General features: G+C 52.3%; 200 protein-coding genes, 3 tRNA genes and 15 pseudogenes (2 of these 218 only partly in view). 99 read left to right on the top strand and 119 right to left on the bottom strand.

Annotated elements, in window-relative coordinates; all coding sequences use genetic code 11:
* From E2L00_RS02565 to yncE, 6 genes are all read right to left on the bottom strand, one after another.
* Nucleotides 1–1,047, bottom strand: the 5' portion of a protein-coding gene (locus tag E2L00_RS02565; protein ID WP_167606543.1) for an ABC transporter ATP-binding protein. It extends 12 nt beyond the left edge of the window; 1,047 of the gene's 1,059 nt are visible here — the first part of the coding sequence; its start codon is at nucleotides 1,045–1,047; the stop codon falls past the left edge of the window.
* Between the two features lie 3 nt (nucleotides 1,048–1,050).
* A complete protein-coding gene (locus E2L00_RS02560; protein WP_167606540.1) occupies nucleotides 1,051–1,914 on the bottom strand; it encodes a carbohydrate ABC transporter permease in 864 nt (287 codons plus the stop codon).
* Nucleotides 1,892–2,797 carry a carbohydrate ABC transporter permease gene (locus E2L00_RS02555; protein WP_167606537.1) on the bottom strand — a complete coding sequence of 302 codons (906 nt, stop codon included), beginning with the start codon at nucleotides 2,795–2,797 and terminating at the stop codon, nucleotides 1,892–1,894. The genes E2L00_RS02560 and E2L00_RS02555 overlap by 23 nt, the downstream gene beginning before the upstream one ends.
* Before the next feature lie 9 nt (nucleotides 2,798–2,806).
* On the bottom strand, nucleotides 2,807–4,141 hold the full coding sequence (locus E2L00_RS02550; RefSeq protein WP_201279260.1) for an ABC transporter substrate-binding protein: 1,335 nt from the start codon (nucleotides 4,139–4,141) through the stop codon (nucleotides 2,807–2,809).
* Nucleotides 4,142–4,162: 21 nt separating this feature from the next.
* Complete coding sequence (locus E2L00_RS02545) at nucleotides 4,163–5,098, bottom strand: TauD/TfdA dioxygenase family protein (protein ID WP_167606534.1); 936 nt, start codon at nucleotides 5,096–5,098, stop codon at nucleotides 4,163–4,165.
* Nucleotides 5,099–5,273: 175 nt separating this feature from the next.
* Nucleotides 5,274–6,332 (bottom strand): 7-bladed beta-propeller protein YncE, encoded by a 1,059-nt coding sequence (yncE, locus tag E2L00_RS02540; protein WP_167607533.1) that lies wholly within the window; start codon nucleotides 6,330–6,332, stop codon nucleotides 5,274–5,276.
* A gap of 270 nt (nucleotides 6,333–6,602) precedes the next feature.
* On the opposite strand from yncE, the gene E2L00_RS02535 reads away from it, so the two are divergent.
* Nucleotides 6,603–8,792 (top strand): TonB-dependent siderophore receptor, encoded by a 2,190-nt coding sequence (locus E2L00_RS02535; protein WP_167606531.1) that lies wholly within the window; start codon nucleotides 6,603–6,605, stop codon nucleotides 8,790–8,792.
* Nucleotides 8,793–8,846: 54 nt separating this feature from the next.
* On the opposite strand, the gene aldA is transcribed toward E2L00_RS02535, so the two are convergent.
* The 7 genes from aldA to E2L00_RS02500 all read right to left on the bottom strand — a co-directional run bounded on the left by aldA (nucleotide 8,847) and on the right by E2L00_RS02500 (nucleotide 16,570).
* On the bottom strand, nucleotides 8,847–10,286 hold the full coding sequence (gene aldA, locus E2L00_RS02530; protein ID WP_167606528.1) for an aldehyde dehydrogenase: 1,440 nt from the start codon (nucleotides 10,284–10,286) through the stop codon (nucleotides 8,847–8,849).
* 252 nt (nucleotides 10,287–10,538) lie between these two features.
* Entirely contained in the window at nucleotides 10,539–11,159 is a 621-nt protein-coding gene (locus tag E2L00_RS02525; RefSeq protein ID WP_167606525.1) for a LysE family translocator, read from the bottom strand.
* 93 nt (nucleotides 11,160–11,252) lie between these two features.
* Entirely contained in the window at nucleotides 11,253–12,011 is a 759-nt protein-coding gene (locus tag E2L00_RS02520; RefSeq protein ID WP_167606522.1) for an alpha/beta fold hydrolase, read from the bottom strand.
* 57 nt (nucleotides 12,012–12,068) lie between these two features.
* A complete protein-coding gene (locus E2L00_RS02515; RefSeq protein ID WP_167606519.1) occupies nucleotides 12,069–13,184 on the bottom strand; it encodes a Gfo/Idh/MocA family protein in 1,116 nt (371 codons plus the stop codon).
* Nucleotides 13,184–14,245 (bottom strand): sugar phosphate isomerase/epimerase family protein, encoded by a 1,062-nt coding sequence (locus E2L00_RS02510; RefSeq protein WP_167606516.1) that lies wholly within the window; start codon nucleotides 14,243–14,245, stop codon nucleotides 13,184–13,186. Before E2L00_RS02510 ends, E2L00_RS02515 begins: the two co-directional genes overlap by 1 nt.
* Nucleotides 14,245–15,333, bottom strand: a complete 1,089-nt coding sequence (locus tag E2L00_RS02505; RefSeq protein WP_167606513.1) for a Gfo/Idh/MocA family oxidoreductase — start codon at nucleotides 15,331–15,333, stop codon at nucleotides 14,245–14,247. The genes E2L00_RS02510 and E2L00_RS02505 overlap by 1 nt, the downstream gene beginning before the upstream one ends.
* Entirely contained in the window at nucleotides 15,323–16,570 is a 1,248-nt protein-coding gene (locus E2L00_RS02500; RefSeq protein ID WP_167606511.1) for an MFS transporter, read from the bottom strand. Before E2L00_RS02500 ends, E2L00_RS02505 begins: the two co-directional genes overlap by 11 nt.
* Nucleotides 16,571–16,754: 184 nt before the next feature.
* Between E2L00_RS02500 and E2L00_RS02495 the strand changes: the two genes are divergently transcribed.
* Nucleotides 16,755–17,726 carry a LacI family DNA-binding transcriptional regulator gene (locus E2L00_RS02495; RefSeq protein ID WP_167606508.1) on the top strand — a complete coding sequence of 324 codons (972 nt, stop codon included), beginning with the start codon at nucleotides 16,755–16,757 and terminating at the stop codon, nucleotides 17,724–17,726.
* 165 nt (nucleotides 17,727–17,891) lie between these two features.
* Here E2L00_RS02495 and E2L00_RS02490 read toward each other — a convergent pair whose 3' ends face one another.
* Nucleotides 17,892–19,010, bottom strand: coding sequence for a cobalamin-independent methionine synthase II family protein (locus tag E2L00_RS02490; RefSeq protein ID WP_167606505.1), 1,119 nt, complete (start codon nucleotides 19,008–19,010; stop codon nucleotides 17,892–17,894).
* 243 nt (nucleotides 19,011–19,253) lie between these two features.
* On the opposite strand from E2L00_RS02490, the gene E2L00_RS02485 reads away from it, so the two are divergent.
* From E2L00_RS02485 to E2L00_RS02460, 6 genes are all read left to right on the top strand, one after another.
* Nucleotides 19,254–20,171, top strand: coding sequence for a bestrophin family protein (locus E2L00_RS02485; protein WP_167606502.1), 918 nt, complete (start codon nucleotides 19,254–19,256; stop codon nucleotides 20,169–20,171).
* A gap of 110 nt (nucleotides 20,172–20,281) precedes the next feature.
* The gene (locus E2L00_RS02480) at nucleotides 20,282–20,713 is read left to right on the top strand and encodes a MarR family transcriptional regulator (protein WP_167606499.1); all 432 of its coding nucleotides are present in this window, start codon (nucleotides 20,282–20,284) and stop codon (nucleotides 20,711–20,713) included.
* Nucleotides 20,713–22,365: an MFS transporter gene (locus tag E2L00_RS02475; RefSeq protein WP_167606496.1), complete on the top strand. Its 1,653-nt coding sequence runs from the start codon at nucleotides 20,713–20,715 to the stop codon at nucleotides 22,363–22,365. The genes E2L00_RS02480 and E2L00_RS02475 overlap by 1 nt, the downstream gene beginning before the upstream one ends.
* Nucleotides 22,362–23,444, top strand: coding sequence for an HlyD family secretion protein (locus E2L00_RS02470; RefSeq protein WP_167606493.1), 1,083 nt, complete (start codon nucleotides 22,362–22,364; stop codon nucleotides 23,442–23,444). The genes E2L00_RS02475 and E2L00_RS02470 overlap by 4 nt, the downstream gene beginning before the upstream one ends.
* Nucleotides 23,441–24,820 (top strand): efflux transporter outer membrane subunit, encoded by a 1,380-nt coding sequence (locus tag E2L00_RS02465; protein WP_167606490.1) that lies wholly within the window; start codon nucleotides 23,441–23,443, stop codon nucleotides 24,818–24,820. Before E2L00_RS02470 ends, E2L00_RS02465 begins: the two co-directional genes overlap by 4 nt.
* Nucleotides 24,821–24,948: 128 nt before the next feature.
* Nucleotides 24,949–25,608, top strand: coding sequence for an O-methyltransferase (locus E2L00_RS02460; RefSeq protein ID WP_167606487.1), 660 nt, complete (start codon nucleotides 24,949–24,951; stop codon nucleotides 25,606–25,608).
* A gap of 21 nt (nucleotides 25,609–25,629) precedes the next feature.
* Here E2L00_RS02460 and hrpA read toward each other — a convergent pair whose 3' ends face one another.
* On the bottom strand, nucleotides 25,630–29,529 hold the full coding sequence (gene hrpA, locus E2L00_RS02455) for an ATP-dependent RNA helicase HrpA (protein ID WP_167607531.1): 3,900 nt from the start codon (nucleotides 29,527–29,529) through the stop codon (nucleotides 25,630–25,632).
* Between the two features lie 207 nt (nucleotides 29,530–29,736).
* On the opposite strand from hrpA, the gene azoR reads away from it, so the two are divergent.
* A complete protein-coding gene (azoR, locus tag E2L00_RS02450; protein ID WP_167606484.1) occupies nucleotides 29,737–30,342 on the top strand; it encodes an FMN-dependent NADH-azoreductase in 606 nt (201 codons plus the stop codon).
* 217 nt (nucleotides 30,343–30,559) lie between these two features.
* Nucleotides 30,560–31,315 (top strand): trans-aconitate 2-methyltransferase, encoded by a 756-nt coding sequence (tam, locus tag E2L00_RS02445; protein WP_167606481.1) that lies wholly within the window; start codon nucleotides 30,560–30,562, stop codon nucleotides 31,313–31,315.
* A gap of 15 nt (nucleotides 31,316–31,330) precedes the next feature.
* Here tam and E2L00_RS21495 read toward each other — a convergent pair whose 3' ends face one another.
* The 3 genes from E2L00_RS21495 to E2L00_RS02430 all read right to left on the bottom strand — a co-directional run bounded on the left by E2L00_RS21495 (nucleotide 31,331) and on the right by E2L00_RS02430 (nucleotide 33,843).
* A complete protein-coding gene (locus tag E2L00_RS21495; RefSeq protein ID WP_236127652.1) occupies nucleotides 31,331–31,693 on the bottom strand; it encodes a hypothetical protein in 363 nt (120 codons plus the stop codon).
* Between the two features lie 514 nt (nucleotides 31,694–32,207).
* Nucleotides 32,208–32,396: a YdiH family protein gene (locus tag E2L00_RS02435; RefSeq protein ID WP_167606475.1), complete on the bottom strand. Its 189-nt coding sequence runs from the start codon at nucleotides 32,394–32,396 to the stop codon at nucleotides 32,208–32,210.
* Between the two features lie 88 nt (nucleotides 32,397–32,484).
* Nucleotides 32,485–33,843, bottom strand: coding sequence for an esterase-like activity of phytase family protein (locus E2L00_RS02430; RefSeq protein ID WP_167606472.1), 1,359 nt, complete (start codon nucleotides 33,841–33,843; stop codon nucleotides 32,485–32,487).
* 197 nt (nucleotides 33,844–34,040) lie between these two features.
* Here E2L00_RS02430 and E2L00_RS02425 point away from each other — a divergent pair, with 197 nt between their 5' ends.
* Nucleotides 34,041–35,579, top strand: a complete 1,539-nt coding sequence (locus tag E2L00_RS02425; protein WP_167606470.1) for a methyl-accepting chemotaxis protein — start codon at nucleotides 34,041–34,043, stop codon at nucleotides 35,577–35,579.
* A 119-nt stretch (nucleotides 35,580–35,698) separates the two neighbouring features.
* Here E2L00_RS02425 and E2L00_RS02420 read toward each other — a convergent pair whose 3' ends face one another.
* From E2L00_RS02420 to E2L00_RS02410, 3 genes are all read right to left on the bottom strand, one after another.
* A complete protein-coding gene (locus E2L00_RS02420) occupies nucleotides 35,699–36,112 on the bottom strand; it encodes a hypothetical protein (protein WP_167606468.1) in 414 nt (137 codons plus the stop codon).
* A gap of 23 nt (nucleotides 36,113–36,135) precedes the next feature.
* Nucleotides 36,136–37,293 (bottom strand): coiled-coil domain-containing protein, encoded by a 1,158-nt coding sequence (locus E2L00_RS02415; RefSeq protein WP_167606465.1) that lies wholly within the window; start codon nucleotides 37,291–37,293, stop codon nucleotides 36,136–36,138.
* Between the two features lie 199 nt (nucleotides 37,294–37,492).
* On the bottom strand, nucleotides 37,493–39,178 hold the full coding sequence (locus E2L00_RS02410) for a methyl-accepting chemotaxis protein (protein ID WP_167606463.1): 1,686 nt from the start codon (nucleotides 39,176–39,178) through the stop codon (nucleotides 37,493–37,495).
* A gap of 364 nt (nucleotides 39,179–39,542) precedes the next feature.
* On the opposite strand from E2L00_RS02410, the gene E2L00_RS02405 reads away from it, so the two are divergent.
* The 4 genes from E2L00_RS02405 to E2L00_RS02390 all read left to right on the top strand — a co-directional run bounded on the left by E2L00_RS02405 (nucleotide 39,543) and on the right by E2L00_RS02390 (nucleotide 46,303).
* On the top strand, nucleotides 39,543–39,875 hold the full coding sequence (locus E2L00_RS02405) for a hypothetical protein (protein WP_167606460.1): 333 nt from the start codon (nucleotides 39,543–39,545) through the stop codon (nucleotides 39,873–39,875).
* A 205-nt stretch (nucleotides 39,876–40,080) separates the two neighbouring features.
* Nucleotides 40,081–42,378: an FdhF/YdeP family oxidoreductase gene (locus tag E2L00_RS02400; protein ID WP_167606458.1), complete on the top strand. Its 2,298-nt coding sequence runs from the start codon at nucleotides 40,081–40,083 to the stop codon at nucleotides 42,376–42,378.
* Between the two features lie 290 nt (nucleotides 42,379–42,668).
* Nucleotides 42,669–43,571 carry an endonuclease/exonuclease/phosphatase family protein gene (locus E2L00_RS02395; RefSeq protein ID WP_167606455.1) on the top strand — a complete coding sequence of 301 codons (903 nt, stop codon included), beginning with the start codon at nucleotides 42,669–42,671 and terminating at the stop codon, nucleotides 43,569–43,571.
* A 341-nt stretch (nucleotides 43,572–43,912) separates the two neighbouring features.
* Nucleotides 43,913–46,303 (top strand): glucose/quinate/shikimate family membrane-bound PQQ-dependent dehydrogenase, encoded by a 2,391-nt coding sequence (locus E2L00_RS02390; protein ID WP_167606453.1) that lies wholly within the window; start codon nucleotides 43,913–43,915, stop codon nucleotides 46,301–46,303.
* A 55-nt stretch (nucleotides 46,304–46,358) separates the two neighbouring features.
* Here the strand turns inward: E2L00_RS02390 and E2L00_RS02385 are convergent, their stop codons facing one another.
* Nucleotides 46,359–46,748, bottom strand: a complete 390-nt coding sequence (locus E2L00_RS02385; RefSeq protein ID WP_167606451.1) for a rhodanese-like domain-containing protein — start codon at nucleotides 46,746–46,748, stop codon at nucleotides 46,359–46,361.
* Nucleotides 46,749–46,812: 64 nt separating this feature from the next.
* On the opposite strand from E2L00_RS02385, the gene ftrA reads away from it, so the two are divergent.
* The 3 genes from ftrA to E2L00_RS02370 all read left to right on the top strand — a co-directional run bounded on the left by ftrA (nucleotide 46,813) and on the right by E2L00_RS02370 (nucleotide 48,773).
* The gene (gene ftrA / locus E2L00_RS02380) at nucleotides 46,813–47,820 is read left to right on the top strand and encodes a transcriptional regulator FtrA (RefSeq protein WP_201279259.1); all 1,008 of its coding nucleotides are present in this window, start codon (nucleotides 46,813–46,815) and stop codon (nucleotides 47,818–47,820) included.
* Nucleotides 47,821–47,939: 119 nt separating this feature from the next.
* Entirely contained in the window at nucleotides 47,940–48,035 is a 96-nt protein-coding gene (gene mgtS / locus E2L00_RS02375) for a protein MgtS (protein WP_167606446.1), read from the top strand.
* Between the two features lie 387 nt (nucleotides 48,036–48,422).
* Nucleotides 48,423–48,773, top strand: coding sequence for an RcnB family protein (locus tag E2L00_RS02370; protein ID WP_167606444.1), 351 nt, complete (start codon nucleotides 48,423–48,425; stop codon nucleotides 48,771–48,773).
* A gap of 363 nt (nucleotides 48,774–49,136) precedes the next feature.
* On the opposite strand, the gene E2L00_RS02365 is transcribed toward E2L00_RS02370, so the two are convergent.
* The 9 genes and pseudogenes from E2L00_RS02365 to E2L00_RS02325 form a co-directional block, all read right to left on the bottom strand.
* Nucleotides 49,137–49,430 carry a hypothetical protein gene (locus tag E2L00_RS02365; RefSeq protein ID WP_167606441.1) on the bottom strand — a complete coding sequence of 98 codons (294 nt, stop codon included), beginning with the start codon at nucleotides 49,428–49,430 and terminating at the stop codon, nucleotides 49,137–49,139.
* Between the two features lie 121 nt (nucleotides 49,431–49,551).
* Nucleotides 49,552–51,003: a mannitol dehydrogenase family protein gene (locus E2L00_RS02360; RefSeq protein ID WP_167606438.1), complete on the bottom strand. Its 1,452-nt coding sequence runs from the start codon at nucleotides 51,001–51,003 to the stop codon at nucleotides 49,552–49,554.
* Between the two features lie 139 nt (nucleotides 51,004–51,142).
* Nucleotides 51,143–52,540: an MFS transporter gene (locus tag E2L00_RS02355; protein WP_201279258.1), complete on the bottom strand. Its 1,398-nt coding sequence runs from the start codon at nucleotides 52,538–52,540 to the stop codon at nucleotides 51,143–51,145.
* A 61-nt stretch (nucleotides 52,541–52,601) separates the two neighbouring features.
* A complete protein-coding gene (locus E2L00_RS02350) occupies nucleotides 52,602–53,615 on the bottom strand; it encodes a Zn-dependent oxidoreductase (protein ID WP_167606436.1) in 1,014 nt (337 codons plus the stop codon).
* Nucleotides 53,616–53,679: 64 nt separating this feature from the next.
* A complete protein-coding gene (locus E2L00_RS02345; RefSeq protein ID WP_167607527.1) occupies nucleotides 53,680–55,014 on the bottom strand; it encodes an MFS transporter in 1,335 nt (444 codons plus the stop codon).
* A gap of 95 nt (nucleotides 55,015–55,109) precedes the next feature.
* A pseudogene (locus tag E2L00_RS02340) lies at nucleotides 55,110–55,241 on the bottom strand (bifunctional D-altronate/D-mannonate dehydratase); the annotation flags it as partial.
* 349 nt (nucleotides 55,242–55,590) lie between these two features.
* Nucleotides 55,591–56,880, bottom strand: a complete 1,290-nt coding sequence (locus tag E2L00_RS02335) for an MFS transporter (RefSeq protein WP_167606433.1) — start codon at nucleotides 56,878–56,880, stop codon at nucleotides 55,591–55,593.
* Nucleotides 56,881–56,905: 25 nt separating this feature from the next.
* A complete protein-coding gene (locus E2L00_RS02330; RefSeq protein WP_167606430.1) occupies nucleotides 56,906–57,058 on the bottom strand; it encodes a hypothetical protein in 153 nt (50 codons plus the stop codon).
* Between the two features lie 166 nt (nucleotides 57,059–57,224).
* The gene (locus E2L00_RS02325; RefSeq protein WP_167606427.1) at nucleotides 57,225–57,551 is read right to left on the bottom strand and encodes a YnfA family protein; all 327 of its coding nucleotides are present in this window, start codon (nucleotides 57,549–57,551) and stop codon (nucleotides 57,225–57,227) included.
* 105 nt (nucleotides 57,552–57,656) lie between these two features.
* On the opposite strand from E2L00_RS02325, the gene E2L00_RS02320 reads away from it, so the two are divergent.
* The gene (locus tag E2L00_RS02320) at nucleotides 57,657–58,007 is read left to right on the top strand and encodes a DUF1283 family protein (RefSeq protein ID WP_167606424.1); all 351 of its coding nucleotides are present in this window, start codon (nucleotides 57,657–57,659) and stop codon (nucleotides 58,005–58,007) included.
* 86 nt (nucleotides 58,008–58,093) lie between these two features.
* Here the strand turns inward: E2L00_RS02320 and E2L00_RS02315 are convergent, their stop codons facing one another.
* Nucleotides 58,094–58,804: a YnfC family lipoprotein gene (locus E2L00_RS02315; protein ID WP_338031874.1), complete on the bottom strand. Its 711-nt coding sequence runs from the start codon at nucleotides 58,802–58,804 to the stop codon at nucleotides 58,094–58,096.
* A gap of 108 nt (nucleotides 58,805–58,912) precedes the next feature.
* Between E2L00_RS02315 and E2L00_RS02310 the strand changes: the two genes are divergently transcribed.
* The 9 genes from E2L00_RS02310 to osmV all read left to right on the top strand — a co-directional run bounded on the left by E2L00_RS02310 (nucleotide 58,913) and on the right by osmV (nucleotide 67,811).
* Nucleotides 58,913–59,218, top strand: a complete 306-nt coding sequence (locus tag E2L00_RS02310; RefSeq protein ID WP_167606418.1) for a DUF1161 domain-containing protein — start codon at nucleotides 58,913–58,915, stop codon at nucleotides 59,216–59,218.
* A 230-nt stretch (nucleotides 59,219–59,448) separates the two neighbouring features.
* Nucleotides 59,449–61,887, top strand: a complete 2,439-nt coding sequence (gene ynfE / locus E2L00_RS02305; protein WP_167606415.1) for a selenate/tellurate reductase subunit YnfE — start codon at nucleotides 59,449–59,451, stop codon at nucleotides 61,885–61,887.
* Between the two features lie 10 nt (nucleotides 61,888–61,897).
* Nucleotides 61,898–62,515 (top strand): DMSO/selenate family reductase complex B subunit, encoded by a 618-nt coding sequence (locus E2L00_RS02300; protein WP_167606412.1) that lies wholly within the window; start codon nucleotides 61,898–61,900, stop codon nucleotides 62,513–62,515.
* 1 nt (nucleotide 62,516) lies between these two features.
* Nucleotides 62,517–63,374, top strand: a complete 858-nt coding sequence (locus E2L00_RS02295) for a DmsC/YnfH family molybdoenzyme membrane anchor subunit (protein WP_167606409.1) — start codon at nucleotides 62,517–62,519, stop codon at nucleotides 63,372–63,374.
* Nucleotides 63,375–63,431: 57 nt separating this feature from the next.
* Complete coding sequence (gene dmsD / locus E2L00_RS02290) at nucleotides 63,432–64,061, top strand: Tat proofreading chaperone DmsD (RefSeq protein ID WP_167606406.1); 630 nt, start codon at nucleotides 63,432–63,434, stop codon at nucleotides 64,059–64,061.
* A 309-nt stretch (nucleotides 64,062–64,370) separates the two neighbouring features.
* The gene (gene osmY, locus E2L00_RS02285; RefSeq protein WP_167606403.1) at nucleotides 64,371–65,087 is read left to right on the top strand and encodes an osmoprotectant ABC transporter permease OsmY; all 717 of its coding nucleotides are present in this window, start codon (nucleotides 64,371–64,373) and stop codon (nucleotides 65,085–65,087) included.
* A 19-nt stretch (nucleotides 65,088–65,106) separates the two neighbouring features.
* Nucleotides 65,107–66,009, top strand: a complete 903-nt coding sequence (locus tag E2L00_RS02280) for a glycine betaine ABC transporter substrate-binding protein (RefSeq protein WP_167606400.1) — start codon at nucleotides 65,107–65,109, stop codon at nucleotides 66,007–66,009.
* A gap of 9 nt (nucleotides 66,010–66,018) precedes the next feature.
* Nucleotides 66,019–66,666, top strand: a complete 648-nt coding sequence (gene osmW, locus E2L00_RS02275; protein ID WP_167606397.1) for an osmoprotectant ABC transporter permease OsmW — start codon at nucleotides 66,019–66,021, stop codon at nucleotides 66,664–66,666.
* The gene (gene osmV / locus E2L00_RS02270) at nucleotides 66,666–67,811 is read left to right on the top strand and encodes an osmoprotectant ABC transporter ATP-binding protein OsmV (protein ID WP_167606394.1); all 1,146 of its coding nucleotides are present in this window, start codon (nucleotides 66,666–66,668) and stop codon (nucleotides 67,809–67,811) included. The genes osmW and osmV overlap by 1 nt, the downstream gene beginning before the upstream one ends.
* Nucleotides 67,812–67,950: 139 nt before the next feature.
* Here osmV and E2L00_RS21490 read toward each other — a convergent pair whose 3' ends face one another.
* The 5 genes from E2L00_RS21490 to E2L00_RS02250 all read right to left on the bottom strand — a co-directional run bounded on the left by E2L00_RS21490 (nucleotide 67,951) and on the right by E2L00_RS02250 (nucleotide 71,352).
* Complete coding sequence (locus E2L00_RS21490) at nucleotides 67,951–68,136, bottom strand: hypothetical protein (protein ID WP_236127651.1); 186 nt, start codon at nucleotides 68,134–68,136, stop codon at nucleotides 67,951–67,953.
* Complete coding sequence (locus tag E2L00_RS21485) at nucleotides 68,090–68,197, bottom strand: histidinol dehydrogenase (RefSeq protein ID WP_476695795.1); 108 nt, start codon at nucleotides 68,195–68,197, stop codon at nucleotides 68,090–68,092. Before E2L00_RS21485 ends, E2L00_RS21490 begins: the two co-directional genes overlap by 47 nt.
* 90 nt (nucleotides 68,198–68,287) lie before the next feature.
* Complete coding sequence (bioD, locus tag E2L00_RS02260) at nucleotides 68,288–68,983, bottom strand: dethiobiotin synthase (protein WP_167606392.1); 696 nt, start codon at nucleotides 68,981–68,983, stop codon at nucleotides 68,288–68,290.
* A 124-nt stretch (nucleotides 68,984–69,107) separates the two neighbouring features.
* Nucleotides 69,108–70,325: a sugar metabolism global transcriptional regulator Mlc gene (gene mlc, locus E2L00_RS02255; RefSeq protein WP_167606389.1), complete on the bottom strand. Its 1,218-nt coding sequence runs from the start codon at nucleotides 70,323–70,325 to the stop codon at nucleotides 69,108–69,110.
* Between the two features lie 124 nt (nucleotides 70,326–70,449).
* Entirely contained in the window at nucleotides 70,450–71,352 is a 903-nt protein-coding gene (locus E2L00_RS02250; protein ID WP_167606386.1) for a LysR family transcriptional regulator, read from the bottom strand.
* Between the two features lie 107 nt (nucleotides 71,353–71,459).
* On the opposite strand from E2L00_RS02250, the gene E2L00_RS02245 reads away from it, so the two are divergent.
* The 5 genes from E2L00_RS02245 (at nucleotide 71,460) to E2L00_RS02230 (ending at nucleotide 76,012) form a co-directional block, all read left to right on the top strand.
* The gene (locus tag E2L00_RS02245) at nucleotides 71,460–72,716 is read left to right on the top strand and encodes an MFS transporter (protein WP_167606383.1); all 1,257 of its coding nucleotides are present in this window, start codon (nucleotides 71,460–71,462) and stop codon (nucleotides 72,714–72,716) included.
* 71 nt (nucleotides 72,717–72,787) lie between these two features.
* The gene (locus E2L00_RS02240) at nucleotides 72,788–74,272 is read left to right on the top strand and encodes a carboxypeptidase M32 (RefSeq protein ID WP_167606380.1); all 1,485 of its coding nucleotides are present in this window, start codon (nucleotides 72,788–72,790) and stop codon (nucleotides 74,270–74,272) included.
* A 172-nt stretch (nucleotides 74,273–74,444) separates the two neighbouring features.
* On the top strand, nucleotides 74,445–74,825 hold the full coding sequence (asr, locus tag E2L00_RS02235; RefSeq protein WP_167606377.1) for an acid resistance repetitive basic protein Asr: 381 nt from the start codon (nucleotides 74,445–74,447) through the stop codon (nucleotides 74,823–74,825).
* Between the two features lie 171 nt (nucleotides 74,826–74,996).
* Nucleotides 74,997–75,101: a small membrane protein YdgU gene (gene ydgU, locus E2L00_RS22060; RefSeq protein WP_476695794.1), complete on the top strand. Its 105-nt coding sequence runs from the start codon at nucleotides 74,997–74,999 to the stop codon at nucleotides 75,099–75,101.
* A 104-nt stretch (nucleotides 75,102–75,205) separates the two neighbouring features.
* Nucleotides 75,206–76,012 (top strand): trypsin-like serine peptidase, encoded by an 807-nt coding sequence (locus tag E2L00_RS02230; RefSeq protein ID WP_167606374.1) that lies wholly within the window; start codon nucleotides 75,206–75,208, stop codon nucleotides 76,010–76,012.
* Nucleotides 76,013–76,151: 139 nt separating this feature from the next.
* On the opposite strand, the gene E2L00_RS02225 is transcribed toward E2L00_RS02230, so the two are convergent.
* The 4 genes from E2L00_RS02225 to E2L00_RS02210 form a co-directional block, all read right to left on the bottom strand.
* Complete coding sequence (locus tag E2L00_RS02225; RefSeq protein WP_167606371.1) at nucleotides 76,152–76,760, bottom strand: alpha/beta hydrolase; 609 nt, start codon at nucleotides 76,758–76,760, stop codon at nucleotides 76,152–76,154.
* Between the two features lie 183 nt (nucleotides 76,761–76,943).
* Nucleotides 76,944–77,174 carry a tautomerase PptA gene (gene pptA, locus E2L00_RS02220; RefSeq protein WP_167606368.1) on the bottom strand — a complete coding sequence of 77 codons (231 nt, stop codon included), beginning with the start codon at nucleotides 77,172–77,174 and terminating at the stop codon, nucleotides 76,944–76,946.
* Between the two features lie 35 nt (nucleotides 77,175–77,209).
* The gene (locus tag E2L00_RS02215; RefSeq protein WP_167606366.1) at nucleotides 77,210–78,022 is read right to left on the bottom strand and encodes an arylamine N-acetyltransferase family protein; all 813 of its coding nucleotides are present in this window, start codon (nucleotides 78,020–78,022) and stop codon (nucleotides 77,210–77,212) included.
* A 73-nt stretch (nucleotides 78,023–78,095) separates the two neighbouring features.
* Nucleotides 78,096–78,713, bottom strand: coding sequence for a glutathione S-transferase family protein (locus E2L00_RS02210; RefSeq protein WP_167606363.1), 618 nt, complete (start codon nucleotides 78,711–78,713; stop codon nucleotides 78,096–78,098).
* 70 nt (nucleotides 78,714–78,783) lie between these two features.
* On the opposite strand from E2L00_RS02210, the gene E2L00_RS02205 reads away from it, so the two are divergent.
* Nucleotides 78,784–79,866 (top strand): LacI family DNA-binding transcriptional regulator, encoded by a 1,083-nt coding sequence (locus tag E2L00_RS02205; protein WP_167606360.1) that lies wholly within the window; start codon nucleotides 78,784–78,786, stop codon nucleotides 79,864–79,866.
* 6 nt (nucleotides 79,867–79,872) lie between these two features.
* On the opposite strand, the gene E2L00_RS02200 is transcribed toward E2L00_RS02205, so the two are convergent.
* Nucleotides 79,873–80,436 carry a DUF924 family protein gene (locus E2L00_RS02200; RefSeq protein WP_167606358.1) on the bottom strand — a complete coding sequence of 188 codons (564 nt, stop codon included), beginning with the start codon at nucleotides 80,434–80,436 and terminating at the stop codon, nucleotides 79,873–79,875.
* A gap of 292 nt (nucleotides 80,437–80,728) precedes the next feature.
* Between E2L00_RS02200 and E2L00_RS02195 the strand changes: the two genes are divergently transcribed.
* Entirely contained in the window at nucleotides 80,729–83,821 is a 3,093-nt protein-coding gene (locus tag E2L00_RS02195; RefSeq protein ID WP_275940750.1) for a beta-galactosidase, read from the top strand.
* Nucleotides 83,822–83,886: 65 nt separating this feature from the next.
* Nucleotides 83,887–85,149: an MFS transporter gene (locus E2L00_RS02190; RefSeq protein WP_167606355.1), complete on the top strand. Its 1,263-nt coding sequence runs from the start codon at nucleotides 83,887–83,889 to the stop codon at nucleotides 85,147–85,149.
* Between the two features lie 70 nt (nucleotides 85,150–85,219).
* Here E2L00_RS02190 and E2L00_RS02185 read toward each other — a convergent pair whose 3' ends face one another.
* Complete coding sequence (locus E2L00_RS02185) at nucleotides 85,220–85,570, bottom strand: MmcQ/YjbR family DNA-binding protein (protein WP_167606352.1); 351 nt, start codon at nucleotides 85,568–85,570, stop codon at nucleotides 85,220–85,222.
* Nucleotides 85,571–85,807: 237 nt separating this feature from the next.
* On the opposite strand from E2L00_RS02185, the gene ansP reads away from it, so the two are divergent.
* From ansP to pqqU, 3 genes are all read left to right on the top strand, one after another.
* Nucleotides 85,808–87,307, top strand: coding sequence for an L-asparagine permease (ansP, locus tag E2L00_RS02180; RefSeq protein ID WP_167606349.1), 1,500 nt, complete (start codon nucleotides 85,808–85,810; stop codon nucleotides 87,305–87,307).
* A gap of 56 nt (nucleotides 87,308–87,363) precedes the next feature.
* Nucleotides 87,364–87,915 carry an isopentenyl-diphosphate Delta-isomerase gene (gene idi / locus E2L00_RS02175; RefSeq protein WP_167606346.1) on the top strand — a complete coding sequence of 184 codons (552 nt, stop codon included), beginning with the start codon at nucleotides 87,364–87,366 and terminating at the stop codon, nucleotides 87,913–87,915.
* A 234-nt stretch (nucleotides 87,916–88,149) separates the two neighbouring features.
* Nucleotides 88,150–90,288 (top strand): TonB-dependent receptor PqqU, encoded by a 2,139-nt coding sequence (pqqU, locus tag E2L00_RS02170; RefSeq protein WP_167606343.1) that lies wholly within the window; start codon nucleotides 88,150–88,152, stop codon nucleotides 90,286–90,288.
* 1 nt (nucleotide 90,289) lies between these two features.
* Here pqqU and E2L00_RS02165 read toward each other — a convergent pair whose 3' ends face one another.
* The 5 genes from E2L00_RS02165 to E2L00_RS02145 all read right to left on the bottom strand — a co-directional run bounded on the left by E2L00_RS02165 (nucleotide 90,290) and on the right by E2L00_RS02145 (nucleotide 93,663).
* On the bottom strand, nucleotides 90,290–90,664 hold the full coding sequence (locus E2L00_RS02165) for a DUF4186 family protein (RefSeq protein ID WP_167606340.1): 375 nt from the start codon (nucleotides 90,662–90,664) through the stop codon (nucleotides 90,290–90,292).
* A gap of 189 nt (nucleotides 90,665–90,853) precedes the next feature.
* Nucleotides 90,854–91,585, bottom strand: coding sequence for an ArsR/SmtB family transcription factor (locus E2L00_RS02160; RefSeq protein WP_420808824.1), 732 nt, complete (start codon nucleotides 91,583–91,585; stop codon nucleotides 90,854–90,856).
* Nucleotides 91,564–91,956: an amino acid-binding protein gene (locus tag E2L00_RS02155; RefSeq protein WP_167606337.1), complete on the bottom strand. Its 393-nt coding sequence runs from the start codon at nucleotides 91,954–91,956 to the stop codon at nucleotides 91,564–91,566. Before E2L00_RS02155 ends, E2L00_RS02160 begins: the two co-directional genes overlap by 22 nt.
* Nucleotides 91,949–92,272, bottom strand: a complete 324-nt coding sequence (locus E2L00_RS02150; protein WP_167606334.1) for an antibiotic biosynthesis monooxygenase family protein — start codon at nucleotides 92,270–92,272, stop codon at nucleotides 91,949–91,951. The genes E2L00_RS02155 and E2L00_RS02150 overlap by 8 nt, the downstream gene beginning before the upstream one ends.
* Nucleotides 92,273–92,553: 281 nt before the next feature.
* A complete protein-coding gene (locus tag E2L00_RS02145) occupies nucleotides 92,554–93,663 on the bottom strand; it encodes a mechanosensitive ion channel family protein (RefSeq protein WP_167606331.1) in 1,110 nt (369 codons plus the stop codon).
* Nucleotides 93,664–93,965: 302 nt separating this feature from the next.
* Between E2L00_RS02145 and E2L00_RS02140 the strand changes: the two genes are divergently transcribed.
* Nucleotides 93,966–94,616 carry a hypothetical protein gene (locus E2L00_RS02140; protein ID WP_167606327.1) on the top strand — a complete coding sequence of 217 codons (651 nt, stop codon included), beginning with the start codon at nucleotides 93,966–93,968 and terminating at the stop codon, nucleotides 94,614–94,616.
* A gap of 40 nt (nucleotides 94,617–94,656) precedes the next feature.
* On the opposite strand, the gene umuC is transcribed toward E2L00_RS02140, so the two are convergent.
* Entirely contained in the window at nucleotides 94,657–95,919 is a 1,263-nt protein-coding gene (gene umuC / locus E2L00_RS02135) for a translesion error-prone DNA polymerase V subunit UmuC (protein WP_167606324.1), read from the bottom strand.
* Nucleotides 95,903–96,337, bottom strand: a complete 435-nt coding sequence (gene umuD, locus E2L00_RS02130; RefSeq protein WP_167606320.1) for a translesion error-prone DNA polymerase V autoproteolytic subunit — start codon at nucleotides 96,335–96,337, stop codon at nucleotides 95,903–95,905. The genes umuC and umuD overlap by 17 nt, the downstream gene beginning before the upstream one ends.
* Before the next feature lie 238 nt (nucleotides 96,338–96,575).
* On the opposite strand from umuD, the gene paoA reads away from it, so the two are divergent.
* The 6 genes from paoA to yciZ are packed head-to-tail and all read left to right on the top strand — an operon-like array spanning nucleotide 96,576 to nucleotide 102,100.
* The gene (gene paoA / locus E2L00_RS02125; protein WP_167606317.1) at nucleotides 96,576–97,175 is read left to right on the top strand and encodes an aldehyde dehydrogenase iron-sulfur subunit PaoA; all 600 of its coding nucleotides are present in this window, start codon (nucleotides 96,576–96,578) and stop codon (nucleotides 97,173–97,175) included.
* Nucleotides 97,172–98,122 carry an FAD binding domain-containing protein gene (locus E2L00_RS02120; protein ID WP_167606314.1) on the top strand — a complete coding sequence of 317 codons (951 nt, stop codon included), beginning with the start codon at nucleotides 97,172–97,174 and terminating at the stop codon, nucleotides 98,120–98,122. The genes paoA and E2L00_RS02120 overlap by 4 nt, the downstream gene beginning before the upstream one ends.
* 4 nt (nucleotides 98,123–98,126) lie before the next feature.
* Nucleotides 98,127–100,325: an aldehyde oxidoreductase molybdenum-binding subunit PaoC gene (gene paoC / locus E2L00_RS02115; RefSeq protein WP_167606311.1), complete on the top strand. Its 2,199-nt coding sequence runs from the start codon at nucleotides 98,127–98,129 to the stop codon at nucleotides 100,323–100,325.
* Between the two features lie 13 nt (nucleotides 100,326–100,338).
* Nucleotides 100,339–101,295 carry an XdhC family protein gene (locus E2L00_RS02110; RefSeq protein ID WP_167606308.1) on the top strand — a complete coding sequence of 319 codons (957 nt, stop codon included), beginning with the start codon at nucleotides 100,339–100,341 and terminating at the stop codon, nucleotides 101,293–101,295.
* Nucleotides 101,289–101,861, top strand: coding sequence for a nucleotidyltransferase family protein (locus E2L00_RS02105; RefSeq protein ID WP_167606306.1), 573 nt, complete (start codon nucleotides 101,289–101,291; stop codon nucleotides 101,859–101,861). The genes E2L00_RS02110 and E2L00_RS02105 overlap by 7 nt, the downstream gene beginning before the upstream one ends.
* A gap of 53 nt (nucleotides 101,862–101,914) precedes the next feature.
* Nucleotides 101,915–102,100 carry a protein YciZ/DeoL gene (gene yciZ, locus E2L00_RS02100; protein ID WP_167606304.1) on the top strand — a complete coding sequence of 62 codons (186 nt, stop codon included), beginning with the start codon at nucleotides 101,915–101,917 and terminating at the stop codon, nucleotides 102,098–102,100.
* A gap of 20 nt (nucleotides 102,101–102,120) precedes the next feature.
* Here the strand turns inward: yciZ and fsa are convergent, their stop codons facing one another.
* Nucleotides 102,121–102,783: a fructose-6-phosphate aldolase gene (gene fsa, locus E2L00_RS02095; RefSeq protein WP_167606301.1), complete on the bottom strand. Its 663-nt coding sequence runs from the start codon at nucleotides 102,781–102,783 to the stop codon at nucleotides 102,121–102,123.
* Between the two features lie 133 nt (nucleotides 102,784–102,916).
* Here fsa and E2L00_RS02090 point away from each other — a divergent pair, with 133 nt between their 5' ends.
* The 4 genes from E2L00_RS02090 to osmB all read left to right on the top strand — a co-directional run bounded on the left by E2L00_RS02090 (nucleotide 102,917) and on the right by osmB (nucleotide 107,534).
* Nucleotides 102,917–103,816, top strand: a complete 900-nt coding sequence (locus E2L00_RS02090) for a glycyl-radical enzyme activating protein (RefSeq protein WP_167606298.1) — start codon at nucleotides 102,917–102,919, stop codon at nucleotides 103,814–103,816.
* A gap of 5 nt (nucleotides 103,817–103,821) precedes the next feature.
* Nucleotides 103,822–106,254, top strand: a complete 2,433-nt coding sequence (locus E2L00_RS02085) for a formate C-acetyltransferase/glycerol dehydratase family glycyl radical enzyme (RefSeq protein WP_167606295.1) — start codon at nucleotides 103,822–103,824, stop codon at nucleotides 106,252–106,254.
* 43 nt (nucleotides 106,255–106,297) lie between these two features.
* Nucleotides 106,298–107,056 (top strand): DNA-binding transcriptional regulator YciT, encoded by a 759-nt coding sequence (yciT, locus tag E2L00_RS02080; RefSeq protein WP_167606293.1) that lies wholly within the window; start codon nucleotides 106,298–106,300, stop codon nucleotides 107,054–107,056.
* A 259-nt stretch (nucleotides 107,057–107,315) separates the two neighbouring features.
* Nucleotides 107,316–107,534 carry an osmotically-inducible lipoprotein OsmB gene (gene osmB, locus E2L00_RS02075; protein ID WP_167606290.1) on the top strand — a complete coding sequence of 73 codons (219 nt, stop codon included), beginning with the start codon at nucleotides 107,316–107,318 and terminating at the stop codon, nucleotides 107,532–107,534.
* A 130-nt stretch (nucleotides 107,535–107,664) separates the two neighbouring features.
* Here the strand turns inward: osmB and yciH are convergent, their stop codons facing one another.
* The 5 genes from yciH to pgpB form a co-directional block, all read right to left on the bottom strand.
* On the bottom strand, nucleotides 107,665–107,991 hold the full coding sequence (gene yciH, locus E2L00_RS02070) for a stress response translation initiation inhibitor YciH (protein WP_167606287.1): 327 nt from the start codon (nucleotides 107,989–107,991) through the stop codon (nucleotides 107,665–107,667).
* A gap of 2 nt (nucleotides 107,992–107,993) precedes the next feature.
* Nucleotides 107,994–108,731, bottom strand: coding sequence for an orotidine-5'-phosphate decarboxylase (gene pyrF / locus E2L00_RS02065; RefSeq protein ID WP_167606284.1), 738 nt, complete (start codon nucleotides 108,729–108,731; stop codon nucleotides 107,994–107,996).
* 202 nt (nucleotides 108,732–108,933) lie between these two features.
* Entirely contained in the window at nucleotides 108,934–110,103 is a 1,170-nt protein-coding gene (gene lapB / locus E2L00_RS02060) for a lipopolysaccharide assembly protein LapB (RefSeq protein WP_167606281.1), read from the bottom strand.
* A gap of 6 nt (nucleotides 110,104–110,109) precedes the next feature.
* Nucleotides 110,110–110,415, bottom strand: a complete 306-nt coding sequence (locus E2L00_RS02055; RefSeq protein WP_167606278.1) for a lipopolysaccharide assembly protein LapA domain-containing protein — start codon at nucleotides 110,413–110,415, stop codon at nucleotides 110,110–110,112.
* A 137-nt stretch (nucleotides 110,416–110,552) separates the two neighbouring features.
* Nucleotides 110,553–111,317: a phosphatidylglycerophosphatase B gene (gene pgpB / locus E2L00_RS02050; RefSeq protein WP_167606275.1), complete on the bottom strand. Its 765-nt coding sequence runs from the start codon at nucleotides 111,315–111,317 to the stop codon at nucleotides 110,553–110,555.
* A gap of 209 nt (nucleotides 111,318–111,526) precedes the next feature.
* Here pgpB and ribA point away from each other — a divergent pair, with 209 nt between their 5' ends.
* Nucleotides 111,527–112,117 carry a GTP cyclohydrolase II gene (ribA, locus tag E2L00_RS02045; protein ID WP_167606273.1) on the top strand — a complete coding sequence of 197 codons (591 nt, stop codon included), beginning with the start codon at nucleotides 111,527–111,529 and terminating at the stop codon, nucleotides 112,115–112,117.
* 36 nt (nucleotides 112,118–112,153) lie between these two features.
* On the opposite strand, the gene acnA is transcribed toward ribA, so the two are convergent.
* The 5 genes from acnA to topA form a co-directional block, all read right to left on the bottom strand.
* The gene (gene acnA, locus E2L00_RS02040) at nucleotides 112,154–114,829 is read right to left on the bottom strand and encodes an aconitate hydratase AcnA (RefSeq protein ID WP_167606271.1); all 2,676 of its coding nucleotides are present in this window, start codon (nucleotides 114,827–114,829) and stop codon (nucleotides 112,154–112,156) included.
* 179 nt (nucleotides 114,830–115,008) lie between these two features.
* Complete coding sequence (ymiC, locus tag E2L00_RS21480) at nucleotides 115,009–115,107, bottom strand: small membrane protein YmiC (RefSeq protein ID WP_236127650.1); 99 nt, start codon at nucleotides 115,105–115,107, stop codon at nucleotides 115,009–115,011.
* A gap of 328 nt (nucleotides 115,108–115,435) precedes the next feature.
* Nucleotides 115,436–115,597: a YmiA family putative membrane protein gene (locus E2L00_RS02035; protein ID WP_167606268.1), complete on the bottom strand. Its 162-nt coding sequence runs from the start codon at nucleotides 115,595–115,597 to the stop codon at nucleotides 115,436–115,438.
* 315 nt (nucleotides 115,598–115,912) lie between these two features.
* Nucleotides 115,913–116,887 (bottom strand): HTH-type transcriptional regulator CysB, encoded by a 975-nt coding sequence (gene cysB, locus E2L00_RS02030; RefSeq protein WP_167606265.1) that lies wholly within the window; start codon nucleotides 116,885–116,887, stop codon nucleotides 115,913–115,915.
* Nucleotides 116,888–117,085: 198 nt separating this feature from the next.
* Nucleotides 117,086–119,683, bottom strand: coding sequence for a type I DNA topoisomerase (gene topA, locus E2L00_RS02025; protein WP_167606262.1), 2,598 nt, complete (start codon nucleotides 119,681–119,683; stop codon nucleotides 117,086–117,088).
* A gap of 406 nt (nucleotides 119,684–120,089) precedes the next feature.
* Between topA and E2L00_RS02020 the strand changes: the two genes are divergently transcribed.
* A complete protein-coding gene (locus E2L00_RS02020) occupies nucleotides 120,090–120,341 on the top strand; it encodes a YciN family protein (protein ID WP_167606259.1) in 252 nt (83 codons plus the stop codon).
* A 205-nt stretch (nucleotides 120,342–120,546) separates the two neighbouring features.
* On the opposite strand, the gene sohB is transcribed toward E2L00_RS02020, so the two are convergent.
* Complete coding sequence (sohB, locus tag E2L00_RS02015; protein ID WP_167606256.1) at nucleotides 120,547–121,596, bottom strand: protease SohB; 1,050 nt, start codon at nucleotides 121,594–121,596, stop codon at nucleotides 120,547–120,549.
* A gap of 264 nt (nucleotides 121,597–121,860) precedes the next feature.
* Between sohB and E2L00_RS02010 the strand changes: the two genes are divergently transcribed.
* Nucleotides 121,861–122,622: a YciK family oxidoreductase gene (locus tag E2L00_RS02010; RefSeq protein ID WP_167606253.1), complete on the top strand. Its 762-nt coding sequence runs from the start codon at nucleotides 121,861–121,863 to the stop codon at nucleotides 122,620–122,622.
* Entirely contained in the window at nucleotides 122,619–123,209 is a 591-nt protein-coding gene (gene cobO, locus E2L00_RS02005; protein WP_167606251.1) for a cob(I)yrinic acid a,c-diamide adenosyltransferase, read from the top strand. The genes E2L00_RS02010 and cobO overlap by 4 nt, the downstream gene beginning before the upstream one ends.
* 36 nt (nucleotides 123,210–123,245) lie before the next feature.
* Here cobO and E2L00_RS02000 read toward each other — a convergent pair whose 3' ends face one another.
* The 4 genes from E2L00_RS02000 to E2L00_RS01985 all read right to left on the bottom strand — a co-directional run bounded on the left by E2L00_RS02000 (nucleotide 123,246) and on the right by E2L00_RS01985 (nucleotide 131,634).
* Complete coding sequence (locus tag E2L00_RS02000; RefSeq protein ID WP_167606248.1) at nucleotides 123,246–125,621, bottom strand: glycoside hydrolase family 3 N-terminal domain-containing protein; 2,376 nt, start codon at nucleotides 125,619–125,621, stop codon at nucleotides 123,246–123,248.
* A 3-nt stretch (nucleotides 125,622–125,624) separates the two neighbouring features.
* A complete protein-coding gene (locus E2L00_RS01995) occupies nucleotides 125,625–127,013 on the bottom strand; it encodes an MFS transporter (protein WP_167606245.1) in 1,389 nt (462 codons plus the stop codon).
* A gap of 237 nt (nucleotides 127,014–127,250) precedes the next feature.
* Nucleotides 127,251–129,632: a phosphoenolpyruvate synthase gene (ppsA, locus tag E2L00_RS01990; protein ID WP_167606241.1), complete on the bottom strand. Its 2,382-nt coding sequence runs from the start codon at nucleotides 129,630–129,632 to the stop codon at nucleotides 127,251–127,253.
* A gap of 508 nt (nucleotides 129,633–130,140) precedes the next feature.
* A complete protein-coding gene (locus tag E2L00_RS01985; RefSeq protein WP_167606236.1) occupies nucleotides 130,141–131,634 on the bottom strand; it encodes a CoA-acylating methylmalonate-semialdehyde dehydrogenase in 1,494 nt (497 codons plus the stop codon).
* 423 nt (nucleotides 131,635–132,057) lie between these two features.
* On the opposite strand from E2L00_RS01985, the gene E2L00_RS01980 reads away from it, so the two are divergent.
* The gene (locus E2L00_RS01980) at nucleotides 132,058–133,506 is read left to right on the top strand and encodes an aminotransferase-like domain-containing protein (protein ID WP_167606233.1); all 1,449 of its coding nucleotides are present in this window, start codon (nucleotides 132,058–132,060) and stop codon (nucleotides 133,504–133,506) included.
* Nucleotides 133,507–133,923: 417 nt separating this feature from the next.
* On the opposite strand, the gene E2L00_RS01975 is transcribed toward E2L00_RS01980, so the two are convergent.
* Nucleotides 133,924–135,015, bottom strand: coding sequence for a hypothetical protein (locus E2L00_RS01975; protein WP_167606230.1), 1,092 nt, complete (start codon nucleotides 135,013–135,015; stop codon nucleotides 133,924–133,926).
* A 463-nt stretch (nucleotides 135,016–135,478) separates the two neighbouring features.
* Between E2L00_RS01975 and fhuE the strand changes: the two genes are divergently transcribed.
* Nucleotides 135,479–137,695 carry a ferric-rhodotorulic acid/ferric-coprogen receptor FhuE gene (gene fhuE, locus E2L00_RS01970; protein ID WP_201279257.1) on the top strand — a complete coding sequence of 739 codons (2,217 nt, stop codon included), beginning with the start codon at nucleotides 135,479–135,481 and terminating at the stop codon, nucleotides 137,693–137,695.
* 118 nt (nucleotides 137,696–137,813) lie between these two features.
* On the opposite strand, the gene E2L00_RS01965 is transcribed toward fhuE, so the two are convergent.
* From E2L00_RS01965 to nac, 3 genes are all read right to left on the bottom strand, one after another.
* Nucleotides 137,814–139,367 carry a methyl-accepting chemotaxis protein gene (locus E2L00_RS01965; RefSeq protein ID WP_167606227.1) on the bottom strand — a complete coding sequence of 518 codons (1,554 nt, stop codon included), beginning with the start codon at nucleotides 139,365–139,367 and terminating at the stop codon, nucleotides 137,814–137,816.
* A 376-nt stretch (nucleotides 139,368–139,743) separates the two neighbouring features.
* Entirely contained in the window at nucleotides 139,744–140,688 is a 945-nt protein-coding gene (gene cbl, locus E2L00_RS01960) for an HTH-type transcriptional regulator Cbl (protein ID WP_167606225.1), read from the bottom strand.
* 107 nt (nucleotides 140,689–140,795) lie between these two features.
* Nucleotides 140,796–141,713, bottom strand: a complete 918-nt coding sequence (nac, locus tag E2L00_RS01955) for a nitrogen assimilation transcriptional regulator NAC (RefSeq protein WP_167606221.1) — start codon at nucleotides 141,711–141,713, stop codon at nucleotides 140,796–140,798.
* Nucleotides 141,714–142,211: 498 nt separating this feature from the next.
* Here nac and E2L00_RS01950 point away from each other — a divergent pair.
* The 3 genes from E2L00_RS01950 (at nucleotide 142,212) to E2L00_RS01940 (ending at nucleotide 145,927) form a co-directional block, all read left to right on the top strand.
* Nucleotides 142,212–142,287, top strand: a tRNA-Asn gene (locus E2L00_RS01950).
* A gap of 180 nt (nucleotides 142,288–142,467) precedes the next feature.
* Entirely contained in the window at nucleotides 142,468–143,730 is a 1,263-nt protein-coding gene (locus E2L00_RS01945; RefSeq protein WP_167606219.1) for a tyrosine-type recombinase/integrase, read from the top strand.
* A 1,084-nt stretch (nucleotides 143,731–144,814) separates the two neighbouring features.
* Complete coding sequence (locus E2L00_RS01940; RefSeq protein ID WP_167606216.1) at nucleotides 144,815–145,927, top strand: nucleotide disphospho-sugar-binding domain-containing protein; 1,113 nt, start codon at nucleotides 144,815–144,817, stop codon at nucleotides 145,925–145,927.
* A 170-nt stretch (nucleotides 145,928–146,097) separates the two neighbouring features.
* Here E2L00_RS01940 and E2L00_RS01935 read toward each other — a convergent pair whose 3' ends face one another.
* Nucleotides 146,098–147,333, bottom strand: a complete 1,236-nt coding sequence (locus E2L00_RS01935; RefSeq protein ID WP_167606213.1) for an alpha/beta hydrolase-fold protein — start codon at nucleotides 147,331–147,333, stop codon at nucleotides 146,098–146,100.
* A 600-nt stretch (nucleotides 147,334–147,933) separates the two neighbouring features.
* Between E2L00_RS01935 and E2L00_RS01930 the strand changes: the two are divergent.
* Together E2L00_RS01930 and E2L00_RS01925 are read left to right on the top strand one after the other, a co-directional pair.
* Nucleotides 147,934–148,523, top strand: a pseudogene (locus E2L00_RS01930) (IS1 family transposase).
* Nucleotides 148,524–148,663: 140 nt separating this feature from the next.
* Entirely contained in the window at nucleotides 148,664–149,176 is a 513-nt protein-coding gene (locus E2L00_RS01925) for a hypothetical protein (protein ID WP_167606210.1), read from the top strand.
* A gap of 71 nt (nucleotides 149,177–149,247) precedes the next feature.
* Here E2L00_RS01925 and E2L00_RS01920 read toward each other — a convergent pair whose 3' ends face one another.
* Nucleotides 149,248–149,526 carry a hypothetical protein gene (locus tag E2L00_RS01920; protein ID WP_167606208.1) on the bottom strand — a complete coding sequence of 93 codons (279 nt, stop codon included), beginning with the start codon at nucleotides 149,524–149,526 and terminating at the stop codon, nucleotides 149,248–149,250.
* A gap of 528 nt (nucleotides 149,527–150,054) precedes the next feature.
* On the opposite strand from E2L00_RS01920, the gene E2L00_RS01915 reads away from it, so the two are divergent.
* From E2L00_RS01915 to E2L00_RS22055, 6 genes and pseudogenes are all read left to right on the top strand, one after another.
* Complete coding sequence (locus E2L00_RS01915; protein ID WP_167606206.1) at nucleotides 150,055–151,605, top strand: MchC protein; 1,551 nt, start codon at nucleotides 150,055–150,057, stop codon at nucleotides 151,603–151,605.
* Between the two features lie 21 nt (nucleotides 151,606–151,626).
* Nucleotides 151,627–152,109 carry a toxin-activating lysine-acyltransferase gene (locus E2L00_RS01910; RefSeq protein ID WP_167607520.1) on the top strand — a complete coding sequence of 161 codons (483 nt, stop codon included), beginning with the start codon at nucleotides 151,627–151,629 and terminating at the stop codon, nucleotides 152,107–152,109.
* A gap of 116 nt (nucleotides 152,110–152,225) precedes the next feature.
* A complete protein-coding gene (locus E2L00_RS01905; protein WP_201279256.1) occupies nucleotides 152,226–153,500 on the top strand; it encodes an HlyD family secretion protein in 1,275 nt (424 codons plus the stop codon).
* Nucleotides 153,493–155,589 (top strand): peptidase domain-containing ABC transporter, encoded by a 2,097-nt coding sequence (locus E2L00_RS01900; RefSeq protein WP_201279255.1) that lies wholly within the window; start codon nucleotides 153,493–153,495, stop codon nucleotides 155,587–155,589. Before E2L00_RS01905 ends, E2L00_RS01900 begins: the two co-directional genes overlap by 8 nt.
* Nucleotides 155,590–155,832: 243 nt before the next feature.
* On the top strand, nucleotides 155,833–156,144 hold the full coding sequence (locus E2L00_RS01895; RefSeq protein ID WP_167606201.1) for a hypothetical protein: 312 nt from the start codon (nucleotides 155,833–155,835) through the stop codon (nucleotides 156,142–156,144).
* Nucleotides 156,145–156,579: 435 nt separating this feature from the next.
* Nucleotides 156,580–156,789: pseudogene (locus E2L00_RS22055) on the top strand (hypothetical protein); the annotation flags it as partial.
* On the opposite strand, the pseudogene E2L00_RS01890 reads toward E2L00_RS22055, so the two are convergent.
* The 4 genes and pseudogenes from E2L00_RS01890 to E2L00_RS01880 all read right to left on the bottom strand — a co-directional run.
* A pseudogene (locus E2L00_RS01890) lies at nucleotides 156,701–157,420 on the bottom strand (IS3 family transposase); the annotation flags it as partial. The pseudogenes E2L00_RS22055 and E2L00_RS01890 overlap by 89 nt on opposite strands.
* Before the next feature lie 20 nt (nucleotides 157,421–157,440).
* Nucleotides 157,441–157,707: a transposase gene (locus tag E2L00_RS22050; RefSeq protein WP_476695793.1), complete on the bottom strand. Its 267-nt coding sequence runs from the start codon at nucleotides 157,705–157,707 to the stop codon at nucleotides 157,441–157,443.
* A 232-nt stretch (nucleotides 157,708–157,939) separates the two neighbouring features.
* Nucleotides 157,940–158,197, bottom strand: coding sequence for a bacteriocin immunity protein (locus E2L00_RS01885; protein WP_167606197.1), 258 nt, complete (start codon nucleotides 158,195–158,197; stop codon nucleotides 157,940–157,942).
* 1 nt (nucleotide 158,198) lies between these two features.
* Nucleotides 158,199–159,053 carry an S-type pyocin domain-containing protein gene (locus tag E2L00_RS01880; RefSeq protein WP_236127649.1) on the bottom strand — a complete coding sequence of 285 codons (855 nt, stop codon included), beginning with the start codon at nucleotides 159,051–159,053 and terminating at the stop codon, nucleotides 158,199–158,201.
* Between the two features lie 55 nt (nucleotides 159,054–159,108).
* Here E2L00_RS01880 and E2L00_RS01875 point away from each other — a divergent pair.
* Both E2L00_RS01875 and gspS read left to right on the top strand, forming a co-directional pair.
* A pseudogene (locus E2L00_RS01875) lies at nucleotides 159,109–159,339 on the top strand (IS3 family transposase); the annotation flags it as partial.
* A 455-nt stretch (nucleotides 159,340–159,794) separates the two neighbouring features.
* Nucleotides 159,795–160,163, top strand: a complete 369-nt coding sequence (gspS, locus tag E2L00_RS01870; RefSeq protein WP_167606191.1) for a type II secretion system pilot lipoprotein GspS — start codon at nucleotides 159,795–159,797, stop codon at nucleotides 160,161–160,163.
* Here the strand turns inward: gspS and E2L00_RS01865 are convergent.
* The 14 genes from E2L00_RS01865 to gspC are packed head-to-tail and all read right to left on the bottom strand — an operon-like array spanning nucleotide 160,141 to nucleotide 171,943.
* On the bottom strand, nucleotides 160,141–160,965 hold the full coding sequence (locus E2L00_RS01865; RefSeq protein ID WP_167606189.1) for a prepilin peptidase: 825 nt from the start codon (nucleotides 160,963–160,965) through the stop codon (nucleotides 160,141–160,143). The two genes, gspS and E2L00_RS01865, sit on opposite strands and share 23 nt — an antisense overlap.
* Nucleotides 160,962–161,405: a type II secretion system assembly factor GspB gene (gspB, locus tag E2L00_RS21895; protein WP_167606187.1), complete on the bottom strand. Its 444-nt coding sequence runs from the start codon at nucleotides 161,403–161,405 to the stop codon at nucleotides 160,962–160,964. The genes E2L00_RS01865 and gspB overlap by 4 nt, the downstream gene beginning before the upstream one ends.
* Nucleotides 161,390–162,133: a type II secretion system protein N gene (locus E2L00_RS01855; protein WP_167606185.1), complete on the bottom strand. Its 744-nt coding sequence runs from the start codon at nucleotides 162,131–162,133 to the stop codon at nucleotides 161,390–161,392. The genes gspB and E2L00_RS01855 overlap by 16 nt, the downstream gene beginning before the upstream one ends.
* Nucleotides 162,134–162,586, bottom strand: a complete 453-nt coding sequence (gene gspM, locus E2L00_RS01850; RefSeq protein ID WP_167606183.1) for a type II secretion system protein GspM — start codon at nucleotides 162,584–162,586, stop codon at nucleotides 162,134–162,136.
* On the bottom strand, nucleotides 162,583–163,725 hold the full coding sequence (gene gspL, locus E2L00_RS01845; RefSeq protein WP_167606181.1) for a type II secretion system protein GspL: 1,143 nt from the start codon (nucleotides 163,723–163,725) through the stop codon (nucleotides 162,583–162,585). Before gspL ends, gspM begins: the two co-directional genes overlap by 4 nt.
* A 2-nt stretch (nucleotides 163,726–163,727) precedes the next feature.
* Entirely contained in the window at nucleotides 163,728–164,657 is a 930-nt protein-coding gene (gspK, locus tag E2L00_RS01840; RefSeq protein ID WP_167606179.1) for a type II secretion system minor pseudopilin GspK, read from the bottom strand.
* Nucleotides 164,654–165,247, bottom strand: coding sequence for a type II secretion system minor pseudopilin GspJ (gene gspJ / locus E2L00_RS01835; RefSeq protein ID WP_167606176.1), 594 nt, complete (start codon nucleotides 165,245–165,247; stop codon nucleotides 164,654–164,656). Before gspJ ends, gspK begins: the two co-directional genes overlap by 4 nt.
* A complete protein-coding gene (gene gspI / locus E2L00_RS01830) occupies nucleotides 165,244–165,615 on the bottom strand; it encodes a type II secretion system minor pseudopilin GspI (protein WP_167606174.1) in 372 nt (123 codons plus the stop codon). The genes gspJ and gspI overlap by 4 nt, the downstream gene beginning before the upstream one ends.
* Nucleotides 165,602–166,093 carry a type II secretion system minor pseudopilin GspH gene (gene gspH, locus E2L00_RS01825; RefSeq protein WP_167606172.1) on the bottom strand — a complete coding sequence of 164 codons (492 nt, stop codon included), beginning with the start codon at nucleotides 166,091–166,093 and terminating at the stop codon, nucleotides 165,602–165,604. Before gspH ends, gspI begins: the two co-directional genes overlap by 14 nt.
* Nucleotides 166,093–166,533 (bottom strand): type II secretion system major pseudopilin GspG, encoded by a 441-nt coding sequence (gene gspG, locus E2L00_RS01820; RefSeq protein WP_167606170.1) that lies wholly within the window; start codon nucleotides 166,531–166,533, stop codon nucleotides 166,093–166,095. The genes gspH and gspG overlap by 1 nt, the downstream gene beginning before the upstream one ends.
* A 19-nt stretch (nucleotides 166,534–166,552) precedes the next feature.
* The gene (gene gspF, locus E2L00_RS01815) at nucleotides 166,553–167,761 is read right to left on the bottom strand and encodes a type II secretion system inner membrane protein GspF (protein WP_167606167.1); all 1,209 of its coding nucleotides are present in this window, start codon (nucleotides 167,759–167,761) and stop codon (nucleotides 166,553–166,555) included.
* Between the two features lies 1 nt (nucleotide 167,762).
* Nucleotides 167,763–169,208, bottom strand: coding sequence for a type II secretion system ATPase GspE (gene gspE, locus E2L00_RS01810; RefSeq protein WP_167606164.1), 1,446 nt, complete (start codon nucleotides 169,206–169,208; stop codon nucleotides 167,763–167,765).
* Nucleotides 169,209–169,211: 3 nt separating this feature from the next.
* Nucleotides 169,212–171,173, bottom strand: coding sequence for a type II secretion system secretin GspD (gspD, locus tag E2L00_RS01805; protein WP_167606162.1), 1,962 nt, complete (start codon nucleotides 171,171–171,173; stop codon nucleotides 169,212–169,214).
* Nucleotides 171,170–171,943 carry a type II secretion system protein GspC gene (gene gspC, locus E2L00_RS01800; protein ID WP_167606159.1) on the bottom strand — a complete coding sequence of 258 codons (774 nt, stop codon included), beginning with the start codon at nucleotides 171,941–171,943 and terminating at the stop codon, nucleotides 171,170–171,172. Before gspC ends, gspD begins: the two co-directional genes overlap by 4 nt.
* A gap of 372 nt (nucleotides 171,944–172,315) precedes the next feature.
* Between gspC and E2L00_RS01795 the strand changes: the two genes are divergently transcribed.
* The gene (locus E2L00_RS01795) at nucleotides 172,316–174,346 is read left to right on the top strand and encodes a glycoside hydrolase family 3 protein (protein ID WP_167606156.1); all 2,031 of its coding nucleotides are present in this window, start codon (nucleotides 172,316–172,318) and stop codon (nucleotides 174,344–174,346) included.
* A gap of 274 nt (nucleotides 174,347–174,620) precedes the next feature.
* Here E2L00_RS01795 and E2L00_RS01790 read toward each other — a convergent pair whose 3' ends face one another.
* Nucleotides 174,621–175,472 (bottom strand): PA4780 family RIO1-like protein kinase, encoded by an 852-nt coding sequence (locus E2L00_RS01790; RefSeq protein WP_167606153.1) that lies wholly within the window; start codon nucleotides 175,470–175,472, stop codon nucleotides 174,621–174,623.
* Between the two features lie 240 nt (nucleotides 175,473–175,712).
* On the opposite strand from E2L00_RS01790, the gene E2L00_RS01785 reads away from it, so the two are divergent.
* The 4 genes and pseudogenes from E2L00_RS01785 (at nucleotide 175,713) to E2L00_RS01770 (ending at nucleotide 180,161) form a co-directional block, all read left to right on the top strand.
* Nucleotides 175,713–177,173, top strand: a complete 1,461-nt coding sequence (locus E2L00_RS01785; RefSeq protein ID WP_167606151.1) for an AMP nucleosidase — start codon at nucleotides 175,713–175,715, stop codon at nucleotides 177,171–177,173.
* 16 nt (nucleotides 177,174–177,189) lie between these two features.
* A complete protein-coding gene (locus tag E2L00_RS01780) occupies nucleotides 177,190–178,971 on the top strand; it encodes an aminopeptidase P family protein (protein WP_167606148.1) in 1,782 nt (593 codons plus the stop codon).
* 131 nt (nucleotides 178,972–179,102) lie between these two features.
* Nucleotides 179,103–179,178: transfer RNA gene (locus tag E2L00_RS01775), tRNA-Asn, on the top strand.
* Nucleotides 179,179–179,326: 148 nt separating this feature from the next.
* Nucleotides 179,327–180,161: pseudogene (locus tag E2L00_RS01770) on the top strand (integrase arm-type DNA-binding domain-containing protein).
* A 315-nt stretch (nucleotides 180,162–180,476) separates the two neighbouring features.
* On the opposite strand, the pseudogene E2L00_RS01765 reads toward E2L00_RS01770, so the two are convergent.
* A pseudogene (locus tag E2L00_RS01765) lies at nucleotides 180,477–181,444 on the bottom strand (IS5 family transposase).
* Between the two features lie 243 nt (nucleotides 181,445–181,687).
* The gene (locus E2L00_RS01760; protein ID WP_167606145.1) at nucleotides 181,688–182,854 is read right to left on the bottom strand and encodes a GntR family transcriptional regulator; all 1,167 of its coding nucleotides are present in this window, start codon (nucleotides 182,852–182,854) and stop codon (nucleotides 181,688–181,690) included.
* Nucleotides 182,855–183,249: 395 nt separating this feature from the next.
* On the opposite strand from E2L00_RS01760, the gene E2L00_RS01755 reads away from it, so the two are divergent.
* The 9 genes and pseudogenes from E2L00_RS01755 to E2L00_RS01715 form a co-directional block, all read left to right on the top strand.
* Nucleotides 183,250–183,822: an SIS domain-containing protein gene (locus tag E2L00_RS01755; protein ID WP_167606142.1), complete on the top strand. Its 573-nt coding sequence runs from the start codon at nucleotides 183,250–183,252 to the stop codon at nucleotides 183,820–183,822.
* 15 nt (nucleotides 183,823–183,837) lie between these two features.
* Complete coding sequence (locus E2L00_RS01750; RefSeq protein WP_167606139.1) at nucleotides 183,838–184,311, top strand: VOC family protein; 474 nt, start codon at nucleotides 183,838–183,840, stop codon at nucleotides 184,309–184,311.
* A 40-nt stretch (nucleotides 184,312–184,351) separates the two neighbouring features.
* Nucleotides 184,352–185,341 carry an autoinducer 2 ABC transporter substrate-binding protein gene (locus E2L00_RS01745; RefSeq protein WP_167606136.1) on the top strand — a complete coding sequence of 330 codons (990 nt, stop codon included), beginning with the start codon at nucleotides 184,352–184,354 and terminating at the stop codon, nucleotides 185,339–185,341.
* 58 nt (nucleotides 185,342–185,399) lie between these two features.
* Nucleotides 185,400–186,881 carry a sugar ABC transporter ATP-binding protein gene (locus E2L00_RS01740; protein WP_167606134.1) on the top strand — a complete coding sequence of 494 codons (1,482 nt, stop codon included), beginning with the start codon at nucleotides 185,400–185,402 and terminating at the stop codon, nucleotides 186,879–186,881.
* 27 nt (nucleotides 186,882–186,908) lie between these two features.
* Nucleotides 186,909–187,913 carry an ABC transporter permease gene (locus tag E2L00_RS01735; RefSeq protein ID WP_167606132.1) on the top strand — a complete coding sequence of 335 codons (1,005 nt, stop codon included), beginning with the start codon at nucleotides 186,909–186,911 and terminating at the stop codon, nucleotides 187,911–187,913.
* Nucleotides 187,914–187,927: 14 nt separating this feature from the next.
* Nucleotides 187,928–188,950 (top strand): ABC transporter permease, encoded by a 1,023-nt coding sequence (locus E2L00_RS01730; RefSeq protein WP_167606129.1) that lies wholly within the window; start codon nucleotides 187,928–187,930, stop codon nucleotides 188,948–188,950.
* The gene (gene mak / locus E2L00_RS01725; protein WP_167606126.1) at nucleotides 188,947–189,861 is read left to right on the top strand and encodes a fructokinase; all 915 of its coding nucleotides are present in this window, start codon (nucleotides 188,947–188,949) and stop codon (nucleotides 189,859–189,861) included. The genes E2L00_RS01730 and mak overlap by 4 nt, the downstream gene beginning before the upstream one ends.
* A gap of 110 nt (nucleotides 189,862–189,971) precedes the next feature.
* Nucleotides 189,972–190,193 (top strand): annotated as a pseudogene (locus E2L00_RS01720) (transposase); the annotation flags it as partial.
* A gap of 66 nt (nucleotides 190,194–190,259) precedes the next feature.
* Nucleotides 190,260–190,687 (top strand): annotated as a pseudogene (locus E2L00_RS01715) (transposase); the annotation flags it as partial.
* Nucleotides 190,688–191,031: 344 nt separating this feature from the next.
* Here E2L00_RS01715 and E2L00_RS01710 read toward each other — a convergent pair.
* Nucleotides 191,032–191,961 carry a LysR substrate-binding domain-containing protein gene (locus tag E2L00_RS01710; protein ID WP_167606123.1) on the bottom strand — a complete coding sequence of 310 codons (930 nt, stop codon included), beginning with the start codon at nucleotides 191,959–191,961 and terminating at the stop codon, nucleotides 191,032–191,034.
* 127 nt (nucleotides 191,962–192,088) lie between these two features.
* Between E2L00_RS01710 and mhbT the strand changes: the two genes are divergently transcribed.
* The 5 genes from mhbT (at nucleotide 192,089) to E2L00_RS01685 (ending at nucleotide 198,163) form a co-directional block, all read left to right on the top strand.
* Nucleotides 192,089–193,447, top strand: a complete 1,359-nt coding sequence (gene mhbT / locus E2L00_RS01705) for a 3-hydroxybenzoate transporter MhbT (protein ID WP_167606121.1) — start codon at nucleotides 192,089–192,091, stop codon at nucleotides 193,445–193,447.
* An 11-nt stretch (nucleotides 193,448–193,458) separates the two neighbouring features.
* On the top strand, nucleotides 193,459–194,496 hold the full coding sequence (gene gtdA / locus E2L00_RS01700) for a gentisate 1,2-dioxygenase (protein ID WP_167606118.1): 1,038 nt from the start codon (nucleotides 193,459–193,461) through the stop codon (nucleotides 194,494–194,496).
* Between the two features lie 17 nt (nucleotides 194,497–194,513).
* Nucleotides 194,514–195,215, top strand: coding sequence for a fumarylacetoacetate hydrolase family protein (locus E2L00_RS01695; protein WP_167606116.1), 702 nt, complete (start codon nucleotides 194,514–194,516; stop codon nucleotides 195,213–195,215).
* Between the two features lie 8 nt (nucleotides 195,216–195,223).
* A complete protein-coding gene (gene maiA / locus E2L00_RS01690; RefSeq protein WP_167606113.1) occupies nucleotides 195,224–195,868 on the top strand; it encodes a maleylacetoacetate isomerase in 645 nt (214 codons plus the stop codon).
* A 645-nt stretch (nucleotides 195,869–196,513) separates the two neighbouring features.
* Nucleotides 196,514–198,163, top strand: a complete 1,650-nt coding sequence (locus E2L00_RS01685; protein ID WP_167606110.1) for a methyl-accepting chemotaxis protein — start codon at nucleotides 196,514–196,516, stop codon at nucleotides 198,161–198,163.
* Nucleotides 198,164–198,220: 57 nt separating this feature from the next.
* Here E2L00_RS01685 and ldtA read toward each other — a convergent pair whose 3' ends face one another.
* Both ldtA and E2L00_RS01675 read right to left on the bottom strand, forming a co-directional pair.
* Nucleotides 198,221–199,156, bottom strand: coding sequence for a L,D-transpeptidase (ldtA, locus tag E2L00_RS01680; RefSeq protein WP_201279254.1), 936 nt, complete (start codon nucleotides 199,154–199,156; stop codon nucleotides 198,221–198,223).
* 43 nt (nucleotides 199,157–199,199) lie between these two features.
* Nucleotides 199,200–200,663, bottom strand: coding sequence for an EmmdR/YeeO family multidrug/toxin efflux MATE transporter (locus tag E2L00_RS01675; protein ID WP_338031873.1), 1,464 nt, complete (start codon nucleotides 200,661–200,663; stop codon nucleotides 199,200–199,202).
* Nucleotides 200,664–200,853: 190 nt separating this feature from the next.
* On the opposite strand from E2L00_RS01675, the gene E2L00_RS01670 reads away from it, so the two are divergent.
* Together E2L00_RS01670 and E2L00_RS01665 are read left to right on the top strand one after the other, a co-directional pair.
* Nucleotides 200,854–200,929: transfer RNA gene (locus tag E2L00_RS01670), tRNA-Asn, on the top strand.
* Nucleotides 200,930–201,109: 180 nt separating this feature from the next.
* Nucleotides 201,110–201,778 (top strand): annotated as a pseudogene (locus E2L00_RS01665) (tyrosine-type recombinase/integrase); the annotation flags it as partial.
* Here E2L00_RS01665 and E2L00_RS01660 read toward each other — a convergent pair.
* The 12 genes and pseudogenes from E2L00_RS01660 to E2L00_RS01605 all read right to left on the bottom strand — a co-directional run bounded on the left by E2L00_RS01660 (nucleotide 201,766) and on the right by E2L00_RS01605 (nucleotide 210,746).
* On the bottom strand, nucleotides 201,766–202,041 hold the full coding sequence (locus tag E2L00_RS01660) for a hypothetical protein (RefSeq protein ID WP_167606104.1): 276 nt from the start codon (nucleotides 202,039–202,041) through the stop codon (nucleotides 201,766–201,768). The pseudogene E2L00_RS01665 and the gene E2L00_RS01660 overlap by 13 nt on opposite strands.
* A gap of 103 nt (nucleotides 202,042–202,144) precedes the next feature.
* Nucleotides 202,145–202,474, bottom strand: a complete 330-nt coding sequence (locus tag E2L00_RS01655) for a hypothetical protein (protein WP_167606102.1) — start codon at nucleotides 202,472–202,474, stop codon at nucleotides 202,145–202,147.
* Between the two features lie 37 nt (nucleotides 202,475–202,511).
* A complete protein-coding gene (locus E2L00_RS01650) occupies nucleotides 202,512–203,543 on the bottom strand; it encodes an S-type pyocin domain-containing protein (RefSeq protein WP_201279253.1) in 1,032 nt (343 codons plus the stop codon).
* 296 nt (nucleotides 203,544–203,839) lie between these two features.
* On the bottom strand, nucleotides 203,840–204,097 hold the full coding sequence (locus tag E2L00_RS01645; RefSeq protein WP_167606099.1) for a bacteriocin immunity protein: 258 nt from the start codon (nucleotides 204,095–204,097) through the stop codon (nucleotides 203,840–203,842).
* Between the two features lie 9 nt (nucleotides 204,098–204,106).
* Nucleotides 204,107–205,801 (bottom strand): S-type pyocin domain-containing protein, encoded by a 1,695-nt coding sequence (locus tag E2L00_RS01640; RefSeq protein ID WP_167606096.1) that lies wholly within the window; start codon nucleotides 205,799–205,801, stop codon nucleotides 204,107–204,109.
* A complete protein-coding gene (locus E2L00_RS01635) occupies nucleotides 205,801–206,289 on the bottom strand; it encodes a PAAR domain-containing protein (RefSeq protein ID WP_167606094.1) in 489 nt (162 codons plus the stop codon). The genes E2L00_RS01640 and E2L00_RS01635 overlap by 1 nt, the downstream gene beginning before the upstream one ends.
* A gap of 170 nt (nucleotides 206,290–206,459) precedes the next feature.
* Nucleotides 206,460–206,705 (bottom strand): colicin E3-like toxin immunity protein, encoded by a 246-nt coding sequence (locus E2L00_RS01630; protein WP_167606091.1) that lies wholly within the window; start codon nucleotides 206,703–206,705, stop codon nucleotides 206,460–206,462.
* Nucleotides 206,706–206,713: 8 nt separating this feature from the next.
* Nucleotides 206,714–207,607, bottom strand: a pseudogene (locus E2L00_RS01625) (S-type pyocin domain-containing protein); the annotation flags it as partial.
* A 2-nt stretch (nucleotides 207,608–207,609) separates the two neighbouring features.
* Nucleotides 207,610–207,684, bottom strand: a pseudogene (locus tag E2L00_RS01620) (lipoprotein); the annotation flags it as partial.
* Nucleotides 207,685–208,096: 412 nt separating this feature from the next.
* Entirely contained in the window at nucleotides 208,097–208,564 is a 468-nt protein-coding gene (locus E2L00_RS01615) for a DUF6392 family protein (protein ID WP_167606083.1), read from the bottom strand.
* The gene (locus tag E2L00_RS01610) at nucleotides 208,561–210,258 is read right to left on the bottom strand and encodes an S-type pyocin domain-containing protein (protein ID WP_167606081.1); all 1,698 of its coding nucleotides are present in this window, start codon (nucleotides 210,256–210,258) and stop codon (nucleotides 208,561–208,563) included. Before E2L00_RS01610 ends, E2L00_RS01615 begins: the two co-directional genes overlap by 4 nt.
* Nucleotides 210,258–210,746, bottom strand: coding sequence for a PAAR domain-containing protein (locus E2L00_RS01605; RefSeq protein WP_167606078.1), 489 nt, complete (start codon nucleotides 210,744–210,746; stop codon nucleotides 210,258–210,260). The genes E2L00_RS01610 and E2L00_RS01605 overlap by 1 nt, the downstream gene beginning before the upstream one ends.
* Nucleotides 210,747–211,001: 255 nt before the next feature.
* Here E2L00_RS01605 and E2L00_RS01600 point away from each other — a divergent pair.
* A pseudogene (locus tag E2L00_RS01600) lies at nucleotides 211,002–211,178 on the top strand (transposase); the annotation flags it as partial.
* Here E2L00_RS01600 and E2L00_RS21475 read toward each other — a convergent pair.
* The 4 genes and pseudogenes from E2L00_RS21475 to E2L00_RS21845 all read right to left on the bottom strand — a co-directional run.
* Nucleotides 211,179–211,388 (bottom strand): annotated as a pseudogene (locus E2L00_RS21475) (hypothetical protein); the annotation flags it as partial. It lies immediately after the preceding pseudogene.
* A 427-nt stretch (nucleotides 211,389–211,815) separates the two neighbouring features.
* Nucleotides 211,816–212,283: a DUF6392 family protein gene (locus tag E2L00_RS01595; protein ID WP_167606076.1), complete on the bottom strand. Its 468-nt coding sequence runs from the start codon at nucleotides 212,281–212,283 to the stop codon at nucleotides 211,816–211,818.
* 178 nt (nucleotides 212,284–212,461) lie between these two features.
* Nucleotides 212,462–212,950, bottom strand: a complete 489-nt coding sequence (locus tag E2L00_RS01590) for a PAAR domain-containing protein (RefSeq protein ID WP_167606073.1) — start codon at nucleotides 212,948–212,950, stop codon at nucleotides 212,462–212,464.
* A gap of 128 nt (nucleotides 212,951–213,078) precedes the next feature.
* Entirely contained in the window at nucleotides 213,079–213,339 is a 261-nt protein-coding gene (locus E2L00_RS21845; protein WP_167606071.1) for a hypothetical protein, read from the bottom strand.
* On the opposite strand from E2L00_RS21845, the pseudogene E2L00_RS01580 reads away from it, so the two are divergent.
* A pseudogene (locus E2L00_RS01580) lies at nucleotides 213,330–213,715 on the top strand (Arm DNA-binding domain-containing protein); the annotation flags it as partial. The gene E2L00_RS21845 and the pseudogene E2L00_RS01580 sit on opposite strands and share 10 nt — an antisense overlap.
* Before the next feature lie 47 nt (nucleotides 213,716–213,762).
* Here E2L00_RS01580 and E2L00_RS01575 read toward each other — a convergent pair.
* Nucleotides 213,763–215,829, bottom strand: a complete 2,067-nt coding sequence (locus tag E2L00_RS01575; protein ID WP_167606068.1) for an FUSC family protein — start codon at nucleotides 215,827–215,829, stop codon at nucleotides 213,763–213,765.
* Between the two features lie 969 nt (nucleotides 215,830–216,798).
* Nucleotides 216,799–217,599 carry an SDR family NAD(P)-dependent oxidoreductase gene (locus E2L00_RS01570; protein ID WP_167606066.1) on the bottom strand — a complete coding sequence of 267 codons (801 nt, stop codon included), beginning with the start codon at nucleotides 217,597–217,599 and terminating at the stop codon, nucleotides 216,799–216,801.
* Between the two features lie 158 nt (nucleotides 217,600–217,757).
* Here E2L00_RS01570 and E2L00_RS01565 point away from each other — a divergent pair, with 158 nt between their 5' ends.
* Nucleotides 217,758–218,705 (top strand): AraC family transcriptional regulator, encoded by a 948-nt coding sequence (locus E2L00_RS01565; protein WP_167606064.1) that lies wholly within the window; start codon nucleotides 217,758–217,760, stop codon nucleotides 218,703–218,705.
* A gap of 485 nt (nucleotides 218,706–219,190) precedes the next feature.
* Here the strand turns inward: E2L00_RS01565 and E2L00_RS01560 are convergent, their stop codons facing one another.
* From E2L00_RS01560 to E2L00_RS01545, 4 genes are all read right to left on the bottom strand, one after another.
* A complete protein-coding gene (locus tag E2L00_RS01560; RefSeq protein ID WP_167606062.1) occupies nucleotides 219,191–220,117 on the bottom strand; it encodes an alpha/beta fold hydrolase in 927 nt (308 codons plus the stop codon).
* A gap of 53 nt (nucleotides 220,118–220,170) precedes the next feature.
* Nucleotides 220,171–220,791, bottom strand: a complete 621-nt coding sequence (locus tag E2L00_RS01555) for a TetR/AcrR family transcriptional regulator (RefSeq protein WP_236127647.1) — start codon at nucleotides 220,789–220,791, stop codon at nucleotides 220,171–220,173.
* 41 nt (nucleotides 220,792–220,832) lie between these two features.
* The gene (locus E2L00_RS01550; protein WP_167606060.1) at nucleotides 220,833–221,609 is read right to left on the bottom strand and encodes a glucose 1-dehydrogenase; all 777 of its coding nucleotides are present in this window, start codon (nucleotides 221,607–221,609) and stop codon (nucleotides 220,833–220,835) included.
* 230 nt (nucleotides 221,610–221,839) lie between these two features.
* Entirely contained in the window at nucleotides 221,840–222,448 is a 609-nt protein-coding gene (locus E2L00_RS01545; protein ID WP_338031872.1) for a DeoR/GlpR family DNA-binding transcription regulator, read from the bottom strand.
* 265 nt (nucleotides 222,449–222,713) lie between these two features.
* On the opposite strand from E2L00_RS01545, the gene E2L00_RS01540 reads away from it, so the two are divergent.
* Entirely contained in the window at nucleotides 222,714–222,905 is a 192-nt protein-coding gene (locus tag E2L00_RS01540) for a glycogen synthesis protein GlgS (RefSeq protein WP_167606058.1), read from the top strand.
* Between the two features lie 54 nt (nucleotides 222,906–222,959).
* Here E2L00_RS01540 and E2L00_RS01535 read toward each other — a convergent pair whose 3' ends face one another.
* On the bottom strand, nucleotides 222,960–223,829 hold the full coding sequence (locus E2L00_RS01535) for an NAD(P)-dependent oxidoreductase (protein WP_167607512.1): 870 nt from the start codon (nucleotides 223,827–223,829) through the stop codon (nucleotides 222,960–222,962).
* 356 nt (nucleotides 223,830–224,185) lie between these two features.
* Here E2L00_RS01535 and E2L00_RS01530 point away from each other — a divergent pair, with 356 nt between their 5' ends.
* The 5 genes from E2L00_RS01530 to E2L00_RS01510 form a co-directional block, all read left to right on the top strand.
* A complete protein-coding gene (locus E2L00_RS01530) occupies nucleotides 224,186–224,629 on the top strand; it encodes a DUF2231 domain-containing protein (RefSeq protein ID WP_167606056.1) in 444 nt (147 codons plus the stop codon).
* On the top strand, nucleotides 224,622–225,926 hold the full coding sequence (locus tag E2L00_RS01525; protein ID WP_167606054.1) for a PQQ-dependent sugar dehydrogenase: 1,305 nt from the start codon (nucleotides 224,622–224,624) through the stop codon (nucleotides 225,924–225,926). Before E2L00_RS01530 ends, E2L00_RS01525 begins: the two co-directional genes overlap by 8 nt.
* Before the next feature lie 137 nt (nucleotides 225,927–226,063).
* Entirely contained in the window at nucleotides 226,064–226,996 is a 933-nt protein-coding gene (locus E2L00_RS01520) for a LysR family transcriptional regulator (RefSeq protein WP_167606052.1), read from the top strand.
* Between the two features lie 86 nt (nucleotides 226,997–227,082).
* Entirely contained in the window at nucleotides 227,083–229,776 is a 2,694-nt protein-coding gene (locus tag E2L00_RS01515; protein WP_167606050.1) for an AAA domain-containing protein, read from the top strand.
* A gap of 86 nt (nucleotides 229,777–229,862) precedes the next feature.
* Nucleotides 229,863–230,686, top strand: partial view of a YbdK family carboxylate-amine ligase gene (locus E2L00_RS01510; RefSeq protein WP_167606049.1) — the 5' portion only. The gene runs 301 nt beyond the window's last position; 824 of the gene's 1,125 nt are visible here — the first part of the coding sequence; it begins with the start codon at nucleotides 229,863–229,865; its stop codon lies beyond the right edge, outside the window.

Raw genomic sequence — 230,686 nt, 5'->3', positions numbered from 1 at the left:
CGCCCCGCTTTGCTCATCGAACAAATGCGCCTGACGCACGTCCGGCAGCAGTTGCAGTTCGCTTCCCGGCTTCGTTTGCACCCGGTCGCGAAATACTGCTATCGCCTTTTGCTTACCAATATTCAGCGCGATTTGCGTTTCCGCGCCGGTCGGTTCCACGACGTTCACTTCCGCCGCCACGCCGCCTTGCGTTACCTGGGCAAAATGTTCAGGCCTGACGCCATACAGCACGCGTTTACCCTGAGCCGCGTCGGGAACATTAATTAACGGCAGGCGTAGGCCGTCATCGGTAATCACTGATTCACGATCGACCCGCCCGCTGAGTAGATTCATAGATGGCGAACCGATAAAGCTTGCCACAAACGCATTGCGCGGCCTGTCGTACAGCTCAAGCGGCGTGCCCACCTGTTCGATAACGCCGTCTTTAAGCACCACGATTCTGTCGGCCATGGTCATCGCTTCAACCTGATCGTGGGTGACGTAAACCATGGTGGCGTTCAGCCGCTGGTGAAGCGCCTTTATTTCGGTTCGCATCTCGACGCGTAGTTTTGCGTCCAGGTTTGAAAGAGGTTCATCGAACAAAAACACGCGAGGATTGCGCAGGATAGCGCGCCCCATCGCCACGCGCTGGCGTTGCCCGCCGGAAAGCTGCCCCGGTTTGCGTTTCAGCAACGCCGATAAGCCAAGCGTTACCGCAACCTGCGCGACGCGCTCATCAATCAACGCCTTCTTCACGCCCTGCATCTTCAGCGAGAAGCCGAGGTTATCCGCCACCGACATATGCGGATAAAGCGCGTAGTTCTGAAAAACCATCGCGATATTGCGCGCCTGCGGGGAAATATCGTTGATGACCTCGCCATCCAGCGCAATTTCACCATCGCTGATGCTTTCCAGGCCAGCAATCATACGCAGCAGCGTGGATTTCCCGCAGCCGGATGGCCCGACAAGCGCCACGAATTCCCCTTCGCGGATGGTTAAATCCAGCCCCTTAATAATCACGTTATCTTCATAACGCTTGTGAATATTGCTTAACGTAATGCTGGTCATTGCTCAATCCTTCAGACCGCCAGCGGTCAGGCCGTGAACCAGATAGCGCCGCACCAGCAGCGTAAACGCCACTACCGGCAGCATAACCAGCGTGCCGCTGGCGGCTATCTTGCTCCACTCCCAGCCTTCATACTGGAGAAAGTTAACGATTGCCACGGGAGCCGTAACGGCCTGGGTGCGCGTCAGGATCAGGGCGTAAAAGAAATCGTTCCACGAGAAGATGAAACAGAGAATCGCCGTGGCCGCCAGTCCCGGCGCAACAAGCGGCAGCGTGATGGTCCAGAACGTTCGCCAGATGGAGCAGCCATCAAGCCAGGCGGCTTCTTCGAGTGCGGCAGGCACCGCGGCAAAAAAGGTTTGCATCAGCCAGATAACAATCGCCAGGTTGAACGTCAGATAAACAATGGCCAGGCCCAGCACCGTGTCCTGCAAACCGAGCCAGCGCCACGCCAGATAAAACGGAATGGTAAACGCAATCGGCGGAGCCATGCGGGTCACCAGAATCCACAGCGCAACGTGGCCACGCCCCGGAAACTGCCAGCGTGTTAAAACCCATGCGGCGGGAACGCCGATAATCAGCGACAGCCCTGTAGAAAGCGTGCTGACCAGCAGGCTGTTGCCGAACGAATGCAGGAAGTTCCCCTGCCAGAGCGCGCGAAACGCGTCGAGCGTCGGCGTGAACCACAGCGTTAAATCAAAGGCTTCCATCGCCGGACGAAACGCCATGATGACCATCCACAGAAAGGGGGACAGCACGACAAGCAGCAACAGCCAGGTCACGACTTCCCGCCCGCCGAGCAGGCGAAACGGCTTACGTCTGCGCACGGATACTTCGTTAATACCCTCAAGCGTCAGCTTTTCGCTCATCGCTCCACCCCGCTTTGCCCACGATATAGCTCAATACAAATACCCCGACGAGAATAATCACCGCAATCGCGCTGCCGTAGCCCCAGTACGAGAAATTAAATGCCTGGATAAAACCGTAATAGTTAGTGACCTCCGTGACCGAACCCGGCCCGCCATCGGTTAATACGTAAATCAGCGGGAAAGCCTTAAAGCTGTCAATCAGCCTGAACAGCGCGCAGACCGCCAGCACCGGCTTGATATACGGCAGTACGATATAGCGGAAAATATTGCCCGGCGTTGCGCCATCCAGGCTTGCCGCCTCCAGCGGATCTTTGGGGATCATTTGCAGCGCGGCCAGCACCATTAACATGGTGAAAGGAAACCACTGCCAGATATCCGCCGCCACAATGGCCCACAACGCGGTGGCCGGATTGGCAATAAGCGAGGGCAGCGTGATTCCCCACATCTCCAATACCTGATGCAGCGGGCTGATATCAGGGGTGTAAATTATCTTCCAGATCAGCGCCACAATAATGGGCGGCAATACCATTGGAATAAGAAATAATGTTCTGGCGGTGTGTAGCCAGGACGAAGCCCCGTTGAGTAATACGGCCAGCCCTAATCCAATTACCACCTGAAATAACACGCTAACCAGCGACATTTTTAATTGCGTGACCACGGAATTAAGAAATCGTGGATCGTCCAGGAGCTGGCGATAATTAATTAGCGGGTCGCTAAACTCAAACGTTGCCTGGGGATTAGTCAGGCTTAACGGTGTTAAGCTTGTGATGAATAATGCGATAGCCGGTAATAAAGTAATAATGACCAGTACCACCAGCGACGGCAACAATCCCGCCAGATAAGCATTACGCCGCTGGCTACGCCAGTTAATAGTAGCGTGCATACTCGCTCCTTAAATCTTCGCGCCCGCGCGTTTCAGGTCGGCAATGGAAGCGGTTTGCGCCTGCTGCATCGCCTGTTTTGCTGAAAGCTGGCCGGAGACAATCAGCGCAATCGCCTTGTTAAGTTGCTGATCGACCTGCGGATAGACATCCACCGTGCGGTATTTCATGTAGCCGCCCTGCGCTGCACGATCCATGGCGCTCAGCGACAGCCCGGCTAAATCTACGCCGTTGATGATTTGCTTGCTGCGATATGCCGGAGAAGTGATATCGCTGCGGCGGGTTGGCGAACCGTAACCGGCCTGAATGGCGCGCCGGGTAACCTGCCTGGAAAGCGCCCACTGGATAAACGCCCAGGCGGCCTCTTTGTTTTTCGACCCTGCCGGAATACCCAGCCCATGCACCGCCATACCGGGGAAGCGCCCTGCCGGGCCTTGCACCATCTGACCAAAACCCGCCGTTTTCAACGTGCGGGAAGACGCCGGATCGCCCAGTTGCGCAAGGTAGGCCAGGCTGGAATCGGAGAAGTTAACCCGCCCAAGCTTCAGCGCCTGCGTAGACTGGTCGGCCGTGTAAGTCAGCCCGCCGTTTGGCCCGAATTCGCGGATCAGGCGGGCAAAGTAATCGGCTGCCGCCACCGCTTCCGGCGTATCGAGCGTCGGGAACAGATCGTCAGGCGGATTGCGGAAAACATTGCCGCCAAAGGCCTGCAAATAGGGAATAAAGGTCCAGCCGTAGTGGCTGTCCGTCACATAGCCCGCTACGCGCTGCTTTTTATTTACCGCCTGCAGAACGTTGACCAACTCATCGGTGGTATCCGGGAATTTGAAACCTGCTTCGGTCACCAGGTCAAAACGAGATGCGCCCGCCAGCATGCCTTCCACCACCCACGGAATGCCGTACAGCTTGCCGTCCCGCCCGGTTTCCGGCGCTATTCCGCCCTGCAGGAAATCGTGCACATCCCACTCAGCGCTGGTCAGATTGGGGTTGGCGATAAACTCATCAAGCGGGGTTAACCACCCGGAATTAATCCAGCGGCTACTGTAGATAAAGGTTACGTTCACCACATCGTAGGCGGCGCCTTTAGTGGAAAGCTCCAGGTCCGCACGCTGGTTGTAAACCGGGAAAGAAGGCGTATCAAGGTTCACCTTTATGCCAGTGAGCGCCTCGAACTCCGGCAGCCACTGGCGCAATAAAGTGGGATACGCGGTGCTAAACGTCGAGACATTCAGCGTTACGCCATCGTATTTTTTTGCTCCGTTTGCGCCACGAGCAAAGGCTGGCACCATGGCGTAAACCCCAAAGGCTGCCATCGCTTTTAACAGATCCCGACGTTGCATCATCATGCTCCTTTTTTATTATGAGGGTCAGGCGACGGCGCTAACGGAAGGTTGCTGCTCCGGTCGGGAAATCGTTCGGCTACGGCTGCCATCAACAGCAACGGCGGCATCGCCTTCAATAGTGACGCGGCGCACCAGACGCGGCTGAGTACCGTAGTCATTGACGGCGTAATGCTGCGTTGCACGGTTATCCCAGATAACCACGTCGTCCTGCTGCCAGCGCCAGCGCACGGTATTTTCCAGTTGAATGACGCGGGCTTGCAGCAGTTCAAAAAGACGGCTGGATTCGCGGCTGCTGAAGCCGGAAAGGCGCTTAAAGAAGTGGCCCAGCAGCAAGGCTTTTTCGCCGCTCACGGGATGCACATGCACCACCGGATGCTCGGCTTCATAAACGGCGGAAACAAACACTTTGCGATGATGGTCCAGGCGCTGCTGTTCTGCTACCAGACGCTCGGCGCCGTAGTCATAATCATTGCTGTGCACCGCACGCAGGTTTTCTACAAAGCGCTTTAACTCTTCGGGCAAGTTTTCATATGCGGTAGCGGTATTGGCCCAGACGGTGTCGCCGCCATATGCAGGGATTTTCACCCCGCGCAGGATGGAAATTTTCGGGAAGGCTGCGACAAAGGTGACGTCGGTATGCCAGGAATCCGCACGACCGCCGCCTTTGGAAGCATCCAGTTCAAAGAGTTTTGTGCCAGCCGGCGACGGAACGGTAGGATGGGCCACCACTTTGCCAAATCGCGCGCCAAACGCCTGATGCGTTTCATCCGTTAATTGTGTCTGGTTACGGAAAAAGAGAACCTTATATTTCACCAGCGCGGCTTCTATTTGTGAAAACGTATCCGCATCAATATCGGGCGTTATTTTTACATCCACAATTTCAGCACCGATATTTCCGGCAACGCGGCGAATCGTCAGATTAGGAAATTCAGTATCAACCTGCGAGGAATTAATCGTCATAACGGCGGACCCTTAAATGTTAAGTGGACTCGCAGTATAGAAACAGCACATTAACAATTAAAAGAATCGATACTTATATGAATAGATTTTTTGCCTGGCAAAGCTAAGTTAATTTTTAGCTAACGGCGGGAGATATAAAAACAACCCTCAGCATGAGGGTTGTTTATCCAGGCGGTTATTTAAAGCTAATGCGAACCACATCATCCGGGCTGGTTGGTTCTTTATCACGAGAGCCTGCCTGTTTCACGCTCACAAACAGCGTTTGACCATCTTCAGACAGCGCCAGGCTGTTAGGATGCGTTGGAGTATCGATGGTTTCGAGCACCTTATAGGTTTTCGCATCGATCACGCTGACCTTACCCGACTCGCGGTGCGTGACGTACACCTCGTTACGCCGGGCGTTGTACAGCACGGCCAGGGAAACCGGCAGCTCAATCTTCTTCAGCACTTTGCCGTTCTGCGTATCTACCACCAGCAGCTGCGGCGATTTTGAATCGGTAATAAACGCGCGATGATTTTCAGTATCCAGACTCAGGTTCAGGTAGAAATGCTCACCTTCTTCAAGTCTGGTGCGGGAGATAACTTTATTAGTCGCGGTATCAATGGTGATGAATTCATGGTCGGCGTTGGTCATATAAATGCGGGAGGCTTTGGCGTCGATAGCCAGGCCGGTGGCCATTTTGCCCAATCCATCAATAGTGGTACGCAGCGTCAGATTGTCGCCATCCACAACCCACAGCACGCTTGATGGACCCAGCCCGCCCACGTAAAGGGTGTTGGTCGCTTCATCAACCACCAGTTCACGAGGCGCAAAAGGACGCACTTCTTTTGTACGTTTACGCTCGTCGAGCACCAGGGATTTCTTCACATTACCTGACTTCACGTCAACGGCGGTCACCGCGCTGTTAGTGGTGTTGCCAAGGAACAGCGTGCCCGTGGCGTGATTTACGGCCATACCGAACGGCTTCAGGTTGTTGTGAATAGCCTGGGTGATTTCAAGCGTAGCCGGGTCAAGACGGTAAACCACTCCGCCCTTATCCAGCTTACGGCTCTGAGAAGTCGCCACATACAGCGTCGACGGCTCGCCGGTCACGGCCATCTCATAAGCGCCTTTGCCTACCGGTTTACGATCGACGGTGAAGTTCGTATCGGCGAACAGCGAGGTGGAAAACAGAAAGGTTGAGAGCGCAAGAACAGGCAACGTGCGACGTTTAGCCTGAGAAGCAAATTCCATTGAAGAAAACATAAATCTCCTTTTGAGGGGGCGAGCAGTTATGGTGGTAATGATTATCATTATCCAGAACGAAAAGTAAATAATTATCATTAACAAATTTACATTTTTGTAAGTGGTTGATAAGTATTGATAAAATTATTTCATGCGTAAAGATTGTGTGCGAAATGTGTAGAAAATATGAAGATTACCGCATGCGGTTGTAATGATAACAATTATCATTACTATCCAAGGCCCTGCGCTAATTTGTTTCACAATATGGAAATTCTACGTATGAATGTAAAAAATAATTACAACAAAACCCGTTTAGCGGTGCTGATGGCTGGGCTTTGCAGTACAGGGGTTTGGGCCGCAGAAGACGCCCTGCTGGAGACGGGCGACACCATGGTGGTTCAGGCTACGGCGGAGGAAGAACTGAAGCAGCAGCCCGGCGTGTCGGTAATCACTGCCGAAGACATCAGGAAAGATCCTCCGGTCAATGACCTTTCCGACATTATCCGTAAAATGCCCGGCGTTAATCTTACCGGCAACAGCGCGAGCGGCAGCCGTGGCAACAACCGCCAGATCGATATTCGCGGCATGGGCCCGGAAAATACCCTGATTTTAGTCGATGGCGTACCTGTGACCTCACGCAACTCCGTGCGTTACAGCTGGCGCGGCGAAAGGGATTCCCGCGGCGATACCAACTGGGTTCCAGCGGAGATGGTTGAACGAATCGAAGTCCTTCGCGGCCCGGCGGCCGCACGCTATGGTTCTGGCGCAGCCGGCGGCGTGGTGAACATTATCACCAAACGCCCAACTAATGACTGGCACGGCTCTTTATCCCTCTATACCAACCAGCCGGAAAACGATAAAGAAGGGGTCACTAACCGCGCGAACTTTAATCTGAGCGGCCCGCTGGCCGGCGACGCGCTGACCATGCGCCTGTACGGCAATATCAACAAAACCGACGCGGACGCCTACGACATAAATACCCAGCAAAACGGCTCTTACGCCGCCGGGCGCGAAGGCGTACGCAATAAAGACATTAACGCCCTGCTGTCCTGGAAACTTACGCCAACGCAAATTTTCGATTTCGAATATGGCTACAGCCGCCAGGGCAACATCTACGCGGGCGATACCCAATACAGCAACGGAAACGTCAGCCCGAATGGCCTGGTTGAACAGCTTTACGGCCAGGAAACTAACCGCTTATATCGCCAGAGCTACGGAATCACGCATAACGGTATCTGGGACTGGGGTCAGTCAAAAGTCGGCTTCTATTACGAGAAAACCAATAACACGCGTCTGAAGGAAGGTTCCACCGGCCGCGTTGAAGGTATGATTAACGACACCACCTACGACACCAGCCGGCTTGAAGATTATCGCTCGACTGCCGAGGTGAACGTTCCGCTGTTTCTGCTGTTCGATCAGACCATCACGCTGGGCGCGGAATGGGAACGTCAGAAATTGAACGACCCGGCCTCTATGACCGCAACGGACGTATCCGGTGTAGTGATTGGCGACGTGTCTGGCGATGCAAGCGCCCGCAGTACGAAAAACAGCGCCGCCACCAGCGCCATCTATTTTGAGGACAACATCGAAGCGACCGACAGCACCAATATCATTCCCGGTCTGCGTTTTGACTATCACAACGAGTTTGGTGGCAACTGGAGTCCCAGCCTGAACGTTTCACAAGGCCTGGGCGATCTCTTCAAAGTGAAAGCCGGTATTGCCCGCGCCTTTAAAGCACCGAATCTGTATCAGTCCAGCGAGGGCTATCTGCTCTCAACTCGCGGCAACGGTTGCCCAAATACTATCGCGACAGGAAGCTGTTACCTACTGGGCAACGACGATCTGGATCCTGAGATCAGCGTGAACAAAGAAGTTGGCCTGGAATTTACCTGGGAAGGCTATGATGCGGGTGTCACCTGGTTCAGAAACGATTACAAAAATAAAATCGTTTCCGGTACGGAAGTCATTGGTTACGCCTCTAACGGAAATAACATTCTGCGCTGGGAAAACGGCGGCAAAGCCGTAGTCGAAGGTCTGGAAGCGAATCTGGTGGTGCCGGTTATTCGTGACACGCTGAGCTGGCGCACCAACGGCACTTATATGATCAAATCGGAAAGCAAAAAGACCGGCAACCCGCTTTCGATCATTCCTGAATATACCGTGAACACCATGCTCGACTGGCAGGTGACGGACAAACTTTCCGCCAACACCACCTGGACGATGTACGGTCGTCAGAAGCCGCGCCAGTATGCCGAAATCCGCAACGAAACGGGGTCGATGTCTGATAAAGAGATCGGTGCTTATTCCATCGTGGGAATTGGCGTTAACTATCAGCTCACCAAAAACCTGCGCGCCAATACCGGGATCAGCAACCTGTTTGATAAGCAGATTTACCGTGAAAACGAAGGGGCTTCGACCTACAACGAGCCGGGTCGCGCTTATTATGCGGGCGTGACGATGTCATTCTGATAGCAGTACCGCGCGGGCTTACCCCCTCTGTGTCAGAGGGGGTAAATAAAGTAGCTATACCTGCAAATAAACCACCTGCGTTTGCAGATATTCATTCAGCCCGTGGCGCCCGTCCGCCCCGCCGATCCCCGATTTACGCCAGCCCGCATGGAAGCCCTGCATCGCTTCAAAATTCTCACGGTTGATGTAGGTTTCACCAAACTTCAGCCCTTTGATTGCTTTCATGGCGGTATTCAGATCGCGGGTATAAACAGAAGATGTCAGGCCGTAATCGCTGTCATTCGCCATCGCCACCGCCTGCTCCAGCGTGTCGAAAGTGGTAACCGGCAGCACCGGACCAAAAGTTTCGTCGTGCATGATGGACATGTCCTGGCGCACGTCCACCAGCAGCGTTGGCGGATAGAAGTAGCCTTTGCCTTCAGGTTTTTTACCGCCGGTCAGCACGCGTGCGCCTTCGCTCACCGCTTTCGCCACCTTCTGCTCTACCCGCTCAAGCGCTGCGGCGTTGATTAACGGCCCCATCGCTACATCGTTACGCTCGCCGGTATCGCCAAAGTTTACCTGCTTAAAGGCTTCGCTCAGTCGGGTAATAAATTCGTCGTAAATGCCCTTTTGCACGTATACGCGCTCCGCACAGTTACAGACCTGCCCGGTATTGATCATACGTGAATCCACAATCGCTTTTACTGCGATATCCAGATCGGCATCGTCCATCACAATCGCAGGCGCTTTGCCGCCCAGCTCCAGACAAACTTTAGTAATATTTTTCGCCGCCGCCGCCATGATTTTTTCACCGGCTGCTACGCTGCCCGTCATGCTGATCATGGCCACCTTCGGATTGCCCGCCAGCTCCTGGCCCACCGTTTCGCCACGGCCAAGCACCAGGTTAAAGACGCCTTTCGGCAGGCCGATATCGTGAACGATCTCAGCAAACGCAATGGCGTTATTCGGCGTGAATTCGCTGGGTTTGATAACGATGGTATTGCCGGTCACCAGCGCAGGAGCGAGCTTGCGGGCAATCAGAAAGAACGGGAAGTTCCACGGCAGAATACCAGTCGTTACGCCAAGCGCCCGTTTAAATACCAGGATATTTTCACCGGGACGATCGCTTTGCAGAATTTCACCTTCATAGCGGCGCGCCCATTCGGACATGTAATCGAGATAATCCGCAGTGAAAGCCACCTCCACCTCAGCCAGTTGCTGAGTTTTGCCGCCTTCAGCAACGATTAACGCGCTGATGCTGGCCGCACGTTCACGGATGCCTGCTGCAATTTTTCGCAGCCAGCCCGCACGCTCAATAGCCGGTAGCGCCTCCCAGGCTTCTTGCGCTGTAGCTGCGGCATCAATCGCCTCTTGCGCCTGCTGCGCGCTGCCGTCCGGAATACGAGAGATCACCTCTTCCGTGGCGGGGTTCACCACATCAATCCACTGTTCGCCCTGCCAGTGAACAAACTGACCGTTGATATACATTGGGTGCTGTACGGGTGCTGTCATGACCGACTCCTGTGAGTGCAGAGTGAATGCTTGTTGTTATGCTCAGGTAAAATATTTGTAATCACTGTAGGCATCAAAAGCGGTCGTTCGGGCAAAACGGTCATGTTTTGTGATGGCACTCAATAAAATCGGCAGGTGAGAGCGAATTTATTTACAGATTAATAACATGAGGTTGACCGTTTCAGACAACAGGCATGTAAAACGGTCAATGCGGGCAGATTTTTTGTTTATCTGCGCCGGGCGCTTAATAACCTAACGGCTACTCACCGCCAGCTTTGCCGCAAACAGCATAAATACGCCGCCTGTAATACGGTCCATCCATGTCACAACGGCGGGAATGTTAAATAATCCTGAAGCGTAACGTGTTGCCATTATCAGCGTTAATGACCAGGCCGTGCCGATAAAGACATGAATGAAAACGAGCAGGAACGTCCAGATGACGGGAGAATGCCCCGCCGGGATAAATTGCGGCAAAAAAGAGACGTAAAACACGCCCATTTTGGGATTCAGAACATTGCCGAGCATCCCTCTTAAAAACCAGTTACCGCCGTAACGAAGTCCGGAATGAAAAGCATCAAAGCTCCGGCGAGGCCGGATCATAAGCTGTATTCCCAGCCAGCATAAATAGGCCGCCCCGCACCATTTGAGCAGGCTATAGGCTATTTCAGAAGCGGCAAGCAAAGCACCCAGCCCAAAAGCGACAAGCGCTCCCCAGATAAAGCATCCGCTGTCGATACCCAGAGCGGCATGAAAAGCTTTTTTCCCGCCTTCGACCGTGGCCGTACGTAAGATAAGCGCGGTATCAAGTCCAGGCGTGAGCGTTAAGAGTAAGGCGGCAAAAGAATAAGCGAGAAGTGAATCTGTGACGGACATTTTCTGTCTCCGAAAGAGCAGAGATTACTGAAAAACTAACCTCTGCTCAATTGAAGACATTTCATGTCATGCCAGCGTTACGCGGGCGCAGGATTAATGGTTTCCACAAAAGTTTGCCAGAGCGCGGGCAAGGCCTGCGGGATTTTCCCACGACATGGGATGCCCGGCATTTGGGATAATAATCGTATTTATTCCTGCTGCCTGCACGGCCGTGAAATCCGCATCCGGTAAGGAATTCTCACCAAAAATAAGCGATTTCGGCAGTTGGATAGTGGTGAATGTCTCAAACCAGGACGGCTCCACTCCTTTTACCAGGCTGTTCGCACCGCGCCACAGGGCACAGGGCGAATTACTGAATAAGCTTCCGCTCCACGGCGACCGTTCAGCGGCGAGCAAGGCGTCATAACCCTGCGTCACAAAAGTCTTTTCGTCTTGCCCGGCAATGCCGCGGCTAAATATGCCGCCTCCAGCCTGGAAGTTGGGCTCCGAGACAATCAGACCGGCGATTTTTGCTGGTATCAACGCCGCGACTTCGATGGCTATGCTGCCGCCCATGCTGTGTCCGTAAAGGTAGAAACGGTGCAAACCCAGGTGTTCAACCAGTTCGGTAATCACCCGCGCCTGATCGGTCGTGCTGTACGTATAGTCTGCTGGTTTTTCACTGAATCCGCTGCCGGGTAAGTCGATCAGCACGCTGCGCCGGTTGCCAAAAGCCGGGTCGGCAAAGACGCGAGGGTATTCATATGAAGAGGCGCAGCCCAAACCGTGAATAAACAATAAAGGCACGCCGCCGCCGGGCAAATCCTGGTAGCGAACCCGGCACCGGGCATGACGGGAAGTAAAACTCTGCATGACGATTCCTTTCAGAGAATGATAACTGTAATTATATACAGCGTATCTCAGAATTGACTACCATTCTATCCACACGCCGCCCTGGTCGCTGCTGGCTCGTAGCGTTTCGATAAAGCGCATACCGGATAATCCTTCTACTATTCCCGGCAGTAACGGCGCATTCCCGCCGCGAATTTTCACTGCGGCCTCGCGGTAGATTTGGGCAAATCCTTCCAGGTAACCTTCCGGATGCCCGGCGGGCGTGCGGCACTGGTGGCGTACAGAATCGTGGTTATTAACCCCGTTCCTCGTGACAACGTAACTATTGCCATGCAGCGGATGAATCTCAAGTATTTCAGGCTGTTGCTGCCGGAAGCTCATGCTTCCCCGGCTGCCCACGATGCGCAAACGCAGATCGTTTTCATAGCCGGGCGCGACCTGGCTTGCCCACAGTCGCCCTCTGGCGCCGCTGGCATAGCGCATTTCTGCGTAAACCTCATCGTCCAGCTCGCGGCCTTTGATGCGCGTCAGTAGCTTACCGCGAATCGATTCTGGCTCCATGCCGGTTACAAACGCTGCCAGTTGCCAGGCATGCGTGCCGATATCGCCAATCGCACCGGCCCCGGCAAACTGCGCTTTGCCGCGCCAGCTCGCCTGTTTATTGTCGGTGAGTTCCAGCCTGTCGTTCAGCCAGCCCTGCAGGTATTCCACTTCTACATTGCGGATCTCGCCTATTTCGCTGTTGGCGATGCGCGCTCGCGCCTCGCGTATCATCGGCAGCGCGCTGTAGTTATGGGTCAGAATAAAATGGCAGCCGGATTCGTTCAGCACAAAAGCCAGCTCTTCGCCCTCGGCAAGCGTAATGCCCAGCGGTTTATCACAAATGACGTGGATCTTTTTTTCCAGAAACGCTCTGGCGACAGGCACATGCAAAAAGTTCGGCGTGACTATCGCCACCGCTTCGATGCCGTCCGGCCGCGTGGCCTCCCGCTCTGCCATCTCCTGCCAGCTTGCATAGCTGCGTTCGGGGGCGATAAACAGCGCTTCGCCGCTGCGTTTTGCGTTTTCAGGCGAGGACGAGAATGCGCCGGCGACCAGCTCAAACTGGTCATCGAGCCGGGCGGCAATGCGGTGTACGCCGCCAATAAACGAACCTTCACCGCCGCCCACCATACCTAACCGGATGCGTTTCATTATTCTTCCTCCAGCCCAAGCATTTTACGTACCGCCGCCTTTTCGCTCATATGCAGGGCGAAGTCATCGAAAGCGTAATCGGCCACGGGAATAATATGTTCGGCAATGAATTTTGCGCCTTCACGCGCGCCCGCTTCGCCCGATTTCAGACAGCATTCCCACTCAAGCGTAGCCCACCCGGCGTAGTCGTACTGCGCGAGTTTGCTGAAAATACCTTTGAAATCGACCTGTCCGTCGCCGAGCGAACGGAAGCGTCCGGGACGTTCAGCCCACGGCTGGTATCCGGCATAAACACCGCTTTTCGCCGAGCGTTGAAACTCAGCGTCTTTAACGTGAAAGGCTTTAATGCGTGAATGATAAAGATCGATAAAACCGAGATAATCCATATGCTGCAACAGCATATGGCTTGGATCGTACAGAATGTTGCAGCGCGGATGATTATCGACAAGCGTTAAAAAACGCTCGAAGGTGACGCCGTCATGTAAATCTTCACCGGGATGCAGTTCGAAACAGACGTCCACGCCCGCGTCGTCAAAACTGTCCAGCACCGGTCGCCAGCGTTTTGCCAGCTCGCTGAACGCTTCGTCGATAAGCGCCGCATTGCGCGGCGGCCACGGGTAAAAATATGGCCACGCCAGCGCGCCGGAAAACGTGGCGTGCGCCTTTAACCCCAGATTTTGCGACGCCCGCGCTGCCTGCTTCAGGCTCTCAACGCCCCATTGCTGGCGCGCCCTGGCGTCGTGCGCAAGCTCAGGCGGAGCGAATCCTGCAAACGCCGCGTCATAGGCAGGATGCACGGCAATCAGCTGCCCCTGGAGATGCGTAGAAAGTTCGCTAATTTCCAGACCAACGTTTGCCAGCCGCCCGCGGATTTCCGTGCAGTAATCCTGGCTTTCTGCTGCCTTGCGCAGATCGAAAATATGCGGCAAATGGGTCGGGAGCTGTACCGCTTTATAACCCAGCCCGGCAGCCCATGCCGCCAGCGTATCCAGCGAGTTAAACGGCGGCTGCTCGCCAATAAATTGGGAAAGAAAAATAGATGGTCCCTTCAGGGTTTTCATCACAACACCTCCTTAATATTAACCATACGCTGCTCGCGAACCGCGAGGTCAGCCGCCAGCACCACGGCCAGGCTTTCAATCGCCTGCTGCTGGTGCAGCGTTAAATCGCTATTTTCAATAATAGAACGCGCAAAAAACTGCTGTTCGAGGCGGCACAGGGCGAAGTGGTCGGGCTCGCCGGCAGCAGAGATCCACTCGTCCTGATGCGTAAACTCACCCTGAGCGTTGAGCTGTGAATGATGCAGGCGCAGAGATTCGGTTTGCGTATGCGCCTCGACGCTGGCGGAGTACCCTTCGCCGCCCGCTTCGCGCGCCACAATAGACGCGGACCCTTTTGGCCCGATAACGTCTTTAATAAAGAACGCCGTCTGGCTCATCATCGGCCCCCAGCCCGCTTCGTACCAGCCAACAGAGCCGTCAGCGAAACGTACCTGTAGCTGGCCGTAGTTGAACTGCGTCGGGGCAATTTCATCGCTTAAGCGCGCGCCAATCGCGCTGACGGAAAGCGGGCTTGCCTGTGTCATCTGGCACATCACGTCCAGATAATGCACGCCGCAATCCACAATCGGCGAAAGCGACTGCATCAGCATTTTATGGGTATGCCAGGCGCTGCCGGCGCTTTGCTGGTTGAGGTTCATGCGCATTACCAGCGGCTTGCCGAGGTTTTGCGCCAGATGAATAAACTGCTGCCAGGCCGGGTGATGACGCAGGATATAGCCCACCACTAGCTGTTTGCCCGCCAGCCGCGCGGTCGCCACCACGCGCTTCGCGCCGGATACGGTGGTGGCGAGAGGTTTTTCCAGAAACACGTGACAGCCTGCGGCAAGCGCCGTCAGCGCTAAAACCTCGTGAGTATCAGGCCAGGTAGCGATACAAACCGCATCCGGCCGGGTCCGTTTGATGGCATCCTGCATCTCGTCGAACAGCGGAATATTTTCGCCGAGCCGCGCTTTCAGACGCTCTTTGGAGGTTCCGCGGGCCACCAGCCCGCAGAGTGAAAATTCCGGCAGCGCCTCATAGGCCTGCGCGTGGGCGGCGCCCATATTGCCGCAGCCCACAACCAGCACCCGTAGTGCCCTATCGGCCATCCTTCGCTCCTTCTTTATAGTTAAACGTAAAGAAGAAGATGGCGGCGATAATCACGGCGGCGATGGCCGGCAGCCACCAGAATTGCTGCCACTGCACCAGCGCTTCGGCACCCTGAGCGGTGACCGAACGGTTGAACACCGCGCCGCTGATTTGCGAACCGATGAGCATGCCCAGCCCATAGGTAAACAGCACCAGCAGGCTCTGCGCCTGGCCCTTCACTTTGTCGCCCGCCACCTTGTCGGTATAGATAAAGCCGATAACAAAGAAAAAGTCGTAGCACACGCCGTGCAGAATAATGCCGATATAAATCATCCAGCGGGTTTCTTCCGCGATGCTCAGGGCGAACATGGCGTAACGCGCAAACCACGCCAGCATGCCGATCAGCAGCATCATTTTGATGCCCAGACGGCGGAAGAAGAACGGGATCAGCAGCATAAACAGCAGCTCGGACATCTGTCCGAACGCCATCACGCCGCTGACGTTTTCAAAGCCCAGCGCGGAGATAAACGGCGCAGCGTATGCATAGTAAGCGGCAAGCGGAATGGAAATCAGCGTGGCGCAGATGATGAACACCATAAAGTGGCGCTGTTTGAGTAAGGCAAAGGCATCGGCGCACAGCAAATCGCGCATGGAAAGCGGCTTACCGCGATCCGGCGCTGGCGTGTTGGGCAACGTAAAGCTGTAAATGCCAAGCACAACCGACGCAACAGCCGCCATGGTAAAGATGCTGGTGCTGTCAGAAAGCCCGCTCACCCCGACGATTAAGCCTGCGACAATCCAGCCGATAGTGCCGAAAGCACGAACGATCGGGAAGCCCTTCTCGCTGTTTGCAAGGCTGTGGAACGCCACGTTATTGCTCAGCGCGATAGTTGGCATGTAGCACAGCATGTAGGCGAATATCACCCACAGCAGGCCGGTTTGCCCGCTTTCGAACAGGCCCGGCAGCCACCACAACAGCGCGGCCCCTACCAGATGCAGGACGCCGAGAACCTTTTGCGAGGCGAAGAAGCGATCCACCAGCATGCCCAGCACAAACGGCGAAAGGATGGAGGCAACAGGCCCGGTGGAATACGCATCGCCAATCACCGCGCTCAGGCCATACTTGCCCATCACGACGCCCAGCGTAACGTACCAGGCCCCCCAGACGAAAAATTCCAGAAACATCATTAACGACAGGCGCGGAATAACCCATTTATGGGTGATTACCTGAGCCCCAACGGCTGAGTGAGAAGACATAAATCCTCCGCGGCAGAGTATTGATAAAGGGTAAGGGTTTATTTTTGTAATCGATTACATTAACGCTTCACTAAAAATGTAATCGATTTCAGATAGCTTTCCATCATGCCCGAGGATTATTTGTTACTATTGATGCGGATCTGCAATGCGCTTCACAAATAATCAGCCAGGGTAAAGGATCAGCATGTCGATAGATAAAGTGGCTCGTATTGCGGGGGTTTCCACCGCTACCGTTTCCAGGGTGCTGAATGGCAACCCGGGGGTAAAAACTGCTACCCGGGATAAGGTGCTGGCAGCTATTGAATCATGTGATTATCAGCCGAATCTTCTTGCCCGCCAGTTGCGCACCGCGCGCAGCCGTATGCTGCTGGTGCTGGTTTCTAACATTACAAACCCCTTCTGCGCACGCGTGGTTCGCGGCATTGAAGAGGAAGCGGAAAAACACGGCTATCACATTCTGCTGTGTAATTCTGAATCACGTCTGCCGCGTGAGTCTGCCTATCTACAGTTGCTGAGCGGCAAAGTTGTCGATGGCGTGATCACCATGGATGCCATCAGCTGCTTACCCGGCTTAACAACGCTTATCGGGGATTCGCCTTGGGTACAATGCGGTGAAGGCGATCCGGGCTATAACGCCTCTTCCGTGACCATCGATAACTTTAAAGCAGCCGCGGCTGCGGTTGAGCATCTCACCTGCGCGGGCTATAAACGTATCGCATTAATTAACGGCGACTTGCGTTATTTGTATTCGCAACAACGGGAAGCGGGATACCGGGCTGGGCGCAGCTCCGCCTGGCAGGCCGTGGTATATGCGGACAGCCTGGAATATCAGGCGGGCGTACAGGCGATGGCGGAATTATTTACCCTGCCGGAACCGCCAGATGCCGTTTTTGCTATTTCCGATGCGCTGGCCGGCGGCGCGCTGCATTACGCCCACGAAAACGGGCTGCGCGTACCGGAAGATGTGGCCATCATGGGATTTGACGGCGTACCGTTTGGCGCGGTAACCACTCCGCCGCTCACCACCGTTGAACAGCCGATGCATCAGCTCGGCGTGCGTAGCGTACAGCTACTGCTGGAGAGAATTGAAAATCCGCAGGTGGAAACGGTGAATGAGATTCTCGACTGGAAGCTGGTGGTGAGAGGCTCGGTTTAAGCGCTGGCCGCCAAAAAAAGAAGCGCAGGCAGTGCCAACCGTTGAGTCGTCTTTCCGGCCCGCGGAACTGAAGCATGAAGCGGATGCATTGCTGAACGCCTGCTGGAGCTGGAATAACTTTTCTTTGAACCCTCTCCCGAAAGGGAGAGGGAAATCACCGCATGCTTACCACACCTTCTGCGCAATCTCAGCCACCAGCCGAACCTTGTCCCACTGCTGGGCAGGCGTCAGGCTGTTGCCCTCTTCCGTGGACGCAAAGCCGCACTGCGGGCTGAGGCAAATCTGGCTGATATCGACAAATTTCGCCGCTTCATTAATACGCGCCTGGATTTGCTCAGGCTTTTCCAGCTCACCATTTTTGGTGGTGATAAGCCCCAGCACGACCTGCTGTTTGCCGGGACGCACAAAACGCAGCGGGGCAAAATCACCTGAACGGTCATTGTCGTATTCAAGGAAGAAGGCGTCCACGTTCACGGTGCCAAATAACACTTCCGCCACCGGCTCGTAACCCCCTTCAGAAATCCACGTCGAGCGGAAGTTGCCGCGGCACACGTGCAGGCCGATGGTCAGATCTTCAGGTTTCCCTTCCAGCGCTTTATTCAGCACGCGGGCATAAATTTTTGCCAGTTCATCAGGATCGTCACCGCGCTCGCGGATTTCTTGGCGTTGCGCGTCTGAGCACAGGTACGCCCAGACGGTGTCATCCAGTTGCAGATAGCGGCAGCCTGCTGCATAGAACGCCTGAATCGCATCGCGCCAGGTTGTAGCCAGATCGTCGAAATAGTCGTTTAAATCCGGGTAAACGGCGCTGTCGATGGCGTTCCGGCCGCCGCGAAAATGCAGTACGCTCGGGCTTGGGATAGTCATTTTTGGCACCGCATTTCCACTGATGCTTTTCAGATAGCGGAAATCTTCCAGCATCGGGTGTTCACCAAACCCAAGCTTGCCGACGACGCGTACGCTGTGCGCCTTAGTCTGTACACCGTTGAACTGGATGCCGTGGTCGGATTCGTAACGTTCAACGCCCTGCAAACCGTCGAAAAAGTCAAAGTGCCACCAGGCGCGGCGGAATTCTCCGTCGGTAACAACGTGCAGGCCGCACGCACACTGCTGCTCTACCGAAGCGCGAATGGCTTCATCTTCAACCTTGCGCAATTGATTCGCCGAGATATCGCCTGCGGCAAACTGCTGGCGGGCTTCTTTAATGGCATCCGGGCGTAAGAAACTCCCGACGATATCCGCGCGGAATGGGGCGTGATGGCGCTGTTGCGTGTTGTGCGACATATGAATTCTCCTGGTGACCCGGCTAAATGATTTAGCTAAGTGATAGTTCAGTATCTGGGTTTTTTAGCCGTCTGGACGGCCATTTGTTGCAAGCAGAATGGCATAGCAGCGGCGGCCAGGCAAACGAGGAAAATTCACGGCGCATGAAAATAATTCACGTTGTTAAAAACATGTAACTTTAAATATTGATCTACGTCACACTCTGCCGTTAAATACGGTGTCCTGTTTCTGAGCCTCTTCATTATGATTATTCGTCCCCATAAGCACTGGATTATTCGACTTTTCGTCTGGCACGGTTCCGTTCTGGAGAAAATCTATTCACGTCTGCTGCTGAATCTGGCGCTGTCGGTCAGCGTAATTTTCTTCCTGCCGTGGTATGAGGCGCTTGGTATTAAACTGACTATGGCGCCGTTCAGTATTCTGGGCGTGGCTATTGCCATCTTCCTCGGTTTCAGAAACAACGCCTGTTATGCCCGTTTTAATGAAGCGCGTTTGCTATGGGGACAGCTGGCGGTAACCGCACGCTCGCTGCTGCGCGAGGTAAAAAGCCTCCCTGCGGCGCAAAGCGAAGAGATTAATTATTTCGTGAACCTGCAGGTGGCGTTCTGCAACTGTCTGCGTCTGACCCTGCGCAAACAGCCGGTAGAAAACGGTCTGCGCCCCTGGCTGCGCGCGGATGAACTGGCATGGGTTGCGGCAAGCCATGCGCCGTGCAACCGTATTTTGCTGCTGATGGGCAACTGGCTATCAAAACAGCGCATGAACGGCACTATTTCCGATGTGTTATGGCGCAGCATGGATAATCACCTCAATGAGCATACCGCCGTTGCCGGCGGCTGCGAACGCATCAGCAATACGCCTGTTCCCTTCGCCTATACGTTAATTCTGCACCGCACGGTATATATGTTTTGCATCATGCTGCCCTTCGCGCTGGTACAGGATATGCACTATATGACGCCGTTCCTGTCGGTCTTTATTTCCTACACCTTTATCGCGCTTGATAGCCTGGCCGAAGAGCTGGAAGATCCGTTTGGCATGGAAGACAACGATCTGGCGCTGAATGCCATCTGTAATACCATTGAGCGTGATTTGCGCGATATGAACGGTGAGGATAAGATCCCAGAGCAGATGAAGCCTAACCGACATTATCAGCTGAATTAGACAGCAGCGGCTATAATGCAAATATTAACAATTCGTCTTCATCTTCGCTTGAATTGATGAGGGTTGCGGTTTTAAACTAGTTAGATATCTAACGAAATGGTTCCTGTGCTGTGGATTACGCAAAGCTCTCTTTTTCTCACCTGCTTCATCTCACGGCCCATCAATGGCGTCTGGCCGTTGACCGCAGGCTCAAAGATCTCGGTATGAGCCAGGCCAGCTGGGTGGCGGTTGCAGCTATCGCCGGCAATGAAACGCCGCTATCGCAGAAGGAGCTGGCTCGCCAGCTTGGCATTGAGAGCGCAACCCTCGTGCCGCTCATCAATCGTCTGGTCGAACAAAATCTGGTGCAGCGGGTTCTCACGCCCGAAGACAAACGCGTGCGCCTGCTGGTCGCAACCGAACAGGGGCAAGCTCTCTATCAGAAAGTTAAGGTGGTCGCCGACGAGCTGCGCCAGGAAGTTCTGACCTCCATCAGTGAAGAAGAACAAACCGTGACGCGTGACGTGCTCACCCGCCTGCTCAAAGCCGCCGAGACAAAATAATGCGCCTTCCTCAACGCGACCCTTATATTCCAAGGGAGTGGCAACCGCATGAGAAACCTACGCTTCTCGGTTCCCCTTCCACGCCGATTCATCCCACGCACAAACGCATCGCCTACGGTCTGGTCGGGCTGCTGGTGTGCCTGACCGGGGCGCTCGGAAACGCGCTGGTTACCGCAAACCTCACCAATTTACAGGGCACCTTTGCGGCCTGGTCTAATGAAATCGCCTGGCTGCCCGCGGTATATGTGATGACCAACGCCTCCATCAACCTGCTGCTGGTGAAATTCCGCCAGCAGTACGGGCTGCGGGCGTTTACCGAAGGATTCCTGGTGCTGTATGTGCTGGTCACCTTCTTCCACCTTTTCGTTAACGATCTCAATTCCGCCATCATGGTGCGGGCCGCCCACGGCATGGTCGGCGCCGCGCTCAGTTCACTTGGCATTTATTATCAGATCCAGGCCTGGCCTGCGAAGCACCGGCTGAAAGGGTTAACCATTGGCATCACCGGCTCCACGCTCGCCATTCCTGTCGCGCGGCTGTTTTCAACTGAGCTGTTGCAGCTTAACGAATGGCGCGGCCTTTATTACTTCGAGCTTGGTCTCGCCCTTGTCTCACTGGCTTGCGTGCTGCTGCTGAAACTGCCGCCAAGCGATCGGAAAAAAGTCTTTGAAAAGAAGGACTTTCTGACTTTCATTCTGCTTGCGCCGGGCATTGCGCTGCTGTGCGGCGTACTGTCGCTTGGACGTATCGACTGGTGGTTCGAAGCGCCGTGGATTGGCTGGGCGTTGGCCGCCTCGCTGGTATTGATCGTGGCCGCTATTACCTTTGAGCATAATCGCAGCAATCCGCTACTGAATACACGCTGGCTATCAAGCAGCAGCATGGTGCGCCTCGGGTTTATTATGGTGCTGATTCGTATCGTGCTTGCGGAGCAGAACACCGGGGTGATTGGCTACCTGCAGCTTATCGGCCTGCAAAACGAACAGATGACCAATCTTGCGTGGTCAATCCTTGCGGGTATCGTCTGCGGGATTATCGCCAGCTGCCTGACGATTGATATCAAGAAGCTCACGCGGCCGGTGGTGATTTCACTGGTGCTGATGATTGTCGCTTCGCTGATGGACAGCCAGTCCAACAACCTCACCCGCCCGGCGCAGCTTATGGTAAGCCAGTTCCTGTTTGGTTTTAGCAGCGCCTTCTTCCTCGCACCGGCAATGCTGACGTCGATTGGCGGCGTGATTGCCGAACCGCGCAATCTGGTGAGTTTCTCGGTGCTGTTTGGCATGAGCCAGAATATTGGCGGACTGCTGGGCTCCGCCATCCTCGGTACTTTCCAGACCTGGCGCGAAAAATTCCACTCCAGCCTGCTGGCCGATCAGCTTACGCTGCTTAATCCGCTGGTCAGCGAGCGGGTCAACCAGTATACCCAGCTTTATAGCAGCGTACTGGGCGACAGTACGTTGCTGAATACGCAGGCGTTGCTTCAGCTGCAAAGCGTTGCCACTGCTGAAGCGAACGTGCTTGCTTACAACGATACTTATTTACTGACCGCTGCCATTGCCACCTGCACCCTGCTGTGGATTATCTGGCGCCTGCTGCGCCTGAAACTGGCGGCCAGAAAACAATTAAAAAATACTACGGAGCTGCAATGAGCGAACAAGGAACCACTCCGGCACAAAGCCCGGAGCAAAAAAACCTGCGCATAGTGTCAATTTTTAGCGCCGTCGCGATAGGCATCCTTGGCGTGCTGGTGATCCTCTACGCCTGGCAACTGCCTCCCTTCACGCGGCACGTTGAGTCAACGGAAAACGCCTACGTGCGCGGCATGACCACTTTTATCAGCCCGCAGGTAAACGGTTATATCACTGCGGTAAATGTACAGGACTTTCAGTATGTAAAAGCCGGCGACGTGCTAATGACCATCGATGACCGGATCTACAAACAGCGCGTTCATCAGGCGCAGGCGCAGATGGCGATGAAACAGGCGGCGCTCGTCAATAATCAGCAGCAGCGTCGCAGCGCGGATGCCGTGATTAAGAAAAATGAAGCAGCCCTGAAAAACGCCCAGGCGCAGGCGAAAAAATCCCAGCTCGATTTACGCCGCGTGGAGGATTTGACCTCCGACGGCTCGCTCTCCGTGCGTGAACGCGACGCTGCCCGCGCCAGCGCGGCGCAGGGCAATGCGGATATCGAGCAGGCCGCCGCCCAGCTTGAAATGTCCCGCCAGGATCTGCAAACCGTGGTTGTTAACCGGGGCTCGCTGGAAGCTGACGTGGAAAATGCGAAAGCGGCGCTGGAGCTGGCGCAAATCGATCTGCAAAACACGCGGATTATCGCCCCTCGCGACGGCCAGCTCGGGCAGATCGCCGTACGTCTTGGCGCCTATGTCAGCGCAGGCACACGCCTGACCTCGCTGGTGCCGCCGGATAACTGGGTTATTGCCAACGTGAAGGAAACACAGCTGGCGGAGATGAAAGTTGGCCAGCCCGTAACCTTCACCGTGGATGCGCTGGCGAACGAGAAATTTAACGGCCGCGTGGAGAACATCTCCCCGGCTACCGGCGTTGAGTTCAGCGCCATATCGCCGGACAACGCCAGCGGCAACTTTGTGAAGATCGCTCAGCGTATTCCGGTGCGCATCAAAGTTCTCGGCGAGGCGGATAAGCGCAAGCGCCTGCGTCCGGGGATGTCGGTTCAGGTGCATATCGACACGCGGGAGAATAGCCGATGAGCCCGCTGAAACTTTCCTGCATTGCCGCAGCGCTGCTGCTGGCGGGCTGCCATTCAGCTCAGGTTCAGCAGGCTAAACCGACGCTTGAAATCCCCGCCCAGTGGCGCGACCAGGTCGGCCCGGCTTCTTCTGCGGAAGGATTCTGGTGGCGCAATTTTCACGATTCGATGCTTAACGGCTACGTAGACGAAGCCCTGCGCTATAACAGCGATGTGCTGACCGCCCGTGAACGGGTTAATGAATATCAGGCCCGCGTACAGTCCGCAGAAGGCGCGCAATGGCCCACGCTTGATGCCGGGCTGAATGCAAGCCGCAGCCGCTCACAATCTGCCGCCACGGGTTTGCCGACGCATGGCGATCTGTATAAAGGAAGCCTGAACGCAAGTTATAACGTCGATTTATGGGGGCAATACAGCAGCGCCACGGAAGCCGCACAGGCCAGCCTGGAAGCGCAGCAGGCGGCGGCCGCGGCGGCAAATCTGACCGTTGCGTCTTCCGTTGCCTCGGGCTATATCACCCTGCTTTCTCTGGATGAGCAGCTAAAAGTCACGCAATCCACGCTCGCCGCCCGCGAAGACGCGTACAAGCTTGCAAAACGCCAGTATGAAGCAGGCTACAGCTCCCGGCTGGAACTGATGCAGTCAGAATCAGAATACCGTTCAACGCGCGCGCAAATTCCGCAGCTACAGCATCAAATCAGCCAGCAGGAAAATGCGCTCAGCGTGCTGGTGGGCAAAAATCCAGGCGCGGTGGCGCGCGGCGGCGAATTTGACCAGCTCACGCCGCTGACGCTGCCCGCACAACTGCCGTCGACGCTGTTAAATCGCCGCCCGGATATCGTCCAGGCGCAAAGACAGCTAGTCGCCACGGATGCCTCTCTTGCCTCGTCGCGTGCGCAGCTTCTGCCCTCGATCAACCTTGTGGCCGGTGGAAGTTTGCAGAACAGCACGCTTTCGCAGCTTATCGACAATCCTCTGCGGCTCTGGAGCATCGGCGGCAGCATTCTCGCGCCGCTGCTGAATCGCGAAGCGCTGAATGCGCAGGTTGATGTCGCCATGTCGCAACGTAATCAGGCGCTGTACGCCTATGAAAAAACGGTGCGCAACGCTTTTAAAGAGGTGAACGACAGCATCGATGCTATCCAGCGCCTGCGGGAACAGCTCACGGAATTGCAGGAGCAGGAGCACGTTGCCGAAGAGGCGCTGCGAATTGCCCAGAACCGCTACCGCAACGGCTATTCGTCTTATCTGGATGAGCTGGACGCCCAGCGCACGCTGTTTTCCACGCAGCTTAGCGTCGTGCAGGTGAAGAACAACCTGCTGCTGGCGCAGGTCGATCTTTATCGTTCGCTGGGCGGCGGCTGGCGCGGGTTATAGCTGTAACGTGAGTAGATTATGTCGGGCGGCGCTGCGCTTGCCCGACTGACAAAATGCATAAATCGTAGGGTGGATAAGCGCAAGTCATCCATCGTTGTTCTGGTTAATAAAACTTCCGGAGTGATGCAATGCAGCAGCAATGGTCAGACGTTGATAATTACCTCGTTCGTTCCCTGATCCCAAACGATCCCGTTTTCGAGAAGATCCTCGCCAATAACCACGCCGCAGGTCTTCCTGCTCATGACGTTGCTCCAAACCAGGGAATGTTTCTTCAGCTGCTGGTGCAAATAACCGGCGCTAAAAACATCCTTGAAATTGGCACGCTCGGCGCATACAGCTCGGTATGGATGGCGCGAGCTTTACCCGCAGGCGGTAAACTGGTGACGCTGGAAGCGGATCCGCACCATGCGGAAGTAGCGAAGAAAAACATTAAGCTTGCTGAGCTTGCAGGCGTTATCGAACTGCTCGTCGGTCCGGCCGTTGAAAGCTTGCCGCATCTGGCAAGCCAGGCTCCTTTTGATTTAATTTTTATCGATGCCGATAAGCCCGGCAACCCGGTTTATCTGGCATGGGCGCTGAAATATTCACGGCCCGGCACGTTAATTATTGGCGATAACGTAGTGCGTGACGGTGCAGTGACAGACCCGCAAAGTAACGATCTTCGGGTGCAGGGCGTGCGAAAATTTATTGAGTTGCTGGGTGAAAATCCCCGCCTTACCGCCACCGCGCTACAAACGGTTGGCAGTAAAGGCTGGGACGGTTTTACCCTTGCGCGGGTGAACGGCTAATCGTCGTCCGGCGCAGATAAATTAACCCGTAATCTGATCCATCGCCTGCAGGATACGCTTGTCGGAAATGGGGTACGGCGTGCCTAACTGCTGCGCGAAGAAGCTGACGCGCAGCTCCTCGATCATCCAGCGGATTTCCTGCACCTCTTCATCTTCGCGTCGTTTGGGCGGCAGCTTGTTCAGCCACTGCTGCCAGGCCTGCTGCACCTGCTCCACCTTCAGCATCTGCACGCGGTCGCGATGCGGATCGATAGCCATTTTCTCCAGGCGTTTTTCAATCGCCTGCAAATAACGCAGCGTATCGCCCAAGCGTTTGTAACCGTTGCCGGTGACAAAGCCGCGGTATACCAGGCCGCTCATCTGCGCTTTCACATCCGACAGGCCAAGCGCCATGGTCATATCCACACGCCCTTTCAGCCGCTTATTGATGTTGAAAACGGCGGTGAGAATTTGTTCGACCTGCTTTGCAATTTCCACCACGGTGTCGTTCAGTTCCGCACGGACTTTTTCATGCAGCGCGGCAAAGCCCTCTTCCGTCCACACCGGGCCGCCGGCCTGGGCAATCAGCTTGTCAACGCCGCAGGAAATACAGTCGTCAATGAGATCCAGTACCTTACCGTACGGGTTAAAATACAGGCCGAGCTTGGCTTTGTTCGGCAATTTTTCATGCAGATACTTGATGGGGGAAGGAATATTCAGCAGCAGCAGACGACGTAAACCTCGCCACATAGCCTGTTGCTGTGCAAGTGGGTTATCAAAGAGTTTGATCGCCACGCTTTCTTTTTCATCCACCAGCGCCGGGAACGCCTTCATGCGGTAATTGCCGCGCTTTTGCTCATAGCTTTCCGGAAGCTTGCCGAAGCTCCAGATATGCAGCCCGCTCTGCTCAATGCCGTCATCCGCTACGGCGGAGAGCGTTTGCTGAACTTTTGCCTTCAGGCCGCCCTTCAGCTCGCTGAGATCTTTGCCTTCTTTAAGCTTTTTATTATGCTCGTCTACCACCCGGAAGGTCATTTTCAGGTGATCGGGCACCTGTTCCCAGTGCCACTCTTCCCGGTCAATCGTCACGCCCGCCATGCGGCGGAACTCACGCTCAAGGCTGTCGAGCAGCGGCAGCTCAAGCGGCGTGGCGCGGCCCAAAAACGCTTCGGCATAGTTTGGCGCCGGCACAAAATTACGCCGCACCGGTTTCGGTAAGGATTTAATCAGCGCGATAACCAGCTCGCGGCGCACGCCCGGAATCTGCCATTCAAATCCGGCTTCATCGATCTGGTTTAACAGCGGCAGCGGAATATGTACCGTTACGCCATCGGCATCGGCGCCCGGCTCGAACTGATAGGTCAGGCGCAGCTTGAGATTTCCCTGATGCCAGAAGTTCGGATAGTCCAGCTTGCTGACCTGCTCCGCGCCCTCTTTTATCAGCATGCTCTTCTCAAAATTGAGCAGGTCCGGCGTTTCTTTGCTGACTTTCTTCCACCAGCTATCGAAATGGCGGGCAGAAATCACCTCGTGGGCGATGCGCTGGTCGTAAAACTCAAACAGCGTGTCGTCATCCACGAGGATATCGCGGCGGCGGGACTTATGCTCAAGCTCCTCCACTTCGTTGCGCAGCTTGAGGTTTTCGCGGAAGAAGGCGTGACGCGTCTGCCAGTCGCCTTCAACCAGCGCATGGCGGATAAACAGCTCGCGGCACAGGGCCGGGTCAATCTGGCTGTAATTTACGCTACGGGCGGCAACGATCGGCAGGCCGTAAAGCGTAACTTTTTCGCTAGCCATCACCGCACCCTGGGATTTTTCCCAGTGAGGCTCACTGTATGAGCGCTTAAGCAGGTGCTGCGCCAGCGGCTCGACCCATTCTGGATCGATACGCGCGGCAATGCGCCCCCACAGGCGGCTGGTTTCCACCAGCTCGGCAACCATCGTCCACTTTGGCGGCTTTTTGAATAAGCCGGAACCGGGGAAGATGGAGAAACGGGCGTTACGTGCGCCGGTGTATTCCTGCTTATCGGCATCTTTCTGGCCGATATGGGAAAGCAGGCCGGTGAGCAACGCGCAGTGCACCGAGCGGAAGTCCGACGGCTCGCTGTTAATTGGCAGACCAAGCTCTTTAACCACCTGACGCAGCTGGGTATAGATATCCTGCCACTCGCGTACGCGCAGGTAGTTAAGATAATCCGTTTTGCACAACCGGCGGAACTGGTTAGACGACAGCGCTTTTTGCTGCTCGCCAAGATAATTCCACAGGTTCACATAGGCCAGGAAGTCAGACTCTTTATCGTGGAAACGGCGGTGTTTTTCGTCAGACGCCTGCTGTTTGTCCATCGGGCGCTCGCGCGGGTCCTGAATGGAAAGCGCGGAGGTGATAATCATTACCTCGCGCACGCAGCCAAATTTCTGCGCCTCAAGCACCATACGCGCCAGACGCGGATCAACCGGCAACTGGGAAAGCTGGCGGCCGGAAGGCGTCAGTTTATAGACGCTGTGGTCTTCCTCGCTGGTAATCGCGCCCAGCTCTTCAAGCAGGCGCACGCCGTCCTGAATATTACGTTTATCGGGCGCTTCCACAAACGGGAACGCGGCGATATCACCAAGGCCCAGCGCCGTCATCTGCAAAATAACGGACGCCAGGTTGGTACGCAGGATTTCCGGATCGGTAAATTCCGGGCGCGACAGGAAGTCGTCTTCTGAATAGAGACGAATACAGATCCCTTCCGAGACGCGTCCGCAGCGCCCCTTACGCTGGTTAGCGGACGCCTGTGAAACCGGCTCAATCGGCAACCGCTGCACTTTGGTTCGGTAGCTATAGCGGCTGATACGCGCCGTGCCCGGATCGATGACGTATTTAATGCCCGGCACGGTAAGCGAGGTTTCCGCCACGTTGGTCGCCAGCACGATACGCCTGCCGGCGTGCGACTGAAACACGCGGTTTTGCTCGCTGTTCGACAGGCGGGCATATAAAGGCAGCACTTCGGTATGCGGCAAATTTAGTTTGTTCAGCGCGTCGGCGGTGTCGCGAATTTCGCGCTCTCCGCTCATAAAGATCAGGATGTCCCCCGCGCTTTCGCGGCCCAGCTCGTCAACGGCGTCAAAAATTGCCTGTAGCTGATCGCGATCGGTATCGTCCACGTCTTCAACAATCGGGCGATAGCGCACTTCCACCGGATAGGTTCGGCCAGACACTTCGATAATCGGCGCGTGGTTGAAATGGCGCGAGAAGCGTTCCGGGTCGATGGTTGCCGAGGTAATAATGATTTTCAGATCGGGGCGACGCGGCAGAAGCTCACGCAGGTAACCGAGCAAGAAGTCGATATTCAGGCTGCGCTCGTGCGCTTCATCGATGATGATAGTGTCGTACTGCATCAGCAGGCGGTCCTGCTGGATTTCCGCCAGCAGGATGCCGTCGGTCATCAGCTTGACCAGGGTATTTTCACCGACACGATCGGTAAAACGTACCTTATAGCCGACCGCGCCGCCCGGTTCGGTTTGCAGCTCTTCTGCGATACGGTTCGCCACGGTACGCGCGGCCAGACGACGAGGCTGCGTATGGCCGATAAGCCCTTTTATACCGCGGCCAAGCTCCATACAGATCTTTGGCAGCTGCGTTGTTTTGCCCGATCCTGTTTCCCCGGCAACAATCACCACCTGGTTATCGCGAATGGCTTCGAGAATATCTTGCTTCTTCTGGCTGACGGGCAGGTTTTCTGGATATGTAATCTTTGGCCGCGCCGCTTCGCGTAGCAGAACCTTACCGGCCGCTGCGTCGATTTCCTGAGCCAGCGCGTCAAAGACGGCCTGCTGAGATTCAGGATTTTTCACCTTTTTCGCGCCATGAATGCGACGAGAAAAACGCTGGCGGTCGCGCAGCATCAGGTTTTCTAAGCGGGAAGATAACGAGGTAACTGAAGGTTTTGTATTTTGCATAGCGTCATCATCATGGCAGCGCACTGCCGGAAAAGTCTTTTGCGTGAATTGCCCGTAGATTACCACATCGTCTTCCCCGACGCCTTGTTCAATAAAATCGAACATAGAGTTCGATATATTGCGCTATCACTGCAATCGGATTGTGAATACAGTAATTCCCAGCGAACGGGCAATCTGTCCGAATGACCAAAAACAAAGGAATCACCCATGAGCAAAGTATTAGTACTTAAGTCCAGCATCCTGGCAGGCTACTCTCAGTCTAGTCAGCTGTCCGACTATTTTGTTGAACAATGGCGTGAACAGCATTCCGCTGATCAAATCACCGTGCGCGACTTAGCGGCAAATCCAATCCCGGTGCTGGATGGCGAACTGGTTGGCGCGCTGCGCCCGAGCGATGCGGCACTGACCCCGCGTCAGCAAGAAGCGCTGGCTCTGTCCGACGAGCTGATTGCCGAGCTGAAAGATCACGACGTGATTGTGATGGCCGCGCCTATGTACAACTTCAACATTCCTACTCAGTTGAAGAACTACTTTGACCTGGTGGCTCGCGCTGGCGTCACCTTCCGTTATACCGAAAAAGGTCCTGAAGGCCTGGTAACCGGTAAACGCGCCGTGATCCTGACCAGCCGTGGCGGTATCCATAAGGATACCCCAAGCGATCTGCTGGTGCCTTATTTGAATCTGTTCCTGGGCTTCATCGGTATTACCGACGTAAACTACGTATTTGCAGAAGGTATCGCTTACGGTCCGGAAGTAGCGTCTAAAGCGCAAAGCGACGCAAAAGCAGCGATTGACAGCATCGTTGCTGCTTAAGTTTGTAGAAACTTTTCACAAGCGGCAAAAGCAATTTTGCCGCTTTTTTTATATCCAGATCTGCTGGTTCAGGGTTAGTCCTGCTTGCCCAGCGTCAGGATATCAAACAGCTTCTGCTTAAGCGCCTTTTTCAGGCTTAAGCTATTCCTCTCTGCTACCCTCCACCAGGCCGTGTTTATAGCTATGCTTAGGTCAACTTTAGCCCGAGGAGAGCAACATGCAGGACTGGAACCCGGCGCTTTATCTGCAGTTTGAAGCGGAACGCACCCGCCCGGCAGCCGAACTGGCTGCGCGCGTCAATCACCCCTTTGCAGCACGGATTTCTGATTTAGGCTGTGGGCCTGGCAACAGTACCGCGCTGTTGCATGAAACCTGGCCGGATGCCGTTATCACCGGGCTGGACAACTCTTGCGCCATGCTCGAAAAAGCGCGATCGGCGCTGCCTGATTGCCGCTTCGAACAGGCTGATATCGCCCGGTGGCAGCCTCCGGTTAAACAGGATGTGATCTATGCCAACGCCTCTTTGCAGTGGCTCAGCAATCACCGGACGTTATTTCCACAACTGGCCGACCAACTCGCAGAAAGCGGCGTGCTGGCAGTGCAAATGCCGGACAACTGGCAGGAACCGACGCATGCGCTCATGCGCCAGGCGGCGAATGAACTGGGTAATCCGCCCGCAGGACGCGAAGCGCTGCTCTCACCCAATGAATATTACGACCTGCTGACTAACGAGGGTTGTCGGGTGGATATCTGGCGCACCACTTACTTCCACGTGATGCCTTCACACCGTGCGATTATCGAATGGCTAAGCTCCACCGGCTTACGGCCTTACCTTGCCGGTCTGGACGCTATTCAGCAGGAAGCGTTTCTGGAGCGTTACCATAAGCTTTTACAGCAGGCCTATCCAACGCAAAAAGACGGTAACGTGCTGATGCTGTTCCCGCGTCTGTTTATCGTTGCGCGTAAGGCCTGAAAGATTTGCGGGTTGTCAGGCTGAACGTTCGGGTCTGTGGCGCAGATACCAGATGGTGGAAAGCATGCAGAGGATGTAGCCAAACATTTCAGTGCCCTCTTCGACCATGTTTTTCACCAGCCGGTTATAGCCGTCAAGCATCAGCCCTTCCCACAGCGTATGCATACCGAACAGGCGCGAGAAAATCAGCACGCACAGCAGGCCGGAAAGCATCATACCGTAAGCGGGATGGCGCATAAACGACGCTATTCCTTCCAGGGTTTTTTCTTTATTTCTCAACGCGTAAGAGATGCAGGCCAGCGCAGTAAACAGGGCAAACCAGACCCAGCAGCCATGGGACAGCTCATCGAAGATAAAATCAAGTTCGCGGATTAACATACAGCTGAAAAAGCCACCGATTAATACACTGCTGTGACGCCGCGACGGCACTTTTCTGGCATGGCCAAAAAACAGTAGCGCAAGGACCAGCAGGAGGCTTTCCTGAACAATTTCGGTGAAGGAGTTTTCGCGTACAAAATCGTGAAACCAGAGGACGTCGCCAAAGAGGATGAATACACCCAAAGCCACAGCTAATATGCAAAGCACAATAAGGAACAAACGCTTTAATATAAAAGAAATATGCATAATAATTAAGAGCTTCAAAAAGCTTATTATGCTTTATATTTATAAGAAGAGATTTACCATCCGTGCTTTAAACGCGCCGCCTACGGTTCAAAGGCCGCGGCGGCTTTTCCAGGCTGGCGATATAATTATTACAGCCAGACGGTTGCGAAGCGCGTTATAACGCAGTTGCAAATAACCATCATATAAATCTTTATTCGTCATTCAGCCTGAATGCTTTAAGCAGGGCATTATTTGTCTGACGACTGTCGTAAAAAGCTGCCGGGGCGAATCAATGAATGCCGAGACGCCAGGCATAGGAGATCTCTTCGCGCAGCTCGAGGGAGGTCAGTTCCATCAGGCCAGCAAATTCCAGCGTAAGCTGCTTAAACCGAATCAGGTATTGGGCCGGGGTCAGGTTTTCTTCTTCCCGGCGAAGGTATTCAAACGCAAGCGTGGTCGGGGTGATATCAGTGTTCATTGCAATCCTCAGTCTGTTCGTGATCGAAACCAAATAAGGATATCACGAACAAACTGTTCAAAAAACAGCCAGACCGTGCGCCTGAGAATTATTTTAGGCTCTCCGGCAGGGTAATTACCCAAAGCTCATTAAGCGATTCAGGCTTCTCAAGTGGCTTAAGCGCGATCCTGGTGGCGACTTCTTTTCCATTCAGCGTCAGATGTCCTCTGCCGTCCACTTCGTAATCGTCCGCTTTCGTGCTTTCGCTTTGCGGATTATCCAGCACCGCCTGCAGGCCGAAATCGTTGTCGTTGATAACCGCAATGGTCTGGTTATCAATCAGCGTCATCCCTTCCGCTTTTTCCTGCTGCCAGCCCAGCTTGCGCAGATCGAGAATCTCTTTCTTTCCGGCGAGTTTAATACCGCGAGCCTTGAGCTGTTCCGCATCGTTGAATTCCGGCGCTTGTTCTTTATCAAACTCGCTCAGATCGCTGGCCTGGGTTAAATCGACCACGTAAACCAGATTGCGCATCGCTTTATTTTTATCGCCGCCCTGCTCAATCAGCAGCAGGCGGTTATTATCCAGGGCGACAATGTCGCCGATTTTGGCATCCTTGGCCTTTTTATAGACACCGGCATCAATCGGATACCCGTACATTGCGGTTTTGCCGTTCGCCGGGTCGATGCTGACCAGGCGGGTAAATAGCGCGCTGTTTTTGCTCTTGCCGTCGATATCCAGCGTGCTTTGTACCGCGGCGATGATGCGCCCGTCCGGCATGCGGGTTACCCCTTCAAAGCCACGGTTTGCCTGACGCCATTTAATAATATTGGGTAAACCACCAGCAACGCCTTGCTCTCCCTGCTGCGCCTGTGGACCATATTTTTTCACAATCTTGCCCCCGGCATCGATGTTTACGATAAACGGACCGTATTCATCGCATAGCCAGTAGCCACCTTTGCCATCCGGCGTAATGCCTTCGGTGTCCAGGCCACGTTTGTCGCTCGGCAACTGCTGCAACGTGTCGCTCAGCGCGATTTCATTCGTCGCGCCAATCAATCCTTCCGGCAACGGTAAGCCGCTGACGGGTCCCTGCTCATCATGCAGAGCGTGTGCGTCAACGGCCTGCGCTTTGCCGTCGCCGATGCGAATCGTCATCAGCAGCGGTGTAAATTTTGGGTTGGCGAAAATTTTGGAATCTTTCTCGCCCGCTTTGGGCGAATCAGCATTTGGCCCGCGGTCCGTGACGGTAGCAAAAATCAGATCGTTGCCCTCTTTGCGTATAAATTGCAGACCGGACCCGACGCCCACCGGCAGCCCGTCCGGAAACGCGCTGGCATACGCGCCCTTGTATTCCACACGATCGCCTTGCGGGAAGGTGACAACGTAACGATCGGCGTGAAGTTCGGCTGCCTGACTTAGCAGAGGAACAAGAGAGGTGAATAACAGCGCCGGTGTTTTTAATTTCATGTTTTTACTCATCCTTTGATATTAAGTCACCGTTTTATAAAGCAGCCAGATGACATAAATATGACGCAGGCCGGAAAGTACTCCGCAAGATAAATAAACCTTCCGCTATTTCTGCCGATAGTAGAGGGCGAAGCGGTGATTCATCGGAGCCATCCGCAGTAGTAAACGAAAATATTCCAGTGATCTAAGGATCTACCATGTCAGTCAGGCGTTTTTCTATTTTAGTTTTTAGTACGTTACTTATTATTTTCTTAGCGAGTACCGCTTCCAATATCTGGTCTCTTACCCGCAGCAACCAGTCCCTGGACCAGGTAAACCGTGAAATTCGCGTGGTGCTGTCGGTTATCGACCCAATTAACCACAGCCGTACCCTGCGAGTGCGCGCCATGGAGGCGATGGAGGAGATGCAGCGCGGCCGCACAGAACAGGCACAGCTTGCGCTTGAAGGCGCAAGGACGGTAATGGGCAAAACTAACGCTGCTTTCCAGGCCTATCTGCAGGCGCCGAAACAGCCTGGCGAACAGCTTCTCGCCGATGCGTATCAGACCGCGTTTCTCGCCTATCGTGACCAGGGTTTGCAGCCGTTGCTCGATGCAGCTTCAGCAAATGACAAGCAGCGCGTAAACGATCTGGTGACAATGACCATCCCTGCGCTCGATCGCCAGTATGAAATTACGCTGGATAAACTACTGGCCTTCCGCGAGCAGTATGCGCAGCGGCTCAATAAAGATGTACAGTCCAGGTTTAGTTCCAGCCTGCTGCTTATCGCGGTATTTGCCGTGCTGTTTGTTGCTATTCTGGCCGGCGTTTTCATCCTGCTGAAAACACGGTTGATCAACGAGCTGGACCTGGCCAAAAAGCACTGCAGCGAGATTGCCAGCGGCCAGCTACATACGCCAATCGTGGCAAGAGCTAATGATGAGATCGGCGAAATGATGCGCACGCTGGAGACCATGCGCCAGTCGCTCGCGCATATCATCGGCCAGGTACGTGAATCCAGCCAGACGGTTGCCTATGCGTCTGAAGAGATTGCCGCCGGCAACACCGATCTCTCCTCCCGCACCGAAGAACAGGCCGCATCGCTGGGTGAAACGGCTGCCAGCATGGAACAGCTGACGGTAACCGTAAGACAAACGTCCGAAAACTCCCGTCAGGCAAACGCCCTGGCAGACGGTATGCTGACTGCTGCAAATGACGGAACTAATATTGTTGAAAAAGTTATCGATTCGATGCGCAATATCGAATCCAGCTCCGGCAAGATAGACAGCATCATCAGCATAATTGAAGACATCGCTTTTCAGACCAACATCCTGGCGCTTAATGCCGCGGTGGAAGCCGCTCGCGCCGGGGAACAAGGGCGTGGATTCGCCGTTGTCGCCTCTGAGGTGCGCAATCTTGCCCAGCGTTCTTCCGTGGCGGCAAAAGAGATCAAAGATCTGATTGAGCTTTCTGGCGAACAGGTCAATCACGGCAGCTTGCTGGTTAATAAAGCCGGTGAGAGCATGCAGCGCATTTCCAAAACCATCAAGGAAGTGACCTCGTTAATGGAGCATATCGCCGTTTCCACACGCGAGCAAAGCACGGGTATTGAGCAGATTAACCAGGCGGTGGTGCAGATGGACGTCGTCACTCAGCAGAACGCGGCTTTAGTCGAAGAAGCCTCCGCGGCCGCAATGTCGCTAAAAGAACAGTCGCAGATGCTTAACGAAACGGTGGCGGTATTCAAACTAGCATAAGAAACTTCCCTCTCCGTAATGGAAATGGAGAGGAAGTATTTTTCAGGCTAAGGTCCAGGACCTGCGGGGTTATCAGGGGAACGTACTCAGGTTAACGAACATGAATACGTTCGAAGGAATTAAGCGCTTGGTTCTTCCGCAGGCGCGGTTATTTCGTCAGGCTGGACTTCTTTAAAGCCCGGTTTGCTCCTGGTAACAGCGTATTCCACCGCCTTCGTATCACCGGTTGTGGTGGTGAGTTTCACAGGCTCCACGCTGACCTTGCCGATGAGTGATTTAGCATAGCCGCCAATCTGATAAGTCCCCTCCGGCAGGTGAAGCGCAACGCTCTCGCCAACTTTTAACGCTGCGGCATCTTTACCGTCAACGGTAACATACACCGTTGCGCCATCGTCAGTACGCGTCCATGCATGTTCAACGGTGACAAGCGTAGAACCCGTAGTAAAGTCTGCCGTTGGCTCTCCGGTGACGGGTTTTGCACAGCCAAAAAGAGAAAAAGCCGCGAGTGCGGTAAAGGTAAAACGATAACTCATTGATTAATTCCTGCGGGGGTTGGTTATTTTTCTGTCATCCAGCGCATAAAACTTGTCGCCCCTTTTGCGCGGGTGATTTCGGCTTCGGCGGCTTCATGCTTACGGCTCAATATTTCACAGCGCTGACTATCGCTAAGCGCCTGTTCCAGCGCAAAACGAAGCTGCGAAACCTCAACTTCAGCGTTTTCTTTAGCACGAGCGTAATTCTGCGCGGTTTCGGCCATCGCGTCCAGAGCGCGTTGCACAGTGAGAATTTTCTGGTCCAGCTCTTTTACTTCCAGGCGGCTGGCCTGAACGTTGTTGCGGTGTTCGATGACGCTGGTCTCCAGCAGTTTATTCTGCTGAGCCAGCTCGCTGATTTCGTTCTTCAGCACGTTGATATAAATTTGATGCGCCTGTAACGCCTGTTCATAGGCGACGCGCGCCGTATCGCTTTGCGCGCCCGTTTCCTGCAGCTGTTGTTTAAGCCCGGCCACCTGGTTTTGTAATGCCTGTACCGTTTCAATCAGAGCATTGCCATTCTTGACCAGTTCGCTGCGTAACATTCGTTGGTTATCGATGTCCTGCTGCATGGTTGCATGCAGTTGAACAAGCTCGGCATGATGCATTTCTTTCTGCGCAGTGAGCGCTTTTTGCAAATCAAGAATACGTTCGGACTGTTGCTGGCTCACCCTGCCATCCGGCGTCTGGCGAACCTGTTTTTCCATTTTGCGTTGCAGGGTTTCGCGCAGTAAGGCCAGTTCCTGATAATGGTGCTCGCGTTCGCTTTCGAGGTTTTTTTGCAGCCCGGCTATACGTGCTGAAAGGCGCTGGATTTCAGCTTGCGGCACGGTATTGAGCCGTGCCGCAGCCAGTTCGCTCTGAACTTCCGCCAGCCGTCTGAGCGTTTCAGGATTATCCTGATAAACCGTTTTCGTTTTGCTTTTATCGGCAACGGCTTTTAATTCGGCGCGTAGCTGCATGGCCTCGGCCTCCGCAGCTTTCAGGCGCGCCAGCATTCCAACGTCCTGGCTGCCGAGCCGGTTGAGATTCACACCGCACAGGGCCTGCTCGATTTCATACTGAATCTCAGCTTTGCTGCTGTTTTTCATTCGATTGCATGCGCTGGCTAAAAAGCTGGCCGCCTCGTTGCCATTGACGGTTCCAAAGGCCTTCTTAATCAGATTCTGGATCATGCTCACAGCAGTGTGTTCCTGTTGTTGGGTGAGGTTGAATAGCCCGCGCCGCGTCCGAAAAATCGAATGAATACCTTTTAGATATCGGTTAATCCGAAAATTTCTTTATTTATACAGCGGATTAGGGAATTCAGCCAGGGGACAAGTTGTCTTTAAGACGAGTCCCCTCACCCTTGCCCTCTCCTTTAGCCGAGGGGCTTTAACATCAGAACGTCGCCCAGTTATCGTCGCTTTCAACCGCCGGAGCCGGTTTCAGCTTCGCGACTTTCGCTACGGCAGGCTTCGCCGCTTGTGCCTGCGCATGCAAACGGAAGATGCCGACGGCTGCGGTCAGGCGCTCTGCCTGCTCTTCCAGCGAAACGGCAGCGGCCGTTGCTTCTTCCACCAGCGAGGCGTTTTGCTGCGTTACATTGTCCATTTCGTTAATGGCCTGGCCGACCTGCTGAATGCCGCGGCTTTGCTCGTCGGACGCGGCGGCGATTTCCAGCATGATGTCCGTTACGCGTCGTACCGCGTCAACCAGCCCGCTCATGGTTTCACCCGCATGGACCACCTGCTCAGAACCTGAATCAATTAAGGAGACGGATTCGCTAATCAGTCCCTCAATCTCTTTGGCCGCCTGAGCGCTGCGCTGCGCCAGCGTGCGCACTTCACTTGCCACAACGGCAAATCCACGGCCTTGTTCCCCGGCGCGTGCGGCTTCCACGGCGGCATTAAGCGCCAGGATATTGGTCTGGAAAGCGATGCTGTTTATTACCGAGGTTATCTCAGAAATCTTTTTAGAGCTGGTGGAGATGTTATTCATCGTCTTCACGACGCCTGAAACAATGCGCCCGCCGTCACTGGCTTTTTTCGAAGCATCTTCAGCCAGCTTGCTGGCGTGGTGAGCGTTATCGGCATTCTGTTTTACCGTCGACGTTAGCTGTTCCATGCTGGCCGCCGTTTGCTCAATCGCCGCCGCCTGCTCTTCGGTGCGTGAAGAAAGATCCGTGTTGCCGGCGGAAATTTCACTGGTTCCATGGTAAATGGCTTCAGCACTTTCGCGTACCGACCCTACCGTTTTAACCAGCGCAGACTGCATGGCCTGTAAATGCTGGCTCAGCTTGCCAATTTCGCTACGCCCGCATGGCTGTTCCGGGAGCGTTAAGTCGCCGCCAGCGATGCGTTCAATACGTGTTGCAGCCTCTTGCAAAGGGCCAATCACGATGCGACGCAGCAGCACGAACGTAATGATTGTCATGAACAACGCCACGGCAAACGCACCGGCCATTACCAACACGCTCAGTTGCGTGCGCGCCTGTGCTTCGGCGCGTAACGCCGTTGCTCTTTCCGTTCGGATAGCGATGGCTTTGAGCAAGATATCGTTGTAATCGGCGTCGAGTTTGCGCGCCTCTTCGTTCTCGTGCTTGATAATCGCCTCGAACATGCCGTTTTTGGCAAACTTAACCATTGGCAGCATGCCTTTATTAATATAGGCATCAAAATAGCTGCGCAAATCCGCATCCAGCGCTTCATCTTCCGGGGTTTTTACCCGGCGATTCATATAAGCATTAAAACCGTCCTGCGCCTGCTTAATACGTTTTTCCGCTTCGGCGATATTTTTTTTGTTATCTTCCATATCGCCTATGCGCACCGCTGAACCCGCATGAATGACGTTCAGGCGCGCCGTGCGCAGATGGTTTGAACTGTTAGATATATCCATGCGGACCTGAATTTCTTCGGTGACGTCCTGCAGCGCCTTATCGCTCTGAATCAGGAAATAGCTCGCCAGCGCAATGCATAAGGCAAATAAAACCAGAATGCCACCAAGAATGGCACTAAACAGCGGGACCAGGCGGATGTGATGCCAGAAATTTACCGTGCCATGTTGGTTGAGGTTTTTTGTAGCCATATCCTGGATTCTCTTAAGAGGAAGATGTGTAGAAACGTCATCGGCAAGGGATCCCGAACCCTTATAGCCAAGATGCAAAACTGTGGACTCCGTAGCAAATAACCTGCGGAAAGTTAAGCGGATCACATAATAAAAAGCCGCTCGTTTCTATGGCAAACTGCCTTAACCTGAAGGGATTAAGCCTGCTTAGCCAACAGCGCTTTTAAAATAACGTCAGGCGTGACGTTACCCAGAAATACCGCCGGTTTATCCTGTACTACGATCGTTGAAGGCGTGGCTTTTACGTCAAGCCGGTCAGATAGCGCGGACCGTTCTTCATTGTGCTGATACAGCGCACACTGGCATCGTTGCCCGACAGGAAGCCGTGCATCGCCTGAAGCAAAGCGTTTTCCGCTCTTTAGCGCACCACACCCGTGCCATATCCTCTGTCATCCGATCCTTAACGGCTGTTGGAGCGGTGATAAGAAACATCATGCCCGGTCCGGCATCATTGTATTTTTTCTTTGTTAGTCACATCCGGGCAGTACACGCGCTTATTATCGATAAAAACGACAATCTGGCACTTTTCCTCTGCGGCCTGCCAGACGATGACTTCAGGCCCGGTAAACTCTCCCGAAGATCTTTGATAGCCGGTTCCGGCGTGGTGTCGCTGGCGATTGAATTAGTTTTTCCTGTGCGGCTAAACCGCCGGAAATAAGATAAGTCAGCGCTAATAAACGTAAGAGTGGTTTATTCATCATCCTTGCCTTCCGTTAATTAAGTTCTTATCAGCTATCCAGCCCAGCCGAAAAGCACGCACCCGCTAAAGGTATTCTGTGGCGATGCCGCCCTACGTACCGGTACTTTTTTGTTAAACAGGAGTAAACTGGATGTAATTATTTGCGCAACAAGACACCTGTAAAATGAAATTTAAACCTGCCATTAAGCCCTATCGCGCCGCTGCCGGCGGCTGGGGCTCGCTTGAAGCCACCACTCGTTTTGTTATCGACAGCAAACACGCCCTGAAAAATTTGCGCAACCTGATGCGCATGAACAAAGCCCGGGGCTTTGACTGTCCGGGCTGTGCCTGGGGTGATGATAATAAAAGCACCTTCAGCTTCTGTGAAAACGGTGCCAAAGCCGTAACCTGGGAAGCAACACGACGCTTTATCGACAGCCGTTTTTTTGCCCGGCACAGCGTCAAAAAACTCTATGCGCAGAGCGACTATTTCCTTGAGTATCAAGGGCGACTGACCGAACCCCTGCGCTATAACGCCCAAACTGACCACTACGAACCGATAAGCTGGGACGATGCCCTTGCGCTGATTGCGCAACATATCCACGCGCTGGAAAGCCCGGATCAGATGGAGCTGTACACCTCCGGACGCGCCAGCAACGAGGCATCTTACCTTTATCAATTATTTGGGCGCATGGTCGGTACCAATAACTTCCCCGACTGCTCCAACATGTGCCACGAGGCCAGCGGCAGCGGTCTGAAACACAGTATCGGCGTGGGCAAAGGCACGATTCATCTCAACGATTTTGATCAAGCTAACGCCATCTTTGTGTTCGGACAGAATCCCGGCACCAACCACCCGCGTATGCTGCACAGCCTGCGCCACGCCGCTGAAAACGGTGCACAAATCGTTACCTTTAACACGCTGCGTGAGCGCGGCCTGGAACGATTTGCCGACCCGCAAAAACCGCTGGAGGTGATTACTCCTCTCGCGGGCAATATCAGCACTAACTACTACCAGCCGAACCTGGGCGGGGATATGGCAGCCGTGCGCGGCATGGCGAAAGCGCTGCTGGAAACCCATCGCACCCAGCTTGCGCGAGGCGAAAAAGGGATTTTCGACGAGCGGTTTATCGCTGAGCATACTCACGGCATAGACGGCTGGTTTACTGAAATCGATAACACAACCTGGGAGCACATTACCCGGCAGTCCGGCTTAAGCGAACAACAGTTGCGCGATGCCGCCGCTATCTGGCAGCAGGCTGAACGCGTTATTTGCACCTGGGCGATGGGCATCACGCAGCATAAGCATTCGGTAAATACGGTTCGCGAGATAGTCAATTTGCAGCTGCTGGGCGGACACCTTGGCAAACCAGGCGCGGGACTTTGTCCGGTGCGCGGGCACAGCAACGTGCAGGGTAACCGCACGATGGGCATTGATGAGAAACCGTCGGCCGCCCTGCTTGACAGCCTGAGCGCTCATTTCGAATTTGAACCCCCGCGTCGGGCCGGGCATAACACGGTCGAAGCGCTGGCGGCCATGCTACGCGACGAGATCAGAGTGCTGATTGCGCTGGGTGGAAACCTGGCCGCCGCCGCGCCGGACAGTCCCCGCACGGAAGAGGCGCTGCGTCGTTGCGGGCTGACGGTGCATATCAGCACCAAGCTTAACCGCAGTCACCTGGTGCCGGGCAAGGAAGGGCTGATTTTGCCAACGCTTGGGCGTACCGAGGCGGATATGCAGGCCACGGGCCGCCAGTTTATTACCGTTGAAGACTCGTTCAGCATGGTGCATGCCTCCGAAGGGATCGGTAATCCTCTTGCCGCTACGCAGCGTTCTGAAACCGCCATTGTGGCGGGCATTGCCGATGTCGTTTTGGGTAAAGCCAAACTTAACTGGCTGGCGCTCGCCGATGATTACAGCCTGATCCGCAATCATATTGCCGCCACCATTCCAGGCTTTCAGAACTTCAATCAGCAGTGCGAAAAACCGGGTGGCTTTTATCTTGGTAACGCTGCGGCACAGCTACGTTTTAACACGCCGACCGGCAAGGCGGAATTCAGCGCAGCAAAGCTTCCTGGTTCGTTATTTGGCGATCTGGACGCGCCCTTTGCCTTGCAAACGCTGCGTTCTCACGATCAGTACAACACCACGATTTATGGCCTCGACGACCGCTATCGCGGGGTTTATGGTCAGCGCGAAGTGCTGTTTATCCATCCCGACGATATGATTGCGCAGGGCTTGCAGGAAGGCGATCTGGTGGATATCGAAACGGTGTGGAACGATGGCATTACACGCAAAGTCAGCGGGTTCAAAGTCGTGCCTTACAATATCCCACGCGGCAATCTGGCGGCCTACTATCCGGAAACGAACCCGCTGGTTCCTCTGTCAAGCGTGGGAGATGGCACGGGCACGCCAACCTCAAAATCGGTGCCGGTAAAAATCAGCCAGTCCATAGCGGCGATCGGTAGCCGCATCGCGTGAAGGCGCTTTCCCTGCGTTGCCTGTCTTCAGAAAAGCCGTCAACGCAGGGTTATAATTCAGACGGCTGCTCTCCCCTGTATACCCTCAATCAATCTTTATTGGGCACCGCTTTAGCGAACTTTTACCAGCGTTGCTGAATAAATATCCGCTTTTATTTGCGGCATCCATAAAATTAGCGCCGACCACTTAATTCGCAACGAAAGTTAAGTTTGCAGTACACCTCACAAAGCGCGCTATTCTCATCTGATAACATTGCCTGAGATGCCGATATTAAACAGAGAGAAGATGTTATGAAAAAAAGGATTTGTCTTACGTTGTTAACCACATGCTGCCTGTCTGCAAACGTGCTGGCTGACACAAAACTAGCAGGAAATGAAATACTTGCCGTACAGCAAGGCGGCGTCCCCAACAAAATTTATACACAAAAAAAGCCCCATCTGCGGGTGGCAACATACAATATTGGTAAAAACGAGGTCGCCGGGGATGTGGCTGATTTTTCCGCATTAAACGCGGCGATAAAAAAGATTGACGCGGATATCATCGCTCTCCCTGAGATTGATAATAAAACTACACGCAGTAAGAAAATCGATCAGCTAAAAACCATCGCAGAATCTAACGGATTACATTATGCCTTTGGAAAGGCGCTGAATTTTGACGGCGGTGAATACGGTCTGGGGCTTCTTTCCAGATATCCTGTAAAGCATTTTCAGGTCATAAACCTGCCCTCGGGAGAAGCTGAACAGCGCGTCGTACTGCTTGCGCAAATTGCCTGTCCCGGCTTTGATTCGCCGGTGATAGTGATGGTGACTCATCTGGACTGGCAGAAAGATCCCGCTGTCCGTCTGGCGCAGGCCCGCCATATCCTTGACGTCAGCATTGGTGACGCGCCATCAGATTTTAAGGATATTGCCTCTTCAGTGAAAATTCTTGCGGGCGATTTCAATTCAACCAGGAATGAACAACCCGTCAGGGAACTCGGTTACTTCTGGAATCTTGTAAATAAAGAAGGAACGGATTTGCGTTCATGGCCGGCGATAAACCCGGCAATCGACATCGATCACATATTCACTTTTAAAGGCCAAAAATGGAATGTGAATAAGCTGACCATTCCACATGACGACACAAGCTTTACCTGGTCTGGCGCAAGCGATCATCTCCCGGTAATTGCCGATCTTGAGTTAACGGAACAATAATATTCAGGCTCACCATTAACTTCCCCCGGTCGGGTAGCGCTCGTCTGCCCAACCGTTTCCAGCGCAGCAACTTCTGTACAATAAATGCGAAATCTCTCATTAACAACTTTGCAATGTCATAACGTCAGATTATGATAGCCGCAACATTCACCATTTGGTTCGTTATAGCTTTCACTTTCGTCTGAAAGCCGGTTAATCTCGTGCCAGATGCGTTCATGTTTACTCCAACCGGTACACAGCCAGGCGATTTCTCGCGACAGAGAGACGCCCCGGCACCTGCAGTTTAAGAAACGACATTTATGGGACATACTACAAGGAAGATGTTCCAACAGGAGAACGTTATGGTAAGTCATACTCCCCCACGCGGCCTGGCTCTGGCGCTGCTGTGGGTACTCGGCGGATTGATGGCCCTCATTGGTCTCGCCATCGGCATCGGCGGGGCTTATTTAGTCTCGCTGGGCGGCAGCTGGTATTTCCTGCTGATGGGCATCGTGATGCTTATTTCCGCCGTCTTGATCTTCAGGAAAAAGACCTCCGGGCTCATGCTTTACGCCCTCGCCTTTATTTGCACCATCTTCTGGGCCATCAGCGATGCGGGCATGGATTTCTGGCCGCTGTTTTCACGCCTGTTTACCTTTGCGGTGCTGGCATTCCTGGCGGCTCTCGCCTGGCCGGTTTTACGTGCAGTAAACGCTTCAGCGCCGGTAAAAAAAGCGCCGGCTTACGGTATTGCTGCGCTTCTCGCCATTTGTATGCTGGTTAGCGCTGGCTGGATGTTTGTTCCACAGGTGCTGGTCGCAGCCAATGAAGATGTACCGGTCAAGCCGGTCGCCGCAGGTGTTGCACAAAAAGACTGGAAGCATTGGGGCAACACCACCCACGGCGACCGTTTTGCAGCACTTGATCAAATCAATAAAGGCAACGTTTCCGACCTTAAAGTCGCCTGGGTTGCGCATACCGGTGATATCCCGCAGAGCAACGGCTCTGGTGCGGAAGATCAAAACACGCCGCTACAGGTTGGCGATACGCTGTTTGTCTGTACGCCATACAGCAAAGTGCTGGCGCTGGATGTGGATTCCGGTAAAGAAAAATGGCGTTTCGACAGCAAAGCCACCGCGCCAAACTGGCAACGCTGCCGTGGATTAGGTTACTTCGAAGAAACCACCCAGCGAGCAGCGGCTACGCTTGCCGCCCCGGCTCAGCCAGCGGCCTGTCCTCGCCGCCTGTTCCTGCCAACCACCGATGCGCGCCTGCTGGCAATCAACGCGGACAACGGCAAGCTGTGCGATGACTTTGGCGACCACGGCACCGTGGATCTAAAAGTCGGCATGGGCGAAGTTAAACCTGGCTACTACCAGCAGACATCCACGCCGCTCGTGGCGGGCAATCTGGTAGTGGTCGGCGGCCGCGTGGCGGATAACTTCTCTACCGGCGAGCCTCCGGGCGTGGTGCGTGCTTATGACGTTCACACCGGCAAACTGGCCTGGGCCTGGGATCCGGGTAACCCGGCGATGACCGGTGTACCGCCAGAAGGCCAGACCTACACGCGCGGTACGCCGAACGTGTGGTCAGCCATGTCTTATGATGCGAAGCTGGGCCTGATTTATCTGCCAACCGGTAACGCCACGCCTGACTTCTTCGGCGGCACGCGTACCCCGGAAGATGATAAATACAACTCTTCTATCGTGGCCGTTGACGCGGCGACGGGCCAGGTGCGCTGGCATTATCAGACCACTCATCACGATTTATGGGACTTCGACCTGCCGGCGCAGCCGCTGCTTTACGATCTGCCGAACGGAAAAGGCGGCACCACGCCGGTTATCGTTCAGACCTCCAAGCAGGGCATGATCTTTATGCTTAATCGCGAAACCGGCGAGCCGGTGGCGAAAGTAGAAGAACGTCCGGTGCCGCAGGGCCATATTGCAGGCGAGCGCTACTCAAAAACCCAGCCTTATTCTGTCGGTATGCCGATGATCGGCAACGAGACGCTTAAAGAATCGGATATGTGGGGCGCGACGCCTATCGACCTGCTGATGTGCCGTATCGAATTTAAAGGCATGCGTCACGAAGGCGTCTTCACGCCGCCGGGACTGGATCGTTCCCTGCAATATCCGGGTTCGCTGGGCGGCATGAACTGGGGCGGCGTTTCCGTTGACCCGAACAACAGCCTGATGTTTGTTAATGATATGCGCCTGGGTCTGGCGAACTACATGGTGCCGCGCGCAAATGTAGCGAAAGACGCAAGCGGTATTGAAATGGGCATTGTACCTATGGATGGTACGCCGTTCGGCGCGATGCGTGAGCGCTTCCTGTCGCCGCTGGGCATTCCATGCCAGAAACCACCTTTTGGCACCATGTCTGCCGTCGACCTGAAGTCCGGGAAGATTGTCTGGCAGGTTCCAGTTGGCACCGTGCAGGATACCGGCCCGTTAGGTATTCGTATGCATATGCCAATCCCAATCGGTATGCCGACCCTGGGCGCGTCGCTCTCAACGCAGTCTGGCCTGCTGTTCTTCGCGGGTACGCAGGATTTCTATCTGCGTGCTTTTGATACCGCAAATGGCAAAGAGATCTGGAAGTCTCGCCTGCCGGTCGGCAGCCAGTCCGGGCCTATGACCTACGTGTCGCCAAAAACCGGTAAGCAATACATTGTGATTAACGCAGGCGGGGCGCGTCAGTCGCCTGACCGTGGCGATTACATTATTGCTTATGCACTGCCTGATTCGCAGTAGTTAACAACGGCGGGTGACGCTTCGATCGCCCGCCTGTATTTTTATTTACCCACCATCAGGCGAAGCTAAAACCCTCGTCAGCCCAGCCGGTTATTCCGCCGATCATAATTTTAACCGGACGTCCCAGACGAGCCAGCTTCAGCGCTGCCCGATCAGCACCGTTACAGTGCGGTCCGGCGCAGTACACCACAAACAGCGTATCGGCTGGCCATTCATTCATGCGTTCCGCGTTTATATCACGGTGCCGCAGGTGCAAAGCGCCAGGAATGTGCCGACGGGCGAAAGCTTCCGGTGAGCCCACCACATGTAACAGCACAAAGTCCCTATCCCCTTCTTTCATCGCGGAGTGAACATCGTCGCAGTCTGTTTCAAGGCTGAGGCGTTGCAAAAAATGGGCGGCGGCAATTTCGGGTGCGGCAGGCGGGTATTCAGATACGTAGCTCATAGACTCTCCTCTTTGTGTAAGGCTCTACTATAGGGCCGTGCCGCTGGCTTGACAGGTGGCAGAAATGACGGATAGCGTGAAGATCATGACAATCAATCCCGCAGGTAATCGCTTGAAAAATTCCTTAGTTGTCGCTTTGGCCTATGATGGTCTGTGTACCTTCGAATTCGGCGTTGCCGTGGAAATCTTCGGGCTGGCTCGTCCGGAGATGGGCGACGACTGGTATCGTTTCGCCGTGGCGGGCATCGATAAGGGCGAGCTGCGGGCAACAGGCGGGATTCGTCTGGCGGTAGACGGCGGGCTTGAGCTGCTGGCGCAGGCCGGGACAATCATTGTGCCGGGCTGGCGGGGTGCGGATTCGCCGGTGCCCGTTGAGCTATGCAATGCGCTGGTCGCCGCACACCTTCGCGGCACGAGAATTATGTCTATCTGCTCAGGAGTATTCGTGCTGGCAGCCGCCGGACTGCTCAATAATCGACAGGCCACGACGCACTGGCGGTATACCGCTTTACTCCAGCAGCGCTATCCGGCTATTCAGGTTATGCCGGACGTTTTATATATCGATAACGGCGACGTGCTGACCTCCGCAGGCAGCGCGGCGGGAATCGATCTTGGTTTACATCTGGTACGACGCGATTACGGCAGCGCCGCGGCCAATACCGTCGCGCGTCGGCTGGTCGTTCCACCCCACCGCGACGGCGGCCAGGCGCAGTTCATTGCACAGGCCGTGCCGGTTACTTACGAGAGCCATCGGTTGAGTCCGCTCTTCGACCATCTTCATGCCAGCCTGGACAAAGCGCACAGCGTGGTAACGCTTGCAAAATTTGTTGGCATGAGCCCACGCACTTTTCTGCGGCGCTTCGAAGCCGCGACGGGCACCACGCCCGCCAGGTGGTTATTAACCGCCCGCTTAGCCAGAAGCCGGGATTTACTGGAGAACAGCTCCCTGTCCATCGAGAAGATTGCCCAGCGGGCTGGATTTGGCAGCGCGGCCACCTTACGCCATCATTTCCGGACACAGCTTGCCACCACGCCTGCAACTTACCGCAAAACTTTTACCTCACAAGGCTAATATTTACCAGCGGTTAGGCCTTGTTTAACTTGCGCCCGCTATAATGCTTCCACTCTGATGAGACAATTTCAATTAACGAGAGGTATTTCTATCGAAATGCGCAACAACGAGGAGTGATTATGCTGGGAAATATGAACGTATTTATAGCAGTGCTGGGATTTATTGTTTTTTCCGGGTTTCTTGCTGCTTACTTAAGCCACAAATGGGATGACTGATGAACGGTGATCTACCCCCGCCAACCGTGCCCCTCGCAGATGCAAATCTCGGGGGGCATTTTTTTGCGCGCTTTACGCCCGGCAGGCAAAAAAAAACCGCCACTCTGGATGACGGTTCAAAGCTGCATGGCCAGATTTTTATTATTAGTGAAACCACGCGGATAATGATGTTTATTTTTGCGTAAATCCCACCGCCCACCACAATAGCTTTCTCTGGCTCAACCCAGCTTAAACAAGCCGTCAAAGTATGTTTTTTAGTTAACTTGTGATGAGCGCTATTCGCAGCCATTCTTATCGTGTTACGTTTGCACATCATTCGACAGACTCTTTTGGGTGATGATACGTTTAGTGCGCTACTACAAAAATTGATCTACAAGTGGAGAAGTTATGCGTAAGTCGAAAGTTGTGTTGCTCTCAGTCCTGTTGATGGGACTGCCCGTCGCTTTTTCAGCGCAGGCTTATAGTGAACCCGCGCCTGCCGCCCCGCAAAGCAATGCCAACACCTCATATGAACTTAAAGAGTTTTACGCCGATTATAAGCACTTTGCTATTGGCGACATTGCGCCCGATCTCTATCGCACCAAAGAGTATCAGATTGACGCCTGGAAAATCAGGCATCTCCCGGCGCCCGAAGCAGGAAGCCACTGGACCTACATGGGCGGCAACTACGTGCTGATTACCGACGCCGAAGGCAAAATCCTCCGCGCAATGAAGGGTGAGATTTTTTACGCACACTAATACCGCCAGTAGTGCCGAATTGAAAATAAAGACCGCTGCGTTATTTTTATTGCAGCGGTCTTTATTTTTACCCGCGGAAAGCTGGCCAGGATTAATTATCGAACAATAGTGAAGAAAGTGTGAAGACGTTCTTTTTGAGTTTATTCTGGTAGTTTGCGTTTGCCGTTTACCGATAATTACTCGCAGGTTAATAGTGAAGACGGTAATACACCATGAAAAAAATTTTATTAGTTCTGACCAGCCTGGCAATAGTACTTTCTTTAAGCGGCTGCATCTGGCACGACGGATATCATCACGGCGGCGGGCACCACCATTATCATCGTCACTAAAAGCAGACGGACCCCGGCACGCCGGGGTTTGGTTTTATGCGCTGCGTAACGCTTTAACCGTCGAATAACCATATTCAAAAATAAAATCGGTCGTGCACATAAAGACAATTACATCGCCCGATGCGCATTCCGCAAGCGAGCTGTTTAATTCCGAATCAAAATCTTTGGTCAGTTGCGGCATCAGCATCTGCATATCGCCCGGATAATCGTCGTCTTCGTCCGCCGGCATATGTTCAATTTGTGAACCACGCACGACGTAAATCAATACGTTTTTATCGTTGAACGTGACGGGCGCGCGCAGATGCTTACCGACGGGATGCTTTGCCATTAGAGTTACCTTAATTACATTGGCGCGAGGAATCGCGATATCCCGCAAAATATACCTGCCAAAACGCCGCAGGTCATCCCATAACGGGCCTTCTTGCTGGCGAAGAAGGCCGCATAATGGTTTAGTATTTTGCCACCGTCGCTTTTGCGCCATACTCACGCAGCGTCAGATAAGCCCCGGTAACCTGTTTAACGAATCGCTCGTTAGCAGGCAGATCCTCACCAAAGATAGTTTTCAGCCCTAACAAAGCCTGAACGCGGGCTTCCCCTTCCTGGCTTGAGGCTACCGCCTGCTGAATTGTTGGCAGGAGCGGATCGCTGATGTCGATTTTTTCGCCCTGCTCATCAACGCCGCCGACGTAACGCATCCATCCGGCTACGCCCAGGGCCAGCAGGTCAAAACGACTGCCGTGTGCGAGGTGCCAGCGAATAGCGTCCAGCCAGCGCTGCGGAAGCTTCTGGCTGCCGTCCATGGCGATTTGCCAGGTGCGGTGGCGCAGCGCCGGATTGGTGTAGCGCGCAATAAGCGAATCCGCATACTGGCCTAAATCAACGCCCGTTACTTTTAGCGTAGGCGCCTGCTCACTCAGCATCAGTTGGCGCGCAGCACGGCGATAGTTTTCGTCCTGCATGCAGTCAGAAATATGCTGATAACCCGCGAGATAGCCCAGATAAGCCAGCAAGGAGTGGCTACCGTTAAGCATGCGCAGCTTCATCTCTTCATAAGGCAGAACGTCTGCCACCAGTTCGGCGCCGGCCTTTTCCCACTCCGGACGGCCAGCAACGAAGTTATCTTCGATAACCCACTGGCGGAAAGGCTCGCAGGCGACAGCGGCCGGATCGGCAACGCCGGTTGCCTGTGCTACCTGAGCAAGGGTCTCTGGCGTCACAGCCGGTACAATGCGATCGACCATCGTTGACGGGAACGTAACGTTGGCTTTGATCCACGCGCCTAACTGCGGGTCGAGCGCATCCGCATAAGCGGTCACAACGTTACGGGTTACGTGGCCGTTCTCGGGCATGTTATCGCAGGACATGACGCTGAATGCCGGTAAACCCGCGGCTTTACGGCGGGCCAGCGCCTCGACAATCACGCCAGGTGCGGACTGCGGCTGATGAGGATTTGCCAGGTCGTGCACGATAAGCGGATGATCCTGTAAGATCGTTCCCGTGGCGGGCGCATGGCAGTATCCCTTTTCAGTCACGGTGAGAGAAACAATTGCCACTTCGGGCTGCGTCATGGCATCGAATATCGCCTCCAGACCGTCTGTCCGGGCGTGGAGCGCTTTTTTCACTACGCCAACCACACGACACTGCCAGGCACTGGCAGACATTTCCGCCACGCTGTAGAGATTATCCTGCTGCCTGAGATCGGCAATTTGCTGCTCGCCGCCAATCAGGTTCACTTCACAGTAACCCCAGTCGCTGCCGTGTTCCTGAGCAAGGATATCGGTGTACACCGCCTGGTGGGCACGATGAAACGCGCCAAAACCCAAATGAACGATACGCGGAACCAGTTTGCTACGATCGTAATGCGGAACTATGGCTTTTGCAGATAAGAGCTTGTTTTCCATTTTAAAACTCGCTGTTAAAAGAACATCGGACAGCCACAGATTACCTGCTATGGTAGGCTGCTTTTTGATTTGGATTAAACTTCAGTCATTTGGTATGACATAAAGCAAAAAGATGTATGACAACTCACGTTTGTTTTCCTCAGACAGGTAACGATGTGCCCGCCCGCTGTGCTTCTGGCTTCTCCGCGGCGTCTTCCAGCGCGCTAAGGTCGCGGTCTTTCACTTCCGGCATGATAACGGCGGAAACTAGCCCAATGATGGAGTAAACGATCATCATCACCACGATAGGCCACCAGGCGTCGGTCACATTGACGAAAATCCCCGCCAGTACCGGTCCAAAGCCAACGGCCACCAGGCCGCCTGCTTCTTTAGAAATCGCCATGCGTGTAAAGCGATTACGGGAACCGAAGATTTCCGCCATGGTGATGTTTTCCAGCGCAAACAGCCCCAGCACCGCCACGTTATGGATAATGACGATTGAGGCCATAATCACGTTCACATCGTTACCCTTATCCATAATCATCGACAGCATCGGATAAGCGAGAACGATCGAAGAAACGCTGACGATAATATAAGGAATACGACGGCCCATTTTGTCGGACAGCCAGCCCAGCAGCGGGATAGTAATAAAGCCAATCACGGAGCTAATCATCAGCGCATCGGTTGGAATGCTTTTTTCAAACAGCAAGGTTTGCACCAGATAACCGGCCAGAAATGTCTGGATTAAGCCTGAGTTGCCCGCCTGACCAAAACGTAGCCCGGTTGCCAGCCAGAACGACTTGCTGGTGAACATTGCGCCCAGAGAGTGCGTTTTATCCGCAGCCGGTTGCGCGGCAACGCTGGCGCCTGCTTTGTCGCTGACCTTTTCAAAGACCGGGCTTTCTTTAAGGTTCAGTCGCAGCCAGATGGCAAAAATCATCACCACGGCGCTTGCCAGGAACGGTACACGCCAGCCCCAGGCCAGCAGCTCTTCTTTAGTGAGGAAGAAGAACATCACGGCCCAGATGGCCGTTGCCGATAACGTGCCGCAGTTGGTGCCCATGGCGACCAGCGAAGAAATAATGCCGCGCTTACCCTTTGGCGCATATTCCGCAAGCATCGTGCCCGCACCCGATATCTCTGCCCCTGCCCCAAGCCCCTGGATAATTCGCAGGAGCACCAGTAGTAACGGGGCGAATATGCCAATTTGCGCGTAGGTCGGTAATACGCCAATTAACGTGGTGCAAATTCCCATCATAGTGATAGTGATAAACAATACTTTTTTACGGCCGATAGTGTCGCCCATGCGGCCAAAAATAAATGCGCCTGCAATACGGGCGATATATCCCGCGCCATAGGTTCCCATCGCCAGAATCAGCGCCATCGCCGCCGACTGTTCTGGAAAAAATATTTCGTGGAACACCAGAGCGGCACCCAGAGAATAAAGTTGAAAATCCATAAATTCCAGCGCGGTGCCGAGCCAGCCGGATACGGCCGCTTTAATTAAATCAGCGGTGCTTCTTTCCGGCTGAGCCTTGTTTAGCATTGTTGTATTCATTTTTCATCCCTGTAACTTATCGTTGTGGATACAGCAAATCTTCAGGTAAGGAGGACGTTGCTTAGAATTTCAGGAGAACCTTGCAGCATCGCTGCTGGTCTTTCTCGAAGATTTCCATCGCTTCAGTCACCTGCGTATAAGCGAACTGGTGGGTGATTAATTTCTCTGGCCGTATTTTTTGCTCCGCCATCCAGCTAATGACCTGCGGGAAGCGTTTACTGTTTAAACGTGAGCTGTAAATAGTGAGTTCTTTGCTGGTGATACTCTGTTGATTAAGGACGCAAGGGTCAGATGAGAATCCCATAATTCCAATGCGCGCGGCGGGCGATGCAAGGCTGATAGCCTCCGGCAATATGGACGGATGGCAGGCGGCATCAATGATTAACGTTGGCCGGATACCTGACGCCTCCAGCTCGGCTTTCAGCTCGCGGTTCGCGTTATTAATTATGCGATGCGCACCGTTGGCCTGCGCCATCGCCAGACGTTCATCAATACGATCGGCCACGAGGATTTCTTTTACACCGTAAACGCCGCGCAGAACCTGAATGGTGGTCAGCCCCATCGGCCCCGCGCCGTAGATCAGCGCCGTATCCAGCGGGCCGGGGTTCATCTGGTTACAGATGTTGGCAGCAATGGTAAAAGGCTCAACCATCGTAGCTTCGTTATCCGGAATGCTGTCGGGCACTACGTACGCGTTTTTTGCAGGCAACGTGACGTATTCGCTGAAACCGCCGTCGCGATGCACGCCAATTACCTGCAGTTGCGTACAAACGTTAGGCCGCCCAACGGAGCAAGGGTAACAATGGCCGCAACTGACCACCGGGTCGCCGACCACCCGCTCACCAATGCGGGAAGCGTCAACGCCTTCGCCTGTCGCATCTATCTGGCCAAAGAACTCATGGCCGATAACGCGAGGATATTTCGCGAACGGGTTGTGGCCGCGATAAATATGGATATCAGAGCCACAAATCCCCGCGCTTGTCACACGAATACGCACCTCGCCAGGCTGTGGTTTAATCTGCGGGCGCTCTTCAATAACAAGCGTTCCCGGTTGTTGAATAGTGATACTTTTCATTTAATCTCTCCTTTTAATAAATTACTAAGTTTTATCCTGGCGGACTGAAAAACAGGCCCGGCAATTAATGTTGATGCCATTGCTGATATTCTTTTTTCAGCCGTAATGGTGCAGTTTCCGGCATCATAAGGAGGCCGATAACTGAAATAACCCCCAAAACGATAACGTAGGTAGCCAGGCCGTAATAATGCCCGCCGGTCATCTGCAATATTTTCACGGCAACCAGCCCCAGCAGTCCGCTGCCGATTAACGAACCTACCTGCCAGATTAATGCGATACCGCTACAGCGAATAGGCGTTGGGAAAAGCTCCGGGAAATAAGAAGCCTGTGGCGCATAACACATGCTGTGGCCGATGCTAAGTACCAGAATCATTACCAGTTGCGTTAACCAGAAGCTGTCCTGATTAATCGCAAGGAAGAACGGCACAATCATTATTACCTGTAATAAGGCACCAAAAATATAAACGGGTTTGCGGCCAGTTTTATCGCAGAGGGCGCCCATGAGAGGGATCATGATTATCTCCAGAATAATGGCGACAATCATGGTTTCCATTAAAATATTGGCGTCCAGATTATTGGCCTTACCGTATGCCAGCACGATAACGGTGAACATGGCAAACGTGCAGGCTTCGATTAACTTTGCACAGACGCCCTTGGCAATGATTGCTGGAAAATCGCGAATAACCTCAACTAACGGGCGTGACTCTTCGGCTTTGGTTTCCCGAATCTGCGCAAAAACCGGTGACTCATCGATTTTCAGGCGGATAAATAATCCAACGATGACTAATAACAGGCTAAGCAGGAACGGAATGCGCCAGCCATAGTCCATCATCGCTTCCGGGGATAAAGTGGCATTAAGCAGGGCAAACAGCGCCAGCGGCAGTAAAAACCCTACCGGTGCGCCAATCTGCACCCAACTGGCGAAAAATCCGCGTCGCGCCGGAACGGCATATTCAGCGGTCATCAGCACGGCACCCGCCTGCTCTCCCCCGACGCCAAAGCCCTGCAAAACGCGAATGAAAATTAAAAGTACCGGCGCCCAGATGCCAATTTTTTCATAGGTGGGTAAAAGGCCGATGCAGAATGTCCCTAACCCCACAATCAGAATGGTGATTACCAGCGCTTTTTTCCGCCCGACCTTATCGCCTATATGTCCGAATATAATCCCGCCTAGTGGACGAGCGAGAAAACCAACGGCGTACGTCGCAAAGGCGGCAAGCGTACTGATTAACGGATCTTCGCTGGGAAAGAATAAGTGCCCAAAAAAGAGCACGGCGGCAGTGCCATAGGCAAAGAAATCATAGTATTCAGCGGCGGTGCCTATTGCAGATGCCGCAGCAACGCGTCGAATGACCGGCGTATTATCCACTTCATTTTTAATATCGACTGAGCTGATCATCATCACTTAACCTTTATTTATAGGGTTGATTTCGCTGCCGTCCCTGGCCAGATTTTCTTGTCTTATCAGTTCCACAGCGTGCCGTCTTCCAGCCGGGCTACCGGTAATTCACGGCCCTTTAACGTGGCGTCGCCAGCGCCCGTCAGTCCTTTGTCAGTGGTGATTTTCAGCGTGACAAAGTTACGACCGGGACAGGAAACAGGCACTTCTGTCTTAACAATTTTCATTCTGCTTTCCTTAACGCGGGTAGATGCAGAGAGCCACAATATGGCTAAAATTACCCTCGCGCCTACTACCATACAAGTATATTTAACTGATTTTGACGGACTGAGTCACATTTTATGTGTGAATTTTGCACTGGAAAACAAGCGGCGGGCAGCGCAGGAAAGAAGGAAAAGAATAGCCACGCATCTGTCCCAGCAAGCGTGGCTATAGGGTGAAAGACAGCCTGGCGCATTGAGAAGATGGGCTATAGCGATGAGTAATGCGCCCGCAGAGAGCGGACAAAAAATACGGCGGCCGGATACATAAACCGCCGTACATCATCCTTAAACAAGGCTGAGAGGAATGGGAACGTTATTCCACATTATTTTTGACGATAAAGGCGTAACACAATGCGCCCAAGAATGTGACACAGGCAGCAATAATTAAAGCCAGATCAAAAGATCCGGTAGTGTCCACGACCCAACCGGTTACAACAGGTGCAAAAGAAGCGAACACAAAACTGCCGAAGTTCTGAATCGATGCGACCGAAGCGACCTTAGCTTCCGATACCATTACCTGCACTAATCCCCAGGCAGAGGTGCCGGCAAAATGGACGCAGAATAACGCCATGGAAATAAAGGCGACCGCTGCCGCAGGCGTTGTCGACTGAACGACGAGCAGCGTACCTGAAGCCGAGAGCACAAGCCCCGTCACGATGGCCGTTTTGCGTGTTTTTGCCAGGTCGAAACCACGTTTTGCACACGCGTCCAGCACAAAACCGTTACACCACATCCCCAGCGCGGCTGCAAGGAATGGGATTGCCGCAACCCATCCTGTTTTCGCAAGGCTAAATCCTTGCTGTGCCTGTAGATAAGAAGGCAGCCACGCGATATATAACCAACCTGTATAATTCACGCCAGAAAAACCCAGAATCATGCCCCAGACGGTACGGCGTTTAAATAAGGCTCCCCACTCTTTCAGACTCAGTTGTGGTTGTGGAACAGACGGTGTCGCCAGGTAGTGCTGCTCGTCTTTCTGCAACGCAAATTTGTCACGGTTACGATACCAGACGTACCAGCACACGCCGACGAGTATGCCCGCAAGGCCAATGACCACAAACATCGTGCGCCAGCCCCAGGCTATCTGCATCAATACTAACGCGGGCGGAGCAATGGCCTGCCCCAGCACCGTCGAAGAATTAAAAATACCTAACGCCTTACCGCGCTCTTTTGCAACGTACCAGTCGGTAATGGATTTCACCCCGGCAGGCATAAAGGGTGCTTCACCGATACCTAACCCGATGCGCAATAAAATAAAATGGCTAAAGGAATTCACGATGCCGGTCAGTGCCTGCATCAATGACCACAGGATCAGGCCGCCGCCTAACACCAGACGTGAACCAAAGCGATCGATTAACAGACCTGAAGGAAGTTGTGCAAAGCCATAAGAAAGCGAGAAAGCCGAGAGTAAAACCCCTAATTCCGTTGCCGAAAGCCCAAGCTCGCCGCGAATGGCCTCGCTGGCAACGCTCAGGGAAGATCTGTCTAAGAAATTTACGATGCCCGCAATAAATAGCAGCGTCAGCGTGACTAGCTGAATTTTTCGTATTCGCGCAGGCTTTTGCCGGAGGGCCGAAGCAGTAAGTGAATCGCCTGTTTCCATTTAGATTTCCTTTGCAAGTTAATCGTTAATCAATGAAGGCAACCTTTGCCAGGGCCGGGTACTGCGTGCCGTCTTCGAAAAGCGCCAGCGCCAGAGAAGCCGTTTCATACGGCCAGCTTCTGGCATTTTTATTTGACGCGATGCGCAAATGTGATTTATCGCCCGGTTGTTTGTGCATAACTTTCGTCTTAAATAACTACTATTCACCCGGTTATTTCACAACTCCGCCCCACCAGACTACCATACAAGCTTAGTCAGACCCTTTTATTGGCCTTTATCACATTTTTCATTAGATGATTTTACAAACAGGCAACATACACGACGCGGAAAGTTAATAAGGGAACCTACGTTCTTCCCCAACCGGCAACGATGATCAGCATGCCGCAGAACGCGACGGCGGCGCCCATCCAGTCATAGGCGCTGAGCTTAACGCCGTCCACAATGCGCAGCCAAAGCAGCGCGGTAACAACATAAACTCCGCCGTAAGCCGCATAGACACGGCCGCTGGCGGCAGGATGAAGCGTCAAAAGCCAGACGAACATCGCCAGTGAACATGCCGCTGGCAATAACAGTAACGGCGAACCACTACGTTTAAGCCAAAGCCAGGGTAAAAAACAGCCGATTATTTCAGCAAGTGCGGTAGCAAAAAATAGTAAGGTTGTTTTGATCATATTGAACTATATCGGGGATAATAGTGACTAAAAGGCGCACCTAATGGCGCACCCGGTTCACGATAGTACAGTTGAAGTCGTGCCTCACCCTAAAAGGAAACAGCAATGAACACAATCCTTCACAAACGTCTTACGCAGGCTCTTTGGCCTCTGGCGTTACTGCTGAGCGCGTTCGCTTTAACCCAGCCGGCTCATGCTGAAACAAACAAGCTGATTATCGAGTCCGGCGACAACGCGCAAACTCGCCAGAACGCCGCGATGGAAAAAGAGCAATGGAATGATACGCGCTCTCTGCGCCACAAAGTGAATAAGCGCGTGGAAAAAGAGTGGGATAAAGACGATGTGGCTTTCGATGCCCGCGACAATTGCCAGCAAAGCGCCAACCTTAACGCTTACTGGGAGCCAAACACCCTGCGCTGTCTGGATCGTCGTACCGGCCGCGTGGTAGCGCCGTAATCTCCGCAGCAGCCCGATAAGGCTTCTCAGGCAGAAGCCTTAATAGAACGAAGCTGTTGCAGGGAATATGTCCCCCGCAAATGTCATCAGTAATAATCGATAGTGTTTTTGATAACGTAATGCGTGGTGGCCGGTGGAGTGACGCTGTCGTCCGTAACGTTTAGCCTGCAAGACACGGGATTAAAATGCGCGTCGTAATCACAGTCTTGCACGGTCTTCGCCACCGGCTTACCGTTTAAGGTACTGACCGCCGTGTAATCGAGCTTTTTCTTTTTGTCGGCACCGGTTTTCGTGGTCACCGCAAGCGTCGACGCTTTCGCCGTTGTGGTCTGGTCTGTCGGATAGCCTTCTGCGTCATAATGGTATTCGACCGTAACGTCTTTACCGCGCGCCTTCACCACAAAGCCGTTATCATCGGTATCGTAAGTTACCGCCGCCGCAGGCAGCTCCGCTAACTGGCATTTGCCCTGTAGCTTGATGCGTTTTTCGCGGCTTAGCGCATCCAGATAATAATTGGCGTCAAGGATCAGCGTCGCGCCGGTGTTGGCCTCAATATCATGAAACTCAAGCGTGTCAAAACACCCTTCGGACGACACGGAACCCGCAACGCGTTTCACCACCTCGCCCTTCTCATTCATCAGCGTCTGGCTAAAATCTTTCACCGGGCCGCGCAGCGGATCGAAATCAAACTCGTTGGAGAAGCTGGCCATTTCCGGCGTATAAGCCTGCGGCGTCTCCTGGTTATCACACCCGGTAAGGAACGCCGCCAGCGCGCTAAGGATAATGATTTTCTTCACGTTAGTTCTGTTCCCTTCTGCAAATGTTCTGACATGATATAAGCAAATACAGCTGTTTACACCAGAAGTACTATTCTTAGTAAACATCCTCAACATAAGGAAGAGACGATGAAACGATCTGTCTGGGTAGCCGCGCTCCTGCTGACGGCCTCCGCGCCGGTGCTGGCAGCGCAGACCTCATGCGATAAAGTTAAGGCCGACATTGAGCAAAAGATCGTCAACAATGGTGTGCCCGAGTCGGGTTTTACGCTGACGATTGTGCCCAACGATCAGGCTGATAAACCAGATGCACAGGTTGTGGGACATTGCGGTAACGATACGCAGAAAATTCTTTATAGCCGCACCAGCAGCGGAAATGAAGCGGCCAGCAACACCGCCACGCAAGACGCTCCGCAAAACGAACAGCAGCAGTAACCTACGGGGCGCCCTGCGCGCCCCGTCACCTGTCAATATTTCCCTTCGCTTATCACGCCATTATTGATGCGTATTAATAACGCCTACTCCCAAATAAGTAAAATTACGCCCAGAAGGTATTATTTGTCTGGTAATGAATAAGACGATACGTATCCCTTCACTGCATAAAAGCCCAACATAAAACCCAAAAATGGCGCTCCCGTCAGGGGATATAAGCCATGGAGTAAGCTATGTCGAACCTTAATAACCCGGCCGGGATCAGCCGCCGATCTTTAGTAAAGTCTACCGCACTGGGAAGCCTGGCCCTGGCCGCCGGCGGAATTTCTCTTCCCTTTGGCCTGAAAGCCGCCGCCGTTGCTGTCGGTGGCGCGCTTGAGCCGTCCGCCGATAAAGTCGTCTGGGGAGCGTGTTCCGTAAACTGCGGCAGCCGCTGCGCCCTGCGTCTTCACGTGCGCGATAACGAAGTCTATTGGGTCGAAACCGATAACACCGGTCACGACATTTATGGCGAGCATCAGGTGCGTGCGTGCCTGCGCGGACGCTCTATTCGCCGCCGCATCAATCATCCTGAACGTCTGAACTATCCAATGAAGCGCGTTGGCCGTCGCGGCGAAGGCAAATTCGAGCGCATTTCATGGGACGAAGCGCTTGATACCATCGCCAAAAGCCTCAAAAGCACCGTCGAAAAATACGGTAACGAAGCCGTATACATTAATTACACCTCCGGGATCGTGGGCGGCAATATCACGCGCTCCTCGCCCTATGCTTCATTAGTTGCCCGTCTGATGAACTGCTACGGCGGTTTCCTGAGCCATTACGGCACCTACAGCACCGCGCAAATTTCCTGCGCGATGCCATACACCTACGGCAGCAACGACGGTAACAGCACGTCAGATATTGAAAACAGCAAACTTGTCGTGCTGTTTGGCAACAACCCGGCCGAAACCCGCATGAGCGGCGGCGGGATAACTTATTATCTGGAACAGGCGCGTGAACGTTCCAACGCCCGCATGATCGTTATCGATCCTCGCTATACCGATACCGCTGCGGGCCGTGAAGATGAGTGGATCCCCATTCGCCCCGGCACAGACGCCGCGCTGGTTGCCGGTATCGCGCATGTATTAATAAGCGAGCAGCTGGTCGACCAGCCGTTCCTGGATAAATATTGCGTCGGTTACGATGAGAAAACCCTGCCGGAGGGCGCGCCTGCCAACGGGCATTACAAAGCCTATATCCTTGGTCAGGGCGAGGACGGCGTGGAAAAAACGCCGCGGTGGGCGTCGGCTATCACCGGCATCCCGGTCGATCGCATCATCAAGCTGGCTCGGGAAATTGGTACAGCTAAACCAGCTTATATCGCCCAAGGTTGGGGACCGCAGCGCCAGGCTAACGGCGAGCTGACCTCCCGCGCCATTGCCATGCTGCCGATTCTGACCGGCAACGTGGGTATCAACGGCGGCAACAGCGGCGCGCGCGAATCTACTTATACCATCACCATCGAACGTATGCCGGTACTGGAGAATCCGGTTAAAACCCAGATCTCCTGCTTTAGCTGGACCGATGCCATTGCGCGCGGCCCGTCCATGACCGCCAAACGCGACGGCGTGCGCGGCAAAGAGAAACTGGAGGTGCCGATTAAGTTCATCTGGAACTATGCGGGCAACACCATCACCAACCAGCATTCCGATATCAACAAAACCCACGATATCTTACAGGATGACGACAAGTGCGAGATGATTGTCGTCATTGAAAACTTCATGACCTCCTCGGCAAAATACGCCGATATTCTGCTGCCGGATTTAATGACCGTTGAGCAGGAAGACATTATCCCGAACGATTACGCCGGGAATATGGGCTATCTGATTTTCATCCAGCCCGCCACCGAAGCGAAGTTCGAACGCAGGCCAATTTACTGGATTACCAGCGAAGTGGCGCGCCGTCTGGGCCAGGATGTTTATCAGAAATTTACCGAAGGCCGCACGCAGGAAGAGTGGCTCAAATATCTGTATGCCAAAATGCTCGCCAGAGATCCCGCGCTGCCCTCTTATGAAGAGCTGCGCGCTATGGGTATCTACAAGCGTAAAGATCCGAACGGTCACTTTGTGGCTTATAAAGCGTTCCGTGAAGACCCCGAGAATAATCCGCTCAAAACACCTTCCGGCAAGATTGAAATTTATTCCGCAAATCTGGCTGAGATTGCCGCAAGCTGGGAGCTGGAAAAAGACGAAACCATCAGCCCGCTGCCCGTTTACGCCTCCACCTTTGAGGGCTGGGACGCGCCCGAACGCAGCACGTATCCGCTGCAAATGTTTGGTTTCCACTTCAAAGCCCGTACCCACTCAAGCTACGGCAACATCGACGTGCTCAAGGCCGCCTGCCGCCAGGAAGTGTGGATTAACCCGATTGATGCGCAAAAACGCGGTATCGCCAATGGCGATCTGGTCAGCGTGCTTAACGGACGCGGTGAACTACGCGTGGAAGCAAAGGTCACGCCGCGCATTATGCCTGGCGTTGCGGCAATGGGCCAGGGCGCCTGGCATGATGCCAATATGACCGGCGATCGTATCGATCATGGTTCCTGTATGAACACGCTCACCACACAACGCCCTTCGCCGTTGGCAAAAGGCAATCCACAACACACCAATCTGGTCGAAATCAAAAAGGCGTAAGGGATAGCTGATGACTACGCAATATGGCTTTTATATTGATTCGGGTCGCTGCACCGGCTGCAAAACCTGCGAGCTGGCCTGCAAGGACTACAAAAACTTAGGGCCGGACGTCAGCTTCCGCCGCATCTATGAATATGCGGGCGGCGACTGGACGGAAGACAACGGCGTTTATCAGCAGAACGTATTCGCCTACTACCTGTCGATTGCCTGTAACCACTGCGAAGACCCGGCGTGTACCAAAGTCTGTCCGAGCGGCGCGATGCACAAGCGCGAAGACGGTTTTGTGGTGGTCAACGAAGACGTGTGTATCGGTTGCCGCTACTGCCATATGGCCTGCCCGTACGGCGCGCCGCAGTACAACGCGGAAAAAGGCCATATGACCAAGTGCGACGGCTGCTATGACCGCATTGCCGATGGCAAAAAGCCCGTCTGCGTCGAGTCCTGTCCGCTGCGCGCGCTGGATATGGCGCCGATTGACGAGCTGCGCAAAAAGTATGGCAGGCAGGCGGCCATCGCCCCGCTGCCGTCCGCGCATTTCACCAAACCTAATATCGTCATTAAACCCAACGCCAACAGCCGTCCCTGCGGGGATAAAACCGGCTATCTGGCCAACCCGAAGGAGGTATGAGATGGGTAACGGATGGCATGAATGGCCGCTGGTTTTATTTACCGTGCTTGGGCAGTGCGTTACAGGCGGCGTAATCGTTATGGGCCTGGCATGGCTATCGGCGAGCAACAACAGCGAACTGCAAAACAAAATCGTCCGGGCGATGTTCTTTCTGTGGGTGCTAATGGGCGTTGCGTTTCTCGCTTCGGTTATGCACCTCGGCTCGCCGCTGCGCGCGTTTAACTCGCTTAACCGCATCGGGCATTCTTCCCTGAGCAACGAAATCGCCAGCGGCTCGCTGTTCTTTGCCGTGGGTGGATTCTGGTGGCTGGTAGCCATAATGAAAAAAATGCCTGCCACGCTCGGTAAAATCTGGCTGCTGCTGACGATGGCGCTGGGTCTGGGCTTCGTGCTGGCCATGACGCGCGTTTACCAGATTGCTACCGTTCCGACCTGGTACAACGGCTATACAACGCTGGGCTTTTTCCTGACCGTTTTGCTGGGTGGTCCGCTGCTGGGGGCGCTTTTACTGCGCGTTGCCAGCTTTCCGCTCAACAGTGCGAAGCTGGCAACGCTTAGCGTGCTGGCGCTGTTTGCCGCGATAAGCCTGGCTATCCTGCAAGCATTTAGCCTGGCGGGTATTTATAGCTCCGTTCAGCAGGCCACCGCCTTGCTGCCGGATTATGCCTCTCTCCAGGTCTGGCGTATGGCGCTGCTGGCGCTGGGTCTGGGCTGCTGGGTTTGCCCTCTGGTTCGCCGCACGCCGCCTAAAACTCTCGCTTTGCTGGTTGGCTTTCTGCTGGTGGTGACCGGTGAGTTGATTGGTCGCGGTATCTTCTATGGCCTGCATATGACCGTCGGCATGGCGGTTGCGGGTTAAAATAAAATGCGCGGGGAAACCCGCGTAGCTTTTGTCAGTGTTAAACAAGGTAGAAAGATGTTATCTAATCATTCCCAAAGGCTGGCGGCAATTGCCCTGACCGGTCGTGTGCTGGGCGTTCTGTACCGGCAGCATCCGCAAAACCAGGCTGCTGCGCCGCTTTATACCGCCCTTGCGGACCCTTCATGGGCTGAACAGTGGCCGGTGCAATCCCCTGCGCTGGCCGAAATAGCGCAGCGCATGGCAGAAGGTCTTGAGTATGCTCGGGAACCGCTTAGCGAAGCCTATCAAAGGTTGTTTATTGGGCCATACGCCTTGCCTGCCGCTCCCTGGGGTTCCGTCTATCTTGATAAAGAAAACGTATTGTTCGGTGATTCCATGCTGGAGCTGCGCCAGTGGATGCGTGAGAACGGCATCGCCCATCAGCTTGAGCAAAACGAGCCGGAGGATCATATCGGTACATTATTAATGCTGGCCGCATGGCTTGCGGAACGAGGTCATCAGCAACGTGTCGACGAACTGCTCGCCTGGCATCTTCTGCCCTGGGCCGGGCGCTTCCTCGAGTTGTTTAGCGAGAAAGCCGTTCATCCGTTCTATCAGGGGCTGGGCGACTTCACCCGTCTGACGCTCGCAGGCTGGCGCGAAGCATTGCTGGTTCCGGTCACCAGAAAAGAGCTTTATTACTAAGGATCTGCGTGGGGTGGATAGCGCAGCCGCGCATCCGCCCTGTGATTTACCCCGCCCTCCAGCCCCTGAAAGTTACACCGTAACCAAGCGTTAACCTTTTTAAGACGATTCTTTACGTTGCGCCTGCAAACGAGGCGGCGCAAGGGCCAGTCTGGCATTCAGCCTATAAATCATTAGTCACACAATCATTACCCCGACTGGAAGCATTCCCGCGACGTTGCTATAGCTTTTAACACCCTGCCGACACAAGGCATAACAACAGGCCACCTGCTGGTGGCTATAAAGCGTGCAACAGGGAGACACACCGCAATGCAAAACGCATCCTTTATAAAACGTACCCTTTGGGGCGCTCTGGCGCTGGTTGTGGTGCTCGGACTGCTGGTCTGGAGTATCGGGCCAGAAACCATTAAGGCACGCCAGGTCGATTTATTTTATCTCGGGCAACAGCATCTGATCCTGGTCTTCAGTTCTATGGCGCTGGCGTTACTGGTCGGTATTCCGAGCGGCATCCTGCTGAGCCGTCCGGCCGCTCGTCGCTGGGCTGAATACGTCATGCAAATTTTTAACGTGGGCAATACGCTGCCGCCGCTGGCCGTGCTGGCGCTGGCAATGGTGATTATCGGCATTGGCGACAAACCGGCCATTATCGCCCTGTTCCTGGCATCTCTTCTGCCAATTGTGCGTAACACCTATGCCGGGCTGTGCGGCGTGCCCGCTTCGTTGATTGAAGCAGCAAACGGCATCGGCATGACTAAATGGCAGCGTCTGTGCCAGGTAGAATTTCCTAACGCCTGGCCGGTTATCCTTTCCGGTATTCGCATCGCCACCGCCATAAACGTCGGTACCGCGCCGCTTGCGTTCCTGATTGGGGCCAGCAGCTACGGTGAGCTTATCTTCCCGGGCATCTATTTAAATGACTTCCCGACGCTGATTCTGGGCGCGGCGGCGACCGCGCTGTTTGCTCTGTTCCTTGATATGGCCTTAGCCGGACTGGGTCGGGTTTTAAGCCCGCACACCGCGAAATAACAATAATAAGGAGCGTTGTATGAAACCGTTTAAATATCTGCTGGCCGCCTTTGCCGTCACGACTGTGCTGGCTGGCACGGCTCGGGCAGAGCCTATCGTGTTTGCCACCAAAGGTTTTACCGAGCAGCATATTCTCTCGGCCATGACCACACAGTATTTGCGCAAAAAAGGCTTTCAGATAACCCCAAAGACGAATATTGCCGCGGTGATTTCCCGCAACGCGATGGTCAATAAACAAATCGATATGACCTGGGAATATACCGGCACGTCACTGATTATTTACAACCATATCAATAAGCGTATGACGCCGCAGGAGTCCTACGAAACGGTGAAAAAACTGGATGCGAAGCTGGGTCTGGTGTGGCTTAAGCCTGCGGATATGAACAACACCTACGCCTTTGCGATGCAGCGTAAGCGTGCCGAGGAAGAGAACATCAATACCATGTCGGAGCTGGCGGAAAAAATTGAGCACATTCGCCAGACCGAGCCGAAGAAGAACTGGATGTTAGGTCTGGATCTGGAATTCTCCGGGCGAAGTGACGGAATGAAACCCCTGCAGGAAGCCTACAATATGCCGCTGGACAGACCGCAGATTCGCCAGATGGACCCCGGCCTTGTGTATAACGCGGTGCGCGATGGGTTTGTCGACGCGGGCCTGGTTTACACCACTGACGGACGAGTCAAAGGCTTCGATTTAAAAGTGCTGGAAGACGATAAGGGCTTTTTCCCAAGCTATGCGGTCACGCCCGTAGTGCGTAAAGAGACGCTGGCCGCCAATCCGGGGCTGGAAGAGGCAATGAATACCCTCACCGGCCTGCTGAATAACGACGTGATCTCCTCCCTGAACGCGAAGGTGGATATCGACCATGAATCCCCGCAGCAGGTCGCCCGCGAATTCCTGCAGCAAAAAGGCTTGCTCTAAGGAGGCATCATGGACACGTTGCATTACATGATTGATAACGCCGGTTATCTCGGCAGCCTGACCCTACAGCATCTGTGGCTGGTACTGATGGCGGTTGGGCTGGCCATTATTATCGGCGTGCCGCTTGGCATTTTAATCGTTCGCCATAAATGGCTGGCGACGCCGATACTGGGTATCGCCACTATCGTGCTGACTATTCCGTCCATCGCGCTGTTTGGCCTGATGATCCCGCTGTTTTCCATGGTGGGCCAGGGGATTGGCGTTATGCCGGCCGTCACGGCCGTGTTTCTCTATTCCCTGCTGCCGATTGTGCGCAACACGCACACCGCGCTGGACAGCATTCCACCGGGGCTGCGTGAAGCGGGACGCGGTATCGGCATGACCTTCTGGCAGCGTCTGCGCTGGGTTGAAATTCCAATGGCGCTGCCGGTAATTTTTGGCGGTATCCGTACCGCGGTAGTGATGAATATTGGCGTCATGGCTATCGCCGCCGTCATCGGCGCAGGCGGCCTGGGTCTGCTGTTACTTAATGGTATCGGCGGCAGCGACATTCGCATGCTGATTGCCGGCGCCGTCATGATTTGTGTTTTAGCGATTGTACTGGACTGGCTGCTGCATCGTCTGCAACTGGTACTGACACCGAAGGGGATTCGATAATGATAAAACTGGAAAACCTCACCAAACAGTTCGCGCAGAAAAACGGACAGACTTTTAACGCGGTTGATAACGTCAGCCTGAACGTACCCGAAGGCGAAATGTGCGTGCTGCTCGGCCCTTCCGGCTGCGGAAAAACCACCACGCTTAAGATGATTAACCGTCTGATTGCCCCAAGCGGCGGCAATATTCTGATTAACGGCAAAAACACCAACGAGCTGGACACCGTGACGCTGCGCCGCAACATCGGCTACGTTATTCAGCAGATCGGCCTGTTTCCGAACATGACGATTGAAGAGAATATTACGGTTGTGCCGCGCATGCTGGGCTGGGAAAAGGCCCGCTGCAAAGCGCGCGCCGCCGAGCTGATGAGCATGGTCGCGCTGGACCCGACCAAATACATGCACCGCTACCCGCGTGAACTGTCCGGCGGGCAGCAGCAGCGTATCGGCGTCATTCGCGCGCTGGCTGCCGATCCGCCGGTGCTGCTGATGGATGAACCTTTTGGCGCCGTTGACCCGATTAACCGTGAAGTTATCCAGAACGAATTTCTGGAGATGCAGCGCCAGCTGAAGAAAACCGTGATGCTGGTCAGCCATGATATCGATGAGGCGCTGAAGCTGGGCGACCGTATCGCCGTCTTCCGCCAGGGGAAAATTATCCAGTGCGCAAGCCCTGATGAGCTGCTGGCGAAACCGGCCAATGAATTTGTCGGCTCGTTTGTCGGCCAGGACCGCACGCTTAAGCGTCTACTGCTGGTGCAGGCTGGCGACGTTACGGATCAGCAACCGACCGTTACGGCGCGTGAATCGACTCCGCTTCCGGAGGCTTTTGCCACCATGGACGACAACGATATGCGTTCGATTACGGTAGTGGACAGCGCGGGTAAGCCGCTGGGCTTTGTGAAACGCCGGGAAGCGCGTGGCGCGACGGGAGTCTGTGCAGACATGCTGCATCCGTTCCGCATTACCGGGCGTGCGGAGGAAAACCTGCGTATCGTGCTGTCGAAGCTCTACGAGCACAACATGGTCTGGATGCCGATTACCGATGAAGAAGGACGTTACAGCGGTGAGATTTCGCAGGATTATATTGCCGACTATCTCAGCTCGGGTAAAACGCGCCGCGTGCTGAATATTCATCAACCTTAAACTGGCAAATACGATACCCTCTCCGCCCTTGAGGAAGAGAGGGTCAGGACGAGGGGGAAAGGTGACGCCTGAACACTATGTTGCTATCAGTCCCGGTCGCCCTTTCCCCGGCCCTCTATTCCAGGAGAGGGAGTAAAAGTTAATCCCGCTTGCCGCTGGTAATCTCGTCAATTTCCTCCGGGCGTAAACGAATCTCCGCGGCGCGACGATGCGCCTGCATCCCCTCCGTGCGGCTCTGGCGAACGGCAGGCTCAGCAACGGCCGCAATGCCACGATCGTCAATCCACTGATGGGTGCAAATCTTCAACCCACAGGCCGCCGGCATAACGCGCTGCGGCCATCGTCGGCAGCGTGTGGTTGGTTCCGCAGCATTTATCTGAGAACACAACGCTGGCATTCTGGCCGATAAACAGCGAGCCGTAATTGCGGATTTTGCTGCCTTCACCCGCAGGATCTTCATTCTCCGGCGTGGTCGTTTACGCCTGCACCCGTTCTGCCGATAAAGCGCCGTTGAGCATGAACAAATTGATGTATTGTGCAAGCTCACGCTGCTCTGCGCGGGGGAGATACGGCAGTTCGCCCACTAGCGGCCCGGGCAGTTTTTTACGCAGTACATCAATAATCTCAGCGTAATGGGCAAGACAGGGATTTATGCGGTTCGCTACCCATCCCACCAGCGGCAGACCGTCGTTAGCAATGGCCTGCGCGGTCAGTAACGCATGGTTGATACAGCCTTCCTGAATACCCACCACCAGCAACACGGGCAGTTGTTCCTGAACCACCCATTCGGACAGTGGACGAAGATCGTTCATCAGGCTGCGCCAGCCGCCCGTCCCTTCAACCACCACGTAATCGGTCTGTGCTGCCAGACATGACAGACCATCGGACAGCAAGCCGTAGTTGATTGGGCAACTGTGATTTACGCTGCTTTCATCTTCACTCAGGGCGATGGGGTTAATTGCCTCATAAGGCAGCGTCAGCGATGAAACGCTTTGCAGCACCAGCGCGTCTTTATTACGCAAACCGTCCGGCGTTTCTTTGCACCCTTTGGCGACGGGCTTATAGCCGGCAACACATTTTCCGCTGGCGGCCAGCGCCTGCAGCAAGGCGCGGGATACCACCGTCTTGCCGACTGCCGTATCGGTGCCTGTGATAAAGAAACGCTTAAGCATGCTGACTCCCGGGGTAATACGCAAAACTCGTTAAAAACTTGAATAATTCAGTTCCGGAAGTCTAAAAGAAGAGAGGATGGACCAGATTGAGATAGCGCAATTTTTAGTGGATCAATGAAAATGATTATCCCTGCAGCAGGCGAATCAGTAAAGAACCGTTATACATGGCATCTTTTACCAGCGCCGCTCCCGCCATCGTCCCTCGGTGGTTGTACTGGGTGCTTTCGACAATCATGTGCTGGCTGTATGCGGGTAAAGCCTGCTGGCGGATGCAGCTTGTAATAGCCGGATGAAGAATATCCGCTGCGCGATTGAGCGGCGAACCTATCAGGATCTTTTGTGGGTTAAACAAATTCACCATGATGGCGAGAATACGCCCTACGTTGACGCCAACGCCGAGGATAATATCTTTGGCGAGAAGATCGCCCTGCAGGGCGGCATCGCAAAGCGACTCTACCGTCAGGGGTTGTTCATGCAGCATCGATCCCATGGACTGGTTCATACGCAGCTGGGCCAGCTCCAGCACGCTTTCTATACTGGCGATAGTTTCCAGGCAGCCGTGATTTCCACAGTAGCACCGCTTGCCGTAAGGATCGACCTGCGTGTGGCCAATCTCTACCAGGCTACTGCTGCCCGCGTGTAGCAGACGGCCATCGGTGATAACGCCAGCGCCCACGTTATGGTCAATAACAACCTGAATGACATCGCGCGCGCCACGGGAAGCGCCAAACAGCCCCTCAGCCATCGTCCACGCGCTGATATCGTGCTGGATAAATACCGGGACACCGGTATGGTTTTCCAGCATTTCGCCCAGTGGCATATCGCAGACATCATAAAACGGCATACGGTGAACAATCCCGCGTACCGTATCGATAATGCCCGGCAGGGTAATGGCAATGGCGGTCAGACGTTCAAGTTTGTGCTGATGGCGGATAAAAAACTGGTCCACCTGGCTAATAACGCGTTCAAGCAGCGGTTTCGGGTCGGTAACCGGGAGTGAAACGGTATCTTCGACGATCAGCTGGCTGCTGAGATCGTGCAGGCCAAGCGAAATCTCGCCGCGGTTGATGCGCACCGAAAGATAATGCCAGGCTTCTGTTTCAAGCATTAATCCCACCGCCGGACGACCGCGGCTGCCGGGATCCTGAATTTCCGTCTCCTGCACCAGATGCGCTTCGAGCATCTCGCGCACAATTTTGGTGATGCTGGCTGGCGCAAGCTGTGCCAGACGAGAAAGATCGATACGCGATACCGGGCCATGGCTATCAATGAGGCGGTAAACCACGCCTGCATTCGTTTGCTTAATCTGATCGATATGGCCCGGTTGGCTATCAGCAACCACGTAGTACTCCCTTTATTTTCGCGCTTCGAAATAAACTGTGGGCTATGGTGAAACACTTCAGGCGGGGTAGTCAAATATTTACGTAGGGTTGTGATTTAACGCACATAATATCCCGGATTTGCGCTTATTCTGGCACAGAAGTCGCCTCGGTTAACAGCGCGCTGATGCGAAGTGCGGCCCCTGAAAGCTCACGATGTTTTGGCCACACCAGCCACATTTCCGACTGAGCCTCCTGCTCCTGCAACGGTAACCACACCACGTCGCTTAGCCGTACACGCTGAAACGAAGCAGGCAAAATGGATACCCCAAGCCCCGCCGAAACCAGGCCGATAATCGTCATCGCCTCCCCCACTTCCTGGGTGATATAGGGCGAAATGTTGAAGCGATGCAGCAGGCCAAGGATCTCGTCATACAGACCGGTTCCCACGTGCGGATCAAAGAACACGAAGGGTTCGTGTGCCAGGTCGTGAAGAGAAATGGATGCATAAGCGGCCAGAGGATGATCGCGGTGCACTATCGCCCGCAAAGGCTCGCGCAGCACCAGTTTCCATGCCAGCGTATCCGGCAGGCGCGTATTGCGCATTAATCCCAGCTCCAGCTCGCCGTCGTTAAGCGGCGTAATTTGCTGGCGCGTATTGATTTCGCGCATCTGGATATGCACGTCCGGGTAACGTTTTCTGAAGGTTGAAAGGCTGTCAGAGACGCTCTTAATAAACGGCGCGGAGGAGGTAAAACCTATGCGTAATTCCCCCGTTTCCCCATGATGCAGGCGTTCGGCGCGTGCCGCCGCCGCTTCAACCTGCCCCAGAATCTGGCGCGCATCGGTCAAAAACTGCTGCCCTGCCGCCGTGAGATTCACGCTGCGGTTGGTGCGCGCCAGCAGCCTGGCGCCAATCTGCTGTTCGAGGATCTGAATTTGCTGACTTAAAGGAGGCTGGGAGATACGCAGCCGCGCGGCGGCGCGTCCAAAATGCAGTTCTTCTGCCACCGCCACGAAATAGCGCAAATGACGCAGTTCGATATTCATATTTTAAACATATCAATTAAGATTATTAATATATTAGACAGAATATTCACCTTTTTCTACTCTGTCAGGAAGACGTTAAGTGTCCTGACTTTCCCTAAGGATTGATTTTGAGCCGTACATCCTCCGTTAGCGCCGCCCCGGCAAACGACGTTGACGAACACATTTCTGCCACGCCTGCATCAGCAATTTACATCAAACGCGGCACATCCCAGTTTATGCGCGTTACCCTGGCGCTTTTCTCCGCCGGTCTGGCCACGTTTGCGCTGCTTTACTGCGTGCAGCCCATTTTGCCGGTGCTCTCGCATGAATTCGGCGTCTCCCCCGCCAGCAGCAGTATTTCCCTGTCGATATCCACTGCCATGCTCGCCATCGGCTTATTGTTTACCGGGCCGCTTTCCGATGCCATTGGGCGTAAGCCGGTGATGGTTACGGCTTTAGTGCTCGCCTCCTGCTGCACGCTGCTTTCCACAATGATGACGAGCTGGCACGGCATCCTGATTATGCGAGCCCTGATTGGTCTTTCTCTGAGCGGCGTCGCCGCCGTCGGCATGACTTACCTCAGCGAAGAGATCCACCCAAGCTTCGTGGCCTTTTCTATGGGGCTGTACATTAGCGGGAACTCCATCGGCGGCATGAGCGGCCGCCTGTTAAGCGCGGTGATAACCGACTTCTTTAACTGGCGTATTGCGGTTGCGGCGATTGGCTGTTTTGCGCTGGCGTCTGCGCTGATGTTCTGGAAGATCCTGCCCGCATCCCGACACTTCCGTCCTTCTTCACTGCGCCCTAAAACGCTGTTTATTAATTTCCGTCTGCACTGGCGTGACCAGGGCCTGCCGCTGCTGTTCGCCGAAGGTTTCCTGTTGATGGGCGCGTTCGTCACGCTGTTTAACTACATCGGCTACCGCCTGATGGAAGCGCCGTGGTTCTTAAGCCAGGCGGTGGTGGGTCTGCTTTCAGTCGCTTATTTAACCGGCACCTGGAGCTCACCAAAAGCCGGTGCGATGACGACAAAGTTTGGCCGCGGCCCGGTCATGATTTTCTCCACCGGCATTATGCTGCTGGGCCTGGCGTTAACTCTGTTCGCACCGCTAATGATAATTTTCGTCGGCATGCTGCTGTTCTCCGCCGGTTTCTTTGCGGCGCACTCCGTTGCCAGCAGCTGGATTGGGCCACGCGCGAAACGCGCCAGAGGCCAGGCATCTTCTCTTTATCTGTTCAGCTATTACCTCGGTTCAAGCATCGCGGGTACGCTGGGAGGCGTGTTCTGGCATCGGTTCGGCTGGTATGGCGTCGCCGCTTTTATCGGCGCATTGCTGGTAATCGCGTTACTGGTCGGCCGCCGCCTGCATCAGCGCGCACGCTAACCGCCAGCGGGCCTCGTTTTTATTAACGCTTTTTGCTATTTTCGCTGCGTTAATAACATTCACGAGGCTCTATGGAAAAGCAAAACTATAACCATCTTACCCGCACCTTCCAGCGCCTGTCCCGCTTCGGACACCTCTCTGCCATCGCCGGATGGGATATGTTCACCTACATGCCGCCAAAGGGCAGCGCCGCGCGCGGTGAAGCGCTGGCCGAACTGAGCGTGCTACAGCACCAGATTCTGACCGATAAAAAAATTGCCACTTTGCTGCAGGCCGCCGCTCAGGAAGATCTGAATGACGTTGAGCGCGCCAACCTTCGTGAAATGACTCGCCGGTACCAGGAAGCCGTGCTGCTGCCGGAATCTCTGGTGGAAGAAAAGTCTCTGGTGGGCACCCGCTGCGAACACGGCTGGCGGACACAGCGTCCGGCTAACGACTGGCAGGGCTTTGCAACCAATTTAAAAGAGGTCGTTCGCGTTAGCCGTGAAGAAGCCAGGCTGCGAGCTGAAGCCAAAGGCAAATCGCGCTACGACGCGCTGCTCGATCTTTACGAGCCGGGCATGACGAGCGCAAAACTCGACGTGCTGTTTGGTGACCTGCGCACCTGGCTGCCTGACCTGCTGCAAAAAGTGGTGGCTAAACAATCCCAACGGTCGATGATAACGCCCGTTGGCCCTTTTGCTACCGGGACCCAGCGCGAGCTTGGCCTGGAAATCATGCAGCTGCTTGGTTTCGATTTTGACGGCGGGCGTCTGGACGTAAGCGCGCATCCCTTCTGCGGCGGCGTGCCAGAAGATGTTCGTATCACTACACGCTACGATGAAAACGATCTGGTCAGCTCGCTGTTCGGGGTGATCCACGAAACCGGGCACGCGCGCTACGAGCAGAATCTTCCGCGCGAATGGCTGGGACAGCCGGTTGCCCATGCCCGCTCCACGGCCATTCATGAATCACAAAGTTTGTTCTTTGAAATGCAGCTTGGCCGCAGCACAGCGTTCCTCAGGCTGCTGTTGCCAAAAATTATTGCTCGTTTTGGCGCGCAGCCTGCTTTTGACGTGCAGAACTTCGTTGCGCTTAACCAGCGTGTTGAGCGCGGTTATATCCGCGTGGATGCCGATGAAGTAAGTTACCCGGCCCACGTGGTGCTGCGTTACGAGATTGAACGAGCGCTGATTGAAGGCGATATTGAAGTGGAGGATATTCCCGCGCTGTGGGACGAGAAAATGCAGCACTGGCTGGGGCTGTCGACCAAAGATAACTATCGCAACGGCTGCATGCAGGATATTCACTGGACGGACGGCGCGTTCGGCTACTTCCCGTCCTACACGCTGGGCGCAATGTACGCAGCACAGCTCTTTAACGCAGCCAAACGCGCGCTACCGCAGCTCGAAAGCGACGTTGCAGAAGGAAACTTCACGCCGTTGTTCGACTGGTTAAGCCAGAATATCTGGCAGCACGGCAGCCGTTTCACCACTTCGCAGCTTATCGCCAATGCGACAGGGGAAGATCTTAACCCGCTGTATTTCCGTAAACATTTAGAAGCTCGTTACCTGTAAATCCTTGCGCCGGGGCGCGCGTTCCCGGCGTTTTACCTTCCCCCTTCCCCTTTGTACATTCCGTTACACGCCGATACCAATCACTCACTGAAGCTTTTAAACGGCAGGCCTATAGTTCATCTCAACGGCCCCGCAGTGGGGTTCACACATAAACAAATTCGAGGATGTCGAGATGAATAAAGTATTAGCTCTGGTTGTTGCCGCTGCCATGGGTCTGTCTTCCGCTGCTTTCGCTGCTGACACTACAGCTACTCCGGCTCCTGCCGCTACCGCTGCTGCTCCGGCTAAAGCGCCAGCAAAAACCACCCATCACAAGAAACACAAAAAAGCCGCTACCGAGCAAAAAGCTCAGGCTGCTAAAAAGCATCATAAAAAAGCAGTGAAAACTGAAGCTGCACAACCTGCTCAAAAAGCGCAGGCCGCTAAAAAGCATCACAAAAAAGCAGTGAAAACTGAAGCTGCACAACCTGCTCAGAAAGCGCAGGCTGCTAAAAAGCATCACAAAAAAGCGACCCACGCAGCGACCAAACCAGCCGCTCAGCCAGCAGCATAAGTCTGCCGGGACTATCCCCAAATAAAAGCCCTAATGTAAACACCCGGCTCGCCGGGTGTTTAGTTTGATGGCCGACAGCAAAAAAGCGTGATTTTTTACTGTCTGGGGCAGACCAGAAGAGAGTATCCACGATGTATAGAAGCTGGTATTTCAGTACACCCGGCTCGCCGGATGTTTACTTCTGGAGCCCGGATGATGTTGCGACGCTACGGTTTTGAAATCATCCTTTCGCTGCTGATTATCTGCGGCATGATTACCTTCAGCTTCTGGATTTAGCGGCGTAGCACGCTGTTTTTACTCCCGCTTTCGGCGCGGCCCGTCTATAGTTATTCCATCGGGTTTATACAAAAATCATAATTAATCGCCCCACAGAGAGTGATATGCACAAAAGAGTTGTATTGCTGTCAGGCGCTTTATTTTTATTACCGGCTCTGTCACATGCGGATAACGACAACGCAGCAGAGGTAAGAACGTTGTTTTTTGGCAACGATGACCGCACCCATGTGAACGATCCCGCTAACGGTCCGTGGGATGCCATCGGCCAGCTGGAAACCGCCAGCGGTAACCTCTGCACCGCGACCTTAATTTCACCGCATCTGGCCTTAACCGCCGGGCATTGCCTGTTGCAGCCTCCACGCGGTAAAGCGGACAAAGCCGTCGCATTACGCCTCATCTCAATGAAAGGGAAATGGCGTTACGAAATTCATGATATCGAAGGGCGGGTAGAGAGTTCGCTCGGGCGGCGTTTAAAAGCGGACGGCGACGGCTGGATTGTCCCGCCCGGTGCGGCGCCGTATGATTTCGGGCTGGTGATACTGCACAACCCGCCTTCGGGCATCACTCCCCTTCCCTTGTTTGAAGGCGATCGCGATGCGCTGACCGAAGCGTTGAAAGCGCAGGATCGTAAGGTCACGCAGTCAGGCTATCCTGAGGATCATCTGGACGATTTATATACTCATACCGATTGCCAGGTCACCGGCTGGGCGCAAAAAACCGTCCTGTCGCATCAGTGCGATACGCTGCCGGGCGACAGCGGCTCTCCCCTGATGCTTAAAACCGATAGCGGCTGGAAGCTGATTGCCGTGCAAAGTTCCGCACCTGCGGCAAAAGACCGCTACCGTGCCGATAACCGCGCCATTTCAGTCACCGGTTTCCGGGATCGCTTAGAAGCGCTGGCAAGCCAGTAGCTTAAGCGGGTCAGGTATCACTGAACCGATCCCATAGCATTGCCGTCATCCCAGCAATTGCGATACGTCGCCGCAGAATGTGTTGCAGGCTGCCAGCGTTTACCAATCGCATACATCGGAAACCGGGATAAAAAATGGCTTAGCTCAGCTCAAAGCGTCGGATAATAAACTCCATTGCCCTGGCGACACCCTCGGCGCTAATGGTGTGCACTACGCCCGGCTCAAACAGCGTTTCTACCTCAACGCCTTCTTCCGTTAGCGCAGCGGCGGCAGCTTCGCTTTCCGTCCACGCAATCACCCGATCGTCCATGCCGTGTATCAGTAGCGCAGCAGAATCTGCCGCTGGCTGATAAGGGCGAGGCGAAGAAAGCCGCCCTGAAAACGCAGCAACGCCCGTCAGAGGGAAACGCGCCGTTACCAGGGCGTCCAGCGCCATAATCGACCCCTGAGAAAAACCGAGCAGGATGACCTGGTCTTTACCCGGCGTCACATTATGTTGTCTGAAGATAGCGTGGATGGTGGCATCGAACGCGGCGCGGGCCTCAACGACGCGTTCGGGACGCGACTGTTCCGTTACGCCCGTCACGCTGAACCACTGGTAACCCTCATCGCCGCCGTCAAAGGGTGAAGTGCCGTTCGGTGAAGCAAAAATAACCTCCGGCATAACCTGCTGAAAATAAAGTCCCAGCCCTTCTAAATCGGCACCGGAACTTCCCACGCCGTGTAAAAAAATCACTAGTTTTTTCATGTATGTCCTTTCCTTGTCAGCCAGGCAAGGTTAACCCACCCGATCTTCCGGCCTCGTACAACGATCTACATAGAATCCCACAGAGTTATCCACCGATTTTGTGGATAACTTTTTACGCGCCGCGCAGGCTTACGCTAAATAATGATGCCCGGACGAGGGATATTCTCCCTCGTTATACCAGAACTACATGCTATAGCCCGGCTTTTTGGCGAGCGTATCGAGCGCGGGCTTTATCTCTGTGTCGTAAACATCAGCTTTCCAGCGATCTTGTTCAACCGGCACTAACGCAACCGAAAGCGAGGCGTCCTTCGAGCTAAAATGCTTTTTAACAACGTCGCTGAGCTCTTGCGCCAGAGCCTGTTTCTGCTCGTCTGTCAGTTCACGCGGGAAATATTTAACGGTGATATGTGGCACAGGCTTTCTCCGTAGTGGTGGTGATTTTGTCTTTATCAGGCATTGAGTAAAGTAAACGCGGCGGCAAAAGTTTCAACCTCGATACCGTGCTTTGGGGAATCCAGGCGCAGACCAAAACGGGATTGCAGCGCCTGATAAACGGCGGCCGCACCGGCCAGCTCCTGTTTTTTGCCACCGACCGTAAGCTGACGGTTGTTCAGCGTGATGGTGCTGCCGCCAAAAACGTGCAGGCAAAGCATCAGGTGATGGCGAAAATGCGACTCCGGCCAGGTCGCGACATAATGGTTGGCTACGTCGAAATCCACGGCATACTGCCGCTGCAAATCGAAACGGTAAAGCGGTAACCACTCATCTTCTTCGCGCAGGCTAAGCAGGTAATCTTCCTCAAGGCGCGTCAGGCGGTACACGCCGTGCGGAGTGGTTTGCTCGCTGTCCAGTACAAAACGCAGCGGGGCGGTGAGCGTCTTGCCGCCAAAGCCCACATCCGCCAGCCAGCGTTCTTGCGCAACCGTTACCAGTTGTAAACGATGAGTGCGGGCAGGCATCCGCTCCGGGCGCGCAATCAGCACCCGCGCCGCTAAATCTTCAACCTGGAAACCTATTTCCAGCAGCGCCCGGCGCAGTAACGCATTTTGTTCATAGCAATAACCGCCTCGCCCGGCCGTAACCAGCTTTTCAAACACGCTCTCATCGTCGAGCAAAATTCGTCGTCCCAGCAGGACGTCCAGGTTTTCGAAAGGGATGGCGCAGGGTTGCAGCAAATGCAGCTGCCGCAGCGTATGCAAATCCGGCGCGTAATCGCCCATAAAATGAATACGCGCGAAGTAAGCATTCAGGTCAAAAGCCATAGACAAATTCCGAAGCGATGTAAGTCTGGTTACTATACAGAATTGCCTCAGCGCCAGATGATCGATGGTGCGATCATAGCATCTCGTTGCGGCTTAGCGCTTCCTGCAACTCCTTGCGCTGGCGCACCTGCTGCGCAATGGCAAACAGCTTCGGCGTATGCTGCGCAAACCATTCCTGCCGTGGTCGCCAGCTAATCATTGCCGCAAAATAGGCGTCCAGCAGCGTGATGGCTTCACCAAAAATATACGGCCCGCCTCCCACCTGAGACTCCAGCCAAAGGTAGAGCTGCTCGCGATAATGGTTCGTGCTGGCAAGAAGCTCATCGGCGCCGCCTGGCGTCCAGCGCGGAGGATTATCACCGTAGGTAAAAGTGGGATAGACGTTGGCGACAAACCAGACCAGAAGCCGGTAAAAACGCTGGCGTTCAGGCGTGCCCGCGGGCGGTGCCATGTGGGGATGCTTATCCAGCAGCATCAGGGCGATAGCCGCGCTTTCCGTCATCACTGAGCCATCATCAAGCTTAAGCGTCGGCACCTGGCCGAGGGGATTGAGCGTTAATAGCGCATCGCGCTGCGGACCAGGATCTTCGAATCCCTCCACATTTTCCCATTTATAAGCTTCGCCCGTGAGAATAAACATGATTTCGACAATCGCCGAGCCGCAGCCCGGAGCACCGTAGAGTTTGTACATGATGCTCTCCTGTCTAAAGTGTTTAAGTGTAGAATAGCCCCGGACTTTAAGAGCGATAAGGAAACCCGGCATGAAACCCAAGTCAGTAACGCTTTACGATGTGGCGGAATATGCCGATGTTTCCTATCAGACGGTGTCCAGGGTTATCAATCAGGCAAGCCACGTTTCCGAGAAAACGCGCCTGAAAGTTGAGGCGGCGATGGCCGCGTTAAATTACGTGCCCAACCGCGTGGCGCAGCAGCTGGCGGGGAAACTGAGCCAGACCATTGGCCTTGCCACCACCAATCTTTCGCTGCACGCCCCTTCGCAGATTGTTGCCGCCATCAAAACTCAGGCGGGCGATATGAACTTCAACGTAGTGATCTCCATGGTTGAGCAACCGGGGCTTGCCGCCTGTAAAGCCGCGGTGAACAGCCTGCTTTCGCAGCGCGTAGACGGGCTGATTGTTAATATTCCGCTCGAAAACGAAGAGGCTCAGGCGGTACAAAACGCCTGCGGGAATGTGCCAGCGCTGTTTCTGGATGTCTCCCCGGAACTGGGCGCCAACATTATTATTTTCGATCCCTGCGAAGGGGCGCGTCTGGGCGTTGAACACCTTATAAAGCTTGGTCATCAGCGTATCGCTTTGCTTAACGGACCGCTGACATCCGTTTCGGCACGCCTGCGTTTTGAGGGCTGGAAGCAAACGCTGCGCGTCCACGGACTGGAAGCGGTTGCGGTTATGGAAGGCGACTGGAGCTCACTTTCAGGCTACGAACAGGTTTCCCGGCTGCTGCGCGAGGGCAAAGCGCCCGGCGGGATCATCGTCGCCAACGATCAGATGGCGCTTGGGGCGCTGCGTGCGCTCGCCGAACAGGGTTTAGCGGTGCCGGCGGATGTGTCCGTGGTGGGCTATGACGACACCGAAGACAGCGCCTGCTTTATTCCGCCGCTTACCACCATCAAGCAGGATTTCAGAAACCTGGGCAAAGCCAGCGTGAACCGGCTGGTGGCATTAATTCAGGAACCGGGCGCTCAGCCAGAGCCGCAGATCCTGCCGGTGGCCCTGGTGGAACGCAAAACCACTGCGGCTCCCGGTGGGAACGCCCCTTCTGCTCAGGCGCTTGCAGATGCGCTGGCAACGCTTGCACGTCAGGTGGCCCGCTTGGGATAAGGCCCGTCAAAACGCCCGCTTCTTCTGCTTCTGCAGATAAAGCAGCTCTTCTGCCGTTGAGGTCCTGCCAAGCGCCGTATTACGATGTGGATACCTGCCGAATTTTTCGATGATCTGCTTGTGCTGTAGTTCAGATTTGAAGGCTTGTTTACTCCCGAACTGTTGAAACATTTTCAGCGCAACGTTGTGGATGGCTGCCGATTCTGAGTGCATAAACGGCATAATTGCAAAATCTCTTCTCTCCACCGCCAGCTCGCTAAACCCCGCTGTTTTTATCAACTCCTGCGCCAGCACCAGCGCCATGCCGTCTGCTGCCCAGGCAAGCGGACCTTCGCGAAAAAGATTCCGCGAAAACTGGTCCAGGACAATGATTTCGGCCAGGCGGCCTGAAAGACTTTCTCTCCAGCTAAAAAGCTCGCCGCGCGTTGCTGCGTGATGAACGGCAGAGAAACGGCTTCGGATCTGCTCGTCAAGTATTTTGTCTGAGTTAAACCAACGTTCGGCGGGCGTTTCTTTAAACCAAAATTCAAGCACGCCCGCATACTCTTTTGCGATTTCAGGTTTCATCATGTAATTCCACATTCTTATTATGACCGATGGGGTGAAACAGCGAACACAGGCTTTAACTATAAGCCGCTGAGTCGGCAAGGCTCGCCGCGATTTGCGAACCCTGCATACATAATATGCAGACGGGCCAGCCTTTCACCCGCGCCGACCGGCAGGCCGCACTTTTGCTGAGCGGCATTACAAATTTGTGAGTCAAGTCACCTAATACCGCCATACTGCTTTACACGCCCGGCGGAAGAAATCATATTCCCGTTAAATTGTGAGCGCATCGCAAATTAATCAAGGAACCCGGAATATGATGATAAAAGCGGGCAGCAACGCCGCCACCCTTGCTTCCGTACTGGCCCGACGCGACTGGTCCAATCCGGCCGTCACCCGATTGAATCAGCTCGCGGCCCATCCGCCGTTTGCCAGCTGGCGATCCCCGGAAGCGGCACGCGAAGATATTCGGTCGCAAAGCCTGCGTAGCCTTAACGGCACCTGGAAATTTAGCTATTTCACCCAACCGGAAGCCGTTCCTGAAAGCTGGGTTGAACAGGATCTTAACGGTGCTGACGCTATCCATGTTCCCTCTAACTGGCAGATGCTGGGCTACGATGCGCCGATTTATACCAATGTCACCTATCCGATTCCGGTGAACCCGCCGTTTGTTCCGGAAGCTAACGCCACGGGTTGTTACTCGCTCACATTTAACCTTGACGCCGAATGGCTGACGACCGGACAGACCCGCATCATTTTTGACGGCGTGAATTCTGCGTTCCACCTGTGGTGCAACGGCAGCTGGATCGGCTACGCGCAGGATAGCCGCCTGCCGTCTGAATTTGACTTAAGTCAGGCGCTCAGGCCGGGTGAAAACCGCATCGCCGTTATGGTGCTGCGCTGGAGCGACGGTTCGTATCTGGAAGATCAGGATATGTGGCGTATGAGCGGCATTTTCCGCGATGTCACGCTGCTGCATAAGCCGCAGACTCACCTCAGCGATATGCGCGTGGTAACCCATCTCAATGAAGATTTCACCCGCGCCGAGCTGGAAACGCTGGTTGTGGTGCAGGGTGATGAACAGGAGGTGCAGGTTTGCGTCCAGTTATGGAAAGGCGAAGAGCTGAAGGGTGAAAAACAGCAGCCGATCGGCAGCGAAATTATCGACGAACGTGGCGCATACGGTGACCGCACAACGATTCGCCTGCCGGTAGAATGCCCGCTGCTGTGGAGTGCCGAAACGCCAAATCTTTATCGTCTTGTCGTGACGTTAAAAGATAAACATGGCGAGGTCATTGAAGCCGAGGCCTGCGACGTGGGTTTTCGTAAGGTAGAAATCTCGCAGGGCTTGCTGAAGCTTAACGGCAAACCGCTGCTGATTCGCGGCACCAACCGTCACGAGCACCACCCGGAAAATGGCCAGGTGATGGATATCGACACCATGCGCCAGGACATTATGCTGATGAAGCAGCATAATTTTAACGCCGTGCGCTGCTCGCACTACCCTAACCATCCGCTGTGGTATCGTCTGTGTGACCAGTATGGTCTGTACGTGGTGGACGAAGCGAACATCGAAACTCACGGTATGGTGCCGATGAACCGTCTGAGCGACGATCCCGTCTGGCTGCCAGCCATGACCGAGCGCGTCACGCGTATGGTGCAGCGCGATCGCAACCATCCGTCGATTATTATCTGGTCGCTGGGCAACGAATCCGGCCACGGCAGCAACCATGATGCGCTGTACCGCTGGATAAAATCCAACGACCCAACGCGCCCGGTGCAGTATGAAGGCGGCGGCGCAAACAGCGCGGCGACCGATATTATTTGCCCGATGTATGCCCGCGTCGACCAGGACCAGCCTTTCCCGCAGGTACCAAAATGGTCAATTAAAAAATGGATCGCCATGCCGGATGAAAACCGTCCGTTAATTTTGTGCGAATACGCACACGCCATGGGTAACAGCTTTGGCGGTTTTCATAAATACTGGGCGGCTTTCCGTCAATATCCAAAGCTACAGGGCGGTTTTGTCTGGGACTGGGTGGATCAGTCGCTGATTAAACACGATGAGAACGGCCAGCCGTTCAGCGCTTACGGCGGGGATTTTGGCGATAAACCTAACGATCGTCAGTTCTGCATGAACGGGCTGGTGTTTGCCGACCGTACGCAGCATCCGGCGCTGTATGAAGCCCAGCAGGCACAGCAGTTCTTCCAGTTCACTTTACTACGCGAATCGCCGCTGAAAGTGGAGATCGCCAGTGAATATCTGTTCCGCACCAGCGATAACGAACGCCTTATCTGGACGGTAAAACAGGACGGCAACGTGCTGGCCCATGGCGATGCGCTGCTGGAGCTTGCCCCGCAGGGTAAGCAGCTCATCGTGCTTGACGATCTGCCGGCTATCACCCGCAGCGGCGACGTGTGGCTAACGGTACAGGTGCAGCAAATTGAAGCCACGGCCTGGTCGGAAGCGGGACACATTTGCGCATGGGAGCAATGGCAGTTGCCGGGCGTGCTGGCCGTACCGGAGCAAACCGCTACAGGCGAAGCGCCACGGCTTGAGGCCGCCGCCGACAGCTTTGAAATCCACCAGGGCAACCAGCGCTGGAGCTTTAGCCGCGAAACCGGCCTGCTGACGCAATGGTGGCAAGACGACAGAGCCACGCTGCTTTCGCCGCTCATGGACCAGTTCACCCGCGCTCCGCTGGATAACGATATTGGCGTCAGCGAAGCCACGCGCATCGATCCGAATGCCTGGGTTGAACGCTGGAAAGCGGCTGGCATGTACAGGCTGGAAGCGGAACTGCTGCACTGCGAAGCGCAGGCGCTTGAATGCGAAGTGCTGCTGCGTACGGTTCACCGCTGGACGCACCAGAACCAGGCCCTGTTTATCAGCCATAAAACTTACCGTATCGACGATCGGGGTGAACTGCATATCGATGTGAACGTGAGCATCGCGTTCGGCACGCCGGCCCCGGCACGTATCGGGCTGACCTGCCAGTTAGCGGAGGTTCAACCGAATGTGAGCTGGCTTGGCCTTGGCCCGCACGAAAACTATCCGGATCGTAAACAGTCTGCGCGGTTCGATAGGTGGCGGTTGCCGTTGGAAGAGATGTACACGCCGTATGTGTTCCCGACGGAAAACGGGCTGCGCTGCGACACACAAAGTCTGGAATATGGCGAAAACCTGTGGCGCGGGAAGTTCCATTTCAACATTAGCCGCTACAGCCAGCGGCAGCTGCGGGAAACCTCGCATCGCCATCTGTTGTCCGCCGAGCCGGGGAGCTGGCTGAATATTGACGGTTTTCATATGGGCGTGGGCGGGGACGATTCCTGGAGCCCCAGCGTCTCGCCAGAATATTTACTTACAGAACAACAATATCACTATTCAGTGAGCTGGATGCGTCGTTAAGCACCACGCTTTTATCCGGGCAGGCCTGGCCAGTCTGCCCCGCTTTTACCCTAAGGATAAACCTCATGTACTATCTGAAAAACACCAATTTCTGGATGTTCGGGCTGTTCTTTTTCTTCTACTTTTTTATCATGGGCGCCTACTTCCCGTTTTTCCCGATCTGGCTGCATGACATCAACCACATCAGCAAAAGCGACACCGGCATCATCTTCGCCAGCATTTCCTTTTTCTCCCTGCTTTTTCAGCCGATTTTCGGCCTGCTGTCCGATAAATTAGGGCTGCGCAAGCATCTGCTGTGGATTATCACCGGCATGCTGGTGATGTTCGCCCCGTTCTTTATCTACGCTTTCGGCCCGCTGTTACAGACCCATATTTTACTGGGATCGATTGTCGGCGGGATTTACCTGGGCTTTATCTACAACGGCGGCGCGCCCGCGATTGAAGCCTATATCGAAAAGGTGAGCCGTCGCAGTTCGTTTGAATTTGGTCGTGCACGCCTGTTTGGCTGCGTGGGCTGGGCGTTGTGCGCGTCGATTGTCGGCATCATGTTCACCATCAATAACCAGTTTGTCTTCTGGCTCGGCTCCGGTTGTGCGGTGATCCTTGCCATTTTGCTGTTTATCGCTAAGCCCGAAATGCAGCCGTCTGCGGAAGTGGCCGATTCTCTCGGCGCTAACCACTCGCCTTTTAGCTTCCGTCTTGCGCTAGAGTTGCTGAAAAACCGAAAGCTGTGGTTCCTCTCGCTGTATGTGGTCGGCGTTTCCTGTACCTATGATGTGTTTGACCAGCAGTTTGCTAACTTTTTCACCTCGTTCTTTGAATCAGGCCAGCAGGGCACGCGAGTCTTTGGCTACGTCACCACCATGGGCGAATTGTTGAACGCCTGCATTATGTTCTTCGCGCCGCTTATCGTGAACCGTATCGGGGGCAAAAACGCGCTGCTGCTGGCCGGGGCGATTATGTCGGTGCGCATTATCGGCTCCTCGTTTGCTTCAACGCCGCTGGAAGTGGTTGTGCTGAAAACGCTGCACATGTTCGAAATCCCGTTCCTGATAGTCGGCTGCTTTAAGTACATCACCAGCCAGTTTGAGGTGCGCTTCTCCGCCACTATTTATCTGGTGTGCTTCTGCTTCTTTAAGCAGTTAGCGATGATGTTTATGTCGATCTTCGCAGGCTATATGTACGACAGGATCGGCTTCCACGGCGCGTACCTGGTGCTTGGTCTGGTCGCCCTTTCCTTTACCGTGCTGTCCGTGTTTACGTTAAGTGGAATGGGCCCGCTGGAAGCCCTTCGCGCTTTCGGCAAGCAGGATGAGAAACTGGCGTAAAAAGATCTGGCGGGACGTACTGCGTCCCGCCGTTTTTCTTCTGTTTTCTGTTATGCAAACCGCGCATCGGTTAGCGAGTAAGCCGGTAGCTTTCAGCAATCAAATCGAGAATTTCGTCGTCCGGCACTTTATCCAGCAGAACCGTCACCCAGTGTTCTTTATTCATATGATAAGCGGGCAAAATACCGGGCTGCATTCTCAGCGAGCCCAGCAGTTCTGGCTGGACTTTGATGTTCATCGCCTCAAGCAGCGACGCCCCTTCAAGCCCCAGTTTTGCTGCTTCTATGGTATAAACCAGCGCAAACCATTTCTTTTTGAATTTATGCCTTAACACCGCGTAATCGCTGTTTTTCTGCCACGGGTGGTCAGGCTCAACCTGATACTTTTCAAACACGCTTGCAAAGAGTGCTTCACGTTTCATACGTAGCTTCTTCACCTCGTCCACTTCCCGTTGCGCAACATTATCACACCTCCTCCCGCGCTTTCGACCAGAAGACATTTCAGCGTTGTCACGGAACGCAAAGCTCATTTTGCGTTGACCTTCATTTCCTGCCAGTATTCATCGCCGAAATTTGCCATGCCCGCAATGTTATAAACTACAGGCCAGGCGATTTTGGAGGGTAACATTCAGGAAAGCAGTAACAACACAGGATCACCAATGAAAACAACACACAAAACTGAGTCTGAGCACCGCGCCGCCAAAAGACGCTGGCTCAATTCTCAGGATTCGGGTTATCACAAGGCGATAGGAAATCGTCAGGTGCAAATGATCGCCATCGGCGGCGCTATCGGCACGGGGTTATTCCTCGGCGCGGGTGCCCGTTTGCAGATGGCCGGGCCGGCGTTGGCGCTGGTATATCTGGTCTGCGGCATCTTCTCTTTCTTTATTCTGCGCGCGCTGGGCGAGCTGGTTTTGCATCGTCCTTCCAGCGGCAGCTTTGTCTCTTATGCCCGCGAATTTCTTGGCGAAAAAGCCGCCTACGTTTGCGGCTGGATGTACTTCGTTAACTGGGCGATGACCGGTATTGTCGATATCACCGCCGTTGCGCTTTATATGCACTACTGGGGCGCGTTTGGCGACGTGCCGCAGTGGGTATTTGCCCTCGGCGCGCTGGCAATTGTCGGCACCATGAACATGATCGGCGTGAAATGGTTCGCCGAAATGGAGTTCTGGTTCGCCCTGATCAAGGTGCTGGCGATTGTCGCGTTTCTGGTGGTCGGCACGGTATTTCTTGGCAGCGGTAAAATGCTCGACGGCAACACCACCGGCTTCCACCTGATAACCGATAACGGCGGCCTGTTCCCACACGGCCTGCTGCCTGTGCTGGTGCTGGTGCAGGGCGTGGTGTTCGCCTTTGCTTCTATCGAACTGGTGGGCACGGCGGCGGGTGAATGCAAGGATCCGCAAAATATGGTGCCAAAGGCCATCAATAGCGTTATCTGGCGTATCGGCCTGTTCTACGTAGGGTCGGTGGTGCTGCTGGTGTTGCTGCTGCCGTGGAATGCTTATCAGGCGGGGCAAAGCCCGTTCGTCACCTTTTTCTCGAAGCTGGGCGTGCCTTATATCGGTGACGTCATGAATATGGTGGTGCTGAGCGCGGCGCTCTCCAGCCTGAACTCCGGCCTTTACTCCACCGGGCGCATTCTGCGTTCCATGTCGATGGGCGGCTCCGCGCCGAAGTTCATGTCAAAAATGAGCAGGCAGCAGGTGCCTTACGCAGGGATTCTGGTCACGCTTGGCATCTATGTTATTGGCGTGGTGCTGAACTATTATGTCCCTTCACAGGTATTCGAAATTGTTCTGAACGTCGCGTCGCTGGGGATTATCGCTTCCTGGGCGTTTATCGTGATTTGCCAGATGAAACTGCGTCAGGCCATCAGGCAGGGCAAAGCGGACGACGTGAGCTTTAAGCTGCCGGGCGCGCCTTTTACCTCCTGGCTCACGCTTCTGTTCCTGTTTAGCGTACTGGTACTGATGGCGTTCGACTACCCGAACGGCACCTGGACGATAGCCTCTATTCCTTTGATTGCCGTACTGCTGGTTTTAGGCTGGTTCGGGGCGCGTAAACGCGTTCACCAGATAGCAAGCCAGGTTGATAAACATCGCGACGAAGAGCAGCCTGAACAACTTGTTTCTGCGAATGATTTAAGAAGCTGATAGGTTAAGGCGGGTAAGCTTAGCAAACCCGCCATATTGTTTACCGGATAAATACCATGACTGCTGCAACCGAATACGTCCTGCTGCTGGACGACAAGCTAAACATCTCAGGCACCATGGAAAAATCACGGGTACACACCACCGATACGCCGCTGCACCTGGCCTTCTCCTGTTACATTTTTAACGCGCAAAACGAGCTGCTGCTGACGCGCCGCGCTATTGGCAAAGTTGCCTGGCCGGGCGTGTGGACCAATTCAGCCTGTGGTCATCCGCAGCCAGGCGAAGCCCTGCCGGATGCCGTAATACGCCGCTGCTATTACGAACTGGGGCTGGCTATTGAAACGCCAACGCTGATTGACGACTCTTTTCAGTACTACGCTACCGATGCCAGCGGCATCGTGGAAAACGAATATTGCCCGGTCTTTTTCACCCGCACCGCCTCACGGCCACAGCCTAATGCAGACGAAGTAATGGATTTCAACTGGATACCCGTTGAGCAAATTTTAGCGGCCGTTGACGCGGCTCCTGCGGCTTACAGCCCGTGGATGGTTGCGCAGCTGCAACGGCCTTTGATTCGGGCGGCATTGCTGGAGAGAAAAAATCCGTAAACTTTTCCAGAACGAAACGGCTTGAATCCCCGACGAATTTTGGCGCCAGCAGGCCAAAAAAACGCACTCCTGCGCCCTCGCCCTTGCGCTTAGTTGTTATTTCACCAACACTTATCATTAACGTAAAGTGCCTTTACAGTTTTCAAACTTTACGCATACACATTAACATAGTCGCAAATGTTCCGGATGGTTCGTCTGGACGCTCGCCCTTCTCACCTGATGAAAATTGCTCTGATGAAAATAACTCAACACGGAAAGTCCACGCTCCCCCTCTTACTGATCCCAGCCCTGACGCCATGGGCGGCTTCCGCTTTGGCTGCTGATGCGCCGAAAGCTAATGAACAAACGATGGTCGTCACCGCCACGCCTGGCGGAATATCTGAACTCGATACCCCGGCTGCGGTCAGCGCCATTAATGGCGATGACATGCGTCAGGCCGCACCGCGCATTAACCTTTCAGAAAGCCTGGGCAGCGTGCCCGGTTTGCAGGTACAAAATCGCCAGAACTATGCGCAGGATTTGCAGCTTTCGGTGCGCGGCTTTGGTTCGCGATCCACCTATGGCGTGCGCGGCGTAAGAATGTATGTGGACGGTATTCCGGCCACCATGCCGGACGGACAAGGACAAACGTCCAATATTGATATTAATAGCGTTGAGAGTATCGACGTGCTGCGCGGTCCTTTTTCAGCGCTATACGGCAACGCCTCCGGCGGCGTGGTAAACGTTAATACCACAACCGGCACGCAACCGCCGACCTTTGAGGCGAGCACGTATTACGGCAGCTTCGGTAGCTGGCGCAACAGCGTTAAAGCCACGGGCGCAACGGGCGACGGCACTCACGCGGGCGACGTGGATTATGCCGTTTCCGCCTCACGCTTTACCACGCACGGCTATCGCGACCACAGCAGCGCCCAGAAAAATCTCGGCAATGCGAAGCTCGGCGTGCGTCTCAACGAAGCCAGCAAGCTGACCTTCCTGTTTAACAGCGTGGACATTGATGCCAACGATCCGGGTGGCTTAACTGAACAGGAGTGGCGCGACAACCCGACCCAGTCGCCGCGCGCTAATCAGTACAACACGCGCAAAACCACCAAACAGACCCAGGCGGGCCTGCATTATGAACGCCAGCTCACCGCCGATGACGATCTGAGCGTGATGATGTACGCCGGTGAACGCGAAACCACACAGTATCAATCGATTCCGGTGGGGCCGCAGCTTAACCCTACCCATCCGGGCGGCGTGATCCAGCTTTCGCGTCACTATCAGGGCATTGACTCCCGCTGGACGCACCGCGGCAATTTGTTCTCTGTACCTGTCAGTTTCACCACGGGTCTTGATTACGAAACCATGTCCGAGAAGCGCAAAGGCTACGAGAACTTCGTGGTGGAAAACGGCGCTACCGTGCTGGGCGAAAAAGGCGACATGCGCCGTAACGAACGTAACCTGATGTGGAACGTTGATCCTTATCTGCAAACCGCATGGCAGTTCACCGACAAACTAAGCCTTGATGCCGGAGTGCGCTTTAGCTCGGTTTACTTCGACTCCAATGATTACTACATTACCGGTGCCAACGGGAATGACAGCGGCGATGCGAGCTACCACAAATGGCTGCCCGCAGCCTCGCTGAAGTACGCGGTAACCGACGCGTGGAACGTTTACGCCTCGGCGGGTCGCGGCTTTGAAACGCCAACCATCAACGAACTCTCCTATCGCGCTAACGGCCAGTCCGGGCTGAATTTTGCTCTGAAACCGTCCACCAGCGACACGGTGGAAGTGGGTAGCAAAACCCGCATCGGCAACGGTTTGTTCACCGCTGCGGTATTCCAGACCGACACCGATGACGAGATCGTCACTGACCAAAGCAGCGGCGGACGTACGACCTATAAAAACGCCGGTGAAACCCGCCGCCGTGGCGTTGAGCTTTCGCTCGATCAGGAGTTTGCCTACGACTGGCGCGTGAAGATGGCGTGGACTTACCTGAACGCCACCTACCGCACCAACGTTTGCGGCGATGACAGCTGCAAAGGAAACCGTATGCCGGGCATCGCCCGCAATATGGGTTATGCCGCGCTGGAATACGCGCCGGAAGAAGGTTTCTATGCGGGAGCGGACGTTCGCTATATGAGCGATATTCAGGCCGATGATGAAAACGACGCCAAAGCGCCAACCTACACCGTGGCCGCCCTGAACAGCGGCTATAAATTCCGCATTCAGCAAAGCTGGCTGCTGGACGTATGGGGACGCGTGGATAACCTGTTCGACCGCGATTATGTCGGCTCGGTCATCGTTAATGAAGGCAACGGCCGCTACTTTGAACCGGCTCCGGGCCGCAACTACGGCGTGGGTGTAAATCTGAGCTATACGTTCCAGTAAGCTATTCGTCAGACGGTGGGCTGCCCGTCATTTGCACGGTCAGCCACCGATAAATCACCGTTACCACATAATGCTGCTGCCCGGCTGAAAGCGCCGTTCCCGCCGGGATACTGTGCCATTTCGCCAGACAACCCCGGCAGCAGGTGGCGGTGGCATGCTGGGCGATAAACACCGGATGGCCACGCATTGGCGTTTGCTTACCGTCGTTTTTCGGCTCGGCAGGCGCAAGACGCTGCGCAATAAAATCTTCTGCGTGGCGGGTGATGGTTTCCGGGCCTTTATCAATGCAATACTGGCGCTCTTTCGGGCCCAGGCGAAAACGCATACGAAAGGTGGAGCGCGACAGGCGCTGGAAAACGGGGTCAAGACTGGTCACTGCATCACTTCAGGCTGGCTTATACGAAGGTGTATTTTCCCTCTTTCTTTGTTCATAAAGCAAGCGGTTCTAATGTGGTGACGTTGTCACTATATTCACCTGTTCGCCCGTTTCAGCCGGCGCTTGTGAACAGGCGGCAGTCGTTTAATCGCTTGCTTAAAATACAATTTACTATCCGCAGAGAAGTATTTACCAGTCGAAATCGACCCGGAAAACATGTGAAAAAGCCTTTTTTCCAGCCTCTGTAATTATGACTTCTCTGTATCCTGGAACTCTGCTCAGCCATTCCTTTTGTTCAAAGAAAATTAGTAAGGCAGCACCTGCATCGCCACCAACGTGAAAACGCCGTTCACTCCAGTCAAGGCAGGCGCAACGGCTTTTTCGTCTTGTGTGAGGATTTGTTATTACGCCCATATTTTGAAAATGAAGCTTGCCGGCTGGCGTTAACTTACTGCCGTCTGGCTCGATCCATCCTTCTTCAAGCATAAAATCGTATATCCGGACTGCTACTTTGCCCGCAAGATGATCGTAACAAGTTCGGGCGACACGTAGATGCGCTGGCGTTCTGGTCACAGGAAGCCGGCTGGGCTTCATCGAAACCCCCATAAGCGTTTCAAGGAGATGAGCTATGTGGCTACCCGCCAGCCTGTAATACCGATACCGACCCTGAGAAAGGCACGTAATCAGTTCATTTTGCAGAAGTTTGCTCAGATGCGCACTCGCTGTTGAGGCCGCTATATTAGCGGACGAACTCAGCTCCGTGGCGGTCCACGCGCGCCCATCCATCAACGCACAAAGTATGCTGACCCGTGAAGGGTCAGCAATAGCAGATGCCACTGCTGATAAGGATTTTTCTAACTGCCAGGCGTCATCGTCAGCCTTGGTGAAAGTGGATAAATTCATTCCGTCGGTAAGCCCCATGCGGTTGTCACCTTTTCGGCTAATGCATTATTGTCGGTAAGCAAAATCAACCGGTTAGCGTGGTCGCTATATTGTACAAGGATATTGATGCCATTTCGTGCAATCACATCCGCTATTTCGCCCAGTTCTCCCGGTCGTTCCTGTCTCAGCTTGCGGATTAGTGGTTTTGCCACGTTCAGGACGCTTATTCCAGCGTGAGTAAGAACCGTACGGGCAAGTTCGCCGTCTTCGACCAGAAAATGCGCATGGCTTTCATTACCCATCGTAAATACGCCGCCACCCTCAAGCCCAACACCGTTTTGACCGAGCAGAGAACCGAGCGAGGCGAGTGCTCCCGGTGTGTTGCTGAGAACCACGTGAATATCATTCATGTGAATAGCTTCCTTTTTCCGAGGAATAGTCCCGAAGCACCTGCGCAACACGGATCCTGTAAAATGAAAAAACGGTCTTTCGTCCTTCTGCTTGTGCGGCCTGATGCTGCAAATTTTTTTTCCAGTTCAGGATGGATTCTTCATTTTCCCACCATGAAAGCGATAAAATTTTCTCCTGCGTATTCAGACTCTGAAAGCGTTCAATAGAAATAAAGCCTTCAACGTTCTCCAGCAAAGGCTTTAGTTCTGCGGCTAACTGAAAATATCGCTCCTGTTGTTCAGGTATCGCATCAGCTTCAAAAAGTACGGCAATCATAAGAATGCTCCGGTATGTGAATCAGCGAAACCTACTATAGGGATAAAATTTAATGATGCTTCGGTGGCCAACGAAATATCAGGATTTCCCCTGGCAAGATCCAGGGACCACTCCTTCAGCCTATTTTTGCTTTTTTACTAAGGCAATAATCCACTTCACGGATGTCCTGTTTTAGGCTTCCCGGACTCATGACTGTAGCGGGCATATAAGCAGCATTTATAAACGGGCGAATGAAGGAGGGAAACCAGACCCGGAACGGGTGCGGCCCTCCTTCACCAGGTTTACCTTGCCGGGAAAGGTTCAGCTTCGCTGTCGCTTTCTTCGGGTCTGTCAGAACGTTTCACAATCATATTCGGCAATGCCATCTCGATGCCCTGCTCATTGAGCTTTTCGATGATGCGGATATTTATCTCCTGCTGAATATCCATATATTTATTGTAATCCGCCGTATTAACGATATGGACAACTTCTATATTCAGACGGTCGGTGCCAAACCCAAGCAAATGCGCGCGGTCAAATTTTGTCTCGCCCACATCGGTAATGATTTTTTTTACCATCTCGCCAAGATTGCGCAGCTTATCCGGCGGGGTATTAATCGCGACGCCAAAATTAAAAACAATGCGGCGAGTCTGCATACGTTTATAGTTATGCAGCGTTTGCTGAAGCAAAATAGCATTCCCGCAAACAACCTGTTCACCGCTCAGGCTGCGAATACGCGTTGTTTTAAGGCCGATATGTTCGATGGTGCCAGCGACGTCATTAAAAACGACAAAATCACCGATTTCAAAGGGCTTATCAAAGCCGATAGACAGCGATGCGAATACGTCGCTGAGGATGGTCTGGATAGCCAGCGCGATGGCAATCCCCCCAACGCCAAGGCTTGCGACCAGCGCCGTGATATTAACGCCCGCATTGGCCAGGATCGACAGCATCATCACTGACCAGACAACCGCACGCAGTAACAAGCCGGTTATCACCAGCGTCACCGGATTTTTTATCATCCCCGGCTCGTTCATGATGTGGTGCAGCCAGGAGACTACCGCCTGATCCATCCAGAGCGCTATCTGAACCGCCAGAACCAGGAACCAGGCGTGGCTAATGGTGCTGAAAAGGTTATCAGGCAGGTTGACAAAACGGAGGCTAAAAAGAAAGGCGCAGATAAATATCAGCGGCTTACTGGTTTTACCGAGTATGTCCTGCAGAACAAAGCGCATTTTATTGGTCGTCGGATGCCTCTCTCCCCACTGACCGACACCTTTCTGGACAAATGACAACAATCGATTGATCAGCCAGTACATAACGAGCGTGACAACCGTTATCGTTGCGACACCTATCCAGAACGTTGGAGCCATCATCAGCGCGATAAAGTCGAAGCGTGGCAGAAAATTCATGTTCCCTCCTGGTGTTTACGGTGAAGTACCAGTATAGGAAAGGAGGCGGCGAGCGGCAGAACGACGGCAAAAACAGGAACATTCTTCTGCTGACAGCCGTTATTCTGCGCGGCAAAAGCGAATAACGTTTATCTGAGCCTGTTTATTTCGACACAGGAGAACTGCCGTGGCGTAATTGCGATGCTTATCCATTCATCCAGGCAACCGGCAGCCAGGCTCTATGCATCCCTGGCGCCTTTTAGTATGCTGGCAGGCTGGGTTTCTCCCAGCCGTATATACGTTTTATCGGTTAAGGAGTCACCATGCCTCGTCATCGCAAGCCCCGCCTTTTTACTTCCCTCTCACGGCGCAAACGCCGTAAGCAAGTCATTGTCCTCAAGAACCTCATTCGTAAAGAACGCAGCCGCTGTGGGGGAATATTTTATGACGAGTGTGAATTTACCCGCTTCAACGAGGCATCAGGGAATATCTGGGCCTGGAGTGACATTTATTTTACGGGGCAAGATCCTGCCGTATTCTGGAATGCGGAGATTATCACCGCGCAGATGGCTTTTAATGATGCGGTTCACTCACGTGCATTTAATGAAGCCTACATCAGGTTAAGCGAACAGGAGCGCGAAAGAGAATTTAAACCAGAAACTCGCCCTGATTATAATGCGAAAGGGGAAATTGTAAGTCACACGCTGGTCGCCCGAAAAGCGCGTGAATACGCTGCTTTCGATGGGCTTACATTTTCGCAGTATGTGCGAAAACGCGAGCAGGAAATTGCTCGTGACGATCCACCCGTTATATATCCTCGTTACCAGTATTTACCCGCTTACGCTTACGGACTGGGGCTGCGAATAATTGTTGCAGCTTCTTCGCTCAGCCAGCAGGTCATTGAAGAGGCGATAGGTGATTTTCGCTCGCGAGGCGAGCGTGAGTGGTGTTCATCCAGACCCGTCTCTTTTTAAAAATAGAGCTTGTCGGAGTATGTTCTGTGAAAACCTCAGATTATCTGACAATCGGCAGGTCTGAGTAGCGGGTTGTATAACCAGGCGATAACATCTCGCGCTTCATCGCCCAGCTTTTCTGAATCCCCTGCCCGGCAAACCACACCGTGCCTCTGCCTGAATGATTAAGCCTGTCGATCGTCTGCATCAGCTCATTGCTGTTGGGCCGGGGCTGATACTCATCAAACAGATTGAGCTGGGCCACACCCTGACTGAAGAAATCACTCAACATAACGCCCGCTTTTATATAGCGATGGCCGTCTTTCCAGATCTGCTCCAGTGCGTTAATGGCAACGCGAATAATGTCGCGAGTATCGTTGGAAGGAATAGCCAGGCGGCCGCTGGCCTGCGGGCCGTAGAACGTTTCGTTGTCGGCGTGCGGGCTGGTACGGATATAGACGCTAATCACGCAGCAGAACTGCTTCTCGGCTCTGAGCTTTTCAGCAGCTCGTTCCGCGTAGGCACAAACCGCCTGATGCATCTCTTCATACGCGGTGATGCGTTGCCCAAATGAACGGCTACAAAGGATATGTTGTTTAGTCGGCGCAAATTCTTCCGCCGCCAGGCAGGCTTCACCGCGTAGTTCACGAACCGTGCGCTCGAGCACCACGCTAAAGCGCTTACGGATAAGCCAGGTTGAGCTGTCAGCAAGTTGCAGCGCGTTTTCAATGCCTGACAGTTCGAGTTTTTTACTGATGCGCCGCCCGACTCCCCAGACCTCATGTACCGGCACCAGAGGCAACAGTTTTCGCAGGCGCTCATTGTCAGATAATTCCACCACGCCGCCGGTTTTACGCCACCTTTTTGCCGCAAAGTTGGCAAGCTTGGCGAGCGTTTTGGTGGGCGCAATACCCACTCCGACGGTCAGGCCGGTATGCTTTAATACCCGGTCACGTAACTGATGACCAAACGTATCGAGGGAAAGACAGCGGCTTATGCTTGCCACATTAATAAAAGCCTCGTCGATGGAATAAACCTCTACGGCGGGCGCCATCTCGGCCAGGGTCATCATTACCCGATGGCTGAGATCGGCATAAAGCGCATAATTTGAACTGAACACAGCGACCTGCTGACGCTTCATGTCTGCTTTAATTTTGAAATAAGGCATCCCTCTTTGTATGCCTAAAGCCTTCGCTTCCGCTGAAAGCGAAATAACGCATCCGTCGTTATTTGAGACCACCACCACGGGTTTGCCCCGCAAATCCGGTCGGAAAACGGTCTCACAGGACGTGTAGAAATTATTAACGTCAACCAGCGCGAACATGTCGGTTCGATTTTAATGTGAACGTCACCACGCCGAATATTTCCAGCTCTTCTCCCGGCAGGAAAACAATGGGGGAATAATTTCTGTTATGCGGTATGAGCCGAAGAGAGGGACGGGTGCGCAGCTCTTTTACGGTAAATTCCCCGGCGACCGCAGCCACTACGATATCGCCATGTTCTGCGGTTAAGGAACGATCGACCACCAGCAAGTCGCCATCGGCGATCCCCGCGCCAATCATTGAATCGCCGCTGACCCGGACAAAGTAGGTCGCGCTCGGATGTTTAACGACCAGTTTATTCAGATCGAGACTGCCCTCGACGTAATCCTGAGCCGGGCTGGGAAAGCCGCATGAGACTCGCTCTAAAAAAAGCGGTAACTCAACGCGCTTGCCGGTATCGCATGAAAAAATATTATCCATAATTATTCAGCCACAATTTACTGTATATAAACACAGTAATACGCATTTACCGATTGGATCAAGCGACTTGTGATGAGATTGCATAAATCCTTTGAAACGGTACGAAAAGTAGCCCATTCCCTCTCTCCTGCGCCCTCGCCGTCTATTATTAAATGTTCGTTATAAAAATTTGCACATTGTAGTAACAGAGAGCGTCCATTTTTTGCTGGCTTAACTTTTAGAATTCTGGAGGCCTGGTATGAGCAACCGTGGCAATGAAGCTGATAAAAAGCGCCTGGCAAGTACAGGCGGCAACAGCAGCAGTAACTTCACCAGGAACGTTGTAATGTCTCGCCTGACGTTGAAAGTAAACGGCGAGACGCGGCATATGGAAGTCGATACGCGTACTACGCTGCTGGATGCGCTGCGCGAAAATCTGCATCTCACCGGGACAAAAAAAGGCTGCGATCACGGCCAGTGCGGCGCCTGTACCGTTATCGTGGACGGCCGCCGAATCAACTCATGCCTTACGCTTGCGGTGATGCAGCAGGACGCCGACGTCACCACTATCGAAGGTCTGGGTACGCCTGACAACCTGCATCCCATGCAGGCCGCGTTTGTAAAACATGACGGCTATCAGTGTGGCTACTGCACGCCGGGGCAGATCTGCTCGTCCGTGGCCGTGCTGGAAGAAATTGAAGCGGGCATCCCCAGCCACGTCACTCTCGATTTAGTTTCACCTCCTGAGTTAACGGCGGAGGAAATACGCGAGCGAATGAGCGGCAATATCTGCCGCTGTGGAGCTTACTCCAACATTCTTGCGGCGATTGAAGATGTTGCGGAGGGCCAGAAATCATGAAGGCCTTTACCTATGAGCGAGTAAAAACGCCTGCTGAAGCGGCAGCAAGCGCCCGACGCACGCCGGGTGCGAAATTTATTGCGGGCGGGACAAACCTTCTCGATTTAATGAAGCTGGAGATAGAGACACCCTGCCACCTGATTGACGTTAACGGTCTGGCGCTGGATAAAATCGAGCCGACCGCCGAAGGCGGCGTGCGCATCGGGGCGCTGGTGCGCAACACCGATCTGGCTGCCGACCCCCGCATACGTCGCGATTATGCCGTGCTTTCACGGGCGCTGCTTGCGGGCGCATCCGGCCAGTTGCGCAACCGGGCAACTACCGCAGGTAACCTGCTCCAGCGCACGCGTTGCCCCTACTTTTACGATACAAATCAACCCTGCAACAAGCGGCAGCCCGGCAGCGGCTGCGCCGCGCTGGAGGGGTTCAGTAGACAGCATGCGGTGGTAGGCGCAAGTGAAGCCTGTATCGCCACCCATCCCAGCGATATGGCTGTCGCCATGCGTCTGCTGGATGCGGTCGTGGAGACGGTTAGCCCTGACGGGAGCGTGCGCAATATCCCTGTCGCAGACTTTTATCTCGCGCCAGGCAACACGCCTCATCTGGAAAATACGCTGTCCCCCGGTGAGCTGATCGCCGCGGTCACGCTACCGCCTCCTTTGGGCGGAACCCATATCTATCGCAAAGTGCGCGATCGCGCCTCTTACGCCTTTGCCCTGGTTTCGGTCGCCGCCATCGTGCAGCCCGACGGGAGCGGCCGCGTTGCGCTGGGTGGCGTGGCGCACAAACCCTGGCGGCTTGAAGAAGCCGATGCGGAACTGGCCCACGGGGCCAGCGCGGTGTATGAGCGGCTGTTTGCAAGCGCGCATCCGACGCCGCAGAACGCATTCAAACTCATACTGGCGAAGCGCACGCTCGCCTCTGTGCTGACGGAAGCGAGGAGCTGAATCGATGAAATTTGTAAAGCCTGCAAAAGATAACCCCATCGACCAGCTCCGGGTCGTGGGCCGCCCTCACGATCGTATTGACGGCCCTGCCAAAACTACCGGAACCGCCTGTTATGCCTACGAGAGGCATGACGAGGCGCCCGATGCGGCGTATGGCTATGTGGTGGGCTCCGCCATCGCCAGGGGCCGAATCAATTCGATCGATCTTGAGGCCGCCCGTCATGCGCCGGGCGTGCTTGCCATTGTCACCGCCGATAACGCCGGTCCCCTCGGTAAAGGAGAAATGAACGCGGCAACGCTTCTGGGCGGTCCTGATATTGAGCACTATCACCAGGCCGTTGCCGTCGTTGTCGCGGAAACTTTCGAGCAGGCGCGCGCGGCGGCGGAACTGGTGCAGGTGGATTATCACCGCGAGCAAGGCGCCTGGGATCTGGCCCATGAAAAACCTGGCGTTACCACGCCGCCGGAAGGCACGCCGGATAAAACGACGGGCGATTTTGCCAGCGCCTTCTCAGCGTCAGCGGTGCAGCTTGATGCCACCTACACCACTCCCGATCAGAGCCATATGGCTATGGAACTGCACGCTTCAATGGCCGTCTGGGAAGGCGAGAAGCTCACCGTCTGGACCTCAAACCAGATGGTCAACTGGTGCAGGAACGAGCTGGCCAAAACGCTTAAGCTGGAAAAAGAGAATGTGCGGGTGCTTGCGCCTTATATCGGCGGCGGTTTTGGCGGGAAACTGTTTCTGCGCAGCGATGCCTTGCTGGCGGCACTTGGCGCTCGCGCAGCGAAACGGCCGGTCAAGATTGCGCTGCAAAGACCCCTGATTCCCAACAACACTACGCACCGCCCGGCGACTATTCAGCACATCCGCATCGGTACGGATGAAAGCGGGCGCATCGCCGCCATCGCCCATGAGAGCTGGTCAGGCAACCTTCCTGGCGGCCAGCCAGAGACGGCGGTTCACCAGACCGAACTGCTTTACGCGGGCGCTAACCGCCATACCGGGCTGCGGCTGGCGAAGCTTGATCTGCCGGAAGGCAATGCCATGCGCGCCCCCGGAGAAGCACCGGGTTTGATGGCCCTGGAGATAGCCATCGATGAAATAGCCGAGAAAGCGGGACTGGATCCGATAGCGTTCCGTATTCTCAACGATACCCAGGTCGATCCTGCCCGTCCCGAACGCTTCTTTTCCCGGCGGCAACTGATTGCATGCCTGCGCACGGGAGCAGAGCGCTTTGGCTGGAACCGCCGAAACACGCGGCCTGCGCAGGTGCGGGACGGACGCTGGATGATCGGAATGGGCGTCGCGGCCGGCTTTCGCGACAATCTGGTAACAACGTCCGGCGCGCGCGTTCACCTTGATGCGCAGGGCCTGGTAACCGTGGAAACCGACATGACGGATATCGGCACGGGCAGCTACACCATCATCGCCCAGACCGCGGCTGAAATGTTGGGCGTGCCGCTGGAAAAAGTAGCGGTGCGGCTGGGGGATTCCGAGTTCCCGGTCTCTTCCGGTTCGGGCGGGCAATGGGGCGCTAACAGCTCAACGGCAGGGGTTTATGCAGCCTGCGTCAGGCTGCGCGAGGCGGTGGCGAAAAAGCTTGGTTTTGATGCGCATGAGGCGGCATTTGTCGATGAACGGGTACGCGTCGGGGATCGCAGCGCTCAGCTCAGGGAAGCTGCCGCTGACGGGACTTTGACCGTTGAAGATACTATCGAATTCGGCGAGCTTGATAAGGCCTACCAGCAATCCACCTTTGCCGCTCATTTCGTTGAAGTTGGGGTAGATATGGCTACCGGTGAAGTACGCGTTCGCCGCATGCTGGCCGTGTGCGCCGCGGGCCGGATACTCAATCCTAAAACGGCGCGAAGCCAGGTTATTGGCGCCATGACCATGGGGCTGGGCGCGGCGCTGATGGAAGAGCTGGTCGTCGACAAAAGGCTGGGTTATTTCGTTAATCACGATCTGGCAGCCTACGAGGTGCCGGTTCATGCCGATATCCCCGAGCAGGAGGTCATTTTCCTCGATGATACCGATCCTGTTTCTTCGCCAATGAAAGCTAAAGGCGTGGGCGAGCTGGGCTTGTGCGGCGTAAGTGCGGCTATCGTCAATGCAGTTTATAACGCGACCGGGGTCCGGGTGCGGGATTATCCCCTCACGCTTAATAAGCTGCTGAAAGCGTTGCCGGAACTTACCTGAGGATGGAGAAAAGATGCTGAAACTGTCCCCAGTTATCGAACAAGCAGATGATTACCTGCTCACGCCAGAACAGGCGTTTTTGACCGACAACAGCGTGGAAATCCTGCGTTTCGCGGCTGAAGCCATCAGCAACGGCGTGGCCGTCGCTCTGGTGACGCTGGTTGGTATACTTGGTGGTGGCGCACGCGCGCTGGGAGCGCACATGGCTGTGCGGGAGGATGGCTTATATTGCGGCTTCGTATCGGGCGGCTGTGTTGAAGGCGCCGCCGCTTACGAAGCCATGCAGGCCATAAGTTCCGGTAACGATCGCACGGTTGTTTACGGCAAGGGATCGCCCTGGTTTGATATCGTCCTTCCCTGCGGAGGCAGCATCACCCTGAGCATTCACAACTTGCGCTCCGCCGAACCGCTGCTGGCCGTACTTTCTGCGCTGGACCAGCGCAGGCCTGCGGGCCTGCGCTATCACCCGCAATCCCAGACCCTGCAAAGCATGATGTCCGACCGGGATACGGGCTGGAACGGCGAGTTTTTCGATACCCGCTACCGCCCCTGCACCCGGGCTGTCATTTATGGTCGCTCCATCGAAGCAGAGATTACCGCCGGCCTGGCTCAGGCTACCGGCTATGAGGTTCATATCAGCGATGGCACATCGCTACATGCGCCTCCCGCAGCTATTGATTCGGACACGGCGGTGATACTGCTCTACCACGATCTGCACCGGGAGCTGCCCGCTCTACAGGCCGCTCTGGCCGCTACGCCCTTTTACATCGGCGCGCTGGGCAGCAGACGCACCCATCGTGAGCGCGTGCAAAGGCTAACGGATCTTGGCTGGCACGCCCATGATATCGCCCGGATCAAGGCCCCGATAGGGATCTTTCCTAAAGCACGCGATGCGCACTCGCTGGCGCTTTCCGTGCTGGCCGATGTAGCAGCGGCGCGTCTTAACAGTATGGATAAGAAAGCATGCTGACGCCCTCTCCCACCGTCATTATTCTTGCGGCCGGAAAGGGGGAAAGGTTTCTCGCCTCCGGAACCTCGACACATAAGCTGAATGCTTTGCTCAATGGAAAACCTGTTCTGTGGCATGTCCTTCAGGCCGTGCAAGCGTCTGGTCTGCAGTGGCACCTTGTAAAGCCGGAAGGCGGCACCGGCGGCATGGGCGATTCTATCGCGATGGGCGTGCGGGCAACCGCAAACGCATCGGGATGGCTTATTCTGCCTGCTGATTTGCCGTTGATTAGCCCAGCTTCACTGCAACATGTCGCCGATACGCTGAGGGAAAAACCGGTTGTCGTACCCTATTACCGCAAGCGGCAGGGACACCCGGTGGGATTTCGTCGGGAATGCGTTCATTCTCTTATGGCGCTTAGCGGCGATATGGGTGCCAGGGAAATCGTGCGGGATTCACGGCCAGAGGGAAATGTGCTGGATCTTTCCCTCGCCGACGTCGGGATCGTGCACGATATCGACGTCCTGTCCGACTTACGTCTGGCCCGGCGTTGGCTCAGCGCCCGGGCAAGACGTATAGCTCTCTGATATTTTTTGCATTATCCTCTCAGCAATTATTTCTGCAAAGAACAGGATGCATCATGGCTACTACAGTGGACCCGCGACAGCTCGCTAAGCGTATTGATACGGTGCTGGATATTTTAGTCGGAGGCGACCAGGCCTCGGCGCTGAATAACCTGGAAATTTTGAAAGCGGAATTATTAAGCATCGCTAATGGCGAAGAGGCGCCCGACAGCGATTTAAAAAAATCGCCGTGGGAAATCTGAAAGCCCGGCGTTAAGGGGCACTACAGCGTCAAAGCACCAAAGGCGCTCTGCCAGTCTTTTTCAAAGGTTGCGATGGCTGCGGTGACGGCAGGCGTCGTCAACATCTGTTCGGCAACGTCCAGCGGCAACGTGATGGCTTCACAGCCAGCCAGCAGGCATGACATTGCCTGATGCGGCGTACGGAAGCTTGCGGCCAGCACCTTTGAAGACGGCGCGTGTAGCGTTAGTAACTGCTGTAAATCCTGTACCATCTGTATACCGTCGCCGCCCTGGGCGTCCAGACGATTCACGTAAGGCGCAACATACTCTGCTCCGGCCAGAGCTGCCAGCAGCCCCTGAGCTGCGCCATACACCGCCGTGCCCAGCGTCGGGATCGCCAGCGCTTTAAGCTGTTTCATCGCCGCCAGGCCTTCTACGGTGGTCGGAATTTTCACCACCAGGCCCGGCACGCGGCTGGTCAGCAGCCGTGCTTCCCGCACCATTTCATCCGCATTGGCCGCAATCACCTGAGCAAACAGCCTGCCCTCGCCGCCCAGCGCATCCTGCAACGCAGGCAGAACTTCCCATAACGGCTTACCCGCTTTGGCGATAATAGAGGGGTTGGTCGTCACCCCTTGCAGCGGCAATACCCGAGCTAAACGCTTAACGGCAGTTACGTCGGCAGTGTCTAAATACAGTTCCATAAGCTCTCCGGATTTGTGACAGATCTCAATCTCGTCATCATAGCCTCGCCTTTTGATTTTCACCTGATCAAAATCAATAAAACTTTCACTCGAAAGTAATTTACTTTACGAAAGAAAGTTAAGAGGCGTATTTATGCTTTTCAATATCCAGCGTTACTCTACCCATGACGGCCCGGGCATTCGCACCGTGGTGTTCCTGAAAGGTTGCCCGCTCGGCTGCCGCTGGTGCCAGAATCCGGAAAGCCGCGCGCGTACGCAGGATGTTTTATTTGACGAGCGACTGTGTCTGGCGGGCTGCGATTTGTGCCAGCAAGCTGCCCCGCAGATGATTTCACGCGTGGATGAAAAGCTGATTATCGCCCGCGAAAAACTCACCGATGCGCACATGAATACCCTAACCGGCTGCTGTCCAACCCAGGCGCTGACCGTCTGCGGCGAAACGCAAAGCGCCGACGCCATCATGGAAAAGGTGCTGCGCGATAAACCCTTCTACGATCGCAGCGGCGGCGGCATTACGCTCTCCGGCGGCGAGCCTTTTATGCAGCCTGAGCTGGCACGCGCTTTGTTGCAGCGCAGCAAGGAAGCCGGAATCAATACCGCCGTAGAGTCCTGTCTGCACGTGCCGTGGAAATATATTGAACCTGCTTTACCGCATCTGGATCTGCTGCTCGCAGATTTAAAACATGTCGATAAGCGGCGTTTTCATCAATGGACGGATGGCAACGTAGAACGGGTGCTGGATAACTTCCGCAAACTTGCCGCACACGGCGTGGAGATGACTATCCGTGTTCCGCTGATCCCCGATTTTAATGCCGATGAACGGTCCGTTCGCGCTATAAGCGATTTTGCTGCCGACGAGATCGGCGCTAAAGCGATCCATTTTTTGCCCTACCACACCTTAGGTATCAACAAATATAAGCTCCTGAACGTCCCCTATCTGGCCGCGCATAAGCCTCTTGATGCGCCCGGACTGCTGCATTTTGCCGGGCAGTATGCCAGCCAGAAAGGTATGACCGCCTGGATTGGAGGATAAACAAGATGACCGAACTGAACCTGAACTTTCTTAGCCCACGTATTCAGGTGCATAAAGAAGCGCTGATCCACATCGTTAAGCCGCCGGTCTGTACCGAGCGCGCGCAGCACTATACTGCCATTTACCAGCAGCATCAGGATAAACCGCTGCCGGTTCGTCGCGCTCTGGCGCTGGCGCATCATCTGGCCGAGCGCACTATCTGGATCAAGCACGACGAGTTGATTATCGGCAACCAGGCAAGCCAGGTACGCGCCGCACCGTTCTTTCCGGAATATACTGTAGGTTGGATCGAAACGGAGATCGACGAGCTTGGCGATCGGCCGGGCGCAGGCTTTTCCGTCTCCGCTGAAGATAAAATCGTGATGCATGAAATTTGTCCGTGGTGGCGTGGCCAGACGGTGCAGGATCGCTGCTACGGCATATTTACCGATGAGCAAAAAGCGCTGCTGTCGAGCGGAATTATTAAAGCCGAAGGCAATATGACCTCCGGCGACGCGCACCTGGCGGTGAATTTTCCACGGCTGCTGGAGCTGGGACTTGATGGCCTGCGCGAAAAAGTGGCCGAGCGGCGTGAGCGTTTGCAGCTCACCGACTGGAGCGATCTGCACAAAGAACAGTTTCTGAAAGCCATTGATATTACTTTCGCCGCGTTAAGCGAGCATATTCTGCGTTACGCAGAGCTGGCAAAAGAAATGGCGGGCAAAGAGACACGCATCGCCCGGCGCGATGAACTATTGGCGATGGCGGAAAACTGCGAACGCATCGCACACGAGCCGCCGCAAACGTTCTGGCAGGCGCTGCAACTGAGCTACTTCGTGCAGCTGGTATTGCAGATCGAATCCAACGGGCACTCCGTCTCTTTTGGCCGACTGGATCAGTATCTTTACCCCTGGTATCGCCGCGATGTGGAACTTGAACAAACGCTGGGACGTGACCAGGCTATCGAACTATTGCAGAGCTGCTGGCTGAAGCTGCTGGAAGTCAACAAAATCCGTTCCGGTACGCACTCGAAAGCCTCGGCGGGCAGCCCGCTATATCAGAACGTGACCATCGGCGGGCAAAAGTTGCTTAACGGCGAGGCGGTGGACGCGGTGAACCCGCTTTCTTATGCGGTGCTTGAATCCTGCGGTCAGCTTCGTTCCACGCAGCCAAACCTCAGCGTGCGTTACCACGCCGGGATGAGCAATGATTTCCTCGATGCCTGCGTGCAGGTGATTCGCTGCGGTTTTGGTATGCCAGCTTTTAATAACGATGAAATTGTTATCGACGAATTCATCAGGCTGGGCGTGAGCCGCGAAGATGCGTACGACTATGCGGCAATCGGCTGTATCGAAACCGCCGTGGGCGGCAAGTGGGGCTACCGCTGTACCGGTATGAGCTTCATTAATTTTGCCCGCGTGATGCTGGCAACGCTCGAGCATGGTCGCGATGCCACCAGCGGAAAAATCTTCCTGCCGCAGGAAAAGGCGCTTTCAGAAGGAAACTTCAACGATTTCGATGAAGTGATGTCCGCCTGGGATGCACAAATCCGTTACTACACGCAAAAATCTATCGAAATCGAATGCGTGGTGGACACCGTTCTGGAAGAAAACGCTCACGATATTCTCTGTTCTGCGCTGGTGGATGACTGCATCGAACGCGGTAAAAGCATTAAGCAAGGCGGCGCAAAATATGACTGGGTTTCTGGCTTACAGGTGGGTATCGCAAACCTCGGCAACGGCCTGGCTGCGGTGCGTAAGCTGGTATTTGAGCAAAGCGCGATTGGACAACAGCAGCTTGCCGAAGCGCTGGCCAATGATTTTGCCGGGCTTAGCGGCGAGCAGTTGCGTCAGCGCCTGATTAACAGCGCGCCTAAGTACGGCAATGACGATGATGAAGTGGATCTGCTGCTGGCCCGAGCCTATCAAACCTATATTGATGAGCTTAAGCAGTATCACAATACTCGCTTTGGGCGCGGGCCGGTTGGCGGTACTTACTACGCGGGCACGTCATCAATTTCTGCTAACGTGCCCTTTGGCGCCGCAACCATGGCGACGCCCGATGGACGCAAAGCTACCACTCCGCTGGCGGAAGGCGCAAGCCCGGCCTCCGGCACCGACAGGCTGGGGCCAACGGCCGTCATCAACTCCGTCGGCAAGCTGCCAACCAGCAAGATTCTGGGCGGCGTGCTGCTGAATCAGAAGCTGAACCCGAGCACGCTCGTTAACCCGCGCGACCGCGAAAAATTAACGTTTATGCTGCGAACGTTCTTTGAAGCGCACAAAGGCTGGCACGTGCAATACAACATAGTTTCGCGTGAAACCCTGATCGACGCAAAACAACATCCTGATAAACATCGCGATTTAGTGGTGCGTGTAGCAGGTTACTCGGCATTCTTTACAGCCTTATCTCCGGACGCCCAGGATGATATTATAGCCCGAACAGAACACACCCTTTGACGACTCAGGCGGTGGCAAAAACCACCGCCCATAATTGGCTGACATGAATTCCAGACAACAAATCATATTACAGATGGTGATTGATCAAGGCCGCATGAGTGTGACCGATCTTGCCAAAATAACCGGCGTTTCCGAAGTGACTATCCGTCAGGATCTTAACCTTCTGGAAAAGCGTAGCTATCTGCGGCGCGCCCACGGTTACGCCGTTGGGCTTGAAAGCGACGACGTTGAAACCCGCATGATGAATAACTACGCCCTGAAGCGGACTCTGGCGGAATTCGCAGCAACGCTTGTGAACGACGGTGAAACCGTATTTATCGAAAATGGCAGCAGCAATGCCCTTCTCGCCCGCACGTTGGCGGAGCATAAGCGCGTTACGCTGATTACCGTAAGCAGCTATATTGCCCATCTGCTTAAGGATACAGATTGCGAAGTGATTTTGCTGGGCGGCATTTATCAGAAAAAAAGCGAGAGCATGGTAGGCCCGCTAACCCGACAGTTCATCCAGCAGGTGCATTTCAACAAGGCATTTATTGGCATTGATGGTTTCCTGCCTGAAACAGGCTTTACCGGTCGCGATATGATGCGCGCCGACGTGGTGAACGCGGTGCTGGAAAAAGGCAGCGAGGCCATTGTGCTGACGGACAGCAGCAAATTTGGCGCCACCCACCCATATACGCTTGGGCCAATCGCGCGCTTCAGCCGGGTAATAACGGATGACGGGCTAAGCGAAACGGCGCACCAGCAGCTACGCGACAGCGACGTACACGTCGATATCGTTAAGCAATTTCCTCTGAGTTAATCCGCTTATGTCAGGGCTGTCGGTAATTTATGCCGGCAGCTTTGCTATCAGATTTATCCTGCCAACCATTTAAGATTTTTTACCTGTCTTAATTTAGCGCGAAAATTAGAATATTTATTAGCGATATAACAGGAAGTGATAATCACCCGCTTTATCTTTTGGGTCTATATCGTCATACAGTTTCATGGCAACTCCGCTTAAGCCACTATACTTACAGGGAGATTTGTATCCATGAATCAATAATTCAGGAGAAAATATTATGACCTTAAATAACAAAAAAATTGCCGCTGTTATGCTGGCGCTTACCCTGGCCACTTCTCTGAGCGCATGTTCTAACTGGTCCAAACGCGATCGTAACACCGCACTTGGTGCCGGTGCCGGTGCCGTAGGCGGCGCCGTATTAAGTAATGGTAGCGCCCTTGGCACGCTGGGCGGCGCTGCGGTCGGTGGTGTTATTGGCCACCAGGTCAGCAAATAAAGCCTGAGGCCAGCCAAAGCATAATAGGTTTTGATGAATTAAAAATGTTTCGCCACGCCTGGCGACAATCATAAAAAAGGCCACGGAAATATCCGTGGCCTGATAATTTCTAATTTACTTACCGGCGCTCTTATCCGCCTGCCAGTTTCACTTTCATGCCTTTTGCTTCCAGCAGCGATTTAATCAGATCCCGTTTATCGCCCTGAATTTCAATCACTCCCTCTTTAACCGCCCCGCCGCAGCCGCATTTCTTTTTCAATTCAGCAGCTAACGTCGCAAGCGTGGCGTCATCGGCATCAATACCGGTTATCAGGCATACGCCCTTTCCTTTGCGTCCGCTGGTCTGCCGCTGGATACGGACAATGCCATCGCCCTTAGGACGCGCAGCTTCGCTTTTCGGCTCGTCGATGCGCCCCGTCTCCGTGGAATACACCAGGCGGCTGTTATCATCTTTCATATTTATGCTCCCTGTTTTAGCGAGGCTCGGATATCACGCAGCGCTTGCGCCGGATCGGCTGATTGAGTGATCGGACGCCCGATAACCATGTAATCCACGCCCGCAGTCTGCGCCTGCAGCGGCGTCATGATGCGACGCTGGTCGCCTGCGTCGCTTCCTGCAGGACGAATACCCGGCGTTACCAGCTTAAAAGCCTCGCCCAATTCATTTTTAAAACGAATCGCTTCATGGGCGGAACATACTACGCCGTCAAGGCCACAGTTCTGAGTCAGGCGCGCCAGGCGTTCTGCATAATCTGCGGGGCTTGAGGTGATGCCGAGATCGGCTAAATCACTGGCTTCCATGCTGGTGAGCACGGTAACCGCGATAAGCAACGGCGCATCTTTGCCAAACGAGTTCAGCGCCTCGCGAGCGGCATTCATCATGCGCGCCCCGCCGCTGGCGTGGACGTTTACCATCCATACGCCCAGCTCGGCCGCCGCGGCTACTGCACGCGCCGTGGTATTTGGAATGTCATGGAATTTCAGGTCGAGAAAAACATCGAAACCGCGCTGCTGAAGGTCGCTAACAAACTGCGGGCCAAATAGCGTGAACATCTCTTTGCCCACTTTAAGGCGGCAATCCTGCGGATCGATACGGTCAACAAATGCCAGCGCGCTATCGCGCTTGTCGTAATCGAGCGCGACGACGATGGGTGAATGGGTGGCAACACGGGAGGAGGAAGATGCGCTTGAATTCATGACTAAACCTTCTGACTGTTGGGCACCAGCGCGGCGCGAAGATAAACGGCAGCATTCTACCCGCCCCCCCGATAAATTTACAGCCGCCATTGTATCCTGCCAGACAATTGCTGCTCGGTGTTTGAGGTGGGGAATGATAAAAATTTATAAGTATGTTGTAACTAAAGTACGCCTTTTTTTAAAAACAGCGACAGCGTGCGGCTTACTGCCCGTCCAGGCCGCGAATCGGTTTAACCGTTGACCAGGCCCGGCAGGATGGACAATGCCAGTACATAGTAAAAGCGGTAAACCCGCATTTCTGACAACGATAGCGCGGCTTGGTGCGTACCTGCTCACCGACCATATCACGCAGCACAATCAGGCTCTCTTTTGCGCGTCCCTCTTCGGCGTCCTGCAGATGATAATCGATCAGACGATGGAACACGCGCATCGTAGGATGGCGCTGTAACTGGCGGTTGATGTACACCTGCGCGATGTCCGCCCCTTCTTTTTGCTCCAGAATACCGGCCAGCATCAGCTCCGCCACGGCACCGGTGTTTTCCTCAACGCAGCGTTTAAGGAAGGCTTCCCACTCTTCTGGCTTGTTGAGCTGCTGGAAGCAAACCTGCAGCATTTCCAGCGTTTCGCTGACCAGCTCGCTGTCCTGATCGATAACGCGCTGAAGAGTTTCAACAGCCTTAGCGTATTCGCCTTTCGCCATAAAGATGCGCCCCATCATAATGGAGACGCGGGCGCAGTTTTTATCTGCCGCCGCGCCTTTCTTTAGCAGCGACATTGCGCGGTCGAGATCGTCACTGCCCATCAGTTGCAGGGCAAGTTCGCAGTAGAAATGGGCGATTTCGGTACGCTGTTTGTCTTTCCCCAGTTTGACCAGGCGTTCGGCAACATCGATGGCTTTCTGCCAGTCGCTGGTGGCCTGATGGATTAACAGAAGCTGTTGCAGCGCGCCGATGCGAAAATCCGTTTCGTCCACCAGCTGGGCAAACATATCTTCTGCCCGGTCGTACAAGCCGGCGGCCATATAATCGCGGCCCAGCTGCTGAACGGCCAGCAGCCGCTGCTCGTAGGTCAGCGAGGCGCTTTCCATTAACGCCTGGTGGATGCGAATGGCGCGGTCGACTTCCCCACGCGAGCGGAAAAGGTTGCCCAACGTAAGGTGCGCCTCAACGGTGCTGGTATCTTCTTTGAGCATATCAAGAAAGAGATCGACCGCTTTATCCTGCTGGTTAGACAGCAGGAAATTCACCCCGGCAACATAGTCGCGCGACAGGCGATTCGCTTCCTGTTGTTTATTTTGATACGCACTTCTGCGGCCCATATACCAGCCGTAAGCGGCGGCCACGGGCAACAACAGAAACAGCAGCTCCAGCATAGCCGGTTATTCCTTCGCGGCCGGAACGGTGGAATCTGGCACGACGGGGTTCATGGGGATTTGTTGTTCAAGGCGCTTAATTTTACGCTCGGCGCGCGCAAGAGAAAGGCGTACACGCAGCCAGAACAGGCTACAAATGAGCCAGCCGATAATAAAACCCGCGGCAAAGAGTGTGGCCAGTAATGTTGAGACCCGGTATTCGCCCTGAGCAAGCAAGTAATTAAAGTTCACTACCCGATCGTTTTGCGCGCCTAAAGTGACGGATACCACAAAGATCGCTAGCACCAGTAAGAAAATGAATAAATATTTCACATTACTTCCCGTTATGTGGTCGTACGCGACTGTTATGCCCTAATGCTGTTCAACGGTATAAACTACCATTTCCGGTGAGTCCGGGGAATCCATTAGCGACGTCCAATTCATCAGAAGTGGGGTTTAAATCAATAATCTCAAGGCTCGTCGTCCCTTTCGACTATTTCTTCAGCTTCCTGAACCGGCACGGAAAGCGGGCCGCATAATTTTTGTGCAAGCCAGGTAGCCCAGGTCACCAGCAGCCAGGACAGCAACGTGGCGAACACCAAATCACGCGGCCAGTGCATACCCAGTAAGAGTCGGCTCCCCATTACGCCGGTGGCCCAGAACAGCAGTAAAACGATGGTAAACGTGCGTCGGCGCGGCCATAACAGGCCAACCCCCAATAATGCCCAGCTGGCGGCAAACATCGTATGGCCTGAAGGAAAGGCAAAACCGGTCTCTTTTTGCCAGTGCCTGTGCAGCCACTGCGGCACTTCGCTATTCCCGGCCAGCTGATTTTTCACCAGTTCGCTACGCTGCTTACGCTTTAAATTGTAGAACTCATCGGTGGGAACATGCTGCGTTTTTTCCAGCCACACCACGAACGGGCGAGGTTCCTGCACCCGATCTTTAATAACTGATTTAACGGTCTGGCCGATGAGGATCGCAGCAGCAAGGATGGCAAAGAGCATAATGGCAGCTTTAAGACGGAACCGCAGGCACCACAAAAACCAGCCGCACAGCACAACATGAGTGATGAATCCCCAGGGCTGCGTCACCGTTTCAGTTAGCCAGAACAGCGCTTTTAGCCAGGCGCCGTTGCCGCCCGGTTCCCAGCGCCAGCCGGTAAGCCAAACGGTTAACGGCATGATTAACAACAGTCCTGCACCCACCGCGGTTCGTTTTGCTATAGCGCGCATTGCTCCTCCCTGAAAATAGTATGAATCAAGGATAACCGATAAAGTGCACGGGAGGATAAACGCGCGCATCATCAAAGAGTAAAAATAGCTTTTCGCCCAGCCAATTAGGCGAAGCCTTCTGCGTTGTGGCAAAATAGACAATAATAATTGCACAAGCCAGAAAGCTGGCAGGCGCCTGCGGGTGTCAGAATAAGTACCTGGAGAATCACATGCAGCTTAAACGTGTGGCAGAAGCCAAACTGCCAACCCCATGGGGCGATTTCCTGATGGTGGGTTTTGAAGAACTGGCAACCGGACAGGATCATGCCGCCCTGGTTTTTGGTGATATTACCGGGGATGAGTCCGTTCTGGCTCGTGTTCACTCCGAGTGCCTGACGGGCGATGCATTGTTTAGCCTGCGCTGTGACTGTGGTTTCCAGCTTGAAGCCGCGCTGTCGCACATTGCCGAAGAGGGCCGGGGCGTGCTGCTTTATCATCGCCAGGAAGGTCGCAACATTGGCCTGCTCAATAAAATCCGCGCATACGCTTTGCAGGATAAAGGTTACGATACCGTTGAAGCGAATCATCAGCTCGGTTTCGCCGCGGATGAACGCGATTTCACCCTGTGCGCCGATATGTTCAAACTGCTGGGCGTCGATGCGGTTCGTCTGCTGACTAACAACCCAAAGAAAGTAGAAATCCTGAGCGAAGCCGGGATTAACATCGTCGAACGCGTACCCTTAATCGTGGGCCGCAATCCGAAGAACGCGCATTATCTGGATACCAAAGCGGCTAAAATGGGCCACCTGCTTTCCGAATAACAGTTCATCTCCCCCATCGCTGGGGGAGATTTTCATTTACCTCAGCATGTTACGGATGACGTAATGTAAGATGCCATCGTTGCGGAAATAGGTTAATTCATTTCCGGTATCGATACGGCAGCGGCAGTCAATCACCTCTTTTCGGCCATCTACATGTGACAACGTCACCGATACGGTAGCGCCCGGCGTGAGCGAGTTAAGGCCGCTTATATCAATGGTTTCTTCCCCGGTCAGCCCCAGCGTTTTGCGCGTTACGCCCGGCGGAAATTCAAGCGGCAAAATCCCCATCCCGATAAGGTTAGAGCGGTGAATACGTTCAAAGGATTCGGAGATAACCACCCGCACGCCCAGAAGACGCGGCCCTTTTGCTGCCCAGTCCCGGCTTGATCCTGAGCCATATTCTTTACCCGCGATAACCGCAAGCGGTATCCCCTTCGCCTGATAACGCATCGCCGCATCATAAATCGACATCACCTCATCGCCCGGCAGCAGGCGCGTCATTCCGCCTTCAACCTCGGGCACCATCTCGTTACGGATACGGATGTTGGCGAACGTACCGCGCATCATTACTTCATGGTTACCGCGGCGCGAACCATAGGAGTTAAAATCCCGACGCTCAACGCCACGGTTAAGCAGATAGCGCCCTGCCGGGCTATCCAGCTTGATGCTGCCCGCGGGTGAAATGTGGTCGGTGGTGACCGAATCACCCAGCATGGCCAGCACGCGCGCGCCATGGATGTCCTGTACCGCTTTCGGCTCTGCTTCCATATCGTCAAAGAAAGGCGACTGGCGAATATAGGTAGAATCACTCTGCCAGTCGTAAGTATCCGAACGATCGACTTCAATGCTGCGCCACTCCGGCGTGCCCTCGAAGACTTCAGCATACTCTTTATTGAACATCTCAGTAGAAACCTGCGCTACCGCGCGCGCGACCTCCTGGTTGCTCGGCCAGATATCCTGCAGATAAACCGGATCGCCCTTGCGATCGTGGCCCAGCGGATCGGTTGTGAGGTTGATATTCATGTTTCCCGCAAGCGCATAGGCCACCACCAGCGGCGGCGAAGCCAGCCAGTTAGTTTTCACCAGCGGATGAATACGCCCTTCGAAGTTGCGGTTACCGGAAAGCACGGCGCCGACGGTTAAATCGCCTTTCTTGATTGCCTGCTCGATAGGATCGGGCAGCGGCCCTGAGTTACCGATGCAGGTGGTGCAGCCGTAGCCGACAAGGTTAAAACCTAAATCATCGAGATAAGGTGTGAGACGGGCTTTTGCCAGATAGTCAGAAACGACCTTCGACCCTGGAGCCAGCGATGCCTTGACCCACGGCTGGCGCTTCAGGCCAAGCGTCAGCGCTTTTTTCGCCAGCAGGCCCGCCGCCATTAACACGCTTGGGTTAGAAGTGTTAGTACAGGAGGTAATGGCTGCAATGACTACCGCGCCATCCGGGAGCTGATATTCGCGCCCGCCCATCGTGTAATCCACCGGTGCGCGATCTTTTTGCATAGTATTCAGGGCAAGTTCGTTACTGGCGCTAAAGGCTTTTGGCACCTCGCCCAGCGGGACGCGGTCCTGCGGACGTTTCGGGCCGGAGACGCTCGCTTCCACTTCATTCATATTCAGCGCAAGGGTGCTGGTAAAGACCGGTTCATCCCCGGTATTACGCCACATGCCCTGCGCTTTGGCATACGCCTCGACCAGCGCAACCTGATCTTCGGTGCGCCCGCTCAGACGCATATAATCAAGCGTAACGGCATCAATCGGGAAGAAGCCGCACGTCGCTCCATATTCCGGCGCCATATTGGCGATAGTGGCGCGGTCTGCCAGCGGCAATGAATCCAGCCCGTCGCCGTAAAATTCGACAAACTTGCCGACAACGCCGTGCTTACGCAACATCTGGGTGACGGTCAGAACGAGATCGGTTGCGGTAATTCCTTCTCCGAGCTTGCCGTCGAGCTTAAAGCCGACCACGTCCGGGATCAGCATGGACACCGGCTGGCCGAGCATCGCCGCTTCCGCTTCGATACCCCCCACGCCCCATCCCAGCACGCCAAGGCCGTTGATCATTGTAGTGTGGGAGTCGGTTCCCACCAGCGTGTCCGGATAGGCGACCAGCTCATCGCCCTGCATTTCACTCCAGACGGCTTTACCAAGGTATTCCAGGTTGACCTGGTGGCAAATACCGGTGCCGGGCGGCACGACGCTGAAGCGGCTGAACGCCTGCTGACCCCAGCGCAGGAAGACGTAACGTTCGTGGTTGCGTTCCATTTCCAGACGCACGTTCTCTTCAAACGCATCGTCATCACCAAAGTGGTCAACGGTAACGGAGTGGTCAATAACCAGGTCGACAGAAGAAAGCGGGTTTACTTTAGCGACGTCGCCGCCGAGGCGCTTAACCGCTTCACGCATGGCGGCTAAATCCACCACTGCCGGTACACCGGTAAAATCCTGCATTAATACACGCGCCGGTCGGTATGCGATTTCACGATCGGCATGGGCGTTTTTCAGCCAGCCGGCCAGCGCGTGGATATCCTCTTGCGTAACGGAATCTTCATCCTGCCAGCGCAGCATGTTTTCGAGTAAGACTTTTAGCGACTTGGGTAAGCGGGTGATATCCCCAAGTTCCTTTGATGCCAACGGCAGACTGTAGTAGTGATAGGTTTTATCCAGCGCCTGCAACGTATCCTTACTGGCTTCTCGTAGAGTTAACGACATAGCTCCTCCTTTATGACCAGGGATAGCGATGCCCCGAATGATTTCAGGGTCACTATTAAAGATAACACATACATGTCGTAACGTTTTGATAACAACCCGAATTGATAAATCGGGTCATTTGAGCGCACTACGCAGGAGAAATGAAAACGCCCCGGCACGAAGAACGGGGCGTTTTGAGACTAGTTAACCAGAGTGGCGATCAGCTGTGCCCAGAACAGTACCGAAACGGTAAAAGCGCCAAGCCATGACCAGTATTTAATAGTGCAACGATTCATCATAAGCATTACTCTTTATTTGCGGTATGCAATTTGCCTGATTAAATAATCAGTTCCGAAGAATATTGCTGTGTGTAGTTATTAAGTCGTACGCTGTTAACTGCGGCTGATAAAATGTGACTGACCGCAAGTTAATTAAACGTAAATAAAATTAATGCTTATTGTTTTTTGTAATCGTCAGCAATAAAGAGATCGATAAATTCCTGTTGCTGTTTGTTTAGCTTCCAGGACGCGGGAAGGCGGGTTTTGTCCCCCCTTAGCGCCGGGCTCGGCTTGTCATCTTGCTGAAATGCGGTTTTTGACCGCGCGACCTGCCCATGAACCGTCATCTTTAGCTCCAATAGTGCCAGGCCACCAGCGCGACCATCAACCAGAACAGGCCTGAAACCAGAAATACCGCCAGCCAGGCTTTACGTTTAAGCTCGGGATCCCTTTGCGGTTGTTCACTTCCTGAAGGCATTGCAAACCTCATACAATCGACACCACTTATCATAAACTTGTTAACAATCGTTATAAGCAATCGTCCGTTGGGATTAATCCTAAAGAAACTCTAGCTCAAAATCCAGCAAATTTGCTCATTGTTTACAAGAAAAGATTTAATCTTTTGACGTGAAATAAGTTATTGAAGCGCCGCATTTGCGCTGCGGTTAATTATTATCTACGCCCTGTCGCATAATAGCGACAGATTAACCCTGGTTATAATAAGGGTAAGATCGGCGGGAAGATATTAATCAGGATGAGATTAATTCGTATTTATTCGCAGGGGTAAAAACGGTATCTTCCCCGGCCGGAGAAGATACCGGGGACTTTATTTGGCTGGTAATTTAATATCTTTAAACATCGCTTCGATATCTTCATTGGACCTTAAGGCCACGGCGGTATCGACCACGTCACGCGTCAGATGTGGGGCGAAGCGTTGAATAAAATCATACATATAACTGCGCAGGAAAGTGCTGCGGCGAAAGCCGATTTTGGTGGTGCTGTGGCTGAAAACGCCCTGCGCTTCAATACGCACCAGATCGGGGTCGGAGACGGGATCGACGGCCATGCTTGCAATCACCCCCACTCCTAAGCCCAGACGCACGTAGGTTTTAATCACATCGGCGTCGGTTGCCGTAAAGACGATACGCGGCGTTAAACCGGCGCGGTTGAATGCCGTATCCAGCTCAGAGCGTCCGGTAAAGCCGAAGGTGTAGGTGACCAGCGGATACTGAGCCAGCTCTTCAATCGTGACGGACTCTTTAGACGCCAGCGGGTGTTCGGGCGTCACGACAATTGAGCGGTTCCAGTGATAGCACGGCAGCATCACCAGGTCGTCGTACAGATGAAGCGCTTCGGTGGCGATAGCGAAATCAGCATTGCCTTTGGAGACAGCTTCGGCAATCTGCGTTGGCGATCCCTGATGCATATGCAGCGACACGCGAGGGTAACGCTCGATAAAGCCTTTAATCACGCCCGGCAACGCGTAGCGAGCCTGGGTGTGCGTCGTGGCAACGTACAGAGAACCTTTGTCCGGCCAGGTATGTTCCCCGGCAACGGATTTAATGGCATCAACTTTAGAGAGCACTTCGCGGGCGATACGGATAATTTCCTGCCCGGCAGGCGTAACCTGAGTAAGATGTTTACCGCTGCGGGCAAAAATCTGAATACCCAGCTCATCTTCCAGCATCCGCACCTGTTTGCTGATACCGGGCTGAGACGTATAAAGCCCTTCCGCCGTCGACGAGACGTTAAGATTGTGGTTGACCACCTCAACGATATAACGAAGCTGCTGTAGTTTCATGACTCACCATCCAGGTCAAAACGACCCCGGCGCAGGCGATGCGGGGGATCAAGACGATATAAATTTAAAAGGGTATGCAATCCACTATATCAGTTATATCTTCTATGTATAGATGGAAAGAAAAAATAATAAAGAAGTTATATAAGGGGAGATAAAAAAACCGGAGCGCCAGCCCCGGTTTCTGTCAGAAAGAGAAGTTTATTTCTTCCCTTCGACCCATTTCCCGTCAACAAAGAAAGCAGACCAGCCGGTGGCTTTACCCTCTTTCTCTGAGGAAACGTATTGCTGCTTCGTCTTACGGCTGAAGCGAACAACAGATTTATTGCCTTCGGCATCCTGCTGCGGCGCATCGGCCAGATAGCGCAGCTTTTCAGGCAGGCGGTCCCGGAAGCGGTACAGCTCCTCCACTAATGGCGCGCGGGTTTCACGCGATTTAGGGAAAGTATTGGCCGCCAGGAATACGCCAGCCGCGCCGTCGCGCAGCACAAAATACGCGTCCGATTTTTCGCAAGGCAGCTCCGGCAATGGAACCGGATCCTCTTTCGGAGGCGCCACTTCGCCGTTGCGCAGGATCTTACGGGTGTTCTTGCATTCATCGTTGGTACAGGCCATGTACTTACCGAAACGCCCCATTTTCAGGTGCATTTCAGAACCACACTTCTCACATTCAACGATTGGGCCATCGTAACCTTTGATGCGGAACTCGCCCTCTTCGATTTCGTAGCCGTCGCAGGTTGGGTTATTACCGCACACGTGCAGCTTACGTTTTGGGTCGATGAGATAGCTGTCCATCGCCGTGCCGCATTTAGCGCAACGACGTTTCGCACGCAGCGCGTTGGTTTCCGCGTCATCGCCCTCAAGGACGTTGAGCACTTCGTTTTCCGGCACCAGGTTAATGGTGGTTTTGCAGCGCTCTTTTGGCGGTAACGCATAGCCGGAACAGCCGAGGAATACGCCGGTGCTTGCCGTGCGGATGCCCATTTTACGCCCGCAGGTTGGACAGTCGATGCTGGTGAGCACCATCTGGTTAGGACGCATGCCGCCTTCTTCCGGATCCTGCTCTGCTTTCTCAAGCTGACCGCTAAAGTCGCTAAAGAAATTGTCCAGCACGCCTTTCCACTCGGCCTGGTTGTTAGCCACCTGGTCGAGATTATTTTCCATCTGCGCGGTGAAGTCGTAGTTCATCAGCTCGCGGAAGTTTTCTTCCAGACGATCGGTGACGATCTCGCCCATTTTCTCCGCGTAGAAACGGCGGTTCTCAACGCGCACATAGCCACGATCCTGGATAGTGGAAATGATCGACGCATAGGTTGAAGGACGACCAATGCCGCGTTTTTCGAGCTCTTTAACCAATGACGCTTCGCTAAAGCGAGCGGGCGGCTTGGTGAAGTGCTGGCCTGGCGTCAGCTCAATCAGCGACATCACGTCACCTTTATTGACCGCAGGCAGCGTTCTGTCCTCATCGCCTTTACGCAGCGCAGGCATCACTTTCGTCCAGCCATCAAAGCGCAGGATACGGCCACGCGCTTTCAGGCGGTAATCCCCTGCTTCTACGGTTAACGTCGTGGAATCGTACTGCGCCGGCGTCATCTGGCAGGCAACAAACTGGCGCCAGATAAGCTGGTAAAGTTTTTGCGCGTCGGCTTCCATATCCTTTAAGGATTCGGCAACCACGCCCACGTCAGAAGGACGAATCGCTTCGTGCGCTTCCTGCGAGTTTTCTTTGCTGGTGTACTGGAGCGGCGAGGCCGGCAGATATTTCTTGCCAAAGTTCTCGTCGATATAGCCGCGCACCATGTTTACCGCGTCCTGGCTCAGGTTCGTTGAGTCGGTACGCATGTAAGTAATGTGGCCCGCTTCATACAGACGCTGCGCCATCATCATGGTTTTTTTCACACCAAAACCAAGACGGGTGCTGGCAGCCTGCTGTAGGGTGGAGGTGATAAACGGCGCGCCAGGCTTGCTGCTGGTTGGTTTATCTTCACGCTCAAGCACGGTGTAACGGGCTTTTTCCAGCTCGCTGACCGCAGCCATGGTCTGTTCACGGTTGACCGGGCGGAACGGCTTATCTTTGTGGTGGCTGACCTGCACCGGCAGATTGTCACCCGCAGGCGTTGCCAGACCGGCGTCAATTTCCCAGAACTCTTCAGGGACGAACGCCTTGATTTCACGTTCACGCTCAACGACCAGGCGCACAGCAACGGACTGAACACGCCCGGCGGAAAGCCCACGCGCAATTTTCTTCCATAGCAGCGGCGAAACCATATAACCCACCACGCGGTCCATAAAACGACGCGCCTGCTGGGCGTTTACACGGTCAATATTCAACTCGCCCGGCTTTTCGAAAGCCTGCTGAATAGCGTTTTTGGTGATTTCGTTAAATACCACGCGGCTATAGCGCGATTCATCGCCGCCGATCACTTCCCGCAGGTGCCATGCAATGGCCTCCCCTTCGCGGTCAAGGTCGGTTGCGAGATAGATATGGTCAGCTTTTTCAGCAAGGGATTTCAGCTCTGAAACCACCTTTTCTTTGCCCGGCAGCACTTCATACTGGGCTTCCCAGCTATGCCAGGGATCGACTCCCATACGATTTACGAGCGCGCCGCGTTCATCCTTTTTGACCTTTTTGGTCGTTTTGGTGGAGGCAGAGTCAGCGCTCTTCTTGGTGGTTGATCCACTGGTCGGCAAATCACGGATATGGCCTACGCTGGACTTAACCACGTAGTCGTTTCCGAGATATTTGTTGATCGTTTTGGCTTTTGCCGGGGACTCAACGATGACGAGAGCTTTACCCATATTCACCTTTACCTAAATTAATTCATCCAGAATACATCGCACGCAGTCTCAATCTCCTGGAAGCAGCGCGCCTTTTTTTATATTGCGACAGCGTTAAAGGAGATCAACTCTTTTTTTCAACCCCCTGCCTGAAAACAGCGCTAACGCAGGTAGTTGAGATACCGAGCCTTTCGCGCCGGGTGACGTAGCACGACGGAAGTTTGGTTGAATGTCAAGCAATTCCGTTGCCAGATTTGCGAAAGCGTCACACTCTACCTGATAAAATCCGATACGCAACTTTATTAGCATGCAATACCGATTCCCGCCAGCATGGTTAACTTTTTACCGCGCCGAAGGTTTACCGGGGGATATTGCCCTTAACCTCCGTGTGGACGTACACTAGCGCCAGATTTTTGGAGGAGACAACATGCAATCCACAACTCAGCCTATCGACCGTGAAACCCTGCTTATTGAGGCCAATAAGATCATCCGCGAACATGAAGATTTTATGCACGGCATGGAGGCCACGGGCGTTGAGCAAAAGAATGGCGTGCTGGTATTTCGCGGCGAGTATTTCCTTGATGAACAAGGTTTACCGACGCCGAAAAGTACGGCGGTATTTAATATGTTCAAACACCTTGCCCATGTGCTGTCCGAAAAATACCATCTGCAGGCCTGAAAAAAGAAGCGAGGCCACAGGCCTCGCTTCAGACTGATGACAAACTCTCAACCAGCACAGACTGAACGTATATCGCCGAACAAAAAACAAGGAAAATCAACGGATTGATTTTCGGCTGATAACCACAAAGAAGCAAAAACCACGCTTTTTCCTTCTTTGTCAGCAAGCTAAAGCGAGGTCACAGGCCTCGCTTTTGTCCTTCTATTTACAATAGCGGCTTTTCGCCGCGCTGCCACCAACGCAGCAACAGGCGATCGAGACTGTTTGCCGCGCTTCCCGTAAACCTTTCCATCATTTTTTTGCGCTGAGCGAAGCGTACGCCGATAACCTCGTGATTTTTCATCAGGCTAATCAGCAGGTCGTCGCTGGTGCTGATTTCATCCACCAGCCCTTTCTCTTTTGCCTGCAGGCCGTACCAGTGTTCACCGGTGGCCACTGCATCAATATCCAGCCCGGGGCGCATTTCATGCACAAACTGCTTAAAGAGAAGATGGGTTTCGTTCAGGTCTTCGCGGAATTTCTCGCGGCCCCGATCGGTATTTTCACCGAACAGCGTCAGGGTGCGTTTATACTGCCCGGCGGTATGCACCTCAACGTCAATATCATTACGTTTTAACAGACGGTGAAAGTTTGGCACCTGCGCCACCACGCCGATGGAGCCAATAATAGAAAACGGAGCCGCAACAATACGATCCGCCACGCAGGCCATCATATAACCGCCGCTGGCAGCGACTTTATCAACCGCGACCGTCAGACGAACTTTGTGCTCGCGCAGGCGCTGTAGCTGCGATGCGGCGAGTCCATATCCATGCACTACGCCGCCCGGGCTTTCTAAACGCAGCAGGACTTCATCTTCCGGTTTAATCACGGCCAGTACCGCCGTTATCTCTTCCCGCAGAGAAGTCACCTCGTGCGCATCCATACTGCCTTTAAAATCCAGCACATAGAGCGTCGGTTTGTCAGAACTGACCGTTTCACCGCGTTTAGCGCGCGCTTTGGCTTGTTTTGCCTCAAGTTTGTGCTTTTTCTTTTGGCCTTTGCGCCACAATTTTTGCTGATGATCGTCAAGACGCGCCACCTGCATATCCTCGCGCATCTCCTGATAGTGCTCGCTTAAATTGGTCAGGCGCAGTTCGCCACGCTGGTGCTTTTTGCGCTGAGCAGCATTCACCACAAGCGTGACAACGGCCGCTATCGCGACGACAATCGTGACAACCCTGGCCAGAAACAATCCATAATTCGCAATAAAATCCACGTATTCCGCCTTTATTTCAGAGCATTAATCCTGTGATGGAGTGTACCCGAGCGAGCCACCCACGTCTGCATACAACTATAAACGCTGTGGCGCAGCTTCCCGAATGGATTTACGACCGGGAAATTTTTGCAAAATGTTAATTAAAGGCAATGTCTCCTGCTGGCCGATTGAAATACCCCTGTCTTTCAGGCATAAAGCCCTGTGTAGCTGAAACGACGAGAAATAAGACGTGAGCGCCTGCCTGCATCGCGCGAGGAGTGAATTTTGCATTACCAACCGAAAACCGATCTACTGCAAAACCGCATTATTCTGGTCACCGGCGCCAGCGACGGTATCGGCCGCGAGGCGGCGCTGACGTATGCGCGCTATGGCGCCTGCGTTATTCTGCTGGGCCGCAACGAAGATAAGCTGCGTGCCGTGGCGCAAGAGTTAAGCGGCCAGCATGGCGGCACACCGCACTGGTTTACCCTGGATCTACTGACCGCTACGCCACAGGATTGCGCAAGCCTGGCGCAGAAACTCGCGGGTCTGGTGCCGCGCCTGGATGGCGTGCTGCACAATGCCGGGATGCTCGGCGATGTGACGCCGATGGAGCAGCAGGATCCGCAAACCTGGCAGAACGTGATGCAGGTAAACGTAAACGCCACCTTCTTCCTTACTCAGGCTCTGTTGCCGCTTTTGCTTAAGTCTGATGCAGGTTCACTGGTGTTCACCAGTTCGAGCGTTGGTCGCCAGGGGCGCGCCGGGTGGGGAGCCTACGCCGCATCAAAATTCGCCACCGAAGGCATGATGCAGGTGCTGGCGGAAGAGTATAAGCAAAAAAACCTGCGCGTGAACTGCATCAACCCGGGCGGTACGCGCACGGCAATGCGGGCCAGCGCTTTCCCAGCGGAAGACCCAAAAAAACTCAAAACGCCGCGTGATTTAATGCCGCTCTATCTGTGGCTGATGGGCGATGACAGCCGTCGCAAAACCGGCATGAGCTTTGACGCCCAGCCTAACCGTAAACCAGGAATTTCCGAATGAGTGACGATCGTTACCAGCAGCGGGCCCAGCGCCAGAAAGAAAAAGTTGATGCCCGCATCGAAGCCGCTCAGCTTGAGCGCGGTATTTTGATTGTATTTACCGGCAACGGAAAAGGTAAGACCACCGCAGCTTTTGGGACCGCAACTCGCGCTGTTGGCCATGGTAAAAAAGTCGGCGTTATCCAGTTTATTAAAGGCCAGTGGCCGAACGGCGAACGTAATTTACTGGAGCCGCACGGCGTGGAGTTCCAGGTGATGGCAACAGGCTTTACCTGGGAGACCCAGAATCGAGAAACGGACACCGAAGCGTGCCTGGCCGTCTGGCAGCACGCAAAGCGCATGCTGGCGGACAGTTCGCTGGACATGGTGCTGCTTGATGAAATTACCTATATGGTCGCCTACGATTACCTGCCGCTTCAGGAAGTGCTGGATGCGCTCGGGCAGCGTCCTGCCGGCCAAACGGTGATTGTCACAGGCCGCGGCTGCCATCGGGACATTCTGGAGATTGCCGATACGGTCAGCGAGCTACGCCCGGTGAAGCATGCGTTTGATGCGGGTATAAAAGCGCAGATCGGGATTGATTACTGAAACGCTCTTTTAGCCCTCTGGCGAGGGCTAAAGACATTACTTCTTCACTTCGCAGTGGCTGACCATCCGCCAGTTGCCTTGTATAACCCGCGTATCACCGCTCACGGTTACCAGGCCGCTGCTGCGAATATCTCCGCTTGACGCGCCTATCTGAATGTTAAACTCGCCCGGCTCCACCACGCGTTGCCCGTCGCGGCGGGTAAAGTTGAGCATATCGGTAGGGACGATAAACGTCAGCTCAGCGCTTTCCCCAGGCTCAAGAGACACGCGCTGGAAGGCTTTCAGCTCCTGAATCGGGCGCACCATGGAAGCCACTTTGTCGTGGACATAAAGCTGCACGACCTCGCTGCCCGCAGCCGTTCCACTGTTGGTGACGGTGATGCTCGCACAAATATCGCCGTCCTGATTCGCCACCGCGACGTCTGGCAGTTTCAACGTGCCGTAGTCGAACGTAGTCCAGGTTTTGCCGTAGCCAAACGGGTAGCGTGACCCAAAGTGGAAGGCAAACGGCGTACCGCCGCTTTTCAGCTTGTGGTTGTAATAATAAGGCATGGCGCCCGCGCTTTTCGGCACGGACACCACCAGCCGCCCTCCCGGCTCTGCTCGCCCTGTCAGCACATCCGCAATAGCGTGACCGCCCTCCTGCCCAGGCGCCCAGGCCATCAGCAGCGCGGCAACGTTATCTTCCTGCCCGCCCAGGTTATAAGGGCGACCGCCGGTCATCACCACAACGACCGGCTTGCCCGTGGCCAGCAACGCGTTGAGCAACTGCTGCTGCACGCCCGGTAGCGCAAGGCTATCCGTATCCGAGCCTTCGCCCACCGTGCCGCTCTGGAACAGGCCGGATAAATCGCCCACGCACAGCACCACCACATCGCTTTGCTGTGCCGCTTCAACGGCCTGCGGAATCAGACTGGTAGCGGATGAAACCGGTGACTGCTGCATTGGTTTACCGACGCTGTCACCGGGGAATACCGGCGCGCCAGCCATGCGTTTTTCAATAATATGGCAGCCTTTGGCATAGCGAACGTTATCGCTACCCAGCTGTTCGCGTAACGCTGCAAGCGGCGTCACCACCTGCGAGGTTTGCTCCAGCATGTCGCTGATGATGAGATGCACCGGGAAACTGTATCCGCTCAGCAGCGCCAGCGGATCGTCCGCGGTTGGCCCCACCACCGCCACGCGCGGCTTGCCTTTCAGCGGCAGAGTGCCGTCATTTTCCAGCAGCGTAACTGAGCGGGTTGCCACTTCACGCGCGAGCCGCACCGTGGATTCGCTTTGCAGCTCAACTTTATTTTCATCGGCATATGGATGCTCAAACAGGCCGAGACGGAATTTCTCTTTCAGCACGCGGGAGACGATTTCATCGACTTTATCCATGGTGATTAAACCACGTTCGACGGCCTGCGCCAGATGACGAGCGCAATCGTCTTTAGGCAGTTCGACATCCAGACCCGCATTAAACGCCAGCGCCGCCGATTCGGCCGCGTCATGCGAAACGCCATGATGTTGATGAAGCAGGCTGACGCCGCCGTAGTCCGCTACGATCAGGCCGTCGAACCCCCACTGATCGCGCAGTACGGTAGTGAGCAGAAACGCATCTGAATGCCCCGGCTGATTATCGATGTCGTGATAGGCGGGCATCACGGAGCCGGCATTAGCTAACTTCACCGCCATTTCAAACGGCAGCAGGAAGGTGTCATTTAGTTCGCAAAAGCCAAGGTGCACGGGCGCATGATTACGCGCGCCTTCGCTGAACGAATGGCCGACATAATGTTTGAGCGTCGCCAGCAGATCGCGATTTTTGCCCTGCAGGCCTTTTACATAGTGCGTGGCCATCATCCCCACCAGCCACGGATCTTCCCCGAAGGTTTCTTCTGTCCGGCCCCAGCGCACATCCCGCGAAACATCAAGCACCGGCGCAAGCCCCTGATGGCAACCGGTTAAACGCGCTTCATGCCCAATCGCGGCGGCGGCACGTTCGATCAAATCCAGATCCCAGGTCGATCCGTAATTGAGAGATGACGGAAACAGCGTGGCGTCCTTGCAAAGCAAACCCACCAGACACTCTTCATGGAAAAGTGCGGGAATGCCGAGGCGGGTCTCTTCAACCAGCGTTTTTTGCAGGCGGTTGGCCGCCCGAACGCCCTCTTTTGCCTCAACGATGTGCGTGCCCAGCGGACGGGTAATTTGCCCGATGCCCAGCTTTAAACGTTCGGCCAGACCCGCCTGCGCCGTTACGCCTGCAAACTCATCGCTTAAATCGGTTCGTTCACGATGGTTGCCGTCGCTCGATAAAATCAGCCAGTACGCGTGCATCTGCGCAAATTTTTCTTCCGGCGTCATACGTAAGAGAAGATCGGCAACGCGTTCGTTAACCGGGCGATGGGGATCCTTATAAATGGCAGACATAGATTACTCCTGTGTTGCGGGGGCAAGAGAAGGGGCGTCATCGCGAACCTGGCGTTTAGCGGCAAGCTCGCTGGCAATGCTGTAGACCGTGCGGCTGTTAAGCTTGTAGATAAACAGCAGCAGCGCCATGGCAATAAACAGCACCGAAGGAATGACGGTAAACAGCGCGTTGATGGTGCTCAGTACAGAAGCCGACTGGGTTGGCTGGTTGGGCAGATAATCGACCATGCCGAGGATCCATCCCACAACGGCACCGCCGAGCGCCAGACCGAACTTGATGGCAAACAGCGCGGTTGAAAAGACCAGCCCGTCAAGGCGGCGACCCGTACGATGCTCCTCATAATCCACCACGTCAGAAAACATCGTCCACTGCAGCGGCGTGGTGAGGTTCTGAATAAAACTGAACACCAGATTAAGACCAAAAATAAGCCAGATAGCCGTTGGAGGAATAAAGAAAATCGCCGTACCGAAAATAACAAAGCTGACGATAGTCCACTGGTATGCCCGCACGCGGTCAAACTTTCCTAACAGGCGTTCAGAAAGCAGCGCGCCCAGCAACGATGCAATCATGCCTGAGACGATAAAAGCAAAAACCAGCTCGGGGCGTAATAAAACATATTTCACGTAATACATTGTGGCGGAACCACGGGTTACCACCGCGGTTAAAAGTAAAATATTGAAGATAAATACGATTCGCCATTGGCTATTTTTAGCCAGCAATTTTAAATCGCCAGCCATTGAACCTGAGGTGTCGTTTCGCGGTGAATAACGCTCTTTGGTCATCGCAAAACAGCAATAAAATAACCCTACGCCAAGCAGACCCATTAAACTCATGGCATAGAAATATCCTTTTTGCAGATTGCCGTTACCCAGCCAGTCTACCAGCGGCAGCGCAATAACCGTGACAATCAGCCCGCCGATAAACGACAGCGCAAAACGCCAGGACTGGATGGAGTGCCGCTCGCGCGGGTCGAGCGTTAACGCTCCGGGCATGGCGCAGTAAGGAACATTGATAGCCGAATAAACGAGGCTAAGTATGCTGTAAGTCGCGCAGGCATAAATAATTTTTGCCGTCGGACCGACATCCGGCACGTAAAAAGTAATCAGGCAGCTCACGCCAAAAGGAATAGCGAACCATAAAAGCCACGGGCGGAACCGGCCGTGTTTAGTCTGCGTGCGGTCGACCATCGCCCCGATACACGGGTCGACAAAAGCATCCACCACGCGCACCACCAGAAACATAGTGCCCATAATAGCTGCCGGCAAGCCAAACACATCGGTATAAAAATAAGCGAGGAATAACGTGGCGGTTTGCCAGACTAATGCGCTGGCCATGTCGCCGAGGCCATAACCAATTTTATCTTTGGTACTGAGAACGGTGGAGGCATTCATTATTATTGACCTTCTTTGTCGGGCACAAAATAGTTCAACCATCCGCATAACATCTCGCGGCATTTATTTTCAGCTACCAGTATTGGTTAATCGCTGGCAGGTCAACAATTGCCGAATTGCCCAGACAAATTATGATTTTTTGCTTTTTACGATAAATGTGACGAGGTGCAAATGAAGCGAGGAGCAGAATGCAAAAAACCCGCCTTTGCAGACGGGTTTAATGAAGAAGAAGGAAACTTATTTTTTAATTTCAGCCAGGCTAAGCCAGGTTTGCACCACGGTATCCGGGTTCAGGGACAGGCTGTCGATCCCCTCTTCCATCAGCCAGGCGGCAAAGTCCTCGTGGTCCGACGGGCCCTGGCCGCAGATGCCAACATATTTACCCTGTTTCTTCGCCGCTTTGATAGCCATCGACAGCAGCGCTTTCACCGCGTCGTTACGCTCATCAAACAGTTCGGAAACCACCCCGGAGTCGCGATCGAGGCCCAGCGCCAGCTGCGTCATATCGTTGGAGCCAATAGAGAAACCGTCAAAGTATTGCAGGAACTCATCCGCCAGCAGGGCGTTGGAGGGGATCTCGCACATCATAATAATTTTCAGCCCGTTTTCACCGCGCTTCAGGCCCTGACGTTCCAGCTCTTCGACAACCGCCTTCGCCTGCGCCACGGTACGTACGAACGGCACCATGACTTCAACGTTGGTCAGGCCCATTTCGTTACGCACGCGTTTCATCGCGGCGCACTCCAGCGCAAAGCAGTCACGGAAGCTGTCTGCTACATAGCGGCCGGCGCCACGGAAGCCCAGCATGGGGTTTTCTTCTTCCGGCTCATAACGTTCGCCGCCCACCAGGTTGGCATACTCGTTAGATTTGAAGTCGGACAGGCGCACAATGACGCGCTTCGGCCAGAACGCCGCGCCCAGCGTCGCGATCCCTTCCGTCAGACGGCCGACGTAGAATTCGACCGGATCGTTATAGCCCTTCATCATCCCGCGAATTTCGTTCTGCAGCGCAGGCTCCTGCTGGTCAAAYTCCAGCAGCGCGCGCGGGTGCACGCCAATCATACGGTTGATAATGAACTCCAGGCGCGCCAGGCCCACGCCTTCGTTCGGCAGGCAGGCGAAGTCAAATGCGCGGTCCGGGTTGCCGACGTTCATCATAATTTTCAGCGGCAGGTCCGGCATGGTATCGACCGTGGAGCTTTTCACGCTGAAATCCAGCAGATCCTGGTAAACGTAACCGGTATCGCCTTCCGCACAGGAAACCGTCACGTTCTGGTCGTCCTTCATGCGTTCGGTGGCGTCGCCACAGCCCACCACCGCCGGAATGCCCAGTTCACGCGCGATGATGGCCGCATGGCAGGTACGTCCGCCGCGGTTGGTGACAATGGCAGCCGCTTTCTTCATGATCGGTTCCCAGTCCGGGTCGGTCATATCGGTGACCAGCACGTCGCCCGGCTGAATGCGGTTCATTTCGCTGATATCGTGAATCACCTTCACCGGACCGGCACCGATGCGATGGCCGATAGCGCGCCCTTCCGCAACGACTTTGCCCTGCGAATGCAGATGATAACGCTCCATTACCTGGCCGCGCGAACGCACGGTTTCCGGACGCGCCTGAACGATAAACAGCTTGCCGGTATGGCCGTCTTTCGCCCACTCGATATCCATCGGACGGCCGTAGTGTTTCTCAATCTGCACCGCCTGCTTCGCCAGCTCCTGCACTTCCTCGTTGGTTAACGAGAAAATGTCGCGCTGCGCCTGCGGCACATCTTCGATGCGCACCTGCTTGCCGTGCTCCTGGTCCGGCGCATAAACCATTCGGATCTTTTTCGATCCCATGGTGCGGCGCACGATGGCCGGACGGCCTGCAGCGAGCGTCGGTTTATGGACGTAGAATTCGTCAGGGTTAACCGCGCCCTGCACCACCATTTCGCCCAGGCCAAAAGCCGAGGTGATAAACACGACCTGGTCGAAGCCGGATTCGGTATCAATGGAGAACATCACGCCCGAAGACGCAAGGTCGGAGCGGACCATACGCTGAACGCCTGCGGAGAGCGCCACGCCGCGGTGATCGTAACCCTGATGCACGCGATAGGAGATTGCGCGATCGTTAAACAGTGAAGCAAAGACGTGCTTCACCGCCACCAGTACTGCGTCATAGCCCTGCACGTTGAGGAAAGTCTCTTGCTGCCCGGCAAACGACGCATCCGGCATATCTTCAGCGGTGGCGGAGGAGCGCACGGCAAAAGAGGCTTCGGCATCGTCGGCGGAAAGTTGTTCATAGGCATCGTGAATGGCTTTTTCCAGCTCTGGCTGGAACGGCGTGTCGACTATCCACTGACGGATCTGCGCGCCAGCTTTTGCAAGCGCCGATACATCGTCAATATCCGTGCGATCCAGCAGTTCGTAAATGCGCTGGTTTACACCGCTCTGGTCCAGAAACAGATTAAACGCCCCGGCAGTGGTTGCAAAACCGTTCGGCACACTGACGCCCGTACCTGAAAGATTGGTAATCATTTCACCGAGCGAGGCATTTTTTCCCCCGACCCTGTCTACATCATTCATGCCGAGTTGGTTGTACCATAAAATATATGCTGTGTTGTTATCATTATCAGACATGAGTATTTCCTTCTCTGGTATACATGAAAAATAGAACTGGCTCATAATTACCCCTTGCTTATCCTGTTAATACAGGCGAATGCATTCGTAATAGATCGTTAAACCCTCTTCCGGGAAATGCGGAATTACACGTATATCGCTGATACCAAACGCTAAAGCAAAACCTTCCAATAAAATATGCGAAATAATAAAAACAAAAAAACTATACCTTTTCCCCTTTTCAGGCTTCGCTTCACATATCTACGTCCTTTTCTTTTAAACAAGCAAAGCATAATACGCATATTCACTCTCCAAAAAATTATGCGAAAAATCACTTTCACAGTCAGTATCCCTGCCAACATTTTGACTGTATTATTCGCATGCATGAAGAGCCAGACATGGAATAGACAATTAGTCCTGTTCGGGAAAATGAATCCTTGCAAGCAATGAATGTTATCAGCGTATCGATTTACAAATAGAAGAGGCCTTTATTTTATTTCAGGCCTTCATCATTATCCGGGCAGCATCGTTACTGAGCGGTAGGCATCGTAAATTCAGAACCATGGACACCGCTGTCCGGCCACCGCTGCATCACACTTTTGTAACGAGTATAGAAGCGCACGCCTTCTTCGCCGTAAGCGTGGTGTTCTCCGAACAGAGAACGTTTCCAGCCACCAAAAGAATGCCACGCCATAGGAACCGGAATCGGAACATTTACGCCAACCATGCCCGCCTTGACCCCTCTGACAAACGCCCGGGCAATACCACCATCACGGGTAAAGCATGCGGCACCGTTGCCATATTCATGACTATTCACCAACGCCAACGCTTCAGCAAAGGTGTTGACACGCACGATACCCAGCACAGGGCCGAAAATCTCTTCTCGATAGATGGTCATTTCTGGCGTAACGTGATCAAATAAAGTTGCCCCCACAAAGAAACCATTTTCGGAACCAGCTACCTGGTAATTGCGACCATCAGCCAGCATTTTCGCCCCTTCCTGAAGGCCCTTGTCAATATAACCAGAAACCTTATCACGGTGTTCCGATGTCACAAGAGGTCCCATATCAGCGCCCTGGGCCAGGCCGCTATTCACCTGCAATTTTTTAATGCGGGCCTGGATATTTTCTACCAAAGCATCGCCGATATCTCCCACTACGACGGCAACTGAACACGCCATGCATCGCTCGCCAGCGGCGCCATATGCCGCCCCCATCAACGCGCTTGCCGCCTGATCAAGATCGGCGTCTGGCATGATGATCATGTGGTTTTTTGCCCCCCCCAGAGCCTGAACACGTTTACCGTTAGCGCTGGCCTGCTTATGAATGTATTCAGCAACAGGGGTAGACCCAACAAAGGATACCGCTTCCACATCAGGATGATTCAGTAAGCTGTCTACGGCTTCTTTTCCTCCCTGAACAACATTTAATACGCCGTCAGGCAGACCCGCTTCTTTAAACAGTCGGGCAATAAAAAGGCTTGCTGAAGGATCTCGCTCTGACGGTTTAAGGACGAAAGTATTCCCCGTCGCGAGAGCCATTGGAATCATCCACAACGGCACCATTACAGGGAAATTGAAAGGGGTAATTCCGACACAGACACCCAGCGGTTGCCGTATATTCCAGTTATCAATACCACCGCCGATATTATCGGAGAAATCACTTTTCAGAAGATTTGGCGCACCGCAAGCAAATTCCACAACCTCAAGCCCCCGGACAATTTCACCCTGCGCGTCTTCAAGAACTTTTCCGTGTTCGCGGACAACCATTTGCGCCAGTTCATCCCGGTGTTTTTCAAGCAATTCCTTAAAGCGGAAAAGTACCCGCGAGCGTCTTAACGCTGACTGAGATGACCAACTCTCAAACGCGGCCGCGGCCGCGGAGACGGCCAGGTCAACCGTAACGGGACGAGCCAGTGCTACCTGAGCAACAGCTTCGCCTATTGCCGGATTGTAAACCGGCTGCATACCATCATTTTCACCGTCGGTGAAATGCCCATTAATAAAGTGGCCTATCGTTTCCATTACAGTAGTTCCTCTTCTCAGTGAGTTTGCGGGGGAAAAACAACTTTCCTGTACCGACACATTAAAAGCTTATCCGCTACGATATGGTCGTTACAGTTACACTTTTGCCAACAATCCCAAAAGTGTACTGGTAAAACACACATAACAGTCTGGAGAAGGGAATATAAAAATCCTTTTATATCAATGATATAATTAAATATCTCATTTTCAAAATTAACAGCAAATTAACAATAAAAATAATAAACCTTTAAATTCAAAGAGATACCAAAAAAGGCAAAAAGGAACACTATCGTTTTTATTGTGATAAACATCGCATTATAAAATGATGAAACTAGAACGAGATCACAATTCCCTATATAAAAAAAATAGAGTTGTTAAAACTGTAGCTCTAAAAAAAGGAAAATTATCGAATGGGAGGTAAAAATGAAGTCTTATATTCCGGTTTTAGTGCCAAAAGCTGATGGGGTATCCAGAGTTCAACAAGTGGTGCAAACCTTCCTGAACGCGGTTAAGGAAAAAAAAATTTTACCCGGTGATAAGCTGCCTTCTATACGCCTGTGCGCCAAAACATTCAATCTAAGTACATCGACTATCGCCAGCGCTTTTGACACCCTGAAAGACGAAGGCGTTATAGAATCTGAAAGAGGATCCGGATATTACCTGAGTGCCAGTATATCGCCCAGAAATCGTCCTCACCCGGCCAGAAGCCGGTCGGTATCTCAGAGAAATGATTTTACGAAACCCATCGACGATTTCTGGCTTCTGGCTAATGTCTACCAGGCAGATGACAGCGAATTCCATTCCGTTGGTTGTGGGTGGTTGCCTCCGACCTGGTATGCCAGAAAGGAAATAAAAGCCGCATTACGCAGTACCGCCAGGCAAGAGCATGTCGATGAAAATTGCTATGGCGATCCATATGGTTATCAGGAGCTTCGCTCCTATATTGCAAACCATTTGGTCGAACGTTCTCTGTCCGTTACTGGCGATCAAATTCTACTGACGTCAGGCGCTTCCCGCGCCCTTGATTTAATATCAAATACTTTCCTTAATACTGGCGATACCGTACTGGTGGATGAACCCGGGTATTGTAATTTTCTTTCATCAATGTTGAGTAAGCGTATCAAACTAGTAGGGGTACGCTGGACCCAGAATGGGCCAGATATAAAACAACTGGAAAAAATTCTGGCAAAAGAAAACATCAAGTTTTATTTCACTAATCCCTGGCTACATAATCCTACAGGGGCCAGTATTTCCCTTGATGTGGCGCATAGCCTGCTTAACCTTGCCGAACGTTATCAGGTAACCATCGTCGAGGATAACGTATCCGGCGATCTCCTCACCCCGGGATCAATCTCGCTATCAGCTTTGGGTGGAACCGAGCGCGTTATTCATATCGGCAGTTTTTCCAAAACAGTCTCTGCCGGATTCCGCGTGGGTTATATTGTGGCCGCACAAAATATTCTCAGCCAGTTAATGAAATATAAGATGCTAAGCGGCCTTACCTCTTCTTTAATCAGTGAAACAATTACGCTCAATGTTATAAAACAGCCAGAATACAGAAAGTTTATCAAAGCGTTACGCAGCAAACTCACGCAAGCACAAAAAGAAATGGCTTTGTTTTTCCAGGAGGTTGGCTGGGAATGCTTCTGTATTCCAGCTGGCGGCTATTATATTTATGCTCGTCCGGTTGGTTCCACCGTCGACTCAAGAATCATTTCTGAGAAGGCAAAAAATGCAGGCTTATTATTTGCACCGGGCTATCTGTTTCACCCGGAACATAAAGCCAGTCCATGGATACGTTTCAATGTTGCTTACTGCCAGGAAAAGAAAAAATATCTTTATGATTTTATTATGACAACCAAAAATCAATAGTCGGATGGCATTGCTTCACCCCAACCGCCCGGATGTCAGACCGCTTTGGATGAAATCCCCATTTGCAGCGGCGGCAAAGGGTTGGCTATTAGCTAATCCGCAGGCGTTTAGAAGAAGGTGTATCCTCAGATACAGAGTAAACACATCGGTGTCGAATAATTGCCCCACGCTAGTCTCCAGATTTTCGTCATTATCGTTTTGCGGGGATGGGTTATAACACTGCAATGAAAGGGGCTCGAGCTATGATCCTGGCAGGAAGTGGATGCTGATTTGGCGTATTTATTAGCCAGCTGCTGGCAAAAGCGCTCCCGGTCAGAGAAGCCAAATTTGAGAAGCCCGCTTAAGGAAACTTAAGCGGGATTTTTATGTAGCGTTTTATGCACCACGCGAGGAAGGCCCGCAGGCCTTCTGGCAGATTTACTTCAGCGCAATGCGCGCTACGCTATCCGGCCCTTTAGTCGAACTGTCTTCATTAAACGCCTGTTTCAAGGACACATACAGCGTTTCACCGTCGGCTGAAAGCAGCAGGCTGTTCGGGCTGGTGTCGAACGACCAGCTATTTTTCACCGCATAGCTGGTGGCATCCAGTTGTAGCACCTTCTTCGACTCACGCTGGCTGATGTAAATCTCATTGCGCCTGGCGTTGAACTTGATGCCCAACGCATCGCCTTCAATACGTTTGATAACTTTGCCGGTGTGTATATCAAACACCAGCGTGGTTTTGGCTTTGGAGTCATCGGTAACGAACAGGCGGCCGGTGGCCGGATCTTCTGCCATATTCAGGAACAGATACTCTTTGCCATCGCCCGGCGTCCAGCGCTGCTCGATTTTGTGGCTGTGCGGGTTGATTACCACAATCTCTCCGCCACCGTTAGCTGCATAAATGCGTCCGGTCAGCGGTGAATAGATAAAGCCCGTCACCCATTTCCCGGCATTTTTAATGGTGTTTTTTATTTTAAACGTTTTGGTGTCGATAACGTTGATGAAGCCTGGGTCAGCCACACGGCCAACGTACAGCTCGTTACCGTGCAGCAGCATCTCACGTGCGCCAATCGCGTCGCCGTCTTTATCCTTGCCACCTCCCAACGCCAGGCGTTGCAGCACCTTACCGCTCTGCGCATCCACTCTGGACACGCTGCCATCCAGCGAATTGGTGGTATAGAACGTCTTGCCTTCGTCATCAATTGCCATGCCGAAGTTTTTCAGATCGGTATGGGTTTCGCCTTTGGTTGCAAGCGTAATCGGGTCAAGGCGATACAGCATGCCGCCGTTCACCTCTTTAAAGCTCTGCGCGCTGGCAACATACAATGCGCTGGCGGCCGGAGAATACGCCAGTTCATACAGCCCATCGCCTAGTACTCGCTGTGTCACTGCCTGCGCAGTCGGCTTTGCCGCCGCTGCTTCCGGCGCTTTAGCTTTTTTGGCAGGTGTCTGGCAAGCCGTCAGACTCAATGCGGCAACGGCCGCTACAGCAACCGCGGCTTTGCGAGGACTGAAAAAAGATTTCATTCTGGACTCCATCATGGAAGAACGGTTTCCGTCAGGCCACTGCCTCGCGGAAAGGCCGAAGAAAGAATGAGAATCATACGCATTAACGAAAACTAAGCAAATCAACGCCGTTAGACAGCGGGCAAAGCCGTTTCCGCCGGTAGCAGAAAAACCTGTTTTCTTCGCTATGTCGCTGCATTTTCCCCCGTCTTTTTCTGCAAAAAAATTGAAAACAACAGTAATTAAAAGATCAATTCTTATATTAACTAGTTGATTAAAATAAAGTATACAAATAGTTACATTTTTAAATGAAACCTTTTTCTAATTACTAAAGCAAATGATTATCATTAGCCTTCTCAATTTATACGCTTCTCTATTTTATAAGCTTCGCAACGGCAGATTTTCTCTCGCTGTTTCGATGCCGCTACCCATAACAACAGAAGCGACACGACAGCAATTCACGCTTATTTTGACGGGAAATATTATGTCTTTGAATCGCAGGGAAACCCGCGCTGAAGTACGCGCCCGTGGTATCTATAAAACGTTTACGGTGTCATTGCTGGCAATGGCGGTGCACGCTCTTCTCAACCCGACGCTGGCGCACGCGGCCGAAACCAGTACCGCTACGGCTACCGGCGACAGCGAGCAGGATATGGTGGTGTATGCCACCGCCAGCGACGCGGCGGCAGACGAGAAACAGGACTATCAGGTAAAAACCACGCGCGCTGGCACTAAACTGCTGCTGACGCCGCGCGATGTGCCGCAGTCGGTCAGCGTGGTAACCCAGCAGCGTATGCAGGATCAGCAGTTGCAAACCGTAACCGATGTGCTGAATAACACTACCGGTATCACCAGCAACCTGGTCGACAGCGAACGTTCAGAGTATTATTCCCGCGGCTTCAAAATCACGAATTTCACCTTTGACGGTATTCCTGCTTCCGTTGGCGATGCGTGGAACTACGGCGATGCCGCTTCTGACACGGCGATTTATGACCGTATCGAGGTCGTGCGCGGCGCCACCGGCCTGATGACCGGCGCAGGCAGCCCGTCGGCGTCAGTTAACATGGTGCGCAAGCATGCGGACAGCAAAACGTTCACCGGCACCGTAAGCGCCAGCTATGGCAGCTGGGACAAACAACGTTACGTTGCCGATATTTCTGGTCCATTGAATGACGCAGGCTCGGTACGTGGCCGCGTGGTGACCGGCTATCAGGATGGTGATAGCTGGCTGGACCGCTACCATAAAAGCAAAAAATTTCTCTATGGCGTGGTGGACGCGGATATCACCGACAGCACTACCCTGTCGCTTGGCTACGACTATGAAGACGCCGACACCGGAAACGCCACCTGGGGCGGCCTGCCGGTGTTTTACAGCGATGGTTCACTGACCCACTACGACCGCAGCCTGAACGCCTCTGCCGACTGGACCCGTTACCACACCAGCGCGCGCAAAGTGTATATCGACCTGGTACATAATTTTGATAACGGCTGGAACCTCCACGTTAATGGCACCCACGCGGAAAACACCTTTAGCGATAAGCTGCTGTATGTGATGGATTATCCGCAGCAGAGCAGCGGAGAAGGCGTGACCGGTTACGGCAGCATGGACCGCGGCAAGCGTGAGCTTACCTCGGTAGATAGCTATGCCAGCGGGCCGTTCAGTCTGCTTGGTCGCCAGCATCAGTTAATGGCTGGTATCAGCTATAACCGCCAGCATAACGCCACCTACAGCCAGGACGGCATTACCGATCCCGACAACTACAACATCGCCGCAAGCGACATGGGCGCGTTTAACAATAACTGGCATGGCGATATTGCCGAGCCGCAATGGCAGGGTTGGTATACAAACGCGGATGATGTGGTGCGCCAGAAATCCGCTTATACCGCCGCACGCTTCTCGTTGGCCGACCCGCTGTCGCTGATTGTCGGTGCGCGTTATACCCAGTGGAGCACCGACGGCAGCAGCGGCAATATGGAAAAAAACAACGTTACGCCATATGCGGGCCTGGTGTACGACATTAACGATGTCTGGTCAGCCTACGCCAGCTATACCTCAATCTTCCAGCCGCAAACCTATCGCGACAGCAGCGGGAGCTATCTGTCACCGGTTACCGGTAAAAGCTACGAAACTGGCCTGAAATCCGCCTGGCTTGATGGCCGCCTGACCGCCACCGTCGCGGTGTTCCGTATTGAGCAGGATAACGTCGGTAGCGAAGAGAATGGCGTTTACGTTAATAACAGCAGCGAGCAGGCCTATTACGCAACCAAAGGCGCGCGGAGTAAAGGCGCAGAGTTTGAGCTGAACGGCGCGCTCACCGACAATCTGCAATTGTCGTTTGGTGCGACGCGCTACGTCGCCCGCGATAAAGATGGCCGCTATAACCCGGACCAGCCGCAAACTGACTTCAAGCTGTTTACCCGCTATCAGGTGCCATCGTTGCCGGAACTGGCCATTGGCGGCGGTATTAACTGGCAGAACCGCGTGTTCGAAGATGTTAGCGCCCCGGATGGCAGCACCCGGCGCGTTTATCAGGGCAGCTACCCGCTGGCTAACCTGTTTGCACGTTACCAGGTCACTAAACAGGTGGCGGTGCAGGCAAACGTCAATAATCTGTTTGACCGCACCTACTACACCTACATGAACAACTATGTTTACGGCGAGCCGCGTAATTTCTCTGTTAGCCTGGCATATCAATTCTGATGTATCACCACCGCGTTCTGAAATAACAGGGCGCGGTGGCTTTACTCAAGACCACTAAAATTCAAGCACAGCATGCTGTTAACTGACGGGTGAGCTTTCGCCTGCCCCGCCATGCAAACTAAACGGCAGCAGCCAGGCGGAACACTTTCACCATTTCACGCAGATGCTGCGCCTGTTCGTTAAGCGAGGCCGCCGCCGCTACCGATTCTTCCACCAGGCAGGAGTTTTGCTGCGTGGTGGTGTCAATCATGCCGATTGCGGTATTGATCTGCGAAATGCCCTCTGTTTGCTCAAGGCTTGCCTGTTTGATCTCGCTGAGAATGCCGTTCATCTCTTCAACGTTACTGACCATGCCGGTAATTTGCTGATTTGCCGTCTGCACCAGATCCATTCCCTCGCGCGTTTGCGACGTTGAATTCTCAATCAGGCTGCGGATCTCACTGGCAGACGAAGCGCTTTTTTGCGCGAGCTGGCGAACCTCACCGGCCACCACGGCAAATCCACGCCCGTGCTCACCGGCCCGCGCCGCCTCTACTGCGGCATTCAGCGCGAGGATATTGGTCTGGAAAGCGATGGAATCAATCAGGTTGATAATGTCTGACATGCGGTTAGAGGTGTCGTTAATCAGGCGCATTTTACTGGTCACCTGCGACATCATCTGCCCGTTTTTCTTTACCACGTTTGCCGTATCAGCAGAGAGCTGCGTGGCAACGTTGGTATGGTCGTAGGTATTTTTCACCGTCGAGGTGATTTGCTCCATAGAAGCCGCGGTCTCTTCAACGGAGCTGGCCTGCTCCTCGGTACGCGCCGCCAGATCGTGGTTACCGGCTACAATTTGCGCCGCCGCTGTCGAAATGTTCTCGGAGCCTTTTTGTACCTCGCGCACAATTTCCTGCAGACGACCTTTCATTGCCATGAGCGCATTAAGCAATACGCCCGTTTCATCACGATGATGAATATCAATGCTGCGCGTTAAATCGCCTTCGGCAATAGCCTGAGCAAATTCAACCGCCTGACCTAAAGGACGGGTGATAGAACGGACAATAAACCAGCCTGTTACCGCCGCCAGAATAATGCTCAACAGCGTAATCAGGATCAACAGCGCGCGGTTAGTGCGGTAATCTTTTGCCACCTCCGCACCTGCCATATTCATTTGCTCATTCCGGATAGCGATCAGCGCCTGAACTTTCGCTTTATATTTTTTCTGTATCTGAACGGTGGTTGACATCATCTCCTCAAGCGCTGCCGCCCGATCGTTAAGCTGTACGGCCTGTAAAATACGGAAGCGGGAATCCAGATACTCTTTGCGTACCTCGGTAATTTCATCGAGTGCCCGGCGCGAGCGTTCATCGTTTTGTTCTTTACTGAGGGTTGCGAGCAAGCCGGTGATACGCGCGCTGATCTCGGTCAGCCTTTTTTCAGATGCCGCGCGAAATGTCCCTTTATCGTCGAGCAGCATCATTTGCTGGACGTTAATAAAATCCTGAAAGTTCTCGATGAGCTGGTTGGCTTTTATCGTGGTCGGATAATCATCCGTAATGATGTTCTGCATGCCGATATTTGCCTTGTGCAGACTAAGCAGCGAAAGGCCGGAGGTGAAAACGATCAATACAATAAATAAGCTAAAGGCCAGGGTTAATTTGGTGCGAATTTTTACATCTCGTAAAGACATGACTACTCCCTCGGGTGGTTTATTGTTATCAATAAAAAGGTCATCACCCGCTGCGTTATTGATGAGGTGGAAAAAGAAAGCGAATACCACGAAGCGCCCAAGGACATATCGGACAAGCGGGGAGTAACTTTATGAATTTGATCGGTTTTAATTTGTAAAAAACAGCATTCAATAGCCAATAACTATTGATTGGCGATAATCGATCGATAATTGGAAAGATTGAACACATTTACACCTTAATCTTTCCGGTAAATAAAAACGTCCGGGCTATATAACTGAATTAAACGCTCGTTCAGCAATATAACCCGGACGCTAAGCGTTAATTATTTAATAAACAATTAACATTACGTATCAATTTACGACACAAATAACCCAACTAAATCTGGAAATCGATTACCACTTCGTCTGTTTCCAGCGCCAGACGCTTAATTTCATCTACAGAAAGTTCAGGGTTGCACAATTCAATAAACCGCCAGACGTAGTTGCGCTGTAGCTGGCCGCGCTTAAGCCCAAGCCACACGGTATTAGCATCAAACAAATGCCGCGTATCAAGGCGCACAAGTCCCCTTTCTTCACCGCTTGCCTGATCGGCCACCAGACCGATCCCAAGCCCCAGTTCCACGTAGGTTTTCACCACGTCTGAATCCTGCGCGCTAAGCACCACGTCCGGCGTCAGGCCACGACGAGAAAAGGCCTCATCAATGCGCGAACGGCCTGTTAGTCCTTGTCGATAGGTAATAAGCGGCCAGCGGCTGATATCGTCAAGCGTCAGAGGGCTCGCGTGGATCAGCGAATGACCCTCGGGCACCAGCAGGCTGTGATACCAACGGAACCACGGATAGGCCACAAGCGTGGGATCGTTACTCAGGCGCTCGCTGGCGATGCCAATATCCGCCGTGCCGCTGTGCAGAAGAGACTCGATTTCTTGTGGCGTGCCCTGGATAAGTTCAAGGCGGACTTCCGGAAAAAGCGCCCGAAAAGCTTTAATAACCGTCGGCAGACTGTAGCGCGCCTGGGTGTGCGTTGTGGCGATGGTCAGCACGCCGCTGGTATCGTTGGTAAACAGATCGGCCAGGCGACGGACATTGCTGGCCTCGTTGAGAATACGTTCGGCAATCACCAGCAGCGCTTTGCCCGGTTCGGTCATTCCTAACAATCGTTTACCCCGGCGGATGAATATCTCGATGCCGAGTTCTTCTTCCAGTTCGCGGATATGACGACTGACGCCCGACTGCGAGGTAAAAAGCATGCTGGCGACCTCGGTGAGATTGTAGTTCCGCCGCGCCGCCTCACGGATAATCTTAAGTTGCTGGAAATTCATTTTTTCTCCAGGAGCCTCGCTGTTCTTTACCCCATTGTTAAAGTCACAGCGTCTGCAGAACAAATAATAAAAACCAGCAACTTATTCCTTTTAGCAATAAGCCAGCATTAACCCACCAGCATCAGTTCTGGATTTTTCACCACCGGCTGCGTGACCAGAGAAATAAGAATATCTTTTACCGCCCGGGTTTGCGGGTTGAGCGGTAAACACGCCGACAGATTAATGGACAAAGACAGGTTGAGCGACGGATTAATGATACGGGCCATCCAGCCGTTAGCGGCCCCGGCCAGCGAACGTGCGGCGGATTCAGGCAGCACCGTTACGCCCATCCCGCAGGCGACAGCGGCTGTGAGGGTAGAAATGGACTCGATCTCACCGATGATTTTCGCCGTTAAACGACGCAGCGAGAAGGCTTCATCCATACGTTTGCGTACGGCGCTGTAGTCACGCGGCAGGCACAGGTTCATCTCGGCTACCGCGGCGAGATCGACCGTCTGCCCCGGGCAATCACGGCTGCCGACCAGAAACAGCTCCTCTTTAAGTAATGGCTGGCTAACAATGCCTGCCGTCGGCGTCCGATCGTACAGCACCGCCATGTCCAGCTGGCCGCTTAACAGCTTGTCGTTCAGGACAGAGCCGCTGTTTTCATGCAGATAGATTGGCACGTCAGGCAGCTCGGCACGCACGGTCTGAAGCAGAGGCATGATAATTGACGAAGCCGCGCTTCCCGGCGCAAGACCGATTGATACCTGGCCGCTCATCGTCTGGCCAATGTGTTCAACTGCCAGCTGCGCCTGTTCACACTGACGCAAAATCGTCCGCGCATGGGTATAAAGAATTTTCCCCGCATCCGTTGGCGTTACGCCGCGCCTGGTGCGAATCAATAACTGTTGGCTCAGCTCCCCTTCAAGGGTAGCGATCTGTTGGCTCAGCGCCGGCTGGGCAATATGCAGTACTTCAGCAGCCTGGGTCAGGCTGCCAATATCGACGATTTTGACGAAGTATTTCAGCCGTCTTAAATTCATTTTTGCCTCCTTCGCGGAATGCCTGTGCCGGTCTCGGCAGTCATGTCACAGAAGGTTTTGCAAGATGCTTGCCACTTTTTTACCTCTTACGGCAGGCGGACTAAGCTGCTGTATTATAAGCGTAAGTGATATAAACGAACGTTTCATTACTGAAAAGGCATTTTGCTTATGCCCCAAAAGAGGTATGCGCGCACCAGAGCGGTGCGCAGAAGCGAGAGAGCGGCGGCTGTGCCGGCACGCTCACAAGACGAGCCGGTTGCAGACAGCAAACAACCGAAAAGCGTGATTTGCGGGTGCCCGGAGAAAACCGGCAGATATAATCCTTTGATTTTGAAAATGCTGCTAAAAGGCTTTTAAGCTTTCAGGACTTTGTCAGCCGTCGCCTCTTTGCAGATTTTTGCCTCTTTTGCTTGTTTTATCAGCAAACGAACCACGGCCGCTATTTCAGGCTTTGACAAGCCGATCTCGCCCCGTTAATATGCGCCCCGTTCACACGATTCCTCTGTAGTTCAGTCGGTAGAACGGCGGACTGTTAATCCGTATGTCACTGGTTCGAGTCCAGTCAGAGGAGCCAAATTCGAGAGCCCGCTTAAGGAAACTTAAGCGGGCTTTCTGCTTTTATCTGTCATTGCCATCGCTTCAATAAGCCAGCGCGAAAATCTTTTCCGGTGCGTATCTGGTTTTCCCTCCGCATCCGGCGAAATTGGTGGTCTGATTTGGGGTCATTTCAGTTCGATAATGGAGTGACCACCATATGTCCCTGTCCGACGCGAAAATCCGCAGCATCAAGCCTTCTGGTAAACCCTTTAAACTGACCGATTCTCAGGGTCTGTATCTGCTTGTCAGTCCGGGCGGTTCACGCCTCTGGTATCTCAAATATCGCTTCAACCGAAAAGAATCCCGTATCGCATTAGGTGCCTGTCCGCAGGTCTCGCTTTCCGACGCCCGCCAGCAGCGCGACGGTATCCGTAAGCTACTGGTGCAGAATATCAATCCCGCACAACAACGAATGACTGAAAAAGCCGCCGCGTCACCGGAAAAATGCTTTGAGGCCGCTGCGGCGGCATGGCACAAAACCAACAAAAAATGGTCGGCTGACTACGCAGAGCGTATCCTCGCCAGTATGAAAAGCCATATCTTCCCGGCAATCGGTCATCTGCCCGTCACTCTGCTGAAAACGCAGCATTTCACGGCACTACTGCGGGTTATCGAGGATAAAGGCTTTCTGGAAGTCGCGTCCCGAACCCGGCAGCAACTCTGCAATATCATGCGTTACGCCGTGCAGCAGGGACTGACAGAAAACAATCCGGCGCTGCATCTGGAAGGCGTCACTGCCCCTCCAGTTAAAAATCACTATCCCGCCCTGCCACTGGAACAATTACCTGAACTGCTGGCGCGTATTGGTGACTATCAGCAGGGGCGGCAGCTAACAAGGCTGGCTGTAGCGCTGACCCTGCATCTGTTTATCCGTTCCAGCGAACTGCGCTTTGCCCGCTGGAGCGAGATAGATTTCAGAAACAAAATCTGGACTATTCCCGCCACCCGCGAGGCGATCGACAACGTTCGTTTTTCAGGCCGTGGCGCAAAAATGCGTACCCCGCATATTGTGCCGCTATCTCATCAGGCGATCATCATTCTGAATCAAATAAAGGAAATCTCCGGGCATCTGGCTTTAGTTTTCCCCAGCGACCATAACCCGTACAAGCCGAGGAGCGAAAACACCGTCAACCGGGCGCTGCGCTTAATGGGCTATGACACAAAAGCGGATGTCTGCGGGCATGGCTTCCGGGCAATGGCCTGTAGTGCGCTGGTGAAATCTGAACTCTGGTCGCGGGATGCCGTGGAGCGGCAGATGAGTCATCAGGAGCGCAACAGCGTCCGAGCGGCGTACATCCACCCTGCTGAACATCTCGACGCCCGTAAAGCCATGATGCAGTGGTGGTCGGACTATCTGGACGTGAGCCGCGAAGGGTACGTTGCACCCTATATTTATGCGCGGCAGCATAAGGTGGCCTGAGTCAGCAACAGTGTAATTTGTTGACAGCAAAAAAGTAGTTTCCGGTTGCTCAGGGGCTGCTTTCAGGCATTAAAAGGGGCTAACTTTGTTTTTTCGGTTATTCATCGGCAGATGCCTGATTTTATAATCATGTGTTTATGGAATGAGAAAACATTATCGTCATATACTGGAAAGAGGAAAGACAACAGATAATGAAAGTGATTCAGAGAAGCTAATATGGGAAGCGGACATCAGAGAATATTACCAGTGGAGAAACGTGCGTCGCTTTATGTTTATACTTTCCATGATTATTGGATTTTTATCTGTTCTGATGCTGACTAAAACAGTAAGGTAAGAGGAAAATGAATGCGAATTCTGTCAAAAAAAAATTCATATAAAATGGTGGAGCGCGCCACTTGCTGTATTCTTTACAGTAGTGCTCTTTTTTATTTTAGATAACACTGGCTTATCCGACAGTATTCATCCTGTGATTCGAACGCTAATGCTTAGCGCTGTTTCGGTTATTATGCTGTGGGGCATTAACATGGTTTATGGCCGTACGAGGAACGGGAGGAAACAGCCATGATAAAATATGCCATTATCGGAGGGATAGCCGGAACGCGGTTCTTTAGCCTCTGGTCATTGTGGAAAACACTGTCCTGTGGCACACCCGTGAATATTGGTTATGCGCTTCCCCTTATTTTGGTATTCGCAGCAGGTGCCGTAGCTGTATACCTCACCAGGAATCGACAGTCGTTACTATAAAAACGGCAATCGGGAATGGATATAACAGCCCGGTCTCTGCGGCGTCGTACCGGTAATGAGTTAAGTGATAAAAGGTGTCTGAAAATACAGGGGCTAATACAGCACAGCTTGTTGATATTGACTTATTGAGACTAAGGATATTGACAGTAAGGCTTTGCAGGAGCACCTTATACTGGTGAATCAAACAGTTGCATTTTCTCTGGAATTCAGCGGGATGTCCTGTGGTCGTTCAGCTTTAGTTGAAGTCTTATCATCCCGACATGGTTCCGTCAGGTTGGTTCCAGAGTTATGTGCTTCTCCAGTGACTGGATTAAGTTCATAAACGGAAAAGGATTTTCTCGTGCGTATTCTCTTTGTTGGACCGCCTTTGTATGGGCTGTTATACCCAGTAATTTCTCTGGCTCAGGCTTTTCGTGTGAACGGACATGAAGTAGTGATTGCCAGTGCAGGAAAATTCACGAATAAAGCGGCAGAAGCTGGTCTGGTTGTTTTTGATGCAGCTCCAGGACTGGATTCAGAAGCGGGCTATCGCCATCAGGAAGAGTTGAGAAAGAAAAGTAACATTGTGGGGTGTTTCTCTTTTTTCAGTGATGAGATGGCGGACCGTCTCGTTGATTTTGCAGGACAATGGCACCCGGATTTAATCGTCTACCCTCCACTTGGTTTAGCCGGACCGCTGATTGCCGCTAAATATGGGATCCCTTCGGTCATGCAGACGGTTGGATTCGCCCATACTTCTACCCATATCCATATGGTAACCCGTTCTCTGGCCGATGCTTACAGGCGACATGGTGTCAGTGGCCCTGCGCGTGATTTTGCATGGATTGATGTCACGCCACCGAGTATGAGCATTCTTAAAAATGATGGTGAGCCTGTTATTTCGATGAGGTATGTCCCCTACAACGGAGGTGCAGTCCGGGAGGCATGGTGGGACAGAGTACCGGGAAGAAAACGTTTGTTAATCAGCCTTGGTACAGTCAAACCAATGGTAGACGGGCTGGATTTGATATCATGGGTGATGGATTCTGCAAATGAGATGGATGCTGACATTATTCTGCAACTGGCGATGAATGCACGTGCCGGATTGCGAAAACTGCCATCAAATGTGCGTCTGGTTGAGTGGATCCCTATGGGGGTATTTCTCAACGGCGCTGACGGGTTTATTCATCATGGCGGAGCGGATAATACCCTGACAGCTCTGTATAACGGGATACCTCAGATTGTGTTTGGTGAAGGTGCTGATCGCCCTGTTAATGCAAAAGCAGTTGTGACGAGTGGATGTGGGATCATTCCTGGCGACAATGGCCTGACCAGTGATTTGGTCAATACCTTCCTTTATGATGATTCACTGCGCTTATGTTCAGCACAGGTTGCTGCTGAAATGGCTGAACAGCCCAGCCCTGCTGAGATCGCTGGCCTCCTGGTAGCGAAACTGAAAACCAACTGGCAATAATTTTCAGCAATTGTACATCATTGCTGGAATTATCCACGCAAGCTGTCGTTGGCAATAGTATGTCCTTCATCATATGAGTAAGGACATTACCGTGATTTTGATGCAGAAAGGGCTACCAGTACGGTGAAATTATTGCTGACAAGGCATTACTCTCTGGTATCTGCTCACGATTACGCATCTGTTAATCCGTCGATAATTGCCCCACGCCACCAGGCATAATCGTGACCGCCGGTGTAGACAGAAAGTGCACTTTTCAAACCAGCGGCGAGCAACGATTGATGTAACTGCTGAACATGCGGGACTGTAGCACCTTCTAAAGAACCGATCCCTAGCCGGATATTAACGTCTTTCGGAAGCGAAGAAAGTACCTGCTTACTTACCCAGGAGGAATCATTCTCAGTAAACATGACCGGAGTGTTTCTGTCGGGACTCCACCACATTGAAGGGGAGTGGCTGATTACCATGCCAAATATGTCCGGTGCATATAAGGCCGCCATTAGCGCGGTGACTCCGCCAAGGCTTTGTCCGGCCAGTATGGTATTCGAACGACCAGCCCATACGATATCAGGATGATCCTTGTATAATTGGGGTATTAGATTTCCGGCGATATCGAGAATGAGTGCTTTGTTACCCCCCAGGATATTCACACGATCAGACTCATTAATATTGTCTATCCCCAGAATTGCCATCGGCGCGATACGTCCAGTAGTAACAGCAATCTCTATTGCCCGGGTAATACCTACACGGTCAAACCATGTTTCTGCATCTGGTAATACAAGTAATCCAAGAGGCTCTGAGGTTGGATTCCCCGGAAGATAGAAACGAACCTGGCGCTGGTGTCCCGCAACAAAGGAATATGAGGTTGAGAGGACACCGGAACATGTGTGGGAAGTATCATCCCATTCCGTTTGTTCAGGAGCCAGATCAAGAGAAAGGACCGATTCCCCGAATCCTCGTATGTTTATTTCTGATGTTTTGTTAAATGGGTCAGACTGGCCGGGTAACGGTGAGAAGCGACCTCCAAGCTGAGAAATTTCTTCCGAAGTCATTCCTGGCGGGATTTCAATGAAGGAGTATGAACCTCTATATGAGGCTGGTAACTCCAGAGTCAGTGTCCAGATATCCGTTGAAAGGATATGAGTCATAAGTCCTTTTTTGACATCTTTTTTATCTGTAACACGGTTCAGGCGAAGATATACGCCTTGTAGCGCCTCTTCTGAGCGCCACAGAAATGTGACCTCCCTATTTTCTGTGTTGCTGCTGCTTTTTGCCATCAGGGGAAAAGCAGCACACTCAACTTCATGCCAGAAGTGGGTGATATCTACTGGTAGACTTGTGGACAACTGTGCGCGTATTCGTGGTTCCGCACAGATATCATCAAGACTTCGAGGGGTAAGATTCCTCATAAATGGTATGCCTTGTAGACAAAATTTATATATTATATATGATACTGACATGAGATCTTTTTTTCAATGACTCAGCATTCAGAAATAACTATAACTATGACCGTGCAGGCGCGGTTATTTTATTAAGTCGTGATGCTGCAGTAACTATTAACATCGTCAGGATTTTTCACCCCATGAATTACATAAGATTGATTGAGGTTTTTTTTACCGTCATAAGACCATCTGGATGGACAAGATCCTTTAGAATGTGGCAAAGATATAAATTCGTAAAACGTAATTAAACTAACGATATGGTACTGGAAAGTATAACGCGAATTATAGAAAAAAGAACCGGAGAATTATAGTTACCATTTGAGTACATATTGTTGCCTGTATTTTATCTATAAGGTTAGGCAAATTACGTATTCCGCTCTGAGCGAGCATGGATTGGCATCGACATGTCCTTATCCATAAGTATTTTTGGCCGTTCCTATAGCATTTATTGACAACATTAATCAGGCTAATCCTGACCATATAATTTTAGGTCTGGGATGCAAATCATTCTTTGGTGATAACTCCAGGTAGTAGATTTTGATATCCTCCGTTTTTTGAGGAGTAGCTATGGCTAAAGTCACGGTGCATTGCCCTCGTTGCCTTCTGATTCGATTTATTGTCATGGTGCCAGTGCTGGTCATCCTCGTTTTCGGTGCCGAAACTGCCGCAGGATGTTCCAACTGGACTATACCTATAAAGTCAGTACTCCCGGTGTAAAAGAGCTGATTGTCGATATGGCCTTTAATGGCGCTGGTGTTCATGATACCGCCAGGGCTCTGATATTGGGTTTAAAAAGCTCGCGCCAAAAAGGTGACACCCGCCCCGGTAGCTCAATCGGCAAAGCGGATGAAAATTGAGCTTTCTCGGCAGTAAGAAGCGTCAAAACTAGCTCTGATACGCGAGGGATACAAAACACGGTGGAGTCCTTGCCTGTACGTTTGGTCCCTAGGCGGATGAAACCTGTCGGGAACTTCTGGTAATGCTGCCTCCCTTTATCATCAGCATGATAACGACTGATGAATGCAAAATGGCGTAACAATCTGACGTTAATAACACGAATCAAGCGACTTTCCAGTCGGACAATTTGCTTCTCAAAGTCAGTTGAGATGCACGAGAAGATCATCGGAGACTTCATCGAAAGATACATGTTCTACTGATTGGAGTCATAACCATCACCACCAAAATTGATTATTCAAAATAGCCCGCACAAGTCACATGCGGGCTTAATTACCCCTTTTGAAATAAAGATATCCCCGACTAAACTCAATAATACTCCAATTACAGCTCACGTGAATTCATGCAGTGGCTGTTAACATCAGGAACATTTCTGAGAAAAAATCAGTTATTATCTTTCATTAGTGACTGCATTTTTTTTATCTTCAGCAGAAGAATTCTCTCCCATATAATCAATGCCCCAACAATGAATACCAGCCACTCCTTATCTGGTAAAAGATATAAGGAAAACATTAAAAAAGCGGTTACTATAGCTGTTATTAGAATATTAATTTTTTCATTTGAGAAAAATAGAAAGCTTAGCTCAAAGTTAATTAATCTATCCAGCATATATTCCCTCAGATTCTGTTATGAACCATCACCGGATGAGGCTGAAGAGGATGTGCAGGCCCCAATTGCTCCAAGAACGCCAACAAACGCAGCTCCGGGGCCAAGAAAGGCTGAAGCTACAGCACCTGCGACACTAAAGAAACAACTGTTATCAACGCTTTCATACAAAGCACCCGATGCAACTTCTAATTCACTTTCAGTTAATTGTCTCATTGTGTCTCCATTTTTAACATACTACTTTATGTGAAGGTTATTACGTTATCTTGGGGATTTAATAAAATACACATTTATACATGCTCTAAAATCTAACAACATCAATCAGAGGTCATGCCCACAACCACAACAGCAGTCACAACCACAGCCGCAAACATATTCATCGTACTCATGTAATGGTACATTTTTATTTTCTCTGGCAGAGGTGTGACTGCTATCAATAACACGAAGTACAGGATTATGAGATAAAGGATCCAGCGGTCTAAAATGAGGATGAAATTGAGAGTCCTTTACTGTCTGATTTGTATTTATTACTGGCGAGATATACAGCCTTTCAGACATTGTAGTATCCTTACTCCGGTTTTTCGCTTTATCAAAATTCATCCTGATATCTCCTTTGAAAGCCGCCATCATTGGCAACTGATTAAATTGCCCATGTAAGGAATGGGTTGCTTACCTAGGGTTAACCCCTGAAGGTTCATCTAAGGTTACACACCTATCCCTGAACAACGTTGAAGATAGTAGCCTTCCCAAAAAACATTTGACTTAGTGTGGTTACAATGTCAGTTTTACAATGAAAAGTAAATGCTAATCATTATCTTTTACATAAGCATTTCAGGGAGAGGTGTATGTGGCTTATTCTGAAAATACACAATGACAACAGCAGTGTTCCTGTTATGAGACAGCAGGTGCAGATTGCCTTAATAATGTCGGCAACATTACTCGAGTATTCTTTGTCAATGTTCTGACATTTTGTAACCCAGAGAGATATCTTATGTGGTCTTATTCCGTATAGTGCCCTTGTCTTTATTGGGGTTGGGTTACACAACTGATTTGAGTATGCAAGAAAAGGAATGAAGCCTGTCCGGAGTCAACGACTCTTTAGGCCATTGTAACGGAGAATACACTCTGATGAACCAGCAATGTTCGCTTGCTGAACTCAATGAAAACCTGGTGCCTTTCACTGCCCAACGGGTAACCTCATCGTTGATCTGGTGCGCTGAGGATGCCTTGAATACCGGGATATTACAAAAAGCCTGCAGCTATATAATAGATCCGGTCAGTTCAACTCATTCCAAAATATTCCGTGCAGAACGCTATGGTGGGAGTGGTATTCAGCGTAACGGCGGCGGCGCACGTTGTGGTTTTGATGGTAATTATCAAGTTAAAGGCATAGGAGCCAATCCTTTAGTCGGTGAAGGGACTGACGGGCGTCATTCTAACGGCGCGCTCGGTGCCATCCATGCAATCTATGAGGCTTTATGGGGGGAGGTGCTGGCACAAATATTACCCTATGGTGCTGTGCGTGCCCGGGCAGTTTTGCTTACGGATATGTATACCGATAAAGCATTTGACCGCTCCCAAGGGAAATCCCGACGAGCGCTGCTGGTACGCGAACCCGTGATTCGCCCGGCGCATTTTGAACGCGCGCCTTATTTCCGACCACAGCAGGAATATGCCGATCAGTTGATTCATGATGCCCGCCGGGTCAAGTCTGTGATCCGCATGCTTCCCAGAAATTTACCTGTACCAGCAGAGGGGGTCAGTGAAGAAGCCCGACGTAATCCCCGACTTTATTGTATTGAGGGGTTATGTGAACTGGCCCGCCGTCAAGCATGGCAGATGGCATATTGTCGTACACGTTTCCTGAGGTTGACGACTTCTCCTTCCAATATTGCGATGGATGGCAGATTAATGGATTTCAACGGGCTCAGTTGTCTGTTCCCTGGAGATTATCCCGATAATTTCGGACATCAACTCAGACTCACCGAACTGGTAAAAGAACCGATGGTGCTGATGCAGGGACTGTCCGATCTCTGTCTGTACCTCGGAAAATACCTGTTTGAACCTGATTTCACGCTGGTTGCCCGTCAAAAGGTTGAGGAGACCTTTCAGAAAATATTCCATGAAGCATGTTATTACTGTTATCTCGAACAGTTGGGTATCCCCACAGAGTTTATGCCACAAGAAGGGCTCCCGGAGACGCTGAAACAACTGGTCAACAGCTTCGTTGTATTGGTCAATAAACACAGCGATCGGTTGTACCGTCCAGATGCTGGAAGTAAAGATGATTCACCACTGCAAAGGCTGGTGGTGGAACTGATTCGACGGAGCCAGAGCCCAATCCACCTGGTGGATAATGACGCTAAGCATGATGTCCATTTCACAGAAGCGCAACACTGTTTTACTCGGGCGATCCACTGGCTGACGCAGGTGGGTATCAGACGCTCGATTAATGTTTCGTCCCTCCATAAAGAAATGGAAAACCATGCAAGGAAGAGATTACAGCCCAGAAAAAGTCTGGGTAAAGCCTGTATGTCTGAGAAAATTGCCACCCTGCTGGATAAACACGGAGATGATCACCAGTTTTTGCAGGAGGCATTTTCTGATATGGAAACCCGGATGAAGGCATTTTCCAGAGAAGCGTTCGGTCATTTAAACCCGATCGGAATTGCAGAGTAATATACAAGGATAATGACAATGATGTCGCATATACGAGAAACCATCAGAGGCAGAGAGGAATGGACCGTCTATGAGCAGATGGGTTTTGCCGTCACTTGTATGCTCCATAATCGTAATTATAGTCTGTATCCTGTGTTAACCATTCAGCTCTGGACTGAATATGCGATCCAGCACCATCAGATAAAGTTCCTGTTTGATTCACGAGGTTTTCCCCTGGCGTATATTACCTGGGCGTATCTTGAGACGGATACAGAAGCGCGTCTGCTCAACGATCCGGAGTTCAGACTGCATCCTTCTGAATGGAATGAAGATGGAAGGATCTGGATCCTCGATTTTTGTTGTAAGCCAGGCTTTGGGAGAAAGGCCTTTGAATGTTTCAAAAGGCTTCGCCCATGGGGAGAAAGAGAAGTTCGATGGCTGAACAGAAGAAAGAAAATCATGACATGCACGCCAGCGCGACAGAAGAAATCACGTGGTATCCCTAAGCTACAGGAAAAACGGTAAATATCGGGGATGGATGCAGTCTGCATTGTCTTAGTGGGTTTACTGAATTTCTATTTATGTCTGTTCATGCAAGTCGTAAAGGCATAGCAGAACACGGATGATTAAGGACATGTATTTTGTTTCGTCAGGATGCGTTAGAAAACAGGAAAATGAAATGGCGTGGGCGGGCTCTTTTACTTCCCGGAATACCTCTATGGTTAATCATGCTGGGGAGTATTATTTTTATCACGGCATTTCTGACGTTTGTTATCGCAGGCACTTATAGTCGTCGTGTCAATGTCAGTGGCGAGGTTTCGACCTGGCCGCGAGCCGTAAATCTATACTCAGGTGTGCAGGGCGTTGTGGTCAGACAGTTTGTTCATGAAGGGCGGTCACTTAAAAGAGGTGACCCGATTTACCAGATCGATGTCAGCAAAAGTACACGCAGTGGCGTGGTCAGCGATAATCAGCGCAGAGATATTGAAAACCAGCTGGTTCGTGTGGATAACATCATTTCCCGGCTCGAAGAAAGTAAAAAAATCACCCTACACACACTGGAAAAACAACGTCTGCAATACAGCGAGGCCTTCCGTCGTTCATCGGATATTATCCGACGGGCAGAGGAAGGAATAAGGATAATGAAGAATAATATGGAGAACTACAGAAGCTATCAGTCAAAAGGTCTGATTAATAAGGATCAGTTAACTGACCAGGTGGCATTATATTATCAGCAACAAAATAATTTACTCAGTCTGAGTGGGCAAAACGAACAGAATGTTCTGCAGATCACTAGCCTGGGGAGCCAGATTCAGACCCAGGCTGCGGATTTCGATAACCGCATCTATCAGATGGAACTGCAACGCTATGAGCTTCAGAAAGAACTTGTTAATACCGATGTGGGTGGGGAAATTATTATCCGGGCGTTGTCCGACGGTAAAGTGGATTCCATGAGCGTCACCATCGGGCAAATGGTCAATGCCGGAGACAGTCTCCTACAGGTTATCCCTGAAAATATCGAGAACTACTACCTAATCCTCTGGGTTCCTAATGATGCGGTTCCTTATATTTCCACAGAGGATAAAGTGAACATTCGTTATGAAGCTTTTCCTGCAGAAAAATTTGGTCAGTTCTCTGCAACGGTGACAACTATATCCAGAACGCCTGCCTCAACTCAGGAAATGCTGACCTATAAAGGGGCTCCCCAGAATACACTGGGTACCTCTGTTCCCTGGTATAAAGTCATTGTGAAGCCTGAAAAACAGGAGATCACCTATGACGGTAAATCCCTTCCTCTTGAGAATGGAATGAAAGCAGAAAGTACATTATTCCTGGAAAAAAGGCGAATTTACCAGTGGATGCTTTCTCCTTTCTATGACATGAAACACAGTGCCACAGGACCGGTCAATGAATAACGGAAATTTCAAACGAATGATAAACCAGCTTGATATGCGATGGCGTCGTCGGGTTCCGGTGATTCATCAGACGGAAACCTCCGAGTGTGGTCTGGCCTGTCTTGCAATGATATGCGGACATTTCGGAAAGAATATCGACCTGATCTCCCTTCGCCAACAGTTTAATCTTTCGGCTCGGGGAGCCAACCTCGCGGGGATTAACGGCATTGCGGAACAACTGGGGATGGTAACACGGGCACTCTCTCTGGAGCTGGATGAACTCGCCATACTTAAAATGCCCTGTATCCTCCACTGGGATTTCAGCCATTTTGTTGTACTGGTCAGCGTGAAGCATAACCGTTGTGTACTCCATGACCCTGCCAGAGGAAGAAGAACAGTTGGACTGGAGGAAATGACCCGGTATTTTACCGGAGTCGCGCTTGAAGTCTGGCCTGGCAGTGAGTTTTCGGCAGAGACCATTCAGAATCGTATCAGTTTCCGTTCACTGATTAACAGTATTTATGGCATTAAAAGTACACTGACAAAAATCTTCTTCCTGTCGGTGGTTATTGAAGCTATTAACCTTGTGATGCCAGTGGGTACGCAACTCGTTATGGATCATGCGATCCCGGCTGGAGACAGAGGACTTCTGACACTCATTTCCGCTGGCCTGATGTTCTTCATTCTGCTCAGGGCGGCAACGGGTATGGTCCGGGCATGGTCCTCACTGGTCATGGGCACGCTCATCAATGTGCAATGGCAATCAGGCCTGTTTAACCATCTGCTTCGGTTACCATTGGGGTATTTTGAACGTCGCAAATTAGGTGATATTCAGTCTCGTTTTGGATCTCTTGATACCCTTAGGATCACCTTCACCACCAGTGTGGTGGGGGCCATCATGGACAGTATTATGGTGGCAGGCGTTTTCGTGATGATGCTGTTATACGGCGGATATATTACCTGGATTGTTCTGGCATTTACGGCAGTCTACGTGCTGATACGTCTGGTAACTTACGGTTATTACCGACAGGTATCGGAAGAAACCCTTGTAAGGGGAGCCAGAGCCAGTTCCTATTTTATGGAAACACTGTACGGTATCGCTACAGTAAAAATTCAGGGAATGGCAGAGCGACGCGGAACTCACTGGCTTAACCTGAAAATTGATGCCATCAACTCCGGTATAAAATTAACCAAAATGGATTTGTTCTTTGGCGGAATAAACACCTTTGTTGCCGCCTGTGATCAGGTGGCAATTCTGTGGCTGGGGACCAGTCTTGTTATCGACAATCAGATGACAATAGGGATGTTTGTGGCGTTTGGTTCTTTCCGTGGGCAGTTCTCTGAGCGGGTTGCATCCCTGACCAACTTTCTTCTGCAACTGAGAATAATGAGTCTGCATAACGAGCGTATTGCTGATATCGCACTGCATGAAAAGGAAGCGAAGAAACCTGAACTTGATATTGTTGCTGATATGAGCCCAGTTTCTCTGGAAACCACTGATTTAAGTTACCGGTATGACAGCCAGTCAGCGCCGGTGTTCAGTGGTCTGTGCCTGTCAGTGGCTCCGGGAGAAAGTGTGGCTATAACCGGTACATCCGGTGCAGGAAAAACCACATTGATGAAAGTTTTGTGTGGGTTGTTTAAACCAGATAGCGGAAAAGTACTGGTGAATGGTACTGATATCCGTCAGCTGGGGATAAATAATTATCACCGGATTATTGCCTGTGTGATGCAGGATGACCGGCTATTTTCAGGTTCAATCAGGGAAAATATTTGTGGGTTCGCCGAAGAGATGGATGAAGCCTGGATGACAGAGTGTGCCAGGGCCAGTTATATCCATGATGTGATAATGAAAATGCCAATGGGCTACGAAACACTTATCGGTGAGCTGGGTGAAGGGCTTTCAGGAGGACAAAAGCAACGAATTTTTATTGCTCGGGCTCTTTATCGAAAACCAGGGATATTATTTATGGATGAAGCAACGAGCTCTCTCGATACAGAGAGTGAACGTTATGTAAATATAGCTATCAAAAAGCTCAATATAACCAGAGTTATTATAGCCCATAGAGAAACTACGCTTAGAACAGTTAACAGAATTATTAACATATAATGCTTGCAAGAACAACTTTAGATGGATGAATGAACATGAACAGAACACTTGCTTTTTCTACATATTTTTTTGAAAAATCAAGTTTAATTTATTTTGCATTATCCTGTTTACTAGCGATAAAAGGAGATTTGGATGGTCATACAACTGAGGTCTTATTGATAAGCTGTTTTTTTGGAGTAGTTCAAATGCTAATAAACCTCAAGAAAATAATTTAACTAAAGCACCCCCAAAGAAGGAGTATATATGAGAGAGTTATCATTATTAGACATAAAAATGGCAAAAGGCGGATATGACCGAGGCGAAACTATTGCCGGGGCTGTAGGTGCTGCGATCGGTGCAGATATAGGAGGACCCGTAGGAGGAGTTATTGGTACAGTAGTAGGTTCTGAACTCTATAACAGCATTAATGAAGGTTGGACAATGGCACCAGGAGTTTCTCAAGGTGTAGGCTCTTATAATCCAAATTATAATGGTTCATTAGTTAGTCCAGGATATTCATCATCATGGGGTGGTTCATGGGGAGGATCGACTTCAAGCGCAGGTGGTGGTAGCTAATTAACACCTTGAAATTGAAGGGTCTGATACCGACCGAAAACCATATTCTGTGGATGCGGACATCGACAACTTTCGGTTCTGCCTTGTATTTTGGGTTTTAAATATTACAGGGCTAGCAGAGACTTCTTTTTAAGAGTTTTGGTACGCCTTAAGCCTATAATTCATACCGCCTTCTATGAAGGCGGATTTTACTTAGATAAATAGTGTATTACATCAGAACTTCTTTACTTATCAATACATGTTGAAGATGAATGAGGTTAAGCGGTGCATAATTTATACAATCACTTCTTAAAATGACTAAACTTTTTCAGAAAAGATAGACACAAAGTCTAAGTTGAGTAGTCTAGTTTGTTTCTATTAAGCTTTCTTTATATGGGAAATTTCTTGTGACGTCGGGACTTTTTGAGGCACTGAAGGATGCTGATATTAACTTAAATGGTAACCCCCCCATTTTTAACGGAGGTAATAAGTAGAATCAGGCTATGTGCTGAATATGCTGCATCGGCGTGTAGCCATTTAACGCCATATCCGGACGCTCGTGATTATAAAACCATTGCCACCGCGTGGCATAGTCCTGCAATTCATCCAGTGAGGAAAACAGATACTGCCCCAGCCAGTCATAACGCACCGTCCGGTTATATCGCTCAGTATAAGCGTTCTGCTGAGGTTTTCCGGGCTGAATAAAGTGAAGCACTATATTCTGCCGTTCCGCCCATGACATCAGTAGCTTACCTGTGTATTCTGTCCCGTTATCACACCGGATGGCTGCTGGTTTTCCCTTCCATTCAATGCGTTGAGCCAGAGTCCTGACTACCCGACTTGCCGGCAGGGAAAAATCCACCTCAATGGCCAGTGCCTCACGATTAAAATCATCGATAACATTCAGTAAACGGACAGAACGACCATCCGACATCTGATCATGCATGAAGTCCATTGACCAGCATTCATTGCTGTTTTCAGGCACCGCCAGCGGTTCGGGCTTATCCCGCTTCAGTCGTTTTTTCGGCCTTATTCGCATATTCAGCGACAACCCGCAGTAAATTCGGTACACCCTTTTGTGGTTGAACCGGAAGCCTTTTACGTTACGCAGGTACAAAAAGCACAGGCCAAATCCCCGGTTGCGCTGGCTGTCAGTGATGCGAAGCAGCCAGCCGGCAATGACGGCATTTTCTTCATTCATCTGAGGCTGATAGCGATAGCAACTTTCGCTGACAACAAACAACTGGCAGGCAAAACGTATACTGACGCTTCGGCTTCTGACCGCGTCCTGTGCCATCTGCTTTCGGTGCGATGGCGTCACCACTTTTTTGCCATGGCCTCCTGAATGATTTCCGCTTTGAGGCGTTCTTCGGCATACATTTTTTTGAGGCGGCGGTTTTCGTCTTCCGGCTCTTTCAGGCAGGCCATCATGGAGGCATCCATCCCGCCATAGCGCGAGCGCCATTTGTAGAAGCTGGCACTGCTCATGCCGTGTTCGCGGCACAGTTCAGCCACTGGCGTTCCGGCCTCGGCTTGTTTCAGGATGGACATGATCTGGCTGTCAGTAAAACGTGATTTTTTCACAGGTATCTCCCCGGTTCAGATTACGAGAAAATTCTGCCTATCAACACACCGGATTTTCGGGGGGGATTACCATGGGAAAATACGGATCGCCACAGTAAACGTGCTCTGGATGGATGTTTGAAGGGATAAGGAATGAAGCAGCACACAAGGCGTGTTGTGCTGCTTATATTGGTTAAATAATTGAAAACCGGGCCTTTAAATGCGGATACATACTCATTTATGCGGCCAGAGACTAAGCCTTAAAGCCCGGTTTACCATTAGTTTGCCGCCACTCTTTTACTTCCTGAACAACGCCTTCTGGACTATCGTCTTTCCCATCCTCTGGGTAGAAGATAAGGTCGGAGCCTGATGGATGTTCAGCAAGTCGCCTAAACTCCCTGACTCGGCGATTATCAACCTCTTCTGTTGGCCCTTCTGCATTATAGATTTTACGAACTAAATCTAAAAATTCGCTTTCTGTATAATCAGATAATATTTTTTTATCACCCATATTATTTACTCTGCCTCGTTGAATGAATATCGATATGCCGCTTAGGTGAAGTTATTCCCATATTATCGACATTATAAACGTCCCCACCTTTACTTATTGGAATAATATGATGGATTTCATAGCGTTCTCTTCCTCCAGCACGATCCAGCTCTCGTGTGAAAGGAGAGCTTCCATTACGTATATGAATTTTGTTACTCCCCCTGAACTGGCTTGATAGCTCAGGATCTTTTGAAACTTCTAGCCAAAAAGCCTTGCGGAACTGGTCAAAATTCGCAAACGTTCGCCCACGCAGCCTGTCAGCAATCTGGCTTGGAACTGATGAACCATTACCTGTATTAGCATCCGACAACCATATACCGCTAACCTTCTGGCCTTTACCCGTTACCTGACCGGGATTGTTTCGCAGGTATATATAAATCGGTGGAATATCCGATATTGGCAGAATAAGAATATAATCCGCAAAATTCTTCTCTTCCGGTGCAGGGCTGGTAGTAGCCTCGATACTGGTGTTTTCCGGCAGCGGATCAACAACTACCGGGTTCGGTATCCTTACCGGATTCTGGTTGCCTGTATTTGAAGGAACATTGACACCTGAACTGTCTGGCGTCCAGATGATGGTAATACGCGGATCTTCCTCTGTGGTGAACGTATACGCTTTTCGGCTGCTGTCCCACTCCATTTTACGCACACGCACCATATCTTTACCCGGAGGTGTGTGCCATCCATGGAGAACCGGATTACCTTTATCATCTTGTTCCCATGTATAACGCACACGGCTTGGCGCTTCACGCATTTGCTCAAGTCTCATGCGATCAATAAAATCCTGCTCACCTTCATTGAGCTTGCCGGGATACATTCCTACCAGTAATGCAGCTAATGGCGCTCCGGGACCCGCTGCCGCTATTTCCCCTAACCTGCACGGCAGCATGAGCGCAAAAGGTTGTTGCTACGATAATGCGTGTGCGGAGAGCTTCTTCCACTCACTGAAAGTGGAATGTATCCACGGGGAGCGTTTTACCAACCGTGAAATTATGCGGACGACGGTGTTTAATTATATCGAGTGCGATTACAATCGATGGCGTCGGCACAGTGCCTGTGGCGGACTCAGTCCTGAACAATTTGAAAACCAGAACCTCGCTTAGGACCGTGTCCACATTACGTGGGTAGGATCATTTCACCACTAATTATGTCGGATGCCTATCCCATACAGCCGACAGCATTCTCATGCAAGGTTCACATGATTTGAGATCCTTTCAGTTCGATAATATGGAATGACCGTCCTGTATTCCTTACTTTCAAAATCTCCGATACCGGAAGTGGGCTGGCGCTTATTTCTGCGGGGAAGCTGGTGATGTTTATAAATTTTGCTGCGCTGTAAACTGGCTTAATGCCGGAGGTCTGCTGTCGCTATCGAAGTGGCTGGAGTCCCGATTGGTGGGCAGGATATTATTTGTTACAATCCATCGATACCTTTCACCCTGCAGGCTATATCCCTGTTAGCTGCGAACCGCACAGGTGCCTGTATATCCGGAGATTTATTTTCTTGCCGCCTTGATGTAATCGGGCATAGGTCACTCTGAAAACAAAGGGATTTTGAATGAGACAGACAATTAAACCGGCGCTGGTTCTGCTGCCACTGTTACTTAGCGGCTGCCAACAGTCAAAACAGGCGGAAACCACGCCGATGATGCTTGATGGTCAGGCGCAGCAAATCGCCGCGCTGATCGCGGGTACCGAATATCTGAAGTACCAATGTGGCCGTAGCGATCTGCCAACCAACGGGCAAATCGAACAGGCTGCCTACGCTGCGGCCCATCAGCGAGGCTGGCAACCACCAGCAGGCGTTGCCGCTCGCAGCAATATGCTTTATCAGCAGCTGTTAAAAGACAGCACACCGCAGGCTGCGCAGTGCGCCGAATTCCAACAATTGCTGCAACCTTTCCTTACCACGTTACGGAAGACATAATCAGCATCCACCAGCCAGAAAGCGCCAGGCAGGGGCCAAAAGGAAGCGGATCGTCACGACCGGCACGCCCCGTTAAACGCAGCAGCGCAACGGCGACGATCCCCAACATCGCAGCATACAATAAGATTACCGGCAGGCGCTGCCAGCCGCACCAGGCACCCAGTGCTGCCAGTAGTTTGAAATCACCATAGCCCAGCCCTTCCCTGCCGGTTGCCAGCTTAAATCCCCAATAGAGTAACCACAGGGATAAATAGCCAATGACTGCCCCCAGCACCGCATCGCTCAGTGGCACCAGCGCTCCATTTAAATTCACCAACAAACCCAGCCACAGCAACGGCAGCGTCAGAACATCCGGCAGCCACATATGTTGAATATCGATGGCGATGAGTGCGATCAGCAGCCAGGCACACAACGCCAAAGCCAGTGCCACTTCTCCCGGCGGCCAGATCAGCGCCACCCAGCCGCTGCTTAATGCGGCCGCCAGCTCTACCAGCGGATAACGGCAACCGATAGCTTGCCGACAGTGATGACACCGACCGCGCAGCCATAGCCAACTCACCAGCGGAATATTGTGATAAAACGCGATAGCACGCCGACAATGCGGGCAACAAGAACGGGGTAAAAACAGGTTAAAACGTACGGGCCAGTCATCTTGCTGCTGGGGTAAACCAAGTAATTCACGCGATTCACTCTGCGCCCGGCGGCGTAACATCACTGGCAGACGCCAGATCGCACAGTTCAGCACGCTACCGGCCAGTAACCCCGCCACGAACATGCCCATCAGCCACAAAGACACCGTCATGGTCGTTCCTCCCTGGCGCTACCGTCTTCATTGACTTCCCCGCTGGGCCAATCCTCCAGCGCATCCAGCACCACCACTCTTCCATGCCGTTCCAGTATCGTTACCTTCTGCTGGATTTGCGTTACGACGACACCGCAGGGCAAACTGCTCCCTTCCCGGTACTGCCGCCCATTGAGCGTAATGCTTCTCTGCTGCGGCTCTTGTGCATAAACATGTGCGCTGTAGCGCAACGGAGCTAGTGTCCCCTCTTCGCAGCGTTCAACCGACTTCAGCCGTGTCGAAACGGCAGGCGGAGCCGGGGATAAGACCGTGCAAGCCGGGGCGGGATGATAACCGTCCCATACGCCAGCCCCCTGCCAGCCCAAAACCAAAAACAGCAGGGCATATAGCACAAAAAGCCAACGGGGCTGGCGATAATTATCATTTATTTGCCTGGCCATATTCCAGCAACCTCTGTCTTCCGTGAACCGTCCTCTCCGGGGCTGGTAGCAACTTCAACGGCCTGTTGCCACTGTGCGGGCAAGGCTTCAGGCGCTCCTATACCGCCCCGAAAATGATAGTTCCCGCTCCGGTCCAGGCTCCCTTCACCAAATAATTTCAGCGGCGGTTGCTGTGGATGAAACGTAAACAATAGCCGTTGTGGTTCACAGCGTAATTGCAGCCGGGGTTCGCCCAGCGACGTTGTCTGCCCCAGAATAGATAGCTGCGCCTGCCGCCACTCCACGCTTGCAGTCAGCATCAGGCATTTACCGGCGTTGAAACTCGCATTATCCAGGGCCAGAACCAGATGGCCTTGCCCCTCCAGCGGTACGGCATAACCGAATATCGCAGGCAGCCTGCTAATCGGCAGTTGCCAGCGCCCCGTCGAAAGTTGCCAGTGCCTCAGCCACCCTACCGTGATTCTTCCTTCGCCAACTTCCCCTGCCGTTAGCGCCAGCCGTATGACCGGTAAACCATGATGCCAGCCCCATCGCCAGCTCAGATTACCCAGCAGTCGGTTTCTCCAGCGCAACTGCTCAGCCTTCCCTTGCCACAACGTGCCGGAGATGACCGTAAACTGAAGCCGATCTGAGGTGAATGGCGTCAGCAAACGTGCTGGCGCGCTCACCAGCAGGCAGACAACGTACAGCAGCAAAAACAGGCCGCCCCACCTTAACCAACGGCGCAATTATTGACGCCCCACGATCAACGACACGATTTGTACGCGACCATCCGCTGGAGAAGAGGCCTGCAACCCTAACTCCATCACGCGCACAGCGTACCGGCTTTCCAGTTTCTCAAGCCAGTTCAACAGATTAGTGCCATCGGCAACCGCTACTCTGACCTGCGCCTGACCTGCCTGCTCCGTCACACTTTGCAGCCCAATGGCGTACTCTTTTGCCGTGCTGTTTAATAATTGCCGCAAATCATGGACGCCTTGCGGCTGGGGCGTCAGATGTTGTAGCTGCTGCCATTGCAAACGCAGCTGCTGCAGCCGCTGCTGCCGATCGGCAATCGCTTGCTGTAAAGGCAGCCACGCTCCCTGCCAAAGACCAACAGCAAGCAATATGCCCAACAGAACCAGCAGCAGCCTGCGCTCACGTAAAGAGCGCTGCTGCCACGCAGCCGAGAGCATTTTCATTGTTCAGCCTCCCGCTGACTGAGCATTAACTGACCGTCCGGCCCGTCGTGCAAGTTAAAATGCGTCGACAATAACTGCCGGGCATCCTTTATCCGTAGCGTGTCTCCTGCCAGTTGCAATTGCAGTTGCGCAGGCGAGGGAGCGGAACGGTAGTGCAACCGCTGGATATTGACGCCTGGTGGTAACGCCGATAATGGCGTCAGCCAGAGGGCCAGACCCTTGTTGTCCTCTTGTTGCATCACCCGTCTTAGTGCAGCCTGCCAGCGTTGCTCCGGCTGGCCCGGAAAGAACTGGCGAAACTGCTGTGATAACTGTTGCTGCAACGCATCGCCTTGCTGTGCCAGTTGCCACCACACCGCCGCCTGCTGGCAAAAGAGCAACACCAGGACGGTCATGGCTACGATCAACGGCATACGCCATGGCCTTTTCGACGGGCGTTTTTTCCAGGAAAGTAATGAATCAGCCCGAAGTACATGGTATGCCAGCAGCGCCATCGGGTCCGGAGCCGGGCTGATTCGCCAGTGTTCCCCCTTCGGTGGTTCGCCATAGCAACGGACTTTTATCGGTTGTATATGGGTACGCTCCCAGGCGCGGAGCCAGAGCGGTAGCCAACTGCTCTCCACCTGCGCACCTTGCCAACGACCAGTACGCAGCAGCCAGCGATCCCCCCACTGCAATGCGGTTATCTCACCTTCAACCCACGGCAGCAGCAGGAGATCCGGTATCAGCTTATACAGCTGAATATCTGCGGCGATGAACGGAGCCAGCCACTGTGCCAGTTGAGATTGCGCCACTACCGCCACCCACAGCGTTTGCCCTGTGGAACCCAGCGGCATAATATTGACCTCTTCCAGGGGGCAGGCCAGCTGTTCTTCCAGCAGCCAGGGGAGCGCTCGTAACCCTGCGGCATTATGTCGCCCCGGCAACTGGACGCTATACAGACCCACGGCAGCGCCGGGGACCAGCAGGCAAATCTTGTCTTGTAAATAGCGCGCGGCCAATTCGCCGAGAGCCGCTGGTTCAATCTCCCCCGCAGCCGCATCGACTTGACCATCGGCGCAAATACGCTGCCATAGCATCTTTGCCTGACAATCTGCCCCACAATGCAACACCAAATAGTGCTGTACCTGCGCATCCATATTCATCCCTCTTCTATTTCCCAATAGCGCCGCAGAACTTTCGTTTGCCCGCCGCTACGCTGTAACAGGCTGTATTGCCGATAATTGGTATCAGCCATACGGACAACCACGCGCAGGCTAAAAAAAGCGCTATTCAGGCCCAGATAGCGCCGTTGACTGCCCAGCGCAGGCATTTCCGCCAGGAAGGATTCCAGCGTCTCCCAGCCAGCAGATGGTCTTCGTGCTAACCCCTGGCGGATAGCTGCTTCATTCGTTCCTTCCGCTAACGCCGCCAGCAGCGGCCACTGCGCGGGAGCCAACGTGTTGATATTGATCTTCATGCCAGCCTCAGGCAGCGCACACACCAGCGGGCGTAGCCGCTGCAATAACGCAGCATTGATGCCTCGTAGCTGACGCAGCTCGCTCACGTTCTGCAAACGCTGCCCGGCGGTCAGCCAGGGAGAGTGAAATGAAGCATATTCAGCGTCTTCCGCCCCGCCGTCACGGGGCAGATTGTCTTCATCCAGCCAGTCAGCCAGCGCGGCACCGATCTGCTGCGCCTGCCCCGTTTCCTCTCCCAGTAGCACCAGCAGGCGGGTAAAAATACGTTGTGCTTCTTCGTCGCCGGTGACGGCATTTAAATTAAAACAGGCTTGCGCATCGATAAGCTGCGCCTGTAGCTCCGTCTCTTCCAGAGGAAAACGTTGACCACTGGTCGCCCAGCGTTGGGCAAGATGTGTATGCTGCGTATCATCGCGAGCGTCCAGGACCAGCAGGGCCATAGCGAAAGTTTCTGCTGCGGCTGCATACCATTTCCCCTGCAACCGCTGGTGCAATTGCACGCTGTACTGATAGCTGAAAAACCAGCGTTCGGTCACTACGGCCGCCAGTGATGCCATCATCGCTAATAACATCAGTACCACCAGCAACGCCATACCTCGCTGTTTCATCATGCCTCCGGCAACAGGAAACGGCGCACGATCGTTCCGCCTTCTGCCAGCTTCAACGCTACTTCAATCGCTTCAGGTAAGCCTTTGTTGTCCTGCCACTGCCGCGACCAGTTTCCTTGTTGCCAGTAGCGTACTCGTAACCCACTGACCCCGGTTAACAGGCGCTGACGATGAGGCTGCGTGCCTTCGGGGACATCGGGATAATCAAAGTACTCACGTATCAGATAGCCTGCCGACAGCCGGTAACCAACCCGCTGGAGCACCGAACGCGGTAGCCAGTCCCCTGGATTTGGCCAACCGCCGTGGGTAAATACCAGACTGTCGTTATCGCCACGCCCCTCGGTCGCCAGCAAAGGAGCGCCTGAGAAGGAGCCGCTCCCGCGAACCGGGCGGGGCAGCATGGCGAAAGCGTCACGTTCTAACAGAACGAATGCATGCTGGATTTGTGCCAGCCGTTGGCTATGGCGGACAGAAAACTGCTCCAGTTTCAGGCTCTGTAACAGCAGGCGATTTGCCATCAGGCTTAACAGAGCAAATACCGCCAGCGCCAGCAGCATTTCCAGTAAGGTAAAGCCCGCGCTGCGCCGTTTCATGGCCGCATCACATAGCTACGCAGCACCGTCAGCGGCGTGCCGCCCGCCTGCCAGGGCGTGGCCGACACCTCCACCTCCAGCGCCCGCAGTTCCGGCAATTCGCCTTCGACCCCGCGCCAGCGCCAGTACCAGGTGCGCCCGGCCTGCTCACTGCTGCCCTGCGTCCAGGCCAGCGGCGGCCAGACAGATTGCAGGCGTAGTTCCACCATCTGGTTTTCGGCTACCCAATCGGCGTAGGTTTTATCCGCCAGCCGTCCGGGCCCTAATGCCAGATGCCCCAGGCTTTGCAGCAGAGCCAGCGCCGCCAGGGAAAAGATCGCCAGCGCCACCAGGACTTCCAGCAGCGTCATGCCCCTATAGTTTTTCATCGATCTTATTATCGGTATGTATCCCACCCTCATCGTCCATTACGATCTCGGCCATCAGTTGTCCGGCAGAAAAATAGCGCAGGCGGAATGGCATGATTTCGCCCCCCGGCAGCAACAGCACCTGGGGAACGCCGTCTTCTGCTTCCGGCCCCGGCTGTATGAGCTGCAAATGCCATCCGGCGGGCAACGTCTGCGCCCCGGCGCCATGCGGTAATGAGAGGTTCTGCCAGCCTTGCGCCTGCCAGCGCCGCAGCTGCCAGCGATCGCGCTGCACCACCAGCCCATAGGCGCGCCCCTCCAGCGCGGCCTGATAAGTTAATCGCTGTAGCCGCTCCGCCAGGCGCTGGCTCTCCTGCGCGGCCCGGTAGGTGGCGTTCGGCATCTGGCTAACCACCATCGAAGCGCCCAACCCCAGCAATAGCAGAACCAGCATCATCTCAAGCAGCGTAAACCCACGCTGCCTGCCGCTGACAATCATCAGAAGTCCTGATCCCAGTTACCAATATCGTCCTCTGTTCCCGCTTCGTCATCCGGCCCGACAGAAAAGATATCTACCCTCCCATGCTCCCCAGGAACACGTAGCCTGTAGCTATGACCCCAGGGATCTTTCGGCAAACGGCGCACGTAGCCATCTTCCGGATAGCTGCGCGGTACGGGAGGAACAGATGGTCTGGCAACCAGCGCCGCCAGCCCCTGCTCCGTGGTGGGATAGCGATTATTATCCAGCCGATACATATCCAGCGCGCTTTCCAGCGCCACGATATCGCTGAAGGCCTTTTGGCGATCCGCCTTGTCTTTATTTCCCATCAAATTGGGTACTACCAGGCTCGCCAGAATGCCGAGAATAACAATCACCACCATGATTTCCAGCAGGGTAAAACCGGCCTGACCCTTCTTTTTTAGTACGTTTTGTTGCATCGCATTTACCTCTGAGGACTTACAGCGTCATCATATTGTTCAGTTGTAAAATAGGTTGCAGAATAGCCAGTACGATAAACAGCACCACCGCCGCCATCGCCACCACCAGCAGCGGTTCAAACAGGCTGAAAAACAGCGTGATACGGGCAGTAAACTGGCGATCCTGATTGTCGGCGGCGCGCAGTAACATATCGCCAAGTTCACCGCTGCGTTCACCCGCAGCGATCATGTGCCGCATCATGGGTGGAAACAGCGCGGTCTGTTCTAACGCCTGCTGTAAACTACCGCCTTCGCGCACGCGATCTCCTGCGGCGCTTAGCAGCTGGCTGGCCTGTAAATTACTGAGTACCAGAGCGCTAATTTGCATGGCTTGTAGCAAAGGCACGCCGCTGTGATAGAGAATGCTCAGCGTGCGAGCGTAGCGCGCGGTGTTCATCTCTTTGATTAAACGGCCAATGCCTGGCAGCGCCAGCAAATGTCGATGCCAGGCCAGACGATAAGCCGGGCGATGCAGTAGCCACCGAGCCGACAGGCCCACGCAGATAGCCAGCAACAAAACCCAGAGGCCAAGCTGGCGAACCCCGTCACTTGCCGCCATCAGCAGACGAGTACTCAGCGGCAAGGCTTGTTTCATATGGATAAATTGCTCTATTACCTTCGGTACTACGGCGCTGAGTAAGGTCATCACGACTCCTGACGCGACCAGCGTCAGCAACAATGGATAAACCAGCGCCTGGGTTAAACGACTCTTCATCTGTTGCCGCTGCTCGGCGTAGTCCGCCAGGCGGTTAAGCACCTCATCAAGCTGGCCTGACGCTTCTCCCGCAGCCACCATGGCGCAATACAGCGTGCCAAAGGTGCGCGGATGTTCCCGTAATGCATCGGCCAGCGTGTAGCCTTCAATCACCCGCAGGCGGACGGCTTGCAATACCTGAACCGCACGCCTGTCTTCACTCTGCTGCATCACCGCATGCAGTACCTCCGCCAGCGGCAACCCGGCGGCAACCATTGTCGCCAGCTGGCGCATGACCAACGCTAACGCATTACCGCTTATGGCTACGCGGCGTCCCCCCGACAGTAACGGGAGCGAAATGCGCTCGCGCATTGCCATGACCAGCAGACCCTGCTCGCGTAAAACCTTTGCCGCGTGGCGTTCCGACTCAGCTTCGATCCTGCCCCGCTGTTTTCTTCCTCTGGCATCCCGCGCCTGATAATCAAACCGTGCCATCTCAACTGCTCCGTGTCACACGCGTCACCTCTTCCAGCGAGGTCACTCCCGCCAGAACCAGGGCCAGCCCGCATTGAAACAGGGTAGCGCCTTGTAAACGCTGCTCCAGCAGCGCTTCGCTTTCACCGCGTTGGATAGCGTCACGCAGGGCATCGTCGAGGCGCAATAATTCATGGATCGCCGTACGACCACGGTAGCCGCTGCCATTACAGGCAGGACAACCGACTGCGCGATAAATATGGCTGCCCACGGGTAGCGGCTGCCCCTTCTTAACTATCCAGGGTTGACGGCAGACCGGACACAGCACGCGAACCAGGCGCTGAGCCAGTACGGCCAACAGCGAGGTAGCCAACAAAAAGGGTTCAATCCCCATATCTTGCAGGCGAGTAACCGCTCCGGCTGCGCTGTTGGTATGCAGCGTTGAAAGCACCAGATGACCGGTCAGCGAAGCCTGTACCGCAATCTCAGCCGTTTCGCCATCGCGTATTTCCCCGACCATCACCACATCCGGGTCCTGACGCAAAATGGCTCGCAGCCCGCGCGCAAAGGTCATATCCACCTTACTGTTAACCTGGGTTTGCCCAATGCCGGGCAGGTCGTATTCGATGGGATCTTCTACCGTCAGGATGTTGCGTTCTTTATTGTTAAGCTGGCTTAGCCCCGCATACAGAGTTGTGCTCTTACCGGAACCGGTGGGGCCAGTGACCAGAATAATGCCGTGCGGTTGCGCCAGTAGCGCGCTAACCTGCTGACACAACAGGGGCGGCATACCTAAAGCCGCCAGCTCCAGCGGAACGCTGTTTTTATCCAGCAGGCGCAATACCACCCGTTCACCGTGGTTAGCTGGCAACGTAGAGACGCGCACGTCGATTGCCCGGCCGCCAAGGCGCAGAGCGATGCGCCCGTCCTGAGGGATTCGTTTTTCGGCAATATCCAGCCGTGCCATAACTTTGATGCGTGATACCAATAAAGCCGCCAGCCGACGCTGCGGTTGCAGGATTTCACGCAATACGCCGTCAATGCGAAAACGAATGCTGAGGTAGCGTTCAAAGGTTTCAATATGCACATCGGAGGCCCCCTCTTTGATCGCTTCGCTCAGCATGGCGTTGATCAGGCGAATAATTGGCGCACCATCGTCGCTATCCAGCAGATCGCCCTGTTCCGGCAGCTCCTCTGCCAGGGCATAAAAATCCAGCTCATTACCCAGCTCGGCCATCATGCGCCGCACCTGGGTGGAGTCCTGCTGGTAACAGGTCGCTAATTGTTGTTCGAAGGCCGCGCCATCCAGTTCCTGCACCTGCAAAGGTGTGGCGGCGATACGCCGGGCCTCCTGCAGGGCTATGGCCGTTACGTCGTCGCGGCACCACAACAGTGTTTCACCCTGTGGATTACGCGTCAGTAATACGCCATGGCTGCTGGCAAAGGCGGCGGAAAGCAAAGGCTCCATGATTTACCTCACCAAACTTTGCGTGCTGTAAAACAGGGCGATGGCGCTGCGTACTTCATTGAAACCCTGCCCTGATTGCCGTAACTCCGGCAGTGATAAAGGCTCTCCGGCATCGCTATTCCACAGTTTGCTTTCGCTGGCTCTTTGCTCGCTATCGCGTTTGAAATGCTGGTATTTTTCGGCCGATGCACCGTCGTAATGCTGTTGATCGCGAATGATAGTCGGGCGGATAAACAGCATCAGGTTGCGTTTTTCGCGGCTTTTGCTCTTAGACTTGAACAAATTTCCCAGCAACGGAATATCGCCCAGCAGCGGCACCTTGCTGTCGCTTTCGCGGCTGCTGTGATCCAGCAATCCCCCAACCACCACGGTAGAACCGCTGACTACCAGCACCGCATTATTCACCGTGCGGGTATTGAAGGTAGCTCCCAGCGCCGCGTTGGTGCTGTTCGCGCTATCCGCCACGCTGGATACCTCTTGCTCAATCTCCAGCATCACCGAATCGCCTTCGTTGATTTGCGGTTTTACTTTCAGCTTGATGCCGACCGTTTTACGCTCAACGGTATTGAAAATATTGTCGCCGGAGGTAGTTTGTGAGCCGGTCAGGACCGGTACTTCCTGCCCAACGTTGAAAGTGGCCTCTTTGTTGTCAAGGGTGACAATGCTGGGGGTGGCCAGGATATCGTTCTGGCTGTCGCTGGATAACGCGGTCAACAGCATGGCCCAGTTGCCAGAGTAGAACCCAGCGGCAATGCCGTTGAAGGAGGCCAGTGCGCGGGTCAGGCTAGCGGTAGCCGTACCCTCTTGCTGGAACTGCTGTCCTGCCGCCGCCAGCGTGGCGAGCGGCAGGCCGGTATTAGTGAACTGGGTGGCCCCGGCGTATTTGTTGCCCCACTGAATACCCAGGTTAAGTCCATCGGCATTTTGTACTTCCGCAATAATCGCCTCTACCAGTACCTGCGGACGCCTGATATCCAGACGGGCAATCACCTGCTCCAGTTCGTTCATCACATCTGGAGCGGCGTTGACGATCAGCGAGTTGGTCTGAGGATCGGCCTGAATCATCGTGTCTTTGACCGAAGCCGCGCTGCTTTTGGCAGCCGGTTGCCCCTTTTCCAGCTCGCTACTGATACCATTTAACACCGCAGAAAGCTTCTCGGCATTGGCGTATTTCAGGTAGATGACCTGCGTATTGCCCCGTCTCGCCTGAGGTTTATCCAACTGGCGCACCATAGCAGCCATCCTTTGCTGCATTTTGGCATCACCGGCGATCAACACAGCATTCGTGCGCTCATCCGCCACAATACGCCCCGCCGGCGCCGCGCCTTTGTCGCCTTCCTGCGCCATTTGCGTGACCAGACGCGCCACTTCCGCCGCCGAGGCATGTTGCAGCGCCAGCGTCTGTACCGAGCGATTGCCGGCCCTGTCCACACGTTCGATAATCTGCATCAGGCGGTTAATTACCGCCGCCCTACCGGTAAGCAACAGCACGTTGGAGGGATCGTAATGCACCACATTTCCCACACCGGCGTTATCATTCAGCTGGCGTAATAACGGGGCTAGATCACGGGCGGTTACGTTGTGCAGCGGAGCAACCCGCGTGACAACTTCATCGCCGCGCGCCGTCGCGCTGTCATCCACTACCGGTACTGAAGCGCTCTTGGCATCCTTAGATTTCACCACCTTCAGCACGCCATTATCCATTGGCACTACGGCAAATCCGTAAACATCCAGCACGCTGAGGAAAAACTGGTAATACCGCTCTTCATTTAGCATGTCGTAGCTACGCACGGTAATGGTGCCGCGCACGCTGGGATCGATAATTACCGTTTTATTGAGATTTTTACTGACGGTGTTGATGAACTCCTGCACCTCAACCCCTTTAAAGCTGGCCGAAAACTCCGCCCCTTGCGAGGGAAGCGCCAGACAGAGCGCGCACATCAGCACACAACAAAAATGCCTCATGGCGTCCCTCCATCAAGTGAAACCGTAATTTCGTGGCGCTCTCCTTCACGCTCGACGGTAACCGTAATCGCGGTCAACTGCGGCAATTGCCGCAGAATTTGCTGCGCCTGCTGGTTATCCCGTAGATCGGTGCCATTTATCGCTACAGCCAGATCGTTAGGTTTAAATCCCAAATTGCCGAACAGCGCGGGTTGGCGGCCGGGATTAATGCGGTAACCGAGCAAGGCGCGGCTTTCATCACGCACCGGCGACACGCTTAAATAATCGAAAATCTGCTGCGGCTGGCGTATCACGCTGGCCGCCAGGCTGTTAGCAACCAGCGCTGAGCTATGCGCCTCCTGCGAATAACTCAGCAGCCGCAAGCCACCCGGTTCCGCTAATATCACGCCTTCAGCATTGATTTTCTGCACGCGTACTCCGCTAATTGGCAACGTGTCGCCTTCGCCGTAGCTCGCCTGTTTACCTTGATAAAAGATCACCGCCAGCGCCGAGCGCGCATCGGTACTCGCCAATAGCCCGGTCAACTTCAAAGGAAGAGTCGTCATAGCCTGAGCGGTTGCGTTGCGCGTCGTCGGGGTGCCAAACAAGTCATTGCGCCCGGTCTTCTGAGCAACCTGCGGCGGCGCAGAAGGCGCTGTAACCCGCAGGCTGCTAGTTTCGGCTGGCAGTAATAACCAACTGATTGATGCCAATAGCCAGGCAGCAACCAGCAGCAACGCCCCGTTTAATAAATTCAGGCATCCCGTTTGCCAGGGCACAATAATAGTCATAATTCGCGGTCGCAGAATCATAAGCCCAGCAAATAATAGTGGGATTTATTTATTTTAAAAACAAATGAATTACAAAGAGAAACTATTTCTTCCATTATTCATCCCTGCCTTTATTTTTCATTTTGTTGCATCACCAAAATAGTATTACGCTATTTCACCCGGCAAAAAAGCTTATTAAATAGCAAAATGTGAAGGCAGTCTCAAATTACAAAGGTATTTATTTCACGCTGTAAAAAAATAATGCAATATTCTGTGCAAATGTGATTAGGCTCATAATTAACGTACAAATAAAAATTATCCCGCTGCTGATCCTTATCACAATATTCAACTATCTCGTTGATATTTATACCTCTACCCTATGGAGTTATTACTATGACCTTTAAGAGAAAGTCGCTACTCATATTCGGTGGCTTGTTAGCCGCCAACCTGTCTGGATGTAACGATCACGATAATAATTCACACAAAAAGCATCAGGCAGATTTAGAAAGCAGGACTATTCCAATAATTAGCGTACACGACCTTCAGTTTAAAGATTTAAATAAAAACGGCCAGCTTGAACCTTATGAAGACTGGCGTCTTGATAGCGCCACTCGCGCCGAAGACCTGACCACACGGATGACCGTGGAAGAAAAAGCTGGGGCCATGATGCATGGTACTATTACGCTGAATAATGCAGGCCGCGTTGATGTTAATGCCGCTGAAGAAGACGTTAACCAACGTTTCGTCAATACATTTATTACCCGTATGGCCGGTGACCCACAGCATATTTCTGCTGACAATAATGCCCTGCAGGAGATGGCTGAGAAAAACCGTTTGGGTATTCCGATAACCATCAGCACCGATCCACGCAACCACTTTGTTAACGATCCTGGCGCCACCAGCGTGGCGGCAGGCAGCTTTTCACAATGGCCAGAGCCGTTAGGTATGGCGGCAATTGGTGATGCTGCCCTGATCAAAACCTTTGGGGATATCGCTCGTCAGGAATATCGTGCAGTGGGGATCCACATGGCGCTGTCACCGCAAGCAGATCTGGCGACAGAACCGCGGTGGGGTCGAATTAACGGGACCTTTGGCGAGGACAATCAGCTGGCCAAACGAATGGTGCAAGCCTATATCGAAGGGTTCCAGAATGGCGATCGGGGATTGATTCCCGGCAGCGTTATTACCGTCGTCAAACACTTTGCCGGTGGTGGCCCACAGCTCAACGGGTTAGATCCGCATAACGCTTTTGGTAAAGAACAGACTTACCCCGGAGATAACCTGGAGTATCACCTGGTGCCGTTTGAAGGCGCCTTTGCCGCTAAGGCGGCTTCGGTAATGCCTTATTACGGCCAGCCGATCGGCCTGTGGTACAAAGACCAACTGATTGAAGAGGTCGGCTTTGGCTATAACAAGCAGATACTGAGCGATATGCTGCGCGGTCGCTTCGGCTTTACCGGCGTAATACTAAGCGACTGGGGTATCCTGGAAAGCTGTGAAGGTAAATGCGCCTCTGGTATCAGCGATGCCGATATCGCCGCCGGATTATCACCCTGGATTGCCGGCATCGGTATGTCGTGGGGAGTGGAAAACCTCACTCGTCAGGAGCGCGTAGTGAAAGCCATAGAAGCGGGTATCGATCAGTTTGGCGGCACGACCGATTCCAGCGATCTGATTGCCGCGATTAACCAGCAGCAGCTGCCTCGCGCCACCATCGACGCCTCCGTCAAGCGTATTCTGCAACAGAAATTTGACCTGGGCTTATTTGAAAAACCCTATGTGGATGAGACGCAGGCGGTAAAAATCGTTGGCAGCGGTGAATTCCAGCAGAAAGGCGATGACGCCCAGCGTCGTTCGCAGATCTTACTGCAAAATAATAATTCGCTATTACCTCTGACGTTAAACGGCAAAAAAGTGTTCCTGCATAATGTTAACGCCACCGTAGCCGCGCGCTATGGTCTGGAAGTGGTCGCCACGCCAGCAGAAGCGGAAATTGCCATTCTGCGTGTGGATACGCCGCACCAGAACGACCCACACTATCCGTTTGGCTCAGTTAATTTTGGTCAGTTGGGTTTTGATGACGCTGAAACCGTGGTAATGGATAATAAATCCGGGACTTACAGCGGCAGTGAAGATTATCAGTTGATCAAACAGGTGAAGGCGCTCAACATCCCGACGGTGATTTCGGTTTATCTCGATCGCCCGGCGATCCTGACCAATATCGTTGATAAGACCGATGTACTGCTGGCTAACTTCGGTGCCTCCGATGAGGCGGTACTGGATGTAATCGCCGGTAAGAGCAAGGCACAGGGCAAATTACCGTTCGAGTTGCCATCCAGCTGGCAGGCGGTGCTGGATCAGAAAGAAGACGTGGCGCACGATTCTGTCGATCCGCTGTTCCCAATTGGAGCGGGTATTTTATAATTTGCTCAAGTTGGCTCCGCTACCTGGCGGGGCCTGTCGCGCAAAACCCTGCCCTCAACGTAGCCGTTACGATTACCGTCAAAGGCGATTTCAGTCAGAAAGCCAAATTTAAGCAGCCCGTTTAAGAAAACTTAAGCGGGCTTTTTGCCGGTGCAAGGCACTGAAAACGCCATGCTGGAACCGGAAGAACGTTTATAATCGCTAATAACGCCCGATCTGGCCGCTTATTATCGCAAGCAGGTCGGACGCTCAAAACGCACCGCTCACGCCAGTTTTAAAGATCGCGATCTTTCAGCGCGTTCTGTCGATCGTAGTATTCATATTCGGCGGCAATAATTTCATCGAGCAGTGAATTTACGTCGGCTTTATGCGTATCTTCAGCAAATTGTCCGCTCAGAATGGTTTCCGCAGTTAATTTACCTTCTTCATACAGCGCCCAAATCTCTTTTGCGTAACGCGTCTTCAGCAGCTGCGGCGCAAACCGACCGTAGTATTCAGTCATATTGTTCACATCACGCTCGAAAATCGATTCGGCATGGTTGTTCGCCGCAGCATCCACGGCCTGCGGCAGATCGATAATCACCGGTCCTTCGGCATCCATCAGCACGTTAAATTCCGATAAATCCCCGTGCACAATACCGGCGCACAGCATCCGCACGATACTGCGGATCATAGTATCGAAATCGGTCAGGGCTTGCTCTTCCGTCAGCACCACCTCGCTCAGACGCGGCGCAACCATGCCGTCAGCGCCGACGATCAGTTCCATTAGCAGCACGCCATCCAGGAACATATGCGGCTGCGGCACGCGCACGCCGGCATTTGCCAGTAAAAATAGCGCATCAACTTCTGCCGTCTGCCAGGATTTTTCCTGCTGTTGGCGTCCGAACTTTGAGCCTTTTTGCATGGCACGCGCGTGGCGGCTGTTACGGACTTTGCGCCCTTCCTGATACTGCACTGCCTGTTTGAAACTACGCTGTGTCGCTTCTTTGTAAACTTTGGCGCAGCGTATCTCTTCACCGCATAGCACGGTATAAACATCGGCTTCTTTACCGCTTTTCAGGCGGCGGACCACAGTATCGACCAGGCCGTCGTCTACCAGCGGTTGGATTCTATTTGGAATTTTCATGCAGCCTTGTACCTTATTTCGGCGCAAGAGAGAACTCTCTGAGCATTATTTTACAGAATGCGCCTTTGCTATTACATCGTCCGTTATCCTGCTTAGCAAACTAAACGTTTTTTGCCTGGCTGAACGTTATGGCGTCGTCTGTTACAAACATGTCACATATCTCCCCTTCCGTTCTTCCATGGCCATGACATACTAACTTTACCCGCGTCACCACCGGCACGCCCGGAAGAAGGAGAACTAATGAACAATGACGCTACCAGCCACGGATTAACGCCCGGACAGGCGCTTGATAAACTCGAATCCCTTTTTGATGATGCAGTACAAGCGCTGCGCGCTGCCATCAGCACCTATACGCAAGGAGGCGCTTTGCCCGATACCCTCGCACGGGAGGCAGGCTTATTTGTCTATCCTGAGTTGCGGGTTAGCTGGGACGGCACGACCACAAAAACTAATAAAACCAGGGCCTACGCGCGCTTTACGCATTCCGGCAGCTATACGACAACCATCACCCGCCCTTCACTCTTTCGCGCTTATCTCACCGAACAACTTTCGCTGCTGTACGAAGATTACGGCGCCCGGATTGACGTTGGCCCGTCGCAGCATGAAATCCCTTACCCGTATGTGATCGACGGCTCCAGCCTGTCGCTGGACAGGTCGATGAGCGCGGATTTAGCCCGCCACTTTCCCACCACCGAACTGGCACAAATTGGCGACGAGACGGCAGACGGCCTGTTTCACCCAACGGAGTTTTATCCGCTTTCCCATTTTGATGCGCGCCGCGTGGATTTTTCACTGGCTCGCCTGCGGCATTATACCGGCACTCCGGTTGAACATTTCCAGTCGTTCATTCTGTTTACCAACTACACCCGCTATGTGGATGAGTTTGTGCGCTGGGGCTGTCAGCAAATCCTCGATCCGGAAAGCCCGTATGTGGCGCTTTCCTGCGCCGGTGGTGCCTGGCTGACCGCCGATACAGAAGCGCCGGAAGAGGCGATTTCAGATCTGGCGTGGAAGAAGCATCAGATGCCCGCCTGGCATTTAGTTGATGCGCAAGGCAGCGGCATCACCCTGATTAATATCGGCGTGGGGCCATCGAACGCCAAAACCATCTGCGATCACCTGGCGGTACTGCGCCCGGATGCCTGGTTAATGATTGGGCACTGCGGCGGGCTGCGTGAAAGCCAGTCTATTGGCGATTATGTTCTGGCGCACGCCTATCTGCGCGACGACCACGTTCTGGATGCCGTGCTGCCGCCGGACATTCCTATCCCAAGCATCGCAGAAGTGCAGCGCGCCCTTTACGACGCCACCAAGGTGGTAAGCGGCATGCCGGGGGAAGAGGTCAAGCAGCGTCTGCGCACCGGCACAGTCGTTACCACAGACGACAGAAACTGGGAGCTACGCTACTCCGCTTCGGCACTGCGTTTTAACCTGAGCCGCGCGGTAGCTATCGACATGGAAAGCGCGACCATTGCCGCTCAGGGTTATCGCTTCCGCGTGCCGTACGGCACGTTGCTGTGCGTGTCAGATAAGCCGCTTCATGGCGAGATCAAGCTTCCGGGCCAGGCCAACCGCTTTTACGAAGGGGCGATTTCCGAGCATTTGCAGATTGGCATTTGTGCCATCGATTTATTACGTGCCGAAGGCGAGCGCCTGCATTCGCGCAAGCTGCGCACCTTTAACGAACCGCCTTTCCGTTAATAAAAAAGGAATTGCAATGCAACCAACTTCTCCGCTGTCTGCCCTGCGTAATCTTCTGAAGAACCGCGAGCTTGACGGCATGCTGATACCCCGCGCCGATGCGCATCAAAGCGAAGACTGCGCGCCGCATGACAACAAGCTTGAGTTTATTAGCGGCTTCACCGGTTCTGCGGGCCTGGCATTGATCCTGGCCGACCGCGCCCTGCTTTTTGTGGATGGGCGCTATCAGGTGCAGGCTCGCCATCAGGTAAATCTCGACGAATTTGAAATCCATCATCTTCACGATGAACCAGTTTATCTGTGGCTACGCGACAACCTGCCCGCCGGTAAGCGCATCGCTTTCGAGCCGCTGTTAATGGTAAACAGCCAGTACGAAAACCTGCGCACCAGCGGTTGTGACCTGGTCGCCGTCAATGACGATCCGCTTAATGAGATCTGGCCGAATCGCCCGGCGGCGCCTTGTGGGACCATAACGGTCATGCCTGATGAAATCAGCGGTGAATCCACGGCCAACAAACGCCAGCGCGTTGCGGCGACGCTTGTTGCAGCGGGCGCTGATTATCTTGCGCTCACCCTGCCGGATAACATCGCCTGGCTGCTGAACGTGCGCGGCTCGGATATCGCCATGAACCCGGTGCCCCACTCTTTTGCGCTGATGAAAAACGACGGCGGCATTGAGTGGTTCGTTGCCCGCGAGAAAGTAAATCAGTTAAGCGACGAGAATTTGGCCCCGGTAACCCTCGCCAGCCCAGAAGATTTCCTGCGCCGCTGTGAAGAGATCGCCGCAGGCAAACGTATCTGGCTTGACGGGGACTGTGCGCCGGTTGCGGCACGCTTTGCGGTTGAAGCTGGCGGAGGCAGCGTTCTCTGGCAGCCAGACCCGATAACGCTAATGAAAGCCAATAAGAATGAGGCTGAACTGGCCGGCTATCGCGCAAGCCATATTGATGACGGTGCAGCCTGGGTGAACTTTCTCGCCTGGCTGAGCCACGAGGTTCCGCTGCGCGAAGCGGCGGGCAATCCGATTACCGAACTTGAAGCGCAGGAAAAGCAGCTGGCTTTCCGCAAACTTTGTGACAATTTCCAGCAGCAAAGTTTCAGCACTATATCCGCTGCGGGCAGCAATGCCGCCATGTGTCACTACCATTCCGCGCCTGGAACCAATAACGCCATTACCGGCAGCGAGTTCTACCTCAACGATTCCGGCGGCCAGTACGCGAACGGCACGACCGATGCCACGCGCACGCTGAGCTTCGGGCCGGTTGATGCACAGCGTCGCCTGCATTATACGGCGGTGCTGAAGGGCTTTCTGGCGCTGATTACTCTGCAATTCCCACAGGGAACGCAGGGCCACCAGCTTGATGCTTTTGCTCGTCGTCCGCTGTGGGAGCTGGGGCTGGATTACGACCACGGCACCGGGCACGGCGTCGGTCATAATCTGCTAATCCATGAGAACCCGCACCGTTTAGCGAAGAAAGTGAACCCGTGGCCGCTGCTGCCGGGCAACATCATCACCATCGAACCGGGCTATTATCTGGACGGAAGTCACGGGATCCGCATAGAAAACCAGGTAGAAGTGGTAGCCGCACAGCCGGGCTTCTGCAAATTTGCATCCCTGACGCTGATCCCTGTCGATCTCAGCGCCGTGGATCTGGCGTTGCTAAATGAGCAAGAGATCGCCTGGCTGGATAACTATCATCTGTGGGTGCGTGAGACGCTTTCGCCGCGAGTGAGTAGCGAAGCACGTCCGTGGCTGTTTGAAGCAACCGCAGCCGTGCGCGCCCACATGGCTGGCTAAAAGTTAAAAGGGCCGATAAAAACGGCCCTTTTCAGAGATTTGCTGCAAAAACCCGCAATCAAACACAATTAGCCAAAACAGCCTTTGACAACCCCGGTGCACCTCGTTACTATGCGCCCCGTTCACACGATTCCTCTGTAGTTCAGTCGGTAGAACGGCGGACTGTTAATCCGTATGTCACTGGTTCGAGTCCAGTCAGAGGAGCCAAATTCCCGCTTTCATGCATCCTTGCGAATCTTTATATGATGTTGATTCAAGAGGTTAGCGTGAAAACTCTTCCCGGTGCATTTTGATTTTATCCTCTGCATCGGGAGAATTTGGGGTCAGTTTGGTTCGATTATGGAGTGACCCCCATATGTCTCTCAACGACACGAAAATCCGCAGTCTCAAGCCTTCTGATAAACCCTTTAAAATCTCCGATTCCCACGGCCTGTATCTGCTTGTCAATCCGGGCGGTTCGCGCCTCTGGTATCTCAAATATCGCTTTGACCGTAAAGAATCTCGTCAACCCGGCGGCGAATCTTGATCGGGTGACGGATCCATCCGTTAAGCGCCACTATCCCGCCCTGCCGCTGAAGCATCTGCCGGGACTGCTGGAGCGCATTGATGGGTATCAGCAGGGACGAGAGTTAATCCGTCAAGCGGTCCTTCTGACGCTTCACCTGTTTATCCGTTCCAGTGAACTGCGTTTCGCCCGATAGAGCGAGGTTGATTCCAGGAACCGACTCTGGACCATTCCCGCTACCCGCGGAGCTCTTGCCGGCGTCCGCTACTCGGGACGGGGAGCCAAAATGCGCACATTAAATATTGTTCCATTACCCGGCAAGCCATAGGTATACTGAAACAAATAAAGAAAATCTCCGGGCATTTGGAACTGGGATTCCCCGGTGACCATAACTCTTACAGGCCGATGTGTGAAAATACGGTCAACAAGGCACTACAGCTGATGGGCTATGACACAAAAGTGGATATCTGCGGATATGGATTCCGGTCTATGACATGTATCGCCCTGGCGAAATCCGGGCTTTGGTTGCAGTTGAACGTCAGATGAGTCATCAGGAGCGCAACAGCGTGCGGTTGGCCTATATCCACAAAGCAGAGCATCTGGAGGCCGCAAGGCGATGATGCAGTGGGGGTCAGATTATCTGGATACGTGCCGAGAAAACTACTTTCCACCGTATATGGAGTAGTGAACATCACCCTCAATCCGCCTGAGCCAGCAATAACGCAATAAACAGGCAACACTAAGGTAGATTTGAACCATAGGAGCTGCTTTAGTGTTTTTGCATGATAGCTATGCAATGCACTATATTAAGGCAGCGTTCAAGTCAGGTGGAAAATTATTATACCTGAATATTAACTTCAACAAATTAGATATCAAAGCTCATAAATACTCGCGTCTACAATAAGCTTCCACTGCTGAAACAGCCAAATTCCGTGATGTACCCACAGGCTTTGTTAAGTAAATCGGGTTCTGGGCGAGAGTGCCTACAGAAAGCTCATTCTCAGATAATACGCACGCTTTCTGGCATATCTGCCTTCGTCATTTTGTTTAGCGCACGTACCATGGCCAAAGCCTCTGCAACCTGACCATCGTAGTCCCGCAACTTCAGTGACCCATCCAATAGCTGTTTCACTCTGTATATTGCCGTTTCCGCTATCGACCTACGGTTATAATCTATTGCCCATTTCCACCGCGCGTTACGCCCGCTCAGCCGCTGATTGGCTACAGCGCACTTGAGATCTGCATATTCATCCGGCCAGTAGCCCGTACCTTTTCGTGGAGGGATGAGAGCGCGGATTTTCCTGCACCGCAGTTCATCGTGGCACAGTCGGGTGTCATAAGCTCCATCCGTCGCTGCTGATCTGATTTTTCGGTGGGTCTGACGGATGAGTCCCGGAAACGCCTCTGAGTCCGTGACGTTGTTCAGCGACAGGTCAGCACAGATGGCTTCCTGTGTTTTGCTGTCAACGACTAGATGCAGCTTCCGCCAGATACGACGGCACTCTTTGCCGTTTTTTTGACTTTCCACTCACCTTCACCGAAGACTTTCAGCTCTGTGGAATCAATCACCAGATGCGCCATTGCACCCCAGATGGGTATTTTAAAACTAACGTTGACCGACTTTGCACGCTTGCTGACACTGCTGTAATCCAGACAGCGCAGTGGAACCCCCATCAGGGCAAAAATGGAATCAATAAAGCCCTGCGCCGCGCGCAGGGTCAGCCGGAATACGCGTTTAATCACCAGGACTGTCATGATGGCCAGGTCAGAATAGCGCTGAGGCCTCCCCCGTGATGAAGGTGTTGCTGCTCATATCATGCCTGAATCACCTCGTCGTCCAGCCAGAAAGTGACGGAGCCACAGTTGATGAGCGCTTTGTTGTAGATATGCCAGTTGGTGATTCTGAAATACTGTTTTGCCACGGAACTGTCTGCGTTGTCAGGAATGATACGTGATCTGATCATTCAATTCAGCAAAAGTTCGATTTATTCAACAAAGCTTTACAGGCTGTAAAAAAGCTTCTGTTTGTTAATTAATGTTTCGTTTATAGTGAGTTCCTAGAATATTAACTTTATTCTCATTAACGATTGCAATCATTTTGTGATTTCTATATTCGCAAGGAGATGAAGGATACCACTGCAAAGCTGGAGTCTGATATCGATATCGTCATCAGTATCGTCACCGGCGCGCACGGAACGCCATAAGCCACACTTAACCTTCAGCCGAACATCGCCAATGACAAGACGATCGTATAATTAACTCACCACGAATTTGTATCTGCCGAGCGATATCTGCAGGATACTCAAGACGATTAAACATAGTTAATACAGCATTTTTTGCAACATCTTCAAAAGGTTGTTTATAGGTGGTAAGAGGAATACCTAACAATGTAGAGTACTCATTATCATCAAAGCCGACCACATTTATCTTAAGGTTATTCTGAACACATATTGAGAGCAATTTCATCGCAGTAAAATCATTTGCGCAAACAATATCTTGTGCACCACTTTTAAGGATTCTTTCAGCAAAGAGTCGGTCACCGACATTTCCGTTATGTTCCCAGGTAGTTTGCGGCATCACTCCCGCTTCAAGTAACGCTAACCGATAGCCCATTTTTCTCATATTGACAGTATTTGCCGAAAATTGTTCACAAACAAAATCAATACGACGCGGTTGATTATTGATTAAGAAATTCGTCATTTCCAAACCCGCTGCTACATTATCTAATCCAATAAGGTCCCACTGACTCCTCTGTGGCCATTTAACCACATCACTATCTAGCAAAACTACCGCTATATCGTAGCGCCGCAATTTATTTAAGATCATCGTGTTAATTTCTTCCGCGTGAGGATGAAATTCTACGGGGATAAAAAACACACCTTTTACACTGCTTCGCAAATATCTTTCTAAGACTTCATCAATTTTGTTTATAATCATTTTCCGGGTAGCCCCTTCACCGAGAAACATCACCCCATTCCAAGCCAGGTCAAAATTGAATTTTTGCGATAAAGACGCAATAGATCTAAATATTTGCTCAAAAAGAAATCCACTTTCATTTTCTTCCATCCGTGGCGACAAAATACCAAATGTAGGTGTTTCTGATTGCGTATTCATGTGCACCAACGATACACTGTGCTGTCCGTTGGTAACATAATGCCCCGAGCCTTGTGTACTACTAATGATCCCTTCACTACGCAGTTTCGCAATTGCCCGCGCAATAGTTGGGCGAGAAGCAGAGAATTCCTGACATAAGCTATTTTCTGTCGGCAACCGTTGCCCATTTGCATAGCGACCACTTTGTATACGCTGCAATAGTTCCTTATAAATTAGATTCTGCTTCGCCACTTTGCCTTGTTCCTGATCCAGATATTTATACATATACCTGCATTTTGTATGCCTCTATACGGATACTAGCCACAGGTACAAACAGATAACCCTTATGAGTACAAAAAGCATACTCGCAATAAATAGTAAAATATCACTTCAGAAGAATATTACAAATTTGCAAATAAACAAAAATAGCTAAATGAGATTAAAGTCACAATTCATGGTTGCAAAAATAAGTAATATGCATTTATGTGTGATATCAATCACAGCAAAAGTTTTTTTACGCCAATTAATTGCATAAATATTGATGAAATGTGATTAACAGCAAATAAACTATATAAATATTCAGTAAGATTGTTAACATCTTCACCACAAATAAATTTACAAACTTGTAAATAAAAAAGTAAAAACACATCGCCTCCCCTATAACTATCAGAGGAATTCATATGTCGCATTACACTGAACTCGTTAATAAAGTCATTGATGAAAACCGTACTACTCTGCTTAAAGTTGACGAGAACGAAATTGAGCAGCTTATAACCGAAATCCGCCAAGCAAAAACCATCCAACTCTATGCCATGGGAAGAATGCAGCTGTCCGTTCGTGGCTTTGCCATGCGTTTGAAACATATGGGATTTGACAGCTACGTAGTCTATGACACGACCACACCCTATCTTGGAAAAGGAGACCTGTTAATTGTCCATTGTGCCGTGACAAATGTTGAACTTAATATAATAAAATTGGCAAAAGAAGCAGGCGCGCGCATTGTCTTACTTACTGCACATCCTGAAAATGAACATGGGAAATATGCGGACATAACCGTTCGGGTTCCTGGACAAATTTTTGGTGGTGAACTGGAAGTTGCCTCTATCCAGCCAATGTCCACCCTCCTGGAACAATCTCTTTTCTTATTTACGGATATTGTAACGATGATGCTTATTGGTAAATGTCAGATCTCTATGGATGAAATGAAAGCAAGCCATACCAATCTTGAAGGTTTACCGCACAATTTTGCCTAAAATGAGGATGTAATTATGAAAGATGGTGAAATTATTCAAGTCGCACATCTTGTCGAAGATCTTGATGCGGCAATGAAACACTACACAGAAATCTTTAATATAGGCCCTTGGGACGTATATACTTACGGGCCACATAATATAAAAAACTCGCTTTATCGTGGCAAACCCGCCGATCATATATACAAAATCGCGGTATGTTGGGTCCATGGAGTTCAAATGGAATTAATGCAACCGGTATCTGGCTATAGCATTTATGATGAATACATCGAAAAGCATGGCTATGGCCTTCATCATATGAAAATTTATTTTTCAGACTGTGATGAAGCGCTAGATATATATAAGAAGCGCGGTTATCAGGTAGTCCAGAGTGGAAATATTGGAGAGGATGTTTTTTATTATTTAGATACTGAAGAAAGATTCCAGGGAGCCGTTATAGAAATCGGCAATGCAGGTACAATACCTGAACCTGAGCGTCGCTACCCGGCCTGAATGACATCTAGATAGCTAATAATGTTTATGTGAGGAAAAAATGAAATCATATAACAAATTTGCTCTAAGCGCATTACTTGGACTTTCTGTAACCTGTTTCAGCATTACTACCCATGCAGCAGATACACAATATTCTATGGTTGGTATTCCAAAATTACGCTCAGCATGGTTTAACGACTATGAGACAGGGTTGAAAAAAGCGGCAAAAGATTTTGATATTAAAACCTATTTTCAGGCACCGGCGTCTGCCGATGAACAACAGCAGGTCAGCGTCATTCGTGACAGTATATCTCAAGGTAATAATGCCTTATTAGTCGTGCCCAATAATGCCAGTTCGGTAGAACCGGTATTTAAGCAAGCCAGAGCCCAAAAAATTGTCGTTATTACTCATGAGTCCGTTAGTCAGAAAGAGGCCGACTACGATATTGAGATGATTGAAAATCAAAAATTTGGCCGCTATATGATGGATCAGTTTGCTAAACATGCAAATAAAAAAGGTGAATTTGCTATTTACGTTGGTTCACTCACTGTCCCAGCACATAACGCCTGGGCTGATGCAGCGATCAAAGAAATGAAAGAAAAATACCCGGATATGAAGCTGGTAGCAGAACGTTTTCCGGTAGCAGAAGACCGTAATGCGGCTCGCCAGAAAACCTTGGAACTAATCGCCACGTATCCAAATTTAAAAGGAATAATTTCGTTTGGTAGCCAAGGTGCACCGGGTGCCGGGCAAGCCTTACGAGAAAAAGGTCTAGTCGGCAAATTAACAGTGATCGGCACCACCTCACCCAAAGAGAGCGCACGCTTCTTAGAAGATGGCGCGATCACCGAATCCATTCTCTGGAGTCCAGGGGATGCGTCATATGCTATGGCCTATATTGCCAAACTGGTACTTGATGGCAAACGTGATCAAATCAAACAAGGTCTCGAGATTCCTGGTATTGGTAAGCCAGAAATCAATGGTATGAACATAATTTTTGATAAACCTATCACCGTTACGAAAGAAAATTATAAAAATTATAACTTCTAAATAAATATAGCCCTCAGATCATGAGGGCCTATCCACCTACTTTAAAGAGGGGGAAGTCATGCAATTCTTATCAATTGAAAATGTCACGAAGACCTTTGATGGTGTCGTGGCTTTAAAAAATGTTAGTTTTGATATTGATCAGGGAGAAATTCATGGTCTGGTCGGAGAAAATGGTTGCGGTAAATCAACATTGATGAAAATCATTGCCGGGGTGTTAGATTATGATACCGGGACGCTAAAAATAAATGGAACCACGATCGGAAAATATAATTCAATCGAAGCAACAAAATATGGCATAGGCATTATTTATCAAGACCTGTCATTATTCCATAACCTAACAGTGATGGAAAACATTTATATTAGCCAGATGCTAAGCAATAAAAAACCTTTAGTTTTTGCTAAGCATTTCAAATCCCAAGTTCAAGAAATAATTTCTAAACTCGGGGTTTCATTAGATCCAAATGCAATAATCGAGGAGTTACCGATTGCTAAACAGCAATTAGTTGCAATTGCCCGGGCTCTCATTAATAAATCAAAATTAATCATTCTCGATGAACCCACCACAGCCCTTACACGTTCGGAAATCAATAATTTATTTAAAATTCTCAATCAGTTAAAAGCTCAAGGCATTTCCTTTATCTTTATTAGCCATAAACTTAATGAATTGCTTGAGATTTGCAATCGAGTGACCGTCATGAGAGACGGGAGATTAATTGATACCGTACCGACAAACGGACTGACCAGTAACAACATTGAGCACCTGATGCTTGGTTACGAGTTACTTTTTGAAAAAAAGAGAACGCATAATCATGGCGCTGTACTTTTAAGCGTCCGTCATCTATCGAAAAAGAATAGCTTTCAGGATATTAGTTTTGATTTGCACCAAGGTGAGGTACTTGGTGTCGCTGGGTTATTGGGAGCAGGACGAACGGAACTCGCCATGGCATTGTTTGGAGTCGAACCTGCCCAGACGGGTGAAGTACGCCTTAATGGTTCTTTAATAAAGATTAAGGACATCAAGTCCGCTATAAAAAACGGGATTGCCTATGTTCCCGAGGACAGATTGCTCCAGGGGGCGATAATGGAACAAAGTATAGCGGCGAATACTACCATTTGCACATTGGACCATTATCTAAGCTCAGCAAACTTACTGGATCCTGGAAAAATGTATCAGTCAGTCAAAGAAAATCTGAAAGCAATGCAGGTAAAATATGACAAACAAGAAAACCCTATCCGTATGCTGTCCGGAGGCAATCAGCAAAAGGTAGTACTCGCAAAGTGGTTAGCAACGAAACCGAAAGTATTAATTCTCGACAGTCCCACCGTGGGTATTGATGTCGGAGCGAAAAGTTATATTTATAAGATAGTCAGAGAGAAAGCACAAGAAGGAATGGCAATTATTTTTATTTCTGATGAATTACCTGAGCTATTAGCGAATTGTGATCGTATTATTATGATGCGTAATGGCCGTTTCGGTAAAAGCTGGTCAACTGAAAGTGTTGATAATGACATGTTGCTGCGCGAATTAGAAGGTCAATAGAATTATTATCAAAAATGAGGTATTCCCATGGATATATTTAAATTATTCAAAACGCGCGAGATGTTATTACTTATAATAATAGTAATATTATCAACTATTATCGCCAGTATTAACCCCTCTTTTATGACTTTTGATAATTTAACCAGTCTGCTTAAATCATGGACCGTATTGGGAATTTTTTCTCTCGGCGTCATGCTTGTTTTGCTCTCTGGAGGATTTGACGTATCCTTCACAGCAATAGCACAAGTAGTCCAGTATGTAGTTATATTTTATTTCTTACAGCTAGGTATCGATAACATATATTTAGCAATACTTTGTAGCCTTATTCTTGGTGCCTTAATGGGATTATTAAATGGAATGGTAATCTATTATTTTAAGATTACCGCAATAATTGTTACCATTGCTACTAATAGTTTATTCTACGGAATACTCTATGTCACCACTCACGGCGATCTTATTTATGACATTCCTCCGTCCATACAAGCCTTTGCTGATATTAAGGTTTTCCCCATGGAAGCAGCGAACGGCGCAACTTATGGTTTAAGCCTTGTAACCTGCCTTTGGTTTTTATTAGCTCTTTTTCTGCATTTTTTCCTAAAACATACCGTACTTGGCCGTAGTATTTTCGCACTTGGCGGTAACGCTTTATCTGCTGAACGCGTTGGGTTTAACCTACGGCGAACGACCCTGTTTATTTATACCTTTGTGGGTGCCGTATCAGGATTTGCCAGTATCATTCAGGCATCAATTGTACAAACTGTGATTCCAAACTCGATCGTTGGTTCAGAATTACAAGTGATTGCCGCCGTTGTTTTAGGTGGGGCCTCTGTTACCGGAGGACGCGGAAGTGTTTTAGGAACCCTGCTTGGTGTTCTATTATTTGCTATTTTGAGTAATAGCCTGACATTACTTAAAATATCGCCGTATTACTACAATGTATTTACCGGGTTAGTAATTCTTATTAGCATTATTCTCAATGCAATACAATTACTTAGACAAAAACGAGCTCAAATAAGAGTGGTAGTGGAATAATCAGGAGCCAAATAATGAAAAACTATACCCCTGCCAGATTGCGTATTTCCGCGATTCTCTCAGAAAACCTGTCACTTTATCTGGTACTGATTGGTGTATTTTCTTTGATGTTTTTGCTTAATGGCGCACGTTTTGTACATCCGCAGAACTTAGTCTCCATGGCCTATCAATTACCGATTGTTGGCTTACTTGCTATCGGTATGATGATATCAATGTTATCGGGGGGCATTAATCTCTCTATCATCGCAACAGCTAACTTTAATGGCATTATTATTGCCATCTGCCTGAAGTATTTCACTCATGATAACATGAGCATAAGCAGCCATAGCGTTATTATCCTTGCTGTCGTGATAGGTCTGTTATCCTGCCTGTTTATTGGCGTAATTAATGGGCTATTAATTTCTTTATTAAAAATCCCTGACATCTTGATCACCCTTGGAACCATGACATTAATTTCTGGTATTAGCGTTGTTTTGACAAAGGGTTACACCTTATCTGGATTCCCACCTGCGTTACTTAATATCGGCAATGGTAATACTCTCGGTCTGCCGAATGCGTTGCTGTTATTTTTACTTGCGAGTATAATCGCATCCATAATCCTAAACAAAACTCGTTTTGGTTTCAGCCTATATATGATGGGTTCTAACCCTACAGCAACCCAATACTCCGGCATCAGTCTAATTAAAGTTAGCATCTTACAATATGCACTATCCTCAGTTTTTGCTGTGTTAACGTCTTTAATAATGATGGGACAACTCAACTCCGTAAAAGCCGGTTATGCTGATTCTTACTTATTAGTTGCAGTACTCGCTGCCTTTCTGGGTAAAGTCAGCCCATTCGGCGGCTTCGGTCGAGTTTCCGGGGTCGTACTCGCTGTGATCATACTACAAATAATTTCTAGTGGTCTGAATCTTATGCGACTAGATCCTTTTATGATCACCGCCACCTGGGGCGCTTTAGTTATATTTATTGTGGTATTCCGTGGCATCGCCACACAACTTAAAAAGAGAGTTTTCGCAAAGGAAAAATCATCATGATGATTGGTATCGATCTTGGTGGAACTAAAACCGAAGTTATTGCTTTAGATGATCACGGTGTTAAGCATTTTCGCCATCGTGTTCCAACCCCTAAAAATAATTATGTTGAAACATTACGTACTATTGAAAATTTAGTATTACTCGCGGAGGCTAAGACCGGTCAACGAGGAAGTGTCGGCGTTGGTATTCCAGGAACAATATCTCAAAAGACCGCCACAGTGAAGAATGCAAATTCAGTATGGTTAAATGGCCAACCCCTACATACCGATCTGGCACAGATACTAAAACGTCCTGTCGCAGTGGCCAATGATGCCAATTGCCTGGCGATATCTGAGGCCACGGATGGCGCAGGTTCAGCGTATAAAGTAGTTTTTGCCGTAATTATCGGAACGGGTTGCGGGGGTGGACTGGCGATCAACAAAAAAATATACATCGGTGATAATGGTGTTGCTGGTGAGTGGGGCCATAATCCCCTGCCATGGTTTGATGAGGAAGAACGGCAGTACATGCAAGATCTACCTTGCTATTGTGGTAAAGTGGGCTGCAATGAAATATTTATCTCCGGCACTGGTTTTGAGAATACATATCAACGATTAAGTGGAGTACGGCTAAAAGGAAGCGAAATAATTGAGAGTTTAGAGCATTCGAACGACTGCCATGCTAATCTCGCACTACATTCCTATGAACAACGATTAGCCAAAGCTTTGGCTACGGTGATAAATATCCTTGACCCTGGCGTTATTGTTCTTGGTGGCGGAATGAGTAATGTCGACCGACTTTATACTGACCTTCCTGCACTGATATCCAGATATGTATTCGGTGGGGAAAGTAATACTGTTATTCGTAAAGCATACCATGGCGACTCCAGTGGCGTCCGTGGCGCAGCATGGTTACCCCACTTATCTTTATAAGAATTTATAGGTTGATGCTTATCCTATAAATACAGACAGGCAAATGAAAACCTTGGGAAACCAGCGGCTTGTGGCGTAAGGCGCTGGTTATTTTCCTCTTTTAGACGGCCGTGGCAAAACAGAATTTCAGAATCACCAACTGGCATATCTACAACAAAGCGCTCATCAACCGTGGCTCCGTCACTTTCTGGCTGGACGACGAGGTGATTCAGGCGTGATATGAGTCAGCAACACCTTCATCACGGGGGAGGCCTCAGCGCTATTCTGACCTGGCCATCATGACAGTCCTGGTGATTAAACGCGTATTCCGGCTGACCCTGCGCGCGGCGCAGGTGATCTTACCCACCAATAGCGGACACGCGACTAAGTGAGTAAACTCTCAGTCAGAGGTGACTCACATGACAAAACCCGTATCTGCCAGTAAGAAGCCACGTAAACAACATTCGCCGGCGTTCCGCAGCGAAGCCCTGAAGCTTGCTGAACGCACCGGCGTCGCCGCAGCAGTCCGTGAACTCAGCCTGTATGAATCGCAGTTATACAACTGGCTGAGTAAAAATCAGCAGCCCTCCTCTGTCTCTGAGCATGAACAGTCTCAGGCCGCTGAGATTGCCCGTCTCAAACGGCAGCTGGCTGAACGGGATGAGGAACTGGCCATTCTCCAAAAGGCCGCGACATACTTCGCGAAGCGCCTGAAATGAAGTATGTCTTTATCGAAAAACACGAGGCTGAGCTCAGCATCAAAGTCATGTGCCGGGTGCTGTGCGTGGCCCGCAGCGGCTGGTATGTCTGGCGCAACCGGCGCAGTGTCATCAATGCCCGCCAGCGTTGACCGTGACGCCTTCAGTCAGGCTAAGTTCGAAAACCAACTCTTCGCTTAGGAGCGTGTCCACATTACACGGGTAGGATCAATCCTCATAAGCAGATCATTATTACCGATATAATGTAAGGCGGAAAAGATCGGCCAATGAAAAGAGGAAGTAAAAAAATAATATGTTTTGGTAGGATGCAGGATAAATAATGATAGGTTACCAAAAGCACCATCAAAGTAATAATGAGTGTAATAATTTTTATTTTATTCGTGCTTAGCTTTATTTTTTATAGCTTTAACCTCAACAGATTTTATCTGTGCTGGGTAGTTATGAAAAAATCATAAAAGGACATATCAGAACTTTATTCATGAGGCTCAGTACGGTTAAATTCCGTGAGATAATATATAAAACGATCCAGTGCCAGTGTCGGCACTTCATTTTTGCGCCAGAACACACCAACCGTTCCTTTCTGCTCAATATTCGGTAAATTGAGAATGGCTAACTGCCGTTGCCTGGCGTATTGCTGAGCCAGCCGCAGGGAAAGAATAGAAATCATATCGCTGCTTTGTAGCAAAATGCTGGTGACGTTCATCGAGGCGGACTCAATGGCGTTTTCCGGCAGCATCACCCCGTTATCCACCAGAGCGTTATCGATACTCTGGCGAATTGGGGTACCGGTCGGCCAGACTATCCAGCGCCAGGCGGCCAGATCCGCCCATTTCAGCTGCGGTTTCGTCGCCAGCGGATGATCGGGTCGGGCGACGAAGCAGACCGGCTCGGTATACAGCACGCGGTAGTTTAGCGGCAGCTCCAGCGCCCGACCGCCAACCCGCCCTACCACTACATCCACCACCCCGGAGATCAGGTCGTGCAACAGCGGAGTCATCACTTTTTCTTCTATATTCAGATGCAGGCCCGGTATTTCCTTGAACAGAGCAAGTATCGCCTGCGCCACGCAGTCGGTGGCCACCGGCGAACAGCCGACCATCAGGCTGCCTACCAGACCGGCTTGCTTAAACCGCTCAATTTCATACTGCGAGCGAGACATATCGTTGATGAGCCGCTGGGAATGTTGCAGCAGCAGTTTACCGCCTTCGGAGGGGCGCAGGCCTTTGCTATGCCGCTCAAAAAGCGGCATCCCGACCTCTTCTTCAAATTGCGTCAGCCACTTAGATAGCGCGGGCTGGGTGATATTCATCATTTTCGCCACCTGGGTCAGGTTGCCTTGCTCGCCCAGCGCTACCAGCATTTTCAGATGCTGTAACTTCAGTTTCTGCGTCCAGTTTGCCACCAGTCGATAACCTCCAGGTTATGCCTATGCTCGAAATGCCATTGTACATTTCATCTCTTGAGTTACAAACTCGCAACATAAAAGAAATAAATACAACATCTACCCTGACCTGCACTGAGGCATCATTATGGCTCAACGACGTGAATTACAGGCGTTACTCAACGCCGCACCGGTTGGCGCGCTGCAGTGGCGTGTGATTATCTGCTGTTTCCTGGTCGTCATGCTCGACGGCCTTGATACCGCCGCTATCGGGTTTATCGCTCCCGATATCCGCGTCCACTGGCAACTGAGCGCCAGCGACCTCGTACCCTTATTTGGCGGTGGGCTGCTGGGGTTAACCGCTGGGGCGCTGCTGTGCGGCCCGCTATCTGACCGCTACGGCCGTAAACGGGTGATTGGATTTTGCGTCGCGCTGTTCGGCTTGTTCAGTTTGCTCTCGGCCTTCTCTACCAGCCTGGAAATGTTGGTTATCCTGCGCTTCCTCACCGGGTTGGGGCTGGGCGGAGCGATGCCCAATACCATCACTATGACCTCGGAATATCTGCCCGCCCGCCGTCGCGGCGCGCTGGTCACCCTGATGTTCTGCGGCTTTACGCTCGGCTCGGCGCTCGGCGGCGTGGTCAGCGCGCAGCTCGTGGCGCAGATTGGCTGGCACGGCATTCTGGCGTTAGGCGGGATTTTGCCGCTGCTGCTGGCCGTCGCGTTGCGGTGGGCGCTGCCGGAATCTCCGCGCTGGCAGGTGCGTCGCGGTCTGTCGCAGGCAGCGATTGCTAAAACCGTTAGCGCCATTACCGGCGAGCGTTATGACGATACCCAGTTCTGGCTGGATGAGCCAGCAGTCGGGCCGAAAGGTAGCATTAGCCAGCTTTTTGTCGGGCGCCAGCTGGCTATCACCCTGATGTTGTGGGTGGTGTTCTTTATGAGCCTGCTGATTATTTATCTGCTCTCCAGCTGGATGCCGATGCTGCTTAACCAGCGTGGTATTGATTTACAGCATGCCTCGTGGGTGACCGCAGCGTTTCAAGTTGGCGGCACGCTTGGCGCGCTGCTGCTGGGGGGCCTGATGGACCGCTTTAATCCCTTCCGCGTGCTGGCTCTGAGCTACTGTCTCGGCGCCTTGTGCATCGTAATGATTGGCTTAAGCGAAAACGGCATGTGGTTAATGGCGCTGGCGATTTTCGGGACCGGCATCGGCGTCAGCGGTTCGCAGGTAGGCCTGAACGCCTTGACCGCTACGCTTTATCCCACACAAAGCCGCGCCACCGGCGTGAGCTGGTCGAACGCGATCGGCCGCTGCGGCGCCATCGTCGGCTCGCTTTCCGGCGGCATGATGATGGTGATGAATTTCTCTTTCGATACCTTGTTTTTCGTCATCGCGGTACCAGCCGCCGTCAGCGCGTTAATGCTTGTCCTGCTGATGCTGGCGGTCCGCCATCCTACATCTGTACCCGACGCGCAACCTCTTGCCGGTATTACGAATAAGTAAGGAGAAGAATAATGTCTCAATCCACCACGGAAGCGAACCTCGATCGCCAACGGTTTTATCAGCATATTTCCGGGCAAAACCTGACTCCATTGTGGGAGTCACTGCACCATCTGGTTCCCCAGACGCCGAATGCCAACTGCGCCCCGGCGTACTGGAACTATCAGGAGATCCGCCCGCTGCTGCTGGAAAGCGGTCGGCTAATTGATGCCAAAGAGGCGGTGCGTCGCGTGCTGGTGCTGGAGAACCCGCAGCTTCACGGGCACTCCTCGATCACCTCGTCGCTGTATGCCGGTTTACAGCTGATCATGCCTGGAGAAGTGGCGCCGAGCCACCGCCATAATCAGTCGGCGCTGCGCTTTGTGGTGGAAGGCCACGGTGCGTTTACCGCCGTCGACGGCGAACGCACGCAGATGAGCCCCGGCGATTTTATCCTGACTCCGCAGTGGCGCTGGCACGATCACGGCAACCCGGGCGATGAACCCGTTATCTGGCTGGATGGGCTCGACCTACCGCTGGTGAACTATCTCGGCTGCGGCTTTGCCGAAGATTATCCGCAGGATCAGCAGCCGGTGACCCGTAAAGAGGGGGATTATCTGCCGCGCTACGCTGCCAATATGCTGCCGCTGCGCCACCAGATCGGCAATTCGTCGCCGATTTTCAACTATCGATATGACCGCAGCCGCGAGGCGCTGCACGACCTGACCCGTTTTGGCAATGCCGACGAATGGGATGGCTACAAAATGCGCTACGTCAACCCGGTAACCGGTGGTTACCCGATGCCTTCGATGGGTGCTTTCCTGCAATTGCTGCCGAAGGGCTTACGTTCGCGAGTGGCGAAAACTACCGACAGCACCATTTATCACGTAGTGGAAGGCAACGGCCAGGTATCCATCGGTGAACATACCTTCACCTTCCAGGCAAAAGATATTTTCGTCGTACCGACCTGGCACGGCGTGTCGTTCAATGCCGAGGAAGAGTGCGTGTTATTCAGCTTCTCGGATCGGCCGGTACAAGAGGCCCTTGGCCTGTTCCGCGAAGCGCGTTATTAATATCAAGGACAACCATCATGACCCAATACGTTTTTGCACCCCAGGCTCCTGTTAGCGTACCCGTTGTTGGTAGCGATGAGCAGTTCCCGATTCGTCGCGTTTACTGTGTAGGCCGCAACTATGCCGCCCACGCCCGTGAAATGGGCTTTGATCCGGATCGCGAGCCGCCGTTCTTCTTTTGTAAACCGGCCGATGCCGTCGTGCCGGTGGCCGCTGGTGAAACACTGGATCTGCCGTACCCGGCGCAGACCGATAACTATCATTATGAAATCGAACTGGTGGTGGCTATCGGTAAGCAGGGGCGCGATATTCCGCTGGAACAGGCCCATGAATACATCTGGGGCTATGCCACCGGCCTTGACATGACACGCCGCGACCGCCAGATGGAGATGCGCCAGATGGGACGTCCGTGGGAAATCGGCAAAGCCTTCGATCTCTCCGCGCCTGTTGCGCCGCTGCATAAAGCCGCAGAGGCGGCCGACGTCAATCAGGCAGGCATCTGGCTGCAGGTGAACGGTGAGGATCATCAGCGCAGTGATATTCGCCATCTAATCTGGTCGGTGAATGAGACCATTAGCTATCTCTCCGGCTTTTTCGAATTGCAGCCTGGCGACCTGATTTTCACCGGCACGCCGGAAGGCGTCGGCGCAGTAGTGAAGGGCGATGTGATTACCGGCAACATAGACGGACTGACGCCTGTCGCCGTTCGTGTGGTGTGAGGTGAGTGATGAAGCTGTACAGTTTTTTTAATAGCTCGGCCTCCTATCGCGTGCGCATCGCGCTGGCGCTGAAGGGCATCGACTATCAGAGCGTCGGCGTCAATATCCGTATCGGACAGCAGAACACGCTGGAGTACCGACGGCTCAACCCGGTGGGGCTGGTGCCGACGCTTATCACCGGTGACGGCGAATCTCTCGGCCAGTCGCTGGCGATTGTCGACTGGCTCGACCGCCGCTATCCGCAGACGCCGCTGCTGCCGCAGGAGGATCTGCCGCGGATGCGGGTGTTGGAGATGGTTTATGCCATCGCCTGCGATATTCATCCGATTAATAATATGCGCGTTTTACGCTACCTGAGCGACGAACTAAAGGTGAGCGAAGAAGGTAAAAAGCGCTGGTACGCCCACTGGATCCAGCAGGGGTTTAGCACGCTGGAACAGCTGCTGCGACAGGCGAAATCCGGCGATTTCTGCGTCGGCGATACCCCAACCCTGGCAGACTGTTGCCTGGTGCCGCAATGGGCTAACGCGTTGCGTATGGGCTGCGACCTGAGCCACTATCCGCGCTGCCAGGCGGTTTATGATGCCTGTATCCGGCTTCCGGCGTTTATCGCCGCCGCGCCGGAAAATCAACAAGACAAAATTCCGGCCTAAATAGCTGCGCGGAATAGTGCTCCAGTTTTGGCGCGTCCTTGTAGGGCAAGGGATTGGGGCATTCTCGCCGTTTAGCGGCGCTACATCGGGCTTGCTACGTATAGGGGCGATTGCATCCTGAAGATGGGCTTGTTCCATTATTGTCGCTAACGGTGTGAAAGCGATCCAAATCCGGCGTCTGAAATCAGATCCAGGAGTTAGCCTGCTCTCGTGATGCGGAAGCGCTCCAGAAACTTAAGCGGTTTTTTACTTTTCCGCTAAATGAATTATCCCCAGCAGTACGCCACGGATGCCAAGCTTTTTATCCTGGTTATGAGTACTTAACAAAAATGAAACACAAACTGCTTTCTTTTCTGCCGTTTGCCCCGCCAGATCTCAGGTATTCTGTTGCCCAACCTGACAAAGATATAGAAACAGGGAATTATGTATTCGCCATTTCCTTCCCGTGAGAAATGGCTTTTTTCCTCTTTCCTTCACCGCCTCCCCGACTCCTTTCTCTACCGCTTTCACTTTCGTATGAAAGTTCTACAGAAAACGAGCTTTTTTCCGATACCTGTTTCTGGGGACGTCACAACTTGTAAGTTCCCGTACGTCATCTGAATGTTCAGAGCATTACTATCGGAAGCAAGAACCAAAGGAGTCTGTATGAAAATTAATAATATGCGTGTAGGGAGCCGGCTGGGCGCCGGATTTTGTATTGTACTGCTCCTGATGATCATGATGGGGATCGGCGCCTGGCAATTCACCAGCACAAACGTCCGTGACGTGGATGAAATGATCAACCTCGACCTGAAGAAAGAGCGGCTTGCTGTGGAATGGCTTACTCTGGTTGACCGGAACAGCGGAAATGCCACGGCCGCAATGGGAACCGAAAATGCAGCGCTGCGAAATAAGATACTCAGTAATATAGCCACGGACTCTGAGCAAACGACTGCGGTCCAGTCCAGCCTTATCCCGCTCATTAAACATAAAACGGCAAGAGCCCGGCTGAGCGCGATAGTGGCAGCACGGGAGAAATATCTCGCGCTGCGCAGCGAGGGTTTTAGCATGGCAGAGCGCGGAGAAACGGAAGGCATGAATATGTTTATTTCCGAAAAGTTCCTGCCGGCTACCCAGCAATATATTCAGGCCCTGCAGGCGCTGCTGACGTTTCAGAAACAGCTCATCGATAACACCCACGCGGAGATTCAGAAAACTTCGCGGAAAGCTGAACTGCTGCTGGTGCTGTTCGTGATCCTCGGGGTAGTTTCAGGCGCGTCGATCGCATGGTACATCACCCGAAGCATCACCCGGCCGCTTAAACAGGCGCTTACCGTCGCTGGCAGAGTGGCCGCAGGCGATCTCACAACAAAAGTGCGGGTAGATTCTCGTGACGAACTCGGGCAGTTGATGGGCTCGCTCCAGGAAATGGTAACGGCGCTGGGAATGACCGTCAGAAACGTCAGAAACGGTGCGGAAAGTATTGCGCTGGCGGCAAATGAAATTGATGCCGGTAATCAGGATCTGGCCTCCCGTACGGAAGAGCAAGCCGCGAGCGTAGAGGAAACCGCAGCCACGCTTGAGCAACTGACCTCGACCATAAAAAGTACGGCAGAGAATGCCCGCCGTGTAAACGGTCTGTTCACCGAGACAGGACAGGTAGTCAGGATAAACACCGACCGCATGCATTCTGTTTCTGCGGCAATGGAGGACATTCACCACGCGTCACAGAAGATGACGGACATTATCACCGTCATTGAAGGCATCGCCTTCCAGACCAATATCCTGGCGCTTAACGCCGCCGTGGAGGCTGCCCGCGCGGGTGAACAGGGGCGTGGTTTTGCCGTCGTGGCCGGTGAAGTCAGGACGCTGGCGCAACGTAGCTCCGCTTCAGCCAGAGAAATCCGCGATATCATCAGCGTTTCGGTAAGCAAAATCACGGATGGCCGCGGGCTCGTTACTCAGGCAGACAATGGTATGCAGGAGATAGTAGAGAATGTCTCTCGCGTACGGCAGCTTGTCGAAGAGATAACTCAGGCCAGCCATGAGCAGAGTGATGGTATCGGACAAATTAACGCCGCCATGGGGCAGATTGATACCACTACCCAACAGAACGCCTCACTTGTGGAAGAGTCCTCGGCGGCCAGCAGTTCTCTGAAAGAACAGGCGGGTCTGCTGCTGGAAAACATTCGGACCTTTGTCCTGCATGACTCGCAAGAGAAACCAGAGGCTGAAAATGTAAAACCGGCTGCCCGCATAACGACAACCAGCCCGTTACGCCAGCCCGCAGAAAATCAGAACTGGCAGTCCTTCTGACCTGCCTGCATACCGTTGGCTCCGGGGTACAACGGTATGTTTTTCGCGACGTGGCAGCTACCCCGCCCTTATTCCCGGCGCTGCTTCACTGATATTTATCGGCATCCCTGAACGGCGTTCCAGTTCGCCGCTGACGCGAAGCATATCGACGCCCTGCCCTTTTATCGCCTCGTTAAGGGAAGAGTTTAAAGGCAACGGTACTTTGTTGGTTGATTCAAATTCGCTACGGTTGCGGGATAGCGGTTCATGAACCTCCAGCCAGCGGGAGCCATCCGGCTCGGCTGTCACCTTCACCGGCTGGTCAATAAGCTGAACGCGCGTGCCCTCCGGGACATTCTCAAAGAGATATTTAATATCGTCATTACGCAGGCGAATACAGCCCTGGCTAACCCGCAGGCCGATCCCGAAATTGGCATTGGTACCGTGAATCGCATAAAACCTGCCGATATAAATGGCGTAAAGGCCCATCGGATTATCCGGCCCCGCTGGTACATAGGCCGGAAGGCTTCTTCCCTCTTTGGCATACGCGCGTCTTGTGTTCGCGGTAGGCACCCAGGTTGGCCCCGCCTGTTTACGCTCGACTCTGGTTACCCAATTACGCGGGGTTTCTCGCCCCGCCTGACCGATGCCAATCGGGAAAACCTCAACCGTGCCGCTCTCTGGCGGGTAATAGTAGAGCCGCATTTCTGCGACGTTGACAACAATTCCCTCACGCACGGTATCCGGCAATATTAATTGCTGAGGAATCATCAGTTCCGAGCCAGCATGAGGTAAAAACACATCAACACCGGGATTGGCTTCTATAAGATTGCTTAGCCCCTGACCGTGCTGTGCCGCAAATGCCTCAAGCGGCAGTTTGTTTCCCTGTGGAACGGTAATTTTTAGCGGGCTACCCACCAGACGACTGCCTTCCGGCGGCAACGGATAGCTGACGGCCAGCACGCTCTGGCTGGCGAACAGAAGCAGCAAACTGCAAAACGATTTCAGGCGCATGATTTTATATTCCGGACAGAGGCGTTTCGCTAAGCGTAGCCTTTTAGCTTTTATTTTGCCCACTTGCCGTTACCGTTATTACCGGCTGTTTTTCCGGGCGCGGGTATTTTTTCAGCCAGCGTCCGCTTATCATCCGCCAGTAGAAGAATACGCCGCGCACCGCCCAGTCGAGGAACATCCCCAGCCAGACGCCCACCACGCCCATGCCCAGCACAATCCCCAGCGTATAGCCTGCCACAACCCGGCAGCCCCACATGCCGAGCATTGAGATCCACATTGCAAAACGTGCATCGCGCGCGCCTTTCAGCCCGGCCGGTAGCACCCATGACGCCGCCCAAATCGGCATAAAAGCGGCGTTAAGCCAGATAAGCACTTTGACCACTTCTTTTACGTCGGCTTCACGCGAATAGAACGAGGCGAACAGCCCGGCGAAAGGCGCGGTTCCCCACGCGATAATCGTCAGCCCAATCGTCGATAGCCAGAATACGTGCTTTAACTGCCGCTCCGCCTGCCCAATTTGCCCTTTACCTAATCGCCTGCCAACGATAATGGTCGAGGCAGACCCAAGGGCGTTCCCCGGCAGGTTAATCAACGACGCAACCGAGAAAGCAATAAAGTTACCGGCGATAACGTTGGTGCCCATACCGGCGACGAACATCTGCGTTAACAGCTTGCCGCCGTTGAATAAAACAGACTCGATGCTGGCGGGAATGCCGATGCCGAGCACTTCCCAAAGGATATTGAACTTTAGCGGGGTAAAGTAGCTTTTAAGCGAGATGCGCAACGCCGGGTTAAAGCCAATCATCAGCACGTAGATAATCCCTATCGCGCCAATGTAGCGAGAGATGGTCAGCCCCAGCCCGGCACCGACAAAGCCCATTCCCTTCCAGCCGAAAAGACCGTAGATCAGCACGCTGCTGATCATAATGTTGAGGATGTTCATACCGCCGTTAATAAGCAGAGGAATTTTCGTATTCCCTGCTCCGCGCAGCGCTCCGCTGCCAATGAGTGCGATGGCCGCCGCGGGATAACTCCAGACCGTGGTTTGCAGATAAGAAAGCGCCAGCGTCTTCACTTCCGGCGTCGCCTCGCCGGCAATAACGTTCACGATGTGCTCACCGGCCAGATGAATACCAATCGCCAGGAATACTGCGACTATCGTCATCAGGACAAGAGACTGGCGGGCTGCCGCTCGCGCTCGTTTTGGATCGAGCTTCCCGAGGCTGAAAGCGACAACCACCGTGGTACCCAGATCGATTGCGGCAAAGAAGGCAATGATTACCATGTTGAAGCTGTCGGCCAGGCCGACGCCCGCCATCGCTTCTTTGCCCAGCCAACTCACGAGGAAAGTGCTCAGCACGCCCATCAATAACACACAGGTATTTTCCAGGAAAATAGGCACAGCGAGGGGAGTAATTTCACGCCAGAAAAGGGTTCGATAGCTTTTTCTGTTGGCATACCAGTGCGTTTTCTCAACGCGCTGGCGTACTGCGGTATATAAGTTCAAGGTTAACCTGTGAGCGAAGTGAAACCACATTTCAAATAATGATTTACAAACGCTTATCCTGCAAAGAATTTTTTACCGCAGTTTGCCTGAAAAGACGGCAAAACGTTGAGAGAATCCGCAAACGGTGCCCGCACGCCGATTTAGGCTTTGACAAACCAGGCGCACTCGCTAAGATATGCCGCACTACGATTCCTCTGTAGTTCAGTCGGTAGAACGGCGGACTGTTAATCCGTATGTCACTGGTTCGAGTCCAGTCAGAGGAGCCAAATTCGAGAGCCCGCTTAAGGAAACTTAAGCGGGCTTTCTGCTTTTATCTGTCATTGCCATCGCTTCAATAAGCCAGCGCGAAAATCTTTTCCGATGCGTATCTGGTTTTCCCTCCGTATCCGGCGAAATTGGTGGTCTGATTTGGGGTCATTTCAGTTCGATAATGGAGTGACCACCATATGTCCCTGTCCGACGCGAAAATCCGCAGCATCAAGCCTTCTGATAAAACCTTTAAACTGACCGATTCTCAGGGTCTGTATCTGCTTGTCAGTCCCGGCGGTTCACGCCTCTGGTATCTCAAATATCGCTTCAACCGAAAAGAATCCCGTATCGCATTAGGTGCCTGTCCGCAGGTCTCGCTTTCCGAGGCCCGCCAGCAGCGCGGCGGTATCCGTAAACTGCTGGTGCAGAATATCAATCCCGCACAACAACGCATGACTGCAAAAGCCGCCGCATCACCGGAAAAGTGCTTTGAGGCCGCTGCGGCGGCATGGCACAAAACCAACAAAAAATGGTCGGCTGACTACGCAGAGCGTATCCTCGCCAGTATGAAAAACCATACCTTTCCGGCAATCGGTCATCTGCCCGTCACAATGCTGAAAACGCAGCATTTTACGGCATTGCTGAAAGTTATCGAGGATAAAGGCTTTCTGAAAGTCGCGTCCCGAACCCGGCAGCAACTCTGCAATATCATGCGTTACGCCGTGCAGCAGGGACTGACAGAAAACAATCCTGCCCTGCATCTGGAAGGCGTCACAGCACCGCCGGTTAAAAATCACTATCCCGCCCTGCCGCTGGAGCGATTGCCCGAATTGTTTGAGCGCATTGGCGAGTATCAGCAGGGACGGTCAAACCAATAATGGATTCCTTTCTGACCTGATGTTGTAAAAGTTATATCTGGATTAATCTCATAATCTGAACTAATCCGTCCATAAGAATAAACTGTAGGGTCACCCATCATTCCTTTTGGCGTTTCGATAAGACCATCATGAGATTCAACAAGACCATATTCATCTATCCACTGATACAACTGCTCTATTTCTTTCGGTATTTTTACATTGTTTGATAGTTTCTTAAGTTCTTTTTTCAGGTCTAAAAGTAAATCACTCATAAATCAACTCTCAAGGTAAAAAAGCATGCTGTTTAGGGGTTTTTAATTCAAATATAGCAAAGCAGCGCATTAATACATGCGCTGTTCAATATAAAGTATAAATTTATGATATCTTACTTTCAAGATATGACATATATTCTTTTACCTCATCAATAGTAGTGTACCACTCTGATACTTTTTCACCTTCTGAATAGGCTTCATACTCACTAGTATATTCGTTTATTTTATCTATGGAAAAATTATTTATCTCATCCAAAAAAATCATTTTATTCTGAACAATAACGTCTTCTTGTCTGAAATATAGAACCCATGAGAATAAAAAATTCGCATCTTTAGGTGAATACATTGAAACTACTAGTGTCGCATTATTTTTCCCATAAATACCTTTTTTAAAGAAGAGAGCCAACTCGCATAGTATTGTTTGATATTCCAATAATCGACAGAGATCTGCATTCCTTCTTTAAAATTACCTATGGTAATTGAAGCGGGCAATACTGTTTCATTAAAATCAGACTTAAAAGATTTATTTTCTGTAAAAATACCAAACATGTTATCACCCTGTTTAAATCTTTATCATATGTACCTAAGCGAACACCTTTTTTACTAAATTTTTTCCATCCTTCGGAAACATTATGTCCGTCAACATCTGGTGTTATGTAATCCTTTCCATTAAAAAATGCTGGTTGCCCGTGAGAATTGAATGGCGCTTTATTCGGGGCAACACGTCGATCATAACCAAGTTTCTTCGCTGCTTCTTCCGCATCTTTGCCTTTAAGAATAGAATTTAAGTAAACATAGATCGGTGGAATATCCGATATTGGCAGAATAAGAATATAATCCGCAAATGTCTTCTCTTCCGGTGCAGGGCTGGTTGTAGCCTCAATACTGGTATCTTCCGGTAGCGGATCAACAACTACCGGGTTCGGTATCCTTAACGGGTTCTGGTTGCCTGTATTTGAAGGGGCATTGACACCTGAACTGTCTGGCGTCCAGATGATGGTAATACGGGGATCTTCCTCTGTGGTGAACGTATACGCTTTTCGGCTGCTGTCCCACTCCATTTTGCGCACACGCACCATATCTTTACCGGGTGGCGTATGCCAGCCATGAGGAACCGGATTATCTTTATCATCCTGTTCCCATGTATAACGCACACGGCTTGGTGCTTCACGCATCTGTTCCAGACGCATCCGGTCAATAAAGTCCTGTTCACCGTCATTGAGTCTTACGGGCATCATTCCCATCACGACTGCGGCTATAGGAGCACCGGGACCGCTGGCGGCTATTCTTCCGACTCCGGTTGCCATTTCCCCAAGTTTTACCGCCCATGTTCCTGACGTAATGGCACTTCCACCTACCAGACCAAGAACGCTGGCACCTTCAACAGCCGTCTGGGCGTTAGCAGCACTTGTAGCTGCGGCTGTTGCCCGCTGGTATTCTATTTCCTCATGATTCTGGTTACCTGTATTTGAAGGAACATTGACACCTGAACTGTCGGGCATCAAGAGATAGTAAATAGCTATTAAATATATTAAATCGATCGATTAAACCAATTAAATAATCGATCAATAAACTATTTTCAATCGTCAAAAACTATCGATAATAAATTATCGATCTTTTATATCAATTGATTGATGGTGGTGAGCGATGGAACACCACAGTTGGGGTGCTTTGGATGGATGTTCGACGGGATAAGGAATGAAGCAGCACACAAGGCGTGTTGTGCTGCTTATATTGGTTAAATAATTGAAAACCGGGCCTATAGATGCGGATACATACTCATTTATTCGGCCAGAGACTAAGCCTTAAAGCCCGGTTTACCATTAGCTTGCCGCCATTCTTTTACTTCCTGAACAACGCCTTCTGGACTATCTTCGCGGCCTTCTCGTGGATAATAAATAAGGTCAGAACCATCTGGGTGCTCACATAGACGTTCAAACTCTAGAAGATTATTCACATCTTCTTCTTCGCTTTCTTCTTCTGCATTATAGATCCTAATAACCAATGCTAAAAATTCTTGCTCAGTATAATCAGAAATGGATTTTTTATTATTCATATAGTCACCTTATTTATTAGAATGAATATCAATATGCCGCCGAGGTGTTGCAACTCCCATGTTATCAACTTCATAGACTTCACCACCTTGGCCTATCGGTTTGATATGATGAATCTCAAACTTGATACGTTTTCCAACTCGCCCCTCTCTATAAGTTGCCGGGGCCTTCCCTTTCTTCATATTAATAATATTTGATCCTTTAAATTGCCTTGATAACTCAGGATCTTTAGATACTTCAATCCAAAATGCTTCACGGAATTGGTCAAAATTCGCAAACGTTCGCCCACGCAGCCTGTCAGCAATCTGGCTTGGAACTGGTGAACCATTGCCTGTATTAGCATCCGATAACCATACCCCGCTAACCTTCTGACCTTTACCCGTAACCTGCCCAGAGCTGTTTCGTAGATATATATAAATCGGTGGAATATTCGGCAACGGCAGAATAAGAATATAATCAGCAAAATTTTTTTCTTCCGGGGCCGGAGTGGTTGTAGCTTCAATACTGGTATCTTCCGGCAACGGATCAACAACTACCGGGTTAGGTATCCTTACCGGGTTCTGGTTGCCTGTATTCCACGGTTTATTCTCACCTGTATTATCCGGCGTCCAGATGATGGTAATACGTGGATCTTCCTCTGTGGTGAATGTATAAGCTTTTCGGCTGCTGTCCCAATCCATTTTACGCACACGCACCATATCCTTACCCCGTGGTGTATGCCAGCCATGTGGAACCGGATTACCTTTATCGTCCTGCTCCCATGTATAACGCACACGACTTGGTGCTTCACGCATTTGCTCAAGTCTCATGCGGTCAATAAAATCCTGTTCACCGTCATTGAGCCTGCCGGGCATCATTCCCAACACGACTGCTGCGATGGGAGCACCGGGGCCACTGGCAGCAATCCTTCCAAGTCCTGTAGCCATCTCACCAAGTTTTACTGCCCACGTTCCTGACGTAATAGCACTTCCACCTACCAGACCAAGAACACTGGCACCTTCAACAGCCGTCTGGGCGTTAGCAGCACTCGTGGCTGCGGCTGTTGCCCGCTGGTATTCGATTTCTTCATGATTACCAAACCACCATTTATACAGGGCGCTTCGCTTTTTCGGCTTTGGAATATCTTCAGCAGGTTTCTTTTTCCTGGCAGTCTGGGCGTGCTGGACCACATCATTATCTGATGCAGGATCAGCAGGGGGAACGGCCTGATAAAATGCCATCGCAGCGAAATTGGTATGGGGTTCCTGCTCTTCTCCGGCATCATTACAACCCTCACCCCGAAGGCAGGATTTGGCAAAGACACGATTGCGGTCACGCTCTTCAGCCAGTTGTTTAGTTCTTTCTTCTTCTGCGGCCTTACGTTCAGCAACCAGGGCTGCAAGAGCTGCAATAGAAGGATCCGGGCCTCTGCCAACCCATTGTCCTGCTGGCGCAATAATCCAGTTAGACCCGGAAGGACAGGCACAGCGCACGACTGAACCATCCACCGCCGCTATTTTACCATTATTGGTATCTCGGGGTTCACCGGATACGATAACCCCTACCTCACCGCATTTAGGACAGGGAGTTGTTTTATCCCCAACGCGAACAACCCTGCGCCCGTGTTCAGTATCATTGGACATTGAGGCAATACATTCAGCACCCGTGGTTGTTTTATCGCCTTCCAGTGCTGTTCCTCTTCCATAGCAGTCAGATCGATTTCCCATTACGCCACCTCTACAGATAGCAGGAAATCCTCCGGTAGCATTTCCCCTTCACGACCGACAATCATCAGGCCATTGCACAGAGTGCTGATAATCTCATCTCCGTTATCCAGACGGCTGTTGACCAGCGCTACACCACGACCATTTACCTCACTCATTCTGCCCGCACCAGTGACAATTTTCGCCGTTCTCCCGTCAGGGTAAACAACGTCATCACCGACTAACGCAACATTAACCTTCCTGCCGTCTGAAAGTTCGATTTCGTTTCCGTTGTATGCTGCACGAACAGTTCCACCCTCTCTGGTAAGACTGCCATCCACTGCAATACGGTATATGGCATTAACAGGATGCTGGCGGCAATATTCCTGCTGCTCAGAGATGAGCGCACGCACTTCATCATCCATCCCGGCAAGTTGTTCCGCCGTAAACGGTGATTGATCCATTGTTGCCAGCAGTTCCGGGGTCAGTTCATTGTTGTATTGACGATCCATTTCCTTTTCCCTGTCATGTTTGTGGTTAAGTTGATGCAATACTAACCGATCCTCAATTTAACTTAAAAGCGATGTTTGTCATGAAGTTACAAAAACCAAACACGGAATAACAAAACGGGGCATTCAGCTTGCTAAGCTAAGCGCTAGGATGGAAATCGTATATTGTTTTATTAATCTCGTTTAAATACTAGCTGGTAGTCATATTTATCGAAATCAATGTGGTGTGAAAATAATGGTTGTAAATCGTTCTTCCACGAACTTAATACATCGAATCCACCGTCATATATTCTTCCATCAAATGGTAAATTAAATTTTTTGATTAGATTCCCATCCTGACCTAAATCAGCAGAAGTCTCTTTATTGATCAAAATCTCATCTACTTTATCAAACCATTCTAATGTTAATTTCAGTCCCATCTTTCACCTCAAAGATATCTTTTAATATTTCGGCCTTTAACTGCAGGTTTTAACTGCTCACCTGTTTTATAATCTACAGACCCTAAATGCTCACCATCACTTGCCCTGTATTCCTCAAGCTCACCGTGCTGAGAATCCCATTCGTAAATCCTCCTACCTTTAGCATCAACCCAGCGCTATCTAAGTCCACCGCCACCTTGCTTAGGTGTTTTTTTCTTAGCCTGTCTGAGACCTGAAATACCAATTTCACTAGTTTCCGGGGCTGGATGATAATCATGATCTTTATCAGGAATACCTGCACGTCCCTGACTAAGATATACATAGATCGGTGGAATATCTGATATTGGCAGAACAAGAATATAATCCGCAAAATTCTTTTCTTCCGGTGCCGGAGTGGTTGTAGCCTCAATACGGGTATCTTCCGGCAACGGATGAACAACTACCGGGTTCGGTATCCTTACCGGATTCTGGTTTCCTGTATTTGATGGAACATTGACACCTGAACTGTCTGGCGTCCAGATGATGGTTATACGTGGATCTTCCTCTGTGGTGAACGTATACGCTTTTCGGCTGCTGTCCCACTCCATTTTACGCACACGCACCATATCCTTACCCGGTGGGGTGTGCCAGCCATGAGGAACCGGATTACCTTTATCATCCTGTTCCCATGTATAGCGCACACGGCCTGGTGCTTCACGCATCTGTTCCAGACGCATCCGGTCAATAAAGTCCTGTTCACCGTCATTGAGTCTTCCGGGCATCATTCCCAACACGACTGCTGCGATGGGAGCACCGGGGCCACTGGCAGCAATCCTTCCAAGTCCTGTAGCCATCTCACCAAGTTTTACTGCCCACGTTCCTGACGTAATAGCACTTCCGCCTACCAACCCAAGAACGCTGGCACCTTCTCGAAGTCATCTTTTTCACCACATCCCGCCAGAACCAGCGCAGCGCCTGCCATGAGTAAGATTTTTTTCATCTTCATATCCCATCAACATTAACGAACTGACTGTTCGTGGCAGGATAGAAAGCAATAGAGATCCTACTCAGTGGCGGATCACACCCGATCCACAAGCGGTCTGTTTAACCCATTGATAAAATTGAATTATTTTTGATATTCGTCATATCGTTTAAATCGATCGATAAAAAACAAATGATAGCTACAGGCCATCAAAAATAAAGATATCGATCGATTTAAGCAATTAAAATACCGATCAATAAATCGCTTTTAATCGTCTAAAGCTATCAATATGGTAATATCGATCTTTTATATCAATTGATTGATATTGATTGTGAGCGACAGTTGGCGTGCTTTGGATGGATGTTCGAAGTGATAAGGAATGAAGCAGCACACAAGGTATGTTGTGCTGCTTTTATGAGAAGAGTGAAAGCTACCAACGAAGATCTGAAGTCGGGAGGAAAGTTACGGCTTCGACTTTATCTTGCATGTCGTAACGAATTTGCATTGTTATTGGGATATGAAAATCCTCAACAGCAAACCTATCAACCCATCCCATAGTCATTTTCATTACGGTTTTCGGGGGAACAGACTTATCTGGTTCACCAAAAGTATCATGTACCCATTGGCGAGTCATATGTTTTTGCAAGGGCGATGGAAGTTCATTCGGAAAAACCCAATTTTTAATCGGTTCATGCTGGAGTCTAAGCGTAATACTTTTGAGAATTCTACCTGTGCGTTTGAATGATAAAAAAATACCTTCCCTTGCCATTTCCAAACCTAAATTAGGGGATCCCGGAGCACCTGTCGGTTTTGTTCTGTATGGAAGAATCCCTGCCTCAAGCATGTTTTCATAAGTTTGCCCCAAGCAGTGAATTAAATTCTCTACATTTACTGTCATTTGTATAACCCCAGTTCATTATTAATTTTATGTATTTTAGCTCTCGCTTCTTTTAGCTGTATTTCTGTCGCACCATGCTCTTTTAATACTGGTGTTTCAATATCAAAATTTTTATCTGCTGCTGTTCGAAGGTCATAGGAATCATGTTCCTTTTGTGTCTGATTACGCCCCCCATAAGTCGCACTAATTTTCCGATGAACTTCCACAGGAACTATAACAGCAGCAACTTTACCTGATAATGCTTTAATTTGATCAGAGTCAAACTCGGGATATTCTCTCTCAAGATACAGTTCTACAGCCGCTCTTGATGGAATATGATCAGCATGATATTCCCCTTGTCGTGAACGGTTATTGAAATCATCGTAAGGTTCCACCTCCAAAAACTCAACAGGTGGCTTGCTCAGGTAAATATATATCGGTGGAATATTCGGTAACGGCAGAACAAGAATATAATCCGCAAAATTCTTTTCTTCCGGTGCAGGGCTGGTTGTAGCCTCAATACTGGTATCTTCCGGCAACGGATCAACAACTACCGGGTTCGGTATCCTTACCGGATTCTGGTTTCCTGTATTTGATGGAACATTGACACCTGAACTGTCTGGCGTCCAGATGATTGTTATACGTGGATCTTCTTCTGTGGTGAACGTATACGCTTTTCGGTTGCTGTCCCACTCCATTTTGCGCACACGCACCATATCTTTACCCGGAGGTGTGTGCCATCCATGGGGAACCGGATTACCTTTATCATCTTGTTCCCATGTATAACGCACACGGCTTGGCGCTTCACGCATTTGCTCAAGTCTCATGCGATCAATAAAATCCTGCTCACCTTCATTGAGCTTGCCGGGATACATTCCTACCAGTAATGCAGCTAATGGCGCTCCGGGACCCGCTGCCGCTATTTCCCCTACCGCTGTTGCACCACGAACAGCCCACGTTCCTGATGTAATGGCACTGCCACCTACCAGACCAAGAACGCTGGCACCTTCAACAGCCGTCTGGGCGTTAGCAGCACTCGTGGCTGCGGCTGTTGCCCGCTGGTATTCGATTTCTTCATGATTACCAAACCACCATTTATACAGGGCGCTTCGCTTTTTCGGCTCAGGAATATCTTCAGCAGGTTTCTTTTTCCTGGCAGTCTGGGCGTGCTGGACCACATCATTATCCGATGCAGGGTCAGCAGGGGGAACGGCCTGATAAAATGCCATCACAGCGAAATTGGTATGGGGTTCCTGCTCTTCTCCGGCATCATTACAGCCCTCACCCCGAAGGCAGGATTTGGCAAAGACACGATTACGATCACGCTCTTCAGCCCGTTGTTTAGTTCTTTCTTCTTCTGCGGCCTTACGTTCAGCAACCAGTGCTGCAAGGGCTGCAATAGAAGGATCCGGGCCTCTGCCAACCCATTGTCCTGCTGGCGCAATAATCCAGTTAGATCCTGAAGGGCAGGCACAGCGCACGACTGAACCATCCACCGCCGCTATTTTTCCATTATTGGTATCACGGGGTTCACCGGATACAATAACCCCCACCTCACCACATTCAGGGCATGGGGTTGTTTTATCCCCAACACGGACAACCCTGCGCCCGTGTTCAGTATCATTGGACATTGAGGCGATACATTCAGCACCCGTGGTTGTTTTATCCCCCTCCAGTGCTGTTCCTCTTCCATAGCAGTCAGATCGATTTCCCATTACGCCACCTCAACAGATAACAGGAAATCCTCCGGTAGCATTTCCCCTTCACGACCGACAATCATCGGGCCATCGCACAGAGTGCTGATAATCTCATCTCCGTTATCCAGACGGCTGTTGACCAGCGCTACACCACGACCATTTATCTCACTCATTCTGCCCGCACCAGTGACAATTTTCGCCGTTCTCCCGTCAGGGTAAACAACGTCATCACCGACTAACGCAACATTAACCTTCCTGCCGTCTGAAAGTTCGATTTCGTTTCCGTTGTATGCTGCACGAACTGTTCCACCCTCTCTGGTAAGACTGCCATCCACTGCAATACGGTATATGGCATTAACAGGATGCTGGCGGCAATATTCCTGCTGCTCAGAGATGAGCGCTCGCGTTTCATCATCCATCCCGGACAGTTGTTCCGCCGTAAACGGGGATTGATCCATTGTTGCCAGCAGTTCCGGGGTCAGTTCATTGTTGTATTGACGATCCATTTCCTTTTCCTTGTCATTTCTGTGGCTTAGTTGATGCAATACTAACCGATCCTTAATTTAACTTAAAAGCGATGTTTGTCATGAAGTTACAAAAACCAAACACGGAATAACAAAACGGGACATTCAGCTTAAGGCATTAATGATGTTATCGTTTCTTCACTCATCTGGCTGAGTTCGGAAACTAACCGTCTGTGATCCTCCCCACCAATAGTGGACACGCGACTGAGTGAGTAAACTCTCAGACAGAGGTGACTCATGACAAAACCCGTACCAGCCAGCAAAAAGCCCCATAAGCAACACTCGCCGGAGTTCCGCAGCGAAGCCCTGAAGCTTGCTGAACGCACCGGTGTTGCCGCCGCAGCACGCGAACTCAACCTGTATGAATCACAGCTTTATGCCTGGCGCAGCAAGCTGAAAAATGCACATTCCTCTTAAGCCCTGTTCTACGAGGCCGTCGAGGATCATAGATCCTATTCCAGTGCCCGTTTCATCAAATCGCGGTTTGGAGAGCTGAACAGGGAATGTGACATTGTTGTTTCTCAGTGAGAAACAGGTTTTCGATTGAGCAATCTTCGCGTTGATCGCTTTCTCATAGTCGCCTTTTTCACCACATCCCGACAGAACCAACGCAGCGCCTGCCATAAGTAAGTTTTTTCATCTTCATATCCCATCAATGTTAACGAACTGACTGTTCGTGGCAGGAGTGAAAGGAAAAGAGACCCTACTCAGAGGCGGATCACACCCGATCCACAAATAGTCTGTTTAACCAATTGATAGAATTGAATTATTTTTAATGTTCGCCATATCGTTTAAATCGATCGATAAAAAATAAACGATATTTTCAACCTATCAAATTGAATTAATCGATCGATTTAAGCAATTAAAATAGCGATCAATAAATCGCTTTTAATCGTCTAAAGCTATCAAAATCTCAATATCGATCTTTTATATCAATTGATTGATATTGATTGTGAGCGACAGTTGGCGTGCTTTGGATGGATGTTCGAAGTGATAAGGAATTAAGCAGCACACAAGGTATGTTGTGCTGCTTTTATGAGAAGAGTGAAAGCTACCAACGAAGATCTGAAGGCGGGAGGAAAGTTACGGCTTCGACTTTATCTTGCATGTCGTAACGAATTTGCATTGCTATTGGGATATGAAAATCCTCAACAGCAAACCTATCAACCCATCCCATAGTCATTTTCATTACGGTTTTCGGGGGAACAGACTTATCTGGTTCACCAAAAGTATCATGTACCCGTTGACGAGTCATATGTTTTTGCAAAGGCGATGGAAGTTCATTCGGAAAAACCCAATTTTTAATCGGTTCATGCTGGAGTCTTAGCGTAATACTTTTGAGAATTCTACCTGTGCGTTTGAATGATAAAAAAATACCTTCCCTTGCCATTTCCAAACCTAAATTAGGGGATCCCGGAGCACCTGTCGGTTTTGTTCTGTATGGAAGAATCCCTGCCTCAAGCATGTTTTCATAAGTTTGCCCCAAGCAGTGAATTAAATTCTCTACATTTACTGTCATTTGTATAACCCCAGTTCATTATTAATTTTAAGTATTTTAGCTCTCGCTTCTTTTAGCTGTATGTCTGTCGCACCGTGTTCAGTATCATTGGACATTGAGGCGATACATTCAGCACCCGTGGTTGTTTTATCCCCCTCCAGTGCTGTCCCTCGCCCATAACAGTCAGATCGATTTCCCATTACGCCACCTCTACAGATAGCAGGAAATCCTCCGGCATCGCTTCTCCTTTACGACCGACAATCATCGGGCCATCGCACAGAGTGCTGATAATTTCATCTCCGTTATCCAGACGACTGTTGACCAGCGCTACGCCACGACCATTCACTTCACTCATTCTGCCCGCACCAGTGACAATTTTCGCCGTTCTCCCGTCAGGGTAAACAACGTCATCACCGACTAACGCAACATTAACCTTCCTGCCGTCTGAAAGTTCGATTTCGTTTCCGTTGTATGCTGCACGAACAGTTCCACCCTCTCTGGTAACACTGCCATCCACTGCAATGCGGTATATGGCATTAACAGGATGCTGGCGGCAATATTCCTGCTGCTCAGAGATGAACGCTCGCGTTTCATCATTCATCCCGGACAGTTGTTCCGCCGTAAACGGTGATTGATCCATTGTTGCCAGCAGTTCCGGGGTCAGTTCATTGTTGTATTGACGATCCATTTCCTTTTCCCTGTCATGTTTGTGGTTAAGTTGATGCAATACTAACCGATCCTCAATTTAACTTAAAAGCGATGTTTGTCATGAAGTTACAAAAACCAAACACGGAATAACAAAACGGGACATTCAGCTTAAGGCATTAATGATGTTATCGTTTCTTCACTCATCTGGCTGAGTTCGGAAACGAATCTTTTGTAGTTATTGGCTATTCGCTCCCTGCCCAAATCACCTTCAGCCTCTGACAGAGAGTAATAACCGTAATCTTTGATACTGATAGTTTCGCCGTTTACCAGCATGAGTTTTATTCCATTTTTATTTTTCTCCATACTGGTGATGAAACAGGTCATAAAGAAAATATTTTCGTTTGTTTTAAAGATGCTTATTGTTTTCATGCTTTTCATTACATATTTTTTGTTTTTTAGTTTCCGATGCTCACGGCCTGTATCTGCTGGGCAAGCCGGGCGGCTTCCGTCACTGGTATCTCAGGCATCCCGCATTGCGCTGGGTGCCTATCCTGCCATCTCCCTCTCTGACGCCCGGCAGCAGCGTGAAGGTATTCGCAAGATGCTGGCTCTGAACATCAACCCGGTGCAACAGCGTGCCGCTGAACGCAGCTCATGCACACCGGAGAAAGTGTATAAAACCGTGGCGCTGGTGTGGCACAGGAGCAATAAAAAATAGTTGCAGAACACTGCTGCCCGCCTGCTTGCCAGTACACACCTATGCAGCATATTCAGCGCACGGCCTGACTCTATTTATCACCCCCGTTAAGAATGGAGTGATTACCGTGAATTTTTTATGGATTATAAAATTAATTAAGTTGTAGAAATTACGCTATTATCGCCTGGCCAACGTCGCGACGGATAGAGCGCCATTCGGATATTAAACAAGTAAAGCAGTGGCGCGAATAGTTTCATGTCTGAATGACAAAGTAATTCAGTGCGCAGAAGCAGTTTATCTAACTCATCCAGTAATGACTGCGGTGGTTCAATATGAATATTCCTTAGACGCTGTTTAAAATAGCGAGTAATCTCCGCCATCATCTCGTCGCTATCGAGCTTATTGTCTTTGAGCAGCTGATAATGACGAGTGCAGAAGTCATAGCAGTTCACGCCAAGCCAGATTTCGGTAATCAAATTATCGCCCAACGCAACGCCATGGATAGGGTCGACTTTATTTCTTGGCAGAATGATATTTATCTTATCGATCATACTGGCAACATATTGCTGGCGTGATAACAGCGTCGAGGTGTTTAGCTTAATCTCGGAGGTAAACTGCAACAGCTCTTTTATGCCTCTGCGTAGCATGCGACGAGCGGTCCAGGAAGGCCGTTTATTACGTAAAACGGCTGTAACGATTACCGCTATCAGGACACCTACCACAGTAGAGATAGCTGCATTGATAATCGGCAGCAACTCCGGCTTGAGGTCATGGGTCATACCGATAAAACCGGGGATTTGGGTAACAATGATCACCCCAATAAAGCTGGTCGATGGGTTTGCGATAAGTAGCCCGAGGACAATCAGGCCTGGTGCCAGGACAATGATCAGCGATTCAAAAGTTACGGTAGTGGGAATTAAAATCCCCACGTACATAATACTGAGGACGGTAGCAACGATTACCCCTTTCAGGAAAACTTTCATAGAGCCTACAGGGCTGTCGAGGGAGGCAAATATTGAGCACATGACCGCCCCCATCATCGGTGCGGTTGAGCCATCTTTCCAGCCTGTTCCAATCCAGAACAGACACCCCAGCATGGTCGTCAGGAAGGCGGTAAAACATGAAAGCAGAATCATTCCCCGATCAACGTGGCCCTTCCTTAACTTTTCTTTGTCGCGTTTTTTCTTCTGTTCCATCGACTCCACGCGCTCTTTGACGCTGAAATAAGATTCAGACAGACGAATGAAATTTAATAAACGCTCCATCAGTCCACTTAACAATAGACTCTCTTCAGCACTGATTTCGCCACCAGAATAAAGCGTTTTGATTCTTTCTTGTGTTGTACCTATCTCTTCCTGAATCCACTGAGTGTCGCCCTCTTCTTTCGCGCTGTTGAGCCACAATAAAAAATGCCTCAGTGATTCGGCAACATACTCGGGGAAAGTTATTCCCTGTTCTGCCAGCAGGCTCAGACGCTTTTCTATTGCGGTAAGGGTTGGGAGCATGTATGAAAGTTGTTGATACTGTGCGCCGACTAAGCGAATTAATTTCCTTGCCGAATCCCCTTCATACACGAGCTGGGTTATCAGTGTTTCAACGTTGAGCGGATAATTAGCCATCTGCACCAGAATTTGATCTCGTTCCGACGTATGTTCTTTGGATTCTGCAGTCAACAGTTCATTACATAAATTTCTGGCGCTTACATACCAGGTATTAACCGTACTTTCCAGCAGACTGCGCATGCGCACTGGAAATACCAGCATATGAATCAGGCTGCTGCAGATAATCGCAACGGTAATCTCTTCAACACGCGAAATTACGGTATAGGTAATACTGAGTGGCGTAGTCACATCAGCAAAGCCCAAAATGGCAGCACTGTAACCAGCGAGCATAAACACATAGCTTTTTGGTGAACGATCGTGCAAAGAAAGAAAGAGGCAGAAAGAAACCCACATTGACACGCTAAGGCAAAAAAGAATGGGTTGTTGAACGGTCAGGGGGTAGATCATAAAAATAAATAATCCGCCCAGTACGGTGCCTATAAAACGGTAAAGCGCTTTTGAAAGTGTCGAGGCTGCATAAAGTTGAGAAATAACGTAAACGGAGACCATTGCCCAGGCGGGTTTATCAAGGTTGAGTTTGAGTGCGATATATAGCGCTAAAAATGCCGCTATGCATGTTTTCACAGCAAATAAAAGAGAGCTTTTTGTTAGCCATTTCATGTTGTTATAGCCAAATCATTTCATGTGAAACGGTATCTTATACCGTTCGGGATAGAAGTTTTAAACTTAAAAAGTGTTAAGTTTGTAATAAATTGCAGCTGAATTAATCTGTTAAAAACGCTACAGGGATCGCAGGATGTGACGATTATCTGTATGAGTCGCCACCCGCTCTGACACCGCACCTTGAAAGGCGGGAGATATCACCGGGCGTGCTTATGCTGCAATGGCTTCGAATTACGTTTAAGTGAGAGTGTTTTGAATGATGCAAAGACGCCCCGCCGCTTGCGCATCATATGAACGAGCCCGATGCCGTAAAGCGTGATTCCGGCTAACGGCAAAAGCTTCCCCGGCCGGAATTTCAACGGACTCGCCGTCAGCAGCAAACAGAAGTGGCAAGCGCCCCGCCGCCAGCAATCCGACAGCGATAGCGCTTCCTTCCAGCAGAAAATTTCTTCTGTTTAACATTATCGCCTCACAGGCTGTGGAAAGGGTTAACGTCAACCTCCCGAAAAAACGCTTACCCAATCCTCCCGAAATATTCATAAATGCGTGACAACTTCCGGCGGAGGTTAATTAATGCGGGCATGGCCGCAATGACGCTCTCAGCCTCAGACGAGAAATAAAATATTTAAGCGTTATTTTTTTAGCCGCAGGGAAGCGAGGCTTATTTCAGTAAATTATCGTGAAGAACTTTCCCGATTCCTGTCGGTATTTTCTCCATATCGGAAAAATGTGACACGCTACCCACAAACGCTTCCTGCGCCTCGCCAGGCGCTTTCTGCCTGGAACGCAAATGCGTGACGGCTGGTGATTCCACACCATCGCTGCGTCTGTATCTGAAAAAGCGCGTGGTTTTCATCAATCGTGAAATCGGCCAGTGAGATCGGCGCCACGGAGCCCGCTAATGCGTCGTCCAGCCGGTGGCGGCGCCGCAATACTGGCCGGGGTTTTTATAATCTCACCAGCGAATTAATGAGCGCCCCGCCATGCCAGGGTTCCGGCATCGACATTAAACGTGCTGCCTGTCGAGAAAGAGGCGCTATCGGAAGCAAGGAAGCATACCAGCTTCGCAACTTCTTCCGGCCTTCCCAGGCGGCGGATAAGATGTGGCCCCCAGAGACGGGCTTCCGCAGCGGCACGGTCGCTTGCATTTTCAGCACTGGTGCTGAGCATTGGGGTGTCGATGGCGCCAGGTACATAAGCATTGCAGCGAATACCGCCATCGGCGAGATCGACGGCGGTGGCCTTAGTCAACATCACAACGCCTCCTTTACTGGCAGCATAAGCAGGCAGCCCCGGATAAGCCACCGTAGAGGCAACCGAAGCGCCGTTGACGATGGCAGGGCTTCGGGTGGATTTACGCAGGTAAGGCGCCGCAAATTTGGTGGTCAGCCACATAGCCTTGAGGTTAATCGCCATCAGTTTATCCCACGCTTCTTCCGGCAAATCCTCCACTCCCGGCTGGCGGCCGGTCAGTGCATCATCGGTAACGCCTGCGTTATTCACCAGCACATCGATTCCGCCAGCCTGCTGCGCGGTTTGCTCGATCATATTCCTGATGGATTCCGTTACTGCCAGGTCGGTGCGGATAAATAACGCTTTCGCGCCAGCCTTTCTGACTTCTTCTTCCGCGGCTTTTCCCTTCTCTTCCTGAATATCCGCAAGGGTTACCCAGGCCGCACCCTGTTTTGCCGCTTCAATAGCAATAGCCCGGCCCATGCCCTGCGCCGCACCGGTCACGATAACGATTCGATCTTTAAGGTTACTCATTTTTTAACTCATTGTTAAAATCAGTGGAATTTCAGCGTAGCGAAAGGCATTAAGACGATCCATAATTAAAAGTGCATATAGCTTTACCAAACGTCCAAAAATCTGGCGTCGGTAACGCCAGCGATTCGATGGGTTCGGGCTAAATTTGGGAGAATGCGATGGATCTTCTTACGGATATTATTCAGCTGTTGCGGCCTAAAATCCTGACGTGGAAAACCATTGAAACCAACCATCGCTGGGGCATGGTGATACCTCATCTCGATTTACCGCGTTTTAGTCTGGTGACCAAAGGAAGCTGCTGGTACGTACCGGATTCCGGGACACCATTTTTAATGCGACAGGGAGACTATCTGCTGTTGACGCAGCGGCCGCAGTATCGCCTGGTCAGCGATATGGGCGTCATTCCCTGTCTCGATGAACTTTTATCCCTGTCGTCGCCCGCAGAACAGCATGACTATATCCGGTGGCAGGGTAACCCGCTGGGAGAAACGACCCGTCTGGTGGGCGGCTATTTTCAGATTGCGCCTGAGCAGAGCGCCCTCGCAAACGCATTGCTGCCCGAACTTATCCATGTACGCTTCGGAGACGAAGAAGCAGGCCGGCTGCAACCGCTTATCGGGCTGATCGCCAATGAAGCCAGTTCCTCGCTGCCCGGCCACGATCTCGTTATGGGACGATTGATTGAAATTATGCTGGTAGAGCTGCTACGCCATCCCATGCAGCGGGCGGACAAGCAGCAAAAGGGCTGGCTGGCAGGATTATCCGATCCCCGGATTGCAGCCGCATTACAGGCCATGCATGCGAATGTAGCCAGACAGTGGACGCTTGAAACGCTCGCCCGTCATATCGGTATGTCCCGCTCGGCCTTCGCGCAACGATTCTGCGAAAAAGTAGGGCTTCCGGCAGGAACCTATCTTGCCAACTGGCGCTTCGCGCTGGCGAAGGACGCCCTTCTCAACAGCCAGCGTTCCATCGCCGATATTGCGCTCTCAATTGGCTATCTCTCTGACAGCGCTTTCAGCACCGCCTTCAGCCGTTCCTTCGGCTGCTCGCCACGCCGGTTCAGGGAGGCATCATCTGTCCGTGCTGGTGAAAAAGCGATTTGAGCGCAGCCATTGATTAACACGCGACAAGATATATGGCTGTCAGCGGCACTGAGATATGCCGGCAGCAAACAAATACTGCCCGGCTTCAGGGCACCACGTTCCGTGTTTAGCTTATTTATTATCCAGTTACTGGCAAAGGCGATCCCAGTCAGAGGAGCCATATTTCCTGCTTTCATGCTTCGGTGCGAATCCTTATCTGATAGTGGTTCAACCGTTTAGCGCGAAAATTTCTCCCGATGCATCTTCAGTTTTCTCTCCGCATCGGGAAAAGCGGCACACACGCATCGGACGAAAACCAACGCTCGAACAGGCGGCAGGAGTGATAGACCGGCGTGCAAGGTAAGCCGAGCCAGGGCGTAGCTGATAGCCCAGGATAGCTATCCATGGTGTGGCGAGCCATACGCCGCTGAAAACAACACCGATTTGCCCGAACAGCCCGCCTTAACCTTGCCTTCCGGCCTCCGCTTTCACCTTATTGACGCTGGTCAACTGAAGAATTCAAGCAACTCGCCCGCAACTGCCGTAGACTGTTCTTCCGGCAGGAAATGACCGCAGTGGGAAATTGTCACTCCACGAACGTCTTCGGCATAGGCCCGCAACGGACCGGCCATATCTGGAATTGATCCCTGATCCGCACTCAGCGCCAGCAGCGGCATGCGCAGCTTTCCCTGGGCGCTCAGCTCCTGGTTCTGGCGTGCTGACTCGGCTACGGCACGGTAATAAGCAAGTCCTGCGCGTAGCCCACCTTCCCTGGTAAATACCCGTACGTATTCGTCCATGTCTGCGTCGGAAAAGGTCTGTGGGTTGGCTGTCTTGCGACGCAGGAACCAGTCGAGATAGGCGCGCTCCTTACCGGCGATCAGTAGTTCCGGTAAATCGGGTATCGAGTGGAACGCGAAGTGCCAGGTGCGCCACGCCCGGTCTGGCGCAACAGGCAAGGCGTCGGGCAACGTGACGCCGGGGATACCAGCGTCGAGCAATGCCAGTCGCTGCACTTCGTTGCCGAACAGAACGGCATAAGGATAGGCAACCCAGGCACCAACATCATGAGCAGCAAGGTAATAACGCTGGATGCCCAGCTTGCCCAACAGCGCGTGCAAGACGGTAGCCAGTGACTTCGTATCGTAGCCATCAAGCGGGCGGTCGGAGTCGCCCTGTCCGGGGAGGTCCGGCACGATGACACGGTAATGTTCGGCAAGTGCCGGCATAACCTTGCGCCAGGCGAACCAGCTCTCTGGGTAGCCTGCCAGCAACACGACGGTCCCGCCGCTGTCCTTGCCGCCCGTCACGTAGTGCAGCCTGATGCCATCGATTGTCTCAAAGCGATGCTCAAAACCAGAGAGGTTGAGGTCCGGCACCGAAACCGGACCGAAATCGACGATCTTTGGTGCAGTTGAGGATTGGGTAGTCATAGCGAAACTCCTGTTAAATAGGAAATGATCGTTTCCTAATTTGTCAAAAAAAATCAGCCCAGCAACCGCAGCGCTTCATCCGCCGCAGCCAGCATGTCGCCGCGGGTGCGTCCGGACTTACCAACCACACGAAAACCTTGCAGCAGTGCCAACAGGCATCGCGCCATTGCCGGTATATTAACAGCGGACGAGATGGATCCGTCCTTCTGTCCTTCCTGCAGCAGCCGACACAGCAAGTCCTCAGTTCGGCGCATGGCGGCTTCGACCCGTTTCACTATCTCGTCGTCGAAAATAGCAAGCGCCGTGGCGCTGGCAACGACTAAACATCCTCGACGGCCTTCGCTGCCGCAAGACACCTCAGCGTAGAAGCGCAACAGTTCCCTGATCTTGTCACGTCCGCTTTGCAGGGCGTCCATTCGTCTTCGCAATTCCGTGTTTCGCTGGCTGGTGTAGCGTTCGAAAGCCGCCAGAAAAACCCCTCGCTTGTCGCCGAACGCTTTGTAGAGGCTCCCTGCGGTCAGGCCGGTCGCTTCGTTGAGGTCAGTGACCGTAGTGGCATGGAAGCCGCGCTCCCGGAAAACACGCACCGCGCCATCAAGGACTGCATCCATGTCAAACTCACGGGGGCGACCGGAGGATCGCAGCGTGCTGGAAGATATCTGTTTAGTTGCCATCTGCGCAGTTTAGGAAATGATCGTTTCCTAATCAAGAAATTTCAGCGTGGGCCAGGAATCGTAAAGCCGCCATCAATAAGCAACGATTGGCCCGTGATAAAGCTCGCCTCGTCGGTACAAAGCCACAGTACCGCATCGGCGATGTCCTGAGGAATACCCACCCGGCCGAGCGCAGCCCTTGCCGCAAGCGGAGGAATGATGGCCTCACCGTGAGCGCGAAGCATTGGCGTATCAATCACACCGGGGTTCACGTTATTGATGCGAATGCCATGCGGTCCCGCTTCCAGTGCAAGCGCGAGGATCATTGCATCCAGTCCCGCCTTGCTGGCGGAATAGACCGAAGTACCGACGGTTGCCGCAACTGACAGAAACGAAGATGTATTGACGATGGCACCGCCGCGCCCTGCCGGAATCATTACCCGGAGCGCTGCCCTCGTCATCAGCCACGGTCCCTTAAGGTTGATGGCAATGAGTTCGTCGAAACTCTCCTCCTCCATTTCAATGATGGGGGCGCCCTTGCCCTGGATGCCGGCATTGTTGAACACGTAATCCAGACGGCCAAACTTTTCGATTGCGCCCTCGATTATCGCGGCGACGTCGGCCGCCCTGGCGACGTCGCCAGCTATCACTAGCGCCTCGCCGCCTGCCGCTCGAATAGCGCTGGCATTGGCCTGGAGCGGCGCCTCACGCCGCCCCACAAGTACCACCTTCGCGCCTTCACGGGCGAAAGTGCGTGCTGTAGCTTCGCCGATACCGCTTCCTGCGCCAGTGATAATAGCAACCTTGCCGCTAAGACGATCGTGACCCTTGTCGTTCACTCTGCTGTACTCCCAATGTTTGATTTAGGAAGGCCTGGCCGCTTCGGTGTTCAATAATAAACCAGCGCTTCTTTCGGAGGATTGTAGAATATTTTACCGTTCCCCAGAAAACGCCGATTCGTCGCTTCTGGTACACGATTACAGAGTTCATCATCCCGCCTGGGCGTTCGGTTCTGCACTGCTGGCGAAACTTCATCAATCGTTCAGAGAGGGAATAAAGCTTCGTGATATCAGGCCAGGATGATTTTGTTATTAAAATCCTGAGATGGGTAAGCGTTTTTATCCAGAAGAGCATCGGTAATGATACTGTCAATTTCGCCTGAAGTGGCAATGCTCATTACGCCATCCTGGCCAAATTTTGTATGGTCAGCCAGAATAACTTTCTTCTTGCTCATCCGTAACATGGCCTTTGAGACAAAGGCCTCATCGATACTTTTAACCTGTATACCGCCCCGCTGAGCAATCCCGCCGGCCCCCAGAAAACAGATATCAGCCTGAATGCTGTTTATCTGCTCAACAACGGCAGCACCTAAATTTGCCCTGAATTCCAGATTATATTCTCCTCCCAACACGTATACCCTCGCATAAGGGTTATTCTGCTTGATGGATTCGGCAATCAGCGAGGAGTTGGTAAATATGGTCAGCGGCACGGCAGGAAACTGCGCCGCGAATATCAGGGTAGTGGTGCAGGAATCAATGAAGATAATGTCGTTGGCCGAAATCAGCGATACGGCCGCGCGACCAATGGCTTCTTTAGCTGGCCGCATGGTTTTGAGCCTTTCGGAGAAGTTGTCTTCACGGAAAATCTGCTTTCGCAGCGCGCCTCCGTGGATCTTCACCGAACATCAGTACAAAAATAAAAACCATGATATTTGCTTTTTATTGCATATTGTTGTTTTAGTTGGTTTGTGTGAGGAGGATCATAAAATGGATAAGTCGGGGAAGGTTCTGATAGTTAAGTATTAGCCAGAGCCAATTAGCGGAACTGAACGTTAGCAGCCGCACATTATTTCTCTCGCCGCAGGAAATATACGAAGAACGTATCTATACTAAAGATAAAGAAGCATATGACCTTATTGTTCATTGAAATATAACAGGAGGGATATGCAATACGTACAAAACACGCAAAACCAGCCACAAAAAGAGTTTGATTTTGTTGCCTTCAGCCTGGCCCGGATGAATTCACAGGGCCGGGAAATGAATATGGAACAGGTGACCGGCAGCATGGACGTTGTTTGTAAAACCCGGTTCCTGGAAAGTTACCGATATTATTTAAACCGCTTCATTGAAAAATAACAGGTAATAACAAAGCCGGGTTTGCTAACCCGGCTTTATTGTATGCGCGCAACTCTATTTATTTTTATCAAGCCACACGTAGACCGAGGAAAGATCCTGATGAGCAAATCCGTCTGCGGCCGCTTGCTCCCAGACTTCGGATATCCTGTCAAGAACGGGCAACGCCATGGGTTCTGCCGATGCCAGCGCCAGCTTTGCGTCCTTCAATGCGTGCTGTAACTGCATTTGCGGGGCGAAATCATTTTTCGCGATCGCATCCAGTTTTACTTTGACGTAAGGCGCAGCCAGCGGGCCTCCGTCCAGAGCATTCCAGAACTGCTCGGGCGTAAAACCAAATTGTTTAGCAAGCTGCATACTCTCAGCAACTCCCTGCATCATCGTAATCAGCCAGCTATTCAGCACCAGCTTCATTTTTTGACTGTTTCCGGCCTCGCCGAACCATTGTGTTCCGCGGGAGATGGCAGAAAACACCGTTTCGGCGGCCGCACATTTATCACGTTGTCCACTTGCCAGGATCAGAACCTGCGCATTTTCCGCCGGGGCTTTGGTGCCGGATACCGGTGCGTCAATAAAGACCATTGCTGGCTGTAGCTGCTTTAACGTATGTATGACGTTCGTTGTTTCCTGAATGCCGATAGTCCCCATCTGGCAATAGATGGCGTTTTTCTTACAGCCCGGCGACATTTGCTTTATCACCTCGAGCGTCACTTCACCATCAGCCAGAACAGAAATAATCACATCCGCGCTCGCAACGGCCTGTTGCGGCGTTGAATGCAATTTCAGGCCGCTGGATACTAAATCACTGCCTCGTTCCGCTGAGCGATTCCATGCGTTAACAGTGAAACCTTTCTTCAATAAATTACTCGCAAAAGCGTGCCCCATCGCACCAAGGCCAAGAACGGTCACTTCAGGTAAGCTGTTCATATATCCTCTCACATCCGGATTAATATCGTTATGCGCCGCACGCTGACAGATAACATACTCCGTGCCTTTCAGCCAGCTACCGGTCATTCGCCTGGCGCGCCAGCACGGTGTTCTGCGCATAACGATAACTGATTATTAATTGATTAAGTATGTTGATTCACGCAAAACAGATTTGCCTTTTTTGATGTACCCAGTTTGTTAAGAATACGTATAATAATATTTAATGGATTGTTTTACATGCAATTTAATGCAGGAGGTATTTTCGGGAAAGTTAGCCTTATTCATTTTTGAATTCTTCTTCATGATTTTATATGTAGCTTACCTCACGTTTTTTATCTCATCCCAAGGAATTAATAATGCGTGCTCATGCGTTACATCGCCGCAGTAAAATTGCGTCGGTTATATATGAACTGTTAGATCCGATACCTTATGGATTTTTTATTGCCGCCCTTATCTTTAATATTATTTATGTTTACAGTACCAATGTCATGTGGGCCAAAAGCGCCAGCTGGCTTATCGCTCTGGGGCTTGTTTTTGCCATTATCCCGCGGTTGATTAATTTATTTTGGGTTTGGGTTGGCGCCGCATATCCTCAGCTATCAGCGATAAAAATCCATTTCTGGTTGAACGTCATAGCGGTTATTTCCGCAACGCTAAATTGTTTCGTACACAGCCGCGATGCCTATGCTGTTGCGCCACAAAATCTAACCTGGTCAATCATTACCGTTGCCTGTCTGCTTATTGCAAACGTTATTTCGTCCACGGGTACTGGAAAGTCTACAGGCTATAACCATGAATAAATTCTCCTTCACCCTTCCCGTTATGTTGACGCTTTCCCTGGCCCTGACGGGTTGTGATGAAAAAGCGAAACTGACCCCGGAGCAGCAAACCGGCCCGAATCCGGTGATGCCAAAGGCGCGGGACTTTCTGATGCCGCCGATGCAGGTTCCTTCAGGCGTGGGCTGGAAAGCCGGCGCGCAGCCTCAGGTAGCCGCCGGACTGCGTATTGAAAAAATGGCGGATGGCTTTATGCACCCGCGCCAGGTCTATGTCCTGCCGAACGATGACGTACTGGTAGTGGAAAGCAATAGTCCCGGCACAGAGCCGCTGACGACGCCGAAGCAACTTATTGCCGGTATCGTCAAAAACCAGTCCGGCAAAGGGGGCAAAGGCGGCAACCGCATTACTTTATTACGCAAAGGGAGTCACGGCTGGGAAAAGCATCTTTTCCTGGAGAATCTTCACTCTCCTTTCGGCGTGCAGTTGATTGGCGATAACTTATATGTGGCTAACACAGACAGCATCGTGCGCTATCGCTATGAGGCCGGAGAAACGCATATCAGCGATCCGGGCACCGAGCTGGCCGATCTGCCAGACACCATTAACCACCACTGGACAAAAGCGCTCCTGGCCAGCCCTGACGGGACAAAGCTCTATGTCGGGGTAGGCTCTAACAGCAATATTACTGAAAATGGGCTCGACGTTGAGTACCGGCGTGCGAACGTGCTTGAAGTGGATACGCAGACGGGAGCGAGCCGCATTTTCGCCAGCGGCATTCGTAACCCAACGGGCCTGGGCTGGGAACCCCGAACCGGGAAGCTCTGGGCTATCGCAAATGAACGCGATGAGATAGGCGCGGACCTGGTGCCAGACTATCTTACCTCCGTTCAGGAAGGCGGTTTTTATGGCTGGCCATGGAGCTATTTTGGCCAGCATGTCGATCGCCGTGCGCAACCTCCTCGCCCCGATATGGTCGCTAAAGCGATAAAGCCTGATTATGCGCTGAGCTCTCACGTGGCACCTCTGGGCCTGCTTTTCTATACCGGCCATACGTTGCCGCAGAAATATCAGGGCGGCGCTTTTATCAGCGAGCATGGCAGCTGGGATCGCTCCCCGCTCAATGGTTACCAGGTTTCCTTTGTGGCCTTTAAGGACGGCAAGCCGGTGGGAACCCCTGAGACCGTGGTCAGTGGTTTTGTGTCCGGTGATGAGAAAGAGCTTTATGGCGCACCTGTGGGCTTAACGCAGGATAAGCAAGGCGCGCTGATCGTTGCTGACGACGTTGGAAATACGGTCTGGCGTGTAAGCGCAAAATAAACGCTGTAGCCTTATAATTCGGGCCTTCTGTTGGTCAGAAGGCCCGCAAAAAATTTATGAACGAGTGTGTTAATCTGTGTTAATCAAAGCGCATTCGATTGCCAAAAAATATCTTCATCATAAAAAGGGGAAAAACGATGAACCATTTTTCCGCAATCAGAACGTTCGTCAGCGCAGCAGACCTGAAAAGTTTTAGCGCCGCGGCCAAAGCGCTGAATATAGAAGTCTCGACGGCCTCCCGCCATATTTCCGAGCTGGAAGAATATTTGCAGGTCACTCTGTTTAACCGCTCAACGCGCGGGTTGACGCTGACCGAGTCCGGAGATTTCTTTTACTCTCATGCTCTGCAACTGTTACTGCAATGGGAAGAAGCCCGTAATTTGACCTCGGCCATGGATAAACAGCCGACTGGCCTTCTGCGCATCAGTGTGCCAGGCACATTTGGCAGGTTACACGTGATGCCTTTTATGGAAGAATTTCTTCGCCTGCATCCTAATATTTCATTAGACATCAGTTTTAATGATGAGGTGCAGGATTTGATTGAGGCAAGGATAGATCTGAGTATTCGCATCGGCGTACTCCCTGATTCGACTATCCACGCCCGTAAGCTGGCTTCGCAGAAGCGTTATGCCTGGGCAAGCGCCGAATGGATAGAGAAAAATTTACCGCCCGATAACCCCAGGGATCCGGAGGTTGTGCAAAAGGGGTTGAACATAATTATGTTTTCCCGTCTTCATGGTACCGGCTGGCATGCGCGTGAATCTGGTTCTGAGGAAGAATGGCTAAGAGTACCCATTAACTATCGTTTCAGCGTTAATGACAGCGCGGCAATGCTGTACGCCTGTTGCCATCATTCGGGTATTGCCATACTCCCTGACTGGTTATCATGGCAGGAGGAAAAAAGCGGACGCATTAAGAAAGTATTTCCGGGCTGGGAGTTCAGTATGTTTCCCAGCGATACGGCAATCTGGATTGTTTACCCGCAGAAAAAGATCGTATCCCATAAGGTCAGGTCGTTTATTGATTTTATTGTGCAGAAAATTGGCGATCCTCCTTACTGGAAAATATAAAGAAATCCGGGAAACCAAATATGCCTGATTTTGCCTCGCAGAGACAGAATACAGGCAAAAGCTGGCAACGCCATGGAGAAGAAATAATGGTCATCGTTTACGTTGATGGGGAAGATAAATCAGCACAGATCGCTGACTGGACGCTGCGTTACGACAACAATAAGCAATGCCTTCAACTTACCTGTCACTTTCCTTCCGGGAAAGCGTTTACCCGTCCTTTCAGCGTCTGCCGGGTTGAACCTGCTACCCTGGCCACTGGCACCCTGCTTATCAGAAAAGATCGCCCTGAGACACAGCTTATCGAGCGTGCAGAGATAATCGGTAATAAATACGCTCTTATTTATTACCCGAACGCCGAACGATGCTATGTAATGAAAGCAGGCGAGGTGCAGATTCTGCCTGCGACGTCGTTAAAGAATAATGCCGTTTTTACCTATTTCCGCGAGGTTGCCGAACAAAGGTTACGCCGCGCCAGCCGTGACAAAAAACCCATTGCAGAGAATACCCTGCGGCAGATGGATAAAATCCTGGCGCATCCTGATACGGCGTTAGAAGCCTACTGCTGCGGCAAAAACACAGTGCGCAGCGCGCCGGATAATTTCATCTATCCCTTCGGCCTGAATGAAAGCCAGATGAAAGCGGTTGAACAAGCGTTTAGCGCCCAGATTTCAGTGATTGAGGGGCCTCCGGGAACCGGAAAAACCCAGACCATCCTCAATATTCTCGCCAATATCCTGATGCGAAATGGCAGCGTCGCCATTGTTTCCAATAACAACACCGCCGTAGATAACGTTTACGATAAGCTGGCGAAGGTAAAGCTGGATTATGTGGCTGCCAGATTGGGCAGCGCAGAAAACCGGCTCAGGTTCTTCGCCGGGCAGCCAGAGATGCCGCAGGAGCCGCCAGCATCCGCACCTGGAATCGACGCCATTACCGGCCAGTTAACCCGGTTAAAAAACTATCTCTGCGCCCAAAATGACGTGGCGCAACTGCGTGCTGAAATAGATGAACTAGGTATAGAAGATAAATATCTCAGCCAGTGGCTATATTCTCACGGCATCACGACCCTGCCGGAGGTTGAACGTTACGGGCTGACGCCAGACAAAATTACCGATTTAATGGCCTTTCTCCAGTCGTTGACGGCCAACCGTATTGGCCTGCGTGACCGGCTAACGCTGCTATTCAGGTTTGGTATTGTAAAAACGCAGCTACTGAACACCGCCGCAAAACGTCAGGCGATGTTCTTCGCTTTGCAGCGCCATTATTACCTTACCCGTTTGCGACAGGCGCGCGATGCGTTGGCAAAAAGCGAACAGGTTTTACAGGACAATGATGTCGCGGAATTGCAGCAAAACCTGACGCAGGATTCGATGGCGTTTCTGCGCACGCACCTTTGGCAATCCATCGTGCCGAATAACACTCTTAGCGACAGCAACTACCAGAAAAATTTTGCCGATTTCTTAAAACGCTACCCGGTGACGGGCAGCAGCACGCATTCCATTATTAACTCTCTCGCTCCGGGCACCTTACTGGATTACGTCATTATTGATGAAGCATCGCAGCAGGACATCATTCCGGGGATTCTGGCTTTAGCCTGCGCCAGAAACGTTATTGTCGTTGGCGATCGCAAACAGCTTGCGCATGTGCCGGAGGATATCGCCCTGCCCGCCCCTGCGCCGCATTACGATTGCGTCAGCCACAGCCTGCTGGATTCGCTGATTGCGCTGTATAACGATGCGCTGCCGGTCACGCTGCTGAAAGAGCACTATCGCTGTCATCCCAAAATCATTCAGTTCTGCAATAAGCAGTTTTATGACAATCAGCTCATTGCTATGACGCGTGACGGTGGCGAACCTGCGCTGTCATTAGTGGTGACGGCCAAAGGCAACCATACGCGTCACAACAGCAACCTGCGCGAGCTTGAGTCGTTAACGGCGCTGGACTGGGATGAGGCAGGCAGCCGCGGCTTTATCGCGCCCTACAACGCTCAGGTAAATCTTTCGAACCGCACCCTGCCTGCCGATTTTGTCAGCGCTACGGTGCATAAGTTTCAGGGCCGCGAATGCGAAGAGATCGTTTTTTCCACCGTACTGGACAAGAAGGCAAACCGCCAGGCGCTTGCCTTTGTCGACGATCCCCAACTCATCAACGTAGCCGTTTCACGCGCACAGAAACGTTTCACGCTGGTCACCGGCGACAATGTTTTTGCCGGCAACAATCGGCATATCGCCGCGTTAATTCGCTATATGTCCTACTACGCTGATGAGGGGCAGGTGCATTACAGCCCGGTGGTCAGCGCATTTGATCTGCTCTATGAAGAGTACGACCGCTCATTAGAAAAGCTGAAGGCCAGGCTCGACCCAAATGACTCAGGCTTCCGCTCAGAGCAGATCGCTGCGCAACTGATCAACGATGCCCTGAAGCAACCTGCTTATCGCGTCCTCACCGTGCATGCTCAGGTCCCGCTAAGGCAGCTGATCGCCTGCCTGGATAACCGTTTCACAGCCCGCCAACGGGACTTTATGGTGCAGGGCGCAAGCTGCGACTTTGTTTTTTATTATCGTGTAGGAAAGTCCCCTCTGGCCGTGATCGAGGTGGATGGCGGCCATCATGACAGCCATGAACAGCGTGAACGCGACGCGCTGAAAGAGGCCATTCTGGGCGAATGCGGCATCGCGCTGCTAAGGTTGAAAACCATCGATAGCCGCATTGAAGATAAAATTGTGGCGTTTCTGACGACGGTCATGCAGGAAGGCGCCGTTGAGGAAGGCGTTCTGTAGCTGACATATTGCCTCTGCCAGAAGCGACCGCCTGTCCTACACTTTTAGCGACAAGTATCATCAGGCAACTCAGTGCAGAGGACATTATGGTATCACTACCTTTTACCCGCTCACTGCGGTTTACGACAGGCGCCGAACTGGAGCTGCAGCTAATCAACAGGCGCGATGCCAGGCTGGTGGATAAAGCTGATGTTGTGCTGGCCGATATGGAAAACTGCCAGCGGATAAAGCACGAGCTAACCAAGTCGATGATCGAATTAAACAGCTCGGTACACACTTCGGTGCTGGAGATGCATGAAGAATTAACCCTGCTGGCCGGTAACGTTCGTGAGGTCGCCAGCAAACACGGATGCGATGTCACAGGCGGCGGCCGTCACCTGGACGGCGACTGGCGGGAACAGGTAATAAGCGATTTGCAACGTCATCAAAATCTTGCCGTACGCTATGGCTATATCACTAAAATGGCCTGCGTATTTGGCCAGCATATTCATATTGGCGTGCAGGACGGAGACGAAGCTATCTATCTGTGCCATGCGCTTATTCCTTACCTGCCGCATCTGGTGGCGTTAAGCGCCTCATCGCCGTGGCTGGACGGCGTGGATACATCCTTTTCAAGCTCCCGTTTTACCGGCCAGAATGCCTTTCTGAACAGTGAACTGATTGAAAATATCTACGGCTGGGATGAATTTATCCTGTTTTATAACGAGATGGTTAATATCGGAATTATTAAAAGCATTAAGGATATTTACTGGTATATCAGGCCACAGCCGGCTTTAGGCACCATTGAAATCAGAATATGCGATATGCCCTTGACTATTTTTCACGCGGCGATGTTAACCGGCTACAGCAAAATACTGGCGCAGTCTCTGTTGGCAAACCGGGTAAATATCGTTAAAAAACATCATGCCGT

The sequence above is a fragment of the Cedecea colo genome (assembly GCF_011808225.1).
Classification (GTDB): Bacteria; Pseudomonadota; Gammaproteobacteria; order Enterobacterales; family Enterobacteriaceae; genus Dryocola; species Dryocola colo.
This window is presented reverse-complemented; position numbering and strand designations above follow the sequence as displayed.

Coding starts and splice junctions, on each gene's coding strand:
- E2L00_RS02560 (WP_167606540.1), bottom strand. CDS start 1,914: ATGAGCGAAAAGCTGACGCTTGAGGGTATTAACGAAGTATCCGTGCGC.
- E2L00_RS02555 (WP_167606537.1), bottom strand. CDS start 2,797: ATGCACGCTACTATTAACTGGCGTAGCCAGCGGCGTAATGCTTATCTG.
- E2L00_RS02550 (WP_201279260.1), bottom strand. CDS start 4,141: ATGATGATGCAACGTCGGGATCTGTTAAAAGCGATGGCAGCCTTTGGG.
- E2L00_RS02545 (WP_167606534.1), bottom strand. CDS start 5,098: ATGACGATTAATTCCTCGCAGGTTGATACTGAATTTCCTAATCTGACG.
- yncE (WP_167607533.1), bottom strand. CDS start 6,332: ATGGAATTTGCTTCTCAGGCTAAACGTCGCACGTTGCCTGTTCTTGCG.
- E2L00_RS02535 (WP_167606531.1), top strand. CDS start 6,603: ATGAATGTAAAAAATAATTACAACAAAACCCGTTTAGCGGTGCTGATG.
- aldA (WP_167606528.1), bottom strand. CDS start 10,286: ATGACAGCACCCGTACAGCACCCAATGTATATCAACGGTCAGTTTGTT.
- E2L00_RS02525 (WP_167606525.1), bottom strand. CDS start 11,159: ATGTCCGTCACAGATTCACTTCTCGCTTATTCTTTTGCCGCCTTACTC.
- E2L00_RS02520 (WP_167606522.1), bottom strand. CDS start 12,011: ATGCAGAGTTTTACTTCCCGTCATGCCCGGTGCCGGGTTCGCTACCAG.
- E2L00_RS02515 (WP_167606519.1), bottom strand. CDS start 13,184: ATGAAACGCATCCGGTTAGGTATGGTGGGCGGCGGTGAAGGTTCGTTT.
- E2L00_RS02510 (WP_167606516.1), bottom strand. CDS start 14,245: ATGAAAACCCTGAAGGGACCATCTATTTTTCTTTCCCAATTTATTGGC.
- E2L00_RS02505 (WP_167606513.1), bottom strand. CDS start 15,333: ATGGCCGATAGGGCACTACGGGTGCTGGTTGTGGGCTGCGGCAATATG.
- E2L00_RS02500 (WP_167606511.1), bottom strand. CDS start 16,570: ATGTCTTCTCACTCAGCCGTTGGGGCTCAGGTAATCACCCATAAATGG.
- E2L00_RS02495 (WP_167606508.1), top strand. CDS start 16,755: ATGTCGATAGATAAAGTGGCTCGTATTGCGGGGGTTTCCACCGCTACC.
- E2L00_RS02490 (WP_167606505.1), bottom strand. CDS start 19,010: ATGTCGCACAACACGCAACAGCGCCATCACGCCCCATTCCGCGCGGAT.
- E2L00_RS02485 (WP_167606502.1), top strand. CDS start 19,254: ATGATTATTCGTCCCCATAAGCACTGGATTATTCGACTTTTCGTCTGG.
- E2L00_RS02475 (WP_167606496.1), top strand. CDS start 20,713: ATGCGCCTTCCTCAACGCGACCCTTATATTCCAAGGGAGTGGCAACCG.
- E2L00_RS02470 (WP_167606493.1), top strand. CDS start 22,362: ATGAGCGAACAAGGAACCACTCCGGCACAAAGCCCGGAGCAAAAAAAC.
- E2L00_RS02465 (WP_167606490.1), top strand. CDS start 23,441: ATGAGCCCGCTGAAACTTTCCTGCATTGCCGCAGCGCTGCTGCTGGCG.
- E2L00_RS02460 (WP_167606487.1), top strand. CDS start 24,949: ATGCAGCAGCAATGGTCAGACGTTGATAATTACCTCGTTCGTTCCCTG.
- hrpA (WP_167607531.1), bottom strand. CDS start 29,529: ATGCAAAATACAAAACCTTCAGTTACCTCGTTATCTTCCCGCTTAGAA.
- azoR (WP_167606484.1), top strand. CDS start 29,737: ATGAGCAAAGTATTAGTACTTAAGTCCAGCATCCTGGCAGGCTACTCT.
- tam (WP_167606481.1), top strand. CDS start 30,560: ATGCAGGACTGGAACCCGGCGCTTTATCTGCAGTTTGAAGCGGAACGC.
- E2L00_RS21495 (WP_236127652.1), bottom strand. CDS start 31,693: ATGTTAATCCGCGAACTTGATTTTATCTTCGATGAGCTGTCCCATGGC.
- E2L00_RS02435 (WP_167606475.1), bottom strand. CDS start 32,396: ATGAACACTGATATCACCCCGACCACGCTTGCGTTTGAATACCTTCGC.
- E2L00_RS02430 (WP_167606472.1), bottom strand. CDS start 33,843: ATGAAATTAAAAACACCGGCGCTGTTATTCACCTCTCTTGTTCCTCTG.
- E2L00_RS02425 (WP_167606470.1), top strand. CDS start 34,041: ATGTCAGTCAGGCGTTTTTCTATTTTAGTTTTTAGTACGTTACTTATT.
- E2L00_RS02420 (WP_167606468.1), bottom strand. CDS start 36,112: ATGAGTTATCGTTTTACCTTTACCGCACTCGCGGCTTTTTCTCTTTTT.
- E2L00_RS02410 (WP_167606463.1), bottom strand. CDS start 39,178: ATGGCTACAAAAAACCTCAACCAACATGGCACGGTAAATTTCTGGCAT.
- E2L00_RS02400 (WP_167606458.1), top strand. CDS start 40,081: ATGAAATTTAAACCTGCCATTAAGCCCTATCGCGCCGCTGCCGGCGGC.
- E2L00_RS02395 (WP_167606455.1), top strand. CDS start 42,669: ATGAAAAAAAGGATTTGTCTTACGTTGTTAACCACATGCTGCCTGTCT.
- E2L00_RS02390 (WP_167606453.1), top strand. CDS start 43,913: ATGGTAAGTCATACTCCCCCACGCGGCCTGGCTCTGGCGCTGCTGTGG.
- E2L00_RS02385 (WP_167606451.1), bottom strand. CDS start 46,748: ATGAGCTACGTATCTGAATACCCGCCTGCCGCACCCGAAATTGCCGCC.
- ftrA (WP_201279259.1), top strand. CDS start 46,813: ATGACGGATAGCGTGAAGATCATGACAATCAATCCCGCAGGTAATCGC.
- mgtS (WP_167606446.1), top strand. CDS start 47,940: ATGCTGGGAAATATGAACGTATTTATAGCAGTGCTGGGATTTATTGTT.
- E2L00_RS02370 (WP_167606444.1), top strand. CDS start 48,423: ATGCGTAAGTCGAAAGTTGTGTTGCTCTCAGTCCTGTTGATGGGACTG.
- E2L00_RS02365 (WP_167606441.1), bottom strand. CDS start 49,430: ATGGCAAAGCATCCCGTCGGTAAGCATCTGCGCGCGCCCGTCACGTTC.
- E2L00_RS02360 (WP_167606438.1), bottom strand. CDS start 51,003: ATGGAAAACAAGCTCTTATCTGCAAAAGCCATAGTTCCGCATTACGAT.
- E2L00_RS02355 (WP_201279258.1), bottom strand. CDS start 52,540: ATGAATACAACAATGCTAAACAAGGCTCAGCCGGAAAGAAGCACCGCT.
- E2L00_RS02350 (WP_167606436.1), bottom strand. CDS start 53,615: ATGAAAAGTATCACTATTCAACAACCGGGAACGCTTGTTATTGAAGAG.
- E2L00_RS02345 (WP_167607527.1), bottom strand. CDS start 55,014: ATGATCAGCTCAGTCGATATTAAAAATGAAGTGGATAATACGCCGGTC.
- E2L00_RS02335 (WP_167606433.1), bottom strand. CDS start 56,880: ATGGAAACAGGCGATTCACTTACTGCTTCGGCCCTCCGGCAAAAGCCT.
- E2L00_RS02330 (WP_167606430.1), bottom strand. CDS start 57,058: ATGCACAAACAACCGGGCGATAAATCACATTTGCGCATCGCGTCAAAT.
- E2L00_RS02325 (WP_167606427.1), bottom strand. CDS start 57,551: ATGATCAAAACAACCTTACTATTTTTTGCTACCGCACTTGCTGAAATA.
- E2L00_RS02320 (WP_167606424.1), top strand. CDS start 57,657: ATGAACACAATCCTTCACAAACGTCTTACGCAGGCTCTTTGGCCTCTG.
- E2L00_RS02310 (WP_167606418.1), top strand. CDS start 58,913: ATGAAACGATCTGTCTGGGTAGCCGCGCTCCTGCTGACGGCCTCCGCG.
- ynfE (WP_167606415.1), top strand. CDS start 59,449: ATGTCGAACCTTAATAACCCGGCCGGGATCAGCCGCCGATCTTTAGTA.
- E2L00_RS02300 (WP_167606412.1), top strand. CDS start 61,898: ATGACTACGCAATATGGCTTTTATATTGATTCGGGTCGCTGCACCGGC.
- E2L00_RS02295 (WP_167606409.1), top strand. CDS start 62,517: ATGGGTAACGGATGGCATGAATGGCCGCTGGTTTTATTTACCGTGCTT.
- dmsD (WP_167606406.1), top strand. CDS start 63,432: ATGTTATCTAATCATTCCCAAAGGCTGGCGGCAATTGCCCTGACCGGT.
- osmY (WP_167606403.1), top strand. CDS start 64,371: ATGCAAAACGCATCCTTTATAAAACGTACCCTTTGGGGCGCTCTGGCG.
- E2L00_RS02280 (WP_167606400.1), top strand. CDS start 65,107: ATGAAACCGTTTAAATATCTGCTGGCCGCCTTTGCCGTCACGACTGTG.
- osmW (WP_167606397.1), top strand. CDS start 66,019: ATGGACACGTTGCATTACATGATTGATAACGCCGGTTATCTCGGCAGC.
- osmV (WP_167606394.1), top strand. CDS start 66,666: ATGATAAAACTGGAAAACCTCACCAAACAGTTCGCGCAGAAAAACGGA.
- E2L00_RS21490 (WP_236127651.1), bottom strand. CDS start 68,136: ATGCCGGCGGCCTGTGGGTTGAAGATTTGCACCCATCAGTGGATTGAC.
- bioD (WP_167606392.1), bottom strand. CDS start 68,983: ATGCTTAAGCGTTTCTTTATCACAGGCACCGATACGGCAGTCGGCAAG.
- E2L00_RS02250 (WP_167606386.1), bottom strand. CDS start 71,352: ATGAATATCGAACTGCGTCATTTGCGCTATTTCGTGGCGGTGGCAGAA.
- E2L00_RS02240 (WP_167606380.1), top strand. CDS start 72,788: ATGGAAAAGCAAAACTATAACCATCTTACCCGCACCTTCCAGCGCCTG.
- asr (WP_167606377.1), top strand. CDS start 74,445: ATGAATAAAGTATTAGCTCTGGTTGTTGCCGCTGCCATGGGTCTGTCT.
- ydgU (WP_476695794.1), top strand. CDS start 74,997: ATGTTTACTTCTGGAGCCCGGATGATGTTGCGACGCTACGGTTTTGAA.
- E2L00_RS02230 (WP_167606374.1), top strand. CDS start 75,206: ATGCACAAAAGAGTTGTATTGCTGTCAGGCGCTTTATTTTTATTACCG.
- E2L00_RS02225 (WP_167606371.1), bottom strand. CDS start 76,760: ATGAAAAAACTAGTGATTTTTTTACACGGCGTGGGAAGTTCCGGTGCC.
- E2L00_RS02215 (WP_167606366.1), bottom strand. CDS start 78,022: ATGGCTTTTGACCTGAATGCTTACTTCGCGCGTATTCATTTTATGGGC.
- E2L00_RS02210 (WP_167606363.1), bottom strand. CDS start 78,713: ATGTACAAACTCTACGGTGCTCCGGGCTGCGGCTCGGCGATTGTCGAA.
- E2L00_RS02205 (WP_167606360.1), top strand. CDS start 78,784: ATGAAACCCAAGTCAGTAACGCTTTACGATGTGGCGGAATATGCCGAT.
- E2L00_RS02200 (WP_167606358.1), bottom strand. CDS start 80,436: ATGATGAAACCTGAAATCGCAAAAGAGTATGCGGGCGTGCTTGAATTT.
- E2L00_RS02195 (WP_275940750.1), top strand. CDS start 80,729: ATGATGATAAAAGCGGGCAGCAACGCCGCCACCCTTGCTTCCGTACTG.
- E2L00_RS02190 (WP_167606355.1), top strand. CDS start 83,887: ATGTACTATCTGAAAAACACCAATTTCTGGATGTTCGGGCTGTTCTTT.
- E2L00_RS02185 (WP_167606352.1), bottom strand. CDS start 85,570: ATGAAACGTGAAGCACTCTTTGCAAGCGTGTTTGAAAAGTATCAGGTT.
- ansP (WP_167606349.1), top strand. CDS start 85,808: ATGAAAACAACACACAAAACTGAGTCTGAGCACCGCGCCGCCAAAAGA.
- idi (WP_167606346.1), top strand. CDS start 87,364: ATGACTGCTGCAACCGAATACGTCCTGCTGCTGGACGACAAGCTAAAC.
- pqqU (WP_167606343.1), top strand. CDS start 88,150: ATGAAAATAACTCAACACGGAAAGTCCACGCTCCCCCTCTTACTGATC.
- E2L00_RS02160 (WP_420808824.1), bottom strand. CDS start 91,585: ATGGGGCTTACCGACGGAATGAATTTATCCACTTTCACCAAGGCTGAC.
- E2L00_RS02155 (WP_167606337.1), bottom strand. CDS start 91,956: ATGAATGATATTCACGTGGTTCTCAGCAACACACCGGGAGCACTCGCC.
- E2L00_RS02150 (WP_167606334.1), bottom strand. CDS start 92,272: ATGATTGCCGTACTTTTTGAAGCTGATGCGATACCTGAACAACAGGAG.
- E2L00_RS02145 (WP_167606331.1), bottom strand. CDS start 93,663: ATGAATTTTCTGCCACGCTTCGACTTTATCGCGCTGATGATGGCTCCA.
- E2L00_RS02140 (WP_167606327.1), top strand. CDS start 93,966: ATGCCTCGTCATCGCAAGCCCCGCCTTTTTACTTCCCTCTCACGGCGC.
- umuC (WP_167606324.1), bottom strand. CDS start 95,919: ATGTTCGCGCTGGTTGACGTTAATAATTTCTACACGTCCTGTGAGACC.
- umuD (WP_167606320.1), bottom strand. CDS start 96,337: ATGGATAATATTTTTTCATGCGATACCGGCAAGCGCGTTGAGTTACCG.
- paoA (WP_167606317.1), top strand. CDS start 96,576: ATGAGCAACCGTGGCAATGAAGCTGATAAAAAGCGCCTGGCAAGTACA.
- E2L00_RS02120 (WP_167606314.1), top strand. CDS start 97,172: ATGAAGGCCTTTACCTATGAGCGAGTAAAAACGCCTGCTGAAGCGGCA.
- paoC (WP_167606311.1), top strand. CDS start 98,127: ATGAAATTTGTAAAGCCTGCAAAAGATAACCCCATCGACCAGCTCCGG.
- E2L00_RS02110 (WP_167606308.1), top strand. CDS start 100,339: ATGCTGAAACTGTCCCCAGTTATCGAACAAGCAGATGATTACCTGCTC.
- E2L00_RS02105 (WP_167606306.1), top strand. CDS start 101,289: ATGCTGACGCCCTCTCCCACCGTCATTATTCTTGCGGCCGGAAAGGGG.
- yciZ (WP_167606304.1), top strand. CDS start 101,915: ATGGCTACTACAGTGGACCCGCGACAGCTCGCTAAGCGTATTGATACG.
- fsa (WP_167606301.1), bottom strand. CDS start 102,783: ATGGAACTGTATTTAGACACTGCCGACGTAACTGCCGTTAAGCGTTTA.
- E2L00_RS02090 (WP_167606298.1), top strand. CDS start 102,917: ATGCTTTTCAATATCCAGCGTTACTCTACCCATGACGGCCCGGGCATT.
- E2L00_RS02085 (WP_167606295.1), top strand. CDS start 103,822: ATGACCGAACTGAACCTGAACTTTCTTAGCCCACGTATTCAGGTGCAT.
- yciT (WP_167606293.1), top strand. CDS start 106,298: ATGAATTCCAGACAACAAATCATATTACAGATGGTGATTGATCAAGGC.
- osmB (WP_167606290.1), top strand. CDS start 107,316: ATGACCTTAAATAACAAAAAAATTGCCGCTGTTATGCTGGCGCTTACC.
- yciH (WP_167606287.1), bottom strand. CDS start 107,991: ATGAAAGATGATAACAGCCGCCTGGTGTATTCCACGGAGACGGGGCGC.
- pyrF (WP_167606284.1), bottom strand. CDS start 108,731: ATGAATTCAAGCGCATCTTCCTCCTCCCGTGTTGCCACCCATTCACCC.
- lapB (WP_167606281.1), bottom strand. CDS start 110,103: ATGCTGGAGCTGCTGTTTCTGTTGTTGCCCGTGGCCGCCGCTTACGGC.
- pgpB (WP_167606275.1), bottom strand. CDS start 111,317: ATGCGCGCTATAGCAAAACGAACCGCGGTGGGTGCAGGACTGTTGTTA.
- ribA (WP_167606273.1), top strand. CDS start 111,527: ATGCAGCTTAAACGTGTGGCAGAAGCCAAACTGCCAACCCCATGGGGC.
- acnA (WP_167606271.1), bottom strand. CDS start 114,829: ATGTCGTTAACTCTACGAGAAGCCAGTAAGGATACGTTGCAGGCGCTG.
- ymiC (WP_236127650.1), bottom strand. CDS start 115,107: ATGATGAATCGTTGCACTATTAAATACTGGTCATGGCTTGGCGCTTTT.
- E2L00_RS02035 (WP_167606268.1), bottom strand. CDS start 115,597: ATGATAAGTGGTGTCGATTGTATGAGGTTTGCAATGCCTTCAGGAAGT.
- cysB (WP_167606265.1), bottom strand. CDS start 116,887: ATGAAACTACAGCAGCTTCGTTATATCGTTGAGGTGGTCAACCACAAT.
- topA (WP_167606262.1), bottom strand. CDS start 119,683: ATGGGTAAAGCTCTCGTCATCGTTGAGTCCCCGGCAAAAGCCAAAACG.
- E2L00_RS02020 (WP_167606259.1), top strand. CDS start 120,090: ATGCAATCCACAACTCAGCCTATCGACCGTGAAACCCTGCTTATTGAG.
- cobO (WP_167606251.1), top strand. CDS start 122,619: ATGAGTGACGATCGTTACCAGCAGCGGGCCCAGCGCCAGAAAGAAAAA.
- E2L00_RS02000 (WP_167606248.1), bottom strand. CDS start 125,621: ATGTCTGCCATTTATAAGGATCCCCATCGCCCGGTTAACGAACGCGTT.
- E2L00_RS01995 (WP_167606245.1), bottom strand. CDS start 127,013: ATGAATGCCTCCACCGTTCTCAGTACCAAAGATAAAATTGGTTATGGC.
- E2L00_RS01985 (WP_167606236.1), bottom strand. CDS start 131,634: ATGGAAACGATAGGCCACTTTATTAATGGGCATTTCACCGACGGTGAA.
- E2L00_RS01980 (WP_167606233.1), top strand. CDS start 132,058: ATGAAGTCTTATATTCCGGTTTTAGTGCCAAAAGCTGATGGGGTATCC.
- E2L00_RS01975 (WP_167606230.1), bottom strand. CDS start 135,015: ATGAAATCTTTTTTCAGTCCTCGCAAAGCCGCGGTTGCTGTAGCGGCC.
- fhuE (WP_201279257.1), top strand. CDS start 135,479: ATGTCTTTGAATCGCAGGGAAACCCGCGCTGAAGTACGCGCCCGTGGT.
- E2L00_RS01965 (WP_167606227.1), bottom strand. CDS start 139,367: ATGTCTTTACGAGATGTAAAAATTCGCACCAAATTAACCCTGGCCTTT.
- cbl (WP_167606225.1), bottom strand. CDS start 140,688: ATGAATTTCCAGCAACTTAAGATTATCCGTGAGGCGGCGCGGCGGAAC.
- nac (WP_167606221.1), bottom strand. CDS start 141,713: ATGAATTTAAGACGGCTGAAATACTTCGTCAAAATCGTCGATATTGGC.
- E2L00_RS01945 (WP_167606219.1), top strand. CDS start 142,468: ATGTCCCTGTCCGACGCGAAAATCCGCAGCATCAAGCCTTCTGGTAAA.
- E2L00_RS01935 (WP_167606213.1), bottom strand. CDS start 147,333: ATGAGGAATCTTACCCCTCGAAGTCTTGATGATATCTGTGCGGAACCA.
- E2L00_RS01925 (WP_167606210.1), top strand. CDS start 148,664: ATGCAGTGGCTGTTAACATCAGGAACATTTCTGAGAAAAAATCAGTTA.
- E2L00_RS01920 (WP_167606208.1), bottom strand. CDS start 149,526: ATGAATTTTGATAAAGCGAAAAACCGGAGTAAGGATACTACAATGTCT.
- E2L00_RS01915 (WP_167606206.1), top strand. CDS start 150,055: ATGAACCAGCAATGTTCGCTTGCTGAACTCAATGAAAACCTGGTGCCT.
- E2L00_RS01910 (WP_167607520.1), top strand. CDS start 151,627: ATGTCGCATATACGAGAAACCATCAGAGGCAGAGAGGAATGGACCGTC.
- E2L00_RS01900 (WP_201279255.1), top strand. CDS start 153,493: ATGAATAACGGAAATTTCAAACGAATGATAAACCAGCTTGATATGCGA.
- E2L00_RS01895 (WP_167606201.1), top strand. CDS start 155,833: ATGAGAGAGTTATCATTATTAGACATAAAAATGGCAAAAGGCGGATAT.
- E2L00_RS01885 (WP_167606197.1), bottom strand. CDS start 158,197: ATGGGTGATAAAAAAATATTATCTGATTATACAGAAAGCGAATTTTTA.
- E2L00_RS01880 (WP_236127649.1), bottom strand. CDS start 159,053: ATGTATCCCGGCAAGCTCAATGAAGGTGAGCAGGATTTTATTGATCGC.
- gspS (WP_167606191.1), top strand. CDS start 159,795: ATGAGACAGACAATTAAACCGGCGCTGGTTCTGCTGCCACTGTTACTT.
- E2L00_RS01865 (WP_167606189.1), bottom strand. CDS start 160,965: ATGACGGTGTCTTTGTGGCTGATGGGCATGTTCGTGGCGGGGTTACTG.
- gspB (WP_167606187.1), bottom strand. CDS start 161,405: ATGGCCAGGCAAATAAATGATAATTATCGCCAGCCCCGTTGGCTTTTT.
- gspM (WP_167606183.1), bottom strand. CDS start 162,586: ATGAAAATGCTCTCGGCTGCGTGGCAGCAGCGCTCTTTACGTGAGCGC.
- gspL (WP_167606181.1), bottom strand. CDS start 163,725: ATGGATGCGCAGGTACAGCACTATTTGGTGTTGCATTGTGGGGCAGAT.
- gspK (WP_167606179.1), bottom strand. CDS start 164,657: ATGATGAAACAGCGAGGTATGGCGTTGCTGGTGGTACTGATGTTATTA.
- gspJ (WP_167606176.1), bottom strand. CDS start 165,247: ATGAAACGGCGCAGCGCGGGCTTTACCTTACTGGAAATGCTGCTGGCG.
- gspI (WP_167606174.1), bottom strand. CDS start 165,615: ATGAAAAACTATAGGGGCATGACGCTGCTGGAAGTCCTGGTGGCGCTG.
- gspH (WP_167606172.1), bottom strand. CDS start 166,093: ATGATTGTCAGCGGCAGGCAGCGTGGGTTTACGCTGCTTGAGATGATG.
- gspG (WP_167606170.1), bottom strand. CDS start 166,533: ATGCAACAAAACGTACTAAAAAAGAAGGGTCAGGCCGGTTTTACCCTG.
- gspF (WP_167606167.1), bottom strand. CDS start 167,761: ATGGCACGGTTTGATTATCAGGCGCGGGATGCCAGAGGAAGAAAACAG.
- gspE (WP_167606164.1), bottom strand. CDS start 169,208: ATGGAGCCTTTGCTTTCCGCCGCCTTTGCCAGCAGCCATGGCGTATTA.
- gspD (WP_167606162.1), bottom strand. CDS start 171,173: ATGAGGCATTTTTGTTGTGTGCTGATGTGCGCGCTCTGTCTGGCGCTT.
- gspC (WP_167606159.1), bottom strand. CDS start 171,943: ATGACTATTATTGTGCCCTGGCAAACGGGATGCCTGAATTTATTAAAC.
- E2L00_RS01795 (WP_167606156.1), top strand. CDS start 172,316: ATGACCTTTAAGAGAAAGTCGCTACTCATATTCGGTGGCTTGTTAGCC.
- E2L00_RS01790 (WP_167606153.1), bottom strand. CDS start 175,472: ATGAAAATTCCAAATAGAATCCAACCGCTGGTAGACGACGGCCTGGTC.
- E2L00_RS01785 (WP_167606151.1), top strand. CDS start 175,713: ATGAACAATGACGCTACCAGCCACGGATTAACGCCCGGACAGGCGCTT.
- E2L00_RS01780 (WP_167606148.1), top strand. CDS start 177,190: ATGCAACCAACTTCTCCGCTGTCTGCCCTGCGTAATCTTCTGAAGAAC.
- E2L00_RS01760 (WP_167606145.1), bottom strand. CDS start 182,854: ATGTATAAATATCTGGATCAGGAACAAGGCAAAGTGGCGAAGCAGAAT.
- E2L00_RS01755 (WP_167606142.1), top strand. CDS start 183,250: ATGTCGCATTACACTGAACTCGTTAATAAAGTCATTGATGAAAACCGT.
- E2L00_RS01750 (WP_167606139.1), top strand. CDS start 183,838: ATGAAAGATGGTGAAATTATTCAAGTCGCACATCTTGTCGAAGATCTT.
- E2L00_RS01745 (WP_167606136.1), top strand. CDS start 184,352: ATGAAATCATATAACAAATTTGCTCTAAGCGCATTACTTGGACTTTCT.
- E2L00_RS01740 (WP_167606134.1), top strand. CDS start 185,400: ATGCAATTCTTATCAATTGAAAATGTCACGAAGACCTTTGATGGTGTC.
- E2L00_RS01735 (WP_167606132.1), top strand. CDS start 186,909: ATGGATATATTTAAATTATTCAAAACGCGCGAGATGTTATTACTTATA.
- E2L00_RS01730 (WP_167606129.1), top strand. CDS start 187,928: ATGAAAAACTATACCCCTGCCAGATTGCGTATTTCCGCGATTCTCTCA.
- mak (WP_167606126.1), top strand. CDS start 188,947: ATGATGATTGGTATCGATCTTGGTGGAACTAAAACCGAAGTTATTGCT.
- mhbT (WP_167606121.1), top strand. CDS start 192,089: ATGGCTCAACGACGTGAATTACAGGCGTTACTCAACGCCGCACCGGTT.
- gtdA (WP_167606118.1), top strand. CDS start 193,459: ATGTCTCAATCCACCACGGAAGCGAACCTCGATCGCCAACGGTTTTAT.
- E2L00_RS01695 (WP_167606116.1), top strand. CDS start 194,514: ATGACCCAATACGTTTTTGCACCCCAGGCTCCTGTTAGCGTACCCGTT.
- maiA (WP_167606113.1), top strand. CDS start 195,224: ATGAAGCTGTACAGTTTTTTTAATAGCTCGGCCTCCTATCGCGTGCGC.
- E2L00_RS01685 (WP_167606110.1), top strand. CDS start 196,514: ATGAAAATTAATAATATGCGTGTAGGGAGCCGGCTGGGCGCCGGATTT.
- ldtA (WP_201279254.1), bottom strand. CDS start 199,156: ATGCGCCTGAAATCGTTTTGCAGTTTGCTGCTTCTGTTCGCCAGCCAG.
- E2L00_RS01660 (WP_167606104.1), bottom strand. CDS start 202,041: ATGAGTGATTTACTTTTAGACCTGAAAAAAGAACTTAAGAAACTATCA.
- E2L00_RS01650 (WP_201279253.1), bottom strand. CDS start 203,543: ATGCCCGACAGTTCAGGTGTCAATGTTCCTTCAAATACAGGTAACCAG.
- E2L00_RS01645 (WP_167606099.1), bottom strand. CDS start 204,097: ATGAATAATAAAAAATCCATTTCTGATTATACTGAGCAAGAATTTTTA.
- E2L00_RS01640 (WP_167606096.1), bottom strand. CDS start 205,801: ATGGGAAATCGATCTGACTGCTATGGAAGAGGAACAGCACTGGAAGGC.
- E2L00_RS01635 (WP_167606094.1), bottom strand. CDS start 206,289: ATGGATCGTCAATACAACAATGAACTGACCCCGGAACTGCTGGCAACA.
- E2L00_RS01630 (WP_167606091.1), bottom strand. CDS start 206,705: ATGGGACTGAAATTAACATTAGAATGGTTTGATAAAGTAGATGAGATT.
- E2L00_RS01615 (WP_167606083.1), bottom strand. CDS start 208,564: ATGACAGTAAATGTAGAGAATTTAATTCACTGCTTGGGGCAAACTTAT.
- E2L00_RS01610 (WP_167606081.1), bottom strand. CDS start 210,258: ATGGGAAATCGATCTGACTGCTATGGAAGAGGAACAGCACTGGAGGGG.
- E2L00_RS01605 (WP_167606078.1), bottom strand. CDS start 210,746: ATGGATCGTCAATACAACAATGAACTGACCCCGGAACTGCTGGCAACA.
- E2L00_RS01595 (WP_167606076.1), bottom strand. CDS start 212,283: ATGACAGTAAATGTAGAGAATTTAATTCACTGCTTGGGGCAAACTTAT.
- E2L00_RS01590 (WP_167606073.1), bottom strand. CDS start 212,950: ATGGATCGTCAATACAACAATGAACTGACCCCGGAACTGCTGGCAACA.
- E2L00_RS21845 (WP_167606071.1), bottom strand. CDS start 213,339: ATGAAAACAATAAGCATCTTTAAAACAAACGAAAATATTTTCTTTATG.
- E2L00_RS01575 (WP_167606068.1), bottom strand. CDS start 215,829: ATGAAATGGCTAACAAAAAGCTCTCTTTTATTTGCTGTGAAAACATGC.
- E2L00_RS01570 (WP_167606066.1), bottom strand. CDS start 217,599: ATGAGTAACCTTAAAGATCGAATCGTTATCGTGACCGGTGCGGCGCAG.
- E2L00_RS01565 (WP_167606064.1), top strand. CDS start 217,758: ATGGATCTTCTTACGGATATTATTCAGCTGTTGCGGCCTAAAATCCTG.
- E2L00_RS01560 (WP_167606062.1), bottom strand. CDS start 220,117: ATGACTACCCAATCCTCAACTGCACCAAAGATCGTCGATTTCGGTCCG.
- E2L00_RS01555 (WP_236127647.1), bottom strand. CDS start 220,791: ATGGCAACTAAACAGATATCTTCCAGCACGCTGCGATCCTCCGGTCGC.
- E2L00_RS01540 (WP_167606058.1), top strand. CDS start 222,714: ATGCAATACGTACAAAACACGCAAAACCAGCCACAAAAAGAGTTTGAT.
- E2L00_RS01535 (WP_167607512.1), bottom strand. CDS start 223,829: ATGAACAGCTTACCTGAAGTGACCGTTCTTGGCCTTGGTGCGATGGGG.
- E2L00_RS01530 (WP_167606056.1), top strand. CDS start 224,186: ATGCGTGCTCATGCGTTACATCGCCGCAGTAAAATTGCGTCGGTTATA.
- E2L00_RS01525 (WP_167606054.1), top strand. CDS start 224,622: ATGAATAAATTCTCCTTCACCCTTCCCGTTATGTTGACGCTTTCCCTG.
- E2L00_RS01520 (WP_167606052.1), top strand. CDS start 226,064: ATGAACCATTTTTCCGCAATCAGAACGTTCGTCAGCGCAGCAGACCTG.
- E2L00_RS01515 (WP_167606050.1), top strand. CDS start 227,083: ATGGTCATCGTTTACGTTGATGGGGAAGATAAATCAGCACAGATCGCT.